Annotated in this window: 215 protein-coding genes, 5 tRNA genes, 1 pseudogene and 1 other annotated feature (1 of these 222 only partly in view); of the genes and pseudogenes, 61 read left to right on the top strand and 160 right to left on the bottom strand. The window is 35.8% G+C overall.

Translation table 11 applies throughout. From position 1 onward, the window contains the following. From rpoB to pth, 18 genes are all read right to left on the bottom strand, one after another. On the bottom strand, positions 1-1,489 hold the 5' portion of the coding sequence (rpoB, locus tag FFM65_RS01390) for a DNA-directed RNA polymerase subunit beta (RefSeq protein WP_119317308.1). Its footprint begins 2,120 nt before the window's first position; the window shows 1,489 of its 3,609 coding nt (coding positions 1-1,489); its start codon is at positions 1,487-1,489; the stop codon falls past the left edge of the window. A 245-nt stretch (positions 1,490-1,734) separates the two neighbouring features. Then, entirely contained in the window at positions 1,735-4,236 is a 2,502-nt protein-coding gene (locus FFM65_RS01385) for an ATP-dependent Clp protease ATP-binding subunit (protein WP_119317307.1), read from the bottom strand. Between the two features lie 264 nt (positions 4,237-4,500). Then, positions 4,501-4,572 (bottom strand) — tRNA-Gly (locus FFM65_RS01380). 10 nt (positions 4,573-4,582) lie between these two features. Continuing rightward, positions 4,583-4,655, bottom strand: a tRNA-Thr gene (locus tag FFM65_RS01375). Positions 4,656-4,717: 62 nt separating this feature from the next. Continuing rightward, positions 4,718-4,800: transfer RNA gene (locus FFM65_RS01370), tRNA-Leu, on the bottom strand. A 37-nt stretch (positions 4,801-4,837) separates the two neighbouring features. Then, a tRNA-Val gene (locus FFM65_RS01365) sits at positions 4,838-4,910 on the bottom strand. A gap of 135 nt (positions 4,911-5,045) precedes the next feature. Next, entirely contained in the window at positions 5,046-6,536 is a 1,491-nt protein-coding gene (gene lysS, locus FFM65_RS01360; protein WP_174795661.1) for a lysine--tRNA ligase, read from the bottom strand. Positions 6,537-6,592: 56 nt separating this feature from the next. After that, complete coding sequence (gene dusB, locus FFM65_RS01355; RefSeq protein ID WP_119317306.1) at positions 6,593-7,615, bottom strand: tRNA dihydrouridine synthase DusB; 1,023 nt, start codon at positions 7,613-7,615, stop codon at positions 6,593-6,595. Between the two features lie 69 nt (positions 7,616-7,684). Then, positions 7,685-8,566: an Hsp33 family molecular chaperone HslO gene (gene hslO / locus FFM65_RS01350; protein ID WP_119317305.1), complete on the bottom strand. Its 882-nt coding sequence runs from the start codon at positions 8,564-8,566 to the stop codon at positions 7,685-7,687. Positions 8,567-8,622: 56 nt separating this feature from the next. Next, the gene (gene ftsH, locus FFM65_RS01345; protein WP_119317304.1) at positions 8,623-10,803 is read right to left on the bottom strand and encodes an ATP-dependent zinc metalloprotease FtsH; all 2,181 of its coding nucleotides are present in this window, start codon (positions 10,801-10,803) and stop codon (positions 8,623-8,625) included. An 82-nt stretch (positions 10,804-10,885) separates the two neighbouring features. Beyond that, positions 10,886-11,431 (bottom strand): hypoxanthine phosphoribosyltransferase, encoded by a 546-nt coding sequence (gene hpt / locus FFM65_RS01340; RefSeq protein WP_119317303.1) that lies wholly within the window; start codon positions 11,429-11,431, stop codon positions 10,886-10,888. Then, positions 11,428-12,753, bottom strand: a complete 1,326-nt coding sequence (gene tilS / locus FFM65_RS01335; RefSeq protein ID WP_119317302.1) for a tRNA lysidine(34) synthetase TilS — start codon at positions 12,751-12,753, stop codon at positions 11,428-11,430. Before tilS ends, hpt begins: the two co-directional genes overlap by 4 nt. Before the next feature lie 56 nt (positions 12,754-12,809). Then, positions 12,810-13,223, bottom strand: coding sequence for a S1 domain-containing RNA-binding protein (locus FFM65_RS01330; RefSeq protein WP_010018495.1), 414 nt, complete (start codon positions 13,221-13,223; stop codon positions 12,810-12,812). Positions 13,224-13,246: 23 nt separating this feature from the next. Next, entirely contained in the window at positions 13,247-13,636 is a 390-nt protein-coding gene (locus FFM65_RS01325; RefSeq protein ID WP_119317301.1) for an FtsB family cell division protein, read from the bottom strand. 98 nt (positions 13,637-13,734) lie between these two features. Further along, the gene (locus FFM65_RS01320) at positions 13,735-13,974 is read right to left on the bottom strand and encodes an RNA-binding S4 domain-containing protein (protein WP_119317300.1); all 240 of its coding nucleotides are present in this window, start codon (positions 13,972-13,974) and stop codon (positions 13,735-13,737) included. A 2-nt stretch (positions 13,975-13,976) separates the two neighbouring features. Beyond that, complete coding sequence (locus FFM65_RS01315; RefSeq protein ID WP_119317299.1) at positions 13,977-15,536, bottom strand: putative polysaccharide biosynthesis protein; 1,560 nt, start codon at positions 15,534-15,536, stop codon at positions 13,977-13,979. A 1-nt stretch (position 15,537) separates the two neighbouring features. Then, complete coding sequence (gene mfd / locus FFM65_RS01310) at positions 15,538-19,062, bottom strand: transcription-repair coupling factor (RefSeq protein ID WP_119317298.1); 3,525 nt, start codon at positions 19,060-19,062, stop codon at positions 15,538-15,540. A 21-nt stretch (positions 19,063-19,083) separates the two neighbouring features. Then, positions 19,084-19,641, bottom strand: coding sequence for an aminoacyl-tRNA hydrolase (gene pth / locus FFM65_RS01305; RefSeq protein ID WP_119317297.1), 558 nt, complete (start codon positions 19,639-19,641; stop codon positions 19,084-19,086). A gap of 146 nt (positions 19,642-19,787) precedes the next feature. Here pth and FFM65_RS01300 point away from each other — a divergent pair, with 146 nt between their 5' ends. After that, positions 19,788-20,771 (top strand): L-lactate dehydrogenase, encoded by a 984-nt coding sequence (locus tag FFM65_RS01300; RefSeq protein WP_010018488.1) that lies wholly within the window; start codon positions 19,788-19,790, stop codon positions 20,769-20,771. 119 nt (positions 20,772-20,890) lie between these two features. Further along, complete coding sequence (gene cbpA, locus FFM65_RS01295) at positions 20,891-21,553, top strand: cyclic di-AMP binding protein CbpA (RefSeq protein WP_119317296.1); 663 nt, start codon at positions 20,891-20,893, stop codon at positions 21,551-21,553. Between the two features lie 194 nt (positions 21,554-21,747). On the opposite strand, the gene ald is transcribed toward cbpA, so the two are convergent. The 6 genes from ald to FFM65_RS01270 form a co-directional block, all read right to left on the bottom strand. Beyond that, positions 21,748-22,863 (bottom strand): alanine dehydrogenase, encoded by a 1,116-nt coding sequence (gene ald / locus FFM65_RS01290; protein ID WP_119317295.1) that lies wholly within the window; start codon positions 22,861-22,863, stop codon positions 21,748-21,750. Positions 22,864-23,160: 297 nt separating this feature from the next. Further along, entirely contained in the window at positions 23,161-23,334 is a 174-nt protein-coding gene (locus FFM65_RS12060) for a hypothetical protein (RefSeq protein ID WP_162897871.1), read from the bottom strand. Between the two features lie 387 nt (positions 23,335-23,721). Then, a complete protein-coding gene (gene alr / locus FFM65_RS01285; protein ID WP_119317293.1) occupies positions 23,722-24,834 on the bottom strand; it encodes an alanine racemase in 1,113 nt (370 codons plus the stop codon). Further along, on the bottom strand, positions 24,834-25,196 hold the full coding sequence (gene acpS / locus FFM65_RS01280; protein ID WP_010018483.1) for a holo-ACP synthase: 363 nt from the start codon (positions 25,194-25,196) through the stop codon (positions 24,834-24,836). Before acpS ends, alr begins: the two co-directional genes overlap by 1 nt. 242 nt (positions 25,197-25,438) lie before the next feature. Beyond that, positions 25,439-26,962, bottom strand: coding sequence for a degradosome RNA helicase CshA (gene cshA, locus FFM65_RS01275; protein WP_119317292.1), 1,524 nt, complete (start codon positions 26,960-26,962; stop codon positions 25,439-25,441). 83 nt (positions 26,963-27,045) lie between these two features. Next, on the bottom strand, positions 27,046-28,407 hold the full coding sequence (locus FFM65_RS01270; protein ID WP_119317291.1) for a UDP-N-acetylmuramoyl-tripeptide--D-alanyl-D-alanine ligase: 1,362 nt from the start codon (positions 28,405-28,407) through the stop codon (positions 27,046-27,048). A gap of 88 nt (positions 28,408-28,495) precedes the next feature. Here FFM65_RS01270 and FFM65_RS01265 point away from each other — a divergent pair, with 88 nt between their 5' ends. Further along, complete coding sequence (locus tag FFM65_RS01265) at positions 28,496-29,734, top strand: multidrug efflux MFS transporter (RefSeq protein ID WP_119317462.1); 1,239 nt, start codon at positions 28,496-28,498, stop codon at positions 29,732-29,734. A 25-nt stretch (positions 29,735-29,759) separates the two neighbouring features. Here FFM65_RS01265 and FFM65_RS01260 read toward each other — a convergent pair whose 3' ends face one another. The 6 genes from FFM65_RS01260 to FFM65_RS01235 all read right to left on the bottom strand — a co-directional run bounded on the left by FFM65_RS01260 (position 29,760) and on the right by FFM65_RS01235 (position 36,067). Next, positions 29,760-30,008, bottom strand: a complete 249-nt coding sequence (locus FFM65_RS01260) for a type B 50S ribosomal protein L31 (RefSeq protein ID WP_059073656.1) — start codon at positions 30,006-30,008, stop codon at positions 29,760-29,762. Between the two features lie 100 nt (positions 30,009-30,108). Then, entirely contained in the window at positions 30,109-31,605 is a 1,497-nt protein-coding gene (gene abc-f / locus FFM65_RS01255) for a ribosomal protection-like ABC-F family protein (RefSeq protein ID WP_119317290.1), read from the bottom strand. Between the two features lie 228 nt (positions 31,606-31,833). After that, a complete protein-coding gene (gene murA, locus FFM65_RS01250) occupies positions 31,834-33,114 on the bottom strand; it encodes a UDP-N-acetylglucosamine 1-carboxyvinyltransferase (protein ID WP_010018475.1) in 1,281 nt (426 codons plus the stop codon). A gap of 37 nt (positions 33,115-33,151) precedes the next feature. After that, positions 33,152-34,765, bottom strand: coding sequence for a CTP synthase (pyrG, locus tag FFM65_RS01245; RefSeq protein ID WP_119317289.1), 1,614 nt, complete (start codon positions 34,763-34,765; stop codon positions 33,152-33,154). A 176-nt stretch (positions 34,766-34,941) separates the two neighbouring features. After that, complete coding sequence (gene rpoE, locus FFM65_RS01240; RefSeq protein WP_119317288.1) at positions 34,942-35,580, bottom strand: DNA-directed RNA polymerase subunit delta; 639 nt, start codon at positions 35,578-35,580, stop codon at positions 34,942-34,944. 46 nt (positions 35,581-35,626) lie between these two features. Beyond that, complete coding sequence (locus FFM65_RS01235) at positions 35,627-36,067, bottom strand: YwiB family protein (protein WP_059073653.1); 441 nt, start codon at positions 36,065-36,067, stop codon at positions 35,627-35,629. A 55-nt stretch (positions 36,068-36,122) separates the two neighbouring features. Between FFM65_RS01235 and FFM65_RS01230 the strand changes: the two genes are divergently transcribed. The 5 genes from FFM65_RS01230 (at position 36,123) to FFM65_RS01210 (ending at position 41,207) form a co-directional block, all read left to right on the top strand. Then, the gene (locus FFM65_RS01230) at positions 36,123-36,935 is read left to right on the top strand and encodes a lipoate--protein ligase family protein (protein ID WP_119317287.1); all 813 of its coding nucleotides are present in this window, start codon (positions 36,123-36,125) and stop codon (positions 36,933-36,935) included. Beyond that, positions 36,935-38,278 carry an HD domain-containing protein gene (locus tag FFM65_RS01225; RefSeq protein ID WP_119317286.1) on the top strand — a complete coding sequence of 448 codons (1,344 nt, stop codon included), beginning with the start codon at positions 36,935-36,937 and terminating at the stop codon, positions 38,276-38,278. Before FFM65_RS01230 ends, FFM65_RS01225 begins: the two co-directional genes overlap by 1 nt. Before the next feature lie 76 nt (positions 38,279-38,354). Beyond that, positions 38,355-40,052, top strand: a complete 1,698-nt coding sequence (locus tag FFM65_RS01220; RefSeq protein WP_119317285.1) for a glycerol-3-phosphate dehydrogenase/oxidase — start codon at positions 38,355-38,357, stop codon at positions 40,050-40,052. 251 nt (positions 40,053-40,303) lie between these two features. Further along, a complete protein-coding gene (gene mscL / locus FFM65_RS01215; protein ID WP_119317284.1) occupies positions 40,304-40,717 on the top strand; it encodes a large conductance mechanosensitive channel protein MscL in 414 nt (137 codons plus the stop codon). A 322-nt stretch (positions 40,718-41,039) separates the two neighbouring features. After that, positions 41,040-41,207 carry an LPXTG cell wall anchor domain-containing protein gene (locus FFM65_RS01210; protein ID WP_119317283.1) on the top strand — a complete coding sequence of 56 codons (168 nt, stop codon included), beginning with the start codon at positions 41,040-41,042 and terminating at the stop codon, positions 41,205-41,207. Positions 41,208-41,304: 97 nt separating this feature from the next. Here the strand turns inward: FFM65_RS01210 and FFM65_RS01205 are convergent, their stop codons facing one another. The 10 genes from FFM65_RS01205 to FFM65_RS01160 form a co-directional block, all read right to left on the bottom strand. Continuing rightward, complete coding sequence (locus FFM65_RS01205) at positions 41,305-42,285, bottom strand: ribose-phosphate diphosphokinase (RefSeq protein WP_119317282.1); 981 nt, start codon at positions 42,283-42,285, stop codon at positions 41,305-41,307. Between the two features lie 14 nt (positions 42,286-42,299). Next, entirely contained in the window at positions 42,300-43,688 is a 1,389-nt protein-coding gene (gene glmU, locus FFM65_RS01200; RefSeq protein ID WP_119317281.1) for a bifunctional UDP-N-acetylglucosamine diphosphorylase/glucosamine-1-phosphate N-acetyltransferase GlmU, read from the bottom strand. A 74-nt stretch (positions 43,689-43,762) separates the two neighbouring features. After that, complete coding sequence (gene purR, locus FFM65_RS01195; protein ID WP_010018463.1) at positions 43,763-44,605, bottom strand: pur operon repressor; 843 nt, start codon at positions 44,603-44,605, stop codon at positions 43,763-43,765. A 175-nt stretch (positions 44,606-44,780) separates the two neighbouring features. Continuing rightward, on the bottom strand, positions 44,781-45,056 hold the full coding sequence (locus FFM65_RS01190; protein WP_119317280.1) for a Veg family protein: 276 nt from the start codon (positions 45,054-45,056) through the stop codon (positions 44,781-44,783). A gap of 75 nt (positions 45,057-45,131) precedes the next feature. Continuing rightward, the gene (gene rsmA / locus FFM65_RS01185) at positions 45,132-46,013 is read right to left on the bottom strand and encodes a 16S rRNA (adenine(1518)-N(6)/adenine(1519)-N(6))-dimethyltransferase RsmA (RefSeq protein WP_059073647.1); all 882 of its coding nucleotides are present in this window, start codon (positions 46,011-46,013) and stop codon (positions 45,132-45,134) included. After that, positions 46,000-46,575, bottom strand: a complete 576-nt coding sequence (gene rnmV / locus FFM65_RS01180) for a ribonuclease M5 (protein WP_119317279.1) — start codon at positions 46,573-46,575, stop codon at positions 46,000-46,002. Before rnmV ends, rsmA begins: the two co-directional genes overlap by 14 nt. Positions 46,576-46,577: 2 nt before the next feature. Further along, the gene (locus FFM65_RS01175) at positions 46,578-47,339 is read right to left on the bottom strand and encodes a TatD family hydrolase (RefSeq protein WP_119317278.1); all 762 of its coding nucleotides are present in this window, start codon (positions 47,337-47,339) and stop codon (positions 46,578-46,580) included. Further along, positions 47,339-49,360 carry a methionine--tRNA ligase gene (gene metG, locus FFM65_RS01170; protein WP_371851267.1) on the bottom strand — a complete coding sequence of 674 codons (2,022 nt, stop codon included), beginning with the start codon at positions 49,358-49,360 and terminating at the stop codon, positions 47,339-47,341. The genes FFM65_RS01175 and metG overlap by 1 nt, the downstream gene beginning before the upstream one ends. Positions 49,361-49,405: 45 nt before the next feature. Continuing rightward, the gene (locus FFM65_RS01165) at positions 49,406-50,107 is read right to left on the bottom strand and encodes an NAD-dependent protein deacylase (protein ID WP_162897891.1); all 702 of its coding nucleotides are present in this window, start codon (positions 50,105-50,107) and stop codon (positions 49,406-49,408) included. Between the two features lie 23 nt (positions 50,108-50,130). Further along, positions 50,131-51,087, bottom strand: coding sequence for a hypothetical protein (locus FFM65_RS01160; protein ID WP_119317275.1), 957 nt, complete (start codon positions 51,085-51,087; stop codon positions 50,131-50,133). 31 nt (positions 51,088-51,118) lie between these two features. Between FFM65_RS01160 and FFM65_RS01155 the strand changes: the two genes are divergently transcribed. Continuing rightward, entirely contained in the window at positions 51,119-51,622 is a 504-nt protein-coding gene (locus FFM65_RS01155) for a YbhB/YbcL family Raf kinase inhibitor-like protein (RefSeq protein ID WP_119317274.1), read from the top strand. On the opposite strand, the gene FFM65_RS01150 is transcribed toward FFM65_RS01155, so the two are convergent. Next, on the bottom strand, positions 51,623-52,543 hold the full coding sequence (locus FFM65_RS01150; RefSeq protein WP_119317273.1) for a Ppx/GppA phosphatase family protein: 921 nt from the start codon (positions 52,541-52,543) through the stop codon (positions 51,623-51,625). Between the two features lie 548 nt (positions 52,544-53,091). Between FFM65_RS01150 and FFM65_RS01145 the strand changes: the two genes are divergently transcribed. Then, positions 53,092-53,907: a 2-keto-4-pentenoate hydratase gene (locus FFM65_RS01145; RefSeq protein ID WP_119317272.1), complete on the top strand. Its 816-nt coding sequence runs from the start codon at positions 53,092-53,094 to the stop codon at positions 53,905-53,907. Between the two features lie 40 nt (positions 53,908-53,947). On the opposite strand, the gene FFM65_RS01140 is transcribed toward FFM65_RS01145, so the two are convergent. The 8 genes from FFM65_RS01140 to trpS all read right to left on the bottom strand — a co-directional run bounded on the left by FFM65_RS01140 (position 53,948) and on the right by trpS (position 62,285). Beyond that, entirely contained in the window at positions 53,948-54,721 is a 774-nt protein-coding gene (locus FFM65_RS01140; protein WP_119317271.1) for an ABC transporter permease, read from the bottom strand. Next, positions 54,714-55,358 carry an ABC transporter ATP-binding protein gene (locus tag FFM65_RS01135; RefSeq protein WP_119317270.1) on the bottom strand — a complete coding sequence of 215 codons (645 nt, stop codon included), beginning with the start codon at positions 55,356-55,358 and terminating at the stop codon, positions 54,714-54,716. The genes FFM65_RS01140 and FFM65_RS01135 overlap by 8 nt, the downstream gene beginning before the upstream one ends. A 184-nt stretch (positions 55,359-55,542) precedes the next feature. Further along, entirely contained in the window at positions 55,543-57,000 is a 1,458-nt protein-coding gene (locus FFM65_RS01130; RefSeq protein WP_119317269.1) for a peptidoglycan-binding protein, read from the bottom strand. A gap of 12 nt (positions 57,001-57,012) precedes the next feature. After that, complete coding sequence (locus FFM65_RS01125) at positions 57,013-58,242, bottom strand: C39 family peptidase (protein ID WP_119317268.1); 1,230 nt, start codon at positions 58,240-58,242, stop codon at positions 57,013-57,015. 214 nt (positions 58,243-58,456) lie between these two features. Next, positions 58,457-59,185, bottom strand: coding sequence for a DUF4811 domain-containing protein (locus FFM65_RS01120; RefSeq protein ID WP_119317267.1), 729 nt, complete (start codon positions 59,183-59,185; stop codon positions 58,457-58,459). Next, complete coding sequence (locus FFM65_RS01115) at positions 59,185-60,681, bottom strand: MDR family MFS transporter (protein ID WP_119317266.1); 1,497 nt, start codon at positions 60,679-60,681, stop codon at positions 59,185-59,187. Before FFM65_RS01115 ends, FFM65_RS01120 begins: the two co-directional genes overlap by 1 nt. A 29-nt stretch (positions 60,682-60,710) precedes the next feature. Next, on the bottom strand, positions 60,711-61,139 hold the full coding sequence (locus tag FFM65_RS01110; RefSeq protein ID WP_119317265.1) for a MarR family winged helix-turn-helix transcriptional regulator: 429 nt from the start codon (positions 61,137-61,139) through the stop codon (positions 60,711-60,713). Between the two features lie 129 nt (positions 61,140-61,268). Further along, positions 61,269-62,285, bottom strand: coding sequence for a tryptophan--tRNA ligase (gene trpS, locus FFM65_RS01105; protein ID WP_119317264.1), 1,017 nt, complete (start codon positions 62,283-62,285; stop codon positions 61,269-61,271). 325 nt (positions 62,286-62,610) lie between these two features. Here trpS and helD point away from each other — a divergent pair, with 325 nt between their 5' ends. Beyond that, entirely contained in the window at positions 62,611-64,884 is a 2,274-nt protein-coding gene (gene helD / locus FFM65_RS01100) for an RNA polymerase recycling motor HelD (protein WP_119317263.1), read from the top strand. 62 nt (positions 64,885-64,946) lie between these two features. Here helD and FFM65_RS01095 read toward each other — a convergent pair whose 3' ends face one another. The 6 genes from FFM65_RS01095 to FFM65_RS01070 all read right to left on the bottom strand — a co-directional run bounded on the left by FFM65_RS01095 (position 64,947) and on the right by FFM65_RS01070 (position 69,341). Further along, positions 64,947-65,474 carry a GNAT family N-acetyltransferase gene (locus FFM65_RS01095; RefSeq protein WP_119317262.1) on the bottom strand — a complete coding sequence of 176 codons (528 nt, stop codon included), beginning with the start codon at positions 65,472-65,474 and terminating at the stop codon, positions 64,947-64,949. 40 nt (positions 65,475-65,514) lie between these two features. Next, on the bottom strand, positions 65,515-66,279 hold the full coding sequence (locus tag FFM65_RS01090) for an ABC transporter permease (RefSeq protein ID WP_119317261.1): 765 nt from the start codon (positions 66,277-66,279) through the stop codon (positions 65,515-65,517). Next, the gene (locus FFM65_RS01085; protein WP_119317260.1) at positions 66,276-67,181 is read right to left on the bottom strand and encodes an ABC transporter ATP-binding protein; all 906 of its coding nucleotides are present in this window, start codon (positions 67,179-67,181) and stop codon (positions 66,276-66,278) included. The genes FFM65_RS01090 and FFM65_RS01085 overlap by 4 nt, the downstream gene beginning before the upstream one ends. Further along, the gene (locus tag FFM65_RS01080; RefSeq protein WP_162897870.1) at positions 67,181-67,393 is read right to left on the bottom strand and encodes a PLDc N-terminal domain-containing protein; all 213 of its coding nucleotides are present in this window, start codon (positions 67,391-67,393) and stop codon (positions 67,181-67,183) included. Before FFM65_RS01080 ends, FFM65_RS01085 begins: the two co-directional genes overlap by 1 nt. Next, positions 67,383-68,501 carry a helix-turn-helix domain-containing protein gene (locus FFM65_RS01075; RefSeq protein WP_162897869.1) on the bottom strand — a complete coding sequence of 373 codons (1,119 nt, stop codon included), beginning with the start codon at positions 68,499-68,501 and terminating at the stop codon, positions 67,383-67,385. Before FFM65_RS01075 ends, FFM65_RS01080 begins: the two co-directional genes overlap by 11 nt. Positions 68,502-68,675: 174 nt before the next feature. Continuing rightward, positions 68,676-69,341 carry a CPBP family glutamic-type intramembrane protease gene (locus FFM65_RS01070; protein ID WP_119317258.1) on the bottom strand — a complete coding sequence of 222 codons (666 nt, stop codon included), beginning with the start codon at positions 69,339-69,341 and terminating at the stop codon, positions 68,676-68,678. Positions 69,342-69,546: 205 nt separating this feature from the next. Here FFM65_RS01070 and FFM65_RS01065 point away from each other — a divergent pair, with 205 nt between their 5' ends. Further along, positions 69,547-70,620, top strand: a complete 1,074-nt coding sequence (locus tag FFM65_RS01065) for an acyltransferase (protein WP_119317257.1) — start codon at positions 69,547-69,549, stop codon at positions 70,618-70,620. A 42-nt stretch (positions 70,621-70,662) separates the two neighbouring features. Here FFM65_RS01065 and FFM65_RS01060 read toward each other — a convergent pair whose 3' ends face one another. The 4 genes from FFM65_RS01060 to FFM65_RS01045 all read right to left on the bottom strand — a co-directional run bounded on the left by FFM65_RS01060 (position 70,663) and on the right by FFM65_RS01045 (position 74,489). Further along, a complete protein-coding gene (locus FFM65_RS01060; protein WP_218022553.1) occupies positions 70,663-72,468 on the bottom strand; it encodes a collagen-binding domain-containing protein in 1,806 nt (601 codons plus the stop codon). Positions 72,469-72,789: 321 nt separating this feature from the next. Next, positions 72,790-73,659: a DegV family protein gene (locus FFM65_RS01055; RefSeq protein ID WP_119317255.1), complete on the bottom strand. Its 870-nt coding sequence runs from the start codon at positions 73,657-73,659 to the stop codon at positions 72,790-72,792. Positions 73,660-73,840: 181 nt separating this feature from the next. Next, positions 73,841-73,914 (bottom strand) — tRNA-Thr (locus tag FFM65_RS01050). A 53-nt stretch (positions 73,915-73,967) separates the two neighbouring features. Further along, positions 73,968-74,489: a DUF308 domain-containing protein gene (locus tag FFM65_RS01045; RefSeq protein WP_119317254.1), complete on the bottom strand. Its 522-nt coding sequence runs from the start codon at positions 74,487-74,489 to the stop codon at positions 73,968-73,970. 128 nt (positions 74,490-74,617) lie between these two features. Here FFM65_RS01045 and FFM65_RS01040 point away from each other — a divergent pair, with 128 nt between their 5' ends. After that, positions 74,618-75,268, top strand: a complete 651-nt coding sequence (locus FFM65_RS01040) for a metal-dependent transcriptional regulator (protein WP_119317253.1) — start codon at positions 74,618-74,620, stop codon at positions 75,266-75,268. 41 nt (positions 75,269-75,309) lie between these two features. Here FFM65_RS01040 and FFM65_RS01035 read toward each other — a convergent pair whose 3' ends face one another. From FFM65_RS01035 to FFM65_RS01020, 4 genes are read right to left on the bottom strand one after another with little or no spacing between them, the layout of a single operon-like run. After that, positions 75,310-76,095: a DUF975 family protein gene (locus FFM65_RS01035; RefSeq protein ID WP_119317252.1), complete on the bottom strand. Its 786-nt coding sequence runs from the start codon at positions 76,093-76,095 to the stop codon at positions 75,310-75,312. A gap of 59 nt (positions 76,096-76,154) precedes the next feature. Then, entirely contained in the window at positions 76,155-77,087 is a 933-nt protein-coding gene (locus tag FFM65_RS01030; protein ID WP_119317251.1) for a DUF4097 family beta strand repeat-containing protein, read from the bottom strand. Next, complete coding sequence (locus FFM65_RS01025; protein WP_119317250.1) at positions 77,080-77,742, bottom strand: DUF1700 domain-containing protein; 663 nt, start codon at positions 77,740-77,742, stop codon at positions 77,080-77,082. The genes FFM65_RS01030 and FFM65_RS01025 overlap by 8 nt, the downstream gene beginning before the upstream one ends. Continuing rightward, positions 77,732-78,049: a PadR family transcriptional regulator gene (locus FFM65_RS01020; protein ID WP_119317249.1), complete on the bottom strand. Its 318-nt coding sequence runs from the start codon at positions 78,047-78,049 to the stop codon at positions 77,732-77,734. Before FFM65_RS01020 ends, FFM65_RS01025 begins: the two co-directional genes overlap by 11 nt. 204 nt (positions 78,050-78,253) lie before the next feature. Continuing rightward, positions 78,254-78,474, top strand: a binding site (T-box leader). Positions 78,475-78,623: 149 nt separating this feature from the next. On the opposite strand from FFM65_RS01020, the gene FFM65_RS01015 reads away from it, so the two are divergent. From FFM65_RS01015 to FFM65_RS01005, 3 genes are read left to right on the top strand one after another with little or no spacing between them, the layout of a single operon-like run. Next, positions 78,624-79,277 carry an amino acid ABC transporter permease gene (locus FFM65_RS01015; RefSeq protein ID WP_119317248.1) on the top strand — a complete coding sequence of 218 codons (654 nt, stop codon included), beginning with the start codon at positions 78,624-78,626 and terminating at the stop codon, positions 79,275-79,277. A 12-nt stretch (positions 79,278-79,289) separates the two neighbouring features. Further along, positions 79,290-79,928 carry an amino acid ABC transporter ATP-binding protein gene (locus FFM65_RS01010; protein ID WP_119317247.1) on the top strand — a complete coding sequence of 213 codons (639 nt, stop codon included), beginning with the start codon at positions 79,290-79,292 and terminating at the stop codon, positions 79,926-79,928. An 18-nt stretch (positions 79,929-79,946) separates the two neighbouring features. Continuing rightward, positions 79,947-80,798, top strand: coding sequence for an amino acid ABC transporter substrate-binding protein (locus FFM65_RS01005; protein ID WP_119317246.1), 852 nt, complete (start codon positions 79,947-79,949; stop codon positions 80,796-80,798). Between the two features lie 37 nt (positions 80,799-80,835). Here FFM65_RS01005 and FFM65_RS01000 read toward each other — a convergent pair whose 3' ends face one another. Next, positions 80,836-81,777 (bottom strand): ADP-ribosylglycohydrolase family protein, encoded by a 942-nt coding sequence (locus FFM65_RS01000; protein ID WP_119317245.1) that lies wholly within the window; start codon positions 81,775-81,777, stop codon positions 80,836-80,838. A gap of 410 nt (positions 81,778-82,187) precedes the next feature. Between FFM65_RS01000 and FFM65_RS00995 the strand changes: the two genes are divergently transcribed. The 6 genes from FFM65_RS00995 to FFM65_RS00970 all read left to right on the top strand — a co-directional run bounded on the left by FFM65_RS00995 (position 82,188) and on the right by FFM65_RS00970 (position 87,190). After that, a complete protein-coding gene (locus FFM65_RS00995) occupies positions 82,188-82,661 on the top strand; it encodes a nucleoside 2-deoxyribosyltransferase (RefSeq protein WP_119317244.1) in 474 nt (157 codons plus the stop codon). Positions 82,662-82,672: 11 nt separating this feature from the next. Beyond that, positions 82,673-83,224: a TetR/AcrR family transcriptional regulator gene (locus FFM65_RS00990; RefSeq protein ID WP_057812555.1), complete on the top strand. Its 552-nt coding sequence runs from the start codon at positions 82,673-82,675 to the stop codon at positions 83,222-83,224. Between the two features lie 153 nt (positions 83,225-83,377). Further along, complete coding sequence (locus tag FFM65_RS00985) at positions 83,378-84,559, top strand: CynX/NimT family MFS transporter (RefSeq protein ID WP_119317243.1); 1,182 nt, start codon at positions 83,378-83,380, stop codon at positions 84,557-84,559. Positions 84,560-84,608: 49 nt separating this feature from the next. After that, complete coding sequence (locus FFM65_RS00980) at positions 84,609-85,262, top strand: HAD hydrolase-like protein (RefSeq protein WP_119317242.1); 654 nt, start codon at positions 84,609-84,611, stop codon at positions 85,260-85,262. Positions 85,263-85,371: 109 nt separating this feature from the next. Continuing rightward, positions 85,372-85,821: a PTS sugar transporter subunit IIA gene (locus FFM65_RS00975; RefSeq protein ID WP_119317241.1), complete on the top strand. Its 450-nt coding sequence runs from the start codon at positions 85,372-85,374 to the stop codon at positions 85,819-85,821. A gap of 157 nt (positions 85,822-85,978) precedes the next feature. Next, positions 85,979-87,190 (top strand): MFS transporter, encoded by a 1,212-nt coding sequence (locus tag FFM65_RS00970; RefSeq protein ID WP_119317240.1) that lies wholly within the window; start codon positions 85,979-85,981, stop codon positions 87,188-87,190. Positions 87,191-87,248: 58 nt separating this feature from the next. On the opposite strand, the gene FFM65_RS00965 is transcribed toward FFM65_RS00970, so the two are convergent. From FFM65_RS00965 to rpsN, 16 genes are all read right to left on the bottom strand, one after another. Then, positions 87,249-88,043: a hypothetical protein gene (locus tag FFM65_RS00965; protein WP_245954203.1), complete on the bottom strand. Its 795-nt coding sequence runs from the start codon at positions 88,041-88,043 to the stop codon at positions 87,249-87,251. Positions 88,044-88,055: 12 nt separating this feature from the next. Continuing rightward, positions 88,056-89,177 carry an AI-2E family transporter gene (locus FFM65_RS00960; protein ID WP_119317239.1) on the bottom strand — a complete coding sequence of 374 codons (1,122 nt, stop codon included), beginning with the start codon at positions 89,175-89,177 and terminating at the stop codon, positions 88,056-88,058. 85 nt (positions 89,178-89,262) lie between these two features. After that, complete coding sequence (locus tag FFM65_RS00955) at positions 89,263-90,126, bottom strand: helix-turn-helix domain-containing protein (protein WP_174795659.1); 864 nt, start codon at positions 90,124-90,126, stop codon at positions 89,263-89,265. A gap of 220 nt (positions 90,127-90,346) precedes the next feature. After that, complete coding sequence (locus FFM65_RS00950) at positions 90,347-91,246, bottom strand: glycine betaine ABC transporter substrate-binding protein (protein ID WP_119317237.1); 900 nt, start codon at positions 91,244-91,246, stop codon at positions 90,347-90,349. Between the two features lie 10 nt (positions 91,247-91,256). Next, positions 91,257-92,123, bottom strand: coding sequence for an ABC transporter permease (locus FFM65_RS00945; RefSeq protein WP_119317236.1), 867 nt, complete (start codon positions 92,121-92,123; stop codon positions 91,257-91,259). Then, positions 92,116-93,327 carry a quaternary amine ABC transporter ATP-binding protein gene (locus FFM65_RS00940; RefSeq protein ID WP_119317235.1) on the bottom strand — a complete coding sequence of 404 codons (1,212 nt, stop codon included), beginning with the start codon at positions 93,325-93,327 and terminating at the stop codon, positions 92,116-92,118. The genes FFM65_RS00945 and FFM65_RS00940 overlap by 8 nt, the downstream gene beginning before the upstream one ends. A gap of 209 nt (positions 93,328-93,536) precedes the next feature. Further along, positions 93,537-94,505 carry an electron transfer flavoprotein subunit alpha/FixB family protein gene (locus FFM65_RS00935; protein ID WP_119317234.1) on the bottom strand — a complete coding sequence of 323 codons (969 nt, stop codon included), beginning with the start codon at positions 94,503-94,505 and terminating at the stop codon, positions 93,537-93,539. Next, the gene (locus FFM65_RS00930) at positions 94,506-95,303 is read right to left on the bottom strand and encodes an electron transfer flavoprotein subunit beta/FixA family protein (protein WP_119317233.1); all 798 of its coding nucleotides are present in this window, start codon (positions 95,301-95,303) and stop codon (positions 94,506-94,508) included. Between the two features lie 9 nt (positions 95,304-95,312). After that, positions 95,313-96,437, bottom strand: coding sequence for an acyl-CoA dehydrogenase family protein (locus tag FFM65_RS00925; protein ID WP_119317232.1), 1,125 nt, complete (start codon positions 96,435-96,437; stop codon positions 95,313-95,315). Between the two features lie 137 nt (positions 96,438-96,574). Further along, the gene (locus FFM65_RS00920) at positions 96,575-96,994 is read right to left on the bottom strand and encodes a MerR family transcriptional regulator (protein WP_162897890.1); all 420 of its coding nucleotides are present in this window, start codon (positions 96,992-96,994) and stop codon (positions 96,575-96,577) included. A 122-nt stretch (positions 96,995-97,116) separates the two neighbouring features. After that, positions 97,117-98,373, bottom strand: a complete 1,257-nt coding sequence (gene dltD / locus FFM65_RS00915; RefSeq protein WP_119317230.1) for a D-alanyl-lipoteichoic acid biosynthesis protein DltD — start codon at positions 98,371-98,373, stop codon at positions 97,117-97,119. Between the two features lie 8 nt (positions 98,374-98,381). Beyond that, positions 98,382-98,621 (bottom strand): D-alanine--poly(phosphoribitol) ligase subunit DltC, encoded by a 240-nt coding sequence (gene dltC / locus FFM65_RS00910; RefSeq protein WP_010018389.1) that lies wholly within the window; start codon positions 98,619-98,621, stop codon positions 98,382-98,384. 15 nt (positions 98,622-98,636) lie between these two features. Further along, the gene (gene dltB / locus FFM65_RS00905) at positions 98,637-99,845 is read right to left on the bottom strand and encodes a D-alanyl-lipoteichoic acid biosynthesis protein DltB (protein WP_119317229.1); all 1,209 of its coding nucleotides are present in this window, start codon (positions 99,843-99,845) and stop codon (positions 98,637-98,639) included. Then, positions 99,838-101,358 (bottom strand): D-alanine--poly(phosphoribitol) ligase subunit DltA, encoded by a 1,521-nt coding sequence (gene dltA, locus FFM65_RS00900; protein WP_119317228.1) that lies wholly within the window; start codon positions 101,356-101,358, stop codon positions 99,838-99,840. The genes dltB and dltA overlap by 8 nt, the downstream gene beginning before the upstream one ends. A gap of 20 nt (positions 101,359-101,378) precedes the next feature. Then, positions 101,379-101,528, bottom strand: coding sequence for a teichoic acid D-Ala incorporation-associated protein DltX (locus tag FFM65_RS00895; protein ID WP_010018386.1), 150 nt, complete (start codon positions 101,526-101,528; stop codon positions 101,379-101,381). Between the two features lie 605 nt (positions 101,529-102,133). After that, a complete protein-coding gene (gene rpsN / locus FFM65_RS00890; RefSeq protein WP_010018385.1) occupies positions 102,134-102,403 on the bottom strand; it encodes a 30S ribosomal protein S14 in 270 nt (89 codons plus the stop codon). A gap of 307 nt (positions 102,404-102,710) precedes the next feature. Here rpsN and FFM65_RS00885 point away from each other — a divergent pair, with 307 nt between their 5' ends. The 3 genes from FFM65_RS00885 to FFM65_RS00875 all read left to right on the top strand — a co-directional run bounded on the left by FFM65_RS00885 (position 102,711) and on the right by FFM65_RS00875 (position 105,628). Next, on the top strand, positions 102,711-103,529 hold the full coding sequence (locus FFM65_RS00885) for a WxL domain-containing protein (protein WP_119317227.1): 819 nt from the start codon (positions 102,711-102,713) through the stop codon (positions 103,527-103,529). 152 nt (positions 103,530-103,681) lie between these two features. After that, positions 103,682-104,758, top strand: a complete 1,077-nt coding sequence (locus FFM65_RS00880) for a GDSL-type esterase/lipase family protein (RefSeq protein ID WP_119317226.1) — start codon at positions 103,682-103,684, stop codon at positions 104,756-104,758. Between the two features lie 147 nt (positions 104,759-104,905). After that, positions 104,906-105,628 carry a UTRA domain-containing protein gene (locus FFM65_RS00875; RefSeq protein ID WP_119317225.1) on the top strand — a complete coding sequence of 241 codons (723 nt, stop codon included), beginning with the start codon at positions 104,906-104,908 and terminating at the stop codon, positions 105,626-105,628. A 32-nt stretch (positions 105,629-105,660) separates the two neighbouring features. On the opposite strand, the gene FFM65_RS00870 is transcribed toward FFM65_RS00875, so the two are convergent. The 5 genes from FFM65_RS00870 to FFM65_RS00850 form a co-directional block, all read right to left on the bottom strand. Beyond that, positions 105,661-106,392, bottom strand: coding sequence for a GntR family transcriptional regulator (locus FFM65_RS00870; RefSeq protein WP_119317224.1), 732 nt, complete (start codon positions 106,390-106,392; stop codon positions 105,661-105,663). A gap of 178 nt (positions 106,393-106,570) precedes the next feature. Beyond that, positions 106,571-108,217: an alpha,alpha-phosphotrehalase gene (locus FFM65_RS00865; protein ID WP_119317223.1), complete on the bottom strand. Its 1,647-nt coding sequence runs from the start codon at positions 108,215-108,217 to the stop codon at positions 106,571-106,573. 164 nt (positions 108,218-108,381) lie between these two features. Continuing rightward, positions 108,382-110,112: an ABC transporter ATP-binding protein gene (locus FFM65_RS00860; protein WP_119317222.1), complete on the bottom strand. Its 1,731-nt coding sequence runs from the start codon at positions 110,110-110,112 to the stop codon at positions 108,382-108,384. Then, positions 110,109-111,875 (bottom strand): ABC transporter ATP-binding protein, encoded by a 1,767-nt coding sequence (locus tag FFM65_RS00855; RefSeq protein WP_119317221.1) that lies wholly within the window; start codon positions 111,873-111,875, stop codon positions 110,109-110,111. Before FFM65_RS00855 ends, FFM65_RS00860 begins: the two co-directional genes overlap by 4 nt. 46 nt (positions 111,876-111,921) lie before the next feature. Continuing rightward, complete coding sequence (locus tag FFM65_RS00850; RefSeq protein WP_162897867.1) at positions 111,922-112,389, bottom strand: MarR family winged helix-turn-helix transcriptional regulator; 468 nt, start codon at positions 112,387-112,389, stop codon at positions 111,922-111,924. 143 nt (positions 112,390-112,532) lie between these two features. Between FFM65_RS00850 and FFM65_RS00845 the strand changes: the two genes are divergently transcribed. After that, positions 112,533-113,075: a GNAT family N-acetyltransferase gene (locus FFM65_RS00845; protein ID WP_119317219.1), complete on the top strand. Its 543-nt coding sequence runs from the start codon at positions 112,533-112,535 to the stop codon at positions 113,073-113,075. A gap of 46 nt (positions 113,076-113,121) precedes the next feature. Here FFM65_RS00845 and FFM65_RS00840 read toward each other — a convergent pair whose 3' ends face one another. Next, positions 113,122-113,805, bottom strand: a complete 684-nt coding sequence (locus FFM65_RS00840) for a GTP pyrophosphokinase (RefSeq protein WP_119317218.1) — start codon at positions 113,803-113,805, stop codon at positions 113,122-113,124. A gap of 49 nt (positions 113,806-113,854) precedes the next feature. After that, positions 113,855-115,087 carry a cytosine deaminase gene (codA, locus tag FFM65_RS00835; protein WP_119317217.1) on the bottom strand — a complete coding sequence of 411 codons (1,233 nt, stop codon included), beginning with the start codon at positions 115,085-115,087 and terminating at the stop codon, positions 113,855-113,857. Positions 115,088-115,292: 205 nt separating this feature from the next. Here codA and FFM65_RS00830 point away from each other — a divergent pair, with 205 nt between their 5' ends. Beyond that, entirely contained in the window at positions 115,293-116,645 is a 1,353-nt protein-coding gene (locus FFM65_RS00830; RefSeq protein ID WP_119317216.1) for a cytosine permease, read from the top strand. Positions 116,646-116,827: 182 nt separating this feature from the next. Here FFM65_RS00830 and FFM65_RS00825 read toward each other — a convergent pair whose 3' ends face one another. Beyond that, on the bottom strand, positions 116,828-118,243 hold the full coding sequence (locus FFM65_RS00825) for an MFS transporter (protein WP_119317215.1): 1,416 nt from the start codon (positions 118,241-118,243) through the stop codon (positions 116,828-116,830). Between the two features lie 70 nt (positions 118,244-118,313). Between FFM65_RS00825 and FFM65_RS00820 the strand changes: the two genes are divergently transcribed. Further along, the gene (locus FFM65_RS00820; protein WP_119317214.1) at positions 118,314-118,886 is read left to right on the top strand and encodes a PadR family transcriptional regulator; all 573 of its coding nucleotides are present in this window, start codon (positions 118,314-118,316) and stop codon (positions 118,884-118,886) included. Here FFM65_RS00820 and FFM65_RS00815 read toward each other — a convergent pair. Next, positions 118,828-119,370: a TetR/AcrR family transcriptional regulator gene (locus FFM65_RS00815; protein ID WP_119317213.1), complete on the bottom strand. Its 543-nt coding sequence runs from the start codon at positions 119,368-119,370 to the stop codon at positions 118,828-118,830. The genes FFM65_RS00820 and FFM65_RS00815 overlap by 59 nt on opposite strands. Before the next feature lie 156 nt (positions 119,371-119,526). Between FFM65_RS00815 and FFM65_RS00810 the strand changes: the two genes are divergently transcribed. Next, complete coding sequence (locus FFM65_RS00810) at positions 119,527-121,842, top strand: ABC transporter ATP-binding protein/permease (RefSeq protein ID WP_119317212.1); 2,316 nt, start codon at positions 119,527-119,529, stop codon at positions 121,840-121,842. Between the two features lie 455 nt (positions 121,843-122,297). On the opposite strand, the gene FFM65_RS00805 is transcribed toward FFM65_RS00810, so the two are convergent. The 4 genes from FFM65_RS00805 to FFM65_RS00790 form a co-directional block, all read right to left on the bottom strand. Further along, the gene (locus FFM65_RS00805; RefSeq protein WP_119317211.1) at positions 122,298-123,725 is read right to left on the bottom strand and encodes a PH domain-containing protein; all 1,428 of its coding nucleotides are present in this window, start codon (positions 123,723-123,725) and stop codon (positions 122,298-122,300) included. Next, on the bottom strand, positions 123,715-124,200 hold the full coding sequence (locus FFM65_RS00800) for a PH domain-containing protein (protein WP_119317210.1): 486 nt from the start codon (positions 124,198-124,200) through the stop codon (positions 123,715-123,717). The genes FFM65_RS00805 and FFM65_RS00800 overlap by 11 nt, the downstream gene beginning before the upstream one ends. A 61-nt stretch (positions 124,201-124,261) precedes the next feature. Continuing rightward, positions 124,262-125,230: an SIR2 family NAD-dependent protein deacylase gene (locus FFM65_RS00795; protein ID WP_174795658.1), complete on the bottom strand. Its 969-nt coding sequence runs from the start codon at positions 125,228-125,230 to the stop codon at positions 124,262-124,264. 2 nt (positions 125,231-125,232) lie between these two features. Continuing rightward, positions 125,233-125,916, bottom strand: coding sequence for a hypothetical protein (locus tag FFM65_RS00790; protein ID WP_119317208.1), 684 nt, complete (start codon positions 125,914-125,916; stop codon positions 125,233-125,235). Positions 125,917-126,048: 132 nt separating this feature from the next. Between FFM65_RS00790 and FFM65_RS00785 the strand changes: the two genes are divergently transcribed. Further along, on the top strand, positions 126,049-126,648 hold the full coding sequence (locus FFM65_RS00785; RefSeq protein WP_119317207.1) for a TetR/AcrR family transcriptional regulator: 600 nt from the start codon (positions 126,049-126,051) through the stop codon (positions 126,646-126,648). Between the two features lie 85 nt (positions 126,649-126,733). On the opposite strand, the gene FFM65_RS00780 is transcribed toward FFM65_RS00785, so the two are convergent. From FFM65_RS00780 to FFM65_RS00745, 8 genes are all read right to left on the bottom strand, one after another. Continuing rightward, on the bottom strand, positions 126,734-127,378 hold the full coding sequence (locus FFM65_RS00780) for an ABC-2 transporter permease (protein ID WP_119317206.1): 645 nt from the start codon (positions 127,376-127,378) through the stop codon (positions 126,734-126,736). Beyond that, positions 127,378-128,226 carry an ATP-binding cassette domain-containing protein gene (locus tag FFM65_RS00775; RefSeq protein WP_119317205.1) on the bottom strand — a complete coding sequence of 283 codons (849 nt, stop codon included), beginning with the start codon at positions 128,224-128,226 and terminating at the stop codon, positions 127,378-127,380. Before FFM65_RS00775 ends, FFM65_RS00780 begins: the two co-directional genes overlap by 1 nt. A gap of 2 nt (positions 128,227-128,228) precedes the next feature. Further along, on the bottom strand, positions 128,229-128,600 hold the full coding sequence (locus FFM65_RS00770) for a GntR family transcriptional regulator (RefSeq protein WP_119317204.1): 372 nt from the start codon (positions 128,598-128,600) through the stop codon (positions 128,229-128,231). A gap of 136 nt (positions 128,601-128,736) precedes the next feature. After that, the gene (locus FFM65_RS00765) at positions 128,737-129,585 is read right to left on the bottom strand and encodes a DegV family protein (RefSeq protein WP_119317203.1); all 849 of its coding nucleotides are present in this window, start codon (positions 129,583-129,585) and stop codon (positions 128,737-128,739) included. Positions 129,586-129,590: 5 nt separating this feature from the next. Continuing rightward, on the bottom strand, positions 129,591-130,121 hold the full coding sequence (locus FFM65_RS00760; protein ID WP_119317202.1) for a DUF1836 domain-containing protein: 531 nt from the start codon (positions 130,119-130,121) through the stop codon (positions 129,591-129,593). 130 nt (positions 130,122-130,251) lie between these two features. Continuing rightward, positions 130,252-131,880 carry an APC family permease gene (locus FFM65_RS00755; RefSeq protein ID WP_162897866.1) on the bottom strand — a complete coding sequence of 543 codons (1,629 nt, stop codon included), beginning with the start codon at positions 131,878-131,880 and terminating at the stop codon, positions 130,252-130,254. Between the two features lie 431 nt (positions 131,881-132,311). Further along, positions 132,312-133,934: an APC family permease gene (locus FFM65_RS00750; protein WP_119317201.1), complete on the bottom strand. Its 1,623-nt coding sequence runs from the start codon at positions 133,932-133,934 to the stop codon at positions 132,312-132,314. Between the two features lie 98 nt (positions 133,935-134,032). Continuing rightward, on the bottom strand, positions 134,033-134,593 hold the full coding sequence (locus FFM65_RS00745; RefSeq protein ID WP_119317200.1) for a TetR/AcrR family transcriptional regulator: 561 nt from the start codon (positions 134,591-134,593) through the stop codon (positions 134,033-134,035). 117 nt (positions 134,594-134,710) lie between these two features. Here FFM65_RS00745 and FFM65_RS00740 point away from each other — a divergent pair, with 117 nt between their 5' ends. Beyond that, positions 134,711-135,775 (top strand): ABC transporter permease, encoded by a 1,065-nt coding sequence (locus FFM65_RS00740; protein ID WP_119317199.1) that lies wholly within the window; start codon positions 134,711-134,713, stop codon positions 135,773-135,775. Beyond that, on the top strand, positions 135,775-136,440 hold the full coding sequence (locus tag FFM65_RS00735) for an ABC transporter ATP-binding protein (protein ID WP_119317198.1): 666 nt from the start codon (positions 135,775-135,777) through the stop codon (positions 136,438-136,440). Before FFM65_RS00740 ends, FFM65_RS00735 begins: the two co-directional genes overlap by 1 nt. 79 nt (positions 136,441-136,519) lie before the next feature. On the opposite strand, the gene FFM65_RS00730 is transcribed toward FFM65_RS00735, so the two are convergent. The 7 genes from FFM65_RS00730 to FFM65_RS00700 all read right to left on the bottom strand — a co-directional run bounded on the left by FFM65_RS00730 (position 136,520) and on the right by FFM65_RS00700 (position 144,825). After that, positions 136,520-137,116, bottom strand: coding sequence for an NAD-dependent epimerase/dehydratase family protein (locus tag FFM65_RS00730; RefSeq protein ID WP_119317197.1), 597 nt, complete (start codon positions 137,114-137,116; stop codon positions 136,520-136,522). Between the two features lie 25 nt (positions 137,117-137,141). Next, a complete protein-coding gene (locus FFM65_RS00725; RefSeq protein ID WP_119317196.1) occupies positions 137,142-138,053 on the bottom strand; it encodes an aldo/keto reductase in 912 nt (303 codons plus the stop codon). A 113-nt stretch (positions 138,054-138,166) separates the two neighbouring features. Next, on the bottom strand, positions 138,167-139,276 hold the full coding sequence (locus FFM65_RS00720) for a DMT family transporter (protein WP_119317195.1): 1,110 nt from the start codon (positions 139,274-139,276) through the stop codon (positions 138,167-138,169). Between the two features lie 99 nt (positions 139,277-139,375). Further along, positions 139,376-141,256: an LTA synthase family protein gene (locus FFM65_RS00715; protein ID WP_119317194.1), complete on the bottom strand. Its 1,881-nt coding sequence runs from the start codon at positions 141,254-141,256 to the stop codon at positions 139,376-139,378. Between the two features lie 81 nt (positions 141,257-141,337). Next, positions 141,338-143,224, bottom strand: a complete 1,887-nt coding sequence (locus FFM65_RS00710) for an LTA synthase family protein (RefSeq protein ID WP_119317193.1) — start codon at positions 143,222-143,224, stop codon at positions 141,338-141,340. Between the two features lie 80 nt (positions 143,225-143,304). Beyond that, a complete protein-coding gene (locus FFM65_RS00705; RefSeq protein WP_119317192.1) occupies positions 143,305-143,886 on the bottom strand; it encodes an NAD(P)H-dependent oxidoreductase in 582 nt (193 codons plus the stop codon). Positions 143,887-143,973: 87 nt separating this feature from the next. Next, positions 143,974-144,825 (bottom strand): YitT family protein, encoded by an 852-nt coding sequence (locus FFM65_RS00700; protein ID WP_119317191.1) that lies wholly within the window; start codon positions 144,823-144,825, stop codon positions 143,974-143,976. Positions 144,826-145,122: 297 nt separating this feature from the next. On the opposite strand from FFM65_RS00700, the gene FFM65_RS00695 reads away from it, so the two are divergent. Next, the gene (locus FFM65_RS00695) at positions 145,123-145,983 is read left to right on the top strand and encodes an NAD(P)-dependent oxidoreductase (protein ID WP_119317190.1); all 861 of its coding nucleotides are present in this window, start codon (positions 145,123-145,125) and stop codon (positions 145,981-145,983) included. A 55-nt stretch (positions 145,984-146,038) separates the two neighbouring features. On the opposite strand, the gene FFM65_RS00690 is transcribed toward FFM65_RS00695, so the two are convergent. From FFM65_RS00690 to FFM65_RS00680, 3 genes are read right to left on the bottom strand one after another with little or no spacing between them, the layout of a single operon-like run. Beyond that, positions 146,039-146,959: a sce7725 family protein gene (locus FFM65_RS00690; RefSeq protein WP_119317189.1), complete on the bottom strand. Its 921-nt coding sequence runs from the start codon at positions 146,957-146,959 to the stop codon at positions 146,039-146,041. Continuing rightward, a complete protein-coding gene (locus FFM65_RS00685; protein WP_119317188.1) occupies positions 146,956-147,672 on the bottom strand; it encodes a hypothetical protein in 717 nt (238 codons plus the stop codon). Before FFM65_RS00685 ends, FFM65_RS00690 begins: the two co-directional genes overlap by 4 nt. After that, the gene (locus tag FFM65_RS00680) at positions 147,653-150,034 is read right to left on the bottom strand and encodes an ATP-dependent DNA helicase (RefSeq protein WP_119317187.1); all 2,382 of its coding nucleotides are present in this window, start codon (positions 150,032-150,034) and stop codon (positions 147,653-147,655) included. Before FFM65_RS00680 ends, FFM65_RS00685 begins: the two co-directional genes overlap by 20 nt. A 277-nt stretch (positions 150,035-150,311) precedes the next feature. On the opposite strand from FFM65_RS00680, the gene FFM65_RS00675 reads away from it, so the two are divergent. Continuing rightward, positions 150,312-150,863 (top strand): TetR/AcrR family transcriptional regulator, encoded by a 552-nt coding sequence (locus tag FFM65_RS00675; RefSeq protein WP_119317186.1) that lies wholly within the window; start codon positions 150,312-150,314, stop codon positions 150,861-150,863. An 11-nt stretch (positions 150,864-150,874) separates the two neighbouring features. Here the strand turns inward: FFM65_RS00675 and FFM65_RS00670 are convergent, their stop codons facing one another. From FFM65_RS00670 to FFM65_RS00640, 7 genes and pseudogenes are all read right to left on the bottom strand, one after another. After that, entirely contained in the window at positions 150,875-151,714 is an 840-nt protein-coding gene (locus FFM65_RS00670) for a methyltransferase domain-containing protein (protein ID WP_119317185.1), read from the bottom strand. Between the two features lie 9 nt (positions 151,715-151,723). Then, positions 151,724-152,290 carry an SOS response-associated peptidase gene (locus FFM65_RS00665; protein ID WP_119317184.1) on the bottom strand — a complete coding sequence of 189 codons (567 nt, stop codon included), beginning with the start codon at positions 152,288-152,290 and terminating at the stop codon, positions 151,724-151,726. 52 nt (positions 152,291-152,342) lie between these two features. After that, positions 152,343-152,765 (bottom strand): DUF805 domain-containing protein, encoded by a 423-nt coding sequence (locus FFM65_RS00660; protein WP_119317183.1) that lies wholly within the window; start codon positions 152,763-152,765, stop codon positions 152,343-152,345. A gap of 242 nt (positions 152,766-153,007) precedes the next feature. Further along, positions 153,008-153,535: pseudogene (locus tag FFM65_RS00650) on the bottom strand (RNA-guided endonuclease InsQ/TnpB family protein); the annotation flags it as partial. Positions 153,536-153,545: 10 nt separating this feature from the next. Next, positions 153,546-153,737, bottom strand: a complete 192-nt coding sequence (locus tag FFM65_RS12425; protein ID WP_371851262.1) for a helix-turn-helix domain-containing protein — start codon at positions 153,735-153,737, stop codon at positions 153,546-153,548. Positions 153,738-153,975: 238 nt separating this feature from the next. Next, positions 153,976-154,899, bottom strand: a complete 924-nt coding sequence (gnd, locus tag FFM65_RS00645; protein WP_119317182.1) for a phosphogluconate dehydrogenase (NAD(+)-dependent, decarboxylating) — start codon at positions 154,897-154,899, stop codon at positions 153,976-153,978. A gap of 121 nt (positions 154,900-155,020) precedes the next feature. Then, positions 155,021-155,581, bottom strand: a complete 561-nt coding sequence (locus FFM65_RS00640; protein WP_119317181.1) for a hypothetical protein — start codon at positions 155,579-155,581, stop codon at positions 155,021-155,023. Between the two features lie 228 nt (positions 155,582-155,809). On the opposite strand from FFM65_RS00640, the gene FFM65_RS00635 reads away from it, so the two are divergent. Continuing rightward, complete coding sequence (locus tag FFM65_RS00635; protein WP_119317180.1) at positions 155,810-157,201, top strand: hemolysin family protein; 1,392 nt, start codon at positions 155,810-155,812, stop codon at positions 157,199-157,201. A gap of 183 nt (positions 157,202-157,384) precedes the next feature. On the opposite strand, the gene FFM65_RS00630 is transcribed toward FFM65_RS00635, so the two are convergent. The 4 genes from FFM65_RS00630 to FFM65_RS00615 form a co-directional block, all read right to left on the bottom strand. Continuing rightward, entirely contained in the window at positions 157,385-159,088 is a 1,704-nt protein-coding gene (locus FFM65_RS00630) for a YfhO family protein (RefSeq protein WP_119317179.1), read from the bottom strand. A 47-nt stretch (positions 159,089-159,135) separates the two neighbouring features. Next, positions 159,136-160,752: a putative glycosyltransferase family protein gene (locus tag FFM65_RS00625; RefSeq protein WP_137610089.1), complete on the bottom strand. Its 1,617-nt coding sequence runs from the start codon at positions 160,750-160,752 to the stop codon at positions 159,136-159,138. A 104-nt stretch (positions 160,753-160,856) separates the two neighbouring features. Then, positions 160,857-161,672 carry a hypothetical protein gene (locus FFM65_RS00620; RefSeq protein ID WP_119317177.1) on the bottom strand — a complete coding sequence of 272 codons (816 nt, stop codon included), beginning with the start codon at positions 161,670-161,672 and terminating at the stop codon, positions 160,857-160,859. Between the two features lie 5 nt (positions 161,673-161,677). Further along, positions 161,678-162,340 (bottom strand): HAD hydrolase-like protein, encoded by a 663-nt coding sequence (locus FFM65_RS00615; RefSeq protein WP_119317176.1) that lies wholly within the window; start codon positions 162,338-162,340, stop codon positions 161,678-161,680. Between the two features lie 86 nt (positions 162,341-162,426). Between FFM65_RS00615 and FFM65_RS00610 the strand changes: the two genes are divergently transcribed. Continuing rightward, positions 162,427-164,760 carry an HAD-IC family P-type ATPase gene (locus FFM65_RS00610; RefSeq protein ID WP_119317175.1) on the top strand — a complete coding sequence of 778 codons (2,334 nt, stop codon included), beginning with the start codon at positions 162,427-162,429 and terminating at the stop codon, positions 164,758-164,760. A 137-nt stretch (positions 164,761-164,897) separates the two neighbouring features. On the opposite strand, the gene FFM65_RS12055 is transcribed toward FFM65_RS00610, so the two are convergent. The 7 genes from FFM65_RS12055 to FFM65_RS00585 form a co-directional block, all read right to left on the bottom strand. Further along, a complete protein-coding gene (locus tag FFM65_RS12055; RefSeq protein WP_162897863.1) occupies positions 164,898-165,050 on the bottom strand; it encodes a hypothetical protein in 153 nt (50 codons plus the stop codon). 17 nt (positions 165,051-165,067) lie between these two features. Further along, positions 165,068-165,220 (bottom strand): hypothetical protein, encoded by a 153-nt coding sequence (locus FFM65_RS12050; protein WP_162897862.1) that lies wholly within the window; start codon positions 165,218-165,220, stop codon positions 165,068-165,070. A gap of 93 nt (positions 165,221-165,313) precedes the next feature. After that, positions 165,314-167,464, bottom strand: coding sequence for an SLAP domain-containing protein (locus FFM65_RS00605; protein WP_119317174.1), 2,151 nt, complete (start codon positions 167,462-167,464; stop codon positions 165,314-165,316). A 150-nt stretch (positions 167,465-167,614) separates the two neighbouring features. Beyond that, complete coding sequence (locus tag FFM65_RS00600) at positions 167,615-168,634, bottom strand: acyltransferase (RefSeq protein ID WP_119317173.1); 1,020 nt, start codon at positions 168,632-168,634, stop codon at positions 167,615-167,617. A gap of 399 nt (positions 168,635-169,033) precedes the next feature. Further along, complete coding sequence (locus FFM65_RS00595) at positions 169,034-170,485, bottom strand: glycoside hydrolase family 1 protein (protein WP_119317171.1); 1,452 nt, start codon at positions 170,483-170,485, stop codon at positions 169,034-169,036. A 64-nt stretch (positions 170,486-170,549) separates the two neighbouring features. Next, positions 170,550-172,559, bottom strand: coding sequence for a beta-glucoside-specific PTS transporter subunit IIABC (locus tag FFM65_RS00590; RefSeq protein ID WP_119317170.1), 2,010 nt, complete (start codon positions 172,557-172,559; stop codon positions 170,550-170,552). A 111-nt stretch (positions 172,560-172,670) separates the two neighbouring features. Next, the gene (locus FFM65_RS00585; RefSeq protein ID WP_162897861.1) at positions 172,671-173,507 is read right to left on the bottom strand and encodes a PRD domain-containing protein; all 837 of its coding nucleotides are present in this window, start codon (positions 173,505-173,507) and stop codon (positions 172,671-172,673) included. A gap of 281 nt (positions 173,508-173,788) precedes the next feature. Between FFM65_RS00585 and FFM65_RS00580 the strand changes: the two genes are divergently transcribed. From FFM65_RS00580 to FFM65_RS00565, 4 genes are all read left to right on the top strand, one after another. Further along, positions 173,789-174,262, top strand: coding sequence for a DUF2975 domain-containing protein (locus tag FFM65_RS00580; RefSeq protein ID WP_119317168.1), 474 nt, complete (start codon positions 173,789-173,791; stop codon positions 174,260-174,262). 9 nt (positions 174,263-174,271) lie between these two features. Continuing rightward, positions 174,272-174,475, top strand: a complete 204-nt coding sequence (locus FFM65_RS00575; RefSeq protein ID WP_119317167.1) for a helix-turn-helix domain-containing protein — start codon at positions 174,272-174,274, stop codon at positions 174,473-174,475. Positions 174,476-174,612: 137 nt separating this feature from the next. Continuing rightward, positions 174,613-174,981, top strand: coding sequence for a hypothetical protein (locus FFM65_RS00570; RefSeq protein WP_119317166.1), 369 nt, complete (start codon positions 174,613-174,615; stop codon positions 174,979-174,981). Between the two features lie 220 nt (positions 174,982-175,201). Continuing rightward, a complete protein-coding gene (locus FFM65_RS00565) occupies positions 175,202-177,805 on the top strand; it encodes a hypothetical protein (RefSeq protein ID WP_137610088.1) in 2,604 nt (867 codons plus the stop codon). A gap of 39 nt (positions 177,806-177,844) precedes the next feature. Here the strand turns inward: FFM65_RS00565 and FFM65_RS00560 are convergent, their stop codons facing one another. From FFM65_RS00560 to FFM65_RS00550, 3 genes are all read right to left on the bottom strand, one after another. After that, positions 177,845-178,486 (bottom strand): SDR family oxidoreductase, encoded by a 642-nt coding sequence (locus FFM65_RS00560; RefSeq protein ID WP_119317164.1) that lies wholly within the window; start codon positions 178,484-178,486, stop codon positions 177,845-177,847. A 112-nt stretch (positions 178,487-178,598) separates the two neighbouring features. Beyond that, a complete protein-coding gene (locus FFM65_RS00555) occupies positions 178,599-179,579 on the bottom strand; it encodes a ribose-phosphate diphosphokinase (protein ID WP_119317163.1) in 981 nt (326 codons plus the stop codon). A gap of 15 nt (positions 179,580-179,594) precedes the next feature. Then, positions 179,595-179,975 (bottom strand): YueI family protein, encoded by a 381-nt coding sequence (locus tag FFM65_RS00550; RefSeq protein WP_059075136.1) that lies wholly within the window; start codon positions 179,973-179,975, stop codon positions 179,595-179,597. Between the two features lie 128 nt (positions 179,976-180,103). On the opposite strand from FFM65_RS00550, the gene FFM65_RS00545 reads away from it, so the two are divergent. Both FFM65_RS00545 and FFM65_RS00540 read left to right on the top strand, forming a co-directional pair. Next, positions 180,104-180,343, top strand: a complete 240-nt coding sequence (locus tag FFM65_RS00545; protein ID WP_059075137.1) for a hypothetical protein — start codon at positions 180,104-180,106, stop codon at positions 180,341-180,343. Between the two features lie 128 nt (positions 180,344-180,471). After that, positions 180,472-181,284, top strand: coding sequence for a hypothetical protein (locus tag FFM65_RS00540; RefSeq protein WP_119317162.1), 813 nt, complete (start codon positions 180,472-180,474; stop codon positions 181,282-181,284). A gap of 19 nt (positions 181,285-181,303) precedes the next feature. On the opposite strand, the gene FFM65_RS00535 is transcribed toward FFM65_RS00540, so the two are convergent. Both FFM65_RS00535 and FFM65_RS00530 read right to left on the bottom strand, forming a co-directional pair. Then, the gene (locus FFM65_RS00535; protein ID WP_119317161.1) at positions 181,304-181,906 is read right to left on the bottom strand and encodes an alpha/beta hydrolase; all 603 of its coding nucleotides are present in this window, start codon (positions 181,904-181,906) and stop codon (positions 181,304-181,306) included. 9 nt (positions 181,907-181,915) lie between these two features. Further along, entirely contained in the window at positions 181,916-182,581 is a 666-nt protein-coding gene (locus FFM65_RS00530) for a type 1 glutamine amidotransferase (RefSeq protein WP_119317160.1), read from the bottom strand. A 199-nt stretch (positions 182,582-182,780) separates the two neighbouring features. On the opposite strand from FFM65_RS00530, the gene FFM65_RS00525 reads away from it, so the two are divergent. Next, on the top strand, positions 182,781-183,371 hold the full coding sequence (locus FFM65_RS00525) for a hypothetical protein (protein ID WP_119317159.1): 591 nt from the start codon (positions 182,781-182,783) through the stop codon (positions 183,369-183,371). Between the two features lie 156 nt (positions 183,372-183,527). On the opposite strand, the gene FFM65_RS00520 is transcribed toward FFM65_RS00525, so the two are convergent. From FFM65_RS00520 to FFM65_RS00510, 3 genes are all read right to left on the bottom strand, one after another. After that, positions 183,528-184,544, bottom strand: coding sequence for a WYL domain-containing protein (locus tag FFM65_RS00520; protein WP_119317158.1), 1,017 nt, complete (start codon positions 184,542-184,544; stop codon positions 183,528-183,530). Positions 184,545-184,591: 47 nt separating this feature from the next. After that, positions 184,592-185,287, bottom strand: a complete 696-nt coding sequence (locus tag FFM65_RS00515) for a helix-turn-helix domain-containing protein (protein ID WP_119317157.1) — start codon at positions 185,285-185,287, stop codon at positions 184,592-184,594. 230 nt (positions 185,288-185,517) lie between these two features. Continuing rightward, complete coding sequence (locus tag FFM65_RS00510; protein WP_371851261.1) at positions 185,518-186,252, bottom strand: glycosyltransferase family 2 protein; 735 nt, start codon at positions 186,250-186,252, stop codon at positions 185,518-185,520. Positions 186,253-186,343: 91 nt separating this feature from the next. Here FFM65_RS00510 and FFM65_RS00505 point away from each other — a divergent pair, with 91 nt between their 5' ends. From FFM65_RS00505 to FFM65_RS00495, 3 genes are all read left to right on the top strand, one after another. Then, entirely contained in the window at positions 186,344-187,096 is a 753-nt protein-coding gene (locus FFM65_RS00505) for a tyrosine-protein phosphatase (RefSeq protein WP_119317156.1), read from the top strand. 368 nt (positions 187,097-187,464) lie between these two features. Then, entirely contained in the window at positions 187,465-188,796 is a 1,332-nt protein-coding gene (locus FFM65_RS00500) for a zinc ribbon domain-containing protein (RefSeq protein ID WP_119317155.1), read from the top strand. 158 nt (positions 188,797-188,954) lie between these two features. Beyond that, on the top strand, positions 188,955-190,889 hold the full coding sequence (locus tag FFM65_RS00495; protein ID WP_119317154.1) for a hypothetical protein: 1,935 nt from the start codon (positions 188,955-188,957) through the stop codon (positions 190,887-190,889). Positions 190,890-191,306: 417 nt separating this feature from the next. On the opposite strand, the gene FFM65_RS00490 is transcribed toward FFM65_RS00495, so the two are convergent. The 13 genes from FFM65_RS00490 to FFM65_RS00430 form a co-directional block, all read right to left on the bottom strand. Continuing rightward, positions 191,307-192,050 (bottom strand): glycerophosphodiester phosphodiesterase family protein, encoded by a 744-nt coding sequence (locus tag FFM65_RS00490; RefSeq protein ID WP_119317153.1) that lies wholly within the window; start codon positions 192,048-192,050, stop codon positions 191,307-191,309. 115 nt (positions 192,051-192,165) lie between these two features. Next, positions 192,166-193,326, bottom strand: a complete 1,161-nt coding sequence (gene nagA, locus FFM65_RS00485; RefSeq protein ID WP_119317152.1) for an N-acetylglucosamine-6-phosphate deacetylase — start codon at positions 193,324-193,326, stop codon at positions 192,166-192,168. Positions 193,327-193,463: 137 nt separating this feature from the next. Then, complete coding sequence (gene nagA, locus FFM65_RS00480; protein ID WP_119317151.1) at positions 193,464-194,624, bottom strand: N-acetylglucosamine-6-phosphate deacetylase; 1,161 nt, start codon at positions 194,622-194,624, stop codon at positions 193,464-193,466. Between the two features lie 113 nt (positions 194,625-194,737). Continuing rightward, positions 194,738-195,910, bottom strand: a complete 1,173-nt coding sequence (locus FFM65_RS00475) for an SIS domain-containing protein (protein ID WP_119317150.1) — start codon at positions 195,908-195,910, stop codon at positions 194,738-194,740. 27 nt (positions 195,911-195,937) lie between these two features. Further along, positions 195,938-197,953 (bottom strand): hypothetical protein, encoded by a 2,016-nt coding sequence (locus tag FFM65_RS00470; protein ID WP_119317149.1) that lies wholly within the window; start codon positions 197,951-197,953, stop codon positions 195,938-195,940. Beyond that, positions 197,946-198,368 (bottom strand): PTS sugar transporter subunit IIA, encoded by a 423-nt coding sequence (locus tag FFM65_RS00465; protein WP_119317148.1) that lies wholly within the window; start codon positions 198,366-198,368, stop codon positions 197,946-197,948. Before FFM65_RS00465 ends, FFM65_RS00470 begins: the two co-directional genes overlap by 8 nt. A 13-nt stretch (positions 198,369-198,381) precedes the next feature. Then, the gene (locus tag FFM65_RS00460) at positions 198,382-199,233 is read right to left on the bottom strand and encodes a PTS system mannose/fructose/sorbose family transporter subunit IID (RefSeq protein ID WP_119317147.1); all 852 of its coding nucleotides are present in this window, start codon (positions 199,231-199,233) and stop codon (positions 198,382-198,384) included. Continuing rightward, positions 199,220-200,149, bottom strand: a complete 930-nt coding sequence (locus FFM65_RS00455) for a PTS mannose/fructose/sorbose/N-acetylgalactosamine transporter subunit IIC (protein ID WP_119317146.1) — start codon at positions 200,147-200,149, stop codon at positions 199,220-199,222. The genes FFM65_RS00460 and FFM65_RS00455 overlap by 14 nt, the downstream gene beginning before the upstream one ends. 22 nt (positions 200,150-200,171) lie before the next feature. Beyond that, positions 200,172-200,660, bottom strand: a complete 489-nt coding sequence (locus FFM65_RS00450) for a PTS sugar transporter subunit IIB (RefSeq protein WP_059075041.1) — start codon at positions 200,658-200,660, stop codon at positions 200,172-200,174. Positions 200,661-200,693: 33 nt separating this feature from the next. Further along, complete coding sequence (locus tag FFM65_RS00445; protein WP_119317145.1) at positions 200,694-201,410, bottom strand: GntR family transcriptional regulator; 717 nt, start codon at positions 201,408-201,410, stop codon at positions 200,694-200,696. A 348-nt stretch (positions 201,411-201,758) separates the two neighbouring features. After that, on the bottom strand, positions 201,759-202,685 hold the full coding sequence (locus FFM65_RS00440) for an L-lactate dehydrogenase (RefSeq protein WP_119317144.1): 927 nt from the start codon (positions 202,683-202,685) through the stop codon (positions 201,759-201,761). A 147-nt stretch (positions 202,686-202,832) separates the two neighbouring features. Continuing rightward, a complete protein-coding gene (locus FFM65_RS00435) occupies positions 202,833-203,744 on the bottom strand; it encodes an L-lactate dehydrogenase (RefSeq protein WP_119317143.1) in 912 nt (303 codons plus the stop codon). A gap of 120 nt (positions 203,745-203,864) precedes the next feature. Then, the gene (locus FFM65_RS00430) at positions 203,865-204,920 is read right to left on the bottom strand and encodes a D-alanine--D-alanine ligase family protein (RefSeq protein WP_119317142.1); all 1,056 of its coding nucleotides are present in this window, start codon (positions 204,918-204,920) and stop codon (positions 203,865-203,867) included. A gap of 171 nt (positions 204,921-205,091) precedes the next feature. Here FFM65_RS00430 and FFM65_RS00425 point away from each other — a divergent pair, with 171 nt between their 5' ends. Then, complete coding sequence (locus tag FFM65_RS00425) at positions 205,092-206,036, top strand: DUF1002 domain-containing protein (protein ID WP_119317141.1); 945 nt, start codon at positions 205,092-205,094, stop codon at positions 206,034-206,036. Positions 206,037-206,174: 138 nt separating this feature from the next. Next, on the top strand, positions 206,175-208,904 hold the full coding sequence (locus tag FFM65_RS00420) for an HAD-IC family P-type ATPase (protein ID WP_119317140.1): 2,730 nt from the start codon (positions 206,175-206,177) through the stop codon (positions 208,902-208,904). 68 nt (positions 208,905-208,972) lie between these two features. On the opposite strand, the gene FFM65_RS00415 is transcribed toward FFM65_RS00420, so the two are convergent. After that, on the bottom strand, positions 208,973-209,662 hold the full coding sequence (locus FFM65_RS00415) for a ribonuclease H family protein (RefSeq protein WP_119317139.1): 690 nt from the start codon (positions 209,660-209,662) through the stop codon (positions 208,973-208,975). Positions 209,663-209,731: 69 nt separating this feature from the next. Between FFM65_RS00415 and FFM65_RS00410 the strand changes: the two genes are divergently transcribed. The 6 genes from FFM65_RS00410 (at position 209,732) to cls (ending at position 216,493) form a co-directional block, all read left to right on the top strand. Further along, the gene (locus tag FFM65_RS00410) at positions 209,732-210,487 is read left to right on the top strand and encodes an alpha/beta hydrolase (RefSeq protein ID WP_119317138.1); all 756 of its coding nucleotides are present in this window, start codon (positions 209,732-209,734) and stop codon (positions 210,485-210,487) included. Between the two features lie 40 nt (positions 210,488-210,527). After that, positions 210,528-213,287 (top strand): YhgE/Pip domain-containing protein, encoded by a 2,760-nt coding sequence (locus tag FFM65_RS00405; RefSeq protein ID WP_307722439.1) that lies wholly within the window; start codon positions 210,528-210,530, stop codon positions 213,285-213,287. 20 nt (positions 213,288-213,307) lie between these two features. Then, positions 213,308-213,754, top strand: a complete 447-nt coding sequence (locus FFM65_RS00400; protein ID WP_119317136.1) for a hypothetical protein — start codon at positions 213,308-213,310, stop codon at positions 213,752-213,754. A 5-nt stretch (positions 213,755-213,759) separates the two neighbouring features. Next, a complete protein-coding gene (locus FFM65_RS00395; protein ID WP_059074967.1) occupies positions 213,760-214,458 on the top strand; it encodes a zinc metallopeptidase in 699 nt (232 codons plus the stop codon). 237 nt (positions 214,459-214,695) lie between these two features. After that, entirely contained in the window at positions 214,696-214,896 is a 201-nt protein-coding gene (locus FFM65_RS00390) for a hypothetical protein (RefSeq protein WP_119317135.1), read from the top strand. A 130-nt stretch (positions 214,897-215,026) separates the two neighbouring features. After that, positions 215,027-216,493 carry a cardiolipin synthase gene (gene cls / locus FFM65_RS00385; protein WP_119317134.1) on the top strand — a complete coding sequence of 489 codons (1,467 nt, stop codon included), beginning with the start codon at positions 215,027-215,029 and terminating at the stop codon, positions 216,491-216,493. Between the two features lie 54 nt (positions 216,494-216,547). Here cls and FFM65_RS12250 read toward each other — a convergent pair whose 3' ends face one another. Beyond that, positions 216,548-216,673: a hypothetical protein gene (locus tag FFM65_RS12250; protein ID WP_255311461.1), complete on the bottom strand. Its 126-nt coding sequence runs from the start codon at positions 216,671-216,673 to the stop codon at positions 216,548-216,550. Positions 216,674-216,781: 108 nt separating this feature from the next. Here FFM65_RS12250 and FFM65_RS00375 point away from each other — a divergent pair, with 108 nt between their 5' ends. Then, a complete protein-coding gene (locus FFM65_RS00375) occupies positions 216,782-217,513 on the top strand; it encodes a sulfite exporter TauE/SafE family protein (RefSeq protein WP_119317132.1) in 732 nt (243 codons plus the stop codon). 68 nt (positions 217,514-217,581) lie between these two features. After that, on the top strand, positions 217,582-217,917 hold the full coding sequence (locus tag FFM65_RS00370; RefSeq protein ID WP_119317131.1) for a ribonuclease G: 336 nt from the start codon (positions 217,582-217,584) through the stop codon (positions 217,915-217,917). Between the two features lie 63 nt (positions 217,918-217,980). On the opposite strand, the gene FFM65_RS00365 is transcribed toward FFM65_RS00370, so the two are convergent. Next, positions 217,981-218,244, bottom strand: a complete 264-nt coding sequence (locus FFM65_RS00365) for a hypothetical protein (protein WP_119317130.1) — start codon at positions 218,242-218,244, stop codon at positions 217,981-217,983. 152 nt (positions 218,245-218,396) lie between these two features. On the opposite strand from FFM65_RS00365, the gene FFM65_RS00360 reads away from it, so the two are divergent. Then, positions 218,397-219,047: an endonuclease III domain-containing protein gene (locus tag FFM65_RS00360; RefSeq protein WP_119317129.1), complete on the top strand. Its 651-nt coding sequence runs from the start codon at positions 218,397-218,399 to the stop codon at positions 219,045-219,047. On the opposite strand, the gene FFM65_RS00355 is transcribed toward FFM65_RS00360, so the two are convergent. Beyond that, positions 219,018-219,611, bottom strand: a complete 594-nt coding sequence (locus FFM65_RS00355) for a TetR/AcrR family transcriptional regulator (RefSeq protein ID WP_119317128.1) — start codon at positions 219,609-219,611, stop codon at positions 219,018-219,020. The two genes, FFM65_RS00360 and FFM65_RS00355, sit on opposite strands and share 30 nt — an antisense overlap. A gap of 194 nt (positions 219,612-219,805) precedes the next feature. Between FFM65_RS00355 and FFM65_RS00350 the strand changes: the two genes are divergently transcribed. The 3 genes from FFM65_RS00350 (at position 219,806) to FFM65_RS00340 (ending at position 223,387) form a co-directional block, all read left to right on the top strand. Next, the gene (locus FFM65_RS00350) at positions 219,806-220,726 is read left to right on the top strand and encodes an ABC transporter ATP-binding protein (RefSeq protein WP_119317127.1); all 921 of its coding nucleotides are present in this window, start codon (positions 219,806-219,808) and stop codon (positions 220,724-220,726) included. Then, positions 220,716-222,332 carry an ABC transporter permease gene (locus FFM65_RS00345; protein ID WP_119317126.1) on the top strand — a complete coding sequence of 539 codons (1,617 nt, stop codon included), beginning with the start codon at positions 220,716-220,718 and terminating at the stop codon, positions 222,330-222,332. The genes FFM65_RS00350 and FFM65_RS00345 overlap by 11 nt, the downstream gene beginning before the upstream one ends. A gap of 65 nt (positions 222,333-222,397) precedes the next feature. Beyond that, positions 222,398-223,387, top strand: coding sequence for an aldo/keto reductase (locus FFM65_RS00340; protein WP_119317125.1), 990 nt, complete (start codon positions 222,398-222,400; stop codon positions 223,385-223,387). 484 nt (positions 223,388-223,871) lie between these two features. On the opposite strand, the gene FFM65_RS00335 is transcribed toward FFM65_RS00340, so the two are convergent. Both FFM65_RS00335 and FFM65_RS00330 read right to left on the bottom strand, forming a co-directional pair. Continuing rightward, a complete protein-coding gene (locus FFM65_RS00335; RefSeq protein WP_119317124.1) occupies positions 223,872-225,134 on the bottom strand; it encodes a methionine gamma-lyase family protein in 1,263 nt (420 codons plus the stop codon). An 18-nt stretch (positions 225,135-225,152) separates the two neighbouring features. After that, positions 225,153-227,240, bottom strand: a complete 2,088-nt coding sequence (locus FFM65_RS00330; RefSeq protein WP_119317123.1) for a putative ornithine decarboxylase — start codon at positions 227,238-227,240, stop codon at positions 225,153-225,155. A gap of 253 nt (positions 227,241-227,493) precedes the next feature. Here FFM65_RS00330 and FFM65_RS00325 point away from each other — a divergent pair, with 253 nt between their 5' ends. Beyond that, entirely contained in the window at positions 227,494-228,945 is a 1,452-nt protein-coding gene (locus FFM65_RS00325; protein WP_245954199.1) for an APC family permease, read from the top strand. Positions 228,946-228,998: 53 nt separating this feature from the next. Here FFM65_RS00325 and FFM65_RS00320 read toward each other — a convergent pair whose 3' ends face one another. The 4 genes from FFM65_RS00320 to FFM65_RS12045 form a co-directional block, all read right to left on the bottom strand. Further along, on the bottom strand, positions 228,999-229,268 hold the full coding sequence (locus FFM65_RS00320) for a bacteriocin immunity family protein (RefSeq protein WP_119317121.1): 270 nt from the start codon (positions 229,266-229,268) through the stop codon (positions 228,999-229,001). A 28-nt stretch (positions 229,269-229,296) separates the two neighbouring features. Continuing rightward, positions 229,297-229,557, bottom strand: coding sequence for a bacteriocin immunity protein (locus tag FFM65_RS00315; RefSeq protein ID WP_255311459.1), 261 nt, complete (start codon positions 229,555-229,557; stop codon positions 229,297-229,299). Between the two features lie 256 nt (positions 229,558-229,813). Then, positions 229,814-230,002, bottom strand: a complete 189-nt coding sequence (locus FFM65_RS00310) for a hypothetical protein (RefSeq protein ID WP_119317120.1) — start codon at positions 230,000-230,002, stop codon at positions 229,814-229,816. 28 nt (positions 230,003-230,030) lie between these two features. Next, the gene (locus FFM65_RS12045; protein WP_162897859.1) at positions 230,031-230,186 is read right to left on the bottom strand and encodes a hypothetical protein; all 156 of its coding nucleotides are present in this window, start codon (positions 230,184-230,186) and stop codon (positions 230,031-230,033) included. Between the last annotated feature and the right edge of the window lie 500 nt (positions 230,187-230,686).

The raw sequence follows: 230,686 nt of genomic DNA, 5'->3' as shown, positions 1-230,686 counted from the left end.
CAGGTCCAAGGGCTGATAGACGACGCTTGTGTTCTAGTTCTCCAAGTGGATTTGTTTGATCCATGAATTGTGACAATTGTGATGAACCAAAGAATTCCTTAATTGAAGCTACAACAGGTCTAATGTTGATCAATTGTTGAGGTGTAACAGTAGCTGAGTCTTGAATTGACATTCTTTCACGTACAACACGTTCCATACGTGATAGACCAATACGGAATTGGTTTTGTAGCAATTCACCGACAGAACGAATACGACGGTTACCCAAGTGATCAATATCATCTGTAGTACCGATGTCTTCTTTCAAGTTCAAGAAGTAGTTAATACCAGCCAAAATATCAGCAGGTGTAATTGTACGGTTTTCTTCAGGAATATGACCGTTACCAATAATATTAACAACTTTTTCATTGTCAGCTTCTGAGTAAACCTTGATTGTTTGAATAGTAATTGGGTCTGTTAGAACACCCTCGTCTGAAGGAGTCATAGTGATAGTCTTGAAATCATCTCTATCAAGATATGGACTCAATTTCTTCATTGCATCACGATCAAGTAATGTATCTTTAGCCAAAATAACTTCACCAGTATCTGGGTCAGCAAGTGTTTCAGCCAAAGTCTTGTTAAGAAGTCTTGTCTTAAGATTTAACTTCTTATTAATCTTGTAACGACCAACAGGAGCTAAGTCATATCTACGTGGGTCAAAGAATCTAGCATATAGCAATGAACGAGAACTATCTGCAGTCTTTGGTTCACCAGGACGAAGTCTTTCATAGATATCCTTCAAAGCTTCCTCAACACGTGAGTCAGTTGCTTCTTTATGAACATCTTTTTCAAGTGTTAGGTTCAAAGTATCGTTTTCACCAAAAATATCAAGAATTTCTGAATCTTCACCAAAGCCAAGAGCTCTAACTAATTCAGAAATAGGTAATTTTCTAGTTCTATCGATTCTTACATAACCGATACCTTTAGCATCTGTTTCATATTCCAACCAAGCACCACGGTTAGGGATAACAGTTGTACCATAGTTTATACGACCGTTTTTATCAGTATCTTGATTGTAATAAATACCAGGAGAACGTACTAATTGAGAAACAATAACACGTTCAGCACCGTTGATGATGAAAGTTCCTTCATCTGTCATGATTGGGAAATCACCAAAGAAGACATCTTGTGTCTTGATTTCACCAGTTTCATGATTTGTCAATTTCAAAGTTACGTGTAATGGTGCTGAGAAGTTTGCATCATGTGCTCTAGCTTCTTCAACAGTATATTTTGGTTCGAGCAACTTGTAATCGACGTATTCCAAAGAAAGGTTTCCCGCAAAGTCATCGATTGGCATAATATCGTCAAACATATCTTTTAGTCCTTCATCTAAGAACCACTTGTAAGAATTTGTTTGAATGTCAATCAAATTTGGCAAAGGAAGTACTTCCTTGATCTTCGCATAACTACGACGAACACGGTGTGCACCATAATTAACGTTATGATAAGTCAAATTTTTCACCTCAACATTTAATTTGTTCAAATCACATCTCAAATATTACAATTTGATTACAATTTACCTGAAAACGTTTTTTTACCCTGTTTTTAGGCAAAAAAAAACCAAAAATAGAATCAAAAATCTATTTTTGCGTTTTTTATTTAGCATAATCACGGACAATAGATCGTGATATGCGATTTGAACTTTGAATCTCAAAAGACATAATACTCTGATGGTCTCATCTTGTCAATAGTTGGAAATTATTTTTGATGAGTTAGAGTTTTTTTGTTTTCTGGTTTAGCAATATTGATTGTTAGCTTGCCTTTCTTAGAGCCAACCTTGATTGTATCACCTGCATCAACTTTACCCATTAGGAGTTGTTCACTGACAGGATCTTCAATTTCTCTTTGGATGGTTCTTCTCATTGGACGAGCACCATATTCTGGATTGTAGCCATCTTTAACTAAATCATTGTAGGCTGTTGGAGAAATTACTAACTTGATATCTCTTTCAGCTAAACGTTTTTCAAGATTGCTACTCATAATCTTAGCAATTGCTTTAAGCTGTTCTTTGTTCAAAGCCTTGAAGACGATTGTTTCATCAACACGGTTCAAGAATTCTGGGCGGAAGAACTTCTTCATTTCAGCGTCGATACGTTCTTGCATTTCTTTGAAGTCATCATGAACGTCTTTAGCACCAAAACCAACTTCTTTTTCTTCATTCAAGGCTCTAGCACCTAAGTTAGAAGTCATGATGATAATAGTATTTCTGAAATCGACTTTGCGTCCTTTAGCATCCGTTAAAATACCATCGTCAAGAACTTGCAATAAGATATTAAAGACATCTGGATGTGCCTTTTCAACTTCATCTAGTAGAACAACTGAATAAGGTTCATTTCTAACTTTCTCAGTCAATTGTCCACCTTCATCGAAACCAACATAGCCTGGAGCTGAACCAATCAATTTAGAAGTACTGTATTGTTCCATGTATTCAGACATATCAACCCGAATCATATTGTCTTCTGAACCAAACATAACTTCAGCGATTGACTTAGCCAATTCAGTTTTACCAACACCAGTAGGTCCTAAGAACATAAATGAACCAATTGGACGATTTGGATCCTTCATACCACTTCTAGCACGACGAATAGCACGAGATACGGCACTGATGGCTGTATCTTGGCCAATAACACGTTTGTGAAGTTCTTTTTCAAGGTTAAGCAATTTCTCACTTTCCTTACGAGTGATTTGTTTAACCGGAACTCCAGTCCATTCAGCAATTACCTCAGCAATGTCATCGGCTGTAACTACCGGTTTCTTGCTAGTAGATTTCTTGTTTTTGAGCTTAGCAAGTTGTGCTTGAACGTTTTGTTCCTCTTCACGAATCTTGGCAGCTTTCTCAAAATCTTGATCCAAGATGGCGTTGTTTTTATCGTTAATCAATTTCATGGATTGATCAGTCAATTCTTCCAACTTATTATTCTTGGATACATTGTGGATTCTAACCTTAGCAGATGCTTCATCCATCAAATCAATAGCCTTATCAGGTAAGAAACGATTTGTTAGATAACGAGTTGAGAGACGAACGGCTGCTTCAACTGCTTCATCAGAAATAGTTAGACCATGATGTTGTTCATATCTAGGACGCAAACCATCCAGAATCTTAACAGAATCTTCGGCACTAGGTTCTTCAACATAAACTTTAGCAAAACGACGTTCCAAAGCTGTATCTTTTTCAATGTATTTTTGGTATTCATTTGAAGTTGTTGCACCGATCAATTGCAATTCGCCACGAGCTAGGGCTGGCTTCAAAATATTAGAAGCATCAATAGCACCCTCAGCACCACCGGCACCGATTAAGGTATGCAATTCATCAATAAATAAAATTACGTGCTTATCTTCATAAATTTCTTGGATAACTTTTTTAAGTCGATCTTCAAACTCACCACGATACTTAGTACCAGCAACTAATGAACCCATATCAAGCATCATGATACGCTTGTTTTGCATATCAAAAGGAACTTCTTTTTTGACGATACTAATAGCTAATCCTTCAGCAATAGCAGTTTTACCAACACCAGGTTCACCTACTAAAACAGGGTTGTTCTTAGTACGACGACTAAGAATCTGGATAGTTCTTTCGACTTCTTTTTGACGACCGATAACAGGATCGATTTGATTGTCTTTAGCCATCTTCGTCAAGTCACGAGCTAATGAATCGAGTGTAGGCGTACCACCCTTTCCTTTAGCTTGTCCTTGAGTTTTTCTTTGTTTATCAGATAAATTGGCCGCAAATCCACGACGAGCTGCCTTGTTAGACATTCCCATCTTAGAAAGAAGCAATGATTTAGTCTTGGCTAGACTAAGTCCTAAGTTAACTAAAATTCTATTCGCTAAATTATCAGCGTCATCAAGAATTGCTAACAAAATGTGTTCAGTTCCGACACGATTTGACTTGTATACGTCGGAAACTTCTTGGGCTGCACTTAAAATTAATTGTCCCTTAGGAGAATATGGTAGATAAATTCCTTTAGCAGTATTAGATGAGACATCCCCATAACCTGTCAGATGTTCAATCTCCTCTTCAACATCTCGATCACTTACAGCTAGATCTCTCAAAGTAATACCGGCAATACCATCATTTTCCATTGTTAGACCAAGTAAAATATGCTCAGTTCCAACAGCATTGTGATGAAATGCTTTAGCACGTTCTTGAGCTAAAACAAGTGCATTCTTGGCGCTTTCGGTAAATACTTTGTCCATTAACGTTACCTCTACTTTTTAAGTGTCTGTTTAGAAAGTATAATTGTGTTTTCAAAAAAAGCAATTAATTTAACTTATTCACTTCAAATTAATAATAAAATTCAATTACCTTACTAATAATTGTTCTCAATTAGAATCCTAACACATTCCTGAAGTTAATATAGGAATTTTAGATTGCCTTTTTGAACAATTCTTAGAGAACGAAAAAAGGTAATCAATTCTTTATCAGAATTAATTACCCTTTTTTACTTTCAAATTCTCTGAAGCGGAAGACGGGATTCGAACCCGCGACCCCCACCATGGCAAGGTGATGTTCTACCACTGAACTACTTCCGCATTATGTAAATGCCGACTAGAGGATTCGAACCTCCGACCCCCTGTTTACAAGACAGATGCTCTGCCAACTGAGCTAAGTCGGCATTATGCCAAACAACATTTAACATAATACACATAAATCAATCTTTTTGCAAGACTAATTTAATACGGGTGAAAGGACTTGAACCTTCATGTCCAAAGGACACTAGAACCTAAATCTAGCGCGTCTGCCAATTCCGCCACACCCGCAAAAAAACTTAATAAATCCACTAAGCATTTTGCTTAATGGAGGATACAGGGATCGAACCTGTGACCTCCTGCTTGTAAGGCAGATGCTCTCCCAGCTGAGCTAATCCTCCATAGTGTTTCTCGTTTGAAACAACTATATTAGTATACCTTTTGCCTATAAAAGTTGTCAACGAAAATTTTTTATTTTTTTGATTAGATTATGAGAGTACAAAAAAAGCCAGACCAACGGCCTAGCTTTAGTTTAATTATTCTTCATTATTAGTATTATCTTCAGGTCTCATAGTTGGGAACAAGATGACATCACGAATTGATGGTGCATCAGTTAACAACATAACTAATCTATCAATACCAATACCTAGTCCACCAGTTGGTGGCATACCATATTCCATGGCTTCAACGTAATCGTTATCGATGTGTTCAGCTTCGTCATTACCATTTTCACGTTCCTTAGCTTGTGCTTCAAAACGTTGCTTTTGATCGATTGGATCATTCAATTCTGTAAAGGCATTTCCATATTCATGACCGAGAATGTAAACTTCAAAACGATCAGTGAAGTTAGGATTTTCTTTGTTCTTCTTAGCCAAAGGTGAAACTTCAAGTGGATATTCATAAATGAATGTTGGTTCCTTCAAAGTATCTTCAACAAATTCTTCAAAGAATTCAGCGATGATGTGACCAACACCCCAGAAGTTTTCGTAATGAACACCTTTTTCATCAGCTATTTTTCTAGCTTCTTCCAAAGTCATATCTTGACTAAAGTCGACTCCAGTTTGTTCTTTGATAGCATCAACCATCTTGAGACGTCTGAAAGGTTTGCTCAAATCAATTTCTTCGCCTTGGTAACTAACGATTTGTGTACCATTAGCTTTTTGAGCGGCATGTCTAAAGATTCCTTCGACTTCTTTCATAACATCAGTCATATCCCAGTATGCAGCATATGTTTCCAATGATGTAAATTCAGGGTTGTGTTGTGTATCCAAACCTTCATTACGGAAAGCTCTACCGATTTCATAAACACGTTCGAAACCACCAACGATCAATCTCTTCAATGGCAATTCCAAAGCGATGCGAAGATACATTTGCATATCCAAAGCATTGTGGTGTGTGATAAATGGACGGGCACTGGCACCACCAGCTTGAGTATTTAGAACAGGAGTTTCAACTGATAAGAAGCCTTCGTTATCCAAATATTCACGAACAGCTGAGATAATCTTGGTACGTTTCTTGAAACGATCGAAACTATCTTGATTGGCAATCAAGTCCAAATATCTTTGACGATAAATTTGTTCAACATTAGTCAAACCATGGAATTTATCAGGCAATGGACGTAATGACTTGGCTAACATTGTAACGTGTGTAGCCTTTACCGTTAATTCACCCATATCTGTCTTCATGATTTCACCGTGGATACCTAGATGATCACCGATATCAGCACGTTTGAAGATGTGATAGTTTTCTTCGCCGACAACATCTTTTCTAACGTAGATTTGAATCTTGCCACTTCTATCACGTAGATCAGCAAAGCCAACTTTACCTTTACCACGTTTTGACATCATACGACCAGCAATTACGCAAGGTAAGTCTTGTTCTTCAAGAACTTCCTTGTCTTCGTCACCGTATTTGTCATGAATTTCTTGTGCCAAAGCAGTTCTTTCAAATCTAGAACCGAATGGATCGACACCTTCATCATAAAGTTCTTGAAGCTTTTCACGTCTGACCCTTAGTTGGTCATTCATGACTCTCTTCTTCTTGATCTCTTCTTTTGTTGGTTGCTTCTTGTTATTTTCGTTACTCAAAATTTTTCCCCCTGTCTACTGATTTTTGTAGATTTCGCTTCTCTTGCTTCATAACTTTCAACAAATTGATCTAGCGTATCGAACACTGCTTGCATGGAGTCTTCTTCCATTACTTTAGCACGAGTTCTAACTGCACGGGGAATCCCCTTTAGATAATATGCTGCTTGTTGACGAAATTCTGGAACACCAACATGCTCACCTTTTAAGTCTACCAGACGTTGGAGTTGAAGTTTAGCTATATTAATTTTTTCTGCCACAGTTGGTTCTGGCAAAAGCTCACCAGTCTCCAAATAATGATTCATGGCATTCAATCTCCACAAATTACCTAAAACTGCTCGACCAACCATCACTGCATCAGCTCCGACTTGATCTAGCATATATTTAGCATCTTGTGGCGTTTTAACATCACCATTGCCCATAAAGGGAATCGAAATTTGTTGAGCCACTTCATGTAAAAGTTCCCAATCAGAATGTCCAGAATACATTTGAGCCTTTGTTCGACCATGCATGGCAATAGCACTAGCTCCAGCTTCTTGAGCTGCCAAGGCATTTTCAACAGCTAAGATATGGTCACTATCCCAACCAGTTCGCATTTTTACCGTTAACGGCTTATCAATCGCTGAACTGACTGCTTTGATTGCCTTATATAGCTTATCAGGGTCTTGCAACCATGTAGAACCAGCACCTGTTTTGGTGACTTTCTTGACTGGACATCCCATATTGATATCAATAATATCAGCACCAGTATTTTCGGCAACGAATCTAGCTGCATTGACTAATGTCTCTGTATTGCCACCAAAAACTTGGATACTTACAGGATGTTCTTTAGGATCAACGAACAGCATGCCTAAAGTTTTAGCATTATGATATTTGATACCTTCGCCACTGATCATTTCACAAACGACCAAACCGGCGCCAAATTCCTTTGCTGTTACTCGAAAAGCAGAATTAGTAACACCTGCCATTGGAGCAACGACGATTTGGTTCGGTATCGTCACATTGCCTATTTTCCATTCCATACATTTACCTCTGATCATTTCCTACAACGTCAAATAATAACAAATTATCTATTAACATGGCAAATATGATTAACCTTGTTGAGCAATAATCTCTTTTAGATCGGCTTCACTAAATTGATACTTGTTGCCACAGAATTTGCAGACTGCTTCGGCACCATGATTTTCTTTGATCATATTTTCCAACTCAGACTTTTGTAAAGTTGCTAATGACTTAGAAAATCTTTCTTTGGAACAATCGCACTTGAATCCAACTGGCATTTCTTCCAGATACTTCATTTCAATACCATTCATGACTTTTTCCATAATATCTTTATTACTCAAGCCCTCATTCAAAAGAGTTGATAAATTAGGAATAGTTTTCAAGTTAGCTTCGATTTTGGCAATATCTTTATCACTAGCACCAGGAAGCGTTTGAACTAAGAAACCACCCGCAGCACCAACAGTCTCATTAGGTGTCACAAAAACTGAAACACCAATAGCTGAAGGAATTTGCTCAGATTTAGCCATATAGTAAGCAAAGTCCATGCCGATTTCTCCTGAAACTAAAGGAACTGAACCTGTAAAAGGAGCTTTTAAATGTAAATCTTTAGTAATGCTTAAAGTACCATTTGTACCAACAGCTGCTTTGACGTTAATATGGCCATCTTCTCTTGCCTTCAAGCTGATATGTGGGTTAGTAATATAACCTTTAACATAGCCTTTAGCATTGGCATCAACCACAATTGCACCAACAGGACCATTGCCTTGAATACGGGTCGTTAATACTTCATCTTCCTTCAAAGTCGAAGTTGCAACGAGCATTGAACCAATCAAAGTTCTTCCAAGAGCAGCACTGGAATTTCTCCAAGTGTCGTGTCTTTTTTGAGCTTCTTGAACGGTTTGTGTAGCATTAACAACGTAAGCTCTAAACTTACCGTTAGTTGAAACAGCTTTTGTTAATGTATCTGTCATATTTATTTCCTCCGTTCAAAAAAGCGACTCCATAAGAGTCGCTTTTTCTTATATTATTAATTATCACTATTATTATCTTTATTGCTATCTGAATTACTATCAGAATTTTCTGTTGAATCATTTGTATCGGATGAATCAGTCTTTGATTGTTCATCTTTTTCTGAAGGGAATGTAGTATCATCAGCAGTTGTTTCTGATTTAGCATTTTCTTCTTTATTTGATTCTTCAGCTTTTTGTTTGGCGGCATCTTTTGCTTCAGCAGCTTTCTTAGCTTCTTCAAAAGTAGCAGCACTTTCACTTGGGAATTCTTGGTTAGCATCATTGGCAGGCATCTTACCTGTCTTGTACAAGCTCAAGATTTCCTTTTCATCAAGTGTTTCATACTTCAACAAGGCTTCGGCAATAATCTTATGTTGTTCACGGTGTGTTTCAAGAATTTCTCGAGCACGTTCGTGATCTTCATCGATAATGCGTTTAACTTCTTGGTCAATAGCTTTAGCAGTGTCTTCAGAATATGAAGGCAATTGACGATAGTTACCACCACTGAATGGTTGTCCATTCTTTTCAAGTTGAACGGTACCAAGTTTGTCTGTCATACCATATTCAGTAACCATAGTACGGGCAATTTGAGTAGCTTGCTCGAAGTCATTTGAAGCACCGGATGATGGTTGACCAACAATCAACTCTTCAGCTGTACGTCCACCAAGCAAACCAGTAATTTGTTCATTCAATTCTTTCTTAGTAGCAAGGTTTTGATCATCCTTAGGAAGCATGATAGCGTAACCGCCGGCACGTCCACGAGGAACGATTGTAACTTTTCTAACTACTCGAGAATCACTCAAGACTAAACCAATCAATGCGTGTCCAGCTTCGTGATAAGCAACCGTATGACGTTCTTTTTCAGGAACAACACGGTTTCTCTTAGCAGGACCAGCAATAACACGATCCTCAGCTTCATCAAGGTCAGTTGGATCAATCTTTTGCTTACCACGTCTTGCCGCAACTAAGGCAGCTTCGTTAAGTAAGTTTTCAAGGTCAGCACCAGCAAAACCTGGAGTTTGTTGAGCAATAGCTTTCAAATCAACATCATCTGTGAATGGTTTATTCTTAGCATGAACTTTAAGAATAGCTTCACGACCCTTGACGTCTGGACGACCAACAAGGATTTTTCTATCAAAACGACCTGGACGTAATAGCGCTGGATCAAGCACATCGGAACGGTTAGTAGCAGCCATAACGATAACACCTTCGTTACCAGTAAATCCATCCATTTCAATCAATAATTGGTTAAGCGTTTGTTCACGTTCATCATTACCACCACCGGTACCGGAACCACGTTGACGACCGACGGCATCAATTTCATCAATAAAGATGATTGATGGAGCGTCTTTTTTGGCGTTTTCGAACAAATCACGAACACGTGATGCACCAACACCAACGAACATTTCAACGAAGTCTGAACCAGAGATTGAATAGAACGGAACTTTAGCTTCACCAGCAACAGCCTTAGCTAGTAAAGTTTTACCAGTCCCGGGAGGACCCTCAAGAAGAACACCTGATGGGATTCTGGCACCCAAAGAAACGAATTTTCTTGGATCTTTTAGAAATTCAACAACTTCAACAAGTTCTTGTTTTTCTTCTTCTGCACCGGCAACATCAGAAAATCTAACTTTATTTTTCTTTGGATCTTGAGGTTTAACTTTGGATTTACCGAAGTTCATTACACGGTTAGCACCGCCACCTTGGCCTCCTCGACCCATCATTGCAAAGATTATAAAGAAGAATAATGCAAACGGAACAATCACCGTCAAAATCAAAGAAATCCATTGACCGGACTGTGATTTAGGAGCTGCAGTCGTCTTAACTCCCTTTGCAGTCGCAGCGTTATTGATTCTCTTTAACGTATCATTGTTAGGCAAAACAGTTGAACTAAATGAAGTTACTTCACTAGAACCAGTGTTTTGAGAACGGCTAAATAATGACACGGAACGTGTAGTATCAGCCTTTTGAGCTTTCTTGTATTCACCAGTAACTTGATAAGCCCCTCCGATAGGTTCCAATTTGAAACTCTTCACTTTGCCTTGCTTCAATTGTGTGATGAATTGGTCTTGACTTAATGTCTTTGATTGGTCTGAGGATTGACCACCAGCAAACCAACTTGCCGCAAGAACCAAAACAACAAAGAGCAAGATGTAAAACAGGCTATTGTTAATTAACCTATTTCGATTATTTTTCATACATTTCCTCCTAATTACTTAGACGTTACATATTGTAACATTGGTGAACATTAACACAATAATAATTGTAACTCTATCTAAATTATTTTGTACTATATACGTCTGGTTTTAAAACTCCAACATAAGGTAAATTACGATATTGCTCATTATAATCCATTCCATAACCAACAACGAATTCATCGGGAATTTGTACACCAATATAATCGACGTCGACATGTTTGATTCTTCGAGCAGGCTTATCCAAAAAGGAAACTATTTTAATTGAGTTGGCATGTCTAGCATTAAACAACTCAGTCAATCTATCCAATGTATAGCCAGTATCGATAATATCTTCAACAATAACTACATCACGTCCACGTAATGGCGTATCCAAGTCCTTAATAATTCTAACGTCACCAGTTGACATCGTATTTTCGCCACCGTAACTAGAAACATCCATGAAGTCATATTCCATTTTAATATCGATATTTTTAACCAAATCCATCATAAACATTGCCGCACCACGCAAGATACATACAAACAACGGATTCTTACCACGATATTCCTCAGTTAATTCTTTTCCCAAACGAGCATTAGCCTTTTGGATCTCTTCTTTCGAAACCAAAATCTTTTCGATATCTGAATTCATTCTTTTACCTCAACAAAGTTAATTTTGTAATGTTTATTACCTTTTTTTAAATAATCACTCATATTATAAATTTTTTCAACCCAAACTATCTGATTATCAAATAATAAAACTAAATAATTTTTACGTTTATATTCTGGTATTTTTTCGTTAATAAATCGTTTGCTCAATTTTTGATGTTTGCCATTTGATAAAAGCAACTTATCTCCATCACGGCGAGTTCTCAATGTGATTTTTTGAGGAATTTTATCAACGACCAAAGTGCCCGAATCGTCATCAGTAATTTTTAGTTTTTTCCCATTAAAGGTAACGACTTGATTTAGTTTAACATCAATTGCTTCAAGATTAGCTTGTGTAGCCTTTTTTATAACAAACTGATTGTAAGTACGAATAAAGCGCCAAGACTCTTCTAAATCAACTGACGCATTGCTTTGATTGCCAGTCAAGACTTCAATAATTTGGTCGATTTGACGATTGCTGATAGAAATATCTAATTGTCGCTTCGTAAAGAAGTTCCCCCAAAATAAAGTCTGTTGATCTTTATCTAATTGCAAAACGGGTTTTACTTGCCCAATAATTTGCTGGGAATTTTCCTTTAGATCCATTGCTCGTTCGATTGAAACAAATTGACGCTTCGCCAGATTGATCAAGGCAGTTAATTGTTGATCAAAAAAGCGAAAGTGACTCAACAATTGCCCGTTTTCCTTTTGCAATTCTGGAAAAATATTGTTTCTCAAACGATTACGCATAGTTATGTTATCAAAATTAGTTTCATCTTGAACATGATTTATATCATGGATATCTGCGTATTCAGCTAATTGCCGCTTTGAGAAATCTAACAATGGTCGAACAATTTGTCCCATTCCAAAAGGACGTTGTTCTTTTAAGCTAACGACTTCATACGCATTACCTGATCGAATCAGTTTCATCAGGATATTTTCTGCTAAATCATTATTGTGATGGGCTGTCAACAAGGTATCAAAATTGCCTTTTATCATGACCTTTTTAAAAAAATCATAGCGAAAACTTCTAGCTGCAGCTTCCATTCCAACATCTTTTGGTTTTTTGCGCCACTTAGTAGTAAAAAATCGATAGCCATTTTCAACACAGTAATCTTTGACAAATTTTACTTCGCTGGCACTTTCTGGTCTCAAATTATGATCAACATCAACTACGGCAAAATTATCCGGATTTAAAATTCTGCTAACAATATGCAACAAAACCATCGAGTCTACGCCACCAGAAACTGCTACTAAGATTTTGTTAGCTTGGTAACGTTGAAGTTTTTGACGCAAGGTTCCTAACAATTTATTGTCTAATTCCATACTTGCCTCCACTGAAATAAAAAAGGTTGAGACTAAGTCCCAACCATATAAAATTATTAGCTACGGCGTCCACCACGGCCACCACGTTTGCCTTCAGTGTTTTTCTTTAAAATACTTAGTCGTTCTTCACTTTCTTTCATGAAGCCTGACATCATATCATCAAAGCTTTCTTGCTTACGTTGTGGTTTTCTTTCATTACGCTCATGTGAACGATGTGAATGATACTTTGGCTTAGGTTTGTCTGACGCTTGTTTAATTGAAAGTGCAATTTTATGATTTCTTTCACCAAGAACTAAAACTTTCACTGTATCGCCAATGCTTAGCACATCATGAATATCTTTAACGTATCCATCGGCAATTTCACTGATGTGCACCATTCCGCTTTGTCCTTCTCCTAGGTCAACGAATGCCCCAAAATTTGTAATTCCAGTAACTTTGCCTTCTGTTTTAGCTCCTACTTCAACTGTCATCTAATTAAAAAAAATTCCTTTCCCTATTTTTGAATCGTAGTGGTTTTTACATCATCTGGCAAATTATAAATTTGTTCGCCCGGTTTGCTATACATGTACTTTTCACGAATGTATTTTTCCAAATAATTCGTGTTATGAAGTTGGCTTACTTCAAGCTTTAAATCCCGTTGCGTGGATTTTTGCTTATCAAGCTTTTGCTTGCTAACTTCAATTTGTTCCATTGTATTAGTGTAAGTTCGGTGCGCATTAAAAATTTGAACGCCAAAGACAGTCAAAATAATCACAAAAATAATTCCTATCATCAAGATACGTCGACGATGAACTTTCTTGACGTAATTCTTGCGATGATTAGGAGTTTGAGATTTCTTTGGCTGTAAGACTGAAACGTTGGAATTTAATTTACGTACTTCCATACCACTACTCCCCTAGAAATGATTACCTTGAGTATAACAAGTTTAAGCAATTATTTGAATAATAAAATCGTTAATTTTAATCTATTTCTAATTTTTGATTAGACTTCTTCGTACATATCAGCTGATTCATTTTTCTTAGTTGTATCTTTGGTGTTAAGAATTCTAATTTTCATAGTTCTTTCTCCAAAGTGCAATTCTAATACATCCCCGACACCAACATCAGTAGACGATTTGGCTACACGGTCATTGATAGTGGCACGGCCATTATCGGCAAACTCCTTAGCAACAGTTCTTCTTTTAATAATACGGCTTACTTTTAAAAACTTATCTAGTCTCATAATTAATCCTCAATTCTCATAAATTTGATGAGATATTTACCCATCGGCAAAATCTCCCATTCTTCTTTAGTTAACATTCGCCAATGTTTGGATAGTTTTAAATAAACTAACGCTCCAATGGGAATGGCAATAATATTTAAAATCACACTGTGAACTCGTGTCATTGTTGTACCAACAGCAAACAAGCTGACAATAATTTTGACGATGATGGCCATTACTAATCCTGCCTTGATCAAATTAAAAATAAATTGTTTGTCTAAAGATAAAAACTCACGGTTGAAACCATAAATAATCAAAATTCCAAACAAAATTACGCATTCACTCAAGACGGTTGCCATAGCCCCACCAGCAATTCCATATTTTGGAATTAAAATAACATTCAAAGCTGCCTTAGTTACTAATGACATGCCAAACAATACCAATTTATGAATATTTTTTTCATCATCACTACTAGTTATTGCAATCAACAAATTGATCAGCGACACAATCAAAATCGACAGCATATAAATGCCCAAAGTCTTTGAGCCATTCATATCAGTGAACAACATTGTATTGATTTGAGGCATCAGAGCAATTAATCCAGCTGTTTCTGCCACCGAAAGCCACAAACAAACGCGAACCATCTTTTGAATCGTCGCTTGATTTTGTTTTACTCTATTTGTTTCCTTTAATTGCGGCATGATTGTGGAAACAAACGACAATGAAATAACGATTCCCAATTGTAATAGTGGTTGTCCACGATCAAAAATTCCTTTTTGAATTTCTGCTTGGGTCAACGAAATCCCCGAGTGCATCAATAAACGTAACATTGAAAAGGAATCAATAAATTGATAAAAAATCGTAATTCCGGTAAAGACAATAATCAACAATATCTCCAAAGCCAATCCATGTTCTAGTTTGATCTTCCCATCGCTAGTAACTTCTTCGATTCGGTGATGCTTTTGAAAAGTTTTTATCAAAATAATTACTGCCAAAATTCCACCAATAAAAGCTCCGGCATTAGCAATTGATCCCATTTGATAAACATTTAAAATTCCATGTCCGAACAAAATTGCACTCGTAATAATGACCACGATCCGCAAAAATTGTTCACTGACTTGTGAAATTGCACTCGGCGTCATCAATAAGTCACTTTGAAAATAGCCACGTAAACTAGCTTCAAAAGGCACTAGTAAGAACGTCAAAGCGACCATTCTCACTTCTAAATAAAGTTGTGGATCTCCCATCAAAAAAGCTAAGTATCGAGATGACATCCACAATAATCCAGTCACAACGACACAACTGATTGATAAAAGTATAAAAGTTTTTTTCAATAAATTGTGCTTAGCAGCCAGTGAATCTTGTTGAGCGATGGTTTTTGAAATAACCACCGGCAACCCAGATAAAGCTAAAACCGAGAATATCCCGTAAATTGGATAAACTTGTTGATAAATAAAATAACCACGATCCCCAACAATGTTTTGCAATGGAATCCGATAAATGGCACTCAATAGCTCAGAGAACAATGAGGCAATAGTCAGAATCCAGGTCCCCTTAATAGCCCTAGACACTTCTTTTTGCATATTAATTTTTAATTTTTTCTTTCTTTAATTTATCAAAACCTTCAGCCATCTTTTGGGCAAAAGTTTCAAGTTGTTGGAACCACTCAGATTTATCAACACTCTTTGAATCCAAAGTCATCTTAAATTCATCATTCTTGTCACTGACTTTAGCCTTCATAGTCGTATTACTCAAAAACTTAAAGACTAAATCGCCAGTTAAATAATCATTGGCTTTTTTATCGAATTTAATCGTAATAGAACCATTTCTCATAATGACGCTCTTAACTAATGATTCATCGAATGAATTCTTTAGCAAACTGATGTCTAACAAATTAGCGACTTCTTGAGGATATTTACCAAAACGATCCAACAACTCGGACTTAACTTCTTGATAATTTTCCAAAGAATCAATCTGTCTGATTCGCTTGTATAATTCAACTTTTTGACGTTGATCACTGATGTAATCATTTGGTAAATAAGCCTCGACAGCCAAATTAACTTCAGAGTTGGTCTTTTCAGCTTTCGTATGACCACGCTTTTTAGCAACAGCATCATTTAACATCTGCGTGTATAAGTCAAATCCAACCGAATCGATGAAACCGTGTTGTTGTTTACCAAGCAAATTACCGGCACCACGAATCGACAAGTCACGCATGGCAATCTTGAATCCAGAACCTAATTCCGTAAAATTCTTAATCGCTTCAAGACGTTGTTCGCCGACCTCAGTTAAAACTTTGTTTGGACGATACATCAAGTAAGCATAGGCTACTCGACTGGAACGACCTACTCGACCTCTGATTTGATAAAGCTGTGACAAACCATAGCGGTCCGCATTTTCAACAATCAAAGTATTGGTATTTGGCATGTCGACACCAGTTTCAATAATAGTAGTCGTTACCAAAACATCATATTCACCGTTCAAATAGTCAGCAATTACGCCTTCCATCTGAGTTTCATTCATCCGCCCATGAGCAGTCGCAATTCTCGCATCAGGTACTAAAGCCTGTAATTGTTCAGCCACTTGATCCATGTCTTCAACTCGATTGTGCAAATAAAAGACTTGTCCACCACGAGCCATTTCTCGTTTGATAGCACCCGCAATGACTTCGTAATTTTGTTCCATCACATAAGTTTGGACTGGATAACGATTACTAGGAGCTGTTTCAATCAAAGAAAGATCACGTACACCTAGCATCGACATATTCAACGTTCTAGGAATTGGTGTGGCTGTTAAAGTCAAGACATCAACATTGGCTTTTAGCTGTTTAATTTTTTCCTTGTGCTTAACGCCAAAACGTTGTTCCTCATCAATGATCAAAAGTCCAATATCATTGAATTTAACGTCCTTTGACAACAAACGATGCGTTCCGACAATGATATCTAACTGACCATCAGCTAATTGTTCAATCGTTTCCTTACTTTGTTTTCTAGTTTGAAAACGTGACAAAATACCAATGTTAACAGGAAATCCTTCGAAGCGTTCCTTCATAGTTTCGTAATGTTGTTGAACTAATAAAGTCGTTGGTGCTAAGAAGACAACTTGTTTGCCAGCCTCAACAGCTTTAAAGGCAGCTCTTAAAGCTACTTCAGTCTTACCAAAACCAACATCCCCGACTAACAAACGATCCATTGGATGAGGTTTTTCCATATCACGTTTGATTTCGTCGATTGAACGCAATTGATCCGGTGTTTCTGGATAAGGAAAAGCATTGTCGAAATCATGTTGCATCGAGTCATCTTTTGGAAAAGCAAAACCTTTTTCAGCTTCACGCTTAGCATACAAATCAATCAAATCATCAGCAATATCTTCAATGTTAGATTGAACTTTACGTTTAGTCTTTTGCCATTCATTGCCACCTAATTTATTGATTCTAGGTGATTTACCTTCGGCAGAAACATACTTTTGTACCATGTCCAATTGCGTAACAGGAATGAACAAACGCCCGTCGTCACGATACTCGATTGTAATATAATCTTGATGTTTACCGTCGACTTCCATTGTCTGCATACCGACGAATTTACCAATACCATGATTGACGTGAACAACGTAGTCGCCTGGCTTTAATTCGTTATAACTCTTCAATCTTTCTGCATTAGCCAAAGTTTGATGACGACGCTTCTTAGGTTGACGGTTAAACAATTCTTTTTCTGTAATTACCGCTAATTTTTCTTCTGGCATTTCAAAACCGGAACTCAAACTAGCATTCATGATTTGCGTTTGATCAGCAATCACTTTATCTTCAGTCGTCAACGTAGCTTTGATGCCAAAGTCGGTCAAAGTATTATTGATAGCATCGATTCTTTTTTCGTTACTTATAGCTAAAATTACGGTATATTCTTGCTTTTGCCAACGTTCTACTTCAGATTTTAAAAGAGGCATTTGACTGAAGAACTGTTGCATTGAACGAACAGAGACATCTTGCAATTGATTCAGACGCATCCGCCCCATACCTTGTTGAAAAGCCGACAAATAGATTTGTCCATGGAGATATTTTTTAATATTTTCCACAAAGTTTTGACGAATTTTTTGTTCAGGCAAAGCTTTCCCAAATTCCAACTGACTGGCTAACCATGATTCGTTTTCAGACCGATTGTCGTTAGATTGTTCGATCAAACGATTGTACTCATCAAAAATCACCAAATCATCAGCTTGCAAATAATCTAATAGACTATTGGGAGTTTCAAAAACGTAATCAGCAATTCGACCAATATTTTCTGGACGCATTCCTTCAGACAACTCGGCAATTGTTTGTCCAAAAGAAATCTCCAAATTATCTTTGATATCTTTATCGTCGGTCGAAGTTAATTGCTTTTGATAGCTCTTCTGCAGCTTATCCAAAGCTTTAATGACTTGCTCATCTGTTACAATTCGGTCCTTAGCAGGAAGTACTTCAATCTTTTCTAACGTATCCATGCTACGTTGCGTTTCAGTATCGAAGAATTTAATTTTTTCTACTTGATTGCCAAAAAAATCGATTCGGACTGGATTATCTACTGTCAAAGGATAAATGTCGACAATATCCCCACGGATAGCAAAATCCCCGGGTTTAGCAACCAATTTTTCTTTAACGTAACCCATTTGGACAAATTCTTGATTTAAGTCTTCCAAATCGTATTCTTCGTCAACTTTAATTTTTAGTTGAGCTGATTTGAACAATTCTGGCGTCGATAATTCATACTCCAAGCCGGATACTGACGTCACTAAAATTCCCGGTTCATCGCTGATCAAAAAACTCAAAGAATCAATTCTCTGGCTTAATTCATCTGGTGAACTAGTAGCTAACTCAGTTGAAATTGATTCTTCAACTGGAAAAATATGGACAATATCACTGTCTAACAAATTCAAATCATCATAAATTTTATTGGCATGAAAATTCGTATTTTCCACGATCAATAATTTTTTACCCGTTTTCCTTAATGCTTCCAATGCAAAAAGGGAAATCGTTGATCCCGTCAAGCCGGTTAAGACATTTTTCGTCTCTGGCTTAACTTGATTAATAAATTCCCCAAGGTCGAGCTTATTCGTTATGAAATTTATTAAATTCAATTTTTGCCCCCTTTTATAATTCTAATTGTATTTATTCATTAACTGATCAGCAGTACTGCCACTGACCCAATCCTTAACCATATCAACAGCTTTATCGATTCCAGACAAAGCTACTGGCTCTTGATCCTTAGAAAATGGCGTCAAAACCCAGTTGACAACGGTTTGTTTATCAGGATGCTGTATACCAATTTTAATACGATTGAAGTCTTTGGTACCTACAGCTGAGATTATACTCTTAATACCATTGTGACCACCAGCAGAACCCTTCGTTCTTAATCGAACTTTACCAATTGGCATATCAAGATCGTCTTGAATAACCATCAATTCATCAGTTCTAATTTGGTAGTAGCCCATCAAAAATTTTACCGCTCTACCTGATTCATTCATAAACGTTAAAGGTTTAACAAGGAAAACTGTCTCGCCATCAACTTTAAATTTACAGTATTGTGCTTCAAAATCTTTTTTCATTTGTGTTTGACCGTATTCGTTCATCAATCTATCAATAGTCATAAAGCCCATATTATGCTTCGTACGATCATATTTCTTACCTGGATTACCTAAGCCAACAATTAGTTTCATATTATTAATACCTCATTTCGAACTTACATTATATCATTTAAAAAATACTAAATTTTCACTTTTTTCACAATCAGCTTGTTTATTTACCCAAATTATTTGTATAATGGGTCAGGAACATATTATTTTCGAAGGGATGATATTTTATAATGACAACTCCAACAAACGAAAAGAACCATCAAAAAGTACTTCTAGTTGGTGACGGTGCCGTAGGTTCAACATTTGCTTACGCCATGACACTTCAAGGTATTGCACAAGAACTTGTTATCTGTGATATCGCTAAAGATAAGATCAAGGGTGATGCAATGGATCTTGCTGATGCAATTCCATTCTCATATCCAAAGAACATTCACGCTGGTGAATATTCAGATGCTAAGGATGCTGATATCGTAGTTATCACAGCCGGCGCTCCACAAAAACCAGGTGAAACAAGACTTGACCTAGTTAACAAGAACTTGAACATCTTGAAGACAATCGTTGATCCTATCGTTGAATCAGGATTCAATGGTATCTTCGTAGTTGCTGCTAACCCAGTTGATATCTTGACATACGCTACTTGGAAACTTTCAGGCTTCCCTAAGGAACGTGTAATTGGTTCAGGTACATCACTAGATACTGCTAGACTACAAAAATTCGTTGGTGAAGAATTAAACGTTGACCCTCGTTCAGTTAATGGTTACATCATGGGTGAACACGGTGATTCAGAATTTGCTGCATGGTCACACTTAACTGTTGGTGGCGTTACAATGGCAGAATGGATGGAAAAACACCCAGAAATCACAAAAGATACTCTAGACAAGATCTACAAGAAGACTGTTAACGCAGCTTACGACATTATCAATACTAAGGGTGCTACATTCTATGGTATCGGTACTGCTCTTGCTAGAATCTGTAAAGCATTGCTTGCTGACGAAAGCACAGTATTACCATTATCAAACATGATGACTGGTCAATACGGCGTTTCAGACATTTACATTGGTTCACCTGCAATCATCAACCGTAAAGGTCTACAACAAATCATCGAAGTTCCATTAAACGATGAAGAATCAGCACAAATGAAGAAATCAGCTGCAGAACTTGAAAAGATCCTTAAGGATGGATTCGAAGCAACTGGTATCGAAGGTCGTCAATAATCTATTGATTACCGATCAAAAAAAGCTTGAGACAAATGAATAATTTGTTTCCAGCTTTTTTTTTATCCCGAATTACTGTATTATTAATTCAATTATAGTTAGATTGGATGTGAATATATATGTTAGTTAAATCACTTGTACTAAAAAAAGATAAGCTTACTACTGTCAAAGAAACAGTTACACTGGAAGAAGCTTTAAAGGTTCTAGAAGACTCTGGTTTCCGTTGTGTGCCAATTTTGGATGAGAGTGGACAAATATTCAGGGGTAATATTTACAAGATGCACATCTATCGTCACAAGTCACGTGGTGGCGACATGAACTTGCCTGTAACTACTTTGATGAAAAATGCTACTAAAACTATTAGTGTAGATTCACCATTTTTCAAAGTCTTCTTCAACATTAAGGATCTTCCTTACATCGCTGTTCTAGACGAAAATAATCTCTTCTATGGTATCTTAACTCACTCAAGACTTTTGAGTATGTTGTCAGATGCTTGGAATCTCGATCTTAGTAGTTATGTTTTGACCGTCAGTTCTTCTGGCGACCGTGGCGATCTTGAAAAAATGTCAAAGATTTTTGCTAAATACGTTTCCGTAGCTGCTTGTATGACTTTGGATGCCAAGTCAAACGAAGTAGTCCGCAGAACGCTCTTCACATTACCATCTGGAACTGATATCGAAACATTAAAAGAAATTATCAAACGCCTTGAAAAGAAGAGTTTTGTTGTTTCTGAAATCGATGATTTAAAATCAGGTAAAATTCTCGACAAAAATACATTATAATAATAGTGTTGCTTACCAAAGTTGATTTAATTTTTAATTGTTTACGCAGCAAACAGTTCATCAATCTAATCCACCACGGTAAGCCGTTTTGGGAAATACAAATATATACTGTTTCTAAAACAAAACCGTTTCCAAAACAAAACCAAAAATCCTTACTAACTGTCAACCACACAGCTAGTAAGGATTTTTTATTTCTAAACTTCAACTTTTACTAAATCATCTAATGAAACATATTTCATATCTAAACTGTCAGCGACAGCCTTTTCGGTTAAATTACCTTGGTAAGTATTAACACCAGTCTTAATAGTTTTATTTTCAATTGCTGCAATACCTTGATTAGCAATCTCAACTGCGTATGGCATTGTAACGCCAGATAAGGCTTGTGTAGCTGTTTTTGGCACAGCCCCAGGAATATTTGCGACTGTATAGTGAACAACGCCGTGGGACAAGTAAACTGGATCCTCGTGAGTTGTAGCTTTCACACTAGTTTCAAATAATCCACCTTGATCGATAGGAATATCAACGACTACTGAACCAGGCTCCATCGATGCAATCATTTCTTCAGTCACCAATTTTGGCGTAGCAGCACCTGGAATCAAAACTGCCCCAACTACCAAATCAGAGTCCTTAACGCATTTAGCAATATTTTGAGCATTCGACATCAATGTTTGAATCTTGCCATCGAAGATATCTTCAATTTCTACTAAACGTTGTGGATTAATATCTAGTAGCGTTACTTCAGCACCCATACCGATGGCTATTTTGGCTGCATTGACACCAACTGTTCCCCCACCGATAATCGTAACTTTACCTTTTTTAACTCCTGGTACACCACTCAATAACAACCCTTTACCTTGATGTGGTTCTTCCAAGAAATGAGCTCCGACTTGAACTGCCATACGTCCTGCAATCTCACTCATTGGGAAAAGCAATGGCAAGCCACCATTTGGTCCAACCATCGTTTCATAAGCAATTCCAGTTGTTTTACTTGCTAGCAATGCATCTGTTAATTTCTTATTGGCAGCTAAATGCAAGTAAGTATAAATTATTTGACCTTCCTTGAAATACTTGTACTCTGTTTCAATTGGTTCTTTAACCTTAATAATCATGTCAGAGTCCCAAACCTCTGCTACATCAGCAATTGTAGCTCCGGCATCAATATATTGTTGGTCAGTATATCCGGAACCGATACCCGCATTTTTCTCCACTAAAACAGTATGTCCAGCTTTGACCAGTCCTACTACTCCATCGGGAGTAGAACCAACACGTTCCTCTTGGTTTTTGAGTTCTTTTGGTATACCAACTTTCATAAAATATGAATCCTCCTTATTGTGAATTTATTAGCAATATAATATATCATATCATAGACTGAAAACGTTCTCAAATTTGACAATAGGTAAGAAACTTCCGTCGTCCGTGAAAATCCTGTGGCTGGCTGGAACATGGCTGACACGATTTTGAGCTTTTGCATGGCCCCAAAGACGCAAAAGCTCAAAACTCGGTTTTTCACTAGGCAATAAATTGGTTCTTATCATGGTTTGGTTATATAAAAATGCAGAGAAGTTCCATCTTCAATGTGTTAGTTGTATGTAAGTTTATTTTTTGAATTAAATAAAATAAATAATAGAACCAGGATTTAGTCTGGAGCACAAGCCCTGTGATGGCTCAGCCGCCAAATTATTCTTAGCAACTTGTTGCTTAGAATAAGACCAATCTTGAAGACTTTGCCCGATTTTGGGCTTAGCAAAGGCTCCAAGTTGCGTCGGCAGCGTTCCAGCCAATCACAGGGTTTGTGTGGAAGACGGCAATTAACACTAACCAACTTTTAGTAAGAACCAATAAATTGCCAAGAGAAATTTATCCATTGAGCCGCCACAAGATTTTCACTCCCGACTAGATTTCAATTTCTATTTGAATAGAATTAGACACATACTTTATGAATAACTACTCTATTTCTTTGTAGCATAATAAAAAAGAAGATACTACTGGAATCACAGCAATGTACTGCAATTCCAATAATATCTTCTTTTAATTTCTTGAAGTAATTTATATAAAGATAGATATCACTATCTAGTCGGGAGTGAGGTCCTGGAAAATGCTCAGTTGTGAAATTTCAGCAATTTTCCAGGGCCGAACGGACGACGGCAGCAATGCACTAACTAAAAAGATTATTTCTTATAAACTCGAGGTAATCTTTCACTCAAGCTGCAGAGTATTTCGTAATTAATCGTACCAGCATATTTAGCAGCATCGGTTGCGGTGATTTCTTGGTCGCCATCTTTGCCCAAAATAGTAACTTTAGTTCCAACTGGTAATTCTTTTGGCAATCTGACCATGAATTGATCCATACAAATTCGACCGACATTTTGACAACGTTGACCATTGATCAAAACGTCACTGCCTTGCATTCTTCTCAACCAACCGTCAGCGTAACCGATTGGAACTGTTCCGATCCATTCGTCTTCTTTGGCAGTATAAGTTGCGCCATAACCGACACTTTGACCGGCTTTGATTTTCTTAACGAAAACTAATTCTGAATACAAGCTGAGAGCTGGTTCTAGTTTGTATGGTAATGATGTGATATCAGTTTGTGATGGATTCAAGCCATACAAAGCAATTCCATATCTAACCATATTGATGGCTAAATCCTTGTGCCACAATGCCGTAGCTGAATTAGCACAGTGAACATAGGTGAATTTTGTTGGTAAGTCCGTTGACATTTCTTTGAAACGTTGAACTTGTTTTTCAAAGTAGTTTTCATCAGGACTATCAGCTGTAGCAAAATGTGTAAATAATCCTTCGGGAATAAAGGCTTCTTGATGCTCATTCAAGAAATTGCAGGCAGCAACTAAATCAGCTTTTGTTTGAAAACCAATTCGACCCATACCACTGTCAATTCCTAAATGAACACGCAAATTGGACGTTCTTAACTGTACGGCAACCTTCAACCAGTCTAAATCACCCACAGTTACCGAAATATTAGCTTGTGCGGCGACTTTAGCGTACTCGACAGGAATTATACCTAAAACTAAAATAGGAGCTTCTACGCCACTGTTACGGATTTCTAGGGCTTCGTCCAAAGTAGCAACACACAATCCGCTTGCACCAAATTCGATTTCGCTTTTGGCAACTTTAACTAATCCGTGTCCATAGGCATTAGCTTTCACGACCGCAAATACTTTGGTACCCTTTGGTACTGAGTTTAATTCATTTTGGAGATTCTTTTTTAACTTCCCTAAATCAACTTCCACGTAAGCAGGACGATGAATTGATGGCAACATTATTTTTCTTCCTCCTCTAGAATAACTTCTGTTATTACTAGTTCATCTGTATCTGAAATTGAGACATGAATATTACCTTTGAAGAGCTCTGTTTTAATAAATGGTTGACCAGATGGATGATTCAAAACACTCAAATCATGAAAACCGATACCGACTAAACCGGTTCCCATTGCTTTAGTGAAAGCTTCCTTTACAGAAAAACGACCTGTTAAATAAGTCATCTTAGCTTTTTCGGTATTGAGAGAGTTGAAAACTTCAATTTCATCGGCGTTCAAAATCTTTTCCAAAAATCTAGGATGGCGACCATAAATTTGCTTAACTCGACTAATCTCAGCAATATCGATACCTAATCCTTTGATCATACGTAACCTTCCTTCCATTTTTTCAAGAACGACATAATTATTTCATGAAAATAATTTTTTTGCAGTTCAAATTAACAAAAAAGTGCGACAAATTACTGACTCGTGTAACCTTAAGCCTAAATCATAGCATTATTAACTTACTTTACAAGTCCAACAATTATCTACAAATCCCTTAGACTCATTTTACTGTACAAAAAAAGACAAAGTAAAATAATTTACCTTGTCTTTTTTTATTTAATTAATTATTTTTCTAGATTAGTTCTGATCTTGAATGACTTCTTGCTGCGACCATGACGTCTGTTGTCATTTTCACGACGTTTGCCACCCTTTTTATCATCACGACGGTCATTGTTGCGACGACGACGATGATCATTGTTACCACCACGGTGACCGTTATATCTACCACGACGACCATGGCCAGAACGACTGTGACTAACTTTTCTTGATGGAAGTGGTCTTTCAGGAGCAATCTTAACAGGAACTGTCTCGGCATCCTTAATTGATTCACTCAAGAAAATACGAGTGATGTCTTCTGGTGAATATTCAGCAAGTAATTCTTGAACGGCTGAATCAAAACGATCAAGGTGCTTGTCATGTTCCAAAGTATCCTTGATATCTTGCTTAACTGATTCAAGTTGTCCTTTAAGAACTTCTTTATCAGTAGGTGGAGCAAGTGGTTCCATACGTTTCTTAGTCAAGTTTTCGATTGTACGTAAGTAACCCATTTCGTTAGGTGTAACAAATGTTACTGACACACCAGAATGTCCGGCACGTCCTGTACGTCCAATACGGTGAACATAACTATCAGGATCTTGAGGAATATCATAGTTGTAAACGTGTGATACACCTGAAATATCCAAACCTCTAGCAGCCACATCAGTAGCAACTAAGAAGTCTAGTTTACCAGCCTTGAACTTACGTAATACGCTAGTACGTTTGTCTTGTGACAAGTCACCATGAATACCTTCAGCGTTGTAGCCACGAGCTTGTAAACCACGAGTTAATTCATCAACACGTCTCTTAGTACGACCAAAGATCAAAGCTAATTCTGGAGCTTGAACATCGAATAAACGAGTCATCAAGTCGAACTTTTCATAATCTTTAGCCTTAACAAAGTATTGTTCAATCTTATCAGCAGTTAATTCTTTTGACTTGATCTTAACTACTTCTGGTTCGTTCATAAACTTATCAGCAATCTTCATGATAGGTTTTGGCATTGTAGCTGAGAATAACAATGTTTGATGCTTGTTAGGAACGTTAGAAAGGATACTTTCGATATCTTCAACGAATCCCATATCTAGCATTTCATCAGCTTCATCAAGAACAACTGTCTTAACGTTGTGCAACTTCAAAGTGTGACGGTTGATGTGATCGAGCATTCTACCCGGTGTACCGACAACAATTTGAGGGTGATTCTTCAACGCACGGATTTGACGTCTGATATCAGAACCACCGTAAACACTTTGAACCTTAACTTTCTTTTCCTTACCCAAACGATACAATTCTTCTTGTGTTTGGATAGCTAATTCTCTAGTTGGTGAGATAATCAATGCTTGAATATCGCTAGATTGAGTATCAACGGCATTTAGCAATGGTAAGCCAAAGGCTGCCGTCTTACCTGTACCAGTTTGAGCTTGACCGATAACGTCAGCGCCAGTCATAACTAGTGGAATAGTTTGAGCTTGAATAGGTGTAGTTTCTTCAAAACCGGCTTCGTCTACGGCACTCAATAATCTGGGATCTAAATCTAATTCTTTAAATTTCACAAATGTCCTCCATTTTTTAAAACACGATAAATAACAATTTGACTACTTTACCACGTTTTTTACACAAACTCAAATGACAACTACTACATTAAATCATGTAAAACGTTTTCTAAATGAATTCCATGACTAGCCTTTAATAAGACAGTGTCATCTGGTGTCATTTCCTTTTGTAAATCTTTCGTCAAATCGGCCAACTGATCTTGGCTATACCAAAGCAAATTATCGGCTGAATATTTTGTACTTAATTTATCACGTAAATATTTCATTTCTGGACCGACTAAATAAACTTTTTCAAAATCCTTTGGATCGATATGATCTGCTATAGATTCATGTAATCTCTGAGCTGCATCGCCAAGTTCCAACATGTCACCTAACACAATCAATTTACGACCTGTAGGAATCTCCTTTAAACTGTGCAAAACTTCAATTGCGGCAGTTGGATTAGAGTTATACACATCGCTCAAAATATCAGCACCGTTTTTAGCTTTGAGCCATTCGGTACGATTTTCAGTCACAAATAAATCCTGCAATGCCTTTTGCATAGCGTTAGGTCTAATGTGTGATGCGCGTCCAACTAATAAGGCTGCCAAAGCATTATTGACATTGTATTCACCCATCATAGGAATTTCGAATTCTAAATCAGGCCACTTGTTTGTGTAAAACTTTGTAGTAGTTTTGCCCGGAATAATCTTTGTAGCATACAAATCATTAGAATCCTGACTTCCAAAGGTCAATTGATCTTGTTCGACTTGTTTTGCTCGTTCTAATAATAAGGGTTCATCCCCGTTGTAGACAAAAGTTCCGTCTTCTTGTAGATGATTTGTAATTTCCATCTTGGCATCAGCAATTTTGTCACGTGTTCCAAAGAATTCTATATGAGCTTCACCAATCATTGTGATAACAGAAATATCTGGATTAGCAATATTACTCAAATGATCAATTTGACCAGGACGATCCATTCCCATTTCTACCACTAATACTTCAGTGTTGATTGGCATGTTCAAAATCGTAAAAGGAACTCCAATTTCATTGTTAAAGTTTTGTGGCGTCTTGGCAACATTGTTACTAGTACTCAAAACTTTGGCAATCATATCTTTGGTAGTTGTTTTACCATTGCTACCAGTGACGGCGATAACCTTAGGATTTACTTTGTTCAAATAATACTTAGCTAGTGTCTCAAAAGCTTCTGAAACATTTTCAACTACCACATAGGCGATATCGTCATTTGGAATCTCGTGGTCGCTTTGCCAAATAGTTGCACTAACTCCATTTTCAATGGCACTATTAATAAACTCATGTCCATCGCGTTGACCTTGCAATGGAAAGAATAAATCACCTTTTTTAGCTTTACGGCTGTCGAAGCAAACTCCTGTGATTTCAACATCTTTGATGTCGTCAGCTTCTATTTTTAATGCGGAGTAAACTTCTTTTAACTTCATCTTCATGAATAGACTTCCCCAATTTTAAAAAAATAATTTTATATGATTCTACTAAAAAGAGTATACTAGGATACTTAGAAAGGATTTGATGTATATGTCATCTAATACGAATGATTCTGAGCAGCCGAACAACTATTGGAAGAAAAATCTAATTGTTCTCTGGTTCAGTACCTTTGTATCAGGTATTGGCTTTAGTATGATAACACCCTTTATGCCATTATACATTAACCAGTTAGGTAATTTCACAAAAAGTCAGCTCGTTATTTGGAATGGTATCGCCTTTTCATCGACATTTCTTGTCATGGCGATCATCTCCCCTGTTTGGGGTAAAATAGCTGATCGAAAAGGTCGCAAGTTGATGTTGATTCGGGCATCACTTGGTATGGCCATTGTTATTTTCCTACAGGCCTTCGTAACTGCCCCTTGGCAATTAGTTGTCTTAAGACTCCTACAAGGTGTCTTTTCCGGATTCGTTAGTAACTCCAACACCTTAATTGCCTCCACAGCTCCTAGATCTGAAAGTGGAAAAGCCTTAGGGACTTTGAATACCGGAGTTATCTCTGGTACTTTGTTAGGTCCATTGGTCGGTGGTGTTATTGCTCAATACCTCGGTTATCGAATTCCCTTTATGATAACCGGTTCATTGCTATTCATAGCGTTTATTTTAGTCACGATCTTTATTAAGGAAGATTTCAAACCAATTTCTAAAGAAGATGAAGAATCGACTAAAGAAATTTTCCACAAGTTGAAAAATCCTAATTTGATTTTGGCAATGTTCGTCACGACGATGATTATCCAAACTTCAAATAATTCGATCAATCCTATCATCAGTTTGTACGTCAAACAATTGATGCACGGCTCTAGTCAAGTTACTTTAGTAGCCGGAGTTGTAGCGGCAATGCCGGGGATTGCTAATATTATCGCCGCTCCAAGATTTGGGGCTTTAGGTGACAAGATCGGTACTGGTAAAATCTTGATCGGTGGTTTGATTTTTGCCGTCTTAGTCTACATCCCACAAGCGTTTGTAACTAACGTCTGGCAACTAGCCATCTTAAGATTCTTAGTCGGTATCTCCGATGCCTGTCTAGTTCCACAAGTTCAAACGATTTTAGCCAAATATACTGACGCCAAATATACCGGAAGAGTCTTCGGTTACAACCAGTCCTTCCAATCAGTTGGTAACGTCTGTGGACCACTACTTGGTTCATCGATTTCTAGTGTTCTTAGTTATTCAGCTGTGTTCTTGAGTACTAGTTTTTTGGCCTTGATCAACTTTGGTTGGGTCTTTACCCATTTGAAATCACGAAAAAAGAATATAAGTGCAAAAAAATAAGCCATCCGTTTTGGATGACTTTTTTTTACTTGTTTTGCAAGCCATATTTCTTGTTGAAACGATCGATACGTCCATCTGCTTGAGCAAACTTTTGTTTACCAGTATAGAAAGGATGTGAATCTGATGAGATTTCAACACGAATCAATGGGTATTCTGTACCTTCATAATCAGTTGTTTCTTGTGAGTTCATTGTTGAACCAGCTAAGAATTTCTTACCTGTTGATGAATCCATAAATACAACTTGGCGGTACTCTGGATGAATTCCTTGTTTCATTCTATGTCGCTCCTTTGCCATAAATCTTTTACAGAAATATAGATTAAATTACTAACAGTGTCTAATAATATCATGAGTTAGCTAATTATTCAACACAATTCTAATGATGTAAATTGACTTTTACACTGGAAACTGCATCTATCAAATCTTGGTCGTGATCAATCAAAAGCATAGTCGGATGCTGTTTTTGGATGGCTTCAATAATTTGTTGACGAGTAATGACATCCAAATAATTCAGTGGCTCATCCCAGAAATACAAGTTAGCAACTTCAGACAAACTCAGAGCTAAAGCAACTTTACGTCGTTGCCCTTGACTCATTTTTTCCACAGGTTGATCAAAAAGATAACGTTCAAAGCCTAATTTTCGCAAATTAGAGAAAACTAATTCAACCTCAATCTTTTTTTGTTCAGCTAATTGGGTAATAGTTCCTTTTAATTCGTTATCTTGTCGCAAATAAGAGATTTTTAAATTGTTGGCTACTCGAATATTGCCTGCTTGTGTAAAAGGCTGTGGTAGGCCAAGAATCTGTCTAAAAATAGTCGTCTTGCCAATACCATTCGGTCCAATAATTGCCACGACTTGATTGCGTTTGACCTTAAAACTCGTTTTTGGCGTCATTATATTGTCATGTTTTAAGGTTAAGTTTTCTACTTGGACAAAAAAGTCAGGATGATTTCTTTTTTCGTAGTTTAATTCTATCGGTGCTTCGATTTCGATGTTTTTCAACAAAGTTTTCTTCTCATCGATTGCCGAATTAACTCGATTTTCAGCTGCTTTAGCCTTCTTCATCATCTTAGCGGCCTTAGTTCCAATAAAGCCCTTATCAAGATGAACTTTTTCATGATATTGTTTACGGTTCTTATGTGCCTCGGTTTGACGCGACCAATTTTCACGTTTAACGGCAGTCTCATGCAGACGATTGATATCTTTTTGTAATTGTTCCTTTTCATCTGCTTCAGTTTGATTTTGTAATTCCCATTGCGTTTGCCATGTATCAAAATTCCCCTTGTATACCGAAACATCACTGCGATTGATAGAAATAACGTGATCAATCACTGAATTTAAGAAACTCTTATCGTGGGAAATTACGATAAAACCCTTTTTACTCTTTAAATAATCTGCAACAATTTGACGACCTTCAATATCTAAGTGATTAGTCGGTTCATCAATCAATTGAAACCCTGATTCATCGACGAATAAAATTGCCAATAAAACTTTGGTTCTTTCTCCAGGACTTAAAGTGGCGAATCGCTGCTGAAGAACCTTTTGGTCGACTTTTAATTTATCAAGCTCGACTTCAATTTTCCAAAGTTCATAGTCCTCTAATTGAGTAATTTCCTTTACTACATAAATAGTCAATAATTCTTTATTCACAACTGTCTGTGGATAATAATAAAAATTCAAATTGGAAACTATTCGACCACTGTATTTCAACTGCCCCAACAGCATCTTTAATAACGTCGTCTTACCACGACCATTGCGACCGATTAATCCGAGTTTCCAACTTTCATCGATTTTTAAATTCAGGGAATCGAACAAATTGTCCATCATTTGATCATATTTAAAACTAACATTTTCTATTTGAATTGTTCCCATAAAACAACACCTCACAAGGTGTCGATCAGTCGACTTAAGCGCACAAAAAAAAGAACGCTAAACAGCGTCCTCCCTTTTTACAGGAAGCACTGTTGAGAATTTAAGCCGAGCTAAACTACACCATATATTTCTATATTTGTATAATTTAAAACTCTAGCTTAGTTTCTCAACGGCGCACTTCCCCTCTGTATTTGATATAAATAAATTTATCAGGTTAATTCTTTAATGTCAAGATTCTACTAAATCGTCTTCACCAATCAATTTGACGTCAGCACCTAAACAATGTAATTTCCAAACTACTTGATCATAACCACGCAAGATATTTTCCGCATGATCGATCACTGTTTGACCTTGAGCTAACAGCCCGGCAATCATCAAACAAGCACCAGCTCTAATTTCATCAGCAGACACGTTAGCACCTTTTAACTTGGCACCACCGTGAACGAAGATCAAATCATTTTCACTAGTGATATTGGCACCCATTTTTGTTAATTGGGCAATATGTTTGACTCGCTTAGGATAAATTGTGTCGATAATCATTGCATCGCCATTAGCTTGCATTAACAAAGGTGTGATTGGTTGTTGCAAATCAGTCGCAAAACCTGGATATGGCATCGTCTTGATATTCACAGCTTTTAATTCAGGTGATGGTTTGACATAAATACTGTCTTCGCCGACTTCCAAATTAACACCCATTTCATCAAGTTTTGCCAAAAAGGCATCCAAATGTTCACTAATGATATTCTTAACCAAAATACCACCACCACAAGCAGCGGCTAAACTCAAATAAGTTCCAGCTTCAATTCGATCAGGAATAATCGTATGAGCATTGTTAGAACGTAATGTATCCACTCCTTCGATACGGATAGTTTCCGTTCCGACACCACGGATGACAGCACCCATGTTATTTAAGAAAGTTGCTAAATCAATAATTTCCGGTTCCTTTGCGGCATTTTCAATCACAGTTGTTCCTTTAGCTTTGACAGCTGCCAGAATAACGTTGATCGTTGCCCCTACTGAAACCATATCTAAAAAGATTTTAGCTCCCTTAAGACCTTCTTCAGGAGTTGTGATAATGATCTGCCCATGTTTGTTCTCAACGTGTGCACCTAATGCTTCAAATCCCTTGATATGTTGATCAATAGGACGTGGTCCAATATCGTCACCACCGGGAAATCCGACTACAGCTTTACCGAATCGTCCCAGCATTGCACCCATAAAATAATATGAGGCTCGCAAACTGCTAACTTTACCACTTGGTAATTCAGCAAATTGGATCTTTGTCGGATCAATTCGCAATACATCATTATTCATTTCTGAAGTAACGTTCATATCTTTCAAAATAGAACGTAAATTTTTTACATCTCTAATTTGTGGAACAGAATCTAATACTACAGGTGTATCGGATAAAATGGCCGCTGGTATCAAAGCTACAGTGCTATTTTTGGCACCACCAATTGTCACTTCACCCGACAATTTCTTTCCACCGTTGATTACAAGTTTTTGCATAAGCTTTTTCCTAACTATATTTGACTACTAAGGAAGACTAAATTTCGTCTTCTTCAAGGCCAGAAGCTGCACCGATGAAGGCTTTGAATAGTCCTTCTGGTTTAGTTGGTCTTGACAAGAATTCTGGATGGTATTGAGCAGCAATGAAGAACTTGTTTTCAGGAATTTCAATTACTTCAACCAAGTGGTTGTCTGGTGAAACACCTGAGAATACTAAGCCAAGATCTTCAAATTGTTTACGATATTCGTTGTTGAATTCGTATCTGTGACGATGTCTCTCTTGGATAACTGATTGATTATCGTAAGCAGCAGCTGTTTTAGTACCTGGTTTTAGTTTACATGGATAAGCACCCAAACGTAAAGTACCACCACGATCTTCGACATCTTTTTTATCTGCCATAATATCAATAATCTTATGAGCAGCATTTTCATCAATTTCACCAGTTGTTGCATCCTTAATACCAGCAACGTCTCTAGCGAATTCAATACTTGCCATTTGCATACCTAGACATAGTCCAAGATATGGTACGTCGTTTTCACGAGCATACTTAATAGCAGCAATCATACCTTCTAGTCCACGGCTACCAAAACCACCAGGTACTAGGATACCATCTGAATCCTTCAAATAGTCAGCAACATTATCATCATTGATCAAATCAGCTGAGATTTTTTCAATCTCTATTTCTGAATTATAAGCGTATCCAGCTGAACGGAGTGCTTCTGTAACTGAAATGTAAGCATCTTGTAATTTTGTATACTTACCAACCATTGTGATCTTTGTCTTATGCTTCAAGTTGTGGACACGGTTAACCAATTTGTTCCATTGTTCCATGTCAGCAGGTTTTGTATCTAAGTGCAAGTAACGACATACGATATCATCGAAGTTTTGAGCTTGTAGGTTCAAAGGAACATCGTAAAGTGAACTTGCATCAAGTGATTCGATTACAGCTTCTGAGTCAACATCACAGAATGAAGCAATCTTGTCTTTCATGCTTTGTGGCATTGGCATTTCTGTTCTAACTACTAAGATGTTAGGTTGAATACCAATTCCACGTAATTCTTTAACACTGTGTTGTGTTGGCTTTGTCTTCATTTCGCCAGCAGCCTTCAAGTAAGGAACTAGTGATGTATGAATGTAAACAACATTTTCTGAGCCAACTTCAGCTTTCATTTGACGCAATGCTTCTAGGTATGGTTGTGATTCGATATCACCAACAGTACCACCAACTTCAGTAATGATTACATCTGAATCAGTAGTTGTAGCAGCACGCATAATCTTTTGTTTAATCATATCTGTAATATGTGGAATAACTTGCACAGTTGCACCGTTGTAATCACCACGACGTTCGCGACGAATTACTTCGGAATAAATCTTACCAGTAGTAACGTTTGAATATTTGTTCAAATCGTTATCGATAAATCTTTCGTAATGTCCAAGGTCAAGATCAGTTTCTGTACCATCGTTAGTAACGAAAACTTCACCGTGTTGGTATGGACTCATAGTACCAGGGTCCACATTAATATAAGGATCGAACTTTTGCATTGTTACCTTAAGGCCGCGATTTTTTAATAGTCTACCAAGGGATGCGGCAACAATTCCCTTACCTAATGATGAAACAACTCCACCTGTAATAAAAATGTATTTAGTCATAACTTCCTCCACATACTAATTCTAGGGATTTCTTACTCGCAAAAATAAAAAAGTCCCCTATTCAACATGAACAGGGAACTTGAATTTGTCTATCTAATAGAGCCCGAACTATATAATACCGTGATATGTTCGAGTCGTCAAACTTTTAATTCGAAAATTTAACTATTATTTTTTAACTATTCTTCATCATCATCGTCATCGTCGTCATCATCTTGGTCAGACAAGTCGATATCTTCGTCGTCATCGTCAGCATCAAATTCTGATAATTGTCCCTCAATACCGTCTTCCAATGAATCATCATGTTCATCGTCGTCGTCATCATCAACTGATGTTAAATCTGAATTAGTGAACTTAGACAAGTCCGGTCCATTATTTGATGAGCCATCACTGTCATCGTCATCATCCATGTCAGATACATTTAGGTCACTGTCATCATCATAATCGACAACATCATCGTCGTCATCATCTTCACTCAAGAAGGCATTAACCTTTTGAGCAGCTTTATGAGCATTTTCAGTACCATTATCTTCTGGGTGATTTACCTCTTCGTCGACTGAATCATATGGATACCACTTACGTAGACCCCAAACATTTTCGCCGAGTGAAAGAAAACTTCCATCATTATTCAAATCTGTATAGAATTGTGGAAGTGCTCTCTTGATATCTTCGTCAGACTTACCTAAGTAGTCTTGCATTTCGTTAACGATATCTGAGAAATTCATTACTTCTTTATTATTGTTGTTGAGAATCTCATAGGCAACCTCAATCAATGAGAGCTCGTCTTTATTTTGATCCTTGAATTTATCAAACTTCAAACGTGTACACGTCCTTTCGCAGCGTCTTACTTATAATGATATAGACCTAAGCACTAAAAATCAATCTAAACTTATAATTACCTATCACATTATCATCGTAAATCAAGTCATAATCAATGTTTATTTTACCAGAAAGTGGATTATTAACAATTTCAACTTGAGAATCCTTGGTATAAGTTGCTAATGGCAAGACTCCATATTCTGTTTCCAAATGACCCGTATTGTGCTTTTGATGCGTAAAATACAACAATGATGCTAAATTCGTCGACTTAGCAACACGTTTAACATGAATTTCGCCACTCTCAGTCACTTTAACTAAGATTGACGCTTTGTCATTATTATCTAGACTTTCATTGAACCGTAAATAAATCGAATCACCAATTTGAATAAATTTACCTGGTTCAGAAATCTTTGTATGGGTCAGTTCCCCTGATTGCAAAGTTTCTATATTTAATTCGACATTTATGTCAAAACTATTATTTTCCAATAACTCCCGCCTCTACATGATAAAATTATATTAATTAATTAAAAGAAGTGATTAAGTGAACAATACTATTATATTATATGACCAACAAATTAGCTCAACCAAAGATTTACTTGTACCTTTTTCTGATACCGGTGCTATTTTAAAATTTGTTTCTGAAACTAGTCAACCAGTCATTCACTTTTGGACTACGCCACCAACTGTGATCTTAGGGATGCAAGATAAGCGACTCACTAATTTTCAAAGTGGACTCGATTTTTTATCATCTAAAGATTATTTATTTTATTTACGCAATTCCGGTGGTTTAGGCGTAGTTTCTGATGACGGTATTTTGAATTGTACCCTCTTTTTGCCGGATAAAGACAATCTCTTAATCGATGATGCTTATAACAAAATGTATATTTTACTAAAAAAAGCTTTCAGTAACAAGATTCAAACTGGCGAAATCACTCGCTCCTATTGTCCAGGAACATTTGACCTCAGCATCGATACTCAAAAATTTGCTGGAATTTCTCAACGCCGAGTAGGTAACGCTGTAGCTGTGATGGCCTATATAAGTATCAATGGCAACCAAAAGAAACGTAGTCAATTGATGAAAGACTTTTATGAAGTTGGTGATTTTCCTAAGAATCAACAATTCGACTATCCTGACATTGATATTCACGCGATGGAAAATCTTGATAGTTTACTACATATTGACTTATCCGTGGCTGAAGCCAAAAAAAGAATCCTCAGTGCTTTAACACCCGATTATAAAATTTCACAAAAAGAATTTTTTATTGTTCAAAACTCACAACCATATCAGAACGCTTTTAACCAAACTCTAAATAGCTTGATCAAGCGAAATAAAATTATTTTGGAGGAGAAATAATGACAGATAATATCAAAATGTTACCCCGAGAAAAAGTTTTCCGAGATCCTATTCACAATTATATCCACGTTCAACATCAAGTCATCTTAGATTTAATCAATACCAAGGAATTTCAACGTTTACGTCGGATCAAGCAATTAGGTACTTCTTCATTTACTTTCCAAGGCGCTGAACATTCTCGTTTTACGCATTGTATGGGTGTTTACGAGATCACTCGCCAAATTTGCGATAATTTCCAAAGAAACTACCCATCCAAAACTCCTGGCGATGGATTGTGGAATGATGACGAACGCCTAGTTGCTTTATGTGCTGCTTTGCTACACGATGTCGGTCATGGTGCTTATTCGCATACTTTTGAACACATCTTCAACACTGACCACGAAATGTGGACGCAAAAAATCATTACCTCTAAAGAAACCGAAATCAATCAAGTCCTTCGACAAGTCAGCGAAGACTTCCCCGAAAAAGTAGCCAGTGTCATTGCTCACACTTACCCTAATCCTCAAGTCGTTCAGATGATTTCTAGTCAAATCGATGCTGATCGTATGGATTACTTATTACGTGATGCTTACTTCACTGGTACTAAATATGGAATGTTTGATTTAACAAGAATTTTACGCGTTATGCGTCCTTATAAAGGTGGGATTGCCTTTGATAATGACGGGATGCACGCCGTTGAAGACTATGTACTTTGCCGTTTCCAAATGTATCAACAAATTTACTTCCACCCAGTTTCTCGTGGTATGGAGGTCGTTTTAACGAAATTATTGCAACGAGCTAAGGATTTATACGAACACAACCATATGCGCGACTTTGAGATGCCAAGTCTATTAGTACCATTTTTTGAAGATAAAGTGACAATCGATGATTATCTATTACTAGATGACGGTATTCTCAATACTTACTTCACGCTTTGGCAAAGTTATCCAGATGAAATCCTCAAAGATTTAGCCTATCGTTTCTTATCTCGTAAGCCATTCAAATCATCAGAATATGACAACAAAACTAAGCATTTCCTACCTGAATTAGCTCAAATCGTTGAAAACGCTGGGTTTGATAAAAAGTACTACACCGCCACTAATTCTAGTTTTGATTTGCCTTACGATGTTTACAATCCCAATTCCAACAAGAGTCGAACTCAAATTGAAATCATGCAAGACGATGGCTCTTTGATTGAACTTTCAACTGTCAGTCGATTAGTCAATGCCTTAACAGGTAAAATCCTAGGCGATCAACGTTTCTACTTCCCTAAATCAATGTTATTAAAACAAACGGATGATTTGTTCAATAATTATTATCTTGAATTCCAAAAGCACATTCACAATGACAAAATCATCATGTAAATCGCTTTCAACTTGTTCTGAATTTTATTAGAATGTACTTAACTAAGTAGGCTTTCTTAAAATGAGGAGGAATATCATGTCAGAATTTTCAAATAAAACTAGATCATCTAATTTACAAAATATGCAAGATCAAGTCTTGGACTTACTGATTATCGGTGGGGGTATTACTGGTAGTGGAATCGCACTTGATGCACAATCCCGTAATTTAAAAACAGGTTTACTAGAAATGCGTGACTTTGCTTCTGGAACTTCTAGTCGTTCAACTAAATTAGTCCATGGAGGATTACGATATTTAAAACAAGCAGCTGTCAAAGAAGTTCACGAAGTCGGTAGTGAACGTGCTATCGTCTATAACAATGCTCCACACGTCACGACACCTTTAAAAATGATGTTGCCTTTCTACGAAGATGGAACTTTTGGTCCTTTCACAACTGCTATTGGTTTGGACGTTTATGATCGTCTAGCTGAAGTAAAATACTCAGAGCGCAAATACATGTTGAACTCACATGACACTTTGGAACGTGAACCATACATCAAAGGTGAAGGTTTAAAGGGTTCTGGTGTTTATGTTGAATATCGAACTGATGATGCTCGGCTGACCTTAGAAGTTCTCAAAAAAGCCAATGAACTAGGTGCTTTAATCGCCAATTATGTCAAAGTTACTGGTCTTTTGTATGATTCCAATGACAAAATCTGTGGTGTTATTTTCAAAGATCTCATCACCGAAAAAACTGGTGAGATTCACGCCAAGAAAATCATTAACGCCACAGGACCTTGGGTTGATGGAATTAGAGAAATGGATCACTCCAACACTGGTAAACATTTGCACTTAACTAAAGGTGTACATTTAGTTATCGATCATGATAAGTTTCCAATTTCTAATTCAATCTACTTTGATACGCCTTTCCACGATGGAAGAATGATGTTTGCCATCCCTCGTGAAGGTAAAACTTATATTGGAACGACTGACACTACTTGGACAAAAGATCCTAAGGAACCTAATATCACTGCAACTGATGTTACTTATATCTTGGCAGCCGCCAATCAAATGTTTGACCTTCCAGAATATTTAACACCTGAAGATGTCGAAAGCGGTTGGTCTGGAGTTAGACCTTTGATTCAAGAGGAAGGTAAATCCCCTTCAGAAATTTCACGTAAAGATGAAATATTCCAATCAAAATCAGGATTACTTTCCATTGCCGGTGGTAAATTAACTGGCTATCGCAAAATGGCAGAAAAAATCGTCGATCGTGTAGCCAAACAATTAGATCTCGAGAGCGAATATGAATTTCTACCTACTCAGACAAAGGATTTAGCTTTATCAGGCGGTGACGTCGGTGGTGGTAAATACTGGATGGAATTCTTCGATAAAGAAGTACACGAAGGTATCGTAAATTATGATCTGGATCGTGACGATGCGGAAAAATTAGTCCAACGTTTCGGTTCAAATGTACGTGCTATTTATGAACTATTACCCGAAACTAAAACCAAAGCTCGCTTACCAAGAATCGATTGGGCAATGTTAAATTACGGTTTGCAATACGAAATGGTTGAACACCCTATCGATTATTTACTCCGTCGCAGCAGTCAGATGCTATTCAATATCTCTCACATGAAGAGTATTAAAACCCCTGTAATTGATTACATGAGTAAGTTTTATGACTGGGATGAAGAAACTAAACAACAAATGACTGACGAAGTGAACCAAAAACTAGATTTAAGTGATTTGAAACAAGTCAAAAAACAATACTTGGATTACAAGAAAGAACACTAAATTTAATTACTTTCATAATAAAAAAATAGAATCTCCATCTAGTCCGGAATAGCAAAGAAAATTGGCTCAAATGCGTCGGCAGCGTTCTAGCCAATCACAGGGCTTGTGTGGAAGACGGCAATTAACACTAACAAAAACAAATTTCATTCTGATTAAATATTCAATAAATATTTTGCTAAACCTTTCATTTTTATCAAAATATAGTAAAGTGAAACTTGTACAAAAAATGCAATGAAGGAGATTTAGCGAGAATGCTTAAGGAATTTCAAGAATTTATTTCCCGTGGTACTGTTGTTGACTTAGCTGTCGGTGTTATCGTTGGTGCGGCTTTTAATAGCTTAGTATCAGCGATCACTACCTACCTTTTGAATCCGCTAATTGGACTCATCATTGGGCAAATTGATTTATCAGACATGAAGTTTCAAGTATTAGGTGCAACCTTTTTAATTGGTGACTTAATCAATGCCATAATCAATTTCCTAATCATCATGTTCGTTGTGTTCTTAATCGTTAAAATGATGAACCGTATGCGTCGTGATGGATCTCGTAGTAAGTTTGACCAAAATGGTGATGAAATACCAGATCCACAAACTGAATACTTACAACAAATTCGAGACCTACTAAGATATCAACAAAGAAATAATCATGACAACAGAAGGTACTAAAAGTAAGTAATTAAATGAATAAGCCCTGATAGAACGTAGATTAGATTAAAATCTATCTGCATTTTATCAGGGCTATTTCTATTCCTAAAAACAATAATTCGATACGCTTTTAGTTTTTAATACTTCTTTATGGATACTACGATAAAGGTGAAGCCAAGAAATAAAATATAAGGATTTAGCAACCCCATTAACTAATAATACTAATCCAATTCAAGCTACAACTGGTAATTCTACTAATACTACTGCAACAACTAATACTGGAAATTCTAACTCGAGTTCCACTATCAATCACACTACTAACACTTTAGTATCTAACTTATCGATGAAACATATTGCTAAGAATACAAATTCTACTACTGATCATGGTACAAATAACTATTCAAACCATCCACAAACTGGTAACAAGTTATCTGCATTACTAAGCGCCCTAGGTTTAACTATTTTAGGAATCTTGGGATTCTGTCTAAAGAAATTCAAAAAAATTATTTAAAATCAAATAAATAATCTCCTTGTAGTAACCATTTAGTTACTGCAAGGAGATTTTTTAATCAAAAAAGCATCCTCAATTGAGAATGCTTAATTTATTATTATTTATTCTTTCTTTCGAAACGAGTGTTGAACAATGGACTAACTGGGTCATTGTCATGAACACGTTTGATAGCTTCCCCGATAAGTGGTCCAACTGAAACTTGTACCATCTTGTCGATGATTTTTTCTTTAGGAAGATTGATTGAATCAGTAACAACTAAAGTCTTAATTGGTGAAGCTTCAATTCTTTCAATAGCTGGGCCTGAAAGGATTGGGTGTGTACAACATGCGTAAACTTCTGTAGCACCGGCATCGATTAGAGCTTGGGATGCTAGAGAAATTGTACCAGCAGTATCGATCATATCATCAATGATGATGGCACGTTTTCCTTTAACATTACCGATAATGTTCATAACTTCGGCAACATTAGCACGAGGTCTACGTTTATCGATGATAGCAATTGGTGTCTTCAAAAATTCAGCTAATTTTCTAGCACGAGTAACACCACCGTGGTCAGGTGAAACAACTACGGCATCTTCTTCAAGGTGATTTGATAGGAAGTAGTCAGCCAACAATGGAGCACCCATCAAATGGTCAACTGGGATATCAAAGAATCCTTGAATTTGTGCAGCATGCAAATCAAGTGCAAGCACACGATCAACACCGGCACGTTCTAGCATGTTAGCAACTAATTTAGCTGTGATAGGTTCACGTGAACGTGATTTACGATCTTGTCTAGCATAACCGTAATATGGAATAACAACATTGATCACACTAGCAGAAGCACGTCTTAGTGCATCAACCATGATCAATAATTCCATCAAATTATCGTTAACTGGAGCTGAAGTTGATTGAATCAAGAACACTTCAGAACCACGAATACTTTCGTCAATATTGATTTGGATTTCGCCATCACTGAAACGTGTAACTGATGACTTTCCTAGTGGTACGCCGACCTCTTTAGCAATTTTTTCAGCCAAAGGTTTGTTGGAGTTCAATGCAAAAATCTTCATTGGTACTTCGTTATTTTGACATGACATTTAATTATTCACCCTTATTTCCATTCTTCACTTTTTGATAGTGGTAATCTGTTCCAAAAATCTTCTTTATTTGTTTGTCTCTCACGTGCAATAGCCATTGCATGCTTAGGAATATCCTTTGTTATCGTTGAACCGGCAGCGATGAATGAGTGATCAGCCATCTCAACTGGAGCAACAATATTAGAATTACTTCCGATAAATGAGTGGTCGCCGATAGTACTGTGGAATTTCTTAACGCCATCATAATTGACGAAAACCACACCACAACCAACATTGATATCAGTACCTAAAGTAGCATCACCAACATAAGTTAAATGACCAACTTTAGTTCTGTCACCAATCTTAGCATTCTTAATTTCACAAAAGTTTCCTACGTGAACGTCGCGACCAATTTCAGCCTTAGGACGTAAGTGTGAGTTAGGTCCAATGTTGCTACCCTTGTGCATAATAGCTTTTTCAATTGTAGAACTGATAACTTCAACGTTATCTTGAATCTCAGAATCTGAAATTCTTGAACCAGAACCGATAACACATTCTGAACCGATAGTCGTTTTACCGAAAATCTTAACGTTTGGTTCAATGACAGTATCATTGCCAATTTCAACGTCAACATCAATGTAAGTATTATCAGGATCAACGATTGTTACACCGTCACGCATATGTGCTTCATTGATTCTTCTTTGCATGATCTTTTCAGCTTTTGATAAAGCTACACGGTCATTAACACCTAATGATTCACTAAGATCAGCCATTTGATAAGCTGAAACTTTCTTACCTTGTTGTTTCAATAGTGAAATAACATCTGGTAAGTAGTATTCACCTTGAGCGTTGTCATTATTGACTTTGTGCAAATTCTCAAATAACAATTTATTATCAAAGCACAAAACGCCAGTATTGATTTCTTGAATCTCTTGTTCACTACGAGAAGCATCTTTTTGTTCAACAATTTTTTCAACATTGCCATTGCTATCACGAACGATTCGGCCATAACCAAATGGATCGTCAGCGTGAGCTGTTAAAATAGTTGCACTAGCTTGTTCCTTTTCGTGAAAGTCCAAAAGATTCTCAAAAGTTTGCGCAGTGAACAAAGGAGTATCACCGGTAACTACCAAAGTAATACCATCCTTGTCACCTAAATCTTTTTCAGTTTGCAATACAGCATGACCTGTACCTAGTTGTTCAGATTGCAAAGCATATTTAGTTCTGTCACCAAGTAATGCTTCAACCTTATCAGCACCATTACCAATTACAGTTTCGATTTGGTCGGGCTTGATTTTTTCAACTTGTGTTAAAACATGGTCAACCATGGCTCTACCAGCAACAGGATGCAATACTTTGTACAATCTTGACTTCATTCTTGTACCTTTTCCGGCAGCAAGAATTATTACATAACGATTCGACATCAGAAACTCCCTTCAGTCATTCAAATATCCTTATATATAATAGCATTATTATATATGACTGCTCAATCTAGAATTTATTCAAAATAACTGAAATCGGTATTAGTTAAATAATTTCCTGGTTCTACATTGAGAATTCGGTTTTTAGTATCGATTTTAGTTACTTTAAAGATTGACGTAATATCGTCATCACTAAATTGACTGTGGATATTGATATTTTCAGCAAAAACGGTCGCACCAACAAAGATAGCATTAAATTCAGAAATCAAACTTTGCAAACCATTGATAGTACCGCCGCCTTTCATAAAGTCATCAACGACTAAGACTCTAGAACCTTCGTCCAAACTACGCTTTGATAATTCCATCTTTTCCACACGATCAGATGAACCAGATGCATAGTTAACACTAATGGTTGAACCTTCTGTAATTTTAGAGTCACGACGAACAATGACAAATGGAATGTTCAAGAAATTAGCTACACTTTGGGCAATTGGTATACCTTTAGTTGCCACTGTCATGACAACATCAATAGAACTTTGTGAATATTGTGTAGCAATCATGCGACCCACTGTTCTCAACAATTCTGGATCTGCCAATAAATCAGTCAAATACAAATATCCACCAGGCAAAATTCGATTAGGTTCAACCAAACGCTTGGAAGTATCCTCAATAAATTCTGTAGCTTCTTTCTTAGAGATTCCCGGTGTAAAGATAACTCCGCCACCAGCTCCAGGCAAAGTTTCCAAAACACCAATTCCTCTAATCATAAAAGTTCTTCGTAAAATTCCTAAATCCTCAGAAATTGATGACTTAGCTGATTCGTAACGATCAGCAAAAAATGCTAATGAAATTAATGTATGTGGTCGTTCCAGCAAATAGCGAGTCATATCAATTAAACGTTCGCTTCTTCGTGTTTTCATCTTTTTTTCTCCTAAAACATATCTTCCTACAAGATTATAAAGCAAAACAATGAACAATTCATGTTTTTTTCAAAGTAAAACATGTCTTTCCCCAAACTTTGCCTTCAGCCTTCACACAAAAAAAGAGGTCTGAACGATTTTGTCCAAACCTCTATTCTAATGAACGCTTATTATTTTATTCAACTTCAGCTTCTGGTTCTGAATCGTCTGATTCTTCACCATCAAACTTAATATCAATTGATTTTGTCAATAAATCAGCATAACTATATGAAACTCTTTCAAATGAGTTTTCATTTTGATCCAAATCTACAACAAAAACTGAATGGAATGTTTCTGATAGGGTACCGCGACGGCGGACAACCTTCTTACGACCTGCTTGTGCAACAATTGTCAAATTCTCACCTAAGTGTGAATCTAATCGACTCTTAATTGTCTTCAATGATGTTGGCATTATAATAATCACTCCTTAGGAGTGAAATTTTACCACGTTTCTTTGAAAACTGCAAGAAAATAATAAACTTGTAATCTAAATTTTACTAAATTCTAACGCCATTTTTTTGAATTGTTCAATGGAAACTTGCTCTGCACGGGCATTTTCGGCGATATCACAATTTTCAAAAACTTTTTTTATTTTCGCACGGTTTTCATCAGTTCTACCTAACCAATTGAGTAAATTATTCATCAAACTCTTACGTTTTTGCATGAAAGCAGAGCGAACTACTTGATTGAAGAATTTTGGATCTTCGATATCAATTTGATCTTTAGGTAGTCGATCCAAAACTGCTACTGCAGAATCAACTTTTGGTCTAGGAATGAAAGAACTGCTGCCAACAATTCGGTCGATTCGTGCATTCATCTGTGTTTGAACAGCAATTGTCAGAGAACCGTATTCACGATGACCGGGTTTAGCAGTGATACGTTGAGCAACTTCTTTTTGCATCATCAAAACTAAAGATTGGAATGGATAATCACTGTTGATCAAATTCAACATAATTGGTGTCGTAATGTAGTAAGGCAAGTTAGCAACGACTTTGATAGTCTTACCTTCCAAACCATGCTCTTTAACGAATTTGTCTAGGTCAACTTTTAAAATATCTTGGTTGATAACTTCGATATTATCGTAATACTGCAACGTATCTGCCAAAACTGGGATCAAATTATCGTCAATTTCAAAAGCAAAAACTTTTTCTGCCACTTGAGCTAACTTTTCAGTCAAAGCACCGATACCAGGTCCAATTTCAATGGCAATTTCATCAGGAGTTAAACCACTAGCATCAACGATATCGTCCAAAACTTTTTCATTGGTTAAGAAATTTTGTCCTAAACTTTTCTTTGCACGTAATTTGTATTTACGCATGATGTCATTCGTGCGAATAGGATCAGCAATACTTAATCTATTTTGTGTCATGAGTACTTCCTTCATCAAAATTTTTAACCGCAGCTACCAAAACATCAGGTGCCACTTGAAACATATTTAGTCGATTCAAAAATTGTTTAGCATTCGTATAGCCAATTTTTAATTCTGAACCAACGAACAATCTTCTTTGGTGAGAATCCGGCTTGCCAACTAAACCTAAATTGACCATATCAGCGTGATCATAAGCTTGAAAATCAGTTTCAGCATGAGTATAAACAGCAGCTAAGGCCGCTTTGATATCTTCATCTTTAGCATGCTCGATTCCTAAACTACCATCGCTCTTCTTAGGAACTGCTTTAGCTCGAGGTAAAAAAGCCTGCTTAGCATCTGGGACTGCTTTTTGAATAATTGTTCGCAAGCGATTGCCATTAAAATCTGGATCCGTGAAAATAATAACGCCACGTTTTTTTTGAGCAATCTTAATTTGTTTAATGGTTTCTTCACTCAAAGCCGATCCAGTCGTTTCAATCGTGTCCACATCACCTAAACAATCTTTCAAGCGATTCGTATCCGATTTTCCTTCAACTACAATAATTTCTTTTATTTTTTTCATAATTATAGATTATACACTTGGTGGGCATTGTTAAAAGTATGTTCAGCCACTTCATCAGGTGTAATACCTTTGTATTTTGCAATCGCATCAACCACATAGCGCGTATAAGCTGGTTGATTAGTGTGCCCTCGATAAGGTTCCGGTGTTAAATAAGGTGCATCCGTTTCAACTAGTAATCTATCTAATGGCGTTTCCTTAGCTGATTCGTGAACTTCAGGAGCATTTTTGAATGAAACGACACCACTATATGAAATCCAAAGTCCCAAATCCAAGAACTTGTTGAGCCATTCAACATCCCCATTGAAACTATGCATGATAATACCTGATTTTGACATGTCATGATTCTTTAAAATCTGGTACATATCATCAAAGGCATCACGACAATGAATTGAAACTGGCATGTTATATTGCTGAGCCACATCCAATTGTTGAATCAAAACTTTTTGTTGAATCTTAGGTTCTGGATCTTCTTCCCAGTGGTAGTCCAAACCAATTTCACCAATTCCGACTACTTCAGGAAGTTTGATTTGATTAACTAGTTGTTCCTCATTGTATTCTTTAGCAAACTCAGGATGCCAACCAATAACCGCATGCAATGGTTGATAATTTTGAGCTAAGCGAATGGCTTCAATATTGAATTCCTCGTTAGAACCAATAATAGCCATCTCATCAACATCAAGTTCCTTAGCGTTATCAATAAATTGCTGAGTATTGCCACTAAAGGCTGGATCATTTAAATGTGTGTGCGTATCAAATATTTTCATTAACCTAAAATAGCTCCATTTTTGTGTGAATTATCCACGATAGCTAATTTAACTTCGTCGCCCTTTTCAGTTGACAATAACATTCCGTTACTCCATTCACCAACCATCTTACGAGGTTTAAGGTTAACAACTGCTAGAACTTTCTTGCCAATCAATTCTTTATAGTTAGGATAGAATTTGTGCATACCTGAAAGGATTTGACGATCAACGCCAGAACCATCGTCTAGTTTGAATTGTAATAATTTGCTTGAATTTTCAACTGGTTTAACATCGAGAATTTCGGTTACAACCATCTTAACTTTGGCAAAGTCGTCGAATTCAATTTCTTTAGGGAAACCATCGTCAGCTTCCTTTTGTGCCTTAGCCTTAGCTTGAGCAGATTTACTCAACTTACCAGCACCGTGCTTAGCTTGTTCTTCAGCCATCTTTCCTTTGATGTATTCAACTTCTTCTTTAGCATCAAGTCTTGGGAAGATTGGTTCTGGTTTAGCGGTAACTGTCTTACCAACAACAGTTTCACCAAATTCAAGTGACTTATCGTTGTCGTAATCTAATCCTAATTGAGCAAACATCTTTACAGGAGCTTGTGTCATAACTGGACTGATTAGAAGAGCAATCAAGCGTAATGATTCGGCTAAGTGACCAAGAACTGATTGTAGTTCAGCCTTCTTAGCATCGTCTTTAGCAAGGACCCAAGGTTGTGTTTCATCGATGTACTTATTAGCGCGACTGATGAAAGCCCAAACGCTAGCTAGAGCTTCTGGGAATTCAAACTTATTCATGTGCTCACGGTATTGTGCCAAAGTATCAGCGTAAGTCTTTTCTAAATCTTTATCCAAATCAGTCACAGCTGTAGTTGTAACGATTTTACCGTCGTCATACTTGTTGATCATAGAAATAGTTCTATTCAACAAGTTACCAAGGTCATTAGCCAAGTCATAGTTGATCTTGTCAATGTAATCTTCCGGAGTGAAGACACCATCATTGCCAAATGGCATAGCGCGCATCAAGTAATAACGTAGTGAATCTAGTCCATATCTTGAAACTAACATTTCTGGATAGACAACGTTACCTTTAGATTTAGACATTTTACCGTCTTTCATCAATAGCCAACCGTGACCAAAGACTTGCTTAGGAAGTGGCAAATCTAGTGCCATCAAAATAATTGGCCAATAAATTGTATGGAAACGAACGATTTCCTTACCAACGAATTGGACATTGGCAGGCCAGTATCTCTTAAACAATGAGTCATCGTCACTGCCGTAACCTAGAGCTGTGATATAGTTCAACAAAGCGTCGACCCATACGTAAACAACGTGTTCAGGATTACTTGGAATCTTAACACCCCAGTTGAAACTAGTACGTGAAATAGCCAAGTCTTCAAGACCTGGTTTGATAAAGTTGTTGATCATTTCATTTTTTCTAATTTCTGGTTGGATGAAGGTTGGATTGTCTTTGTAGTATTGCAACAAGCGGTCAGCATACTTGTTCATTCTGAAGAAATAACAAGGTTCTTTGACTAATTGAACTTCATGTCCAGAAGGAGCTTTACCACCTGTGACTTTACCATCTTTATCGCGGTAAACTTCAGCAAGTTGTGATTCAGTGAAGTATTCTTCATCATCAACTGAATACCAGCCAGCATATTCACCTAGGTAAATATCGCCTTGTTTGATTAGACGTTCGATAATCTTTTGAACCGCTTTAACGTGATATTCATCAGTTGTACGGATAAATTTGTCATTGGAAATATCTAGTTTCTTCCAAAGTTCTTTGATACCCTTAGCCATCATGTCCACGTATTCTTGTGGTTGCATGTGCTTTTCTTCGGCCTTTTGTTCAATTTTTAGACCATGTTCGTCAGTTCCTGTTAAGAAGAACACGTCATAGCCTTCATTACGCTTGTAACGAGCTAATGTGTCCGCTGCAATCGTTGTATATGAATTCCCAATTGTTAATTTTCCAGATGGATAATAAATGGGTGTTGTAATGTAAAAAGTTTTTCTTTCTTCAGTCAATATATTAACCTCCACCGCTTCTAAATTGATATTAAGTATAGCATTATTTTATATTTGTGAAAAAACGTTCGTGGCATCGTCAGCGATTGCCAGAATTGATGAATCGATATCTAAATCTTCTTTATTAATGACGACCAATTTAGCTTTGGGTGAACTGTATTCTAATAATCCAGCAAAGGGATAAACCTTAAAACTAGTGCCAACAACTACTAACAAGTCAGCTTTTTGAACCATCAAAGCCGCATTTTGAAAGTTGTTAGGATTGATGTTCTCGCCATATAAAACTGTCGTTCCGGGACGAATAATACCATTATCTTCATGGTGTCTAAAATCTTTTAAGTAATCATGATAATCAAATTGTTTTCCACATGTTAAGCAATGAATATTATCGTATAAATTACCATGAAATTCCACGACATTTTTTGCACCAGCTTTAGTGTGCAATTTGTCAACATTTTGGGTAACGATTGCACCCTTTTGGTTACTGATCTCAGCCATTTTTTGATGAATGATATTTGGTTTAGCGTCTGGGAAATACATATTGTGGACAACGAAATCATGAAAAACATCTGGATGCTTGATCAAATTATCGTGACTCAACATGTATTCTGGTGGGAAATTGTATTTCTCCCGTTTGTAGAGTCCATTTTTTGAACGATAATCAGGAATTCCTGATGGTACGGAAACTCCAGCACCAGTAAGAAAAGTTACGAATTTTGCTTGGTCCAATAACGTTTTAAACTCTTCGATTTTATCGATCATAAATTTTACCCCTATCTAATTAAATATTTGATACCCTCTTTTTCAAATACTTCTTGAACTGTGTATTGGTAAAATGCTTTGTAAAATTCAGGTGTTACTTTATTTGGATCTAGATTTAGAGTTGCCACTCCTTGACCATCATTGATAGCAATCAAGACAAAACCGTCTCGACCAGTAGCGCGATTTTTGTATTCAGAATGTTTGATTTGATAAACTTGATTAAGTGACAAGCGCAACTGACGTTTGGAAATGATTGGTGTGACATTCAAGAAGGTGTGGAAATGAAGTCCTTGATAGCCGTTAGAGATAATAATTTCATTGTAGGCGTCTAAACAGTTGACCAATGCACGACGGAATTGGAAAGGAACTGATAAATCATTTTGCTCAGCTATCTCAGCTAATTGACTAGCATACTTAAATGACTTGGGGAAGTTATCCTTCCAATCAGCATCTTTTTGATGTTCACCAAAGATAATTCCATCAAACATAACTAAAGTACGATAGAAACGCATATTAGCCATATCCATCGATACTTTGGGGCGAAGAGCTATATCAATTCCTTTGAGATACTCTTGTTTGATTTCAGCAGTATAAGTACCATCTTCTTTTTGACGTTGCAAAACAGTAACGTGCTCCAAAGTTTCAAATACTGAATTAGCGACCATCAAAACTTGTCCATCACGATCTTTTTGTCCACTAGTAACGGCACAATCAATTTCTGGTTCATCAGATAGTTCTAGTTCAATATGATGCAATTCGTGCGCTAAGACGAAATCAGCGTACTTCTCGTTAGTAATAATTACTTTGATCGTGTCATCTTTCATCGTATGACTAGCTTGATCCAAAGTTAAATAATCTTGTTGCGTATAATCGGAAAAAAATTCGATTTTTTTATTATAATCTTGTTCTATTTTTTCAACCTGATTTACAATATTCTCAGGTAGTTCATTAATATCTATTTGTTTCATTATTAATACCTCATATAAAGGAGATTTTTGCATGGAAATAAAAGTTGATTTACCAAATAACTTATTACCAGACAAATACGGTAAATATGCGAACCCTCAAGCAATAAAAAATGGGAAACCGGTTATCAGTTTCCCAATTAAGTTATCAGACATACCAGCAGATGCCAAAACTATTGCTCTAACTTTTACTGATCCTGATTCAATTCCTGTTTGTGGTTTTGAATGGATTCATTGGACAGCTGCTAACATTCCTGTTGATCAAGAAATCACTGAAGATTTCAGTCAAACAGCTACAGCTCCAGTTGTTCAAGGAAAGAATAGTTCTGCCAGTCCCTTACTCGATGGTCCTAAAGATGTGGCCACGGGTTACAACGGACCTTATCCACCAGACCAAACCCATGATTATGTACTCAAGGTGTTTGCTCTAGACGACAATCTTGATTTGGAAAATGGTTTCTGGATGAATGAATTGCTACACAAAATGGATGGTCATATTTTGGCTAGTGCTAAACAAACCATTCCTAGTCGTGCATAATTAATTTTCTTGAAGATTCATCTTGTGAAAGTAATTAAAAACATAGCCTTCTCTAACGCCGAAATTCGAAAAACGGATTTCCTTAGAGGGGGTTTTCTTTATAATTTCTGAGATTATCAAAATCCCACCTAAAATGACTTCATATCTTCCATCACTGAGTTCTTTGATCTGACTACGTTCTTCCAATGAAGTGTGAATCAATTTATCAAAGAGTTCATCAATCTGCTCGCATGAAATCACAGAATTATGTAAGTTTTTTTTGTTTTTGCCTTCACGGTTCAAAATACTAGTGACAGCTCGCAAAGTTCCACCGAGACCAACAAAAGTGGCTGGAGTTTTCATCCAATGCAAGTCTTCTAAACGCCGACTAATATCTTGTCTTGCTTTTGTTAATTGTTCTGCTTTTATTGGGTCACTTGCCAAATACAAGTCCGAAATTGAAATAGCGCCAATCGGAATACTTAGTCCATATTTTAGACGTCCTTTTTTGGCTAAACTGATTTCACTACTACCGCCACCAACGTCAACAATCAAAGCATCTTTAATGCGCATCGTACTTCTAACAGCCACATAATCATAATAAGCTTCTTCTTTTTCATTGATGATATCTAGTTGCAATCCGGTTTCTTTTAGAACAGCAAAGATCAATTGCTCTTGATTCTTAGCCATTCTTACTGCGGCAGTGGCAATCAAGCTTATTCTATCTACTTGATAGCGTTCAATTCGGTCTTGAAATTTCTTTAAAACATCAATTGTTTCTTCAATCTGATCATTAGTCAAAAGTCGACTCTGTGTGATCGATTTTCCAAGTCTAACAGGCTCACGCCAACGATCCAAAGTTTTAAAACGATTCTTTTTTGAAGATCTATACACTGATGTTCTAATGGAGTTAGACCCAATTTCAATAACTGCTAACTTCAAATCTACATCACATCCCATTGTACCAATTATATAAAAAAACTGGTCCATATAGTAGGCTTAATTACAGAAAGCTGTAAAATTAAATTATTTTAATCTTTTTTTAATCTAACTGTTGACATTATTTTAAATTGGGTTTAAATTACTCGCAACAATTAATTTAATAAAAAACGTTCAGCAGGAAACGAGTCGATCGACTTGATTCAGAAAGTTATCGGTTGATGCGAGATAATATCAAAAAATTGATTCAATCACCTGTCAGTTGCGATTCAAAAGGTTTATCCGAGTAGAAAACGCTGGTTGCACCCATTAACGTGCCGACAAATTATTTATTAGTTTGTGCAAGGTAATATTAGTAATAATATTACGAATAAAAGGTGGTAACACGCGGTAAACGTCCTTTGATGATTCTAGTCATCAGAGGGCGTTTTTTGTTAAATTAAAATTCAAAAAAGTGAGGTGGTTCCAAATGGAAAGCGATATTAGTGGCATTAACAACGATTCTCAGATTCAGATTAAATTAAAAAATAAAATCCATGGAGGAACCACTTATGACACAAAATACAACTACAACTCAAACTACTACTTTAACTTATGACCAAAAGGAATTTGCAAACGAATTAGCAGAAGCGCTGCAATCTAAAAAGCCTTTATTAGAAGATGACTGGACTAATTTGGTCACCGACGAGAACTCAGCCTATCAAGTTCAAGACGCCTTTACCGACTTGAAAGATGATTCCGTCGGTGGATACAAGGTCTCATTGACTAGCAAACAAACTCAAGACATGTTTGATGCAAATGAACCCTTGTATGGCGCTGAAATGACCAATAATTTTTTGAAATCTACCGCCGTGGTCTCACTGAAGAACCTAATGGAGCCTCTAGTAGAAGTTGAATTGTGCTTCCGAGCCAAAGAGGACCTCTTGCCGACAGATTCTCTAGAAGACTTACTGGAAAAAACTACCGTAGCACCAGCCCTAGAAGTTCCCGACTCTCGCTTCAGCAACTGGTTTCCTAGCTTGTCCAAATACATGGTCATGTCAGATGGAGCTGTCAGCGGGCTAGTCGTTTATGGAGATGAAAAAGACACTAAAACTCTAGGGTCAGTCGAAGCTCTAGCAAACGTCTCCGCCACCCTCTTTCACGATCAAGAAAAATTGAAATCCGGTAAATCTTCAGAAGTTCTCGACAATCCTTTGAAGTCCTTACAATGGTTGGTAAAGAAATTAGACTCTCAAGGAAAACAATTATTAAAAGGTCAACGAGTATCTTCTGGAACTTTTGTCCTACCACCATCATTGACTAAAGGGAACTGGCGAGCTGATTTTGACAATGACTTGGGTAGCGTTAACTTACAAGTAAATTAAGTATCAAAAAAACGTATATCGAAAATGATATACGCTTTTTTTACGAAATTAACTCGTTTCGCAATTGTTTTCTTTCATTGAAGAACTGTTTATAAGCCAAATAACAAGAAATAATTGAGCCTAAACCAGTTGAGGCTAAAAGCATGAAAGTTACCATGATTTGATACTTGATAGCTTTGACTGGATCAACTCCCGCAAAAATCAAACCAGACATCATCCCTGGTAAACTAACTAATCCTAGAGTCTTGATAGAATCAATTGTTGGCTGCATCCCGCTTCTGATACTGTCTCGTAAAATATCCAAAGAAGCCATTTTAATATCCGCACCCAGAGCTAGTTTTTCTAAAACTTGTTGATGTCGATCGGTAAAAGTCTGCATCATATTGCGATAACAAAGACCGATGGCAACCATGATATTACTAGCAATCATTCCGGTCACTGGCACGATTTGCTCGGGTACGAATTTGATTGAACCCGTCCACACTAAGGTTCCCAAAGTAATAACCGTCCCGACTGAAATTGCCAATAATGAAGATTGAAAGGCTTTCGGTATTCCATTACCACGTTTACCCGCATTCCATGAAGCATTGATAACGATAATAACAAAGCAGGCACCGGTTAACCAAATATCATCAGCCTTGATAACGAATTTCAGAATGTATCCAACAATCGATAATTGAATAATTGCCCGCACGACACCAATTAAAATATCTTTATTAATATGGAGCTTTTCAACATAACCAATAACTAACGCTACCAAAACTAGGACAAAACCTAGCGCTAATGTCGAATTAGAAACTGTTAAATTAGTCATTTACTAACTCTCCTTTTCTGATGGTAATTTTATCGGTTGCTGCATCAATTTCAGTCTCATCGTGAGTCACTCGTAAAATCGTTAATCCCCGTTGATTGAATTGATTTAGCATTTTATGCACTATTTCCTTATTTTCAGCGTCCAAACCAGCCGTGACCTCATCAGTTATCAACACTTCTGGTGGAAACAACAAATTACGCAACAAGGCAATCCGCTGTTTTTCTCCACCGGAAACATCGTTAACGCTTTTATCGATATAAGATTCATCTAAGTTGACCATCTTCAAATAATCAATAACCTTTGCTTCATCAACTTCTTTTTTACGCACTTCAAATGGAAACTCTAAATTTTCTCTGACTGTCTTACCAAATAAAGTTGGTTGTTGAAAGGCATATGAAACTTTTTGACGATATAAAATTGGATCATAAGTTTCAATTGATTTGCCATCGAAGATTACTTCTCCAGAAGTTGAACTAATCATTGATGCTAAGATACGCATTAAAGTACTTTTCCCACTACCAGATGGTCCAACGATCGTAATGTATTTTCCTCTTTGAATTTCTAAATTTATATCTTTTAAAATTGTTGTTTCATCAACTTTATAAAAAAGATGTTTAATTTGAAATATATTTTCCACAATCCCACCTCTGTTCTTATAACATTATCCCTAAGAAACTTCCTAGTTACTAACAATTAGCTTACAAAAGAATTAATACATAAGAAACATATTTTATCAATTTTTCGGCGAAAAAAACATCCATTCAGATATAGTCGATTAACTATTATCTAAACAGATGCATTTATTTGATCATATAAAAATATTAAGCAAAGACACGTTTTACTCCGGCGATGTTTCCACGACCTGAATAGATTGAGTGAACTTGAACGGCGTATGGCCATGATTCAATCATTGTTGAAGCATCCAACAAGATACCAACGTGCCATAACATACCACTTGATGGGTCTGTAAAGAAGATTAAATCTCCTCTTTGACGTTCATTAAAGTTTACGTGAGGAATTCTAACATCGTCCCAGTACATTTGACAATTCCATTCATTACCTGGTTGAGCGTGTTGAATTGATGAAACTGGAGCTGAATCAATTCCTGAGGCATAAAGTGCTTGGGTAACTAATCCAGAACAATCAACACCATAATCAGGAGAACTTGAAGCTCCTGAGATCCAAGGTTGTCCCAAGTATCTGTATGCTTCGTTGATCATAGCTTCAATATGGTCTGATCTAGTACTTGTAATATTAGTTCTTAATGGAGCAACGTATGAGTCAATTCCATACCAACTAGTTTCTGTGAAGCCCATAGCCTTCCAAGTGTTTAAATCAACGATACCTGTGACAGGAAGACCTTTTCTTGATTGAAGACTTCTAACACTATTGGCAACATTGCCATCATAAATTGTGTGGGCATTTGAGTAGCCAAAATACTTTCTTACTAGCCAAGTCTTAATTCCTTCAACACCGTTATACAAAGGATAACCTACATTACCAACGGGTTTGATTTGTTCATCATGAATTTGAAGCCATCCATTTGGATTTTGGTAAGCTGGTGCTGTTGTAGCATCATCACTGTTGATCCAAACATTGCTGGCGATTTGATAGAAAGTCTTGCCATTGGCGTTATCAGTACGATTGTATTTCCAAACTGAATTTCCATCAAAGTTGGGTTGACCACTTCTAGCAAAGCCTGTGTCATTACGTGTGTAATTTACGGCACCATATGGTTGAACACGAACGATTCCATCCGCAGCGCTTCCGTATGACAAGGTAACGTTTTGACCATCAGCAAATTCATTAGTAGCAACACGATAATATGTTCCACCGTTATAAGCCATTCTTTGATCTGTGTACCAAGGAGTATTAGGTCCTAGAGCACGGTTAGTTAACTTTTGACCATCTTGTGTATAAAGGTAAGTGATCTGATTTCCAGTAGTTACGACACCTTTGATTTGAGTAATGTTAGATGTTGTACTGTCTGCTTGTGTTTTAGTTTCTGCAGCTGGTTGAGCATCTGTTGTCGTGGCATCATTGACAACTGGTGTTTGTGTTTGGTCAGTGGCTTGTGTTTCAGTTTGATTTTGATCAGCAGTTTGTGTGGCTGTCTCTTCTGGTGTTGAAACTTCTTGTGTAGCCTGAGCAACTGGTTGTTGAACATTTTCAACTGAAGTTTCAGTTGTTGTATCAGCTTTTACATTTTGTTGTGTAGTTACAGCCAACATTGCTAGTGCAAAACTACAAACAAAAAACATTTTTGATTTTTTATTCATTTTTCTATCCCCCTAATAACTTATTGCACGTCTATTTTGTGTATTCCAATTATTGATAAATTGCGTAATCCCCATTTGCAAAGTCTGATCAGTCCAACAATCGTTGTAATAAACGTAATTGCTATCATAACCGGTAACCACTAATGCATGATATGGAAATCCATAAAGTGTATTCCAAGTAACAACTGGGTGTCCGATATTAATTTGATATTTAATTGCATCAAAATTTTGACCAGTCAAATTCTTAGCAGTACCAGCGTACTTTTCAACCAAATTCATCAAAGCAGGTGGGAAGATCGTAATTCCCGTTCCATCCCAAGGTTGACCGATATAACCATAGTTTGGATCGCTGCTACGTGGCATTTCTCTGGCCATTTGCATCTTATCAACATTGGCACCAGCGTATTGCAACATCATCGTTACGGCAGTGATTTCACAACCATTAGGAAGTTCTGGTCTTTGAGCAATCAAAGGAACACCTGAAATCCAATCTGCTTCTTTATAATTTCCATTATTGATAACTACATAATCTTGTGGAACCCAAGTATCAGAACCAATCTGATACCACTCTTTACCACCAATATTAGCGTGGTTATTTACTTTCCAACTCGTACCAGTACTTAAATCATTGCCTTCATAAACAGCGCGATTACCATAACCTTTGAAAGAATGAATACTAGAGCCTGATTGATAAACCACTGTAGCATCGCCAGAATATGGTTGAACATATGATTTATAAGTACCATCTTTAGCACTGGCATATTCATTAGTAGCAACACGATAATAACTATTGCCACTATCTAAAGTATGATAAGTGTCTGTATACCAAGCACTGTTAGCAGCTAAAGCACGATTAGTCTCAACTGATCCATCGGCATAATATAAAGGAATAAATCCATTACTATTTACCGTATAGACACCATCAATTTGTTTGTCAGAAGCAATTTGACTATTCGCTTGAGTAGTCTGGACGTTGCTTTGATTATTGATTTGACTCTGACTCTGCTTCTGATTTTGAATCGTCGTTGATTCTTTTGGAGTCGTTTTGTCTGGTGTTTCAGTCTGGTCTAAAGCGTTATTAACTGACTTATCGCTTACCGAACTATTAAGTTGGTTCGTAACGTTTTGACTAACATTTTGCTCTTTATTTGCATCGACTTGGTCAGCTTTAACAACCGTAGTTGAAAGTAAACAACTGGAGGCCAAAATCGTGGCATAGAGCACTTTTCTCTTTAATCCCATAACATTCCCCTTTCAAGGAATAATTATGGAATAGTTGCAATTATTAATCAATATGAAAATATAAAATATATTTATGAAAGTGGTTAATTGTTTTCCTATATTTTGATTTTTATCATTATTTAAAATGATTGTTTAAAAAATTACATCAAAAAAAGCACAAACTCTACAACAGAATTTGTGCTTTTTAATTAATTTCATGAGTGATAAAAAATCACTATTTATTTTTAATTTCTTGGATCAATTTAGCTTGAGCTTGTGCTTGGAAAGCTTGTTGAGCCTGCTTAGTAACTTGCTTTTGTTGAGCAGTTGTCATAGCAGGGTTTTGAGTCATAGCCTTAGTAACTTCTGCTTTAACAAAAGCTGCACCTTCTTGCTTCATTTGAGCTTTGAAAGATTTACTATTCATCTTCTTTTGTAACTGTTTAGCTTGTGCTGTTGTTAATACTAACCAATCATTGCCAACTTTAAAGGTATTTGTTTGTTTAACAAATTCCTTATTGTTGTCAGAGATTCCGAATAAGAATGAATAGAAACCGTTCTTGTATTCCCAACGAGTAGTCTTCTTCGTTAATGTGGCATTCTTATAATTGCCTGTTTTAACGACATTTTTGACATGAGAATCAACTTTTGTTGTTTGAGGCTTTTTGGCATTAGCAGTTTCTGGAGTCCGATAAATATAGACGTTTTCTTTACCACTAGTACCCAATTCTTTTTCTAATAAAAGATTACTGCCCTTTTGAGCAGATTGAATTTGATAAGTGCTCTCAGACGTTACTTGTTTCATTCCAAAATGACTGTATTCATTTGAAATCAATAAAACTAAAGCGATTAAAAACAAACCGATAAAAGTGAAGGATAAACTATATCCAACTTTCTTGTTGGGTAGAAAGACGGCGAAGATATATGCCAAAACGGCACAAAGTAAGATTGAAATTAAAATCATTATTCTTCACCTGCCAATTCTGTATTCTTCATATCAATGTCTCTTGATTTAGCCTTATTCTTAACCATGAAAGTAATGAAGAAACCAATCAAACAGAAGACAATAGCTACGGCAAAGGCGGCATGATAACCACTCAAGGTAGAATTAATGTAGCTATCTTGATATTTAAGTGGACTTGCTGATAAGAGTGACTTACCAGGTTTCAAATTATTAGTTACGTTAGTCAAGACACTGACCAAAATAGCTGTACCCATTGAACTGAAGACTTGTCTAACAGTGTTATTAACGGCTGTACCGTGACTCATCAAGTTCAATGGCAATGAGTTCATACCATCTGTTGTAACAGGCATCAAGACCATTGAGATACCAAACATACGGATCATGTACAAGATAACGATATCTAGTACTGGAGTTGATTTTGTCAAGAACAAGAAAGGAATTGTTCCAGCTGTTAGCAAGAACATACCCATACGGGCAAGATCCTTAGGTCCATACTTATCAAAAGCATTACCAGTAATAGGACTCATGATACCAATCATCAAAGCACCAGGAAGCAATGTCAATCCAGAATGGAAAGCTGACATTCCCTTAACGATTTGAAGATATAATGGTAGAACCATTTCAACACCGACCATTGCCATATTAGTAACAGATGACAAAGCGGCAGCGATAGCAAATTTCTTTTCCTTGAAAACACGTAATTCCAAGAAAGGCTTGTCCATGTGTAATTGACGAAGTCCAAATAGGACAATGAAAATTATACCAACAATGATTGAACCGATAACGGTCATGGAACCCCAGCCCTCATCACCAACTGATGAGAAACCATACAATACGGCCCCGAATCCAACCGTGGATTCTACTAATGACAAGACATCCAATTTAGTACGATGTGTTTGAAGAACTGGACGCATAAAGATAAGTGCCAAAATCAAAACAACTACAACGATAGGAATAATCATTCCGAAAAGATATCTCCATGATGAGTTATCAATAATGAAACCTGAAAGTGTAGGTCCAATAGCAGGAGCAAGTCCGACAACCAAACCATTTAGTCCCATGGCAGCACCACGTTTTTCAGGTGGGAATATCGACAACATTACAACTTGCATCAAAGGCATAGTAACACCAACACCAACCGCTTGAATCAAACGACCGGCTAAGATAGTACCAAATGTTGGTGCCACAAAACACATAATCGTTCCGACTAAGAACGTTGACATTGCGATGATATATAAAATTTTTGTACTAAAATTATTACTCAACCAAGCAGTGACCGGAATCATAATTCCGTTAACCATTAAGAAACCAGTAGTTAACCATTGTACATCTGATGTGCTAACACTGAATTCCTTCATCAAAGTTGGAAAAGCTGTAGTTAAAATTGTACCGTTTAAAACCGTACAAAAAGTACCCACAAGAAGCACTAAGACCAAAAGATTACGGTTGAAAGGCTTCCCATGTGCATCCACAATTGCTTTATTATTATTCGCCATAATAACAAATTCCTCTTCTCTTTTTATTTCTATATTTTAATAGCGTCTAAATTCTTATAAACTTTCATTAAAATATTTTCTAATTCTTTTTGTTCCTCAGAAGTTATGCCTTTAAAGATGGCATCATTACCCTTATGAAAAGCTTTACGGACTTCATCGTAAAGCTCCTGTCCTGCGTCAGTAATGGTAACCAACTTCTTACGACGATTATTAGGATCAGCTTGCCGGGATACAAATCCGCGATCCTCAAGTTTTTTCAAAGCTCTGGCGATGCTAGCACCGTCAAATAATGTGATCTCACCGATTTTATCTTGGCTGCATTCTTGCTTTTTATAAACGATGCCCAAGAGGATACTTTCAAAAGTATTCAGATCCTCTTCTTTCAAATACTTAGCAGCAATTCGCTTCTTGATCATCGAATATCGCATCACGAATCCAACCAAATTATAATCGTCCATTAAGTCACCTCATTTTTCAAAAAAAAACTTTTAATATTTTAGAACAAAAAATATGCTACACCCGACTCTTGATAAAATCAAGAGTTAAGCATAGCATTTTTCTGTAAAAGCGTTTTTAATTTTCAGAAATTAGTCGAAATAGTTAACACCAATGGCTTTTCTAACTTCAGATAAAGTTTGGTTAGCAATGATATTAGCATTGTCACTACCCTTTTTAAGGATATCGTAAACACCAGGAATATCTTTTTCATATTCAGCACGACGATTACGAATTGGCTCAAGGATTTCTTGCAAGACATCATTTAGATAACGTTTAACTTTAACATCACCTAAACCACCGGCTTGATATTGCTCCTTTAATTGAGCAATCTTTTCTTTATCAGTACCAAATGCGTCAAGGTAAGTAAAGACAGTATTGCCTTCAATTTTACCAGGATCTTCAACGTGAATGTGGTCGGGATCAGTATACATAGACATAACTTTCTTAGTAACTTCATCCGCTGAATCGGATAGATAAATACAGTTGCCTAATGATTTACTCATCTTAGCATTGCCATCGATACCAGGTAGACGACCTTGTCCCTTAGGTGGGAAGTAACCCTCTGGTTCTACTAAAGTATCAACGTTGTAAGTGTTATTGAAGGTACGAACGATTTCACGAGCTTGTTCCATCATTGGTTCTTGGTCGTCACCAACAGGAACTGTATCGGCCTTGAAGGCTGTAATATCAGCAGTTTGACTAACTGGGTAAGTTAAGAATCCTGCGGGGATACTTTGACCAAAACTCTTTTGTTTGATTTCTGATTTAACAGTTGGATTTCTTTCCAAACGAGAAACCGTTACTAGATCTAGATAATACATCGTTAATTCATTCAAAGCAGGAATTTGTGATTGTACCAAAATATTAGTTTTAGCAGGATCGATTCCAACTGAAAGATAATCCAAAGCAACTTGAATCAAACTGTTACGAACTTTTTGAGGGTCGCGGGCGTTATCAGTCAAAGCTTGCATATCAGCAATCATGATAAACATCTTATACTTGCCCTCATTTTGGAGCTTAACGCGGTTTTTCAATGAACCTAAATAATGTCCGATATGTAATTTTCCTGTGGGACGATCCCCAGTTAAAATAGTATTTGTTTTCATGTTTTCCTCCTGAATTAATTAATGCACAAAGATTTTTCTGGTGGTATAATGGCTCTCCACAATAAAAAAAGCGCCCTATTATCTTAAATAATAGGACGCAAAAGCGTGGTGCCACCTGTCTTGTAGATTACTCTACCGCTCAAAGTTATAAGGTGACTAACCATACCCACTTCCTAACTCAAGGTCGATAACTTTTGCAGCCGTGAAGTTATTCTCTGAACCAACTTACTTGAATTAGTACTAAAAAATGCTTATGCTTTAATGTACTCTAATTGCTATTAGCATAATTAAAAATCGACAAATTGTCAACGTGAGAGGGATTTTAATGACGATTAATCAATCAAAAGATGAAGAACAACAAAGAGTCAATTCAGTTGCTGAAAAAATCGACAACAAGATCAAACGAGTTGACCAAAGTATTGCCCAAGCTCATCAAGAAACACATCGTATTTATCGTAACTATGGTGAAAATACCAAAGTTAATATTTTTGAAGTCGATGACCAAATGGAAACTAACGCTTCTGTTCAACAACAAAAGCAATTAGTTGCCTTGGCAGTCGAAAACGAAAATATTTTAAACGCCAACCGTCTTAAACTAGAAAATCTCCAAGGCTCACCTTATTTTGGACGAATTGATATCGTTGAAGATGGTGAAGAAGATACTCTTTATATCGGTACTTCTACTTTGCAAGATGATGACGGAAACTTCCTAATTTATGATTGGCGTGCTCCCATTTCGGGAATTTACTACAACGGGATGCTTGGTAAAGTACACTACCAAACTCCCAATGGTAAAGCCGAAGTCGAACTAAAGAAGAAACGTCAATTTCAAATTGTTAAAAATAATATTCGTAATATGTTTGATACCAATGAAACCGTTGGGGATGAAATTCTCCAATCTGTCTTAAGCGAATACAGTGATGAATATCTAAAGAATATCGTAGCTACTATTCAACATGAACAAAACGTTATTATCCGTGACACTCGTTCTGACGTTTTATTAGTTCAAGGTGTCGCTGGATCTGGTAAAACTTCTGCCATTTTACAACGTGTTGCTTACTTGCTTTATCACAGTCGCTCAACGATGAATGCCGATAATATTGTCTTGTTCTCCCCTAATAAATTATTCAGTAATTACATTTCTGAAGTCTTACCTAGTTTAGGTGAACGAAACATGCGTCAGGTTACTTTAAATGAATTCATTTCCTTAAGACTAACTGGTGTTCAAGTTGAAACTCTATTTGAACGCTATGAAAAAGACGAACGCAATTTGCCAGAATCAACTGTTAAAATGCGTCTTTATAAAGAAAGTGGCGATTTCTTAGACAAGTTAGCCGAACTTGAAGAAAATCATCCTGAACATATTTTGCATTTTGAAGACATTATCTTTGAGGGTAAACCTTTCTTCACTAAAGAAGAAATGGCTGAAATTTATGATTCAGTCAATCATGCTTACCACATTACCGATCGTTTCTTAAAGACGAAAAATGCTTTGATCAAACGTCTCCAAAGAAGAATCCATGAAGATCGTAATGAAGATTGGGTTCAAGCTGAAATCGACAATTTATCTGATGAAGACTTCCAACAAATTATTACCGACCACAACATTGAAGAGTCAACTAACCAACGTGAAATTATTGCCGAAGAATTTTTGAAGGAACGTTACGCACCAATTTATAACGCCCTCATCAACGACTATTTCTTTAACCCTTATAAGGAATATCTCTTCTTGCTCAACGAGATGGACCAAGATTTGGTTTCTGATAGTGTTTGGCAAACAATGATTGAAGCTATCGACAACAATATTGAAGCTCACAAACTAAATCTCAGTGATTCAATCGCCATTCTTTATTTACGTGATATCGTTACTGACGGTGGTGTCAATCATTCGATTCAACACATCTTCATCGATGAGGTGCAAGATTATACGATGGCTCAACTCAAATACATCGCCCATGCTTTTCCAAATGCCAAAATGACTCTGTTGGGTGATCGTGCTCAAGATGTATTAACTAGTTCCTACCGTCAAAAAGATCTTGTTACCGAAGTTAACGAATTATTCAGTAAAAAACGTATCAACACTATTACGTTAAATCAAAGTTATCGTTCAACTGCTGAAATAACTAACTTTGCCACTAAACTTTTGCCAAATGGTGAAGAAATCAAAGCTTTCTCTCGTCAAGGTGAAGATCCCGTTATCAAGGTCTTTGACAATGATAATTACTATCAAGGTTTAAAGGAAACGGCTAAAGAACTCAACAAGAAATACGAAACAGTCGCTATCTTGACGCGTAATCAAGCTCAAGCTGAACAAATTTATACCCACTTCAGCGATGAATCTATTATTACTTTAGTTGATGCTGATTTTCGTTCAATTCCTAAGGGCATTCTAGTCCTACCAATTTATTTGGCAAAAGGTTTGGAATTTGATGCGGTTATCGGACACGACATCTCGAACATAAACTATCCTGACAGTCGTAGTACTGATGTTCTTTATACTATCTGTACTCGAGCCATGCACAGTTTGACTCTGTGTGTCGATGGTACAGTTTCCCCATTATTAAGTAACGAGTCCTCAGATTTGATTTCTGAACAATAAATTAAAAACTCCAATGAAATATCCTATGTGGGTATCCCATTGGAGTTTTTGCTATTTTCTGACTACTTTACTAATCCATATAATGATGCATCGTGATATTTTCCAGCTGAAAAGATTTCATCCTTCAATGTACCTTCAAATTGAAAGCCGACTTTTTTAGCAACCGCATTACTAGCAAGATTGACTTCTTCCGCCATTAGTTTAATTTTGTGTAAACCTAGTTCATCAAAGCCAATTTCTAGCAGCTTTTTCAGGCAATCGGTCATAACGCCGTTACCCTGGAACTCTCCTCCAAGCCAATAGCCAACTTCAGCATGTTTGTTATCAAGATCAATATTGTGCAAATCGATCATGCCAACTGGATGTCCATTGATCCAAATACTAGCATTCCACAGTTTCTTTGCGGCCATACGTTCTTGACAATATTCTAGGAAAGCCCGTTCGCCAGCAACTGATTTAGTCGACTCACCCCAGGGCATAAACTTAGCTAATTGAGGTCTGGTTTTCTCAATTTGTTCATAAAGACTCTCGGCATCTTTAGGATCAGAAATCTTCAACTTTACATTCTTTCTAACTAACCACTCTTGCATGATGTCACCTTCATTTATTCTTATTCAGTCAGTGATAATATTAACCAATTTTTTTCTTGTTTAAAATCAAAATTGAGATTGACAAAACTATCATCGCTGCCACAACACTTATCCCAATAGCTGGATAAATATGAGATATCTTTTCTGTGCCTTTGACTAAATCCAAATTATCATTGACTAACGATATTGGATTATACTTCTGCAATTTTTCAAACATATTCACTAACATCAAACTGATGAACAAAATTACTGACATCAAAAAGCCAACATAATTACTCTTGCTCAACGTTGAACCCAAAATAACCACTGCAACGAACAATAGACCAAAGACTAATAAAGGCCACATCCCCATCCAAATATTAGGACTTTTATCATCTGGAAAATAGTACGTCGTATAGCCCCAGTTGATCAAGAAGGCTATGATTACTGCCAAACACCACTGCAACATAGCGACGACATATTTGGCAATAACTACCGCATAACGTGGCAGCCCTTTCGCTACTAAATTGACTAAAGTTCCTTTAGATATTTCATTACTAATGGTTCCACTAAAAATAACCGCTAAAATAAAAATTCCGATTTGAGTTATGTTCTTATAATACTGTTGCCACGCCTCAACACTGGTAGGATCAGGCATCTTGATAGTCATCTGACTAGTTGAAGCTAGTTTTAATAAATCTGGTGTTAACTTGGCCATTAGTGGTCCCTCAATTCCAAAAACTACAAAGATAGCCACAATAATCAATAAATGATAATTACGCCACGATTCCAATAATTCTTTACGCATAAAAATCCAAATTCTCATCGGGTTACCTCCATAAAGATATCTTCCAAACTAGTGACTTGCTTATTCATAGAAATTGGTACTAAGCCAGCTTTCAAGAGCCTTTCTAAAATAACTTTAGCACTCTCTTGATAAGAGCCTCGATAATCAATAGTCAATTGCGCATTATTTTGAAGCGCTTGTTGATTCAATGAAATATTTGCTTTTTGAGCCATTTTTTCAGAATCAAATTTCAATACTATTCGTGGTTTGGCGTAGTCATTTTTTAAATTATCAAGCGTATCGTTTACTTTTAAAACTCCATCATCGAGTATACCTACGCGATCACTGATTCTTTCAACGTCACTCAAAATATGAGTTGAAAAAATAATCGTCATTTCGCCACGTAAGCTTGCCAACAAATCTAAAAAGTCACTTCTTCCAATCGGATCAAGCGCTGAAGTTGGTTCATCGCAAATCAGTAATTTAGGCTGATTCAATAATGCTTGAGCGATTCCTAAACGTTGCTTCATTCCTCGAGAAAAACCACCAATTCTCTTTTTATTGATTGGTAAATCAACCGTTTTTAAAAGTTGTTTGATACGTTGCGACAATTCCTTTCTAGGAATATTAGTTAATTGTCCGCAAAGAGTTAAGTATTCACTGGGATTCATATAATCATAGTATTCAGGAACATCTGGCAAATAACCTATAACTCGGTTAGTGAGGGAATTGCCGTAATGGACTTTTTTCTCATTTACTTCAATATCACCTGAATCAATTGTTTCTAAGCCCAGAATCATTCTCATCGTAGTAGTTTTTCCAGCACCATTTTCACCAACAAAGCCAAAAATTGAACCCTTTGGAACAGAAAAGTCTAATCCTTTAATGATTTCTTTATCACCAAAGCTTTTTTTGACATTGTGTAACTCCAAAACTGACATTATTCATTCTCCTTGCCGACTAACAAATAAACAACGGCACCAATTGGTTGGAATAATAATACTAGAATTATCCACAAAATTCTGTTGCCAAAACGATACTTCTGATGCTTGAAGATATGTACTAAAGCTACGATATCCAGAACTAGTTCTAAAATTATTAATGGAATAAATAGCGGTAGATTATCGAAAAAAATATCTGGATTATTCATCATCCAAATTCTCCTTTATTTTGTTTAAATGGGTAAAAATCTCTTTAAACTCCTCATCGTTTTGATATGCCATAAAAATTGGGGTCTGCGTGATTATCGTTACAAAGTCAGTTTTTAATTGTTGGTCGCTTCTAGGCAAAGTGTCACCCAAATCAGTTTGCTCTAGCCAATCATCTATTTGGTCAAAATACTTATCTCCGTGCTGCTTAAGTGGAAATTTAATATTTTCTAGTAGTGCAACATACTCGGACAAACATTGCTTGACCATCTCATCATTTTTGATTTGAGCAAATCCAAACGCTGCCGAGGTCAAAAAGTTAATTACGATAGTTGGATTTAATTTTTTGACAGAAAAAGCCACGATTATTTGTTGTCCACGTTGATAAGTAGCCAAAAACTTTTGTGGTTGATTGACGATTAATTGCAAATAATTAGTTAACTGACTCATCATAACGGCAATGTACTGAAATAAAGCACTTTGAGTTGTTGCCACGGCCTTGTCATTTTCACCTTTTAATTGATAAGCCCAGGCTATCAAGCTTTCTACTGGATAATATTCGGGTACGTACTGGCCTAATTTGTGCAAAACTTCATCTGGTTTTTGTAAAACTAGTGAACAATAAGCTGAGAAATTTTTAGCTTTTGCCAAAAGTTCCGGATCGTTTGATATTTCAGAAACGTGTTGAAAAAGGTTTTGTGCCTGAATTAAATATTTTTCAGTTTTATCTTTTTGATTGTCACCAGGAAACAAGTCCCCGTGATTAACTAAAAACTGTCCCATTTCTAAAATTAATGGTGCACAAGAATAATAGCGATGAATAATTTCCTCAAATGATTTATAAACTTGTTCAGGTGGATTATCTTTAAAAGAATTAGCTAAGGATTGATAAATTTTTCTAATTTGACTTGCAGATAAATTGTTACTATAACTTAGCAATTGATCCACGGTGATATCAAAATAGCTTGCTAATAAAGGCAGCAATGTTACATCAGGATACGTTTGATTATTTTCCCATTTGGAAACTGAAGCCTTAGATACACCGACAAAATCAGCTAATTGTTGTTGTGTAACTTGCTTTTCTTTGCGTTTTTGTAAAATAATCTTACTCATGTCCAACTTCATCCTAATCACCTCTTGTATTAATTATATTGGGTTGATTATGTTTAGTATAGCGATACTTAGTTAACTCTAAATGGTATTTATCAACTTATACGATACTTATTAAACTAAAAAAAAGCCCAATGCCATAGTTTTGAACTACGACACTAGACTTATAATAAATATCTAAATAATTATTGTTCCAACTGCTGCACTAACCATAGCTACAAAGATAGCCATCTTTTCATCCTTAGTGTACAAATAAGTTAAAGCATAGCACCAGCCTAAAGCCATCATCATAAAGAATTGCAATATAGAACCAGGCAAACTGATCAATCCAGCAATGACCCCGCTCAATAAAATTCCCATAATGGCACTGTAAGCCGAACTCTTTCTAAAGAAATAATTAAAGAAAAATCCAGTTTGCACTAATTGCTGCTGAATCGTTATAACAAAAACATTTGCAACCATGTTAAAGACAAAAACACTCTGCTCAGCACTTGAAACGTCATCGTTAGCAAACTTGGGTAATTTACCAGTAATTTGCAAATAACTGACCATGATTCGCATCAAGCAAACCAAAATTATCATTAAGCTGACCAATCCAGCATTAGATAATAACGAATATACGAAACCATCAGCTGTATCGGAAAATGATTTTTCTTCTCGAATATACTTTCTAATCATCAAAAATAGCGTAATTAATCCAACGACAAAGAAGACTATCACGATTGGCATATCCAATCCTTTGCTATTTGCCGCATTATTTTTCAACATCAATGTTACGATGGAAAATGCTATCCATATTAAATATCTGACAAAATCTGTTCCTGGAGATTCTCCTACGCGCATAATAACTTCTTCCAATCAATAATTTTACTTTGTCATTATATCATACGCCAATACTTCATTTTCTTCTTGTTTTCAACTATTATTAATAGAGTATTTAGGTTTGACATTAAATTGCCGTCGTCCGTTCGGCCTTGGAAAACGCTGGAACGCTGTGGGCACGACGACGACATCTTAGCCAAACCTGCATTTGGAGGGATTTTTTTTTATGAATAAGAATCATCGGATTTTTTATTTAGACTTTATCCGTGTTATTGCCATTCTCTTAGTGGTCTTTATCCACGTTTCTGCTATTGATACTACTTTGAATGTTGGCAGTGGACAATGGCAGATCACCAAAATTTTAAATTACTTTGCTCACATCAGTGTCCCCGTCTTCTTTATGATTTCTGGATCACTATTGCTCAATAGTAAAAAAACAACTTCTTTAAGTTATACTTGGAAAAAAAGAATCCCGCATGTGGCTATTCCCTTTATCTTGTGGTCAATAATTTCACCTATTGTTGTTGGGATTTATGCACATTCATTATCATTTAAAAACGTAATGAGTGTTGTCAAAACTATCCTTTATCAACCAACTTCTCCAACGCTTTGGTTCATGTATCCACTCGTTGGAATTTATATTCTTTCTCCAGTTATCAGAACTTTTGTTGAACATGCTTCTAATGAAATGTTGATTTATGTCACAGGAATTTGGTTAGTTACTTGTTCACTATTACCATCCCTTGCCGTAATGTTGCCAAAGGACTACACAAAGATTCTTACTCTATCGCCAGTAGCTAACTTCTTCTTAGTTGGAGGTTTCACAGGCTATTTTATTCTTGGTTATTTATTAACAAAACTAAAAGTTGAAAAAGCTAACAATCTTATCTTACTTGTTATTTTTCTAATTGCCGGTATGGGTGGTAATTTCATTTCTGAAGCCGTTCCTAGAATTTTCGACAGCAATAACGGCTATTATGTCACTTCTATTTATATTCCTATCATGTCAGTTGCTGCTTTTATTCTTTTACAAAAATGGGGGAGCAAAATCAAATCCAACATCACAATTAAAACTTTTGAGTTCTTATCGCCTTTAGTATTCGGAGTTTACTTGATTCACAATTTATTAATTCTTTTCATCGAACCTTGGTTCATGAATCACGTTGCTATTCACGGATTAGCTGCTACTTTCTTGAGATACATCGTTGTCTTAGCTTTGTCGATTGTTATTATTTGGATATTAAATTGGATTCCCGGTATCAATTACTTGTTAACTGGTAATTCTAAAAAGAGAAAATAAAAAACCTTCACGAAATCGTGGAGGCTTTATTTTTATCTAAAATTAATCTTCTTTTTTGATTCTAGTAAATTTCAAAATTGCACCAAAAGCTGCCAAAATTACACCTAGGATTGTGGCAAGAATTCCAGTTGTCTCACTAGTTTGTGGCAATGTTCCAGAATCTGAACTTGAGCCTTGTGATTCGGCAATATTACTACCAGCAACACCTGGTAATAATCCTTCAGAATTTCCTTCTGAACCACCATTTGTAATGGCATTGCCATCACTATCTAATAGTCCGTCAGTTCCTTCTTCTTCTCCAGCTTCTTCGGATTCATTAGACTCATCAGAACCATTATTTTCTTCCTCTGAGCCTTCATTATCTTCGTCTTTATCTTCTTCACCATTATCATCAGTATCTGGCTTTTGACCTTCTGAACCGCCATCAACTTCGATTAAATCACCAGTGTCAGGGTCAATATCTTCTTCCTCTTCTTCTTCATCAGGGTTTTCGATATTGCCACCGTCGTTTTCGTCGCCGTCTCCTTCATCTGGTAATCCATCAGGAAGTTCTCCTGGAATTGTTACAGGTCTTTCAAACTCTGTTTCAGTAGCGTTATCGTCTTGAAGATCCCATCTGTGAGTTTCGGCGTTGACGATCACTTTGTCAGCTACAATATTACCATCAAGGTTAGCATCAGCTATAACAGTTGCCTTTGGAGCCAAAACACTACCTTGGAATGGACGTTTGACGTCAATTGTTCCTGTGTACAAATTATCGCTAGCTGTGCTGTCATAGAAGTTCCATAGTAAGTGGTTGTCATCAAAGTATTCTGTTTCTTGGTTAGGACGATCCTTTTGATTGGCGTTAGCACCTTCACCATCATTAAAGGTCAATTTAACTTGTGAATTAACATCATATGGATCTTGGCCTTTGGTATCGACGTTAATAATGACACTCGTTCCACCCTTGTCAGCGGATAAACCGGTAATATAAATTGGGGTATCAGTATTTAAGACATCAGCATCCAAATTGATAATGATTTGGTTGTTTGCATTAGGATTATAATTCTCCAAGTTGATAACACGTTGATTACGATCTGGAAAATCACTAGCTTGAACTGAAACTGTCGGTTCCATATTGGAAAGTGTATTTGATTTGCTCTCTAATTGTGAGAACTGTGAACCAAAATCAATATATGTATTACCATTCTTATCTTGATACGTTTCATCTTTAGTCAAGTGATCAATGTTAGTTCCATCAACTTTAGTCCGAGTCGTGTCAGTAACATCAATATCATTACCTTCACCGAAAACAACTTTATTAGTACGATCAGCATTTCCTTGGACAAACGAACTTGAAGCGATAGCATTGTGATTTTGAACATAAGAAATATCTTTATTCAAATAGCCTTCACGGATATTTGTACCGAAATTAACGTTTCCATTCAAAGTACCAACAGCTAAATTACCATTAGTATGAGCATTCAAAGTTGCTTCATTGGCAAAAATATGGAAGTTTGATGCATAACCCAATTGATTACTATTTTCATTACTAAAGTCATCACTAACACTTCCACCATCTTGAACCTCATCATTTACGGATTGAGTAACGGCTGTTTGAGATTGTGTTGTACTTTGCGTTGTTGCTGTATTACTTGTTGATTGTGCTGAACCTTGAGTTGTCGCAACATCATTCGTAGTATTTGCTGTTTGCGATGCAGTTGAGCTCTCGCTTACAGAAGTACTATTATTGAAACCATTATTGACAGTAGTTGCGGCATTAGTTTGGGTTGTTGTTGACATCCCCATCAAAACTGCTGCGCTGACAGCTACACAAGATAAAGCCCATTCTTTTCCCTTTTTCATTAACATAATTAACTAAATCTCCCTCTTCAATTTAGAATAATTATTATCTAGTGGTAATAAATCAGGTAATAATATTATTTATGAAAATTATTACGCTACTCCAAAATATTGTCAAATTAATATTAGATTATAATCACATAACTTTTTTATTGCATAAATGTTAAAAGAAAGATTGATTTAACAGCATTATTAAGCATTTATGCAAAAATAAAAAAAGTTTACTTTTATGTGATTTTTATTCTTTTTTTTGACAAACAAAAAGTCCAATTCATAAGAATTGAACTTTTTTAATTATTTCATAAATAGTCGTGGGGAGAAAAATTATTGTCGATCGGCAGATCCCATAGCAAAGACTGCTACACAACCAAAACCTGTGTGACTTGAAATAGTCATACCAATTGGATAAATTTGAATATCAGCTTCAGGAATCGACTCTTGAATTTTATTTTTAACAACTTGAGCAGCTTCATAATCACCACTCGTTGTAATAATAATTGGTTGGTTAACATCATTTTTAATTGCCGGAGTTATCTTGCTGGCTAAATCTAAAAGTGATTTTTTACGTGTGCGAGTTTTTTCGACCATACGTAGCTTACCATTAGGATCAACATCCAAAATGGGCTTCACTTTTAAGAGTGTACCCAAAGCAGCTGATGTATGAGAAATTCGGCCACCATGATACAAATAATTTAAATTATCAACGGTAAACCATTGTTGAAGACGTAATTTATTATTACTAAACCATTCCACTAATTCTTGCAAACTTTTGCCAGCTTTTTGAAGTCTGATTGCTTGCAAAACTAACAGACCCTCACCACCACTAGCAGCAGCTGTATCAACAATTTCTATTATTGCTTCTGGAAATGATTCTAATAAGATGTCCTTAGCCTGTTTGGCACTAGAAAGAGAGCCACTCAATCCACCAGAAAAGCCAATATAGACGATTGGCGTTTTCTTTTCCACATAGGGCTTAAAAAATTCCACATATTCACCAATATTAACTTGTGTAGTAGTTGGCATGATTCCTTTTTGAATCTTTTGGTAAAATTCCTCAATATCATAACTTTGACCAAAATCATTGTAGATATCTTCAGCACCAATTTTTGTATGGAAGCAGATTGCATCAACATTGCTATCCTTCAGAGTTGCCAAAGGTAGGTCGCATTCTGAATCCGTTAAAATTTGATACATAGTCTACCCCCTCAAATTAAATAATGACTTACTTTATTTAAGTCACCGATTAATAATACCATTAATTTTAATTCTGTAAACTATGTAATCTAGTTTTTAAAACCATATGTTTAATAATTAACCATTATTAATTTTTTAAATAAAAAAAGCAGCTGTACAAAAACGTACAACTGCTACATACAGCCGTCTATCGGATTTGAACCGACGACCCCCACCTTACCATGGTGATGCTCTACCTATCTGAGCTAAGACGGCATTAACACTCCCTACATTTTAGCAAATTTAGATACTGTAGAGAATGCTTTTAATTAAAATGCTTCAATAATTTCGGCTACTCCGGTGGCAAAGAAGAAAAAGGCTAATAGGAAAACAATGAAGCCTCCTGCTAAAACTGGATTGAATAATAGAATAATCGCAAACAAGAGATTCAAGCCTGCCAAAATAACGATCAACCAATAGTACTTTTTACCAAAGAAATGATAGAAACGAGCGGTAAAAATTTGGAAAGCCGCATCCAGCAAAAACCAAATTGAAAACATGTAAATAATTGCGATGACTCCTACATTCAGGTGGGCAATGAAAATAATACCGATAATAATATTCACAATAGCTGAAAAAATTGTCCAACCACTTCTAACACCCAAAAAGCGTGTCATTTGAGATCCAAACCACAATTGATAAATTCCTCGTAAAATTATAAAAAAGCCAAAAATTCCAGCAATGGTCGATAAACTTTTTAGCGGATACCACAATACCAAATAACCCGCATATAAAGAAATTAAACCAATGATGAAACCAAACCAATCAAAATGGCGCTTTGGTTCACTCATATAAATCTTCCCCTTCTCAAATTCTCAATCACATTTTTATTTTAACATTAAGCAATATCAAAGTTGAACGATATGCGCTATAATAAAAGGGCTAAGAATATTATTAGGCTAAACGAAAGGTTGTAAAATTGTCCCCTAACAAAGAAAATTATTTAAAAACCATTTATGAATTGAATTATGACTTCACAAAGATTACTAACAAACGTATTTCAGAAATCATGAATGTGTCTGCTCCATCTGTTACCGAAATGTTGAATGCTTTAGCAAGTGAAGGCTATTTAACACATTCCCCATATAACAAAATCGTTTTAACACCTAAGGGAAATAAAGTTTCTGAAAAACTAGTTCGTACACATAGACTTTGGGAAGTATTTCTTAATCAATGTCTCAAATACCCTGTCGATAACGTTCACCATAACGCTGATGCACTAGAACATGCTTCTGACGACGATTTGATTGATCACTTGAACGACTTTCTTGGTCATCCTCAACGTTGTCCACATGGTGGAATTATCCCCGGAAACGGTCAAGGTGAAACTGATGCTGATGATAAATTGCTCAGCATGATTCCTGATGGAACTAAGGTTCAAATTGTCCGTGTGTCTGATAACTATGATTTTCTTCAATACTTTGGCAGTTTAAATCTTGAAATTGATGACACAATCGAAGTTATCAAACATGAAAAATTCGACAATTCATTAGTCGTTAAAAAAGCAGATGGTTCAAACTTAACAATTGGTGCTAAGGCCATCGATTATATTTTCGTGGAAACACGTTAAAAAAAGAATCTTCAATGTGATTGCTCACACTGAAGATTCTTTTATTTTTTGCGATTATTTTCTAAAACTTTTTGATAAAAAATAGCCATTGTCAATTGTTCATATGGTTGTAACCAAATTGATAGTAATTCATGTGTTAAAGCATTTAAAATTTCCCAAAAGAAAAATTCAAGACAAAATGAGAAATAAGCCCACTTATATCCACGCATTAAAACTGAACTACGACTAAAACTAGAAAAAGCCATACGTAAAGTCCATTTATTTTGATCAGCCACATCATCCTTAAAAATAAAGAAAGTCTGTGAAAAGATCATCAAAAACCAAATACCAGGAATAATATACAACATTAATCCCGCTTCCAAGAATAGTCCAAATAACGCCGTTATGAACAATAGTGGAAAGAAATAACGGCCCGAAAAGGCTCGTAAGCTATCCTTTAAAGCGTTGATTTGATAATCAGGATTACGTAATTTATCAATCAAAGCATACGAAACGCCGACACAAATCATAATAAAGAAAAACATAAAAGCATAGACAGCAACACTCGTTTCAGGAGTTAGTGTCAACATAAACTGGTTAGCCGAACTAGGGTCATTAGCCATGCTGGCAGATATTTCTGATAGTCGTTGACTTGCCTGAGATGGATCAGCTAAATTAACATTCAAATTAGCCATCCAAGTCGTGTAAATTTTGGTTCCAAAGTACACTGCCAAAAATCTCAAAAGTATTGGAACAACATTAAGAGAAATATTTCCCTTAATATCTTTACGAAAAGCTCTGTGAGCCTCACGTCTGATCTCCAAGGCAGATATTCGATTATTATTCATCTATATCCCTCACAATTACAATAACGCCATTATAACAAAGATAATTACTAGCTACTAATTTACTTCATTGTAATTGAGCCTTTGGTTGCTTTGACAGTCAATAAATTACTTGCATCAACTTTATTTTGATACTCATGACCATAATTCTTATCCATAAATCTAACAATGCCATCTTCGGTTGTTAAATCTAAGCCATCAGCTGTAACGTCACTACCCGTAAAATGCCCATTACTAAAGATACGGAAATCATTTTTATTCATAAAAACTACTTTATCCATCGTAATACGGCCATGACTTGATAAAGAATTCATTGTATCTAGATTAGATTGTTTCACCTTTAAAGCAGATTCATTTAGATTGATACTAGTTTTAACTAACGTTGAATTCTTTATGACAACGTCAGAATATTGATTAGCAACTAAAGTCATATTATTTATTTTTGAATTATCCACTTCAAAATTAGCATCATACAAATTGATCTTGTCTAAATTGTTTATCGTTGCATTTTTGATATAAAGTTGTGCATCATAATCCATATCTTTAGCGGTTTTAACGAGATGTTCTATCGTTACATCATTAACATATATAGCACTATTGGCTAATCGCAAACTGACATTATCAAGTGTTTTATCCATTGGAATCGTGATAGTTACTTTAGCACGCCCCAATACATCAACACCGACATGTTTGTTTTTCTTTTTGCCAGTAATAGTCAAAGTATCATTTCTTACTTTGTAACTTGGCATCTGTGACTTGTCGCCATCGACATGAATCTTATAACGGTCACCTAATTTAAAATTGATATTTGTATCTCGACCTTCAACGTAGACATTTTTAAAATCAGATAATGGATAAGTTTCATTTACGCTTTGTGCTACTTTGAAGCCATGATCCCAAACGACGGAACGATTGGCTCCCATCAAAACGCCACCGAGTAGAAGAATTCCACCAATTATCAATAAATAAAAACCCGTTACGAAATACTTACGCATTAGTCTTATCCCCCTTCATTGGTGTTTTACGTCCATAAAGTAATTTTTTACCTAACCAACGGAAGAAGATAACTACTACACTAAAGCACCATTTAACTAGCGCTATAACGATAGGAATTAAGAAAAAATCTACTCCCAAGATCAATAAACCAATTCCGACATAGAAAATAGTCGTCCAAAATGATTGAAAAATGACTGATAAACCGATAAAAATGGCACCAATTCCCCCTACGACTGACATTGCTACCAAGAATAAGAATAGTAGAATCATGAAAACAATCATTCCAAAGAAAGTCAAAATCAGCGGTATCAAAATAATAGCAATCATGATAGCTACTGGAGAAGCCATCAAAGCTAAAATAACCAGCCCAATCATCTTTAAATTACGTGAAGCACGTTCGTTACTAGAAATTTGGCCATTATTAACGTTCTGATAATTTTCTTCAGACATTTTAATTGAATAATCTGCTAAAACTTTGCGTGCCAAATTTTTGGGTGTACCCAATTCATTGATTATATTATTTGAAGTCTGTAAATTGGCATCAATCATATATTCACGATAAAATTCAATAACATCATCTTGTTCTTTTTCATCTAATTGATGCAAATAAATTCTAAATTCATCAATGTACGAATCTATTGCGTTATTCTTCATTTTTCCCCTCCAAGATAGCATCTGTGGCCGCCTTTAATTCTTTCCAATTAACTTTAATTTGTTCCAAGTGTTCTCTGCCTAAATCTGTTATTTGATAATAACGACGATTTCTACCTTCGTAAGCTTCATCATATGTACTCAACCACTCTTCTTTTTTTAACCGACGAAGAATTGGATACATTGTTGATTCTGAAATGGGAAAACTCTTCTTTATCTCACGAGTAATCGCATAACCATAGTAATCTTGCGTAGTTAACAGAGCTAAAACTGAACCTTCAAGGATCTCAGTCGAAGCTTGAATTGCCATATTATCTCCTCATTTCCTAATACTATACGTCGTATAATATCATTTCAGTAACAATATATTATAAATAACATTATATGTCAATTTTTATAGACTAAAAATGGCGGATCAGCAGCGATGTATTAACATCAAAAATATTTTTTGATAAATAAACCTTGACATTATTTATTCTAGGCCGTACGATAGTTGCAACATTTCAAACAAATATAAAAAGCGACGACAGAAGAGTAACTGAGTTAACTAGTCCAGAGAATCAACGTTGGTGTGAGTTGATCTAGTCCTTGGTGAAACACATCTGTAAGTTGAATGATTGAATCAAGTAGGTCATTTCGGTAGCACCGTTAAAGCTGAAGTTATTGTAACTTCGTGAGCCTAATATCGTGAGGTATTGGGAACCAGAGGTGGAACCGCGAATATTCGCCCTCTTAGTCTTTTGACTAGGAGGGTATTTTTTTACAATAACTTCTTGAGGTTAGTGTTGTGAGATACTAACGAACTCGAGGTGGAACCACGTCAAGACGTCCTCTAGCTATATGCTAGTGGGCGTTTTTTTATATTTGTAAAGGGGAGAGATATTATGATGAACTATATTTTTGAAATTTTACCGTCACTTCTAAGTGGTACGGTAATGACTTTGAAAGTTTTCTTTTGGACACTTATTTGTTCATTGCCATTAGGAGTTTTGGTATCACTAGGACGCAGTTCCAAATTTAAGCCACTAAGTTGGATCATTTCTTTTTACATCTGGGTCATGCGAGGAACTCCTTTACTACTACAACTAATTTTCGTTTTCTATGGCTTACCTAACATGCCATTTGCACATATCGTCTTTGAAAGATATGACGCCGCATTGTTCGCTTTCATTCTTAATTACACTGCTTACTTTGCTGAAATCTTCCGTGGTGGTTTTTCAACTGTTAGCAAAGGACAATTTGAAGGTGCTAAGGTTTTAGGACTCAGTTATTGGCAAACAATTCGAAAAATCATCATTCCTCAAGTTGTCAAAATCGTCTTACCTTCAATTGGTAATGAAGTAATCAATTTGGTTAAGGATTCATCTTTAGTTTACGTAATTGGTTTAGGCGACTTGCTTCGTGCCGGAAATATCGCCAGTTCACGTGACGTTACCTTACTTCCATTGGTCTTAGTTGGTATCATCTACTTACTATTAACGTTGATTTGTACTTGGGTACTAAAAGTTCTAGAAAAACGTTTCAGTTATTATCGTTAGGAGAGAGAAAATATGTTGAAATTAAATAATATTACTAAAAGCTTTGATGGCAAAACCATCTTAAATAATCTAAATCTCGAAGTTAAAGATAATTCAATTTTAAGTATCGTTGGACCTAGTGGTGCTGGTAAAACTACTCTCTTACGTTGTATCGCTGGACTAGAAAAAATTGATTCTGGTAGCTTTATTCTCAACGATAAGCCTTTTGATCCTTTCGATGAATCAGTTAAAGAACGCGTTGTTGGCGTTGTTTTCCAAGATTTCAATCTCTTCCCTCATTTATCCGTTATGGAAAACGTTGCTTTAGCTCCACAAATGGTCCTAAAACAAGACAAACAAACTGTTCAAAAAAACGTTGATGAACTTTTAGCACAATTAGGCTTAACTAGTCTCAAAAATCAATATCCTTTCGAATTATCTGGTGGTCAAAAACAACGTGTTGCTATCGCCCGTGCTTTAGCCATGAAACCACAAATTCTCTGTTATGATGAACCAACTTCAGCGCTAGACCCAAGTCTTCGTGACACCGTTGCTCAAGTTATTTTGGATTTGAAAAAAACAGGTATCACTCAAATTGTCATCACCCACGACCCTGACTTTGCCAAAAAAATTGCTGATCAATTACTAGAAGTAAAACCACTGAACAACTAATTATAGGGGGATTAAATTATGAAGAAAAAAATATTATTATTCATGACCTTCTTAGCCTTCTTTGGTTTATTAGCTGGTTGTAGCAGCAATAAAAAATCTGTAGCTCAAGAAGCCAATACGACTGATACTTGGTCATCTATCAAAAAAAGAGGTCGTGTCATTATCGGGCTGGACGATACATTCGTTCCCATGGGTTTTCGTCAAAAAGATGGTAACTTAGTTGGCTACGATATTGATTTAGCCAAAGCCGTTTTCAAACAATACGGTATCAAAGCTGACTTTCAACCTATCGATTGGAATATGAAGGAAACTGAACTAAGAAATCGAACTATTGATTTGATTTGGAATGGTTACACAATTACGCCAGCTCGTAAGAAACAATTGATGTTCTCACGTCCTTACATGGCTAACCGCCAAGTTCTTGTTACCAAGACCAACCAAAATATCACTTCATTTAAGGGTATGAAAGGTAAAACTCTTGGAGCTCAAACGAGTTCTTCTGGTGCCAGTCTATTGGACGAACACCCTGCAATGCTAAAAAATTACATCAAAAATAAAACGCCAGTCCTCTATGATTCTTTCAACAATGCTCTAATGGACTTAGATGCCAACCGAATTCAAGGTCTTTTAATCGATAGCGTCTATGCTGGTTACTACATTAGCAAAGAAAAGAATCCTGACTCATATCGCATTACTAGTGGTGGTTTCACAGGTGAAGATTTCGCCGCTGGTATGAGAAAAGGTGATAAAACTTTGAAGAAGAAAATTGATCAAGGTTTACAAAACTTAGCCAACACCGGTGAATTACAACAAATCAATAAGAAATGGTTTGGTAATTCTGATAACTCGTTAATTCAGCCTGAAAAATAAAAAACTCGTTAGACCTCTCAGACAGGTTTAACGAGTTTTACTTTTTTGTTGCTTCTTTTTTAGCAAATGGCTTAATAAATTTATCTAATAGTGGCTTATTCTGTAACTGACTCTTCCACTTATCGCTGATATGATCACTTAAATTCTCACAACTTGCCAATGTAGCAGTAATACTGGCAATCGTATCAGTATCCTCACCCAAGTTGACTGCTAAAATTACCGCTCCGTCAATACTGGTAGAGTTTAAAATACTCCATGTACTAGCTAACAATGTATCTACAACGTAACCAGTAGATTTAATATCTTTGCGCAAAGTTGTAGCAAATTCTGGTTGGAACATTGCTTCAAAATAAGGTAATTCTTTTAGCTCACTTGGACGTTTCTCTAAAGCTTTCGTAAGTTGATTAGGTAAAACATCTAAGGTAGCTCGTAATGAACGACCATTTAATAAATTATGAATAATTTCTAAATAAATATAACTAGCAACGATACTTCGTGGATGACGATGTGTCAAACTAGTGTACTCACGTTCTAATTGGAGACGTCGATCCAAATTAATTTCATTAACTAAGTCAATTGCCAATGGTGCTAGCCGCATTAATGCTCCATTGCCATTTGCTTCCACGCTTTTATCCCCGGACTCCAAAGCTGGATAATGATTAACTGACCAATTACGTAAAGCTTTTGCACAAGTGTTACCAATTCCAAACGCTACCCCGTTAGGTGTGTATTCATTGTGGAACATGTAATTAACGAACTTTTGCATCAAGTCGTCATAATTTTGATTTGCCATTAAATTCTCAATTAGAGGCAAAGTGAAAGACGTATCATCTGACCAGCTTCCCGCAGGCTGTTCCCAAGTGCCTGTAGTCATTGAGTCGATATAATATGAATCTCTCTTATCAAATTCAACTGGAACCCCTAATGCATCCCCAACTACACCAGCATAAAGGATATTCTCAATTTGGTACGCTTGCATTTTAATTCATCTCCCATCAAAAAACTGAGACTATATTCTAGCCTCAGTTTAACTTTTCTACATATTAAGAATACTACATTTCTTCCCATCTATAAGCACGTTTAATCCTAAAAAATTAAAAGAAGTACCGCTAAAAGAATCCCGAATGCGGCTAACCAACTGACTTTTTTCTTGTCATTGTTGGCCTTTGGTAATTTTTTATTCATAAGCATTGCCTCCATGCCCTAGAAAAGTTATATCATCTTATGAATCAGATGAAAAGGCTTTTTTGACATTTTTAACAATTATTATTTACAGATTTTACTAATTATTAAGGAATTAATATCACCCTTTAAAAACGATTTCACGAGCATTCTCCGAACATTTCAGTATAATTAAAGTATAAACATAAAGGAGTTATTACTAAAACCATGGAAAAAAAGAATCGTGTTTACTTAGCAGGCCCATTTTTCAGTGATCAACAAGTCAAACGTCTAGATGACGTTCAAGCACTCTTAGAACAAAATCCTACTATTGGTGACGTCTTCCGTCCTGGCAAGCATGCTTACGATGCAGCTGAGTTTGGTTCATTTGAATGGCAAACAGCTGTCTTCAAACATGATATTAACAATATTAATGTTTCAGATGTAGTCGTTGCAATGTTAGACTATAAAATAGAAGAAAACGAGTTTGAACCAGACTCTGGAACTGTTTGGGAATGTGGCTATGCAGCAGCTCACAATATTCCTGTTATTGGCGTTAGAAACATTGACGATCAACCACTTAACTTAATGCTAGCTGCCAGTTTAACTGCTTTCTTTAATGGTTCTAAAAACATTCAAGACATCAAAGATTATGATTTCAATTCATTGATGACTCGTTATGAAAATGTAAAAGTGTTCTAGGAGGAACAAAAATGTCACAAGTAACACAACGAACAGAAAAATCGATTATCACCGCGATGATTTCCTTACTTCAAAAGAAACCATTCGAAAAAATCACTGTTGGTGATATTTGTGACGAGGCTCTAATTAACCATAGTACCTTCTACCGCTACTTTAGTGATAAATATGAATTGCTACATTCAGTCTTTTCTTACCTATTGGATGATTTAATCAACAACACTTCCAATGCGAAAACAATTGTTTACCAAATCGCTGATTTCATGGAAAAGAATAGCAATTTTATCCACCATATTTCTCCACAATATCAAACGAAAGCTAACCTCTATCCTGAGTTTAGAAGCATTCTCCAAGATATTGTCAAAACTAAAAGTAAAGATCCTAATAGTCAAAAAGATCCTCTAATCAAAATGATTACCGAATCAGACGCACCTGAGTTAATGATCAGTTTTATTGTTGGTGGTTTGATTGGATTAGTTGAATATTTAGAAGATAACGATTTTAAAGTTTCTCGAACTAAATTTATCGAATTTACTGAGAATTTCTTCGCCAAATGGTCTAAATAAGCTTATTTTTAAGTTTCATCAAGATGATTAATTCATTTTGATGAGGCTTTTTTAGTTAGTGTTTATCTTGCCGTCCTCCATATTAAAGCAAATTTGGCACAATCTTTTATTAGGTTTAAAATTAAATTAATAACAAACACTTGGGGAGAAATTATGAAAGCATCCACAAAAATCAATAAATCGTGGTTCTTATTTAGCATGATGTTAATTGCTGCTAACTTAAGATTACCAATCACCATGATTCCACCACTACTCAGCACGATTGAAAAAGATCTTGGCATTCCTAAATCTTTGGCCGGACTCATCACATCAATTCCACTAGTTACCTTTGCCTTACTTTCACCAATTATCGTCAAAGTTGCCAAAAAATTTGGTAATGAATTGACGGTTTTCTTATTTTTTATACTGTTAATTATCGGTAGTTATTTACGCGTTATCCCTACTATTGGAGCTCTGATGTTCGGAACTTTTCTAGTCGGAGTCGGTATCGATAGTGGGAACGTTTTGGTCCCAGCCATGATCAAGGACCACCTCCCTAATCAAATTCCCTTAGGAACCAGTTTATATACAATGTCGATGTTATTGATTGGCGCAATTGGAACAGCTTTAGCCGGTGTGTTAATTACCAAAATCAGTCTGCAACTTACCTTGATGATTTTATCGGTTGCGGCTATTATTGCTCTAATTTTTTGGATTCCAAATTTGCGCTATAATCAACGTGATACTGCTAGTACTAAGCACGTCAGTTACCGTAGCGTTTGGAATCAATCACTCGGTTGGTTGATCACTGCCTTTTTTGGCTTTCAATCATTAGTTTATTATTCATTCGTTACGTGGTTACCTTCAATGTTAGAAAGCCATGGAGTTAGTGCCATTTTAGCTAGTAATTTATTAACTATTTTGCAGTTGAGTGGTTTGCCTTGTTCATTTATTGTGCCCTATTTCTCAACTAAAAAGCACGGTTTCAAGCATTTATTGATCATGCTAACAATTGGTTATGCCATTGCCCCACTTGGATATTTGTTCCCTACTGGCAATTTGATTTTTCTGAGCATCGTAACAGTCGTGACCGGCTTTGGTTCTGGAATTGCTTTCAATATGGCGGTTATCTTCTTCACTGAAAAGACAACCAATCATTATCAAACTGCCGAAGTATCCGGTATGGCTCAATCTGCCGGCTATCTACTAGGTGCCATTGGTCCAGTTTTATTCGGATACTTAGAAAATGCTCTGAATTCCTGGAATCTAGTTTTAGCAATTCTAGTATTAGTATCTGTTCTACTCGTTTTATCGGGAATTTTAATTGCCCACCATCAACCTATTGCAGAACATTGATTATTCTGTACTATAATTAAATAATATAAATCATTGAGGAGAAAAATTTATGAAGAATTTGTTTTTTGATTTTGATGGTACGATTGCTAATACCCAAGAGGGTATCGTTAATGCCCTAGAATATATGGTCAATGACTTGAAAATGGAACATCTTGGTGTCGATACTTACAAGAAATTCATTGGACCTTCTCTAGTCGATAGTCTTGAGAGATTTTATCCTGATTTCCCTAAAGCTCGCTATCAAGAAGCGGTCAAATCTTTCCAAAGTTACTACAACACGAAGGGTGTTTATCAACTAGAATTATATTCCGGCATGAAAGACATGCTACAACAATTAAAAGATGCTGGTTATAACCTTTATATTTCATCAGTCAAAACTGAATCAATGTTAAAAATCCTTATTCCCCATTTAGGTTTGGACAATTATTTTGAAGGTTTTTACGGTCAATCTGAAGATGGATTCACTCGTAACACTAAACCAGCTATTCTCAAATATGGTCTCGATAACAGTGAATCCGCTGCTGAAGATTCTATTATGATTGGCGACCGCATGACCGATATGCAAGGTGGAGTTCAAAATAACGTCCACACTTTGGGAATCACTTATGGTTTCGGTGATCATCAAGAATTAAAAGACTCCGGTGCCGAATTAATTGTCGACCATGTTGATGATATTCCTGACGCAGTAAAAAAATTTAAATAATTTAGTTTTTACCCTTGCTATGAAACGGGTTCGATAAGATAACATAATGGTTGTAAAGAGTTAGACATGTCGATACTTGTAAAATAATTATGCAAGGGAGATAACAATTATGTTCAAAATTTTCAGAAAGAACCACACAACCGCAAACATCGAATTAAAAGATAACAATGAAATGAGTGCTTTAAAATTAGCTGCTTCAAAGACTGCTGAAGAGTTCAACGTTGATGAACAAAATATTCAAAGTAGTATTTTTGCTAGTGCTGCTCAAGATGACAATTTCATCGAAGATCGTGCTGTCTTCATGTTCGTTACTAGCGATAAGAAGAGTCGAGCTCACACTATGACTTTGACTTTCAAAGACCCTGTGGCTTGGGGAAATGACAGAACTCCTATCGATTACTTAATTGTTGGAATATTCCCAAGCAATACTTCTCAAAGTGATGTCGATCTTTTAACTGATAAAATTACCAACACTTTACATGAAAAAGCTGACCAATTGGATGATATTAAATTCAATGGCAGCGAATTGAATAAATTGAATCAATCATTTACAGACTAAAAATTAGCTAGTTGATAAAACTTATCAGCTAGCTTTTTTACTGTCTAAATGTCTACCTATTTCATTGATGTTGGGTTGTTTAAAAAAATGCCTTGTGCTATTATACATTCAAGCAAAATAAATGATGTCAGTGAGCATCAATTTTGGAGGGAAAAAAATGAAAATAGTATCAAAACAGAACCAGCTCGATAACTACCAAGCTAAAGTAGTTGCTTCGACAGCTTCAGGATTTGGATTGGAAAACATGGACGTAATGTTCTTGTCCTTTGCCCTTTCATCCATCATCGCTGAATTGCATCTTAGCGGCACGCAAGCAGGATTGATTTCAACAATCACTAACATTGGTATGTTATTAGGTGGTATTTTTTTTGGAATTTTAGCCGATAAAATCGGTCGTATCAAAACTTTCAGTCATACAATCTTTATCTTTGCCTTTGCGACGGCAGCAATGTTCTTCGCTCATAATCTTACAGCAATTTATATTTGTCGTTTCATCGCTGGTATCGGTGCCGGTGGTGAATATGGAATCGGTATGACTGTTCTAGCCGAAAGCTTTTCAAAGGAAAAATTAGGTCGCGTTTCATCGTGGGTCGGTATGGCTGGTCAAGTCGGAGCTATCTTTGCTTCACTACTAGCGGCCTTGATTCTACCTACATTGGGTTGGCACGCACTCTTCTTATTCGGTGTCATCCCCGTCGTTATTACCTTCTTCATCAGAAGACATTTGAAAGAAAGTACTGCTTTCACTAATTCCTCCAAAGAAAAACATGGTAACATCAAGCAACTCTTTGCTACACCTAAGATTGCTTATCAAACTATTGCTTTAATGATCATGGCTATCGTCCAAATCGCTGGCTACTTTGGTTTGATGAATTGGCTACCAACTATCATGCAAAAACAAATGAACTTGACTGTTGGCGCTTCAACTTGGATGATTGCAACAATTCTAGGTATGTGTGCCGGAATGTTAACTTTCGGTTGGATCTTGGACAACTTAGGACCACGTCTAGCCTTCGGAATTTTCTTAGCTGCTTCAGCTATTGGCGTTTATGTTTTAACTCTACCAAGTAACGTCTGGTCATTGATTCTCGTCGGTGCAGTCGTTGGTTACTTCTCTAACGGAATGTTCGCCGGTTATGGTGCCATCGTTAGCCGTCTTTATCCAACTGAAGTCAGAGCTACAGCCAACAACGTCATCATGAATGTTGGTCGTTGTATCGGTGGTTTCTCAAGTTTGGCCATTGGATTCATTCTAGACAACTACAATATCATGACCGTAATGGTCTTCATTTCAACGCTTTACATCATCAGTTTGCTAGTAATGTTAACCATCACTAATCTCAAAGCTGAAAATTATAAACAAATTTAAAAAATATCCTTTTAGATATGATTGATCAACAACCGTCTAAAAGGATATTTTTTTACTTTTAATGAAACATTCCCAGTATTTTAATTACTAACATAGCTATCACAATACTAATAATCGCATGGATCATAAACAAAATTGAAAACGAAATGAAGTAAACTGAACCACTAATAATAGCTGTTCTGATATTAAACCAATAAAAAATCGATCCAAACACTATCAAGACGACTACCCAGGGCAAGATTCCCTTGTTTACTGTCATAAAATCATTTCTACTCAAGTCGTAACCTGTGCTAGCAATCATGATCGTCAACAAAATATACAAGGCCACCATCGACCAAGAAGCATTAGCAAAACTAGATTTTAAATTGTCCAAAACAGACTCAAAGATCAAACGAAACGACAACGTAGTATTAGTATCCAAACCTTGAGCTAACGAAGTCACACTGAATTGAGCTTTCAACAAAAACTTTTGTAAAAAATACAACGCCATTGAACACGTATAATATGGTGCCAGGCCAATGAAGAAATTACCTAACAATTGATATACGTTACGGTCGTTATAACGATGATCAACCGAACCTAAAGATCCTGATTGTCGATAATTCAGATTCAACAATTGCACCTTAGTTACTTGATGTCCAAATAAATAAGCAAAGATGGCATGCCCTAATTCATGTATTATCACGCCCAAGCCGCCAACGACTAATTGACTATTATTGCCTAAATTATTAACTAAGGTAATTTTTGAAAGATGTCCTAGCCATGATGTTAATAAAGATGTCAAATAAGGAACTAACGTAAAAACAGCTACGAAAGTGATTACGAAACCAAAATAACTATCCCACACAATCATTGCACCTCATTTTTATAAATTCGTTTTACTCAAACGACGATTAGCTTCATTTTTAACTAATTGATAAATCGTTGCTGCTACCGGAACGCCCAACAACATTCCAACGATTCCACCTAGACCGCCACCAACAGTGATGGCACCTAATACCCAAATTCCTGGTAAACCAATCGAAGTACCCACGACTTTGGGATAAATCAAATTACTTTCCAATTGTTGCAATACCAAGATAAAGATAATGAACAATACGGCATCAAGTGGCGATTTCACAGCAATCAATAAGAAACCAACTGCGCCACCCATCCAAGCACCTAAAATTGGAATCAATGATGTTACGCCAACAAAAGCTCCAACCGGCAGTGCATAAGGAAATCTGAACAAAACCATTCCTAATGAACACAAAGTTCCCAAAATAATAGCTTCTGTAACTTGTCCAACGATAAAGCTACTGAACATTTTATTAGTTACTGATAAAACGTAATCCGTCTTTTTTAAGTGTTCTGGTTTGATAAAAGCACGGCCTGCTTTTTTGAATTGTGCACCCAATTTTTCTTTGGAAGCCAAAATATAAATAGCAAAGGTGAAAGCCAAAATAAAATTGAAGAGTCCTTTAGCAAAACCAGTAACTATTTTGATTGAAGAGCCAAAGACTCCACCAACGCCACTAGTTAAGAACTTCATAACTTTATTTTGAACACTAGTCCAATCAACATTGACCGATTCCAATTGATCGGATATTACTGAATTCTTATTGAGTTTTTCGGCAAAGTTTGCTAAATCACTAAAAATCGAGGGAATCGACTTGAAGAAGTTAGTCAGAGCACTGATAAATTGCGGTAAAACTAGTCTAAATACTCCAGCCATGACTAAAATAACAATCAAGAGCGATAGCAAAATCACCCACATGCGCCGAGTCTTCTGAATCCATTTTATTTTAGTGTTAGGAAAGAAATGTTTTTCCAAACGGACACACAAAATATTGAGTGCATAAGCCAAAACAGCCCCTAAAACTAACGGTAAAATTACACTAAAAAGATTCAGAGCAATTTTATAAATCTGTACTGGATAGATAATTAAAAATAGTACTAAAACAATTACTATTCCGTATTTGATAATTTGCTTGCGGTTAACATTCATAATTTCTCTCCTAACTATACTTATTGTCTATGATAACAAAAAAGAAGACCCCACAAGATTATTGTGAAGTCTTCTTTAATAAGAATTATAATTTATTACTTGCGACCCAACGTTTAATCAAAGCTATTTCTTTTTCATTCTGATTAAATTCTGAAAAGACTAACGCTTTATTCATAAAGTTACGTACTTTCTTATTGTTACCATTAACACGACTTTCATTCATTGCTAGCTGAGCATAAATTCGAGCAATATAATAAGTCACATGATTTTGTGCACAGATCTTTACACCATATTTTAAAAGTGCATTAGCTGTTTCCAAATCATTTCTTTCTGAGTAATAAATAGCACAATAAAAAATAATATTAATATAGCGCCAGATCTTATTAACATCATCAATCGACATTGTATAAATATTACTAAATACTTTACTGAAATAATACTCGCTCTTTTGATCATCGCCTTGTTTGGCGTAAACCATTCCCATGCCAACAAAGGACAAGAAAGTAAAAATAGTTTCGCCGCGACTATCTAATTCAGACAAAATTCGATTAAAGTCAAAGACCGCATCAAACAAGTCTCCATCATCCAAGACATTTAAGTAACCTTTAAGATAATAATATTGCATCATAGCATCACGATCATCAGCCAAATCTTTTGGATCAATCGATTTAATGATTTTCCAAGAATCTTCATATTCTTGAATTATCAAATTAAATTCAGCCTTGTTCATTTGCTTGATAACTTGTTGACTCTTATTATCACTGACACCAATGATACTATCTAAAGACAAATCTAAACGATTGCATAATTGAATCAAAATCTTCAAGGAAGGAATTTTACCATTGTTTTCAAATTTGCTAAGCGTTGCTTGAGTACAGATGCCATTACTTAATTCTTTTTGGGAGAGACCTAATTTTTTTCTTTTATCAATAAACGTTTGTATATCCACGCCATCGCCCCTATATAAAAATTTCATATTATAATTAATTTAATTATATACCCTCCCTTATACCATGTCATTGAATTCCATACTAAGTAGATAATTTGTCTTGTTTTTTAATATTATTTCATATGATTTAAGGAATAACAAATCAATTAAATATTCCATTAGTATATAAAAGAGATTTTTAGCGCAAAAAAAAATGGAATTTCTTCCATTTTTTAACTTCTTATTTTAAATCTTCAATAGAATTGATATTCTTCATATAAGTTGGTACAGCCAATCCAACTTTGGCACCATTCAAGTTGGCACCTAAATCAACAAATCTGCCCTTATAATCAGAATAGAATTTAGCAGCAGTCTTAGGCAACCAAGCACTGACAGTAGCATCAGCAGCGTTGGTAGCAATTGAAGCCCAAACTGGTTGCATTTCCATTGATTGAATAGTTACTTTGTAACCTTGTTTCTTCAAGACTTGAGCAATTACGTTAGTTGAGGCAATTTCTGAATCCCAAGCAACATAAGTAAGCTTGATTGATTTGCCATGAACTTTCTTAACACCTTTAGTCCATTGATCAACAATTTTAGGATTCTTCTTGATCCATTTGTTAGCAGCCTTCTTAGGTGACATACCAGCATTAACATCCAACATAACATCAGACATTTGTGATGGTGTCCAGTGGAATCTGTCCAAAATCGTATATGCTTCTGGAGAATCCTTCTTTAAACCTTTACGAACGATGGTACTAATATGCTCAGCTTTACCATAAACATTTTTAGGATCTTTTAAGAATTTTAATTTATACTTCTTAAACATCCAGTGTGGTTGCCAACCAGTAATTACGATTGGCTGTTTGTTTTTATAAGCTTTATCCAAAGTACTAGTCATAGCTGAAGTAGAACTTGGTTGTAGTTGCCAATTGTGATCTTCCAGCTTGTATTTCTTCAAAGCAGTTTGTGTTGTACTCATTTCACCAGCACCAGCATCAATACCAGTAATAGTGTAATTAATTTGGGGACCCAACTTTTCCTTACTGTTGTATGGAGCTGTTTGGGAACTACATGCGGAAATAATTGGGATAATTAGTAAAGCTAATAAGAAAAGTTTAATAAACTTTTGTTTTTTCAAAAAATCCCTCCTAGTTTTTTCTGCGTGTTCTTGTTAGTGATTGAGTCAATCTATCCAAAATAATTGCCAAGATAACGATTGCCAAACCAGCGGCGAAACCATTACCAGCATCGTTTCTACCAACGGCGAAGTAAACTTGTGTACCAAGTCCCATAGCACCGATCATAGAAGCAATAACAACCATTGATAGTGAAAGCATCATACTTTGGTTGACACCAGCCATCAAACTAGTTTTGGCGATTGGTAATTCAACCTTGAACAATTTTTGCCATTCAGTTGAACCAAATGAATCTGCGGCTTCGATCAATTCATTAGGAACTTCACGAATACCCATATTAGTCATTCTAACTGTTGGTGGCATAGCGAAAATAACTGAAGCTACGATACCTGGAACCATACCGATACCGAACAAGGCAACAGCAGGAATCAAGTAAACGAAGGCTGGCATTGTCTGCATGAAATCAAGAATTGGTTTCAAGATAACTTCAGCCGTGTGACTCTTAGCCATCAAAATTCCTAGTGGAATACCAATTATGATGGCAATCAAACTAGATGTTAGAACCAATGATAATGTTTGGGTCATATCACGCCAGTAATCTAAGTTCCAAACTAACAATAATCCTAGGAACTCAAAAATTAACAGACCCCAGTTTTGCTTATCTCGATTAACAAAATAAGTTAGAGCTAATACTAAAATAATAAATAACCAAATTGGAATCAGATCAAAAACCCATTGAAAGGCACTATTGATTGAACCAATAAAATTAGTAATAGCATTGAAGAAGCCAGTGAATTGAACTAGCCAATCAACAAAACTATCGATCCAATTAGCTAATGGAAGTTTTGGAATACTACCTAATAGTAAAAGACTATTCAAAATCGCTCACCTCATTTCCTGCAAGGGCACCTAGTACGGCACCACGAACAATGATTCCTTTCAGTTGCTTCTTGTCGTTTACAACAGCAAATGGAATACCTGTTTGTGAGATATCATCCATCAAGTCTGAAATTGGAGTATCTTCATCTGTTGTAGGAACTTTGGTTTGAATAATAGGTGTAATATCCCCTTTCTTCTCGCGAACTAATTTAATCACATCGTTGGCATCAACGACACCTAGTAACTTACGTTCATTGTTGATAATGTAAGCTGTTGAAACTTCGTTAGCTTTCATCATCTTCAATGTCAAACGTGGACCAGCTTTTTCAATATTAATCGTCATTGGACGAATCATAACATTACCAGCAGTAAGAACCTTACTTCTATCCACATTTTCAATAAAGTTTTCGACATATTCATTAGCAGGATGTGTCAAGATATCTTCTGGTGTACCAGTTTGAATAACCTTAGCATCCTTCATAATCATAATTCGATCACCAATCTTTAATGCTTCATTCAAATCGTGACTGATAAAAATGATTGTTTTATGCAAGCGATCTTGAATATCCAATAGCTGATCTTGCATGTCGGTTCTGTTCAATGGATCAAGAGCTGAGAAAGCCTCATCCATTAAAAGTATTTCGGGGTCGTTGGCTAATGCACGAGCTAAACCAACACGTTGTTGCATACCACCTGACAATTGATCAGGGTATTCATTGTTATAACCTGTAATTCCGACTGTTTCTAGTGCTTCATTGGCTTTCTTTTCACGAGTATCTTTATCTACTCCTTGAATTTCCAAGCCATATTCAGTATTTTCTAAAACTGTTCGATTAGGTAATAATCCAAAGTTTTGGAAAACCATACTCATTTTCTTTCGACGAACATCACGAAGTTTTTTCTTATCCATCTTCATGACGTTTTCGCCATCAATCAAAACTTCACCCTCTGTTGGGTCGATAAGACGATTGATCATTCTTACCAATGTTGACTTACCACTACCGGATAGACCCATGATAACGAAAATTTCACCATCGTAAATCTTGAAATTTGCTCGGTCTACACCAACTGTGGCACCTGTTTCTTTGAGAATTTCTGATTTATCTTTTCCTTGTCTGCTTAACTCTTTGGCTTTGGCGATTCTCTTACCAAAGATTTTCGTTAGGTTTTTGACTTCTACTTTTGTACTTTTATTAGTACTCATTAAATCCCCCATTCTTGGAATTGATTAAACTTACTTTTATGCTCAATAATTAGAAATAAAAAAGCTGTTATTTAACAATAAAGAAATAACAACGACCCTTATAACCCTAACAAATATATTTTGCTTATGCAAATTATTACTATTCTTTTAAACTGTTTATTCCAAAAAAAATCCCCTATTCGTAAATTAGAATAGGAGACGTATTGTAGTTATAGTATAGCTTCGAGCGACTTAGCGAATTCTTGAGCATTCCCAACAAAAAAATAATCCGAATGCTTAAAAATTTGTGCGTTTTTATCCGTATTAATCGAAACAACGACCTTGGCATTTGATATTCCAGAAGTATATTGAACGGCTCCAGAAATTCCTAAATTAATCAATAAATCAGGGGCAATTGTTTGACCGCTTTGACCAATTTGATCAGCAATTGTAAACTCTTCCAAATCAGTCAATGGACGCGTCACTCCGAGACTGGCGTTTAACTTCTGAGATAAACTCTTGGCAACTTCAATATCTTTAACCGTTTTACTACCTCGACCGATAGCTACAACGTGTTTAGATTGCTTGATATCTTTAGCTTTTTGGGTAGGTAAAACACGACTTTTTATTTGTAATTGATTGTCTTTCTTCCATTGTATGTTGGAAATGGTTTCCATTTGCAAATTAGAGTTAGTTTTCTTTTCAGCGGTGAAAACATTAGGACGGGCTGTGACCATCTGTGGTCGGCGATCTGGAATCGTAATTTCACACATAATATTGTCGCCGTATGAAGGTTTAGTTTGTACTAACAAATCATCTTCAAAATGCAAATCTAAACAGTCAGCTGTCAATCCAGTTTGTAAACGTGCTTGCAATCTTGGAGCAATTGAACGACCGGCAACTGTAGCTGGAAAAATCAAAGTATTAGGAGTGCCTTTTTGTTTAATTAAATTAGCTAAAGCATCCGTGATTTCTAAATCATCACCATCAGCTAAAGCGTCATCTTTAATAGTGATAATTTTGTCTGGGCCATAAGCACTCAAAGTAGTTTCTAAATTGGCAGTGGTCTTTTCAATCAAAATAGCTACCACTGGATCATGACTAATTTGATTCATTTTAGTAATCAATTGAAAAGTGACGGGATTAATTTCGTTTAAATCATTTTCTGCGAAAATCCAATTTTCTTTTATAACTGTCATTTATTTGTCCTCCGTCAAAATATTTTTCTGCTTCAAAATATCAACTAATTCACGAGCAGCCGTTACTGGGTTATCAGACAAACGATGATTTTTCTTAGCAACTTTTTTAGGTTCTGAAATTGAACGGACAATTGTTGGAGAACCTGCTTGTCCAACTCGTTGTTCGTCTAAATTCAAATCATTAGCATGCCAAGTAATGATGGGTTTATCAAAACTCTTAGCAATCTCAACGACATTAGTATATTTAGGACTATTAGCCTTGTCAGTAGCCGTTAGAAGAAGCGGTAATTTAGCGGTAATTGTTTGTTCTACATTTTCCAATTTACGATCAATTACCAAATGATCTTCAAAAGCTTCAATCTTATCAGCATAAGTAACTTGAGGAACGTTCAACATTTCAGCAATGATTGGCCCTACTTGACCGGTGTCAGCATCAACCGACTGTTGTCCTACCAATACTAAATCGACCCCATCAATTTTTTTGATAGCTTCACCTAGTACGTATGCGGTTGCTAGAGTATCCGCACCAGCAAATGCACGATCAGACAAAAGAACTGCTTTATCAGCGCCAAGGGCCAAAGTTTCTTGCAAGGAAACAGCAAAATCATCTGGACCCATAGATAGAGTGATAACTTCTCCGCCAACTTGATCTCTAATTGCTAAAGCCGCTTGCAAAGCGTGCAAATCATAAGAATTGATAACACCACCTAGGCCACGTCGATCAATATTTTTAGTTTTTTCATTAATCTTGACGTTTGTCGTTTCAGGAACTTGTTTAATACCAACAACTATTTTCATAACTTCCTCCTAGGCTCTATTCTTTGCTTCAATCAAAGCAATCTCTGTCCGCATTTTTTCAACTGTACCTTCAGCTAATTCCATTGCTCTGGCATCTCTGATCAAATGCTCAACTGGATAATCTAGACTATAACCGTATCCACCTAAAATTTGTAAAGCATCGTCACCGGATTTAACAGCGCTCCGACTTCCATATGCTTTAGCCATGGCAGCCTCTTCTTCGTAATCTTGGCGATTGTCTTTTAACCAAGCAGCTTTTTGATAAAGCAGTTTAGTTGTTTCCTTAGCAATGGCGATATCAGCGACTTTTCTTTGAATACCTTGCATTTGAATGATTGGCGTATCGATAGCTTTTCTGTGAGTTGCGTAATCTGTCACGATATCTAACTCGTGTTCCATGATGCCAGTCAAAACGGCACCCATCAAAACTCGTGCATCATTGTGAGCACTGTCGCCGATTTCCTTACCCATACCAACTTTACCTAACAAGTGATTCTCATCAACTTCAATATTATTCATGACAATTTCGCCAACTGGAACACCTGTCAAACCTAAGAAGTTCTCTTGCTTACCAAATTCAAAGCCTTCCATATCTTTATCGACAATAAAGAAAGACAATTCTTCAGGGGCAGTTTTGACAAGAACACAATAAATTTCTGCTAGTCCACCATTTGTGATCATGATCTTATCGCCATTAATAATCCATTTGTTACCAACGTGTTCTGCATGTGAGTTAATTCCTAAAGGATTGGATCCACCACTCGGTTCAGTCATTGAAAAAGCAATAATTCGTGATTTTGCTTGAGGTAAATACTCATCTTTTAAAGCCTGATTACCGAACTTAACGATTTGATCAATCGACTTGAAATGACCTTCCAAGGTAACCGCCAAACTAGCATTGCCACGGGCGATCTCTTTGATCATCTCAGCAGTCGTTGAACCATCAAAACCTGCTCCACCGTACTCTTTAGGCAACATTGTACTCAGCAAATCTGTTTCTTTTATTTTATTCAACAAGTCATTTACATACGATCTTGTGTGATCAATTTCCATATCAAATGGTGCTACTTCATTTTCTGTGAATGATTTAACCATTCGTAAGAGGATTTCTTTGCTTGTCTTATTTTGATCCATAACGCTCTCCTTGCATGTTAATTTTTTCACATATGAGGATAAAAAAATACCAAACTAATCTATCTAGCCACATGATATATTAGTTTGGGTATAAAGTAAATATAACAATATTATATACAGATAATTATTTATGTATATCAAAGCTTAGGCTTATCTAAATGCATTTCTTCTTTAACGTACTTTTCCGTACCATCATTAGTTGCCTTACCATAATATTCACATTTAAAATTGATGACATCGAGTGTTTCTTGTAGTTGGCGCATTTGTTCTTGAACCGATAGACGTAATTGTAAGAACATATCAAAGCGTTCTTGTAACGACTCGTCGCCTTCAGTCGTCCACTTGATGAATTGCTTGATTTCTTTGATTGGCATCCCTGCGTTCTTTACACACTCAACTATTTGTAATGTACTTAAATTTTCTTCAGTAAAACGGCGTACCCCAGCAGCGTTTTTATTTAAATTAGGGATCAAACCTTCTTTATCATAGTAACGTAATGTGGGCACTGACAAGCCGAATTTCTCAGCTACTTCACCGATTGAATAAGTAGTTTCTATTTCTTGCATCATAATCTCCTTAATTTCTCATTGACCTAAAGTTAACTTAATATATAGTGTTGATAATAACATTTATCCATAAAAAAAGCCCCCCTGACCATCCAGGGAGGTTTTTTTGATTCTTAAAATTGATTATCGCTAGCCCATTCTTTTGTTAAGAAGTAACTATTCATGTGATATTGCGTATTCTTAGGATCAGCTTTCTTAGTTTGATAATAACCTTTAAGGCTCTTATCTAGCATTAACCAGCCACGCCAACCCATGTGAATCGTATCTTCAGCAATGTAGTTAGGATTCTTAACGTTTGATAAATCTACAATATTATTGAAACCTTGAGACTTCAATTGATATTTGATCTTTTTATCAAAATTAGTAATGGAACTCATTGGCATTCCTGTATATTTGACCCAATAAGGATTAATTGGTTGAATGACGAACATTACTTCAGTCTTATTTTGAGCAAACATATATAACAAAGCTTGAAAGTCGTTGTATTCAGGGGAACGTGTATAAGTAACGTGTCTATGCGCATTCTTATACTTGATGATTCTCTTTTTCAATTCCTTCTTGTAAAAAGAATTACCAATTTGCAAATCATTATCAGTTGAATGTTTCTTTGCTAATTTAACAGCTAATTGATTCAAATGCTTGTAATCATAAGTATCAGGTAACTGACTAGCTGCTTTATCAATCATCTTTTGATGATCATTCATTGAAAGTGCTCCAAAGAGATTATCTTGACTTTGTAAACTTGAACGTGAAATTCTTTGAATGTACATCCGTTGGAAGTTAGTAATCTGTTGACCTTTGGAAATACGCTTCAAAGCACCGTCTTCAATTGGACCTTTGCTAACACCCAGATCAAGCACTCTTTTAGCGATGTATTTATTCATTGCTTTATCACCGTGATCAGAATTTAAAATAAATCCCGTCAATTGTAATGGTGATAAGAAGTACTTGAACGCGTCAGAAGGAACACCGGTTTTCGTAAACCACTGTGGTGAAATGATAAAGACAGCTTTATTCCCTTTCAGATTAGACATTCCGCCGACGTTAATAGCTTGAGTCAGTGAGGCAGTACCAGGATTACCTTGCAAGAATGGTTTATTCTTCCAATGATATTTTTGTGCCATGGAAGATGGGTGGAACGGATCCATTCTAGAAAGTTCCGATGAACCAATAATAGGAATGTAGTTTTCTTTTTCAGCAGCATTCTTAACACTCTCACCTTTTAAAACTCGCACATCCAATGAAGTGGCCGCTTGGTCAATTTTTTTAGGAGTGACAGTTTTAAAATTGATTGGTGCAAATAGAAGAATCAACAATGCAACAATAGCAACTATAACAGGTCCAAAAATCATCCATAACTTTTTTTTCATAATCTACTCTATTCCAATTCTTGTACACGTTGAGCAATTTTATTTACGGTTGACCATTGTGAACGGTCAAATTCTGAAACTGGTACTTGGATACCAAAAGTATCTTGTAATGTAACTAGAACTTCTACTGTTGCCATTGAATCTAGAACACCATCTTTAAATAAATCTTGATCGGCGTCTGAACCTGCATCATCCAAACCTGTAACATCTTTTAAAATATCCACAATTTTGTTTTTAATTTCATCCATAATAAGCTCTCCTAACTAAAACCATAATTTATCTAAAATACCTGAAAAAATCATAAAACTGAAACATACGACGTTGAAAGTCAAGAAGACGGCGAACGCATGCGTAAATTTATTACTTGGAATACTCTTACGATGTCTCTTCTTAAATCTCAACCAAGCATCGTTAGTGATCATTGCTCCGGCGTGGAACAAACCATAAACGATGTAGTACCAAGTCTCACCATGCCAGAATCCCATGATCAAGAACAAGGTCAAGTAACCGAAGTTAGCGATATTGACACGATTCTTGATCCACTTGTGTTTGATCATCGTAAACATCAAACGCATGTAGATGAAATCACGGAACCAGAATGACAAGGTAATATGCCATCTATTCCAGAAATCCTTGATGTTTTTGGACTTAAATGGTGCCTTGAAGTTCATTGGCGTCTTGATACCCATGAAATTACTGATTGAAACGGCAAATAGTGAATATCCAGCGAAATCAAAGAACAAATACATACTATATACGTACATATAAGCCACCAAAGCCCAGGAAATTCCTAATGGTGTTTCACCACGATAAGACAAAGTTAAAATTTGAATCTTTGGTAATAATAAGGTTCCAAAGAAGTAACCGATAATGAATTTATAAGCCAAACCTTGCATTAATTTATTAACACCACTATGCAATAGTTCAACGTATTCATCACGGCTAGGAACCTTTAAAACATCTTTTTGGAAACGTCTGAAACGATCAATTGGTCCTGAAGAAATGGTTGGGAAGAATAGCAAGAACCTGACGAACTCATAAGGTTTAATATTCTTAATTGCCCCATCACGAATCTCCATGATAATTTCAACCGCTTTGAAGGTTAAATAACTGATTCCCATGAAACCAAATAAGGAAATCGTGGCGTTTTTCAACAGCGGATCCAATTTGACGAAGACCAGTGGCACAATCGCCAATACAACAAACATTGTAAAGATCCAGAAATTATTGTGTTTTTTACGATACGACAAGTAAATAAATACTAGTAACATCTCGTAGAGAATGTAAAAGATCAATGAAATCCCCTGCGACATGTTTCCACCAAAGAACGTGATCCAAAGAATCACTACAGTTGCGAAGAAATCATAAATGTGAATCCGTTTGCCAAACCACAGTCCAATCATGATTGGCAATAAAAGTAATAGTAAATAGATAAAGTAATGTGGACTGCTATAAGGAGTAATGTTATTCATTAATCTCGCCTATCAAAGTCTTTCTATCAATTTTTCCATTTTTACTAATTGGCAACTGTTTGACGAACTTGAGAACATTTGGAATCATGTATTCCATCGTCGTTTCTTTAAGTGAATTTTTAATCGTATCTGTTAATTCATTCGTATCAAGATTGCTATATTCGTCTTCTAAAACGATACAAGCAATCATTTTATTAACTTGTTTCTTTTTGTTATAAAGCGGTACAGTACAAGATTGTTTAACTTGTTTAAGATTACCCAAAAGCGAATCTACTTCTTCTAGTTCAATTCGATAACCGTGCATCTTAATCTGAAAGTCTGTTCGGCCATGGTAATATAGCAAGCCATCTTCAGCTTCGCTGACCATATCACCAGTATGATAGAAAATCTTTCCATCGATATTTTCAAAAGCCTTTTGAGTTTGAATCGGATTATTTAAGTATCCTTTAGAAACATCTGGACCACTGACTAACAATTCACCTGTCATCATACCGGTCTTTGAATCAACGCTGCCCAAAATTTTGTGTTCCATATTAGATTTGAGATAACCGATTGGTAAACGATCATATTTATCTAATGCTGCTTGATCAATCAATACGGACGTAATAGCTACAGTATTTTCAGTTGGGCCATAGGTGTTATAAACTTTGGCACTTGGGAATTTCTTCAATAGCTTTTGAGCAGTAGCGTGAGTCAACTCTTCGCCACAGAACATGAATTTGTTTAATTGAGGTAGGTGTTCTTCATCAAAACTTCTAAACAACAAACACATTTCAAAAAATGATGGTGTTGAAACCCAAGTATTAAAGTTGGATTTTAAAATAGCTTGTTGCAATTTACCAAAATTCTTAGTCGTATCTTTATCCACAACATTTAAAGTGACGCCACTCATCAATCCTGGATAAATATCAAAGACTGACAAATCAAATGAAAAAGGTGCTTGTAACAACATATTCATTTGGTCGGTATAATCAAACTTCTCTTGAGCCCAATGTGCAAAATCCAAAATGTTATTCGTACTTATCTGTACACCTTTAGGAGTTCCCGTTGTACCAGATGTAAAGATGATATAGAAGTCATCGTCTAATCCAACACTTTTGTTGCTGTCGTAAATATTATTGTCAGATGATAAAACTTGTTGCAATTCAGTCTTAGTGGCTTGAGGAGTTTCCACACCAAAATCCTTAATATTACTCCAATTTAAAATTAAGCTTGGTTTTGCCACCCCGTTAATTTGAATAACTCGTGATGGATCGGAAGCATCATCAACTGGAATATAAGGATGTCCAGCTTTGATTGAACCCAAGAACAAAACTAGCATTTCAAATTGTTGTCCTCCAAAAATGATCAAAGGACTCTTCGCAGGTAAGAATTTATCCTGCAAAAAATTAGCAACTTGATCTGACTTTTGTAGTAGTTCTTGATAGGTATGTGTTTCTTCACCATTTTGGTAGCAAATCTTTTCGGGGTTTTGTAATGCGGTAGTTGTGATTTTCTCAATAATCTTATTCATACAATTTTCCCTTCTTCTCACTAAAACTCGTTATAAATAAATTTGGCACTTCCGACGCCGTTGTATCCATAAATGTATAAAAGCACAATGAAAATTGCGAAAAATACAATTGTTTTTATAACGAACATTGTGATTGGCTTCTTTAAAAAATCTAGAAAGTTATTTTTCATAAATAACACCTCGATAAAAGACTTCGCTCATGCGGAAACTATATAACCATTCAAAATAAATGGTGTCAAACCAAAAAACGAATCAAAATAATTGAATATTGTTATTTCTATATCACCTGTATAAACATTATAATAAAAAAATAATTGTTCATAGTTGGCTCGTTTCGTAAAAATTATTTGTCTTTTTTGATTATTTCCTATTTCGTTGCGGGTTTTCGTCGCTTCTGTTTAAACAAATTAATTATAATTTATTAATAATTGCATTTCAAAATATACGCTCTGTAGTTTTGCATTTTGACTATTTCATTTAGCAAAACCTCGTGTGGCGAACTTCCCAACAACCGTTTTTCATTATTATCCGCGAGTTTTCAAAAGTAAATAAATGCTTGATACAATGACCAAAGTGTTAGTCTCATGTGACATTTTTGTAAGATAAAACGTTTTCTTAATGACGATATTGTTAGGCAGTTATTTCCTATCAATATCTTTAATAATTAAATTAATAGATGATTATGTTTGAGAGCATTAAAAAAGACCTCACCAGAATTTGTCATTCTAATAAGGTCCTTCTTCTATTTTTAAATCAATTTAGACAAAGCTTACTATTACCAGCTAGCTTTTCTCACACCGGGAATTTTACCTTCATGAGCTAACTTACGAAAAGTTAATCTAGACATACCAAATTTTCTCAAGTATGCATGTGGACGACCATCATATTGATCACGAGAATGCATTCTAACAGGTGATGCATCCCTTGGTAATTCGCTTAATCCTTGATAGTCATGAGCTGCCTTCAATTGTTTACGCAAACTAGCATAATGAGCAACTGTCTCCTGTAATCTTTTTTCACGTTCAATTTTAGCTTTACGAGCCATATCTTACCTAACCTCTTTTTTTTGTTTGTTAGGAAGTCATTACTAGTGATTTCTTTCTTCATCTCAAACTTATCAGTAAAGACAAAGACTATCAAATAATTTGTTCGAAAGCAATTTATAAGTCTCAGTAAAAATATTTTTCAAATACTGGCAAACTAAAATAATAGTTCGTAAAAATTAATCTTGTTTCAGTTTAGATAAAAAACATTTATGAATTACGATACAAACCGTATGATTTATTTTGCTAAACTTTAGACATGGTATAGGTGCGTTTTGAAACCTAAATAAAAAGTTAGGGGGACAAATGATGAAATGGTTTAAAAATGTCGTTCGTTTATTGCTACTAGTCAGCCTTAGTCTATCTCTGTCTCCTTTAACCACAGCTCAAGCAGCAACGAAGGCACTTCAAGTTCAAAACGATACCAATTCAATTACAACAACTTACAATGCTTTGCCCGAATCAGAGTCAACTGCAGTAGCAGAATCAGACACTACAACTTCTGATAGTACGACTGGTGATGGCAATACTACTGCTCAATCAAATGTTAGTGTCACTGTACTTTCTGGAATTTTAACTTTGGAAGCGGTACCTAACTTCAATTTTGGTTCATTGATGGCTAACTCAACTGGTAAATTAAAGAGCAACACTACTGACACAACTGGTTTTACTGATGGATCCACGGCTGGTATCGACGGTAACGACGACGGACTTTTGGAAGTTATTGATTCACGTAATATGACTAGCGACATGCCTGGCTTTACTTTGACAGCTTCTATGGGTCCGCTCAAAACAATTGATACCGATACTTCAGCTGACTTAGATGCCATTCTTTATTTAAGTGCTATTCCACTATTGAACGGCAACCAACAAAATATTTCCAATAGTTCAAAAGATTTATCTACTCAAGCTGCAACAATTGACAGTACTAAACAAGATGCTCCTGCAACTGTTATGAATCTTGAAAAAGGCAGTTATAATGCTGGTATCGTCAGTGCCAAATTCAATACACCTGATTCAGCAAAATTACATGTTGGTGGTACTAATGATGGAACTGAACAATCAGCTAAGAAGAGAAACGCCGTAATCACTTGGACTTTAAGTGCTAAGCCTAGCGTAACTCAATAATTATTCTCTTATTTACCATAGGATCTTTAATTAGATTCTATGGATTTTTTTGCAAAAATTTTATTATTTTTTGTATTTTTCTTAAGTTTAAACTGTTTAAACATGCTATCATATTAGTAGAGAATAATTTATCACTTAAAGAAGGCATAAAAATGATTATTACGACGACGTGGAAACATAATTTTACTAATTATGACAATTTAACTGAGGTTAACCGAACTCAATTTCAACATCTACAAATTTTTCAACCTTTAGCAACTAAAAAAATTCGTTTTCAATTAAATAATCTTTACGATGAAACGCCACTTGTAATCACACACATGAAAATTTATGATTCAGAGTCTCACAAAATTCCCGTAACACTGAATAATAAGACTAGCTTTCAAATTGAACCTCGCTTAATTCAATGGTCAGATTGGATTGATATTGACTTACCTTCTAACACATTCTTGTCAGTCGATATCACTTCACCTAAAATTACGATCCATTCAGTTGGCCTAACTATTTCTAACGATTTAGTCAAAACCAAGATCAATCATCCTCAAATGCCTAAATACTTTTTTGGAATATCAGCTATCCAAATCCAGACTGATCGGACTTATGAGAAAATAGCATTCTTTGGTGATTCTCTAACTAATCAAGGTAATTTCTCTGCACCCCTAGCAAAAGATTTAGAACAGAATTTTCATATTATGACAGGTAATTTTGGGATATCAGGCAACCGGCTTTTACATCAAGGGAACAGTACTTCTGAGTGGTCCACTAGTTTTGGCGAAGCTGGCTTCACTCGCTTTGATCATATGTTGGCTAATTTTCAACCCAATATTGTTGTCTTTATGGAAGGTATCAATGATCTACTACACCCCGGTACTGGTACTCCCATTAGCGAATTACCTACTTCTCGTGCAGTTGTTACAGCAATTCATCTTTTAAAGGCTAAATGTAAGAAACACGATGCAACTTTTGTACCAATGACGATAACACCCGCTTACGGCAATATGAATGACAATTTACCTGGATGGAATGATAAAAAAGAACAATTGCGTTTGACAATCAATCGTGAACTACTGAAGATGCCACACATCATTGACCTATCAACTCTCGTCAGCGAGAACCATCACCTTAAACCAGAATTCGATTGTGGAGATCATGTTCATTTTTCTAGCGATGGTGGCAAAATCGTTGCCAACTATATTAAAGAACAGCTGATTAGAAAAAAAATGATTTAATTATTCCCGAAATTTCTATTAATATTAAATTTTGGAATATAGCAATATACATAAATGTACTATTTCTTGCAATATCGTATTTAAATCATTTTCAATATAATATATTATTAATAGTATATATTGATCAATTGTATTGGAGCGTTATAAATGGCTGAGACTACTAACAAAGATATTTACCAAGAACTTAAACAACGTGTAATCAATGGAAAATATAATATAAAAATGCGTTTACCCACTGAGGAATCATTAATTGCGGAATTTAATGCTAGTCGTTATGCTATCCGCAAGGCAATCAAACAACTTTCTGATGAAGGACTAGTATACAGCGTCAAGGGAAAGGGTGTTGTTGTCCTGGAGCAAACACCCAAAACTCAAGAAATCAACTTGAGCCTTCGTGATATTAATAGTTTACAAAACTTGAACAAAGCAGAAGATATTAAACGAGCAACGATCATCGCCGATTTTCAACAAATAATCGTGGATGAAAAACTCAGTCATAAAACTTCTTTTGCCGTAGGTATTCCGGTGTATGCAATCAAACGTGTACGTCGAATCAACAATAAAAATGCTGTTTTGGATTTGAACTATTTCAATGCGCAAATCGTTCCTGGCATCACTGCAGAAATTGCTAAAGATTCCATTTATTCTTATATTAAAGATGATATGAAGATGAAAATTGCTGTCGTCAAACGTCAATTAAGAATCGAACATGCTGAACAAGTCGATTATGAGAATTTGAACCTTGGTATCAACAATTGTGTCGGTAACATGGTTAGTTTTGCTTTTAATGACGATGGTAAGCAATTCGAATATACAGAATCACATTTTATTCCTGACAACTTTATTTTTAATCAAATCATTAAATTCTAAAAAAAAAGCCGACCATTTTTGGTCGACTTTTTTTAATATGATTCAAATCCCACTAATGAGAAATGATCTGGCACGTATTTAGTTTCAGTACATTCGAATAAATTACCCAAATCGGTGTAAACATATTTCTTTAAAGCACCTACGCAGTTGGCTTTTTTAAGATTTAAAACGTCAGCTTCTTTTTGAGTTACTGTTTCAACTGTAGCGACTGAACGTGCTGCCGCAATTTTAAATAATTTTTCATCACGAATATATTGATAAATCGAATTTTGAGCATTCTCAATCGTTAAATTAGGCATGTTTTCTTGTCTGAAATAACTTGTATCCATAGCCATAGCTTTACCATTAACTAAACGTAAACGTTCAACATAGTAAGCCATATCTCCAATTGTAAAAGAAGTATGCTTTGACAATTCATCATCGATTTCAACTTCTTCAAATTTCAAAACCTTGGTACTCAATTTTTTAATGAACTTATTCTGAGGAAAACTCATCAAATCTTGGAATCCATAGTGGTTAGCTGCTGAGAAAATCACTCGGTTATCCACAATCGGTTCCAAAACAACTACTCCGCGACCTTTTACTGTATAAACTAGACCATCAGATTGAAGCTTTTTCAGTGCTCTTCTAATTGTATTTCTAGTTACGCTAAAACGTTGTGATAAATCTTCTTCACCTGGCAAAATTGTCTTAGGTGGATAAACATTACTATCAATTTCGCCTTTTAATATATGATAAATATCTGAATATAAGTTCTTTGGCATTTTTTTCTCCTCAATTTCGGTAGTGCAAAATTTGAAATACCCTCTCTAATCGAGCTTTTTTTAATTAGGTTAATATCATATGCCGTCGTTCGTTCGGCTTTGTGGATGCTGGAACGTACTGAGCATCCACAAAGCTGTCACTACTGACTAGATAAGGTTTAAAAAGAATCCTAATTAATTATTTTTCCAACATGACTGATTCATATGGTCGTAAAGTTACTGTTCCTTTGTTTAACTTGATTCCCTCATAATTACCAAGCAACAAATCAAAACCATTCGCAATTTTTCTTTCTTGCATTTGATCAGTGAAATTAGCCATTACTAAAATTTTACCCTTATTATTAATTCTTTCATAGCTATAAACACTATTATCTTGCGAATTTAATAATTTATATTGTCCATTTATGAGAATCTGTTTGTGTTTACGTAGGAAAATCAATGCACGATAAAAATCAAAAACGTTATTTTTCATTTTTAAGACTTTTTCGACTGAATAGTCATCTTGGTGTAGTGGTTTTAACCACGGTTGGCCAGTTGTAAACCCATAATTTAATTTAGAATTCCATTGCATTGGCAAACGCGCATTTTCACGTGATTTTTGTTGCAAGATTTTAATGGCTTTTTCCTTAGCAACACCATTTTTTATCAATTCATTGTAAGCATTGATTGATTCATGATCATTATATTGTTTAATGTCAGTGAAATAAGCATTCTTCATCGCAATTTCGTCACCTTGATAAATATAAGGCGTTCCTTGCAACCCAAATTCAACCATTGCTAACAATTTGGCCGATTGATCACGATATTTTGTATCATTGGTAAATCTTGAAATAGCACGTGGTTGATCATGGTTATTCCAGAACAATGCATTCCAACCACCATGAGCACTCATTTTCACTTGCCAGTCACTCAAGATCCTCGTTAAATCAGACAATTTGTATTGCCCAAGTGTCCATTTATTCCCATTAGTATAATCGACTTTGACATGATGGAAAGTAAAGGCCATTGAGAGTTCTTGACGATCTGGATTAGTGTACTTGATTGCCTCAGAAATAGGCGTTGAAGACAATTCTCCAACCGTCACAAAATTATTAGGTCCAAAGACCTTTTCATACATTTCGTGGATGTATTCGTGCACATGTGGACCATTGGTATAGAAGTTACGTCCGTCGTCTAGAGGTGTAGCAAAAGTGTCATTAGGCATCTCTTTATCTTTAGAAATATTGTTGATAACATCCAGACGGAAACCATCGATTCCTTTGGCAGCCCAGTATTTCAACATTTTAAAAATCTTATTACGCAATTTTTCATTACGCCAATTTAAATCAGGCATCGTCACGTCATACAAGTGTAAATAATATTGGTCTAACTCTGGCACATACTTCCATGCACTACCACTAAATTTGGAAACCCAGTTATTAGGTTCATGTCCGTCGACTGGATCTTTCCAAATATAAAAATCATGATATGGATTATCTTTTGATTTCAAAGCTTCCTGGAACCAATGATTTTCATTTGAAGTGTGATTCAAGACCATATCCATAATAATTTTGATATTACGCTTATGAGCTTCATTCAATAAATTCTCAAAATCTTCCATTGTTCCAAAAACTGGATCAATTTGATAGTAATCTGCAATATCGTAGCCATTATCGTTACCTGGTGAACGATACATTGGAGTTAGCCAAATCAAACCGATTCCAAGCTTTTGTAAATAATCTAATCGAGAAATAATACCGTTGATATCACCGATACCATCCCCATTAGAATCTTGAAAACTGCGTGGATAAATCTGATACACAGTTTCTTTTTGCCATTCCCTCATTAATTAAAACTCCTCAGTATTTGAAATTTAAAAATGCACCTACTTAACGCCGTAATTTTATAATATGTTTATACACCTGTCAATGATTTAAATTATTTTCAAACATTTTTACATGCTAAAAAGGAGGCTCAAATTTTGATGGCCTCCTTTTTAGCATCTTTTTCTTATTTTGTGAATTGACTATTATACATATTGTTATAAAAACCATTTTTAGCCATCAATTCATCATGTGTTCCACGTTCAATTATTTCTCCGTTTTTAACTACCAAAATTAAGTCGGAGTTTTTGATTGTAGAAAGCCGATGAGCAATAACGAACGATGTACGTCCCTTCATCAATAGATCCATAGCTTTTTGAATTTGCTCTTCGGTTCTAGTATCAACTGAACTTGTTGCCTCATCTAAAATTAACATTGGTGCGTCTCTAATTAAAGCACGTGCAATAGTTAAGAGCTGCTTTTGTCCTACTGATAAACTAACTGAATCATCCAAAACTGTATCATAGCCATTTGGCAAAGTTTCGATAAAATGATCCAATCCTACAGCTTTAGTTGCAGCTTTTATTTGCTCGTCCGTCACATTCTTTTGATTGTAAATCAAATTATTTTTGACCGTATCATCGAATAACCAAGCTTCTTGTAAAACCATATCAAATTGATTACGAACTTCCGAACGCTTCATGTCGGTTATATCAATACCATCAATTTTTATTTTACCCTGATTCATATCATAAAAACGCATTAATAAATTGACCGTTGTTGTTTTCCCTGATCCTGTGGGACCAACGATTGCAACCTTTTGACCAGCCTGAGCTTTTAACGAGAAATTCTTTAAAATCTTTTGTCCAGGTAAATATCCAAATTCAACATCATCGAATTCAACGTTGCCTTTGGTTCCGGAAATAGTTTGATAATTCCTTCTATCTTCAACAACTTCATCTTCTGATAAAAAGTCAAAAACTCGTTTCATTGCGGCTTGAGCTAACTGCAAACTAGAGAATGCTTGCGTAATTTGGGATAGTGGTTGTGTAAACAAACGTACATAAATCATAAAAGCTACGATTACACCAATAGTAGTATGTCCATTTAAAACCAAAATAGCACCAACGACACTGACCATGACATATCCAAAATTACCAATGAAATTCATCAAAGGTTGCATAATTCCGGATAAGAATTGAGATTTCCAAACGTTATCTTGTAATTCATTGTTCATCTGATCGAAATTATATTTGGCTTCATCCGTGTAGTTATATGTATTTACAACATCATGACCACTATAGATTTCTTCGATATAACCAGAAACATCAGCTAATTTATTTTGTTGATTATAAAAGTATTTTTGTGATTTAGATATCAAAATAATCGTTAAAATAAAACCAATTAATACTGATAAAACAGCTGTAAAGCCCAAAGTAACATTTGTGGCGAACATCATAACGATACTACCAATCAACAAAGTAACGGCCGAAACTAAAATACCCAAACTTTGATTAAGCGACTGTCCTACAGTATCCAAATCGTTAGTAACTCGACTTAAAGTATCACCTTCATTGTGTGTATCAAAGTATTGCAACGGCAATTTATTAATTTTTTCTGTGATTTTAGAACGTAATTTTTGGGTAAATTTTTGGGTGATTGTTGCCATAATGAAGCCTTGACCATAAGACAAAATTGCTGCAACAACATAAATCACGCCTAAAATCACTACAATATGCATTACTTGAGTCAAATCAATTTTGCCAAATAACCCCTTACTGATTAAATCGGTAATACTACTTAGTTTGCTTGGCCCGATGATGGTGAAGATACTTCCAGCCATCGCAAAAACAAAAGCTATTATTAATGGAACTAAATATTCTGATCCATATTTTTTGATACCATTAACTATTTTCATTCAGCAAGCTCCTCCTTTGATAATTGTGAATAGGCAATCTCTTGATATACCTTGTTATCCTTCAATAATTCTTTATGCGTTCCTTGACCAGCAACTCGTCCATTATCAAGAACAATTATTAAATCAGCATCCATAATGGTACTAATTCGTTGTGCAACAATGATTTTGGTCGTTTGAGCGGCGTTTTCTTTTAATTGATTACGTAATTTTTTGTCAGTTTCATAATCCAGAGCGGAAAAGGAATCATCGAATAACAAAATTTCTGGTTTTCTAGCTATAGCTCTTGCAATCGCCAAACGTTGTTTTTGACCACCAGAGAAATTATCCCCATGTTGAGCCACTTTAGCATCCAATTGACCTTCTTTTTGTTCAACAAAATCTTTTGATTGAGCAATATCTAAGGCATCAAAAAGATCACTATCGGATTTTTCATTAGTATTATCCGTTGAACCAAAGGCAAGATTAGAACGAATCGTACCACTAAACAGAACTGCTTTTTGTGGAATATATCCAACTTTATTGTTCAGATCTTTTTCAGAATAGTCTTTAACATCAACTCCATCGATTGCAACCGAGCCTTCTGTCGTATCATACAATCTGGGAATTAAATTCATAGCTGTAGATTTACCACTACCTGTTGAACCGATAAAAGCAACCGTCTGACCAGTCTTAGCTTTAAAACTCAAATCGTGAATCGCATCCACTTCAGCTCCTGGATAGCGGAAACTAACGTTATTAAATTCTAGAATTCCTTTACCAGTAGTAGATTTTGTAGTAGTTTCTTGATGTTTAATTGATGGTTCAACGTCTAAAACTTCATTGATTCTTCCTACGGATACAGTTACACGAGGTAATAAAATAAAAATAATCGACAACAATAAAAATCCTAAAATCACTTGCATAGCATACGATGAGAAAACAATCATATTACTAAATAGTGTCAATCGAGTACTTCCAACCGTAGCTTGATTAATGATAATTGCTCCAATAGCATAAACCGCCAAAGTCAAGGTGCTAGAAATAAAACTCATTCCAGGATTCATTAACGCTAAAACGCGATTAGCAAATAAATTTGTATCAGTTAAATCCTTATTTGCCTTGTTAAATTTTTGATTTTGATAGTCTTCGGCATTGTAAGCATGAACAACTCTAATTCCTGAAAGATTTTCACGAGTAACTAAATTTAATCGATCAGTTAAACTTTGAATCTTTTTAAATCTTGGCTGTACCATTAAGAGAATAAAGGTCAACATTGCAATCAAAACAACCACGGCGATTGCTGTAGCACTAGTCCACTGCCAACCTTTGTTTGCAATCTTGGTAATTGCCCAAATAGCAGTAATTGGGGCCTTGATAATGACTTGCAGACCCATTGCAATAAACTGTTGTAATTGCGTTAAATCGTTTGTTGAGCGCGTTAGTAAACTTGAAACAGAAAATTTCTTAATGTCATGAGTTGAATAATCCATAACTTGATCAAAAATATTTTTCCGTAGTCGTGCTGTAAATCCTGCTGCTACATGTGCAGCAAAATACCCAACAATAATTGAGGCAATTACACTTAGGACTGATAATAAAATCATCATCATACCCGGCTGTAAAATTTGATTAACGGTTGTTCCTCGTTGTTCCAATCGTTGTGTAATCGTTGACATATAACTTGGTATTTCCAATTCCAACCATACTTGTAAAATAATAAAGATTAAGCTAATGCCAATCATGCTATATTCTTTTTTATTCAATTTTTTAAATAATTTAAGCATTTAGTCCTCCTCTAGTTCGCATACGAACTATTATCTCAAAAAAAAGCTATTTAGTATTCTCTTTAATTTGTTTCAACACTTTAAAGAAAACATCTAAATCTTTTTCATCGATTCCTTGTCGTAATTTTTTTTCTGTTCGTGCAGCATTTTTGTCAATTTCGTACATAATATCCAAAGCATGACTTGTTAGATGTAAACACTTGACCCGTGCATCATTTGCTGATGGAGTCGAATAAATCAGTCCATTCTTCACCATTCGTTTAACTAAGCCACTAGCCGTTGACCTACTAATAAACATGCCCTTTTCAATATCCTTTTGGATAACTTGTTGGTCTTTATTTTTGTACAAAAAACCAACTGCCATTCCTTGCAAACGGGATACCCGATCGGTGGCATCTTTATCTTCAAACGGTCTGCCACCACGTCTCTGTTGATCAGACTGAATATATCGAGAAATATGTAATGATAAATCTCTAACATTAAAAACAATCATTGTTTTTGGATCAAGCATCATAATCATCCTCCGTTTGTTCGTATGCGAACTATAATAATATTTTATTTTTATAAAGTCAACAATTTTTTCGAAATAAAATAGTTTACAGACGCTAAATAATAGTTTATTATTCTAATTCTAATTGAGGATTTGGAGAAAAAAAGATGCGTCAAATTACAACAGAGAGATTACTTATTCGTCCGTTTCAAATTGAGGACTTTAACGACTTACAAGCTATCTTGTACGATCCTTTGGTAGTTAGATACACTAGGTATCGCAATGTTCAAGCCGAGAATAATTTTGCTGAACTTTTTAACTCTCATTTTCTAGGATCAATCTATTCTTTTGGTATCGAAACTAAAGATACCCACCAACTAATTGGCTTTTACGAATTCCATCCCGAAGGCTACAGTGCCTTACTAACTTATGCTCTAGCTCAAAGTGCTTGGGGCAAAGGATTCGTTGCGGAAGTTGGCAAAATTATGATGGCTTATGGATTCGAAGATTTAAACTTCGAACGAATTGAAGCTCACTATGCCAGTCTCAATCCAAGATCTGGCCGAGTAATGGAAAAAATGGGCATGACTGATTTAGGTTCCATTGGCACCTCCCCTTCACCGCACACTGGAGAAGTCAGAACTGTCATGGCTTACGAACTGACCAAAGAAAATTGGCTACTAAATAATGCACCCGAGCAGGCTGTGTAAAAAGGACCTTAATTCGCTACTATCAGTGAACTAAGGCCCTTTTTTTTTAGATTAAATTCTGATGTATATCTTGCATACCACGCTCAATTTTTTCTAATTCATCCGCATATCCTTGTAATCGGTCACCGTATTGATCAACTAATTTTTTATCGACATTGGTCTTATAGCGCAACTTATGTTCCAAACTAGCCCACATGTCCATGCCAACGGTTCTAATTTGAATCTCGACCGGAACATCAATTGGTCCTTCGGCTTGGAAAACTGGTACTTTAACAACAATGTGCAAACTACGATAACCACTAGCTTTCGGATGCTTAACATAATCTTTTCGGCGTAATAAAGTCACATCCGACTGTTTCGTTAACATTTTTTCAATTTTGTAAATATCATCGACATAATTTGTAATCACCCGGATACCGGCAATATCAAAAATATTTTTCTCAATACTCCCAACTGTTAATTCATAACCCTTACGCTCAGCTTTTTGTAAAAGACTTTGCATATCTTTCATCCTAGATTCCATGTGGTGAATTGGATTGTAATCGTAATTTACTTGAAATTCTGAATCAAGATTTTCTAATTTGGTACTGATTTCTTTTTGGCCGGCTTGATAAAGTTGAAACATTTTAATCATCTTTGATAATTCATCAATATCAGGACGATTTTTTAAACCACCCAATTGTGATTGTAACTTACGTAGATTAATAACATTTGGTCTTTCTAATATCATAATTCCATCCTTACAAAAAAAGACAGCTCACTGGCTGCCCCTATAATTGTTAAATATATAATTCTGTTTCAGCAGGCTTCGTTTTACCGATAACTTTTCCATTGTGAACCGACAATAAGACTGCAGCTCGTTTATTGATAGCATCATAGAAGTTGTGAGCATCCAATAAGACAAAGTTAGCTGGTTTGCCAACTTCAATTCCGTATTGATCCTCAACTTGTAAAGCCCGAGCACTGTTTAAAGTAATAAACTTATATGAGTCCATAATTTGTTGATGTCCCATCATTTGCGTAGCGTGCAATCCTTCAGCTAAAACATCAAACATATTGCCGTTACCCATTGGATACCAAGGATCCTTGATGTCGTCTTCACCAAAAGCAACATTGATGCCTTCTTCAGTTAATTCTTTTACACGAGTCAAACCACGGCGCTTAGGATAAGTATCGAAACGTCCACCTAAGTACATGTTTACCAAAGGATTAGAGATAAAGTTCATGTTTGACATCTTCAACAAGCGCATCAATTTGTACATGTAAGCATCATTATATGAACCCATAGCGGTCGTATGTGAAGCTGTTACACGTTGACCCATACCACTTTCATACGCTAAAGTTGCTAGAGTCTCTAGACTTCTAGAACTAGGATCATCAATTTCATCAGTATGTGCATCGAACAACAAGTCATTTTTTTGTGCCAAATCAAAGGCAAAACGTAACGATTCAACTGAATATTCACGATTAAACTCATAATGTGGAATAGCTCCGACTACATCAACACCCAAATCAACTGCTTTTTGCATTAATTCCTTACCATTTGGATAAGAAAGAATTCCTTCTTGTGGAAAAGCAACTAATTGCAAAGTCATCCAGTCTTTAACACTTTCACGCACATCAATCAAAGCCTTAAGAGCTTTTAGACTAGGATCAGTTACATCAACGTGAGAACGAACAAACTGGATTCCGTGACTAGCTTGCATCTTCAAAGCTAAAATGGCACGTTTTTTAACATCTTGATAAGTTAATGATTTCTTACGTTCAGTCCAAATACGAATTCCATCAAATAAAGTTCCATTTTCATTCCATTCTGGTTGACCGGCTGTCAGTGTTGAATCAAGGTGAACATGGGGATCAATAAATGGAGGTAAAACTAATTTTTCGTGACCAACGATTACTTCTTCACCATCTTTTGGCGTCAAGTGGTCGGCAATCTCAGTAAACTTACCATCTTCAATTCTAATATCTTGAGCGGATTGATTTTGGATTCTGACTTGTTGTAATAACATCGAGATACACTCCTTTGAATTTTTGATATAGTATACAATTTATTAGTTGACATTGCCAAGTTCATAAACTAAACTGACAACAATATAAAAATCTTTTTAAAACAGTCCAGTGAGGCTGATAAGGGAGCGGTAAATAGTTAATTATTGAGGGAACTGCTCGGGTGCAGTCCCCTTTTTTACTGCTCTGATTATGGGGGTAACTAATATGAAAGAACATATTCAAGCAACAACACCAGATCAACGAGCTATGTCCAAATGGGATCTTTTTGCCACTTGGATCGGAGCTAACGCCAACAATGGAACTTGGTATATCGGTGGCGTTATCGCAGCTGTTGGACTCATCAAAGCATCAACTTTATTAGTAATCGTCGGTTCTTTATCCTATATTTTATTAGCTTTAGCTTCTTATATGGGATACAAAACCGGATTACCAGCTATGACTTTGACTAGACCATCATTTGGCGTCAAAGGCTCAATCTTGCCATCTTTAGTCAATGTCATTCAATTTATCGGATGGGCAGCCATCAATACTTTTATTGCCGCTACTTCGATTAGTTTTATCTTGAAAGACATCTTAGGCTGGAACAATTCAGCTTTCCACAATCAATTCAGCATTATCATTGGAATTGTCGTTATGTCCATTCTACATCTAATCAGTATTTCAGTCGGGGAAAAATCAGTAAAATGGATTGAACGTTTCGGAATTATTTTAGTAATTATCTTAGTAACTTGGGAATCCATCGTTGTTCTAAAAACCGTTCCTTTCCACGAAATCGTCAAATGGCAACCAGCTGCTAAATTCCAACTACCCAGCGGAAAAATCGTCGATATCTTGGCAGCTTTCAACTTAGCTTGGGTCACAGCTGCCGCCGATTTCAGCCGTTTTACCAAAGACAAACACGCCGCTACAACCGTTTCCTTCTTCGGCGCCAATATTGGTTTGTTCTGGTTTGCCTTTATCGGTTTGATTGCTACTATCGCTACAGCTATCACTATCAACAAATTCGACCCCAACAACGCTGATCCAAGTACAATTGCTGCCAAATTAGGCCTAGGAATCTTAGCCATGTTAGTCATTGTTATCACCAGTACCACTGCCAATGCGGTTAATTTAATGGCAGCCGGTTCAGCGATGACTAATATTTTCCACAAGCTCAAATTAACACCAGCTTTATGGATCGTTACCCTAGTCGCCACTGTCATGACCTTTATTCCCGTTTATGTGGCCAGTTTCTTAACTACCTTTGAAACTTTTCTAGACGGCATTGGAATGTTTCTAGGACCAGAAATTGCTATCTTCTTGGTTGACTTCTTCTTCATTAAGAAAAAAGACTATCAAGTCAAAGAACTTTCCAGACCTCAAGGTAAATATTGGTATACAAAAGGCGTCAACTTAATGGCAATCACCACTTGGGCAATTGGAGTCTTGAGTTATCTAGGATTGAATAAATTAGACTTCATCGTTCAAACAGTCGGTGCCACCTTCCCCGCTATGATTATCACCGCTATTCTTTATTACTTAGTTAGTGCTAGAACTAAAAAAATTAATACAATTTAAATTACGTAAAAAAGCATCCATTTGGAAAGTGTGCGCACACAACTCCGAATAGATGCTTTTGATTTGTTGATATTAAATAAAAATAGAATCACTATCTAGTCCGGAATAGCGAAGAAAATTGGCTCAGATGTGAAATTTTCTTCGCTATGGAGGACGGCATTATTTATGCAAAAATCAAAAAATTATTTACTACTACGGCGATGCCAAGCAAAAATTCCTATCAACAAAATAACACTGATTGCACAAGACAAACCAAAAGTAATATGCATCCCATCGATAAATAATTGTGGCTTACTTGGTATGTATGACTTAACTCGACTGCCATCTAAAATCGACATTGAACCGAATAATAACGTCGTTGACATAGCTGATCCAACTACCATTCCGACTGTTCTTGCCAAACTATAAACACTACCAGCAGAACCATAGTCTTTTTGCGAAACGTTACTCATAACCAACACATTGTTAGGTGAATGGAACAAACCATTACCCAATCCAGCTAAAGCAGCTCCGACAGCAAAAATTAACACTGTATTATTTAGTCCACTAATAACATAGAAGATTTGACCAAAACTAATGATTGCTAAACCAATCAAAGTAATCTTGAAGGGATCGTGTTTATCGGCCAAATTTCCCGAAATTGGTGCTACGAATAATTGTACAACTGGGAAAATCAGCAAGAAGAAACCACTAAACAACGGACTGAAATCACGAGCGTTTTGCAAGTAAAATGGTGCAATCACATCGAAAAAGAAGTCGATAATAAAGACCATAAAACAAGCTAATAACTGCATCGTAAACCACTTATTTTTGAACAAGTTGACTGGTAAAATTGGTTCATTTTGCTTAGTTTCATAACGATAGAGAATAATTAACAAAATCAATCCAACAATCGTCATAGTCAGAATGCGCCAGTCAGCCCACCCTAATTGTTGGCTCAATAAAATTCCAACAAACATACTAGTAAAACCAACTACCAATAAAACTGAGCCGGTTAAATCAAAACCTTGACTAGTATATTTTTGATCCAAATTACTAGGTAAATACTTAAATAATAGAATTATTGCAATAATACCGATTGGTACGTTTAACCAAAAGATAATGTGCCAAGGGAAGAAATTCAATAAAATTCCTCCGATACTAGGTCCGATGATTCCACCTAAAGAAACGAATGACCCCATCCAACCTAAGGCTTGTCCACGACGGCTATCTGGAAAGACTTCGACAATAATTCCGTTTGAGGTAGCCATTGTCATTGCTGCACCGATAGCTTGTAAACTTCTTGAAATTATCAAAGTTAACCAACTGACTGATAGAGCACATAATGCTGAACTGACGACAAATAATAAAGTTCCCCATTTGAAAAATTTGATTTTGCCATACTTATCACCAAGTTTTCCAAAGATCATTAAAGTACTACTCATTACGATCAGATACATCGTCACGACCCAATTGATCAGACTCATGTTAGTACTTAAAGCTTTGCTCAACACTGGTAGCGCCACGGTAACGATGCTACTATCTAAGGTAGACATAAAAATAACGATCCCAATTCCTATTAGGATCATCGTTAAGTTTTTATTCTTAATTTGTTCCATAATTACCCTCAATACTATATATTAATATATATAGTTTAATACATAGTATAAAAAAGTAAAGGACAACAATATGGCTCGCACAAACACTTTACAATATATGATTTTAGGATTACTAACTCGCAAAAAAATGACTGGTTACGATATCAAACAAACTTTTGATAAAGAAAAAGCTGAGTTCTGGAGTGCCCCCTTTAGTCAAATTTATCCAGAATTGAGTCGACTATTAAAAAAAGAATTGATTGAATTAGTTCCTAATAAAGCTGAAAATTCCAGAAAAAAAACCTATCGAATTTCTTCTCAAGGTTTAAAAGTATTCCGCAACTGGCTGCAATTACCATTAGCACCGGAAGTTACCAAACTGAATAATGATGATTTCGTTTTAAGACTACACTTTTTGGGCAAAGAGCATCAAAATATTTTAAAACCTCTGATGACTTTACGTAAGCAAACTATCAAAGTTGAATTAGCTCAATTAGAATTGGAATTAGTTGAAGTAGTACAACATCCAGAACAATACGGACGTGAACTGATCATCAAAAAAGAACTTGCTAATAAAAAAGCTGACCTTAAACTTTTGAAATCTGCTATCCCAGAAATTTCAAACGCCAATCCTGAAGATCATCCGCAAAAACCACTCGAATAATAATCTTAGTTAACTCTTCAGGTGTTTCTGGCATTCCATTTTTGACCCAACGCTTCATAATCCCTTGCATCCCTAACATAATGTAAGTCTCTTGATAATTTTCCACTGCTGGACTGTCATGTTTACCATCTTGATCCATGGCACGATGCATCTTATCGAGTAATTTCGTCTTACCTTCAATAAACACCAGATTACTAATTTGGGGATGTTCGTAAAAACCTTCAAGTAATTTTTGTAAGGCTTTAGCTGGTGAAAGTTCCTTAGGTATATTTAAACCATCTAAAAATTCACTTTCAATTTTATCGATACACATATAAATATCATCAAAATAACGATAAAAGGTTGTTCGATTGACGTGAGCCTTTTGACAAACCTCAGTGACCGTAATGGAACTAAGGCTTTTTTTCTGTAGTAACTGTAATACATTCTCTTGTAAAACTTTTTTCGTATGTTGTGCTTGCTTATTATTTTTGATTCCGACCATGGTTCCTCCATTTGTACAACAGTTTGTCTCAGATTGATGATTGAATTTATTAAATATATTTTCTATTATATGAAACATGGTGTTGCAACAATAATGACATATTACCAAATTAATTGTTATAATACATTAAAATCTTAAAGTTAGAGAGAATAATTAATGCTGGAATTAAAACATATTAAAAAGTATTACCATGTTGGTGATTCCGTCACAAAAGCCTTAGATGACGTTTCTGTTGCCTTTCGTAAGCAAGAATTCGTAGCAATCTTAGGACCTAGTGGCTCAGGTAAAACTACCATGCTTAACGGTATCGGTGGCTTGGATATCTATGATTCAGGGGATCTAGTTATCAACGGTAAATCAACTAAAGATTTCACCGAAGCTGACTGGGATGCTTATCGTAACAATTCCGTTGGGTTTATTTTCCAAAGCTACAATATCATCGGACATTTGAGCATCCTTGATAACGTAGAAATGGGAATGACGCTTAGTGGTGTCCCCAATGAGGAAAAAAAGAAAAAAGCTCGCGAAGCTTTGGAACGAGTTGGCTTAGGACCACATATCAATAAGAAGCCTAACCAACTATCTGGTGGTCAATTACAACGTGTTGCGATTGCTCGTGCGATTGCTAATGATCCAGAGATTTTACTTTGTGATGAGCCTACTGGTGCTTTGGATACTGAGACTAGTGAAGAGATCATGCAGTTGATCAAGGAATTATCAGCTGAACGACTAGTTATCATGGTTACTCACAACCCTACTTTGGCTAAAGAATATGCTGATCGTATTATCAACTTTGCTGATGGTAAAATTCTTGATGATTCTAATCCTTTCGTTGAAGATACTTCTAAAGATAATTTTGAGCTCAAGAAGACTAAGATGACTTTCTGGACTGCTTTGAAATTATCATTCACCAACTTGAAAACTAAAAAAGCCAGAACTGCTCTGACTGCTTTTGCTTCAAGTATTGGTATCATCAGTATTGCTATCGTCTTGGCTTTGTCATCTGGTTTCCAAAAACAAATCGACAAAACCCAAGGCAATACTTTAGCTCAATTCCCAGTTACTATTTCACAAACTGCTTCTAAACAGACAGCTTCTGTAGATAAGGTCAAAAACTCCAATTCTAAAAAAGTTACTGCTAAATTGAGTCAACAAGAGAAATCTACTCACACTAATAAATTAAACAAAAACTACCTAAATTATATTAAGAACTTAGACCCAGAATTGAGTAAGGACGTTACTTACACTTATTCAACCGGTATGAATCTTTTAACTAAGAATGATGGCAAGGTCAAAACAGCTCAATTCTCTAATACAAGCAGTTCTAACTCATTGAGTGGAATGTCTGCTGCTATGGCTTCATCGACTGGTATCGGAACTTCCGTTTACCCATCTTCTAACGGCAATAATTTCTTAAAGAAACACTACAAAGTTATCGCTGGATCACTTCCAAAGAATGAAAACGAAGTTATTTTGTTAGTTGACCGTGATAATTCTACAAATATTAATGCTTTAAAAAATTTGGGCATGAATGTTAAGAATAATCAAAAATTAAACTTCAATCAATTAGTCGGTAAAGAATTCAAAGTAGTTGCTAATAACGACTACTACAACAAAATTAGCGACAATCTCTATACTCCAAACTCTAATCTAAACGACGTTTACAACAACGCTAACAACAAAACTATTAAAATTGCTGGTATCTTGAAAGTTAAATCAAAATCATCTGAAAACATTCTTTCATCAGGAATTGCATACAGTGACAAGTTAACTCAAGATATCATCCAAACTAACAAGAATTCTGACATCGTCAAAGCTCAAAAGGCTAGTGACAGCAACGTCCTAACTGGTAGTAACGTTGACGATACAACTAAGACTTCCTTAGTTAGTTATCTAGGTGGTTCCACAACTCCTGCAAGTATCCTAATTTACCCTAATACTTTCAAGGATAAAGATAAGGTCCTCAGTTATTTGGATAAATACAATAAGGGCAAGAAGGAATCAAATAAAGTTATCTATACTGATTTAGCTGGTCAAGTTTCTAACTTAACTGGTGGTTTGATGGATGCTATTACATATGTATTAGTAGCCTTCGCTGGAATTTCTCTAGTAACAAGTATGATTATGATTGCTATCATCACTTACACATCTGTACTTGAAAGAACTAAAGAAATCGGTATTCTAAAAGCTTTGGGTGCTAGAAAGAAAGATATCACCCGTGTATTCGATGCTGAAACGACTATTCTAGGTGTTTCCTCCGGATTACTCGGTGTTATCATCGCTTGGTTGGCAACTTTCCCAATCAATATCATCTTGCAAAACATGACTGATCTGAAGAATGTCTCACAACTAAATCCAGTTCACGCAATCGTCTTAGTTATTATCAGTACGATTCTAACTGTTTTAGGTGGTCACATCCCTGCTAAGATGGCAGCTAAGAAAGATGCTGCTACAGCACTTAGATCTGAATAACGCATAATAAAAACTCCTCAAAATTTCAATTAATTTTGAGGAGTTTTTTTGCATTATTTTGTTGCTAGAAATTTAATTTATCTCTATTCTTAAGTCATGGTCAAGCTCTAATGGGTCGCTCCCATTTTGGCCTAGTGAGCGTAAAAGCTGAATGGTGCAGCACCCCTCAATTACTTTTACAAGTGGAGGTGCATGACTATGAAGAAATCGAATAGTAGGAGTTGGATTGAGCATTATGGTCGCTTTTTTCATTTTGACCATATCGATGGCAAGTATTAACTTCGCCATTGCATATGCGATAATCAAAAAAGCTAACCGTAAAGGTTAGCTCACCAACAAATCTATTCAGACTCATGATTGAGACTAAGAGGGGTACATCCTCTTGGTCTCTTTTCAATTACAAAGATATTATAACTGCTGTTTTAATTTTTAGCAATCATCTAAATTAATTACAATTATTCTTTATACCATTTCATAACAGAATCAATATCGGCTTGTTTTTGATAATCTATATTAAAACTACGTTTGGTAATTCCCGAGCGTACATTGACCGTTAAACCAGCAATTTGCTTTTTCTCTAGCCATAAACTATTACGTCTCTTTAAAAATTGAATCGTCATTTTAGGAATGAACATCGTTTGTCTAGTCAATAAAGAGCTATTCTGCAAGAAAATATAATCTCGATTTAAAACTGTTACTTTAGAGCGTTTGGACTCAAGATAAGCTGGAATATTCCACAGGATCAAAATCACCGCAGTTAAAATTGCTCCAATTAAAATGTGGTTGTGCAATATCGCAATCAAAATAGCCAATATTGGCAAAGACCACAAACTGTAATTTCTAAAATTGTAAAAATACGTAAACCTTTGTGATTGAACTTCTGGAATAGAGAACGGAACGTTTTTAAAAAATTGCGCCATAAATTGCGGTATTTTATCTGTCTTAATTACTGGCATTACGATGATATCTTTTTCCGTATCGCCTTGATTAGAATTTGACACTATCACTAATTGAATCGTCGCAATTTTAAAAAAACTTCGCATTAACGGTTGCTTAATAACAATAGCTTGAATCCGCTCAGTTGCAATCGTCGTCTTCTTAGTTTGGAACAAGCCTCTCTCGATGATGAATTGTCCCTTATTCTCCGTTAGTTGAAAGTGAAAATATTTAGCAATCAAAATTAACGCTGAACCAATATAAAAAATCACTAATACTAAAACAGCTAAAAAGACTACTACTGGAAAACCTAAACCGGCTGTTTTAGTTACCATATCTGCATAAAATTGATCACCGATCAAATCGGAAATTTTACCATACGCAGCCAAAGCAACTAACAATCCGCTAAGAAAAGCTGGTGATGTTAAAGAAAATGACAATAAGTCGGACCAAGAAATTTGATAAGTATTTTGAGCGACTGGTTTAACATCTTCAACAACTTGGACACCATTTCTCAGCTGATTGATTTCGTCTTTGAGGCTACTAGGTACAGCCTTTAAAGACACTTCTGAAGTCTCTGAATGACCAGCTGTTTCAATCTCTAACTCTACTAATTTGAACGGTTTTAAAAAGAACCACTGATTAGTTGTGATATTTTGAATTCTCTTATAAGGCACGTGATTAACCTTTTTGACAAATAAACCACTTCTAATAATGATTTCACTCTCAAGCAATTGATAAGTGTACATAAAATAATCGACAAAAATGTCAGCGATAGCCCAGATAATAAGTACAGCCACGATTGCGATAACGATTTTTTGAAGTTGAGCATTACTATTATTTATCCCAATTGCCAAAATTATTAACGGAACAATCACGCTCCGAATTGAAGTGTACATCAAAAAAATTATTGCTGCGGGATGCATCCGTCTCGGTTTAGATGTCATTTCTGGCCTCCTGCGCTAATTTCATGATCAATTCTTTTAGCTCATCAGCTGTCTTATCATCTAATCCAGCGATTTCCTCCGCTCCAGCCGCTGTTTCAACGACAACTTTTTGTAATTTTTTGAGACGTAAAATTGGTCCCTGCTTCAAGGTAACATTTTGCACCCGAGCAATTGGAATAACAATTTGTTTGCGAAAGAAGAAACCGTGATGCAACTCAACTTGTCGTCCATCGATAAAATAAGTCCAATAATTCCAATGGTAATTAACTAAGCCCATATCAAAAGCAAAGTTCACTACACCTATGACCAACGCTGCCAAACTAACCCAAAACAGAAATTGTTCAAAAAATCCGCTGGCCCAATTATTTCCTACAAATAGTACCACGGCAATTATTAGCCAAATCCCCAGAGTTATTAAAGCCTTAATCCTCCAAATCGTTTTAATCGACGACGGTAGTTTCTCCACTCTTTTCATTGTTACTCCCCCTAAAACTAATTTGCTTTAATCATATCAAAAAAGTTTTAGCGTTCCAAAATCACATTGCAGCTTTGACATCATCCAATACTTGAGAAATATCACCCTTGATAGCTTGAGCTTTATCCTCAATTTCTTCAGGTAAAAATTGATAATCACGATTGATCATAACGTCGTAGGCACCATCGAGACTTCCAGTTAATCCCCAAAATGGTTCTTGAATAAACATTGGTGTCATGCGACCTACACCTAATTCAATAAACAAAAGATGGTCGTCATGCAAATGATTCAAAACATCATCAGATATCTTTTGGTATTCTTGGTGATATCTAGTTCCCTCAAGGAAATTACCGTAACCACGTACCCAAGGGAAGGCTTCAGCGCCACAATTTGGACAACGAGGAATCAATTCAGTTGGAACTTTAGTGTCATCTCCCATGGCTTGAATCATTTCTTCAACCGGCTTGACTGCATCCCAAACTTCATCACTACATTGTTGTGAACATTGGAAATAACGGTGGTCTCCTTGAATTTGGGCAACTTTTTCTTCAGGAAAGGCTTTGATAGCTTGAGTATCTTGGTTAGTAGTTAAAATGAAGTAATCTTTCCCCTTCAAAATTTCTTGAAGATCACGAAATGGCTTTCTAACTTCAGCATGTTGAGTTGTGTGCAAAAATGTAGCTAAATAGCCCCAATATTCTTCACGACTAGGCCAAGGATATTGCATTCCTGAAAAAGCTCCTTTGATACCGTATTTCTCAGCAAATTTACCAAAATATTTTCTAAATGAAGCATTGTCTTCGTAGTAAAAGTCACCACCACCAGCAGCTGACAGACCTGAAGCTCCGCCGACGATAATGTGGTCAGCCTCTTTGATTTTATCCGCTAGGATCTGTACTTGATCTTCATATGGCAACATTGGCTTTTCAGTCAATTTAACTGGTGTTTTGCCACTAGCGTAAACGTTAAAAAATTGTTGATAATTCATCTGTGTCTTCATTACTAGTTGTTCATAAAATGATTGAGCCATTATTAATTCTCCTTCAATAAATCCTTAAAAGTAGTTTTGATATTTCCTGGTAAAGCGATAGATCTTGATTTTATTTCTGGTGCGATCATGATCTCGTTTTCCATATTGAGCGTCACAAAATTCCACGAAGGTAGTTGACTAACAGCCTTCATCAAAGGTTGCTTAATCAATTTATTTTGCGAGCCAATTCCTAACTCAAGTTGAACGACTTTTTTGTCTGCGTATTCGTTAATAAATTGGTCAAAACGTTGTTTTTGTTTTTGCCACTGCGGTGATTGCATTTCTAATTGGTCAAAGTTTCCTTCTATTTCAAAGATTTTTTCGGGGTCAAATCCATTCAATTGAAAATGCGTATCAGCGTTAGAAGTGACGACAAAATAATCTTTTTTGTTAATAATTTCTTTCAACATTGCAAAAATTTCAGTCTTTTGATAATCATCAATTAAATACTGATGCACTTTACGCATGAATTCTTGATGGTCCGGTGTGGGAATTTGTGCAAAGACACCTTGAATCAAACTGTTAATTCCATAAAGAATGTTGAAATGACCAAAATATTTTTCGAAATTATCATCATCAGCAAAAATGTTATATCCTTCAGCAATTGACAGGCCGTTACTAGCACTAATTAGAAGCGCATCGCTTTGGTCAATTAACTTCTTAGCTTCACTTATTTGTGTGTTCATTTATTCTCCTTTATATCCTTCATGTAGTACAATTATGTACACAGTGTACGAAATACTTTTTTTGAAATTAAGAACACTTTTGAATATTTGCTTAGTTTCAAAACAGATTTCAAAAAGTGTAAAGGAGTTTATATGACTAAGAAGAATAAATTAGACCGACGAACAATTTATACAATCAATACCATCAAGGATTCTTTTTTAGAATTGATCAATCAAGAACCCTATTCACAAATCAACGTTGCTAAATTGTGCCGCCACGCTGACATGACTCGTTCAACCTTTTATTCACATTTTGACAATTTAACAGCTGTTTTGAATGCTGTTTTAGATGATGCATTGCTATTCACTGACAATAATCAAGCCAACACGACTATCGATCCAACCGCTAGTTTAGATTTATTAAAGGAAAACGAATCACTTTTACCGGCCTGCCAACGAATTGCCGATTCATCAAAATATCGCAAATTATTGATGGACCCCAGTTTAAATGACTACATTATTGGTCGAATTGCCAATCATGAAAAAGATAAGCTCGTCCCTGCCATTCAAAAGCGAACTGGACTTAGTGAATCAGAATCCGAATTGCTTTTTAATTACTCAATTCACGGATCCTTTGCTATCAACAAACGTCATCATTTCGTTAAAGACGACGCTTGGTATCGTGAATTACAATTACTCAATCAATTTACCAGCGCCGGTTATGAAGCTATCAAACAAAATAATTCCAACTAAAAAGGCGTCCACTTAGATAATAGTTATCGCACACTATATCTAAGAGATGCCTTTTTTGATTTTAAAATATTAATATTAAAGTAATTTAGAATTCCTTTTTTTGCATAATTAAGATGCTGCCAAACATTGAAATTATCAAGGCAACTAATGATATCAATAAAAAGAACCAAAACAAGGTTACATCATTCATCTCTGACAATTTCTGTAAAATTCCAGTTAAATTTAATGCTTGGAGATTATCTTTAATCAATTTTCCTAATAAAAATACAACTCCAATTATACTAATAAGTATGATTCTTCCTTTTTCACCACCGAATTTTAATTGAGCTGGCAACATTAAAGCTAAAGCAATAATTATCATTGACAATAGTGGCAAGGCTTGTCTAAAAATTTCAGTCACTTCAGTATTATTGATTACTGAGGCCAGTAAACTAATTGCTGTTCCCAAAACTAAGAAACAAATTCCAATCGTTAAACCAAACAAATACTTTTCATAAACATAGCCTTTCCTAGTAATCGGTAGCGTAAATAAAAATGCACTACCATTATCAAATTCGTCATAACTGATCGAACTCAACGTAAATAGCGAGCCAATCATACCCAGAAATCCAATGGCAAAATAGTTTTCTTTTGACATGATTGTCATAACTAAGGCTATTGCGATTATCAATAAATAAATGTTTTTTTGTTCCTTCATCAGCTCAAAATCCTTAACAAAAAGTCCCTTCACTACTTGTCACCTCGACTCATCATTGTAATTACTTCATCGATACTACCATTTTCTACTATTAAGTTAGGAAAATTCTCTAAATAAAATTGCTTTTGGTTGGTCAAACAGCTATAACCAAAATTTTCCTTTTTTATCTTAAGCAAATAATCTTTATCTAATTCAACAAATTGCTCTTCATTTACTTTTAACATTCCGTAATCACTCAACAAAACATCTGTGTCTTCATGTAAAATGATTTTCCCTTGATCAATCATATATAAATCATCACACAACGATTCCAAATCGCTAGAAATATGCGAACTGATTAAAATGGAATTATTCTCATCATTCTCTAAAAACATTCTCAAAATATCTAGCAATTCATCTCTAGCAACCACGTCTAACCCAGCTGTTGGTTCATCTAGAATCAATAATTTTGCCTTATGGGACATTGCAACGAGAATCTTGATTTTTACTTTCATCCCCGTCGATAATTCTTTAATTTTCTTATTCCAAGGTAACCCAAAATTATCGACCTGTTTAATAAAAAAATCTCTATCAAATTTTTTATACAAATTACTTAAAATTGGCATGATATCTTTGAGAGTTAAATATCCACTGAAACCAGAATCAGCTAAAACTACGCCAATATCTTCCTTATCTGCAACGCCAATTTTTGAGATTGGCTTATCAAACAATGAAATTGAACCACTATCAATCTTAATTAATCCCAAAATTGCTTTAAAAGTTGTACTTTTACCAGAACCATTCTGACCAATCAAACCGGTAACCTGTCCCTCTTTTACTTTTAAAGAACAATCAAGTGAAAATTTGGGATATTCTTTTTTAATATTATTTACTTCTAACATGATTAATCCTCCAAAATTAATTCAAACATCTTTTTTAAATCATTATCACTAATTCCAAAACTTCTACCTTTTTGAATGGCCTTTTCAAAATCCATTTCCAATTCTTTTTTTTGATCTTCAAATAACAAATCAGTGTTAGTTGCCGTAACATACGTTCCCTTACCATGAATTGTAATAGTAAATCCTAATTCATCTAATTGATCGTATGCCTTTTTGACAGTTAAAGCGCTAATCTTAGATTCTCTCGCTAAAGACCGAACCGAAGGAAGATTATCATTTTCCTTTAACTCACCTTTTCGAATTAAAGTCTTGATTTGTTCAATTATTTGTTCATAGATTGGAATCATAGATGAGTGATTAATAATAATTTTCATTCATTTTCTCCTTTGCGTACAAACAGTATATAACAGTTACTAACAGTTGCCAAGTGTTATATACTGTTTATTCATTAAAAATAAAAAATAGCTATTCAAACCGGTAAAATTACGCGGAATGAATAACTACTTTTTCTTATATTTTAACTACTGCGACCCCAATCAAACCAGGTCCAGTATGAACTCCTAATGCGGGTCCAACTTGTTCAGTAAATTCTTGTTGACCTTGAATTCCATTGTCATGCAAAATATCCAACATGTGTTGACCACCAGCTTCATCAGCTCCATGACCAATTCCGATTAAATACTTATCGCCATCATTGATGAAATCTTGAGCATAACCCAACATCATCTTTTGACCTTTTTTCATACCACGAGCTTTGGCAGCAATCGTATAAGTACCTTCGGGTGTACAAGTAACGATCGGTGCTAATTTCAACATTCCACCAACGGCAGAAGCGACGGCACTGATTCGACCACCAGCACGTAAATAAGTCAAAGTTGGAATACAGAAGTAAACCATAGCATTTTGACACATTTTTTCAACTGCTGTTGCAGCTTCGTTTAAAGTTTTACCTTCATCGATTAAGTTTTTAGCTTGAATAGCAATCAAACCTGAAGCAATCGCAACTTGCTTTGTATCAAAATACTTCGAAACAAAGCGATCATCATCATCCAAGAAGACTTTTAAGAAATTAAAAGTACCACTCAAACCTGATGAAACAGAAATTGACAATATTTGAGTATATCCATCTGCAGCGATTTGATTCAAAGTCTTTTGAATTGATTCACCTGATGGCAATGAAGTCTTAGGAATTTCAACGGGCAAATTTTTATAAACTTCTTCAGCCGAAATATCAACTCGGTCCAAGTAAGTTTTGTCATGGTAAGCAATTTGCATTGGTAACTCATAGATACCAGCCTTTTTGAGATATTCTTTAGGCAAATCACAACAAGAATCTACCAATACAGCAATCTTTTCCATTCTAATTAACTCTTTTCATCTGAATTGTTTTCAATCATTAATATTTTCTTCGTAATTAGTTTCGTGGCAAAAGCCATTGTCACCATCTCGACCATCAAATAAGCTGAAGATTGATCCTTTTCAGATAAAGCTTGCTTTTCTTCACGATGATTCAACATTCGTAAAGCTATTTCTTGTTTTTCACAAAAGAAATTATATGCTTGGGCAATACCACCGTTTAAACGTGTCATTACCTTTAAGCCTTCTTCAATGTCGTTGATTGAAACTACTTGTTTCAAAAAAGTTATGGCAATCAAATATGCTAAATGTTCACGAGTATATCGTTTCTTTTCTGGATGAGGCAATAAACCGTTCTTCACGTAATTATTGACCATTGATGTGGTGACAACGGGGCCATCCTCCAACCAAACGGGTCCAATATATTTATCAACTAGTGTCAGTAATTGATCACGATACAGATCCAATTCAGGTAAGTCCTCAAACCTTGGCATGTGATAGGCCTCTACCTTGTCTAACCAGTCTTGTAATTCATCCATAAGAAAGCGCTCCTTTTGTAATTACTTTTATAATTTATCATAGTTTTGTTAACTATTCAATCTAGTTTTAAAAACTAGATATGATTTTATTCCAATTCTTATCTAATTGTATCAAAAAAAGCCTTGAATACTATTCAAGACTTTCCTTCAAATCATGCTCACGCCAACCCATGGCAACTATTAGAGTTAACCCGGCAGCGGTTAGTAAAATGATATAACCAATATTACGACTGAAATTAACATCCCCCAAATACAAGTCGCCTACCAAAGTACCTAGAACGGCTATCCAGATACCGATACGTTGAATTCTTGTAAAGGCAGTTCCAGTCTGACTGCGCCTTTCTCTCTTCGTAATGTATGGTAGTACAAAACCGAGACCAATTAAAACAATAATGGCTACGAAATTGATAACTAACTCATACCACCACATTGTTGATCCAAATGGCACGTCTTGTGGACCGACAGCAGCGATAGTTGCTATTCCGGTCAAAATCAGACACCACCAACCAACAGCTAGCGAAAGCTTTTTATTTTTAATGTAAACATATCCCGACTTATACTTATCGTCATTCATTCTAATCTTAATGAAAGACCAGAAAATCCAACAAGTTACGCCCGGTGAAATAATTCCGTTTAGATTCAATAACCAATTAAAGATGTCTTTCATGTTAGGCAACAAAATACCTAAGAACATAATAAAGGCACTCAAACCAACTGTTAAAATATAGCCATTAATTGGCAATCCTGCAGAATTAGTCTTTCGCAAGAATTTAGGCATGTAGCGATTACCCGTATCAGAAATCAACATTCTCGTCATTGCATTCAACAAGACGGCCAACAAAGCAGCCAAATAGAAAATTTCAGTAAAAGCAAACACGTACATCAAAGTATTTCCCATGTGGAATCTTTGACCTAAGGCTTGGAAAGCATAATATGATCCGTTGATTTTCAAATCGTCTGGCAAATGATAAGCATTGAAAAATACTCCCAATGAAAATGAGCCAAAGATAGTTAAAAATCCGGTCATAATTGACAACATAATCATCGCTTTAGGAAAATCACGATTAGGATTACGCATCTTCGTAACGAATGGTGCAATTCTTTCTGCCCCATTGATAGCAAAGATCAAGAATCCTAGAGTCGTCAAATAATGTAAGTTAAAAGTCGGTACGATCGTATGAACGGTTAAAGGTTTAGTCGCAATATGACCACCCATACCCAAAGCAGTGACGGTCATTACTACGAATAGAACTGTCATCCCGAACATGGCAATTCCACCAATCGTACTCAGTACTTCCAACGAATGTTCAAAACGGGATTGAATGATTATAAAGAATACAAAGATCAACAAAGTGAACAAGGCAAAACTGCTATTAGACATTTGCGTCTGCAATTTGGCATTTCCATTGACGACCCAACCTAACGCGACAGCAATCGTATTAGCGGTATCGACAACATATGGAATTGATGCAGCCCAATAAGTCCAGGCGGCAAAATATCCCAAAAACTCCCCACTAGTTTCTCTTACCCATGAAGTTAATCCTCCACCGTCATCATCAAAGGTGGACCCTAATTGTCCAACCATCAACGAATACGGAATAACATACATGAGAATCATAATGATCCAAGACGTAATAACGCCCATCCCTTGATTCTGGAAATTGTAAGTCAGGTCGTCGAATCCAACTACGGTTACAAAATCCATAAGGGCCAACACTGGCCAACTGATGTATCTCTTCTTTGTATCTAATTCTGTCATGGCGTTTTCCTCAAGTGAAAATAAATCATCTTTCTAATTTACTCACCTAACGGTTAATTAAAATATACAATACTTTCGGTTGAATAGTAGGAAAATGATCTAAAAATATCAAATAATTTTAAGCGCTTACTTACCCGACATGACCGCAATCTAAAAAGATTGACCTTTTGGTGTACATTATGGAAAATAAGCAACTCGAAATATTTTACCATAAAAGATATGGGAGTGATATATAAATATTTTCTCTCTTGATTTGCCTACACTTATTCAAAAAATAGCATTAAAAGTTTAGTTGGTGGTAATATTCCAGACTAGATAGTAGCTTTACTTTTTAATAATACTAAAAAACGCATCTACTCAGATCTGTCTCAAAGAATCTGAATAAATACGTTTTTTCATCTGCCGAAATAAATAATGGCTAGCGACGAAGACTAGTCAACTTTCAAATTATGTTCTTTCCAACCAAATAAGATGACTAACAAAATTCCCACAACACTAAGTGCGACGATTCCGTGAATATTGTACGCGTGATTTGAACCACCTAGATACAAGTCACCGACAATCGTCAAGAAAATAACTGCCAGAATTCCAGTCCATTGCAAACGAGTAAAAGCTGAACCATTGGTACTGCGTTCTTCACGGCGAGTTACATATGGCAAGATCAAACCTAGTCCAATCAAGACAATAATTGAAACGAAGTTAATAATCAATTCATACCACCATGTTGATGAGGCGAAGACAACATCTTGAGGTCCGATACCGAAAATTGTCGCAACAGCAGTAACTATCAAGCACCACCAACCAACTGTCAAAGCAGTTTTGTCATTCTTGATGAAGACGTAATCTGATGGATACTTTTCACTATTTTGACGAATCTTAATAAAGGCAAAGAATACCCAACAAGTTACACCTGGAGAAATGATTCCATTCAAGTTCAAAAGCCAATTGAAAATATCGTTCATACTTGGTAAGAAAATACCTAGTGACATAATGAAGGCACTCAAACCACAAGTAAGCAAATATCCGTTAACTGGCAAACCAGCTGAATTAGTTTTCTTCAAAACTTGTGGCATGTAACGATTACCAGTGTCAGAAATCAACATTCTTGTCATTGCGTCCAACAAGACAGCTAATAAAGCCGCCAAATAAAATACTTCTGCCAGAGCGTAAATGTACAACAGAGTATTACCTAGATGATATTGGTTACCCAAAGCTTGGAAAGCATAATAGGCACCATTCATCTTCAAATCCTTTGGTAAATGATAGGCATTGAAGAAAACACCCAATGAGAATGATCCAAAAATGGTCAAGAAAGCTGTCATTGCAGCCAACATGATCATTGCTTTAGGAAATTCTTTATTTGGATGACGCATCTTAGTAACGAATGGTGCAATCAATTCGGCTCCGTTCATTGCATAGATCAAAAGTCCCAAAGTCGTCAAATAATGTAAGTTAAACTTAGGAATAATTGTATGAATTGTGAATGGTTGGGTAGCGATATGACCACCCATAGCCAATCCAGCAAAAGTCATAAAGACGAACAAAACTGTCAAGCCAAAAATGGCCACTCCACCAATCGTACTCAAAACTTCCAACGAGTGTTTAAAACGTGATTGCGTGAAAATAAAAACTACAAATATAACTAAAGTCCAAAAAGCGAACCAGCCATTAGACATGTGGTTTTGTAGACTAGCATTCCCATTGAAAGTCCAACCTAAACCAACGACTAATGAATTAGCAGTATCGACAACGTATGGAATCGAGGCTGCCCAATAAGTCCAAGCGGTGAAATATCCCAAAAATTCACCATTTGTACCTCTAATCCAAGAAGTCAAACCGCCACCTTCCTTATTGAAGGTAGACCCCAACTGTCCCACCATCAATGAATAAGGAATGACGTACAAGAATAGCATAATAACCCAGGAAGTAATAACTCCCATCCCTTGGCTTTGAAAATTGTACGCTAAATCATCAAAACCAATTACAGTAACGAAGTCCATCAAAGCCAAAACTGGCCAGGAGATGTACTTCTTATTTGGTTCTAGTTCTTCCATAATAAACCCCTATGTATGTAAATTTGTCCTGAAAACAAGTTTTAATTTTACAACTTATTAGTTTACATACATAGACAAAAGCGTTTTCCTAATTAATTTTATGCAATTCCATCAACTTTTAAGGTACTAGTCAATAAATTATCTGCTAAATCAGATAATTTTGCAGTATCGAACTTTCCTTGATGCAAAGCCGTATGCAAAACGCCGACCATTCCCCAACAGCAGTAATTAAGAATATAATCACTATTTTCCGGATGGGCGAACGGAATAACTTTCTTTCCATTAGTAATCGTCAACTCAATCAATTTTTGCATTAATTTTGAATCAGGATTTTGACACAAAACACCGATCATTCGTTGATTTTCACCAATATAAGCCATAACCGTTCGGAAAAATTCTGGACCAATAACTTCATTATTCGTCGGTGCTTCAAAGTCTATCAACATTTGGGCAAAGTGGTTCATGACGTAGTCTTCAGTTTTACTCAATAAATCATAAATATCTGTGAAATGTAGATAAAAAGTCCGCCGATTTATGTCCGCCCTGTCAGTAATTTCTTGAATCGTAATTTCATTGATTGGCTTTTGTTCCATCAAATCGATAAAGTTATCTCGAATTAATTTTTGAGTTCGCCTAGTTCGACGATCATTTTCATTCATACAAATCTCCTTCACAAAACCATGATTTCTGTGCATTAAAACACATAAGTACTGACATTGTTTATTGTTCCTAAAGCAATTCCTCCATAAGATAGAGTTACTCAGGAGGTAAACAATATGTTTCTCACATTAAAAGAATTATTACACGATAAATTAAAATTTTCAGCTTTAGGACTCATTATTTTTCTAATTGTTTTCTTAGTTTTGTTCATTACTGGTCTAGCTAGTGGTCTTGCAAATGACTCTGGTTCAGCTATCAAAGAAACCGATGCTCAAACTTTCGTTCTGCAAAAAGGTTCTGAATCTAGATTGAACCGCTCTGAACTAACCGAACAAGATTGGCAAAAATTCCAAGATAAATATCACGATAAGGCTGCCAAATTAAGCATTTCGCAAATGTCGATTCAACAAGCTAACAATGCCAGCAAAAAAACCGACATCGCCTATTTCATAATTGACGCTAACAGCTTTTTGAACCCCACGACTATCTCTGGTCAGAAATTAAAAAACACTGATAATAACCAAGTCGTAGTCAGCGATAAATTAAAGTCTTCCGGCTACAAACTTGGTGACAAATTCAAAGATCCTGCTACCAAAACAACTTTTGAAATTGCTGGTTTTACCGACAACAAAGCTTATTCACATACACCAGTAATTTATCTCAATCAAAAGCAAGCTCAAAAGCTTTCACCAAATATTAATTTCAATACGGTTGCTTTAAAGAGTAAAGTTTCTAAAAAATCCGGCTATCAAGTTATCAGTCAACAAGCCTTAATCGATGCTATCCCCGGATATTCAGCTGAACAAGGTTCACTCTACTTAATGATTGGCTTTCTTTATATCATTTCCTTATTCGTACTAGCTGTTTTCTTCTATATTATCAATTTACAAAAATTAAGCGACTTCGGGACTCTAAAGGCTCTTGGAACCAAAACTTCATATTTAGTTAAGCACGTCCTATCAGAAATGGGAATTCTTTCTCTCGTCTCTATAGTAATTGCTTCAGGAGTTACTTATGGCATTTCGCTTTATATGCCCGCATCAATGCCATTTAGCCTGAGTTCAACGACATTAATTGGTACCGGAATACTCTTTTTAGCCATCACTTTGGTCAGTGCTCTACTATCATTAATCAAAGTTGTCAAAGTCGACCCAATTTCTGCAATCGGAGGTAATAACTAATGCCAGTTTTAGAATTAAAAGATATCATCAAAAACTATCCTGATGGACAAAGTATCAATGAAGTTTTAAAAGACGTCTCCTTTCAAGTCAACCAAGGGGAATTTGCGGCTATCGTTGGTCCTAGTGGTGCCGGTAAAAGTACCTTACTAACAATCATGGGGGCTCTATTGACGCCAACTTCTGGACAAATCCTCTTAAATGGTCAGGATATCAGTCAATTATCTAAGAAAAAGCAAACTGAAATTCGTCTCAATCAAATTGGTTTTATTTTCCAAAATTCTGATCTGATTCCTTACTTAAAAATCAAAGACCAATTACAATTCATTCAAAAAATTTCTTCTAAGACACCAGTCAATGCCATAGAAATTCTTGATAAGTTAGGCCTAAAGTCACGTCTCAATAGCTATCCAAATGTTTTGTCTGGTGGTGAAAAACAAAGAGTCGCAATCGCTAGAGCATTCATCAATCAACCTGACTTGATTTTAGCCGACGAACCAACTGCCAGCCTTGACTCCAAAAGAGGTCACGAAGTCGTTTCTATCATTCAACAAACCGTTCACCAAGAAAACAAAGCTGCCGTCATGGTAACTCACGATGAGCGAGTACTTGATTTGGTCGATACAATTTGGGAAATTGAAGACGGTAAGTTGAAAAAAGTTCAATAATAATTACTAATAAAAGACACCATAACAACTCATTTGAGAGTATTATGGTGTCTTTTACATTTCTATCAATGACGAATAATTACAATTTATCAATATCGTCAACGTTCAAAGTAACGTTTTCCTTATCATTGTCTACAGCATCTAAGGCTGCTAAGGCAACCATACTGACAGGTAAACTACGATATTTAGAATCAGAATCAACTTTATCATCGTCAGTCACCATTGTAGATGGTCTCATGATAACTGTTCTAAAACTACGCTTATTCAAATTATTTTCAGCATCACGTTTAGTACTGATATAACGCTTATTAGCACCAGGAATATCGTCAGCAGAAATATAAACGAAGACTGGTACTTTATTCTTTTCAGCTGCATCGGCAATATTTAAAGCACTTTGATAATTGACCTTCTCAAAAGTTAAATTCTCATTTTGATTTTCTTGATATTCACCGATTGTATCGACAACTACGTCAGCGTCTTTCAAATAATTTTCCCAAAAGCCAGTACCCAAGGCATTACCAATCTTCCAGTCTACTTTGCTATACCAAGATTCATTGCCTAAAGGTTCACCGGTTCTGGATACACTTGTAACTGAGTCTCCATTTTCAATAAATTGTTTAGCGAATTCGCCACCTACGAATCCATTTGCACCAAAAATTACTACTTTTCTTGCCATAATTAAAATCCTTTCAATTTAAAACTTATTCAAATGCTTCATCAATCACATGGTAATCAGAATTACCTAACTCAACGCTCAAAGATTTCACATTTTGATCTACTTGGGCTGGTTTTCTTGCTCCAGGTATTACGATAGAAATATCTGAATTTTTCATATACCATGCCAAAACCACTTGAGCAACGGTCGCATCATATTTATCAGCGATTTTTTGAACAACACCGATTGACTTCAAAATATTATCGAACTCATCTTTAGTAAATTGTTTAAATTTCTTATAATCAGAAGCATTGTATTTACCTGTCAACAAACCTGAAGCCAATGGAAAATATGGTACAAATGAGATATTGTTCTTTCTCAAATATGGGAACAAACTTTGTTCGGCATCCCGATGTACCAAACTGTAGTTATCTTCCACAATATCAACTAAACCATCTTTATTAGCTTCTTTGATTTGATCTAGTGAAAAGTTAGAAACTCCAATCGCTCTAATCTTTCCGGCTTGCTTGAGTTCATTTAAAGCTGCTACCGCTTCATTTTTAGGCGTCTTTTCATCTGGAAAATGAATATAGAAAATATCAATATAGTCAGTCTTCAAACGTTTCAACGCTAAATCAACCGACTTCTTCAAAAATTCAGGACTATTATTATATTTCAAGTCATTATCAGGATCTTGAGCAGCCTTAGTGGCGATGACTAATTTACTACGATCATAGTTTTGAATTACATCGCCGATAATTTCTTCTGAACGACCTAGTCCATACATGAAGGCTGTATCCAAAGTTGTGATGCCACTGTCGATGGCTTCCTTAACTACTGCATAGCCATCTTCATCTTTTAAATTATCAAATAAATTGTGGCCACCAACTTTGTTAGTCCCAAGACCAATTTTTTTGCTAGTTACATTCGTATTACCAATTTTAATTAAGTTATCCATTCGCAAAATCTCCTTAATATTGGGCTTTTTGAAACCGCTACCTTCATAATAGCTCAATTTTTTCCAAAAAAATAAGATTATGCATAATTTGCATAATCTTATTAATTAATATTTTAGTCTTCAGAAGGTAATTCTTGACTTTCTTTTTTAGCTTCAAGAGTACCACGAACAGCTTCTTCAGTGGCTTTACGACGTTTAGCAAGCTCACTGTTTTCAATCTTATCTTTAACAACTTCCAATTCGTCCACTTCTTGGTGAGCTTCAGGGTTGTTACGTCTGAAGATTGCCATAACACGGTAAGCAATTTTTTCTCCCATAAGTGTAACTAATGAACCAAGCAAGATAACTACGATACCAAAAATCGTATTAGCTGTCATTGCTTCGCCTAAGATTAGAAGTGATAGAACTGGTGCTAATGCAGGCTTAACTAGAAAAATCAATGAGGCCTGCAAGATTCCAACTTTTTCCATTGATAGGAAGTACAATCCAAAAGCCACACCTGTGACTAAGATTGAAATGTACAAAATCAATGGCAAGGTTTGTAAGGAGATACCTTGGAAGTATGGAATATTACTGAATTGTGAAAAGTTACTAGGAATAGCGTTGGCAACGGCCGGAATGTGACTGATTGCCATCAAAATACCCAATTCAGCTGAACCGAATAGAAAAGCTAAACAAGTCATTGAAAGACCATTCAAACCGATCTTTCCACCGTAAACACGTGACATAACACCATAAACACCGAAAATAATTGACGATAATAAACCTAACATGATTCCCATTGCACCTGATAAGTGAAATGGATTAATAATAATCAATAAACCGACTAAGGTAAGAATCAATGCTAAAACATTAGTTCTCGATAATTTTTCTCTGAGGAACACAAATCCGATGATCAAACCAAAAATTGGATTAGCACTCAACATGATAGCAATAACCGAAGCTTTAGCCATTCCAATTGAGATTTGATACAAGGTCATACTTACTACAACAATGACAAATCCTGTCAAAGCAATACGACCCCAGCCAGATTTAGAAATTTTTACATTGTTCTTCTTAAGGTAAAGAATAGTAAATGGTAAGAGGGCTAGCCCACCAATCAAGAATCTAATAAAATTCAATTCGATTGGATTGAACTGTCCACCAGCAATCTTTAATGCAATTTCCATTGAACTGAAAAGAAATGTTGGTATCAATATGTATAGAAAACCCTTTAAATTCAAAACTTAATTTCATCCCCATTTTTGTTAGTGAATATGTTAAGTGTACTCCTAGGAAAAGGGTTCCAAAAAATGAAAGTGTTTTCAACTCTGAAAAAGATATTATTTATTAATTTTGGACTTAATATAACCCTTACCTGCAGTTAAATCGTACTGAACTAAGCGGTAATCTTTTTGAATTTTGCGTTGAGACTTAGTCAATTGGTTGGATGAGATCTGTTTACCGTTTTGATCAACCATCAAATCTTCGCTTTTACCAACACTATTTTTGGCTGTGGCTGGCAATTGTTCTTGAACTTTGGTTAACAATGCATAGTAAGGTGTAACTTTTTGTTTCATTTGTTTCAAAGCTATGGGAATAAAACTGTTTGGATCGGTTATAGCTGTATTTTGTTTAATTTTTTTAGTTCCATAATTATGATCCAAAGCATATTTATTACTATAGATGAAATAATCTGTTTCATGTTGAACAACATTGTATTTTTCCATAGAATTTTTATCATACAATCCGGGTAAGTGGTCACCATACCAAACAACCGTGATTGGTTTTTGAATAGCATCCAATTTTTCTAGAAATTCCTTAGTCGAATTATCAGTATAATTGATTCCTTTAGCATAATTGGCAACTTGCTGTGGAATCCCCGCTGCAGAGCCATTATAAGTGAATTGATTATTATCATACGTTACATTGAATGGCATATGATTTTGCATCGTCACTAAACTGATGAACTGCCCCTTTTTTCTAGCATTAACTTGTTTCAAGGTTTCTTTATAGGAAGACTTATCATCAACAAAAGTGCTATAGCTGAGTTTAGATTTGTATTCTAGTGCGTTCTTCCCTTTAGTTTGAAAATTCTTGAACTTATTAAAGCCTAGTTTTGGATAGACAATATCACGATCATAAAAATTACCATAATATGGATGAATAGCTGCCGCATAATCAAAACTATTAATAATATTGATAGGATGATTTTGATTAACTACCAATTGTGTGTATGGCGACTGCAACGATTTGGCAAATTGATTGTAAGCTAGGCCGGTAAAAGCCATATACTCCATATTGGCCGTTCCTCCACCATAGCCAGAACTTAACATTAAGCCCGAAGTATTTGCTTGTTTTATTTGATTGATATTAGGAATTGGATCTTGATTGATCGTAACATTGGGAACTCGTACTGGATCAGCAAAGCTTTCACTCAAAACAAAAATCAGCGTTTGCTTATTTAAATTTTGATTAGGACGATTTTGGTTGATTTGTTGAGCCTTTTTTTGATACTTATGCAAGATATTTTGCATCGTTTCTTTGTTGTAATCTTGTGGTTTATCCATAATGTCAGTATGAATATTACCCAAAAATGGCAACAATGGCCCTGTAGTGTTGGCTATTAAGCTAATATTGGGTGCAAAGTTGATATAACCGGCCTTAGCAGTGACTTTATTCATAAAAGAGCCTTCTTTATCAACGTTATAAAACGACCCGATAGTGGCAACTCCTAAGACAACCAAAATAATTCTCGTAATTAAATTAAAATGTAAAGTACACTTTGAGAAATGTTTTCCCAAAAAGATACAAAATCCTATCACAATTACAAAACTTAAGATGGCCAAAATAACTATTTTCCAACTGATCATCGAAAATAGCTGTTTCCAACTTCTTAAAAGTGCTAAATCACTCGGCATAATTGGTTCATTTCGATAAGCTACTTTTAAGCGATTGGCCACAATGTAAATACCGAAGAAAATATAATAAATGGCCGTTGCATAGAAAAAGTGATTTATTAAACCATAAATTGCCAAATATAATAAGAACAAAATAGTTATTGTTAACAAATAAGCCGCTACATTAGTATGAAAAACAGCTTGGTTAGTAGTTTTAAAATCAACTGTTTGCGAAAGGTGAAGCAAATAACCGACTAATGCAACGGAAAATAACATAAACAAAAATTGTAAGAAGTAAATAAAAACAGATTTTTTAATATGCATATCCCCATACCCTCTATTTGATGTATATGAATATATTAATTTAAATCAACAAAAAAAACGAATCGATTTCTCAATTCGTCCCTATTTATTGATAGTTTTTTGCGTATAACCTTTACCAGCAGTGAGATCATACTGAACTAAACGATAATCTTGAAGTAATTCTTTTTGTTCATGCGTTAAATCCGATTCCTTCACTTGTTTACTGTCTTCATTAACGTATAAATTGCTACTAGATTCATCAATATTTCTGGCCATTGCAGGCAACTTCTTTTGCACTTCAGTTAATAGAGCATAGTAAGGCGTTACTTTTTGATTCATTTGTTCCAAGGCTAAAGGAATAAAACCATTGGGATCCGTAACTTTAGTAGCATTATCTATTTTGGTCGTGCCTTGATTGTGATCACGAGCATATTTATTACTGTAGATAAAGTAATCTGTTTGATGTTGAGCCACATTATTTTTGTACATATCGTTCCCATCGTAAATTCCTGGTAAATGATCGCCATACCATACGATTGTGATTGGTTTATCAATTTTATCTATTCTATCCAAGAATTCTTTCGTAGCGCTGTCTGTGTAGCTCAACCCTTTAGCATAATTATTTACCTGATCACGATTTTTATCAGAAATGGCCGACCCCGTATTAGTAAATTGATTGTCAGTATAATTATTCGTATAAGGCATGTGATTTTGCATCGTTACTAAGTTAATAAACTGGCCACCATTAATATGATTGACTTGCCATAGAGCATTATCATAAGCAGACTCATCACTGATATATTCCATTCCTGGTAAAGTTGTCGTATATTTCAAGGCTGAATCACCTGTTGTATCAATATTACGGAAACTTTGGAAACCAAAACTCTTATACACAGTATTACGATTATAAAAATTACCGTGATAAGGATGAATAGCACTGGCAGTTTCAAAACTGTTGGCGATATTGATAGGATTTTCTTGTTTATTAACTACTTGCGTATATGGAGATTGCAATGAATTAGAGAATTGATTCAAAGCTAACCCAGTTAAAGTCATGTACTCCATATTGGCAGTTCCCCCACCATAGCCAGAACTCATCATCAATCCTGAAGTCGTTGAATTTTCGATATTACGTATATTAGGCATTGGATCTTGGTTCATTTTGAGATTAGGGACCCTAGTTGGATCTGAAAAACTCTCACTAAGAACAAAAATTAAGGTTTGATCAGAAAGATCATCATTATCACGATTTTTATTTATTTCATCGGCCTGTTTTTGATACTTCTTAACTATTTTTGCCATTGTCTGCTGACTGTAGTCTTGTGGTTTTTCCATGATATTGACGTACATATTACCAAGAAATGTCAGCATGGGACCGTTAGTATTGGCCGATTTATTAATATTAGAATCCAAATTAGTATATCCAGAGGCTGCTAGCAAACGATACGTTAATGAACTATTGTCATTGGCAGTATAAAAAATACCGATACTAAAGACTGCTAATCCAACAAAAATCAATCTTGTAATTGGTCTGAAACGTAACATTTTTTTACCGACACGCAATTCTAGGAAAACAAAGACCGTTATAACGATAATCAATGCCACTACTACGACTCCAATAAGCTTAGGAGTTAGCATTGATAATAATGACTTTGTATTCTTTAACAACAACAAATCACTCGGTAAAATTGGCTCAGAACGGTAAATTACTTTCATCCTGTCAGCAACCGCATAAATTAAAAAGAAAACAAAAAATACCGCAGAAGAATAAAAGAAACGATTAAATAAACCGTATAAACCTAAATAAATAATGAAAATTATTGCTGTGGTAAGCAAATAAGTATTCCAATTTGTGCCAAAAACTATTTGTTTAGTAAAAATCAAATCGCCGGTTTGTGCCCAATTTAAGCAAAAACCAATCACAAAGGCTGCTAATATCATGAAAACTAACTGTAGCCAGCCTAAATTATTCCTTCTCTTTCTATGCATTAAAACGCCCTCATAATTACAATATTATTAAAAGATATTATAACGCCGATTAAACTAAAAAAGTCTAATCGGCGTTATTTTTACTTATTAGCATATAAATCAGGCAAATCATCTAAGAATTTTTCCCGATTTTGATCAGTAGTGGTATTAACTTGACCAAAGTGAATCCAATTGACAGTTTTTGGATCAATTCCTAAATCATTCAATGTTCGTGCAATAAAAACATCTTGAATTGGATTGCCACAATTATTTTCTAAGTACTCTTTAGTTACCGTTGACGTCGTTATAACGGTAGTTTTTTTAATATTAGTCAACAAGCCTTTCCAGCCGTTGTCTTCGTTATATGCAAAGCCATTCAACATTGTCTTATCTAAAAAGCCCTTTAACATGGCTGGTAAGTTATGCCACCAGATTGGAAAGATAAATACTAATTCATCCGACGCCGCTATTTTGCGCTGGTATCTTTTGACTAATTCATCACTAGTCTTACCTTGGCTATAAACCTTTAAATCTTCTTCCGAGAGTACTGGATCAAAATGATCACCGTAAGGATCAATTATTTCAAATTCTTCATCATTTTTTGAAAATGAATTAGTCAATCGATTCAAGATTTCATGATTAAAACTCCCTGCGTATGGATGAGTATAAATAACAGTTTTCATATTAAAATCTCCTTCATACTTCACACTAATCTATATTGTAAACGATTTCCAGACCCAATTAATAAATATTTTTATAGAGTTTTTTAATTAATTATCGTTAAATTTACCCGCAATGGACATTGTTGGTTGGATATTGATAAATGCTTGTGGATCTTCCTTTAAAATGATTTTTTTAGCAAAGAACAATTGGTACTTAGTCAAAACCATCGTAATTGAACCAATTTCTTCACCAGAATATGCACCACGCAAATGGTAATCAAGTGTTAAACCACGATTAAGCGATTTGAGTAATTCTTTTGAGATATCATCAACTCGATGGCTATACACTGTAACAGTAATTTTCTGTTGTTGAATATACATTTTATCTATCACCATATTAGTAATGTAGATAGAAATAATCGTATACAAAGCTAGTTCCCAACCGAAAGCAAAGCCTGCAATCGTTATAATAACAGCATTAATGGCAAAGCTGACCTGACCAACTGAACTTCCGGTACTTCTCTGCACAATCAAAGCGATGATATCTGTACCACCAGTTGAAAAGCCATAACGGAAACAGAGACCAATTCCGGCTCCTGATAGGATTCCCCCAAAGACGGCTGAAAGTAGCGGATCTTTAGTAATTGGGTATAACGGTATGAATAAAATAAATATCGAAGCTGAAGCAACTGAAATAATCGAAAGTATCGTAAATTTCTTTCCTAACTTCAACCAAGCCAAAACAATCAATGGTAAGTTCAACAAGACATACCATAGATAAACGGGCGTACTCATATGTGCAAACTCATTCAACAAGTTCACAATTAACTGTGATGCACCAGTAACACCACTGGTATAAAGCTTTGCCGGCTGCAAGAGTAATTGAATACCCAGAGCCGAGGTTATTCCATAAAACAAAGCTGCCAAAATACTTTTATAGTAGTCCTTAATAAATTTCACGAAATACCCCTCCTATCTATTCTTTAGTTAGTTCTAAAATTCAGTCAGTGTAGCATGCCGTCCTCCATAGCGATTTTATTTTTTAATTTATTAATTATTTGGAATAAATAATAGAAGACGTTATCTAGTCAGGAGTAACGATAATTTAACACTAACCTAATTAACGAAAAAAACACTTTTTGATGAGATATCAACTGAATTATAGCAAACAAACATGGTTAATAAATAGGGCAATCATATCATTAACTAGAAGATTTTTCGTATAATATAATTAACTTGATGATTGGAGGAAATAATATGCAAAAAATTGGTTTCATTGGTACTGGCGTTATGGGTAGTGGCATTATCAATAATCTCTTGAAAGCTAACTATGATGTCGATATTTATACTAGAACAAAATCAAAGGCTGAACCTCTGATTAATGAAGGTGCTAAATGGTTCTCTGACCCTAAGACCGTTGCACAAAATGCCGACATTATTTTTACTATGGTCGGTTTCCCACAAGATGTTGAAGATGTTTATTTTAAAGATAATGGTATTTTTGCCGGATTAAGCGCTGGCAAGATTATTGTTGATATGACAACTAGTACACCTACTTTAGCAAAAAAAATTGGTCAAAAAGCTGAAGAAATCGGTGTTGAATCAATCGATGCCCCCGTTTCAGGTGGTGACGTTGGTGCTCGTGATGGCAAACTAACTATCATGGTCGGTGGCAATAAAAAAGCTTTCGAAACTCTCAAGCCAATTTTTGAGATCATCGGTAAAACTTCCCACTATTTCGGCTCATACGGAGCTGGTCAACACGCCAAGATGGCTAATCAAATCATGATTGCCGGAACAATGACTGGCTTAACAGAAATGTTTGTTTACGCCAAGGCTGCCGGATTAGATCTACAAGCAGTTCTTGAAACTGTCGAAGGTGGCGGCGGAGACAACTGGAGTCTAGAAAATTACGGTCCTAGAATTCTCAAAGGAGATTTCAAACCAGGCTTTTATTCTAAGCATTTCCTAAAAGATCTTCGGATTGCGCTTGATGAAAGTGAAAAAATGAATTTGGACTTGCCTGCTACTAAACAAGCCAAGAAACTTTACGAAACCTTAGTCGATGAAAAAGGTCTCGGTAATGATGGAACACAAGCTTTAATTAAATTGTGGTAGAAAAATAGGGCATCATCAGAATACATGCCATTGCATGCGATTCTAATGATGTCCTTTATTTTTTTTTCAATTCTAATAATCTACTCATCAATTCAAAATGGTGCATCAACGACAATTTTTTGACTACTCCTAAACCAGGAAACTTGTCTTGCTGTGCATAATTCAATAGCTCTTCCAACGCTGGAGTCTGATTTAGACCTGAGATATTCTTTTGACACCAAGCTATCATCTTGGTCAACGCTTCAAAAAATTTTTCTTTTTGACCACTCATTTTCTCATTACTATCAGAGACAAAATGGTGAATTCGCAGTTCACCTGTCTTAGTCACATAGATTACGTGTAAAGCAATTGCTCGTGATGGCATTCCTTTATCAAAATAAACGTGTCCAACCATAGAATAGTCGCCAAATCCCGTAAAATCGTCCACTTGATAATACCAATCTGCCGGTTCAAAAAATTCATCTTCCAGTAATTGATAATCTTCGACATGTTTAACGAAAGTTAACGGATCGATCAGTTTGACTGACTTATTAGAAACGAGTTGTTGCATACGAGCAACATCAGGAATCAAAACTTTATCCACAGCTTGTAAAACACGTGTCTTCTGATAAGCCTTTAATAATTCATAATCTTTAGCAATCAGCAGAGACTTTTGTGAGCCCTTAGTCTGAACAAATTCACTACTAAAGTCAGCCGCTAAAATGGCACTTGGATAAAAGAAGTCCAGCTTTGATAAATCTGGTAAGGGAAATAATTTTGTATCATTCAAGCCATAAACACTAACTTGGGGATTCGCTATAACGCTAAATGGCTGTTGAAATTTTATCAGCGTTTGAACGGTCCGCAGCAGCTCTTTGGAATCTCTAACTGGTTCGATTATTGGAACGATATTTTTGCTCAAAAGTTTTTTCTCAACTAATTCCTTCAATGCCAGTAAATCGTACATTCTACCTCGTAAATAAGGATAATAAATCATAATTTATCCTCCAAATTTGGCTGATGCAATTGTTGTAACTCCAATTTCAAGGCTTGGTATTGCTCATTACGGGCATCCAATTCCTCTTGAAGCGAATCAATGGCTTCATCTTTCAAATCATCAACAAAACGGTCATAGAGGTTGTGATCTGGAGTGTAGACATCATAACCAGCTTTGGAACGTTTTTTTAATTCTTTGAATAATTTATCATCAGAATACAATTGCAGACCCTTTTCGACTTTTTTTGCCTTATCCACTTCTCTAAATAAAGAAGCAACAAAGTGACCAGTTAATTTAGTCTCATCCACTTGCAAATCTTGATATTGAGCCTTTTTAGCTACCGTTAAAAATCCTGGTGCTCGTAAAGTTTGTGGTGAATTCTCAATCGCTTTCTTGTCAAAAGCCCGATAAATCAAAACACCAATATGCGTTGGAATCTCATCTTGGACTTCTTCAAATAATTTTTGTGGAAGAACAAAATAATTATAGTTGCCGATAAAAGACAATTTAGCCTTGGAATGAAAATCTGCTTTCGTAACTTTCAATTCATAACAACGCCATTCAATTTGGCCATCAGTCAATTGTTGATAACTCAAAGTATCGACAATTCCTTTTTTGTCTGGCATCGATACTTCTTCAACCACGTAAGAACCTTGTTCTAAGCAATATTGATATAACGTACTTTCCAAATTCTTAGTTAACTTGGTCTTCATTCGAAACTCCCTTCCAAAACTTATCCACAGCTTGCCGTAATTGTTCTAGTGAATTTAAATTTTGTCGATTTTGCCAATGATTAGGAAAAAGCTGTGTATAACGAAAACTTGCAAAGCGTTGATCCAACAACAAAATAATCCCCTTATCGTGACTACTGCGAATTAATCTTCCTGCAGCTTGCAAGACGTTGTTCATTCCTGGCATCTGATAGGCATATTCAAAGCCACGTCCATTTTCTTGATCATAATAATCACGTATTAAGTTATTCTCTGCACTGAGTCCAGGTAACCCAACACTGACAACAGCCACGCCTATTAATTTATTACCTCGTAAATCAATTCCTTCTGAAAAAATTCCTCCAAGAACACAAAATCCCAATAAAGTATGATCAGGATTATCATGGAATTTATTCAAGAATTCATCACGAGCCAGATTATTCATTGCACTCGTTTGCGTAACTGTTAAAATCTCTGGGTATTTTTCCTCAAAAAGCTCTTTAATCTGCTTTAAATAGCCATACGAAGGAAAAAAGCATAAGTAATTACCTTTTTTACCGCTAATCAAAGCATGCAAACTTTCGACAATATCATCTTGGCTAAAAGGACGTTGACGATAAGTCGTTTGGATATAACGTGTGACCATAATAGCTTGATTTTGTGCAGGAAACGGAGACGGCAATTGATATGCCAAGCTATTTTCTTTGCCACCTAAAACACTCTGATAATAATCCATTGGTGACAATGTGGCTGAGAAAAACACCGCTCCTAAGCCTAAATCCAAAGACTTATCTAAGAAGTGACTAGGGTCAAGGCACAATTGTTTGACAATCAAATTTTTATCTTCAATCACAATTCTCGTCTTGTAAGTATCGTCATATAACGCTCCAATTTTGACAAACGTTAAACTATCGAAAAAGTAATCTTTGGCATTATCGAGAAAATCTGACGGTTGTTGGTCTGCCATCCAATCAGTCATAAAGTCATTAAATTTACTCAAAGTATTCAACAGTTTATCAGGGACATCAGACGTGATTTTTTCAGTTAAATCATCGTCTTTTAAAATCTTCTTCATTTGATTGAATACTCGCCGAACCTTTTTTATTTGTTTTTGAAAATCAGCACTTGGTTGTGTATTGATTTTTCTAGCCGCTTTTAGCAAACCAGTAATTTTTTGATCACTGATTTGAGCTGAATACATTGACCGAGAACGACTGACTAAGTTATGTGCTTCATCAATCAAGAAGAAATTATCAGTATCCTTCTCAATAAAGAAACGTTGCAAATAAACTAATGGATCGAATAAATAATTATAATCACAAATAATTACATCACAAAATAAGGAAGCATCCAGTGAAAATTCAAAAGGATCGACCTGATGTTTCTTAGCATATTTTTCAATTACTTCACGAGTAATACTGTTTTCATTAGTCAACAAGTCTGACAAAGCAGGCTTTAAGCGGTCATAGTAGCCAATCATATAAGGATCTTTTTCTGGTGGAACATCTTGTTCAGGAAAACGAATCTTATCTTTTGCCGTCAACGTAATACTTTTTAGTTTCAAGCCTTTACTAGCCATCAAATCGATAGCCTCTTCAGCAACTCTTCTAGTACTTTGTTTAGCCGTTAAATAAAATAATCGTTGAATTTTCTCCTCGCCCATCGCCTTAATAGCTGGAAATAATGTTGAAATCGTCTTTCCAGTACCCGTCGGTGCTTCAACGAATAATCTTGTCTCATACACAATTGTCTTATAAACTGCTGCCGCTAATTCATGTTGACCCGTCCGAAACTGTGGAAAAGGAAACTGTAATTTTTTAATTGAAGTATTGCGTTCTTTTCGTAAATTGGCACGCAACACTAACCAATATTCATATTCATCAATTAAATCTTCAAAAAATTTATTTAAATCATCACGACTATAAACTTGCTCATCAGTCGTAATCTTCTCAGTACTAACCTGAAAATACGTTAATCTTAAAGTCACATGATCAAATTCTGGATGGTCCTTTAAAATCAAGTAACCATAGACTTTGACCTGTCCCCAATACAATTCCAAGGTATTATCGCTTAATTCTTCAAACGGTTGATCTGAAGTTTTAATTTCCTCAATCAGCGCATTTTTATCAGTTATTTTTAAACCGTCAGCACGACCTGATATCAAGTATTCATTATCATTCATCGTCACTTCGGTCTTTAAATAAACTTCGCTTTGATAATCTGGATCCTTGATACGTTTTTTTTGCAAACGACGATGAATTCGTGCACCATTCAGGGCTGTATTTTGACTATTTTTAGTCTCATTTAAATCACCACTGCGCAAGACGAATTCTACTAATTGTCGAATTCCAATTTTAGTCGCCATACTTTTCCACCTCGTAATTGTTAACTAACATTGTAAAACATACGTTCTGTTTTGTCTTTATTATCCTAATTTAAGTACTCATAAAATTTTGATTAGATTTAAGACTGTTCCCGGTTCTGGAATTGGCTTAAAGTTGTTCCCAGTACGTTCCAGTGTCCACAAAGCCGAATGGATGACGGAATACTACACTAACCTAAACAAAAGGCTCAAATTTTCTGTGTACTTTTATTTAAAAAATTATATAATTGAATTCACTTGAGAATATTTGGGGGATACAATGCCTACAACTGAAGAAACTCTAGCTTTGTCATTACGTGATATCTTAAGAAGAAAACCGGTTGATAAAATTACTGTTAAGGATATCGTGACTGAATGCAACTTAACTCGACAAACCTTTTATAACCATTTTTCTGATATTTACGAGCTAGTGGAATATGCTGCTTGTACTAATGCTCGAAAAATTCTGGATAAAACTGCCAGCTATGATAAATGGCAATGTGGCTTTTATGCCGTTATGACGATAATGCAAAACAACAAAACTATCGTCAAAAATGCCTATCAATCAAATTATCGTGACTTGATGGAAAAATATATCTTTAAAGTTATTTACAGTTACGTGATTGATATCGTCGAAAAAGTGGCTGAGGATATGATTGTTGAACAAAAGCATAAAGATTTCATCGCTCATTTTTACACATTAGCCTTATTAGCTTTAATTCACGAATGGGTTCAAAATGACCTTAAAGAGGATCCTAAAAAAATTGTTCAACAAGTTGCTACATTGGTTCAAGGTGATTTCAAAAACGACTTGCAAAAATATGCTAAATAAAAAATCGTCGACTAATTTCGACGATTTTTTTGTTGTCCGACTAAAATAGTTGAACCAACTGTAATATTTTTAACTTGCGACCAATCGATTTTTGATTTATCGACATTGAATAACAGAGGCGTCATGTTAATAAAGGCTGTTCTAACCTCTTCTGTCACTGAATAAGTTTCAGTAGCGTCTATTTGGTCAATCAAATCATAATGTTCTTCAAAATAGTCTAGAACTTTTTTATTCGAATATTCTGCTTGTTGCAATTGGTCTTTGGCCACTTGTCGTAGCTCTTGAACGTGAAATTGATTGGGGATAACTTTTAAAACATAACCATCATCTAGTATGCGATTGAATTCTGCATAATTAGCTGGTGAAAAAACATCAATGATACCCCTGATCGTATTATTTTGAATTGGTAAATGGGCCAAATCACCAACAAACCACTTTACTGGCGTATTAACACCCTTAGCTGCTAATTGAATCGAATCTTTAGAAATATCGAAGGCTAAAACGTCCTTAATTCCCGCTTGAGCGATTTTCTTAGCATAATAGCCTTCGCCACAACCAACGTCTAAAATGCTTTCTAAATGTAATTTTTTAATCAATTCAACTAATTTATTAGCAATATGATCATACATGCCATGTTCTAAAATCAAATGACGATTTTCAAAAGAATCACGGTCATAATTTTTAGATACTTTATTATTTAAAACAAAGTCAACAAAGCCCTTCTTAGAAATGTCGAAACAATGATCATTGCTACAAAATAGACTATTGCCAATTAATTTCAGTTCTTCTCCACAAATGGGACATTGGAAGAAATTTTGACTATTGTTAAATTTTTGAATCTTGTCATTCATTATAAATACCTATTTTTCTGCTTGTGAGTACAATTGTGGCATTGCTGTATCCAAAAAGTTTTTAGCAAAGTCATCGTTATAAATCCAAGCATTGATTTGATTTTTTTGTAGAATCAATGGCATTCGATCATGGACGTGTATCATTGATTCATTGGGAGCCGTTGTAAACAAGATACTCTGAGCTATATTGTCAAAATAGTTGTAACAACCGGCGATAAAAAGTGTCTGAGGATCATTAGAGAAATTAAATTTATATTTTTGTTTAGCTTTATTCCATTCAAAAAAGCCCGTTGTTGGATAAACACAACGCCGTTTTAAAAACGAATCTGCAAACATCGGCTTTTGTCGTACCGTTTCACTGCGAGCATTTATCAGTGATTGGCCAGTCTTAAAACCAGGAAAGCCCCACTTCATGCCGACAACTTGAACTTGACGATTTCCAGCAATGATCAAAGCCGTCTCATCAGTCGGGAAAACTTCACCTGTTTTAGGATTATAACCAGCATTCTTTGCTAATTGATAGATTCGCTTTATTTCAGGATTTTGATCAGGTTCAAACAAAAAGCGTCCACACATAATTCTCCTCCAACAAAAAACTAGAACATTTCTGCTCTAGTTTAACAAAATTTTAGATTGATTTGGGGAAACGATTGCCTAAATTCCGTTGTGGTAAGCACAATAATACTATTAAAATAACAGCTCCAACGACTGGAACTAGTCCTAACAACACCCACCAGCCGCGCATTTTTCGATCATGTAAACGTCTGATAATAGCGGTAAAGACAGCAATCCAATAGTAGCCCATCGTTATAGCCAGCGCTACGCCAACGATTGAACTCCAATAATAATCCATCACCGGCATTTTAGTAAGAATAAATGCTAATAATGCCACAATGACATAAGCTACAATACTAAAGCCTAAATAGCCCCACCAGAAATCCTTGCGACTCATTCTCTTAGCACCAACAAAGAGATCTTGAAAATATAATTTAGTTGAAGAAATGATTCCTGGTCGAAAGCTTTCATTCCAAATTGGTTCTTTTATTTGCATAAAAAATCTCCTATACGTGAGTTTCAGTTGTTTCTATACCTTGGTATTCTGTTCTCCATAGCAAAACTACACAAAAAACAGCTCCTAATAATAATAAAGCACCGTTATGGATTTGTGCAGTGGAGATACTTAATAATAACGCAAATCACTACCAGTGAACTACATCGGCACTAAAGTACCGAGCTTCTAGGAACATTCCATACTTGCCAACTAGTATTTCAACCAGTCGGTAGAGGCTAGAACTATCTTACTAAGGCTTGTTCCAAGCCATTGTTTAATATGTTTTTACTTGCATTAATGTCACGATCATGATGAATACCACAACTAGGACAATCCCATTCTCTAATATCTAACTCGTGTTTACCGTCATCGTAACCACAATTAGAACAGATTTGACTAGTTTTGAATGGATTAACAACCAGAAATTTCTTACCATACCATTCACATTTGTATTCAAGCATTAATCTTAATGCTCTCCTTGATTGATTAGCGATAGCACGTGATAATTTATGGTTACCAAGAAGATTTTTGGTTTTCAAATCTTCAATAACAATCAAATCATTATTCTCAACTAATTCACGAGTTATTTTATGGAGATAGTCTTTTCTTTGATTAGCAATTTTCTCACTATACTTAGCTACCATTAGTTTAGCTTTCATATAGTTCGAATATTGTTCTAAAGGTTTTGGATCAATCAATCCAAATTTCTTTTTATACTGGATATCCTTTAGAGCTTGCGTACGTCTTCTAGCTAATCGTTTCTCCCAATAATGTTTCTTTTTAGAAAGTTGTTAAAATGTAATTCAAATCAAATGCTTTCAAAGATTTCAAATCAGGATTATTTTCATGACGTTTGATCATCATGTCTAACATATTGTTCCAAACAAAACGATTAGCGCCAAAGTTATATTCAATCAGTTCCTTCTGGTAACTATCGGGATAGATGCATAATTTAATACCCTTTAAGACCATATGAACCCCTTCCCATGATTTTGTATTGTAATTATATCACATAGGGGGAACGTATGTTTGTAAAAACATCTAAAATCGCATAAATCATTGATTCATCACGGCAATAAATTACCGTGTTTTCTCAATTAGCGATTTTTATAAATGCTTCTAATATTAGAGAAAAATATTTTTTCGCACTCTTTCAACAAAAAGTTCCTTATAAAAAGAAAAAACTTGCCAATGACAAGTTTTTCATTAATTATTTTTTATCTTTATTACCTTCGTTGTTTATTTCGACCACGTGTCCACCAAATTCGTTACGCAAAGCCGCTACGACTTTACCTGTGAATGTATCATCCTCTAAAGAACGATAACGCATCATCAATGAAGCCCCAATTACAGGTGTTGGAACTTGTAATCTCAATGCTTCTTCAACCGTCCACTTACCTTCACCAGAAGAATGCATAACACCCTTGATTTCGTCTAAGTCAGGATCTTTTGAAAAAGCTGATTGTGTCAATTCCATCAACCAACCACGAACAACTGAACCGTGTTGCCAAACATTAGCTACCGCTTCATTATCATAATCAAATTCACTGTGTTTCAAAACATCGAAACCTTCAGCGATAGCTTGCATCATACCGTATTCAATACCGTTATGAACCATCTTTAAGTAATGACCACTGCCGGCTTTTCCAGTATATAAATAACCATCAGTTTGTGCAATTCCTTTGAAAATAGGTTCAATATATTCAAAAGTTTTTTCATCATCCCCACCGATCATGAAATTACCGTCACGGTTTGCACCGCTCATACCGCCTGATGTACCAACATCGAAGAACTTAATGTTTTTATCAGTTAGGATTTTATTGTGTCGCAATGAATCTTTGTAAAATGAATTTCCACCGTCAATTACGATGTCGTTTTCATCCAAAATTTCGCTCAAGGTATCAATTGTTGTATTAGTTGGGTTCCCCGCTGGTAGCATTACCCAAACAATACGTGGTGCGTCCAAAGCCAAAACTGCGTCCTTAAGGCTTTTTTCAACACGTGCACCCAAAGTTGAAGCATCGTTTCTAGCACCGTCATTTAAATCAAAAGCAACTACTTCATTACCGTTACGAATCAAATTCTCGGTTAAATTGATTCCCATCTTACCGAGTCCAATCATTGCTAATTTCAAAATTAATCCTCCTAAGTTGTTATCACAAGTTCTAATTATACATAAAAAAGACGCACCAAAATCAACATTTTGGTACGACCCGATTGCTTAAGAGGTTGATATCATAAGGTTTATTGGTTGATTAGCTCATGAACTTGTTCCACCAATGGCCTTTCTTATCATCATTAACCTTTTCATTTACACGTTCTTTGATATTTTCATCTTTTTGCGTGTCATTATTTTCAACTTTTTCTTTAGCTTGTTGCTTCAAAGTATCCAACTCAACTTGGAGTTGTTCTTTTGATTTTTGAGCATCATTTAACTCTTGTTGTAATTCTTTAATAGTTAATTCACGCTTTTTATTTTCTGATTCTAATTTAGCAACAGTTTTTTGCAATTCCACGATTTCATCATTTTGTTTCGTGTCTGTTGATTCTTTGGCATCAGCAGCAGGATAAATTTGTGCAGCTGAAGTTTCTAAAGTCATTTTGGGTCCATGACTTAGCTTGACCATTTCTTTAAAATCTTCAATATTTTTCTGAGTGTAGAGACGATTATTTTGGCTATTACGCTCAAAGTATTTGCTATTGGCGGTAGTCTTTTCGACTATCAAAGAATATTTCCGTAGCGTTGCAACGCTGATCCCTAAGTCTTTTGCGGCTTGTGCAGGAGTTAATAGGTTGTTAGTTTTTACTTTACTCAAAAGGATTCCCCCAAGGTTGTTTCATTCTCTTCATTATAAAAATAATGATTGTTAAGTTCAACTACAAAATTCATAACGAACTCAAAATAAAATTGTCCTAGCTATATTTTAACCACTAAATTGGATATACTAAAGATGAAAAGATAAAATATTTACTCTTTGCCGACACTGTCGGTTTTTCTTTGGTGTATAATTCGTTTTACAGGAAATAGAAGGGGAAATAATATATTGTCAAGTTCTGCAATTACAACAAATTTTATTATCATACTTGTTACCTTTATCTTTGCCTTCTTCTTCGTGGCTGCTGAGTTTGCCTTAGTTCAAACCAGATCCAGTCAACTAGAGGATGCTATTCAAAAGGGTGAAGGAAACAAAAAGAAATTACAACGTGCTTTAAAGATGGTCAATAACCTAAACGAATACTTATCAACTACTCAAGTTGGTACTAGTATCGCTGGTATTATCTTAGGTTGGATCGGTGAAAGTACCATCGAATACTTACTAATAGAAGTACTAGGCGTTGCTCATATCTCTGCTGGCGGTAGTAGTGGTTTACATGCTATAAGCTCAATCGTTGGTGTTTTACTACTAACTTATTTGGAAGTGGTTCTAACAGAAATCGTTCCAAAGAATATCTCAATCGATATGCCAATGAAAATGTTAATGTTAGTCGTTACACCATTACGTTTCTTCCATGTTGCCGTTTATCCGTTCGTTTGGTTGCTCAACGTGTCCGCATCTGGAATCGTCAGATTAATGGGTATGAAACCAGCTGATAGCGAAAATGAAGTCTTCTCACAATCTGAGATCCTAAGATTATCTAAGTCTTCAATCAAAGGCGGCGATATGGAACCAGATGACGTTATCTTTATGCAACGTGCTTTCGAATTGAATGATAAAGTTGCTAAAGATATTATGGTCGACCGGACGAGTCTTTATGTTGTCGATATAACGGACAAAGTCAAAGATGTTATCAAAGATTATTTACAACAAGGCTTCTCAAGATTTCCTGTTGTGGCAGATAATGATAAAGATAAAGTTTTAGGTTACGTTTACGCCTATGATATCGTTCGTCAAAATCAAGTTGATGGTGACGTTGGCATCAGTCGTATCTTGCGTTCTGTTAATACTGTTCCTGAAACTATGCCAATTCAAGATATCTTGTCTAAAATGATCAAGAAACAAACACCTATCGTTATTGTCGTTGATGAATATGGTGGTACTAGTGGTATTGTCACTGATAAGGATATCTACGAGGAATTATTCGGAACAGTTAAGGATGAAATTGATGATGTTTCTGATGAATACATCGTTAAAAATGAAGATGGTTCATACAATGTTTCTGGTAAAACTACCTTATATGATTTCGAACGTTACTTCAAAACTGACGTTAGCGAATTTCAAAAATCCGATATCATCACCATTGGTGGTTACCTAATTGAAAAATTCCCTAATTTACAAAAAGGTTCCACCTTTGATATGGATAACTTTCATTTTGAAGTTGCGGAATTCGATCACGGTTTCGTTAACTGGTTCAAAGTTACGGTTGATAAAAAAGCCGTTACAAAACAAGATAATTTAGCATCATTGACTGACGTTGATGATTTGAAGAATAAATAAATACATAAAAAAGCTGAATTCGATGGGATTCTTAGGTTAGTTTAGGATTCCGTCCTCCACGGCAAAGCAAATAAGCATCTACTCAGATAATAGTTAATCGACTATATCTGAGTAGATGCTTATTTTGATTTTGTATCAATTTGAATAAATAGCACAAGCCCTGTGATGGATCAGCCGTTTTGTTTATTCCTTAGAACGTAGACCTTCGATTTTTCCAAAGTCTACTAGATTCAATTTATTAATAAAGATTATCGCTATCATGATTAGCAACGATAAGAATGAAATACGACGTGCAACCTTTTGAGTCATCGTTTCAAAATAGTCAATGACGACTTTCCCACTGCCGTTGACCGTTACTTGAGCCAAATTATTGTTAGTCTTATCTACTTGCAAGCTAGATACTTTACCTTCCGATTGAGTAGATTGAAAACCATAATAAGCAATGATAGGAATATCTACTTTAGCATTCTTAGCATTCCTAAAATTAAAACTCAAGCGTGTACCGTATTGCTTGAACTGACTAATCTTCGCCTTACCTGCCGTTATTTGCGGCTTATGAGGCATTCTTTGTAAATCACTTAAGCTTGTACCTTGAGGTAAATATTCTTGTCCTGCGCCAATACTAAAGGGTTCTAGTTGATTATATTCACTCTGATCAACAAATTGTAGTGACGAACCTTGTACCAAACGATAACTAGCTGAAATAGCAAACAACAATGTGAAGAAAATCAAACCACTTTTGGCCAATTTACTATTAAAGAGTTTTAGTGGATCGCTCGCTACCACAATAGCTAATAACAAAGTAATCAACATATCAAAACGCCAAGGATATTGAATTACTTTGAATGGCGTATGATTTAAAATTACCCAAGGAAATACTTTAGTACTGCAGAGCAATAAAATAACACCTATTAGTGCAAAGTCTTTGACAGCTTTATTTTTGATTTTAGTAAATGACAACACTATTACGACGGCTGCAATGAATAAGACTATTCCAATATTAGGTTCACCTAGACCGTTATTCAAACTCCATTTACTCATATCAAAGAAACTTGTAGCACCCTTTGGTAAAATTCCATTCGACTGCGTTAAGACAAATTTCGTATGTCGCAATTGTTCAATCATGGGTAAGAAATACGCCGCTGATAGTAACAAAGAACACAACGCTGCCCAACCTAATGACAACAAACGTTTAGGATGTTTTTGAATCTCTTTGTACTGACATAAGCCAATGATAACTATCAAAATAGCAACAAGGATTGGCGAAATTGCATGCGAATATATGATTGCTGTCATTCCGAAAGTCAAATACCACCATTTCTTACGATTTCCATAAAAGATTTCGTAAATACCTAACATCGCGATGGGTAAGAAAATGAAAGCTCCGACCTCACCTAAGTCATGACGGAACAATAAATTGTGCAAACGATAAGTCGATAAAGTATAGACAAAACTAAATACTAAACTATTGAGATACTTTTGACTGACTTTGTAAAAACACAAAAAGGAAACTCCAAAGGTCAAAAAATTGACGAACAAATAATATCCCATCAAAGTTTGGGCACTTGAAAATCCTATCAAGCGTAAAAACGCAGCAGGATACAACAAGAAATCAGAGTAAAAGATATTGACAATATATCCAAAACCATCCATGAATGACATGTTCACAAATGGAAAGAACTGATGTCGTTGTAATGAATGATACAAGCCCTCTATCCGCATCATGTGAAAACGATCATCACTAGTACCTAAATAAGACCAAATTTTTCCATGATAAAACTGCGTTTGATAAAGTGCTAAAAAACTAACCAATAAGAAAAGTAAAATTGTAAATACAATTATTGTGATTTTCTTAGTAGACTTTTTCTTCAAAAAACTCAATTGCATAAAATAAATGCCTTCCTTTGTACATGCAATATCACATATTATACTCACTATTCAAGTTTTGAAGAAACTCTATTTTGACGAAAAAGATAAATAATCATTATTAAAAAGCTGATTAAAGATATCAATTTACTGATTTTTTGAACAAGAGTTTTTTGATAATTAACTCTTAAAATCCCGCTACCACGGACTTTCACTTGAGCCAATCCATTGTTAGTTTGATCCATTTTCACTGACGAAACATTTCCAGTAGACGATTTGGATGTATATCCGTAATATCCAATAATCGGTAGATCGATTTTGCCACTTTTAGTAGCGTTAAAATCTAACTTTAGTGAAGAACCTTTTTGTTGAAAATCTTTAATCTTTATCGAACCACTTTTAACTTCGGGTACGTGTTTTGTTCTACGCAATTGCCCCAAATTAGCATTTTTAGGCAAATACTCTTGTCCTGCACCAATACTGTAAACATCTAGGTTATTAAAGGCAGCATAGCTATCATCTTGAGTTGGATGGTTAGTAACCAAACTAAATTCAGCCACGAAAATCATTGCGATCGTTACACTAATAAGTGCTCCCTTTTTCCAAAAACGATTCAACCAATTACAAGGATCACTGGCTAAAACGACCGCAAATAAAATTGTCACTAACATATTAAAGCGCCATGGAAATTGAATTATATTCAAAGGTGTATGAATAAATAAGTTCCATGGAAAAATATCGGTCGTCATCAATAACAAAATTTCACCGATAATTGCAAAGTCGCGAATCGCTGGTACCGTTTTCCAAATTATTACTGGAATTATTAACGCCATCAATAACATCAAAATCCCAATATTTTGTTTAAAAAGATCATTCTCCAAACTCAATTTAACTAAATTAGGAATTTGCATACTACCTTGGGAAACGTAAATCAATGGAGAATGCGTTAATTTAAATTGAGTATGTTTCAATTGTTCATACATCGGCAAAAAATAACCTAAACTCAATAATAACGACGATAATCCTGAATAAATCAACGTTAAAATTCTTTTCGGCTCTTTAATTAAAGTTTTGATACGAAAAATAACGACTAACAAAATAAAGATGGCAATTAATATCGGTGACAAAGCATGCGAATAAATAACCGCCGTCATTCCAATCGTCAGATACCACCACTTACTGTTATCTGCATAAAAGATTTCATAGACCCCTAAAATAACGATTGGTAAAAACGTCAAAGTTAATACTTCACCGATATCGAAACGACGCACCATATCAAAGATGCGATAGGTAGATAAAGTATAAACAAAACTAAAGATTAGACTTTTATCAAATCTTCGACTAACCACATAATAAGATTCAAACGAAATCACAAATGTTACGAAATTTAGCAAAACATAAAAACTGATAAACGCTTGAACTGTCGTCATCCCTAATAGTCGTAAAAAGGCTACTGGATAAAGCCATAAGTTAGAGTAAAAAATATTTGAGATATATCCAAAGCCACCCAAAAATGACATATTAACGATGGGAAAGAAATTGCCATGTTTGATAGCTTCATACAAACCTTGCATTCTCATAACATGGAAACGACCGTCATTACCCATTTCCAAAAAAGACCAGATATGCCCATCCAGTCCCGTTAAATAAATTGAAAGAATACTAACTATTAAAAATAAAACCAATGTCAGTGGAATTTTGTATTTTAAGAGTATTTTTTTCATAATTATGACCTAATAAAAAAAGGAACTCGAAGACTAAGTCCTCAAGTTCCCTCAAATTTTGTTTTTTAATATTTATACTTAACAGTACTGCCCCAATCCAGAATACTGACGATAAACACCATAAAAATAATCGAAATATAACTAATAAATATTCCGTTTAGAACATTGTATAATACATCTCTGACATTGTAATCTATATTGTTTACGATGTAATCCTGTAATGGAAAATAAGTACCTCCTAGGAGCATCGCTAATAAAATCGATGTACATATTCCAACTGTTCCCAAATGATGGAAAAACAATTTGCTAGATCCAACTTTAGCGCGCAAACGTAACGCTAAAATAACGAATAAAATAGCCGCAACTACCATAATCATCTTGATCAAACGTTTAATAGTCTGGACTCGTTCAATAACGGTCTCAATCGGTCCTAAATCATTATTGACGATTTGATTCATTATACCTTCGTTACTTTTAATAACCGTATCGATCTCACTATCGATATTTAAACCGTATTTATTAGCTTGGTCCTTTAATTTAGTACTAATGGTAGACAAAATATTACTACCGATAGTTAATTGTGAGTCATCATCATACACTTCGTCTACTGAAACATTAATAATTCTTCTGACATCTTTGTTAGTTAGATTCACCGCTGACAAATCAGTTGAAACAGAATAACTATTGACCAGTCTACCTAGACGTTGATTCGTATAGTTTCTGATCAAAGTAACATTAGTATCACTACTAACGACTTTTTTGACATAGTTACTGTTTAAAACTGTGGACAGAGTTATCCCTAAGAAAACGATGACCATTAAACAAATTGACAATAATATCAAAGTAAAACCGTGTCTGTTATATGACAATGACTTGCTCATAATTTTTAATTCTCCATAGCTAGTTTAGCAATTTCTTGTGGTTTATTTACGATCCATTCTGAATCGGCAGATTTCAATTCAGCATAATCCCCAAAGCCATAAGTTACCCCAATAGCTTTTAAATTATTTTTATGTGCCCCCACAATATCACTGCTACGATCCCCAACCATAACAAGATTTTTTGTGTCTAACTCAACTGAAGTTTTCTCAATTCCATAAGAGATAACATCCTCTTTTAAAGAACGAATCGATTCATCTTCAGCTGCCCCGAAAACATGTCGTATATATTGTTTCATATCTAGTTGATCAATAATCTTTTTCGCAAAAACTTCCGGTTTAGAAGTCGCAATGAAGATTTCTTTATCAGCTTTCTTCAAGGACTCCATCATATCATAAATACCGTCGAAAACAGTATACTGTTCCCAACCTTCTTCTTGATAGTATTCACGGAAAGCATTTATACTTTGGTTAATAAATGGATCGTCTGGCGCTACATGGTCGTATTTTTGCAAAGATGCACCGATCGTTGGTCCGATGAAAGTATGCAACGTAGCGTCATCATGTGGAACGTATCCTAAAGTATGCTCATACATATACTTCAAGCTCTTCATAATTCCAATTTCAGAATTAATTATCGTTCCATCCAAATCAAAAAACAAATTGTTCAAATTTACTTCATCCTTTTATGTTAAATTTAGTTATGTAAAGAGTATATAGCATTCAATAGAAAATAACTAACAGTCGTAGGTAGAGTATGGTAAAAATCAAACAACCTCAAAAATATACCAGTCTCGACGAAGGATTAACTAATCAAGAGGTTGACTCCCGAGTACAACGGGGACTGACAAATGTTCAAATCAAAAAATTATCGCGTCCGATTCCTAAAATTTTGGCCGATAACTTATTCACTCTGTTCAATTTTTTAAATTTAGTTATCGCTATTTTAATTTTTTGGACTGGTTCCTATCGAAATCTTTTTTTCCTAGGTCCCGTGATTGCCAACATCATTATTGGAAGTTATCAAGAAATCCGTGCCAAAATTACCGTTGATAAAATCAGTCTGGTCAATTCAGCCAGTTTTAATGTTACTAGAAATGCGCAATTAGAAAAAGTCGATATTGCTGATTTAGTTGAGGACGATATCGTAACAGTCAAGCGTGGCGATACTATCCCCGCTGATGGCATTATCCGTTCTTCTAATGGTTTGCAAACTAATGAGTCAAGTATTACAGGTGAAGCCGATACTATCAGTAAAACGACCAATGATGAGGTTTTCTCAGGAAGCTTCGTTGTTGCCGGCCAAGCTCAAATACAATTGACGCAAGTTGGTAAAGAAAGCTTTGTTTCTAAAATTTCTTCAGCTGTCGGAAAAGAAAAGCGCTCTGTTAGTGTTTTGATGAAAATTATAAATAATATTATTAAAATTCTAACATATACTATCATCCCAATTGGTTTATTACTATTTTTCAGGACTTACTCTCAAAACAACAATGTCGCCAAATCAATCCTGGGAACTTCAGCTTCAGTTATCGGTATGATTCCTGAAGGTCTAGTCTTATTAACATCCGTGGCTTTGGCTACTGGTGCCTACAACTTATCTAAACGACGTATTTTAGTCCGTTCTTTGAGTGCTATTGAAACTCTAGCTCGAGTTGACGTCTTGTGTCTTGATAAAACCGGCACAATTACAACGGGCAAATTGACTGTCAAAAAAACTATCAGTTATCACACTAGCGAACAAAATGTACAAGCAATCGCTCAAAAAATTGTCGATGTTACTCAAGAATCAAACGCAACCGCTTTAGCTGTTCAGGCTTTAAAAGTAACGGCCTTTGCAAGTGATGTGAAAGAAGTAATTCCATTTTCATCAGAAACTAAATATTCTGGCTTCGTTGCTAAGGATGATACACGCTACATCATGGGTGCTCCAGAATTTATCATTAAAAATCCTAGTTCAGAAATAACCCATACGATTCAACAAGCTGCTCAAAAAGGATTCAGAGTTATTGCGATACTCAAAGAAACCTCTCAACAAGAGATTCTAGGCTTATTATTAATTTCTGATGAAGTTAGAGAACAAGCTCCTGATACTTTCAATTACTTGCATAACCAAGGTATCAATCTCAAAATCATCTCTGGTGATAATCCTGTTACTGTTGCTAATGTCGCTGCTCAAGCCGGTATTGCTTCTGGAAATGACTACATCGACATGAGCCAAGTTGATGAAACAAAAGATTATCATGAATTGGTTAAATATTATAAGATCTTTGGTCGGGTTCGTCCTAGTCAAAAATCAGAATTGATCAAAGCCATGCAAGATAATGGGTTAACCGTTGGTATGACTGGCGATGGTGTCAATGATGTTTTGGCTATGCGTCAGTCTGATTGTAGTGTTGCCATTGCCGGTGAAAGTGATGCGGCCGAGGCAGCAGCAGATTTTGTTTTACTAAATCGTAATTTTGATTCTATGATTTTCATGCTCAATGAAGGTCGGCGAGTAATCAATAACGTTGAACGTGTTGCTTCATTATTCTTAATCAAAACCATTTATTCGGTAGTTTTATCAATTCTCTTCATTATTTTGGGAACTGGCTATCCATTTGAACCTTCTCAATTAACACCAATCAATGCATTGACCGTCGGTATTCCAACTTTCCTATTAGCCTTGGAACCAAACTATACTCCACCAGCTGGTCGTTTCATGCATAACGTAATGGAGATTGCTTTACCAGCGGCTATTTGCAACATTGCCTTTATCGTGGCAATTTCGATTTTGGGAAATCACTTTAACTTCTCTTACGAAATCACTTCAACCTTATCTGTCTTTACAATTGGTGTAATTGGTTTCTGCGCTTTGATTTCAATTGCCAATCCTCTGTATGTTCGAAAACAAATTATGATTGGTATTGCCTTTGCACTTTTCATCATCACTTTCATTTTCAGTGAAAAAGCTTTTGGTTTACAAAGCATCTTAAATTGGCACTACACTTACTTGTACATTGCCATTTTCTTGACTGCTTGGCCTTTATTCATGTTCATGCGCGAAGTTTTAGGTCGGCGAGTATTTTCAAAAATTAATTGGAAATAATTATAGTAGTAATATTCCGTTGAACCAATTTTCTTTGCTATTCCGAACTAGACAGTAATTTTTATACAAAAAATGGCATCTATTCAGATTTTTGATGAATAGATGCCATTTTGATTCACTAGATAAATAAATATCTTCTATTTAATTCTTCGCATAATTACTGCACTCAACAATATGGCTACAACCAATACCGCTCCAATGACTGTTTGACTGACCTTCAACATGCTTAATCCAAAAACAACAATGAAGGCGATGAACCCCATGATCATGCCCTGCATACTTCTATCCATAATTTACTCCCTATTTATCAACTTTTTTTGGCAATTGCATAAATGACTAAACCAATAACTATGGCATAGATCAAACTCTGTATTAACATGTTTAATTTCAATGTTGAAACAATCCCGACTACTAAAGCCGCTACCATAACTATCAGCAACATTCTAATCATTCTACGCATTTTATTGCCTCCTTTTGGTTATAGTGTAACCCAGAATGTAAGCGAGAACAAAACAAAAAAAATACACCAACAAAAGTCAGTGTATTTTAGAATTTACTTTAATGTTGAATCGCTTGCTTTGATCCATTCATCTGTGGCAACGCGATACATTTTCTTACCTCTGATCGTAGCACTTCTGTCAGTATACCAAGGCGTATTAACATCTAGGGCACGATCGATAATCAATTGTCCTTTGGAATTATAAACTGGTGTGACGTTTGTTCCATTAGTTACCGCTACCGTTTGTAGAGGTGTGTACTTGTAAACGTCACTAGCTTTGACATATTCGTTTGTTGCTACACGATAGTATTCAGCACCATTGATAGTTACAGTCTTATCGATGATCCAACTTGAACCTTCAGAAAGAACTACATCATCATTTAATTTACCGTTACCGTCATAAATCTTGATATTACCATTGTGTGGATAACCAGAAACAATATTATCTACTGTTTGGTCTGATTTTTGAACATAAACTGTTGAAGTTGGTGTGTCCTTATCGATTGTGTAATTAATATCGTCAGCATTAACGAAAGCATAGCCAGTTGGAGCCTTCAAAACAATCTTCGATTCGTTAGCACCTTTACCTGATTGTGTACCGACTTCTTCGCCAGTATCTTGATCAACGTAAGAGATGTTATAAGGTGTGTCAGCGGCTACAACATACTTCGTTACCTTTTGGTCATTCTTTAATAGAATAAAGCCGTGGTCGATAACAGATGCTAAAGCATAGCCATCAGGAGCCGTAACACCAACGTAACTACCAAAATCACCAGTACCTTTAGACTCAGTTCCAACTACTTTACCAGTTGTCTTATCTCTGAAAGTTACTGTGTAGTTTAAGGAATTGGAATCTGTTTTTGGTGTTACATAAATGTTCTTAGTTGGAATAGATGCATTTAGTTTTTGCAACATATCCTCTTTATTTACTAACTCATATCCTTTAGGAATATCTGTCAATAATACCGTATCGCCATCGTTCCCATTTAAAGTAGTAGTTGAATTAGTAGGATTGTCTCCCACAACACTTACAAAGTTAATATTTGTATTAGCACTTCTAGTTACATAATAAGTCTTAGTATAATCGGAAGTAGTTGGTGTAAAGTTCTCTACTGTACCACTTACAGTACTGTTTTTAGGCATTGCTTCCTGAATATTAGCAGCAGTAATCGTTTCAGTTCCTGTGCCAGGCATATAAGTTCCCAATACTTTTTTAGTTGTCTTATCTTTAAAAGTAATTATTGGATTAACTGCATTTTCATCAATTGCAACATTCTGTACATCTGGATCGGTAAATGTTATTTCGTCACCACTTGCATCCGAAATAACGGTGTTACCTGCGCCATCAATAGCTGTTGCAACATAAGTAACACCTTCTATTGAAGTATTTGTCTCATCAGAATCAGTATAGCCAGTGGCTTTAACCAAATATGAATTACCATTAGCATCTTTAATAACGATAGGATTATTTATATCAGAAAAGTTTGTAATAGTTCTATCATTTAATTTAGACCAATCTGGTTCTTTATAAGTATTAACTGTTCTTGTGGCTGTAATATCACTAGTAACATAATTGTCTTTAGATGTGAAGTTTACCGATTTTCCATCATCAGACATTTTTCCAGATACTGTAGCAGTATTTGCTTTATCATTAGCGTCTGCACCATTGGAACTAATAGCCTTAACATCAGAATTTTCAGCAGTATCTTCGATACCAGTGTCTCCATCTTTGAAATTCATAACTTGGCTATTATTAGTGAATGAAACAATTGGTTTAGCATAATTGTAACTTACTGTAATAGTCTTAGTAACACTATCAAGTGTGTACTTAACTGTCTCAGGAAATCCATGTGAATCCTTATTGGATGTAGTCATAGGAACTAATTGTTCGTTATTGTCGACTACGTTTAGTTCTCCTTGCAATACTTTATCAAATTGTGTGTCAGTCTTTTGACCAAAGATTGGCGCAACACTCATCGTTTGACCATCTTCTAGATCAGTAAACTTCGTTTGGGAATTAACGTTGCTAGCAGTAGAACTTGAATTCAGTAACTCGTTGATAACTTGAATCACGTTGTTAGCGATTTCAGTTTTGTCAACGCTCAATGCTTTATTGGAACTAGCTTGTGCAACTGTCGTATTTGCCCCTAAAATAGTGCTCGATAACAAAATACCAGTCAAAGCTATCATTTTTATTTTTTTCATAGCATATATCTCCCTGATAAATTATATATATATCTAAACACCTTTATCATATCAAGAAATACAAAAAAAAGAAGGACAAAATACCTTCTTTTCTTGAAAAAGTTTAAACAATTCATAAGATTTATAAAGCGATTACATTATTTTGGATAATTATGCCAAAAGATTTTTAATTACTGGAATCTTTTTAATAATGTAAATCATAATTATTGAAAAAATTAATGTGGCCACAAAGACAACTGGATAATTATTAGGACTAATAAATTTACCGATAAAATTAATAATCAATCCATGTGATAAATAAATTCCATAAGTTAATGGCGCAATGAACTCCACCGACTTCGTAAGCCAACTTGAGTACTTGCCTTCAAATGACTTGAAGCACATGAACAGCATGACAGCAATCACTGGCGTACTCAATGAAGAGGCGATATTCAAGAAAGCCCATGGACTTTGTGCTGGAATAAATCTTACTGCCACTTTAATTACGAATAAAAGAGCAATAATCCCTACATATTTAAACAAATTGAATTTCAACTTAGTGTCGTGGGTCAATAAATAACCCATAACAAAATATCCTAAATAAGATGATAAGATAATTTTGGCCATACTGTACAAGCTAAACACGTTACCAATTGCTGGTGGCGTAAATTGACCGATTGCTGGTAAAGTAATATCCACAATCATCCATAACCACAAAAGATAACGTAATAAATTTTCATCCATATGGTCAACCAATAGCTTGATGAATGGCGAAATCAGATACAATCCAAATAATGAATAAATAAACCAATAAGCCATCAAAACTGGTTGGTGAAAAATTAAAGAAACTGTTACTAAGAATTGGTGAATATTAAAAATACCATCAATCTTACTTACCGGATAAGCACTAATGATCGACCAAATGATGAATGGCACGATAACTCTCTTTAGACGATGCTTGAATAAATATCCTACATTCGTCGTTTTTTTACTATTTAGAATAGTAGCCCCACTTATCATGAAAAACATTGGCACAGCTACTTCAGTAATCCCCACTAAAACATTTGTCACTGACCATGAAAAAGAATGATCTGGCGTAGCAATCCTGACTGAACAAGAATGTGCCAAAACAACCAAAATCATAGCCACAACACGAATAACATCAATATATATAACTCGCTTTGATTTCATATTTTCCCCCTTGAATCAACATGAAATATATTATCATATTTCTTCCTACATTAAAGAAAAAATTACGTACAAAAAAAGACAGAACTGCTTTTAAATGCAATTCTGTCGATATTTATTATTCATTTTTTTACAACCAACGTTTATGATGTCGCATGAATATTTCGTGATTCTTCTCCATACCACCTAAATAAACTATCGATAACACCACGACCGCAAACAATGCTAAGAACGCATTTGGTTGGTTAAAGAAATACAAAATTATTGCTAGTACGATTAATATTAGGATCGATACTCTAAGCGAAAACCTCGGTACTTTGTCTTTCATAAAATTATTACCTCTTTGCTTTGAGATTTCACCTATATTATGAAAGATTTTTTAGCAACGTGCAATCCAGATGCTTAGTTATTTTCTAGATCTTCCCCATCAGAAGCAATAACTTTCTTATACCAGTAGTAACTCTTCTTTGGAGTTCTGCTGAAGTCTCCTTCTTCGTTATCGTCACGATTTACATAAACGAAACCATAACGTTTTGCCATTTGACCAGTTCCGGCAGAAACTAAATCAATACAGCCCCAAGGAGTATAGCCAATCAAATCGACACCATCTTTGATAGCTTCTTTCATTTGTTCGATATGACCCTTGAGATATTCAATACGATAATCATCATCAATTGAACCATCGGCTTTGACTTCATCACGAGCGCCTAGTCCATTTTCAACGACCATGATAGGAATACCATAACGTCCGTAAACATCATTCAAGTACCAACGTAGACCTTTAGGATCCATAGCCCAGCCCCATTCACTGTACTTCAAGTAAGGATTCTTCACACCAGTACTAAAGTTACCAGCAGCGTCAGCTTTACTTTCATCAGTTGTCAAAGCGTTTGATGAGTAGTAACTGAAACTATAGAAGTCAACTGTACCTTCTTTAAGAACTTCACTATCTTCAGCTGTAATGTTTAATTTAACGTCATGTTCATCCCAGAAGCGTTTGGCAAAGTGTGGATAAGCACCACGAACTTGAACATCACCACAATAGTAGTTGTTGATTTCGTTAGCTAGTTGAGCTTTCAAAATATCATCAGGGTTAGATGTTAGTGGATAGTTAACATTACCAGCAATCATACAACCAATCATGTTGTCGGAATTGATCTTGTGACCAATCTTAACTGCCAAAGCACTGGCAACGAATTGGTGATGCAAGCCTTGTAGGTTAGCTTGGATATCATCGTTACTCATCTTAGGATTGAATGGTGCAGCACCGTCTTCAACTGGAAGTCCCAGTGACATGTAGCCACCAAACATCATACCGATATTGATTTCATTAAATGTTAACCAATATTTAACAAGATCTTTGTATTCTGTAAACAAAGTCTTAGCGTATTTAACATAAAAGTCGATTACCTTACGGTTACCCCAGCCACCATAGGCTTCAGTCAAGTGATAAGGCATTTCGTAGTGAGAAATTGTTACTAATGGTTCAATACCATATTTATGACATTCCTCGAAGACATTACGATAAAAGTCCAAACCTTTTTGATTAGGTTGTTCATCGTCACCGTTAGGGAAAATTCTTGTCCAAGCAACTGACAAACGGTAAGTCTTGTAGCCCATACCTGCTAGTAACTTAATATCTTCCTTGTAGTGGTGGTAAAAGTCGCTACCTTGGTGAGATGGATAATATTCGCCTTGTTTAACGGTCTTAGTGAAGACACGTGGCTTTTCATATGTACCACCTAATAAGAGGTCGGCTGTACTAACACCTTTGCCATCAACGTCCCAGGCACCTTCGTATTGGTTAGCAGCAGTAGCGCCACCCCATAAAAAGTTCTTTGGAAATACTGTCATAATTAAATTCTCCTTCTTTACAATCTATTAATATGGTAACGTTTTCTTCAACTTGAAAACAAGTCTATTTCAAATTAATCAAATTATCGCCGTCGTTAACTTGACCATCAGCAACAACTTCGACATCGTTATAGTCCTTGCTGTTTGTTACGATAATTGGAGTTGTTACGTCATAACCTTGGTCCGTGATACCGTCGACGTCAAATTCCATCAACAATTGACCTTTTTTAATTTCTTGATCTTGTTCAACATGGCTAGTAAAGCCTTTACCTTCTAGTTGAACAGTATCCATACCAATGTGGATCAATAATTCGGCACCATCTTTAGAGTTGATACCAATAGCGTGCTTAGTTGGAAAGACTACTGAAACTTTACCATCGACTGGGGCATAAACTCTACCTTCGTCTGGCATGATAGCAATTCCCTTACCTAAAGCACCAGAAGAGAACACTTCATCTTTAACGTCTGCTAATTGAACAACAGAACCTTTGATTGGACTAACGATTGTTTCGGGTGTAACTGGATCTTTCTCAACAGTTTCAGGAGCAGCTGTGGCTGTAGCTGAATCTGAATTTAATGTTGCTGTAGCTAATTGTGGTTCTGCGTTTGTATTTTCAACATGTTCTGGTTTAGAGTTTTCAGCTTTCAAATCTTCTTTGTTGAAACCAAAGAATAAAGCCAAAAGCCAACCTGATAAGAATGAAACAACAAATGAAATCAAGGCACCATAGAATCCCATATCGATACCCTTAGGGCCAATCAAACTAGGCAATGTGAAGACACCTAGACCACCAGTCATGTAATATCTAGTACCAAATAGACCTAGAACAGCACCACCAATAGCGGCACCGACACAACTCATAGCGAAAACTTTTTTACGTGGCAAAGTAATACCATAAATGGCTGGTTCAGTAATACCAAAAATACCTGATAAGAAAGCAGACCAACCTAAACCTTTAACTTTCTTACTTTTAACTTTCATAATAACGGCTAAAACAGCACCGATTTGAGCAAATGAAGCACCAATTGTTAGAACTAGAATTGGATCACTGTGAAGTGTTTGTAAATTAAGCATTTGTAGTGGAACAAGTCCCCAGTGTAATCCGAAGATAACGAGTACTTGCCACAAACCACCAAGAACAGCACCGGTGATAATTGGACTCAAGTTATATAGAGCTGAAGCACCTGCAGCTAATGCATCACTAATCCATGAAGTGATAGGTCCAATGATTAATAATGTCAAAGGAACAACAATCAATAAAGTAAAGAACGGAACTAAGAATGTTTTAACAACAGTTGGAACAATCTTCTTAAAGTATCCTTCAACTTTAGAAGCTAACCACACTGCTACGATAATTGGAATAACTGATGAAGTATAGTTCATCATGATTACGGGAATCTTTAAGAAAGTAATGTGAATTGGTGAAGATAGCATCGTTCCTGAGAACAATGTGAAAAGTGGTTTACCAGCTACAGCAGTAGGATTTAAGGCCACGATAGTTGGATAAACCAAAACCGCACCGATCGTCATACCGATAAACTGATCAACACCGAATTTCTTAGCAGCTGAAAGTCCTAAGATAACTGGTAAGAAGTAGAAGAATGAATCACCAATGGCATAAAGGATTACGTATGTACCAGAGGTTTTAGTAATTAATCCGGAAGTCAAAAGGATTGTTGCCAAACCTTTGATCATCCCGGTAGCAGCCAAAATACCTAAGGCTGGAGCGAAAATACCAGAAATCAAATCAATAAATTTATCAAGAAGACTCATATTTTCGTCTTCTTCGCCATAATCATCGGGAACAGCTCCACCATCTGGGAAACCACCCACTTTGATAACATGGTCGTAAACATCGGCAACTTCATTACCAATAACAACTTGGTATTGACCACCACTTTGAACAACTGTAACGACACCGTCTGTATCTTTTAATTCTTCAGTGCCGGCTTTTTTCTCATCTTTTAATTTAAAACGTAATCTAGTAGCACAGTGAACAACGCTTTTGACATTGTCTTTGCCACCAACTAACTTAACTATTTTTTTAGCTAAGCCGTCATAATCTTTAATCATAATATCCTCCTTCTCCAACAAAAAAAGCTCAAGACAACATCCCCACACCAAAAGTGTTGAGTAATGTAAATCTTGAGCTTATGCCTGCCGAACAGTAACACGCTATTTTATTTAATTGTTACGATGTGTCACTCGCCAAACGTGTAAAATCAAGTAAACTTGATCATTTTGGGAAAGTGCCCATCCTTTAGTATTGCGTAAAAATGTTGAGATCTTTTGGACTGTCGCATTTTCATCGGGATACTTCATAATCATCAACTTCAATAAACTCGGATCCAATTGTTCAGTTGAAGTCTTGTTTGATTTTAATTTTCTAATTAGAAAATATCGCAAATGTGAAACCAAACGGCTGTAATTGAATGATTCATCATCCAAAGTCGTGTGATAACTAATTTGAATAATATTAATAATATCCGCAATCATCTTTGATACTTGAATCGTATCTTGCAAAGTTTCCTTTTCGTTTTCGAGATTAACGAAATGATAAGTTAGAAAAACCAATTCACCCTTTGGAAATATGACGCCCAAATCTTCTCGAATAATTTCAATAGCTCGAGCAGAAGCTTGATATTCTTTAGGAAATAATTTTTTAACTTCCCAACTAACTGCTCGATCTGTAAACTCAATGTGCTCTTTAGCACGTTTATACGCGAAATTGATATGATCAGCCAAAATCAAATATTGATAGTCATTGAATTTAACCTTCAAGAAAGCTTCGACGTCTTGAACAATGTCAGTCGTTACATTAATAATGTCTTCGTCATACTCTTTTAAAGTATCGATTTCATCATTATTAACTGATTTGAATTTTTGAGTAATCTTTGATGCGTCCACCAAATCACCCGGCTTCTTGCCAAATCCAATTCCTTTTCCAACAATCATCCATTCAACGTTTTCATCATCGATGACAAGAGCGGCATTATTATTATAATTTTTGACAAATTTCAAAAATATACCCTCCTCAAAAAAAATACCCACTAATTTTACACTTATAGTGTAACAAGTTAGTAGGTTTATGCCTGATCGAATCAGTAACACGCTTTTTGTTTACGAGCATTATGATAGCGTTTTCTTCAATGCTCGTCAAGTCATTTTTTATAAAAAATTTATTTCAAAAATAAACAGCTTAATATTAAAATGTATATTCTTTATTGTTTTTCGATAAAAATATATTGTTTATCGATATAAAATGAGCTAAAATATCCTTAATCACAAAGGAGATTTCGATTATGAAAATCAAAACTACTTTATTAAAAATTGTTACTTTGGTTATAGATGCTTTTGTTTTATTCTTCGTAGTCATGTTATCAATGAGCATGCTCAACGCTATCCAAGATCATCCCTTTGACTTATTAACAACAGTTGCTGGCGTGACCTTTTTAACTGTGGGTCTATTAGTCCTTGTCATCAGTTATTACTTATTTAGGATTTTCAAATTGATCGACAACCACAATTTCTTTACCCAACAGGCATTACATTTCGTTAGAATGGTCCGTTATCTGTTCATCGCCTGTTCAGTTGTTCTCCTAGCAATTTTACCAATAGCTTATCAGGCCGCCGATATAGACGATGCTCCTGGATTGATTATTGTTGCTTTAGGATTTATTTTCTTCCCTAGTGCAATTGCTGCTTTTATTTCAGTCATGGAAAAAATTTTGATCAATTCGATTCAATTTAAACAAGAAAATGAATTAACGATATAGGAGGTCAAAATGATAAAAATAAATTTGGATCTTCTATTAGTCAAAAAAAATATGACCGTTACCGAATTGGCTGAAAAGGTTGGTATAACGCAAGCTAACATCTCAATTTTAAAGAATGGACGTGCTAAGGCAATTCGTTTTTCAACCTTAGAAAAAATCTGTCAAACACTAGACTGTCAGCCCGGTGATATCTTAGAATATATACAGGAATGACGGAATGTATATATAGCTCTTCCCTTACTCCTTTAAGCTTCAGCTCGTATCTTCACAAAATCATCAAGCAATCTTTAAATAATATAATTTTTCTTATGCTAATATGCAGTTGAAGTTATAGAAAGGAGTCTTAGATTATGTCAGAGACAAAGAAAGTTATTGCCGTAGCTTTAGATATCAATAAGATTCCCTACAATAGTGATGTTGATGTCATTTTTACCCCAGGAACTCAAAAGATTTGGTATACGAGAAATACTAAGTCGATTGAAATACCTAAGCGGATTTTACTTTTTGATTCACTTTTGAATTCATTTTTTAAGAAATTTTCCAAAAAATCCAATAAGCATGATGTTTTGAAATTTAATTATTTTACTAATAAGGTTGCCCGTTACTTGAAGAATCATCCTTACGATGCAGTTATCTTTGAGAATCAACAACTTAAGAATAAAATTCTTCCTAATTTCAAAAATAAAAATGAATACGTCGTTGAAGATACGATGGCTTAACTTTTGCCGATCCTTTTTAAGGATCGGTTTTTTTGTGTTTCATTTAGGAAGAATAAAACTTTTAATAAACGGAATGAAAGCGTATTCATATCTTGATATACTATTGTATACAATGAATATACATTTCGGGGAGTGAATTTTGATGAAAGGACATCATAAGCATCTGATTGGATATATTTTTATATCCTTTTTTGTGTTATTTGCAAATTTTTTTATATCTTTGACTACTGTTAAAGCTGAACCTGTGGGGTTGCCACTGAATGACTATATGGTTATTAGTACACCAACAGTCATTAATCCACCAAACGGTTCAAATCCCTTTACAACAAACAGTACTACTATTTTAAACAACGAAACTATCAAACTCACTAGTGGCCCTGGTAGTGATCAAAAGAAATCAATGGGTTTAGTCTATGATATGCACACAAAAAATATTGGTACTTACGGAACAATTTGGTCTAGAGATAACAAAATGTGGGATTTATCACAAAAGCAAAGTATATCAGCATGGCTATCATTCGGGGAATACAATAATTCGAAATTATCTAATGGTGAAGGTATGGCTTTTGTATTGCAAAACGATCCTCGTAAAACAACAGCCATGGGTGCAGGTTTACAAGGTTTAGGTGTTTATGGATTAGATTATACATCTATAATCAATCTTGGTATCTCTGTGACTCCAGCTACATCTGATATTATTTCTAATACTGCAATTAAAAATAGCATTGCATTAGAATTCGATTCGCGTGTAAATAAAGCAAGTGATACTGGAGATGATTCAACCCCTATAATTCTCCAATACAAAACTGACAAGATTGGTATTGCTTCAATTGATAAATATGTTACTTCTCATTCTTTTGATGGAAATTTAAAAAATGCCGGTAAATCTCCTACCGATGTTGGATTTCCTGACAATATTCTATTACCAGAATCTTTCTTAGGAATAAAGGCAAACGGGAATACTATGGATAGTGATTCTACAGGACATATTGCATTTGCTTTACCTAACTCTCCATATTCATATTCAAACATCTTTCCAACCACTTCATTACCTACTGAATTTGAAAATGATAAAGTCTCTTCAACTATGGGATTATTTCATTCTAATATACAAAAAGCTGAGTTAATCGATGATGAAGATTACTTTGGACATGGTGTAAAATGGCATCATGTAACAATAAGTTGGGAACCAGATGAAAATCTTCTTGCCGGAACTTTAAGCTATTCTTTTAATGACAAAGATGAAAATGGTATCACAAATACAAATAAGACTAGTAACAGATACTTCAAGCGTGTAGATTCTTCTATAAAAATTCCAATGAGTACATTTGATGTTCACAATGGTAACTATAACGTTTATTGGGGCTTTACTGGAGCCAACAGTACTCTGGGACAAAATAATGATTCTAATCAAGGCACCGTTTTTGACAAATACGTCAAACTAGAAACTCTCCCAGACTCCCCTAACCCAATTGCTAAAAGTTCAATAACTGATAATACGTTAAACAAAACTATCACTGACCAATCAACTGACATTGACGTCAACAGTGGTGACTCGATTGATTTAAACTACGAAATTCGTCACGCCAAAGACGACGACACTAAATCTGATTCCAAGATTCTTCCTGATTCACAAAAGCCTTCTTGGAAAGACATCGTTGCGGCTATCCAAATTCCCGACATGGAAACTTACTTAGATTTTCGCCAAGAAGATAGTCCCAATACTCCCGGACGAAAACGAATCGGCTACATTGAATATCAAGATGGCACTCAAGACGATTTATTAGTTTCAGATGTTTCTTTGACTAGTGGTCAAGCTGAAAGTACTAGTACCAAAGTCGCCATTAACAGCCGCTTAATTAACAAAAAACTTTCCAAAGATCTCGACAACGCTGATAACAAAATTACCAATGTTAAGATTTTCGGAACAGCTATTAATAAGGACTTGAAAGACCATCTAGTTCAAAAAGCCCCAGCCTATTTCAACGGTAGCAATGCCATTATTTCAACTAGTTCTCCTGAATTCAACATCCGCTATGAGAAGAACTGGAGCTTAATGGCTAAAGGGCTTGAAGAGAACTATACATTACGTTTCCAACAAGATAATCCTAATATCACTTTGCCTATCGAATTATCTTACAATCCTGAACAAAAATTTGTCCCCGGAGATGAATTGATTGTTGATATAAATATCGATAATGAACGAAAAATTGAAAGTAAACTAAACGTCACTGGCAACGATACAACTGAAAAAATCAAAATTCCCATCAACGAAACTATTTTTGATTCGACAAGTGACTTCTGGGATACTTTCGCGTTAGAAAAAAATAATCCTCACCGAATTGAAATTACAATAACCGATAAGGATTCTAAAGTCTCTAACAACGTTCAATTCTTCGTCGAAGTAGTTCCAGATAAAATTCTTGAAGTCGATGCTTCTAAGAGTATTTCTTTCAACGACATCAATTACTCTAGCAAAGCTGACTACATTCACCGTAAAGATGATGGCTACGTCAAAGTAACTAGTCGTAACAACCCTTGGCAGCTAAGAACTCGTGTGGTCACACCCCTAACTAAAACTGACGACAATGAACAATTCGCCGGTAGTTTGCTTTATATTGATGACGATCAAAGATCAGCTCTAGATGATTCCCCAACTTTGATTGAACAAGATAATCACAGTTATTCTGAAGAAACCATAAAAACAATTTCTGATTCTTGGAAAGATGACACAGGCGTTATCTTAAAACAGACTGGTTTGAACGAAGCTGGTAAATATACTGGAGTTTTGGAATGGAGTTTAGCTGATGCTGACTTTAATTAATATATACAAAAAGGAGCCTAATTTTTGGGCTCCTTTTTTTTATCTAATAACGTCTTGAATAGCTTGATCTCCAGCAGAGAAGTTGTATTCATTTTTGATTGATGATGGAGTTTGGATAGCTTGAGCAATGACTTTAGCAACATCAGCCCTAGCTACAGAACCACCTTCATAATTACTTTGGATATTAACCTTTCCAGTTGCAGGATCATCAGTCAAAGTTCCCGGATGAACAATTGTGTAATCTAAGTTTGTGCTACGAAGATACTTGTCAGCATAATGCTTAGCTACGTAATAAGGTCTGATTCCTGAAGCTTCCCACTTAGTACGATCATCACTGTAAACAGCACTGACCATAACATAACGTTTGATGCCAAGAATTTGAGCGGCATCCATTGTCTTGATAGCTCCGTCCAAATCAATCTCAATTGTCTTGTCATATCCAGCACCACCGGCACCAGCAGAGAAGACGATCGTATCAGCACCAGATTCAGCGATAGAATTTTGAATATCCTTTGGAGATGCTGTTAAATCAATGTATTGAGTAGGAATGCCATCTGCCTGATAAGCCTTGATTTGTTCTTCTTTACGCAAACCAGCTGCAAAATCAATCTTTCTAGCTTTCAACTCGTCAACTAACAAACGACCCACTTTACCATGGGCACCAATAATAAGTACTTTCATTAATAAAACCTCCTCAAGTACCATTACCTTAACAACAATTTTTTTATTTTTCCATTATTAAGTATTTTGATAATAAAAAAATCCCAATCACTAAGGATTGAGATTAATTAACTTATTTAATAATTGTGAAGCTATCACGAACATCAAATAATGAGTCGATTGATTCATTATCTTGAGTCATGCGAATAGCATCACCAACTAAGTCAGTTACGGATAAAATCTTTAATTTGTCAAAATGACATTCTTCTGGAACGACAATTGAATCTGAAACTAGCACTTCCATCAAGTCTGATGCTTCTAAGCGTTTTGCAGCGTTCTTTGAGAAAATTGGATGTGTAGCAACGGCAGAAATTGTCTTGGCACCAGCCTTTTTGACTGCTTCAGCACTATTGATCATTCTAGTACCTGTATCAATCAAATCATCAACGATAACACATTGCTTACCGTCAACATCACCAATAATATCAGGAATAACATCATCATCTTCTGTTGATCTTTGGTCAACGATAGCAATTTGTGAACCAAATACTTCAGCTAAAGCACGAGCACGTTTAGTTGAATTGTGATCAGGAGCTACAAAGACGAAATCGTCAGGGTTCTTGATTTTTTGTTCAAAGTAACTAGCGAAAATTGGCATAGCACGTAAGTGATCAACTGGAATATCAAAGAATCCTTGAATTTGATCAGCATGCATGTCGATAGCGATAACACGATCGACTTGTCCCATTTCTAGCATATTGGCAAACAACTTAGCTGAGATAGGTTCTCTAGAACGAGATTTTCTATCTGAACGTGTGTAAGCAAAGTATGGCAATACACAAGTAATGCTGTTAGCACTAGCACGTCTCAAAGCATCTACGGCAATCATCAATTCCATGAAGTTGTCATTAACAGGATCAGAAACTGAATGAATAATGTAAACGTCTTTTCCACGAATACTTTCGTTCATTTGAATGTTGATTTCACCATCACTAAAATGTGAAACGGTAGCATCCAACAATGGAATTCCCATGTAGTCAGAAATTCTTTTTGCTAATGGTTTATTACCATTTAAAGAAAGTAAAGCAATTTTATCTAATGAGCTATTAGACATTTTTGTCCTCCAAAATTATATAAGCACTGGTCTATCAACAGGTTTACCCTCGTTAGCAATAACTAGTCCCATGTCATTATCAGTCAAGGCACGGTCTTTATTACGGACTCCCGATTGTGAAACTATTGTAAACTTATACTTTAATTTTACACTCAATTGTAGGTATTTATCCAGTATATATGAATCAATTTTTCCATTTAAATACAGATGATACTGCGGATATTTTTTCATAACGCTTTCAACCGTCTTGATATTATCCTCATTTTTTAATTGGGCAATCGTTAAAGCAATCGCTACTCTTTCAGCAAAGTTTCCCAAGAATTTGTTCTTCTCATCAGGCTTTAACTGTGGCTTGCCAAAAACATTTTGTTTAATATAATCTTCAACATTAGTCATCTACATACCCTCCATATGTCATAGTATAGCGGAGAAAAACCTTTAATAAAAGTTAATGATACTGTTATTCTTTCCATTCTTTTGACCATTAATTGTATAATGAAAAAAAGAGAAAGGATGTGTTACTTATGGATGAAATGGTATTTTTTAACCCCGGCGATGCGATTGCTAATTCAAAAGATTACGGCGAAGCAGTTCGTGGTGCGCAAATTTATAAAGCAAAGGATCCCTACGAATCATCCCTAGTAGTTGCACAAGATGTTTCCGATAATAAAAGCTTTGCGGTTTACTTTGCTAAAGATGAAAAAAAAGACATTAAAGATTCTGATACTGGAATTGTTAAGTATCATTTGAAAAAGAAAATTTAAAGACAAAATAACCTCAATAAAAACAATATTTTTATTGAGGTTATTTTGTACTTAGTTCTTTTAAATTGCCATAGTATGCCACTCAGCCTCATATAATGGAATTACAAAACAAATGGAGGCTTGCGTATATGACAACATTTTATATCAAAAACACAAATAAAAGGGAATTGGATTTGGTAACTGCTCTTAATCTTGCTAAACCTTTCGACACTATCAAATTAGCCGATGGTGATTATTTCTCTGATGATGAACCTTATTATCTCAATTTGAAAAAAAGTATCAATATCATTGGTGATAATTCCAATAATCGTGCAATAAAACTCCATGCCTATTTTTTAATTGGTGATGACGTTCAAATCATCCTTAAAAATATGACAATTTCGTCTGGTCAAAGTCCTCTTAATACTGTTGCGATATACGATGATGCGCACTTTTATGCCGAAAATGTCCGTTTCCTACATCCTCTTGACAACAAATGGAACACGATTTTTTGCAAAAACGCTTCTTTTGCACTTTATGATTCCGTCGTTTCAACCGCTAATATTGAAACTGCTGGCCTGTATCTTGAAAATTGTCCTAATTTGCTTGTCAATGATACGATCAACACTCTTTATTTAAAAAATTCCAATTGTAAACAAAAAGACTGCTTGATCAATCATTCGATTGGTGTTGACTTCCAATCATCATTAACTTTTATTCGTATGACTGTAAATGCCAATGACGAATGTCCCGATAGCGATTTTTATGCCCTTAACAATTCAATTGTTGAAGGTCGCTACCTTGCTTTTACAACTGACTTACCAATTGTCGATGTCTTCTCAAGTTCATTTGCTAGTCGTAATTTTTATTCTGACGTCAATAAAATCCAATGGAACATCGATGACGAATCCACTGTCCGTATCGATGGATATCCTCCATACAACAATCGTTCATTTGATTAATAACAAAAACAGCCGAATTTTACGATTCGACTGTTTTTTGCATCCAATTATCCAAAAAAGTTAGCTGCTCTTTCGTGTGAAACCAATGCTCTCCATTTTTCATTATCGTTACATGAGCGTTATGGTTCTCAATAAAAGCATCTAAAACTGCATTTGAAGTATGATTATCTTTTTGTCCATAAAGAATTTCTGTTTTTATTTGCCAATTGATTGGATGTTCCCTAACAAACTGCAAATACTTCCATGATAAAGTCTTACGGCCCAAAATAATCTCTTGTTGATTTTCTAATTCTGTTTCAGTTAAATTATTTTCTTCGAGTGTATCTGTGATTGATTTTTCCATATCCAAGATTGGCGAGATAAACAAAGCTTTTTTAATTGGTAAGTCTTGTAAAGCTAACATTGAAAAATAAGCTCCAATACTATTAGCTAGTAAAAATATTTGATCATATTTTGAAGTTAATTTCTCATAAGTATCACGGACTTGTTTTTCAACAATCCAAGGCAAATATTCTCGATAATCGACACCGACCATTTCAAAGCCTGGGCAATTTTTCTTAAAACGTTCTACTTCTAAAGCACTACCACCTTTACCATGGACGTAAATAATTGCTTTTTTCAAAATGCCACCTCAGTTTGTAATGTAATCTAACATACGGTCTAAAATCAATTTATTCTCTGCAGGCACTGGTGTATCCAAGATATCCTCACTCGATTGATTCAAGACGGATCCTTCAATATATGGGAAATCATTCACTACTATCTCACGCACGTTGTCAGCCCCAGGTTCAATATGAAATTGTAAGCCGATGACGCGATGATTCATGACAAAGCCTTGATTTTTGACCTTATCACTTGAGAATAGCAACTTAGCTTTTTCTGGAATTTCAAACATTTCTTCATGCCAATGTAATACTGTCATCTTTTCCGGAATACCAAAAACCGCTTCATTTTGTCGATACACTGGTGCCCAACCTACTTCTTTAGCTGGGGATTTTTTAATTTTCTTACCTAGCGTCTTCGCAATTTGTTGAGCTCCAAAACAAGCACCAAATAGTGGTTTATTTTGAGCCAACAATTCTTTGATCAATTGACGTTCCTGTTTGATCCAAGGTAAATCATCATTAGGACTCATTGGTCCACCAAGAATAACTAGCATATCTGTCTGTTCGGCTGATGGTAAATGCCCAAACTGATAAGGGTGATAGATATACATTTGATGCCCATGTTCTTGTGACCAATCTTGGATCATTCCGGGACCTTCATTTGGAGTATGTTGCAACACATTTATTCTCATAAGAATTCCTTTCAGACAACGGCAATGTTTGGTCTGGGTATCGCCTGCAACTGCCCAATATACAATTATTATAGCATGTCAAAAAAAATAATATTTATTTTGAGTTTCTCTAAATAGAACTCCTAGAGTGACATATTATGACACCCCTCGGTGTTATTCTATGAATGTAAATCGATAAATTAATTGGGGGAACATTTATATGACAAATGCAAAATTTACTTCAATCGATAGCTGGGCAATTTGGGACGTTCCCAATACTGATCTAGCTAACATGACACCAGATGAACGTGAAAAAGCCTTTGGTGCTAATTATCAACCAAATCATTTTCCTATGAATAAATTAAATGATGATATTGATGAACGTTTGAAGAATACGAAATACGTTATCGTTGGTATGAATCAAGGCAACGCCGCTGTAAATCAAAATAAGGATAAACTATTCTTGAACTTCCATGGAAACAAAAATAGTATGGATTATCGCCTAGCAGCTGCTTTATATAACACTGAACTTTGGGGTTCTTTCATGACTGATGTATCGCACGCCATTGAAAGTTCAAGTAAGGATGTCGATATCACACAAGATGATGTTATCAACCTTGAAAATCATCTAGATAATCTTGGTATTTCAAAGAACGCTACCCTAGTCGCCTTAGGTGGAAAGGTAAATAAAGCTTTGACTAGTTATGCTAAACGTCCTGTAAAAACTATGTACCATTATTCAAAAAGCAATAACGGTCACTGGAAAGCTGACAAAGTTCATGAACAAGTAATGAATATCTTAGAAAAATAAACTTCAAAACTCACTTAGAAAATTAATGTTAAGTCAAAATTAGCACTTGTATCACGAATAGAAAGCTATTCCGATACAGGTGCTATTTGTTTTTTAATATGTAAAATGAAACTGCTATGGAGGACGGAATCCTACACCAATTCAAACAACGATTTTTTATTTTTCGTACAATTTTAAAGTATCAACCAAACGCTGTTTAACAGCTCTTACCAACGAATCAGGTCCCAAAACTTTCAACTGGTTGCCCTGACTAAAAATCCACAACAACGCACCCTCAGTAAAAATACTACCTTCAATGATGACACTGTTTTCTTTTTTCTCCACAATTCTTGATCCTGGTAATTTATCCAAAGCAGTCTGAGGATAGCTGAAATATTCAAAACTATAATTAACATCATTCCCCATCTTCAACAAGTGAGTTTTGTTCAACATCGTTCCTTCATCAACTTTCTTCGAATAAGGGATATTAATTGCTCTCTTACTTGAATCAATTGGAAACTCAAATCTATCTATACGAAAGATTCGTGGATTATCTTTTGGATCAGCATCTTTTAAAAGATAAATCATCACGTAATAATAAGACGTATCAAAATACATATTGATAGGAACACCAATAATATCTTTGGTAGCATCACTGCCTTGACGACTACTGTGGTATTTAAAAGTAACTGACCTTTTCTTTAAAATACATTCTGACAAACGTCTGATTCGTTCACGCAAATCATCGCTAACTTTAACCGGCTTATATTCAGCCATCGTAGCAGATAATAGAACTTTAATATTGCGATAATCGCCATCATCGACCAAATCTAAAATATCGCTAGTGAAGTCCTTTAATTCAGCCTTTGAAAAAGCTCTAGTTCCAATCAACATCTTCAAAATAGCGATTGCATCAGCACCGTCAATTACACCTTCTCGAGTGATATGATATTCAGAATTACTTTTGTCCAAAACCAGTTGTCGATTTGGCATTTGTTGTGCCAGGATTCTTCTGATGAGTTTAAAGTCTTTTTGGATAGCTGTCTTATTAGCCTTGTAATGCTCAGTCGCCCAATCCATTGTCATCGTTTCGTGATTTAAAAATCTTGTAAAGATATTCAAGATTCGATAGCGACTACCACTATTTTTGATATCTTGATATTCAGGATCTAATTTCTCTTTATCATCTTCCATTTTAAATCCCCCTGTTACCTTGATTATATATTACCAAGCTCTTTAAATTAGCAAAAATCACCATGACTTTCCAAATTAGTTCGCGAGACTTTTATTTCTTGCTTGCTTTCACTTAAATTGGTCAACTTGTCAATTGGATAAACAACATTACGATTAATATTTCCCGCTACGTATATCAAAACAAAACAATCTCGATTTCTAACAAAAATACTTAAAGGTACGCCATCTAAACTACAATTCTTTGATATATCAGTGAAATGAATCGTCTTACGATCAATAATCCAAATCAAAAATTTTTTTATTAGTGGCAAAATGTCCTTTTTATTAGACAAAGCCATATAATTTTCCTTCGCATTTAATAAAGCTGGTCCTAATTGTCTTCGTTTAGAAGTAGACACTAAATCAGTTATTCCCTTTAGTACTTTATTGAGTGAATCTGAATTAATATCTGGAATATTCCCTGCCAAAGTCATTAAAACTAACAAGGCCTCTTCCAGGGTCAAAATTCCATTATCAAAAATATTATAGTTATTGTGGCTTTCGTTATATTTCAGTTCAAAACGATAATTAGCCAAATCTTTGTCTGCCAAAACATGTCTGATTGAACTAATATCTCGCAAGATAGTTCTTTTAGAAACACCATAAGTTTCGGCGGTTTCATTCACGTTGATTTTTTCGCCAAAGAACATCCTGAATGCAATAATAAGAGCACGTTCTTTACTGTTAACATCCTTATTAGTCAATGTTTGACATCCCCTCTCTGATCATTTCAAATTCTATCATTGAGGTCTGTCATATTATGACATTTGAATGTTGCTTGACTAATAGCCACATTATTTTTTTGATTTCTCAATCTTTAGATAACAAAAGAGTTTTTTGTAAGCATTTTCAACTAACAAAATGTTATTCTTAAAGGGATTGATGGAACAAAAAAAGCCAAGCACTCGGCTCGACTTACCCATTAATATATATATTAAATCTGTTTTTTCTCATTTCGAGTGCTTTCTCGAATGGTTTTATAAACTTTCATTCTAGCAACACCAATGTCTCTGACATTTTCCATCGCAAAACGATTAGTAATGCTCTCTTTGCGAGAAATATAATGATACAGTGGCAAATTATCGAGATAAAATTTTCTAGCATGGGCGGCATATTCAACATTGAAGACCTGATCTTCCATCAAATCTAAATCCGTCTGAAACATCAACTTATTTTCTTCAATAATAGAACGAACGTAAGCTTTGTTCCATGTGTAACCCATAACTGTACCTGTCATCTTGATAATGAGCTTAGTAGCTTCTTCACGACCAACAATGCTAGTTTGACGCTTAGTAAATTTATTTTTTACTTTGCCACTTTCAGTTTCATTAAAGAAACCACAAGTTACCATATCAACATCTTGATCCGAAAAAATATCTAAAAAATGCTCGACATAATCGGGTTCAACCCAATCATCGCCATCGATAAAAGTTAAAAATTCACCATCAGCATTTTTCAGACCTGTATTTCTAGCGGTTGAAACGCCAAAATTTCGAGCGTGACAAATAACCGAAATCCAATCATATTTTTGAGCATAAGAACGGATTATCTTTTGAGTTTGATCTGTAGAGCAATCGTCCACAATAATTAAATCAAAGTTTCGATTAGTTTGAGCAATCACTGAATCGATCGAGCTGGAAATATAATCAGCTACATTATAAGCTGTCATAATAATTGAAAGTTTATTTCTCACCATAAATCACCTTATTATTATAATACTTCTAATGACCTAAAATACGCAACGACCAGGGGAGGACAAAATGAAACGTATATTAAATCTCGAAGGTGCAATAAATTTACGTGAACTAGGTGGATATCCCACTAAAGATGGAACGACAATTAAATACAATAAACTCTTACGTTCAGGGGATATAAGTAATCTAACAGGAAAATCTTTAAGTTACCTTAAAAATTACGGATTACGGTATGTAGTCGACTTCCGTTCCAACAGCGAACAACGAACTTGGGCTGATACTACTTCTGATTTTTATAAAATTTATTCTGATCCGGTTTATCCACTCAAAGGTAATGGCGATAAATTAGCCATGATGATCAATCACGAGAATTATTCTTATTTGGGCATGATTTATCAAAGCGTCGTCCTCGATAAACATGGTCAACAAGCTTATAAAATTTTATTCGATCTAATGTTACACAATGATCAACCAAAACAATCACTACTCTTTCACTGTGCGGCTGGAAAAGATCGGACTGGAATTGGTGCCTTGTTAGTCTTAAAGGCTCTAGATGTAGACGAAGAGACTATCACAAAGGATTATTTATTAACCAATTTAATGTATGATGACATCGATACGATTGAAAGTACTTTAAATGATGAAAATGGCAATCAAGATATTAACAAGATGAACATGACTAAGGCTGATTTGGCCAGTATTACATCTGTTTTTAGAGCTATCGAACATTACTATGGCACCTTCGATAACTATTTGGACAAAGCCTTAGGCATCGATGCTGATAAATTAAAGCAATTAAAGTCAATTTATACTGAATAATCAACAAGTTAATATCTACTTATATCAAACTAGATTGGCACTGAGGAATTAGGTTTCGTTATAATACAACTACGGGAGAGACGAACCTCACCTCTTACTCAAAAATCCAGCCTGTTCTCTCCCGCTACCGATTTGCAACATTTCCATACCTTGAAGTTTGACTAATACAAAACCTACAATCGTTTTCCTCACTCATTTCCCGATGTGTGAGGTTTTTTTATTTATTTAAGCAAAGTCTAAGAATATTTTGTATAATTAAGTTTCGGATATACAACATGTGACGTTTCTGTGAACTTTCCGGGGAATGTCTTCCTATGATAGAGGTTGTCTTGTATACTTATTTTGTCAACATAATGGAGGAATGAATAATGTTTTGTCCAAATTGTGGTCATAAAGTCGACCCAGATCAAAAATTTTGTGATAATTGCGGCTACGCCCTAAAGAAAAAAAAGACTGAAACTACTAATCAAGTAAAAGATGATGACACTATCCGCTCATTGTCGGATATTGAAAATGAATTAAATCAAGAAGATAAATCAGAAAAAGAACCTGAAGCTCCACTACAACAAGCTCCAGCTCAACAAAAAGAGTATGGTTCTTTCGATCACCCTAAAGTTCAGCGGCCAGATCCTGAACCTGAAATGAAGACTTATAACAAGACTAATGATAGTACTTCACGTCCATCTTCATTTGCCAAGTCTAGTGCCGACGAACCTTTAGATGATAAAACTCAAGTTTATAGTAAGAATGACTTCAATCCAATTTCTCAAAAGCCTTACAAAAAGACTCAAGAACATGAAACTGATTACCATTCTTTTGAGGACCCAATTAAAGATCCAATCAAAGATCCTTTTGCACCAACGGAAAACGAAAGACGTGCTGCTGAAGCCAAGAGAAAAGCTGAACAAACTGATCCTAATGATGGCTTTATCCATAACATGGTTAAGTTTGCGAAAAACAATGCTTATATCAGTATTTTTGCAGTCATCATTACGGCTATTCTGCTAGTCGTTAAAAGAAACTACGGCTATATTGCCCTAGCTATCGTTATTATTTTGTGGTTCCTACTTTCACAACTCCGTCATGGTAATGAAGTTGGAGCAAATAAGGCTCTCAAACATGAGACTTCTTTTAACAAAGATTCTAATAACGAACATCCTGATACAACTGCTCAAACAACACACCAGGCTCATCAACAAAAGCCTAAATATGAAACAGCTGCTGATCGTCTCAAACCAAATCATAAGACAACAGCTCAAAAGACAATCATTGTGGCTTCATTAATTGGTTTCATCGCTTCAATCGGTGGACCTTTCCTAGATGGCTTCTCGCTTTCAGCAACAATTACTAGTGCTGCTAGCCGGACTAGTGCTTATGTTGCCCAACCTGTTTGGATTACCAATGGTGTGTCTGCTATTCGTTTGATTTGCTTCTTGTCACCAGTTATTGCCTTGATTGCAGCCTGCTTCAGATCACGGGGAACAATTCGTTTGGTTAGATTATTTACCTTCTTACCTTCAATCCTCTACGCTGCTCTATACGTAGTGATTAACTTCGGTTATGTCAATTCATCAATGATTACCGGTCAAGTAGTTGCATCTACTGGTAAATCATTGGGAACTAGCTTTTACGTTCTCTTGATTACTTCAGTTATTTCATTGATTATGGCTTACACTTTACGTCCAAAAGTAAAAATGTAATTAAAAATTATTTCAAAAAAGAGCTTACGATGCCTATTCGTAAGCTCTTTTTTCATTTATATTTAGTTATTAAAATTTAAATTGCCATCTGGACTATCTTATAATCATGATATTTTATATAATACTAAATTGGTATAGACAACTAAGGAGAAAATATCATGACGACCGCCTTTTTGAAATTTCTGTTCTTTTTAACGATCATCATCACCCCAATTGCTTATCATTCGACAGTACAAAGTGCTTCGGCGGATACAACTGATTTACAAACGTATGGGCAGGATAGTCCACCTTTTACTCCTTCACCACCAGGAAAATCCGGAACATTTATTTCTCGAAAAGCTGGCTTTATCAGTCCACAACAAGAGTTTTATTCCGGGAAAATTGGTACGCCACTAACTATTCATCTTAATCCAATTAGACCAGCCGGATTTCCAACATGGGGAGTCAAAGATACCTACACTTGGCGGAAACTTTCAGATAAGAACATATGGTCTTCAGTAAAAGGTGCGAAAGGTTCTAATTTTACCATCGATAATTCTCAAATAGGCACTAATTATTATCAATTGGAAGTCCATTATCACAAGAATTATATTACCGTTTGGGGTTCCCGAGATATAACAATTTATTCTAAAATTATCAAAGTTGTAACCAACAAAAATCCCATAGATACTGAAAAATTGAATATCGATACTAATTCAAATTACTTATTAAACACAAATAGTACACTCATCGATAATGCTGTTTTTGCTTCTGCCACTAGAGAACCCATAGATTCCACTGACAATATTACATGGACAACAAGTGATAATTCATTAGCCAATATTGATTCTAACGGAAAAATAACTGCTGCCACTCCCAAAAAATTTGGAGATGTTACAATCATTGCTTCAGTTACTAATTCAATCAATAAACAAAAAATCAGAGCAGAAAAATCTATTTACGTCGGTGGTGGTTTAGAAGATATGTCCGCTAAGTTGGGAGAAGACGTAACTTTTAAGGTTCAAGGGCTCTCAGATGATAAAAGAGATTCTGAAGACAACTTATCAATCGAATGGTATCAAAAATCTTCACCAACCTCTGGATATATAAAACTACCAAATAATAATCAAACGGAACTTACCTTAAAAAATGTAACTTCTAAATTAGATGGTTCTTCATATTATGCAAAATTTAAATATGACAAAGAATTTTTTAAAACAAATGATGCCCAATTGACGATTTCCGATTCTATTATTGGCATCGACAATCAAATTCAAAACACTAGTCATAAAGATGATCCGTTAGATACAAAAACCAATCTAGCTAACGTCGCTAGGGACGATGATCTAACTTACCGACTTCATTTATCCAATGTCAATAAAACTAATCTAAAAGATCAAACTTTAGTTATTCCATTACCACTACAAGTGAACATTACTAAACTAAAGATTAACGATGAACAAAACATTGAATACAAACTTCAAACTGAAAATTTCAAAAAGAAAAATTTGATTATTGATCTGACTAAATTTAAAGATAAAGAAAATTTAAATGTCGAATTGAATTTAAAAGTTGGACAAATTTCAAACAACTTTGAATTTGAATCAAAGCCTGTTATTTACGGTACATATCTTGAAGATAAAAATGACAGCAGTTACCACAATTACGGGTCTACAATATCTTTTCATTTCATAACAAATATGTTTTTTCCATCAATTCATGATATTACCTTTAATCCTATTCAAACGTACGCTCCAAATTCTTTAATCTATCGTTTAAACGATACTAATGCACCGAATAACATTATTGACTTTGACGATCAGCGCCGGAACTTTAATCCTGTCAAAATAATGGTAGCTCAAAGCCACGCTCTTTATGACCAAAAAAGTAAAGCTTATTTGCCAGCAGTTTTACAAATACATAATCTTACAAACAATACCGTTACGAATGTTTCAGACCATCCTGCTTTCGTGGCTATCTCAACACGTGACCAAAAACTCCACTATCTAAATTGGAACAAAAACGAAGGACTTCTCCTTAAACTCAAACCAGGATCAATCAGTCCTGGTAATTATGAAACCACGCTCAATTGGACCTTCATAGAATCAACCTAATTATACAAACAGTATGATACCGCCATTTTTCATTGGATAAGTCTCCAGAATGTTTATACTTGAAAGTAAGGGGAATGGAAATGAACTAAGTAGTTTCCAATCTTCGAAGTCTCGCAAGAGCATACATCTACCAAGACGTCACCGGTTTAAAAGAATCGTAATTAAGGTAGTTGTAGAATGGGATAGTATCAAAAATTTGGGTTGAATCGAGATGAGGCAAAATCGAAAATAAATTCGGATTTTGCAGTATCAATCAATGTTAATTCATAAAAATCGTATTTGGAGTAAGCTTCTGCCCCTTTTAATAAACAGTAAGCTATTAATTTTCATAATGAATCCTCCGAAAACACAAATTAGTCTAGACAAAAAGGCCTCAGGATAGTCAGTGTCGTACTGAATCCCGAGGTCATTTTTTGTCTATTTTTCTAAGAAAAGCATTCTATCAGCAATATTAGTAATCACGCCATCAACGCCCCAACTCAACAACTCTTGAGCCCGATTGATATCGTCAACCGTCCAAACATTGATTTCGTAACCATAATCTTTCATTTTCTTAACTTTTGCTTCAGTCAAACCATTACTGTCTGGGTGAACGATTTTAGCATGACAAGCTTGCATAACTAAATTCCAATCATCTCCCAAAGTAGCCTTACTGAACAAAACGGCATACTTCAAGTTCGGCTTTAGTTGATACATTTTTTCCAACATGATGGGATTAAAACTAGAAATAATCAATTCTACTTGGTCATCCAAACGATCCAAAGCTTCAGCAAATTTTTCGACTAATTTATCAGCTAAATAATTGGCATTGTCCCCCACAACACCCTTTAGTTCAATATTAGCGTTGATCTTGTGAATATTAAGGAAGTCGATTAGTTGGTCCAAGGTAGGTACCTTTTCACCACGAAATCTTTCGGCAAACCAATAACCGGCATCAGCATTTTTTACTTCGGAACTATCAACTGTCTCAATTGAACCGGAAATGTTAGTTGTCCGGTCTAATTTATCGTCATGAATAACAAAAACTTGTTCATCTTTAGTGATACTAAGATCAGTTTCTATCCACTTCACATCGCAATCGGCAACAGTATTGAATGATGCCATGGTATTCTCAGGTGCTAAGGTAGGTATTCCTCTATGCGCAACAATTTTTTTTGACATAATAATCCTCCAATAGATAGAGTATACAACAATATGCAAGTAACAAAAAAACCGAGAGTACATTTATATTCTCGGTTTAACAGTCTTTTTAAAAATAATTATCGGTATCTATTAATTAAGCTTGATAACGTGAAACACCGTCAAGGTATGTCTCTGATAGGCTCATATCATCGTTCAAAACGATAAAGTCAGCGTCACGTCCGTCAGCAATGATACCACATTTATCAAGAACTTTTGAACTCTTAGCAGCTGTATAACTAGCCATTTCAACAGCTTCTTCATCTGTAGCAATGTTCCAGTCAACAACATTCTTAATAGCTTCATTTAACATAAGGATTGATCCAGCTAAACTGTGTGGTTCTGCCTTTAATCTAGCAGTTCCATTAGCAACAACAACAGGTAGTTCACCTAGTACGTAATCACCATCTGGCATCAAACCAGCACGCATACAATCAGTAATCAAAGCAACGTGTTCGGCACCCTTCTTTTCGATTACGATTCTTGCAGCATAAGGATTTACGTGGTGTCCGTCACAGATCAATTCATCATCTACCAAGTGCATTGAAAGAGCTGCACCTACCATACCAGGAACTCTATGATTCAAACCACTCATACCATTGTATGTGTGTGTAAATCCAGTAGCACCGGCTTCAACACAAGCCTTAGCTTGTTCAAATGTAGCATCACTGTGTCCTAAGTAAACAGCAACGTTATCAGAAGCTACTTCCTTAACGAATTCAGCTGAACCTTTTCTTTCAGGAGCGATTGAAATTTTCTTAATCATGCCATGAGCAGCATCTTGCCAGTCATTAAATTCATCAACGTCTGGATCTCTGAAGTATTTAGGATTTTGAGCACCCTTGTGTTTTTCTGTATAGAAAGGTCCTTCAAAGTGGATTCCTTGAACTTTAGCACCAGTAATCTTCTTGTAATTATCACCAATTGTGTGGCAAATACTCAAAAGTTGGTCGTGTGAAGCTGTCAAAGTTGTTGGCAACCATGAAGTTACACCAGCTTTTAGTAGACCTTCTGACATTTCGTTCAACTTGTCAAAATCATCATCCATAACATCATGACCTACAAGACCATGAATGTGAGTATCTACAAGTCCAGGAGCGATAAATTTGTCTGAATAATCAACAATTTTACCTTCTGGTTTGTTACCGTCGGCTGGAATAAATTTACCAAATTTACCATCGTCAGTAACTTCTAGATAACCCCCATTTTCAGTTGTGTTCTTTAAAAAGAATTTCTTAGCATGAATATAATATGACATCGTTTTTCCTCCTTAATTTACTCCATAATTATAACACTCTATTTGGTCTATACCTTGTATTCGACCTTAAAAAAAATCCCTTTTTGAAAGTTATATGAAAGGCTTTCACATATCAATCAATAAGGGATTTACTGTATCTATCTTTGGTAACGGCTTACTCCGTCCAAATATGTTTCGCTCAATTCCATGTCTTCATCTAATACGATAAAGTCTGCGTCACGGCCTTGTGCGATAATACCACATTTGTCATCAATATAAGTACTCTTAGCTGGTACGTAACTACCCATCTTGACTGCTTGAGCTGGTGTTGCAATATCCCAGTCAACAACGTTTTTAACGCCTTGTTTCAATTGCAAAATACTTCCGGCTAGGTTGTGTGATTCGTCTTTAAGTCTAGCTGTACCGTTTTCTACGATAACTGGCAATTCACCTAAAACATAATCACCTTCTGGCATCAAACCGGCTCTCATACAATCTGTAATCAAAGCAACGTGGTCAGGTGTTTGAGCGTTGATCAACATCTTAACAGAGAATGGATGAACGTGGTGACCATCACAGATCAACTCATCATAAATTCCATCCAAGCCCATAGCTGCACCGGCAACTCCTGGTTCACGATGTGTGAAACCTCTCATACCATTAAAGGCATGTGTGAAGACGCTAGCTCCAGCTTCAACAGCTTTTTTAACTTGAGCAAAAGTTGCATTCGTGTGACCAATAGCAACTGCTACATCATTAGCTGTAACTTCTTTAATAAAATCAAGTGCACCATCACGTTCAGCAGCAATTGAGATTTTCTTGATGATTCCATGAGCAGCATCTTGCCAATCATTGAATTCTTCAACACTTGGATCTCTAAAGTACTTAGGATTTTGAGCACCTTTGTGTTCTTCTGTATAAAATGGACCTTCAAGATGAATACCTTGAATTTTAGCACCAGTAGCCTTTTGGTAATTGTCACCAATTGTTTTACATACGTTCAAGAACTCTTCATGTGAAGCTGTCAAAGTTGTTGGTAACCATGAAGTAACACCTGTCTTAAGTAAACCTTCTGACATTTCGTTGATACCTTCAAAGTCATTATCCATAACATCATGACCGCAAGTTCCATGAATATGTGTGTCGACTAGACCTGGGGCGATGAATTTATCTGAGTAATCGACAACTTTGCCTGCTGGCTTTCCATCTTCTTCAGTGAAGTATTTACCAAACTTACCGTCATCAGTGATTTCTAAGTAACCACCGTGTTCAGTAGTATTGTGTAAAAAGAATTTCTTAGCATGAATATAGTACGTCATTTCCACATCTCCTCCAAATATATAAAGTATTATAGCACCAGAAATCGGTCTATACCATACCTTTTGCAATAAAAGGTTGAAACAAATTAATGTCTCAACCTTTTTAAAAGTTTTTATTCGTAATCGTGAATCGTTACACCTTTAACAACACGGTTAACAGTACCACTAGCTGATGGTGTATCAGGAGTGTTATTAACTTTGATTGAGTTCATCAATGCAAATGTTTGAGCAAATACTACGTCAGGCAATGCTTGGTAAAGTTCTGGAAGATCTTTGTCTCCAGCTTTAATAAAGAAGTTGTCGCCTGAGAAGTCGTTGTCAGCAGAAGTTCCGACACCAACAACTTTTTCGCAGATTTCATCCCCTTTGATTTCTTCCAAAATATCAACATCATATTGGCGAGTGTATTTATCGTTGCTTAAGAAATCAAAGACAATTGTTTTACCGTTAACATATGATTTTGGACCATGACGGAATCCCATTGATGAATCAAAGATTGTTGTCAAAGCACCAGCAGTTAGTTCAAGAACTTTCAATTGGGCTTCACGAGTAAGTCCTGAAAGTGAACCACTACCAAGGTAAGTAATACGATCATAGTCTAAGTCAGCATAGGCTTGAATTTCATCTTCACGGCTAATGACTTCTTGACCCATCTTGATCATTGTATCAACCCAAGAAGCTTTCTTGTCTTCAGCATTTGTATCAAAAATCAATGCGGCCGTTAAAGTCATACAAGAGAAGCTTCCGGTCATGGCGAATCCCTTATCATTTGAAAGCGCTGGTTGAAGAAGTAAAAGATTAGCATCTTCAGTTTCAGCTTTCTTTGCTAAATGTCCTTCAGGGGCACAAGTGATAGTGATTTGATACAAATTCTTAATGAGTTTTTCAGCTAATTCAACTGTAGCAACACTCTCTGGTGAATTACCACTTCTAGCAAATGATACTAAGATAGTTGGATCTTCACTTCTTAGATTGTCTAAAGGAGCAGATACAATATCAGTTGTGGGAATGCTTTCAAAGACAAAACGCGATGTATCGCCAACACGATTTAAATATGGTCTCAAGGTATCGCCTACATAAGCTGAAGTACCAGCACCAGTGAAGATAACTCTAATCTTTTGATCCGCAAATTTGTCTGTAATTTGTTTTAAAAAGCTATCTATTTCTGATTTCTTATCAGTGTAGTTTTGGAAAGCCTCTTTCCATAAATCTGGTTGTTGTTGAATTTCACGGGTTGTAATTTTAGCACCCATTTTTTCTAGTTCTTGATCTGTTTTAGTAAACATGATATTGAAAATCCCTTCTCTATTTATTTAGTCTAAGAATTGAATGTGAACAACTGCTAATTCTTTAACAGTGAAGTCGACGTGATAGATTCCCTTTTTATCCAAAGTGACATCTAAAACTTCATTTTGCATTTGATTGTTTTCATCACGATATGTAATAGAAACTTGCTTGACACTGCGGTCTTTCAAGAAGAAATTAATTCCATCAACATTATCGATTGACCAATTGCTGACAATCATTTGAGTCTGTGCCTCATCGATAACCATCTTGCAATTGTACATGTTGACTAAGTGTGGAACGCTTAACTGTTCTTCAAAGAAATGCTTTATATCGCCCTCACGAATATCGGTATATTGCGCTTGCCAACCGTATTTTGGAGAGTCGGTCATTGGGAGGATATAAAATTTGTCATCGCTGACAGTTACTGGACCTAAATTGTTCTCAAAGCGATCGTAAGCATGTGAATGTACTTTAACTTGAGATTGGTATTGGATTCTTACGTAATCGCCAGTGTGAGTCAACATAGTAATTCTTGGATCACTGATTCCTGAAATTGTCGTACCATCAAATTGTTCAAAAGACTGTTGTCCCGAACGATTCTTAAGCACTTCGATACTAGTTGCATTGATCAAGTTCAATAAATGACGATTGTTTAATATAACGACTGCATCCCCATCCAAAAGGACAAAGTTACGTGTTAACAATTGAGTAATTTGTTCATCACTCAAGGTATTCAAGAAGTTACCTGTAACAGCAACACATTTATTTTTGATTTCCTGATCAATATAATTTAATGGTTTCGTTGCAATTCCCATTGTGGAAAGTAGCTCTAACCATTGTGTTTGTGATGCTACTAAACCTTCAAGAGTACCCTCTTCGTCAATTTTTGTTTGTGCAACGTCTTGGTTCATCGGTACGATAACGCCGCCACGTTGTTCAATATCGACGCCATGATTGTATAAGAAATCTAAAAATTCTTTGTCATCATCTAGTAAAGCGTCATAACGGTAAGTCGGATTGATCCCGTCCCCCATCATACTGAACATATTTAGCAAAACGCCGTCAGCATGAACTAAACTCGTTGTATCTAATTGAAATTGAGTAAATTTATTTGACTTAGCATAAGGTGAATATAAGAAACTTTCCATTTCTGGATAAATCTTATGTTTGTCGCCAACTTCCGTTCTCGTTGCAACTGTATATTTTTCAAAATCTCTAGCATATTGCTGCGGACTTACCTCGTTGTAAGCAGGCAAATGTGGTCTGGAAACAGCTGGAGTATCTTCGCCACTCATTAAGTCCAAAAGTTTTTGCCAGTCACGTCCCTCAAGAGCGTGCACTTCTGGCCAAGAACTCATTAGTCCTAACGTCGTGGTTGGTGAAACGGCATGAACTTTTTGTTCAATCATATGAGCTACATGGAAAATTTCTTTTCGAGCAACTTGTAAGTAAGCATTACGATAAATATTCTCGCCACCAGTGAACATTTTGTGGACGAATTCCTCACGAGACAGGTCGGTTTGTAAGATGTCGTTGTACTGCTTCATATGATCATCGCAGAAACAACCTAATTTGAAGGGTGCGTTCTTATAATGTCTGAAGTCATCTTCCAGCCATAGTTCATGTGGGTGAATACTTGCCCAGATGGCATAGATATCACTGATATAATCAGCCCAACCACTGTATCCAGGACAAGCCATAGATAAACTAGTAACGCCTTGATAATTGACCATTGGCTTAATATCAAGCTCATGCTTAATTGCAATTCCTCGATCAGAATGATTCATCGTAGTCCATGGATTCAAACTGATTGTTACGCCTAATTCTTTGAGCGGTTGACTTATTTCATCAACATCTTTAATTAATTCTTTGGCTTTATCTAAAGTAATATGAGTATCTGACAATTCTTCTTGATTTAGGAAAAAGGCAACATCTGAAATATGAGCTTTTTTGACAAAATCAATTAATCTCTGTTTCTTTTCAGCAGTATAAACATTTTTGTCAACGGCGAGTCTTAATGTATAACGGTAAGGATTATTCATCCTCATCATCCTCGTCAGATTCTGCATTGATAAAGGCGTTAACATCAACGATTCCGTCTTTGCCTTCCTTCATAATGTCGCTAACTTTAATGTCTTGTCCGATAAACTTTTGATTAGCATAGTTAATAACCATTGGTAGGTTCAAGCCAGAAATAACGTGCATTTCAGGGTAATCTTGTGTCAAATTGACAGCGACGTTACCAGGAGTTCCACCCAATAAATCAACGATCAAGAAGACTGGTTCCTTGCCATAATACTTTTTGATTTCAGTTTCTACCTTAGCCTTTAGAGTTTCAGGACCGTCAGATTTTTGAAGTCCCAAAGCAACTGTTTCAGGTAGTTCACCGATAATTAATTCTGCTGATTTTAAAGTTTCAATTGCCATGTTTCCATGACTCATCAAGATTAATGCCATAATTTAAATCCTCCTAGATTTTACCAAGTACGCCGATTGCTGAAAGTGCAACTGCGAAGATAATAACGATAAAGATAACCTTTGTAGAAGTCATACCCTTCTTACCTAGTAACCAGTAAACAAGACCTACGACTGCAGCTGGAACAAGACGTGGAAGAATCATATCGATGTTGCTTTGAACACTCAATGAAACTTTACCCAAGTGGGCAACTAGTGGAACTTGAATGTTGATCATACTTGCAATCAAAGCACCAACAATGAAGACACCTAGCAATGTAGCAGCATCTGTTAAAGCATTTAGTTGACCTTGCATTTCAGAAACAAGTTTTGTACCTGTCTTGTAAGCAAAGTGAAGTTGTTTCCAACGGAAGACCATGATAGCAATATTTACTGCTAACCATAGGAATAAACCGATTGGGTTACCTTGAGCAGCCATTGTAGCAGCAATAGCACCCATGATAGTTGGAACTAAAGCGGCGAAAAGTGAATCACCGATAGCAGCGAATGGTCCCATAAGACCTGTCTTAATACCGGCAACAGTGTCTAGTGAATCAACACCTTCTTTACCTTCAACGGCCAAGTCGATACCAGTAATAATTGTGTTAAAGAAGTTACTTGTATTAAAGAAGTTACTTGTATTAAAGAAGTTACTTGTATTAAAGAATTGGTTGTGAGTCTTCATAGCTTCTTTTAGCTCTGGAGTACCATCACCATAAATTTTTCTTAGTTGTGGCAAGATTGTGTATAAATAACCTGAACCTTGCATTATTTCGTAGTTCCATCCCATTTGGAAACCGAACAAACTACGCTTATTGATTTGTTTAAAATCTGCTTTAGTTAATTCATATCCGTTATTCTTCTTCATCACCGGAAACCTCCCCATTAGCGTCTTCGATTTCGTCTTCTTCGTCCTCATCGTCAGAACTATTGTTTGAACTTGTGGCTGGAGCAGAATTTAATTTAGCCATTGATTTCTTGTATTCGAGAATGGCAAAAGCACCACCGATTAAAGCAATAGCTAACATTGGTAGAGAATTGAATGTTGTTGTAAAGGCTTTACTTGCAGCACCAAGACCTGTACCAAGTGTTTGGATACTTGTAAATACTGTTGATAGTAGGGCAGTAATTGTAAAACCAAGAATCAAGTATGCAATGTGTTTCTTAACTGGTAAGTAGTGAAGCAAAATAGCAAAACCAACGGCTGGAAGTGTAGCACCGGCTGTTTGTAGACCTGTGTTCAACCATTGTAGATCTCCGTTTAGATATGTAACCATTGTCTTAACAACACCTTGACCTAGAGCCAAAGCTAGGAATACAGGAATACCACGTGATAATGTCCATGGAAGTACACCCATGATTGAATGTCTTTCAATACCCTTGTAGTTGAAGTTTTCAATATCTTTATCAACTTTGTGTTGGAAATAAGTATTAGCAAATCTTGCTAGGATATCAAATGATGTTAACAATGCGGCAACTGGAACACCAATAGCAGCGATAGCTGTAGCAGCTTTCATACCAGTACCGATTGAAAAGGCTGTAGCTAAAACAGTACCTGAGTTAGCATCGATCTTTGAAGCACCACCGAAAGTACCAACACCAAGAACTGTCAATTGAAGAGCGGCACCAATAACTAGTCCGGTCTTCATATCACCCATGATCAAACCAGAAATCATTCCGGCCCAAACGGGTTGACTCAATGATGAGTTCATTTGCAATTCATCATAAATGTTGTACATAGAATATGCCGTTAGAAGCAATATTTGAACAATTGAAAATTCCATTGTTTTTTCCCCCAATTAATGACTATTTTTTGTAATCTTTTAAGATACCTGCGAAGTCTTTGGCATCGTCATTTGGAACCATTTGTGCAGTAATCTTAACCCCTGCATCTAAAATCTTGTGGAATGCATCGTAATCTTCGTCTGTTACATTGATTGATTGTGTTAAGTGTTGTGTATTGTCTTTTTGAGACATGTTACCAACATTGATAGTGTCGAACTTAACCCCTTCTTCAATCATTTGTACTAATGTTTCTGGTTTCTTAACAACAAGGAACACTCTTTGTGATTCATACTTGCCGGCTAAGATATTTGCTGAAGATTTCTTTGTTCCTAAAATACTGAGGTTAACCCCGGCTGGTTTAGCTAATTTAAGGGCAGTCTTTTGAATGTCATTCTTTATAATATCGTTATCAACTACCATGATTCTTGAAGCTTGTAATTTAGTTGTCCATAAATTAGCAACTTGTCCGTGAATTAATCTTTCATCGATTCTTACTGCAATAATACCCATATCTTTATACCTCCAAATATTAACTACTCTTCCTTAGGATTTGTTACTGATATCGTGTCTGATGTGATATGCAAATTGATCACTTCGTGCAACACTCAAAGTAAACTCAATAATTTGATTGTGCGGATTATACGTTTGTCGTCTGAGATTCAAGCACGGCGTACCTTCTTTGATTTTCAAATATTTACTATCATTTGCACTAGTAATGCCGGCTAGAAAATATTCATCAGCGTAGTACACCTGTTCATTAAATTCTTCTGCGAAAACTGAATACAATGAGCGATTGGATAACATCGATTCAGTCAATAAACTGAAGTGTTCAGCCGGTAAGTAAGTTCTTTCCAACATCACCGGAATCCCGTCGGCAAATCGAAGTCGCTTTAACTTAATGATTTGACTGCCCACTTCAGTTTCCAAATTCTTAGCGAAGTATGCATTAGCCTCCTTCCTCTCAAAACTAAGAATTTTGGTTTGTGGTTTTTTCCCCAGTGAAATCATCTGCTTATTGAAACTATAACTACTATTCAAATCACTATTCAGATCAACTCTATTAACAAAAGTGCCTTTACCATGAACCCGACGAATCATCCCAGTAACTTCCAACTCCATCAGAGCGGCTCTGACTGTTGTCCTAGATAATTCATATTTTTCAGCTAATTCCCTTTCGGAGGGCAATTTAGCATTGGCTGGTAAAGTCTGAATGTAATTAGTCAGCAAGTTGATTAACTGTTCTTGAAGAGTAATTTTCATACGAATCCAATCCTTTCTGGTATCAACCACAAGACCATTGTATACGGTTACAATTTATAAAACAATAACTGGGATAGACCAATCAAAAGGTGGTTTATCTTGGAAAATCAGCGGTATCAATGGTTTTTGTGGTGAAAAAATAAAGTGGTACTTTTTTTGGTACCACTTTCATAAGATACCACTGGTAAAACTGGTCTGACCAATTTTTCATATGTATATGCATTCTTTCATAATGTAATCAATAACGACTGAACTAACTGTAATGATAGGAATACAAAAAAATAACGTAGCGTTATGGCTGCGTTATTCGATTCAAAATATTCTATTATATTAACTATTTTTTCACAATTATTCAGAAACTCGTTCAGCTAATTTGCTTTTAATGAAATCAGCTGAATATTGCAATTTATCCAATTCTTCCTGTGGCAAGTCCAACTGAACTTGTTTGATAACACCTTTTCTTCCAATAATAGCTGGATATGACAAGTAAGTTCCATATTCTTCACGATAATTGGAAACTGGCAATTCGATATGAGCATCATTCAAAACAGCCAAGGTCAATTCCACAGCTGCAGTCGAAATACCATAATTAGTATATTTCTTCCCACTAAAGACTGTGAAACCGCCCATTCTGATATCTTCATTCAACTTATCAAGATCAAGACCATCTTCTTGAGCCCAATCTTTAATAGAACGATCCATTACTTTAACGGTGGACCAAGCTGTAAATTGTGAATTACCGTGTTCACCTAAGTTGTAGCCTTCAACCGATCTAGGATCAACGTCTAAAGCTGCTCCAACTGCACGTTTCATTCGAGCTGAGTCCAACAAAGTGCCAGTTCCCATAACTTGATTCTTAGGTAAACCAGTAATCTTTTGATAAATTGAAACCATAACATCATTAGGATTACTAATAACAACAATGCAGCCATGGAACTTTGTTTGATGGATTTTTTTAGCCACGTCGGTTACAGCATTACTAGTGAATTCCAATTCAGCAAAACGATCTGGCTCCACTCGGTCTTGCAATTTAATATTGCCTACAGCCGAGATGATTACATCTGTATCATCTAATTGAGAGTAGTCATTCACGAAAATATTAGTATGGAACGGCAAATTAGCCATCGCATCTTCAAAATCCAACGCATCGGATTTTACTTTCTTTTCATTTTTATCAATCAAAACTAAATCATCGACGAAACCACTAGCAACGATATAATGCGCACAGGCGGCTCCTACATTACCTGTTCCGATGATTGCTACTTTTCTAGTCATAAAATCAGCCTCTCAATCTATTAAAGAATTTCTGTTTGTGACTGCCATTATACTCTAATTTCATTAAAATAAAGTTAATAATATAAAATAATTAAATTTTGGCATAAAAAAAGCCACTCTCTTTCGAGAATGACTAAATTAAGAAACTTATTTAAGATTTTTCTTGATGTAATCAGCTGAATATTGCAACTTATCTAATTCTTCTTGTGGTAAATCTAATTGTAATTGTTTCAAAATACCTTCACGTCCTACAATTGCTGGATATGATAAGTAAACTCCGTATTCTTCACGGAAGTTAGATACTGGCAATTCAATTCGAGCATCATTCAAGATGGCCAAAGACAATCTGACAGCAGCCGTTGAAATACCGTAATTAGTGTAGCCTTTACCATCAAAGACCGTAAAGCCACCCATACGAACATCTTCATTGATCTTATCTAAGTCAAGACCATCTTCTTTAGCAAGCTTCAAAATTGGTTGATCCATTACTTTAACAGTTGACCAAGCGGTAAATTGAGAATTACCGTGTTCGCCTAAGTTATAGCCAGAAACCGATCTTGGGTCGACTTTGAAAGCTTTACCGACGGCACGCTTCATACGAGCTGAATCTAGCAAAGTACCAGTTCCGATAACGCGTTCCTTAGGGAAGCCCAGCACTTGTTGATACAACGAGGTCATAACATCGTTAGGGTTACTAATTACGACCATAATGCCGTGAAATTTAGTTTGTTTGATTTTAGCAGCGACTTCTTTGACATCGTCACCAGTTGGTTTCAATTCACCGAAACGGTTAGGATGATCGCCACCAATCAACTTAATGTGACCTACAGCTGAAATAATTACATCTGCATCGTCTAATTGTGAATAGTCATTTACAAAAATATTAGTGTGGTAAGGAAGATTTGCCATCGCATCTTCAAAATCCAAGGCGTCAGCTTTGACCTTCTTTTCGTTTTTGTCGATCAAAACTAAATCATCCACAAAACCACTAGCAACGATATAGTGAGCACAGGCTGCTCCGACGTTACCCATTCCAATGATTCCAATTTTTCTTGTCATAAAAAACATTCCTCACAGTCAATATTTTAATAATGTTTACACTTTCATTATAACCATTCTTAAAAACCGTTTTGATTAGAAAAAAGGCCACTTTCTTAGAAGAAAATGGCCTTTGAAAAACTATTTTTTATTTTCGTAATAGTGCATCTTGCTCTTAATGATTCTTTCGCAAAGATCAGCGTATGAAATTCCCGCTGCTTCTGCTTCTCTTGGCATCAATGACAATGGTGTCATACCTGGCAAAGTGTTAGCTTCCATGACATACAATTGACCATCACGTAATAAGAAGTCAACACGGCCATAGTTGCTCATCCCTAGAGCTTCGAAAGTCTTCTTAGTCAAAGCTTGCATCTTACTGTGTGTTTCATCATCCAAGTTATTTGGTGGTGTGATGAAGTGTGTCACATTGTTTTCTTGGAATTTGTGTTGGAAATCATACCAACCTGTATCAACTGTGATTTCAACAGCTGGTAGAACTAAACCATCAACGATAGCAACTGAGAATTCACGACCTTGAATGTATTCTTCAATCAAGACTTCGGTATCGAATCTCAAAGCATCAGCAACTGATTCTCTTAATTCAGTCGCATTTTTAACGATGTGTGTACCGACACTTGAACCACCATTGGAAGGTTTAACGACCATTGGATAGTTAAATGGAATATCTTCTGACAAAATCTTAGCAGTCTTAGTAGTTACATACTTGGCTGTGGGAATATTATCTTGAACAAAAATTTCTTTAGAATATTTCTTATCCATAGCTAGACCAGAAGCTAAAGTACCACTTCCAGTGTATCTAATATCAAAAACATCGAAAACAGCTTGCATTTTACCATTTTCTCCATCTTCACCGTGAAGTCCCATGTAGACAATATCGGCGTGTTGACAAATCTTCAAGACATTTCTACCTAGAAGACCGCGAGTTCCATCGGTACGAAGTGCATTGATCTTTTCATCAGTTAAGACTTCATCATCAATGATCAATTTACTTTCACTTTCTGGTTCAGTCGTGAAAAGATCATCAATCTTATCTTCTTCAATATCCTTACCTAAAAATGAATCAACGTATGCGACTTCATAACCTTTGCTACGTAGTGCGTTGGTGATTTTAACTCCGGAAGATAAAGAAACATTTCTTTCTGTACTTCTTCCGCCTGAAAGAACGACAATTTTCATTGTGTTTCACCTAATCCTTATACATTTATTTAAGCGTAATCCTAGAACCTACAGAATAGCACAATTTATTTTAAAAAACCATTTCAAAATACAAGTTTTTAAAAAATTTAGTCATCTTCTCGAATTTTTCACATATATCTGGTTTAATTGGGATTAAGGAGGACTTTTACTGTGAAAAAGTTAAACATTATTTTATTGAGTTTAGTATCTGTAATTACTTTGGGAATCTTCACTGCCCAGAGTGTTAAGGCTGATAGTTTGAGTGATCAACCGGTAATGACTTTGGGAACATCTTTAACGAGCGACCAACGTCAAGGTACTATCAACGCTTTATCTTCACAGATCAGCGACAGTAATTACAAAACAATCACTGTCAATGGCGATACTTTAGTTAAATACTTAAATCCAAGTGGTAGTACTTTTACTAGTAGTTCAGGCGTTTGGTCTTCAGCCTTGATTCAAAAAACTTCATCTGGCTCTGGTATCAACGTCAAAATTGTCGACTACAATGGTAAAAACAACATTACTACTATTACCGCCGACCAATATCGTAACGCCGCAGTTACTGCCGGTATCAGTGATGCCAACATCTACGTAACTTCAGCTACTCCAATCGATGGTTCTGGTGCCCTAGCTGGTATTTATGCCGCTTATGCCAACAGTGGTGATAACTTAAATCAAAGCCAAGTTAATGCCGCTCAAAAAGAAATGAACGTTCTAAGTGGTATTACTGATGCTAACAAAGGAACCGACGGATATTCCGATAAACAATTAAACAATGCTGTTGCTGGAATCAAATCCGATATGGCTCAAAAAGGCGACAACATCACGGTCAACCAAATTACTACGATCGTAAATAACAACTTGCAAAAGAATAATCTTCAAAACATCATCAATGACAATCAAAAACAACAAATCATCAACTTGATGGTTCAAATTAGAAACTCTGGTGCTTTGAAAAATTCTAACTTTAAAGAGCAAGCTTCTAAATTAAGTAGCGACATCATGAGCAAAGCAAAAAATATTTTCAACAATCTCAATACTGAAGAAAATCGTAATTTCCTACAAAGAATCTGGGATAGCATCGTTTCCTTCTTTAGTGGTTTGTTCAATTAGTCTAAAACGACACAACACTCTCACAATAATTAGTGAAGGTGTTGTTTTTTTTAGCCTCTACCATATATAATCAAGTTAATATCATCTTATTAAAATGAGAGATAGATCAATATCTAAATAACTAGGAGGAATGACTACATGAAAGACGAAACTGTCTTTGATTCTACTTCATCCGAAAATTCCGATTCGGATCATGTCCCGATACAAAGCTCTACAAAAACTTGGCAATTAACCAGTGAACAACTGGCTTCAAAATACCAAACGGATTTGGAGAAAGGTTTAACTAGTGCCGAAGTCAAGCGGCGCCTAGATCGTGATGGTAAAAACGAGCTAGAAACCAAGAAAACTTCCAAATTCATCCAATTCATTAAGCAGTTCAACAACAGTATCATCTATATTTTAGCTGCAGCTGCTATTATGACTTTCTTAATGCATCGTTATTCTGATTCAATCGTTATTGGATTAGTAATTATCGCTAATGCCATTATTGGATATGTCCAGGAAAGACAGGCTGGTAACGCTCTAGAAAAGATTCGTGAACTATTAGTTTCTAAAAACTTCATCTTCCGTGATGATGAAAAACTAGAAATCGATGCTCGTGACTTAGTTGTTGGTGACTTAGTTAACCTAGAAGCCGGAGATGCTGTCCCTGCTGATATGCGTTTGATTTCTGCTGATAACTTGAGCGTTCAAGAATCTGTTTTGACTGGTGAAACTAATCCCGTCGAGAAAATCGAAGAAGCCATCCCTGATGACAAACTTCCTTTAGCCGAAAGAAAGAACATGGTTTACGCTTCAACTGCTGTTACTAAGGGTTCTGGACTCGGAATCGTTGTTGCTACAGCCGGCGATACTGAAATTGGTCAAATCCAAGATTCAGTGGAAAATGTTAAAGAAAAACCAACTCCATTGATGCAAAACTTGAACTCATTAGGTTTTGGCTTATCCGTTGCTATCGTGATTGCGGCGGTAATCCTATTTATTATTGGTTACTTTATCGATACTTATACCCTACCTACTTTGTTAATCTCTGTAATTACCATGGTCGTAGGTTCAATGCCTGAAGGATTACCTGCTAGTACCTCAGTTGTTTTAGCTATGGGTACTCGTAAAATGACTAAACGTAACGTTATCGTTAAATCCTTACCTGCAGTTGAAACTTTGGGTGCCGTTGATATCGTTAATACTGATAAAACAGGTACTTTGACTAAAAACGAAATGACTGTTCAAAAAGTTGTTACACCAAATCACGTCTTCGATGTTACTGGTGTCGGTTATGACGCTGACGGTGGTGTCGATTTCGCTGGTGACTTAAAACTCGGTGGTCAAACTTACGATTGGCAAAAAGATGAACACATGAGAAAACTAGTTCACATTGCCGGTCAAACAACCGATGCTCAATTGCATTTTGAAAATAATCGCTGGGAATTAAACGGTGAACCAACTGATGGTGCCTTAACGACGCTTTATCGTAAAATGACTGGTGAAGATCCTGAAGTTGACGAAATCGACTCCCTACCATTTGACTCAGCCTTTAGATTCTCCGCTCGTTTGGCAGACTTTGAAGGAAATAGAGTTTTGATGGTCAAAGGTTCTCCTTCAACTATCATGAACCTTTCTAAATCAGATACCGATAAGGATTATTGGAACGACCAAATGAAGAATTTAGCTTCTGATGGTTTGCGAGTAGTCGCTTTGGCTTATCAAATCGTTGATGATAACTTAGAAGAAATCGACAAAGATAAAATTGGAGATTTAAACTTAGTTGGTTTAGTAGGTATCATCGACCCACCTCGTGAGGAAGCTCGAAAATCAATTCATGAACTACGTATGGCTGGTATCAAGGTCAAAATGATTACTGGTGACCACCCTGATACAGCGATGGCAATTGCTAACAAATTAGACTTGGACTCAGTTGTCCGGGCTATTACAGGTCCTGAAATCGATGCTATGTCTGATGATGAATTGACTGCTAAAATCGATAATTACAACGTTTTTGCTAGAACTACACCAGCTAACAAATTAAGAATCGTCCGCGCTCAACAAGCTAATGGACACGTCGTTTCAATGACCGGTGATGGTGTCAACGATGCACCAGCTTTGAAACAAGCTGACATCGGTGTGGCTATGGGTATCAAAGGTACCGAAGTTGCTAAAGAATCTGCCAATATGGTTCTAGCCGATGATGATTTTGCTGATATCGTAGTGGCTGTTCGTGAAGGTCGACACGTCTTCGATAATATTCGTAAGACAATTCGTTTCCTATTACCTACTAGTTTTGCTGAAGGTTTAATCGTGGTAATCAGCATCTTGCTCGGTCAAGACTTGCCACTTTATCCTGCTCAATTGCTTTGGATCAACATGGTTTCTGCCTTGACGATCCAATTTGCCTTTATTTTCGAACCACCAGAATCTGGAATCATGGCTCGTGGTCCTAGAAATGTTAAAGCTGGTCTGCTGACGAAATTAGATACCTTTGAAATCGTTTACGTTTCGGCGTTGATCTCTGGACTAGGAATTTGGGCTTTTGATATGCTAACTCGCCAAGGATTACCTGAAGTTGTCGGTAGTACGATGGCACTTAACATCATTATCTTCGGTAAAATTTTCTATCTCTTTAATCTAAGAAATAATTATCCAGTTATTTCCAAATACTTCTTCCAAAACAAGATGGCCTTTTACATCATTGGAATATTGATCTTGTTACAAATGGGAATTATTTATCTACCATTCATGCAAGACATCTTCCACACAACTAATATCAACTTCTGGTATGGTTGGGGAATTCCAATTATCGCTGGATTTATCGTTCTGATTGTTACTGAAATCGGTAAGTTTATCCGTGTACGTATTTTAAGAAAAGCTTAGTTCTATTTCAATTAACCAAAATAAATAGCCTTGTTAGATTGTAAAACTACATTCTAACAAGGCTATTTTTACATTTTATCCATAGTTTCGTTCAGCAACTCATCAACTCGGTTGTTTCCAACGTTAGTCGCATGTCCCTTAGTCCACTCAAAAGTTTTTTTCGGAACAGTTGGCAATAATTTATCTAGTTGTTTCCACAATTCAACATTTGCTAATGCACTGCCATCAGCCTTTTTGAAGCCTCTTTTTTTCCAACCATTTAACCAATTTTTAGTAATAGCATTTAGAACATATTGAGAATCTAAGACAAATATCGCATTTTGTTGGTTGATTTTAAGCTCATTTAATCGAATAATACTCTGAATTAGGGCCATTATCTCCATGCGGTTATTAGTTGCGCCTAACTCACCTGCGGTTCCTTCATATGTCTGGCCGTTATTACTGATATGATAAGCCCAAGCAGCTTTATCATCAGTTTTTACGTGACCACCTTTAACATTACCGTGATTTCGTGATCCGCCATCGGTGTAGATCACCACGTCAAAATCATCAATGTTCGATGCTTTAGTTACTTTTTTAGGAGAACTCTTCTTACTATTGTAGGAATCTGTTCCTGTTAAAAATTTTTCTGCTTCTGCTCGACTCGTGAAACTTTTGTATCTAGCGTTGGCAAATCCATCGACTTGTTTCTTGCATTCAGGCCACGTTAAATAGATACCTGGCTTTTTTCCTTTTCTTACTGCATAATATTTTTGCAATTGTCATACCTCATTTGGTTAAAATTTCTCAATAATAATTATATAATAATGTCTTGTTGGGGTGAATTTATGAAAAAGGGACAATGGCCGATACTCTACATTCACGGATTTCGTGGTGGAGACTATACGACACAAAAAATGATTGAATCAGCTTTGAAATGTAACGGTAAAAAATCAGACCAGTTTCTCAAAGCTATTATTAACTGGCGTGGCAAAGTTACATATGAGGGAACTTGGACTGACGATGAACATCCAATTGTGCAAGTCGTCTTCCAAAACAAATGGGTTGGCAGTAACCAAATGGAATATTGGTTAGTGAAACTCTTATTTGACTTACGTTTAAAACACGAATTTACTACATATGACGCCATCGGACACTCACTTGGAGCGGTCGCCTTAGTTCTAGTCAATCTAAGGGAAAAGATGCGTCCTTATATGCCACGACTCAAAAAATTAGTGCTCATCGCAGGACCTTTCAACGGAATTCTTGGACTAGGTGATCTTCCCAACGTCAACCGAGTTCGTCCTAATGGTCGTCCTGCTTTTATGAGCCCTACATATTTTAGAATATTTATGAATAAAAACAATATTTCAGATGACCTACGAGTTTTAAATATTTTTGGAAACGTTGGTGACCATTCAAATAGTGATAAATATATTTCGGTTACCTCAGCTAAATCCATCTCATATATTCTCAAACCTCGAGTAAAAGAATATAACGAATATTTAATTAAAGGTACTAATGCAGAACATTCAATGCTTCACGATGATTCTGAAATTTTAAATACGGTCAACGGTTTCATTTACTATAATCCGTTATCGTAACGTTATATAATGACATTGCGCCGTTTAGTTTTTAGGAGATTTGGAGGGGATTTCTATCAAAGCTTGGGAGCTATTTAGACTAGATATAAAGAGGACTTTGCACTCAAAACCCGCCACTTTACTAATGTTGGCTATGATTATTTTGCCATGTTTGTATTGCTGGTTTAATGTTTGGGCGTTATGGGACCCATATTCCAACACCAGTGGACTAAAAGTTGCTGTTTATTCCGATGATCAAGCCGTCAAAGTTGAGGGGCAAAAGATTGAAATCGGTGATCAATTGATCGACAACTTGAAAAAGAACCACAAATTAGGTTGGACTTTCGTTGACTCTAAGAAAGAACTCGACCAAGGTGTTAAAGATGGTTCTTATTACGCTGGTATTTATGTACCTAAAAAGTTCTCACGTGACATCATCAGTTTCTTGTCAGGACACATTAAGAAGCCTACTTTAGTCTTCTCGGTCAACCAGAAAATCAATGCGATTGCCCCGAAATTGACAGAAACCGGGGCGACGACTTTACAAACGACTATTTCCAGTGAATTCATGGGGACGATTAGTAAAACTATTACGAAAGTTCTGAATAAATCTGGAGTCGACATTCAACACAATTTACCAATGTTGCGGCGTCTGTCTTCCTTATTAGTCACAACCGACGATAACTTGCCGGAACTGCAAAATATCATGGACAAAGTTCAATACGCCAATACCATGGTGCCAAATTTAAATAATAAGCTACAACAAGTCAACGACATGTATGGCTATTTGCCACTGCTCAATCAGGATGCGCAAAAACTAACCAATATCAACAACATTTTGCCTTTAGCTGATGCTGGTGGTACGGCTGCCAAAGACTTGCAAACTAAAATCCCTGAAATCCAAAGTGCCGGTTCTCAAATCAATGAGATTGATGGTGACTTTGGTCAAATTTCTAAATTAATGGATACTAGTATCACTCAAGTCGAAAATGGTATTCAAGTTGTTAACAAAGTTCAAAACGTCATCCCTGATATTCAACAACTCGGAGAAGATGCTCAAAATGCTACTAACAAAGTTAACAATGAATTAATTCCAAAGATTCAAAAAGCTTTACCTGTTATCAAATCAACTGTCGATACTGGTTTATCCATGGTTTACAACATTGCTAAACAAATCAGCAATTCCTTGGAAAACGCCAATACTTTGATTGACAAGATCAAAAACGATCCAACTAACGAACAATTAAAAGAACAACTCAAGACCGTCTTGGAAAACGTTGCTAGTGATGCTACACAATTAGCTCAAGTTAGTCGTCAAATAGCTTCATCATTGAGTGACTTACAAGACTTATTCAACCGCTTAGCTCAAGACTTAGGCCACGATCAAATTACTATTTTTGACAAACCTATCAAACACCTAAATGACTTGGCTGCCTTAAACGAAACCCTAGCTGACAAAGCTAATGATATCGTCAACAACTATCAAGATCTCGATACAACTCAACTACAAAACAAGCTTTCTGAATTACAATCACAATCCGACAAGATTGCTAGTGGTGTCGCTGAAATCAAAGATCTCAATATTACCGATAGTGTTTCTGATACCATTACCAATATCAGTACTTTCCTAAAGGATGCCGGTTCGACGCTTAGTGATGTCAACAACAATATCATCCCCGCTATCCCTGGACTTTTGAACAATACTCAAGGCGTTTTGAAAACAGCTTTGGCTTATCTTCAAAAATACCAAAAACAATTGCCAGCTGTTGGTAATGAAATTCATGATGCCAACCAATTGTTAAACGGTAACATGGGAAATATTGTAACTGGTATTAATTTAGCCAATGATTTTTATAATAATGACTATCCAACTTTGAAGAAGAAACTTGCTACGGCTACCTTCTTCGTGCAATATCAATTGCCACAAATTGAAAATGAATTAACAACTACTTTGAATCTGGTCAACTCCAAGACTCCCGAATTAGAAAAAGCCTTATCTACTGCTAGTGACTTTGCTCAAAACGATTGGCCACAGTTGAAGAAAGACGTTCATCATTCAGCTACCCTACTCAAGAAGGGCGAAAAAGACGTCGATTTGGGTGCCATTATCAAGTTAATGAAGTCTGACGCCGAAAAGGAATCTGACTTCTTCGCTAACCCAGTTAAGTTGAAACAAGATAACCTTTACGATGTACCTAACTACGGTTCTGCCAGTGCGCCATTCTACTTAGCCTTGTGTATTTGGGTTGGTGCCTTGTTGCTATCCAGTGTCTTCACAGTTCACTTCAAATTGAATGATCGTCAGAAGTACCGTTATAGTTTCAAACAAAGATTCAATGGTCGTTATTTGACCTTCGGATTTTTAAATCAACTACAAGCCATCTCAGCTGCTCTTGGTAATATTTTCATCTTGCATGCTTACACGAAACAAAAGATCTGGCTAATATTATTCTGTATGTTAGTAAGTTTCGTCTTCATTTCAATTCTTTACTCGCTGGTCCAAATGTTTGGAACAGTTGGTAAAGGATTAGGTATTATCATTCTGGTGCTATCAATCTCTGGTGCCGGTGGTAACTTCCCCGTTGTCCTTTCCGATGGATTCTTCAGAGTTATCAACCCATACTTACCATTTACCTATGCGGTCAACCTGATTCGTGAAGCCGTCGGTGGAATTTATTGGCCTAACGCCACAAAAGATATTATTATATTGTTGGCATTCGGAATTGGTTTCTACTTGTTAGGTCTTCTAACGACAGAGAAATTAAAACCATTCATGCACAAACTTCACAAGAGTGCCAAGAAGAGTATGATCATCGAATAATTTTGATTAGAGGGAAATAAATGTCAGATATAAAAATGAAATCCTATCGACCTTTCATTACGAAAAGTTTCTTCTGGGATTTTCCAACACATTTCAATCTTAAAGAAGTCAGTCACTTTCTCGGCTTAGAAATCGATCCAACGACTAAGTATATTTCCGATAGCGCCAAAACTATCATGCGTAATGATGGAATCTACTGGTTGTTACAAAGAAAGCATACTGAAAAAATCAGTGCTTTGATTTCTCTAAGCGATTTAGATTTGGACAATCAAAAAGCTGCCTTAATGGTTACTTTTAAAGATGTCACAGACGCTGAAAAGTCAGAAATTGCTCAAAGACTGTTAGTATTTTTGAAAGAACAAATTTCTCTTAAAACTATTGAAATCAATCAATTAGATCGTATTGTTCAAGAAAACTTCACAAATAATGGATATAATGTAACAAATAATACATTAAAGAGGAGTTAACATATATGTACGGATATGGTTACGGTTTTGGTCCCAGCTATTTGTTGATAATTATTGGTTTAGTTATCAGCTTGTGGGCATCATGGTACGTCAATCATAATTTCAAAAAATATGATCAGTTCACCAGTCATCACGGAATCAGTGGTGCTGATGCCGCAAGGTTCATTTTGGATAATGCTGGGTTACAAAATATTCAAATCAACAAAGTCAGTGGTAATTTGACCGATAATTACAATCCTGGCAATAAAACTTTAAACCTTTCTGAATCAACTTATGATTCTACTTCGGTTGCCGCGATTGGGGTTGCTGCGCACGAATGTGGACATGCGATTCAAGATCAAACTAGCTACGTGCCTATGCGTGTGAGAGCTGCCTTAGTTCCCGCCGTTAATCTTGGTTCTAATGCTTCAATTCCTTTGATCATCGTTGGTGCCTTGTTAGGTATGAATCACACTTTGATCACAATCGGTATTTGGTTATTCGCCTTAGTTGTTTTATTCCAAGTAGTTACCTTGCCAGTTGAATTCAATGCTTCTGGTCGTGCTATTAAAATTTTGAGTTCAGGTGAAATGCTCGACAGTGACGAAGTTCCTATGGTTAAAAAAGTTCTTTTCTCAGCTGCTTTAACTTATGTCGCCGCTGCTATTTCAACTGCTCTACAACTACTACGTTTAATTATTATCTTCGGTGATAACCGTAATTAAAATAAATTAACATTTATGAGGAATCATGATTCGAGAGAATTGTGGTTCCTCATTTTGTTTTCACTTGATAGAATCAAAATGAAAGCGGTGTTATACTAACCTTAGGATTTAATGCATGCTCGAATTATTCCTAGCCTCCTTTTTATGAGATATAACGCATGGCTAACTAAAAATTCTACATACACAACGTCCTAGTTGAGCTTATTCAATGTATGTCAAATAATGAAGGAGTGACTTCTGATGATCTATTCGTATTTGAAATTAGGCCCCAGAGATGGAGTAATGTTGATTTCGGTTATCATTATGTTAGTTTTAACACTGATTTTTAAATGGTCGGTATGGGAATTCACATTCTCTGTTGTTGCAGTCATAATTGCCTTTTTAGCAGGAAGAATGAAACCAGATGATAAGAAAGTACTTGCTTTCTTGAAAAAATAGCTTGAATTCTTATTATCAAAAAAGCCTATTACTGGGCTTTTTTTATTTTGCTTAAGAACTCTAAAAATTAGATTTTATGAGCATTTTGAAGTAAACTTTCTATTAAGAATAATAGAGGGGAATTTATTTTATGATTGATATTTGGATCATTTGGCTAATTCTCATTATCTTAATAGTCAATACAATTTCAGCGCTGATTACTGTCTTCCACAGGCCTCGTAATATCGTTACTACCTGGGCTTGGATTTTAGTTCTCGTGTTATTACCAATTGTCGGATTCCTTATATACGCTTTCTTGGGTCGTGGGATTGCTCAAGAAAAGATCTTTAATATTAGCCGACAAGAACATTACAGTTTAAGCCAACTAAAGAAAATGGCCATAGCTGCTCAAAAACGTCCTCAAAACGCCTCTCGTTACGATGAGACGCGTTATGCCGACCATATAATAAGATTCTTCAATGAGACCGAAGAAGCGCCACTGACGCGTCACAATGAGATTGAACTCTTCTTCGATGGACAAGAAAAATTCAAAAGCATGTTTGAAGATATCAAAAAAGCCAAAGAAACTGTTCACGTGGAATACTACGCTTTTATCAAGAGTAATATCGGTGACCAGTTCTTAGACTTATTAACCCAAAAAGCTAAAGAAGGTCTCGAAGTCAGAATTCTCTATGATCCATGGGGTTCTGGTGGAACTAAACCTAAATACTTCAAGAAATTTCAAGCTGCTGGTGGTGAGGTTTTACCTTTTATCACTTCTAAAAACGTGATTGCTAAAACCCGTTTGAATTATCACTTGCACAGAAAAATCGTTGTTATCGATGGTACAACCGGTTGGATCGGTGGATTCAATGTTGGTGACCAATACGTCAACACTACTGAGAAATTCGGTTATTGGCGTGACACCCATTCAAGAATCTTCGGTGCCGCTACGTTGTTGTTACAAGAAAGATTCTTTCGTGACTGGAATGCTTCTCTAGACCGCAACGCCGAACCGTTGGAATTTTTGGAAAAATACTTCCCATCTGACAAATTCAATACCGATGCTAACCTACCTATCCAAATAATTTCTGACGGACCAGATAACCGTGAGGAAATCCTAAAAGATGGTTTCATCGATATGATTGTCAGTGCTAAAAAGAGTGTCTGGATTCAATCGCCTTATTTAGTCCCTGACGATGCCATGTTCACTGCTCTAACGATTGCCGCAAGATCTGGAGTCGACGTCAGGATCATGATTCCTTGTATGCCAGACCACCCATTTATCTATCGAGCAACACAATATTATGCTAATTTACTAACGACTTACGGAATTAAAATTTATAGTTATCAAAAAGGTTTCTTACATGCCAAAACATCTGTCTTTGATGATAAAATATGTTCTGTAGGTTCAATGAACCACGACTTCAGAAGTTACTCATTGAACTTCGAAGCTAACGCCTTTATTTACGACGCCAAAGTCGCACACCAAATTACTCGTTCCATCAAAAAAGATATGGATGACTCAATTCTTTTGACGCCAGAAATCATCAAGGAACAAGGTATGTGGCTTCACTTTAAACAAAGATTTTCACGACTCTTATCACCAATTCTGTAGAGAATATCACAAAAGAGGACCAAGTCTAACTTGGCCCTCTTATTTTTGAGAATTCTATTTTTTATCAGATCTAAATTCTTCTTTAACTTTGATAGTTGGAGATATAGATTGGGTTTGCTTTTCAGCATCTGTTAATGGTGCTTTCAAATGTGCAGTTCTTTCTTTATCAGTATTATCCATCTTGTTATCTCCCTTCTGCTATTTTTACTTATCTTGGAGCCATTATATCAAAGAGAATTTTTCTATAACAATATTATAGACATCATCTATTAAGAAAGGATAAATTTAATGACTTACTTTATCGTAGTTTTAATTGCCTTATTTGGAGCTTTGATGCGGACTGTTTTTGGATTCGGTGAAGCTCTAGTTACCATGCCGTTACTAGCTTTGATAGCCTTTGACTTACAAACTTCAACTGCCTTGATTGGAGCTTTAGGTTTGATCGTAGCAGTTCCGGTAGCTTTGAAATATCGCCAACACATCGATTTAGCAACCCTTAAGCGACTAGTTATTGGTTCAATTTTGGGGATTCCTGTTGGTATTTTGATTATCAAGCTCGGTTCTCCACAAATCATCATGAAAGTATTAGGAAGTTTTATCGTAATTTATGGCGTATACAATCTCTATGCCTTAAAACATCAAAAAACTTCTAATTTGAAAATTAGTGACAAATACGACTATCTAGCTGGAATCGTTTCGGGAATTTTGGGTGCCTCATTTAACAGTCACGGTGTTCCCATCGTCGTCTACGGTACAGCCAAAAAATGGGACGCCGACAAGTTACGCGGTATCCTACAAGGGCATTTCGTCTGTGTCGGTAGTTTGGTCGTTTTGAGTCAAGTGGCCTCTGGTATGTGGAATATTGAAGTTATCAAGTTACTTGCAATGATCATCCCTTTATTGTTAATCGTGATACCTCTAGGAAATTGGATCAATTCAAAAATCGACAGCCAGCATTTTACTAAGTACGTTTACATGGTCTTGATTATCTTTGGATTAATTTTATTGCTAAAACGTTGATTTTTTGTAGTTAGAAATTTCTCTTTACGATATACTTACTGCACAATTTATTGTAAAAGGGGAAAATTATGAACGAAACTGGAAGAACTGTACCAAATGAAATCAAGGGTTGGAACTGGGGAGCCTTTATGTTTAATTTTATCTGGGGAATTGGCAACAAAACCTATTTACCACTACTCTGCTTGATTCCAATTTTTAATATTTTTTGGATCTTCGTCGTTGGATTCAAGGGCAACACTTGGGCTTGGCAAAAAGGTAACTACAGCGATGTGGAAACTTTTAAAGCTGTTCAGGCAACATGGAATCGTGCCGGAATATTCCAATTTGCCCTTGTCATATTAGTAGTACTTCTTTACTTCTTCATCTTTGCGGCAATGATCGGTTCATTTTTATCTGATTATTAACAAAAAGGACTTTACCAGAATTTGTCTTACACTCTAGTAAAGTCCTTTTTAATAGAATAAATCCTATTCATATATTCGATTAACGACTCTTTGATGGTATAAATCGTTTCCTTGTCCCCAAAAAATAAAACTTAGTGAAACGTATACGACTGCCAAAATAACATTTAAAACATCAAATTTCATATAGTCAGTTAACATTAAACTAATTATAAAAATAATTGAAATTACTGGTTCGACAGCTCCCAACCAAACGTGTGAATTATTTGCTAAAACATATTTCTCAAGGATCAGAGACGTAATCGAACCTATAACAAAAATAATACCCATAATAATTACACCCCCATAATTAATCAGCGTATATTATCGTATCACAATTATTTTTCTGAAATAATCGCAAAAGCTTATGAAAACGTATCCAAGAGAAAATATACCCTTTTTCTGTCAACATATTAGATAATTGATTTCTGGGGGAAATTACTTTGTACACACAAATCGATATTTACGAACTACTAAAATTACTTACTAAAAAACTCGGACCACAAAATTGGTGGCCAGCTGAAAAGACCGAGGAAATGCTTTCGGGAATGATTTTGATCCAAAATACTAACTCAAAAAACGTCGCTAAATCTTTAAATAATCTCAAAAAAGCAACCGACTTTGAAGCTGATAAAATTTTGCAGTTATCTGCTGCTGACTTAGAACAACTGATCCAACCTAGTGGTTTCTTCCACAACAAAGCTATCTACTTACGTTCACTCTTAACAGCCTACGTGAATGATTTCGATGAATGGGAAAAACTCCCAACAAATCTTCTACGCAAAAGATTATTAGCTCTCAAAGGCATCGGCAACGAAACGGCTGACGTGTTACTGCTCTACTACTTCCATCGTCCTGTCTTTGTAGCCGACAACTATGCCATGAAACTCTTCACTCAACTGCATACTTTTACAAAACGGCCCACTTACATGCAACTCAAAAATGCCGTTCAAAAAGATTTCCAAATGGATTCCAAACAAGCTGAAGAATTGCACGCTTTAATCGATGAATTTGGCAAACTCAAGAGTGACTATTTCCGTGATTACCAACTATTATTACCAGGATTAACGTCCCATAATTCCATAAAAGAATAAGTGAATGATGTCCTTCTCGTGATTTTTTAAGGCAACGACACCATTTTCTTTAGCGTTCATTGAATAATTAATAAATAAATCTAAGAAAATCATTGCGCCTTCATTGGTTACTTCATCACTTATAACCCCTTCTTGACGACCTTGATCTAGCAACTTAAACCAAAAATTACGTTTGTACTGATTGTAGACTTTCACTACACTAGTATCACCATTTTGACCACTGAATTCTTTTTGTAAAAATACTACGAAATCATCATTAATACCATCAGCCAAGCTCGAACTATTACTCATCATTACTTTCATTTTTTCGACAAATGATTGTGCGTCATTATCTAGTAATTTGTCGTATTCAGAATAACCATCAATAATTAATTTAATAATAACGGCTCGTCCTAAAGCCACTTTACTAGGAAAATACTTATACAAAGTCACTTGAGAAGCCTTTGCCTCTTTAGCAATATTTGCTATGGAGGTTTTTTTATAGCCTTTTTCCAAAAACACTTTAGTTGCTGCATCTAAAATTGTCTGTCTTTTATCTTTTTTACGTTTTAAATTATTGGTCATAATAAATTCCTCGAAAAATTTTTTATTAAATATTTCAGTTTTTGGCTTAATCTATCAATCTTTCTAAAATCGACTCACAAAATAGTTCAAAAGCCCATTATTTCGCGATTGACAAGCATAATACCCAGCTTTAATATACTCGGTAAATAGTGAACTATTCAAGAATTATATTTCATTTTTAGAGGTAAATTATTATGTTTAATCAACCAAAACCAACTTTACATGTCGATCATCTTCAAAAGAGATTCGGTAAATTCCAAGCTTTAAAAAATATCACTTTTGATATTTACCCCGGGGAAGTCTTTGGATTTATCGGACCTAATGGTGCTGGGAAATCGACCACGATTCGGACTCTTCTCGGAATCTTACGAGCATCTGGCGGTAAAGCAACCATCTTTGGACGTGATGTTTTCAAGGACGCCGTCAAAATTCATCAACATCTAGCCTATGTCCCCGGTGATGTTTACTTGTGGCCTAATCTGACCGGTGGTGAAATCATCGACTTGTTTTTAAAACTCAGTCATAATCGCCACACTCAAAAAACTGATGAGTTAATCAAAAGATTTCAACTCGACCCTACTAAGAAAGCTCGTACTTATTCCAAAGGTAACCGTCAAAAAGTCGCCTTGATTGCGGCCTTGTCGACAGAAGCTCAGTTGTATATTTTCGATGAACCTACTTCTGGATTAGATCCTTTGAATGAAGAAGTTTTCCAACAAGAAGTGCTCAAGCTCAAACAAGCTGGCAAAGCCGTTTTATTGTCAAGTCACATCTTATCCGAAGTAGAAAAAATGTGCGACCGAATCGGCATTATCCGTAACGGTGAAATCGTCGAGACTGGTACTTTGGAACAAATGAGACATCTGACTAGAACTGTTATCAAAGTTCAAACCGCCGAACCTACCCCCGAATTACCAACTTTGATTGGTGTCCATAACGTCGTTACGGAAAATAACGGCAGCCAAACTCTAGCCGTCGATTCGGACCATTTGGATGCCGTGATGGATTACTTATCTAAGAAGCAAATCCTCTCTATCCAAGCTACACCACCAACCCTAGAAGATTTATTCCTTCGTTATTATGATTCCAACGAGGTGGATCAACATGCAAACTAAAAGATTCCAAAAAACTCTTTTCTTAACCAAATTTAATTTCAAACGTGACTGGCTCAAACTATCACTCTGGGCTTTAGTCTTGATTGCTCTATTTGTTGGCGTTGCTGGTAAATTCACTAGTCTCTACGGTACAAAAGCTGGCATCGACCAAATCGTTAAAACTCTCAAAACTCCAGCAATGGTCTCACTCTTTGGAAAAATACCCCAAGGTCCTTACACTAGTGCTGACGTCTTTGCGGCTGAAATGACCGTCTTCATGGCTATCTTTGCGGTAATTATGAACTACTATTTCGTAATCAAAAATACCCGTGGCGAAGAAGAATCCGGCGTTTTAGAATTGATTCAATCACACGCAGTCGGTCGGATGTCGCATTTAGCAGCGGTCCTGATTGAAAGCTTCGTTTTAAATTTTGGCATTGGTTTGATTTACGCTATCGGACTACAATTCGCTGGTTTATCTGGAACTGATACTAACGGTAATTTCTTGCTAGGTATCGGATTGGGTGCAGCTGGCTTCATGTTCGCTACTGTGGCCGCTGTGATAGCTCAGTTGAGTGACAATTCACGTTCTGCAACGATACTCGCTTATTTAATTTTTGCGGTAATGTACATCGCTAGAATGATCACTGACGTCACGCATCCCAAATACACTTGGTTTGTTCCTTTAGGTTGGGTCGAAAAGTTCTCAACTTATCAAGATAACAACTGGTTGCCAGTCCTCTTCATGCTCTTAGTTTCCGTACTTTTGATAATCCTAGCCTTTTATCTCAATGGACATCGTGACATCGGTTGTGGCTTGATTGCTACTAGACCGGGACGAAAAAATGCCAGTGTCTTCTTACATGGACCAATTTCATTATTGTGGCGCCTCAATCGAATCAGCATTTTAGTTTGGTTCTTCGGAATTATGATTTTAGGTATGACTTATGGTTCAATTTTTAACACTATCGGCGATATTCTCAAAACTAATCCGATGTTTAGTCAATTATTAGATACCAAAGCCATTGATACTGCTAATTTGCTTTTAATCAAACAGTTTATTAGTGTTTTGATTGTCGTCTTTGCTGTTTTAGCCTTGATTCCTGGTATTTCTCTCATCAATTATTTAAAAACTGGTGAAAATAAAGGCTATTTGGAGATCATCCACTCAAAACCTACTAGTCGTCTCAGACTATTTTCTTCTGTAACTTTGGTCGCATTTATTACTAGTGTCGCGGTTCTATTCGCCGGTATTTTGGGATTATACCTTGGTGGTAACGCCGTTATGGACCAACCTTTGAAATTTGAACTCTTCTGGAATTGTTTCATCGGCTACTCGTCTCCAACTTTAATCATGCTTGGTATTTCAACTTGTTTACTAGGCTGGATACCTAAATTAGTCAGTTTAAATTATGGATATTTAATCGTCGGATTCTTTGTAAAATACTTCGGCAAGCTATTAAAACTACCTGATTGGACTGAAAAGATCACACCTTTTGGTTTCATCGATAAAGTTCCCGTTCACAATTTTGACGTGTCGACTTTTTGGTGGCAGCTACTCATCGCCGTTATTTTAATCGTTGTTGGTTATCTTGGTTATCGTAGACGTGACTTAATTACTGGCTAGTTAATTGCGTAACCGTTTGCAGTGATTTATCATTTAGTTAACTTAGTAGTTGAAAGGATGATTAGATGTATACAGCTTCAGATAATCGTTATCAAGGACCAGTGCGGCATGCTGGAAACTCTGGTCTAGTTTTACCACCAATTTCTCTAGGATTGTGGCGCCATTATGGCAGTGCCGATCCAATAGCCGACCGCAAGAAAGTTTTACTACACGCTTTTGACCGTGGCGTCTTCCACTTCGATGTAGCTAACCACTACGGTGACGGTGACTTCGGTAGTTCAGAAAGATTGCTCGGACAAGTCTTGAATACTGATTTAAAACCATATCGTGACGAATTAGTTATTTCTACCAAAATTGGTTATGAAATTCACGATGGACCTTTTGGTACCGGTACTTCTAGAAAAGCTCTCCTTCAAGGAATCGACTCTTCTCTAGAACGTCTTAACCTAGATTACGTCGATATACTTTACGCTCACCGTTATGACGACCAAACACCAATCTACGAAACCGTTCGTGCTCTTGATGATATCGTCAAATCTGGTAAAGCATTGTACGTTGGAGTTTCAAATTTTGAAGTTCCCCAAATGAAAGAAGCACTCAAACTATTCAAGGAACTCGGCACACCAGTTGTTTTGAACCAAATGAGTATGAATTTATTGAATAACCACGTTGATGCCAGTGGTTTAAGAGATGTTCTAAAAGACGGTGGCGTTGGTGCTATTGCCTACGGACCACTATGTGAAGGACTACTATCTGACCGCTACTTAGATGGATTGACTGATGATTTCAAGATTCATCCAACCAATAAAGCCCTATTAGCCAATGGTAAAGATGCCTTAGTTGCTAAACTAAATGAATTAAATGACATTGCCCAAAACCGTAATCAAACCTTGAGTCAAATGTCACTAGCATGGCTTCTAAGAGATCCTGTCGTATCGAGTGTAATTATCGGAACTACTAGCGTAAAACACTTAGACGATAATTTAGATACCATCAACAAGCTAGATTTCACTGATGATGAAGTTACAACTATCGAAAAAATTATTAAGAAATAACTGCCGTCGTCCGTTCGGCTCTGGAAAACGCTGGAACGCTGCCGGCACAACTCGAAGCCAATTCCAAGACCGGGAACTGTCTCCAAGATTGGTCTTATCCTAAGCGATAAATCGCTAAGGATAATCTGGCGGCTGAGCATTTTCCAGAGCTCTCACTACCGACTAGATAGTGTTTTATAGAATTACTACAATTAACTCTAATCAAAACGACAAAACCCCGATGGAACTCAATTACTGAATTCTATCGGGGCTTTATTTTTTAAGATATTTATGAATAAGAACTGATATCTAGTCGGGAACAAAATTCCTGTGATGGCTCAATAGCCAAATTATTCTTAGCAACTTGTTGCTTAGAATAAGACCAAGCTTGAAGACTTTGCCCGAATTTGGGCTTAGCAAAGGCTCCAAGTTGCGTCGGCTATGTTCCAGCCAATCACAGGGATTTTGTGGACGACGGCATATTTAACCAATACATTTATTTTATCTACTTATAAAATGTTTCTCTAACTGCTTGTGTAATTGCGATTTGAACGTGTGCATATGACAAACCGCCTTGAATATAAAGTGAATATGGTGGTCTGATTGGTCCATCAGATGATAACTCGATAGTTGAACCTTCAACGAAACTACCTGAAGCCATAACGACATCATCTTCGTAGCCATCTTGGTGACTAGGAATTGGATCAACGAAAGAATTCATTGGTGAGTAGTGTTGAATGGCAGCACAGAACTTGACCATTGGATCTGGATCACCGAAGGAAACTGTTTGAACGATATCTGTTCTTGGCGCATCCCACTTAGGTGAAACGTTCATGCCCATTTCTTCGCACAAAGCTGAAGTGAAGATCATACCTTTCAAAGCTTCACCAGTCGTATGAGCGGCCATGAAGAATCCTTGATAGAAGTCACGCAAGTAACCCCAAGTAGCACCTTCACCTTTACCCGCACCAGGAACTGTCAAACGTGAACCGGCACCGTCAACTAAGTCTTCACGACCAACGATGTAAGCACCACTCTTAACTAAACCAGCTCCGGCATTCTTGTAAAGTGAACCAGCCATGATATCAGCACCGTAAAAAGTTGGTTCTTCTTTTTCTGAAAATTCACCGTAACAATTATCGATGAAGACGTTGACGTCAGGACGAATTGATTTAACGAATTTGATCATTTTGGCGATTTTTTCAACTGTGAAACTATCTCGAACGGCATAACCACGAGAACGTTGGATGGCAACTACTTTGATAGATTCATTTTGTAAGTCTTTTTTGGCTTGATCATAGTCAACTGAACCATCATCTAGCAATTCAGTAGCTTTGAAATCAATCCCGTATTCCTTCATATTGCCACGCTTGTTTCCAGCTAAACCGATAACTTCTTGGATCGTATCGTAAGGAGTTCCTGTTAAATAATAAAGCGTATTGCCAGGACGCAACATACTGAACAAAGCTGTTGAAATGGCATGTGTTCCTGAAGCAAATTGAGGACGAACTAAGGCATCGTCAACTTTGAAATAGTCAGCGTAAATTGCTTCAATCTTGTCACGGCCGATATCATCGTAACCGTAACCAGTTGATGGTACTAAATCCTCCTCCCCAACACGGTGCTTTCTAAATAAATTCAAAACTCGTTGTTGATTGTATAAAACTTGTTGGTCGATTTCCTCTAAACGTGGTTGAATCAACTTTTCTACTTTAGCAACTTTGTTCTTTAAATCTTCTGGTAAATCATCTGTCCATGATAATGACATAATAAACTCCCTCAATAATTATTTTTTCAAAACTTCCGCTTGCACAGAAATTGTTCCGTCCGCATTCTTATCCCAATATACACCTTGAATTTCTGGCACAAAACCAGGAAAACGTTCAATAGCTCCAACGAGATCTTCAAAATACTTCAAATCGACATCTTGCCATTTTTCACCGGGCGCCACAATGAAGACCCCAGGAGGATATGGCAATGCTCCTTCAACCGCAATTCGACCTTTGATATCCTGCAAATCAACTAATTCACTCTGATTTTTCATGAACAATCTGTCTGCCTGAGCCGGTGTCATCTCGTAATTTTGCATGTCCTTTTTGGCAAACAATTCTTTTTGAAGAGTAAAAGTCTTGTTCTGACGATAGTAGTCATGCATCTCTTGGCACAATTGCTTCAAAGTATAACCTTGATAACGTTTTGGATATTGTTGCGCTAATCTTGGCAAAACTTCTGTTAGTGGAGCATCGGCCAAATACAAACGTTCAAATTCCAAAAAGGCCTCTAATAGTATATCTAATTCTTCCCTTGAATCGCCAGGAGTTAATAGGAATAATAATGAATTTAAGTCATCTTTGGCACGAATAATTCGTTTCTCCATCAAAAATTCCGCTACTACTGGACCAGGAATCCCTGAATCTTGATATTGAGCATTTTTGATATCGACGCCCGGCGTTATAACGGTAATTTTCAGTGGGTCGATCATTGCTTGTCCGTCAGCGATTTCTTTAAAACCATGCCAATTATCGCTACTTTTCAAATTCCAATACTCACTGTGAGTAGCTAAATCATCGGTACTGATCTGCAAGAAGTTGTCAGGAACTAAAGGTTTGAATAATTTAGATTTTTGTAACAACTGCTTGCGCCATTCAATACCCAAACGTAAAGTTTCATCCCACCAGTTCTTATTACCTTGACCGGCCGTCAGATAGGCGTTGACTGTCAAAGAAGCGTAAATTGGATAGGAATAACTAGATGTGACGAATTTCAAATAAGCGTTGTTGAAATGTTTATGGTCGACATAACGAGCTTGACCTTTCAGATGAGCATCTTTTTTCAAAATCTGTGAAGTTTGCGCAAGTCCTGCCTGTTGTTTGTGTAACGATTGAGTTACTAAGATTCCCGGATCATCTGGTCCGTATTCCAACGATAATGGTGAGAGATGTTTCATGATAGGTACGAATTGTTCAAATCCACCCCACGCACAGTCGAACAAAATGTAATCGCAGAGATGGCCGATTTTATCAATTATCCATTGTGCATCGTAGAAAACACCATCGTAAGTTTCTAATTGTAAGATTGCTAATCTAAAAGGACGTTTAGCTCGAGCTTTTTTAGGATCAACTTTACTGATTTCTTTACGTAATTTATCTTCGTCTAAGGCTTCAGGATTCATTTCTCCAATCAAACCCAAAGGATTACGATCAGTTGGCACATAGACTGGTTTGGCCCCACTCATCACCAAAGCACTGTTGTAAAGAGACTTGTGATTGTTGCGGTCAAATAAAACTAAATCATCTTCAGACAACAAAGCACTAGCACAAATCGAATTAGAACTAGTCGTTCCGTTAGTACAAAAGTAAACTTTATCGGCGTTATACGTTTGCGCAGCCTTTTGTTCAGCCGTCAATGGAGTTCCTTCGTGAGTCATCGTATCGCCTAATTCAGCGACAGTATCAGACGTATCGGCGAACATTAAATTCTTACCGAAGAAACGGTTGAAGACCACGCCAGCCGGATGTTTTTCATAGTATTGACCGTTATGGTGTCCCGGAGTTGTAAAACTGATTGGTTTGTCTTCCGCAAAGTTGATCAGGTCACTCAAAAAGCCCGGTACCATCTTAGTTTGATAGTCATTTGCTAGTTGTAGCGCCTTGACTGTAACGTCAGTCTTCCCATCAGTTGTAATAATAGGAATGCCTAGACCTGATGTTTCTTGTAGATTTTTGGCGACTGACAAATTCTTTTGATCGTGTTCATTCAAAACGATTGCTACTAATTCTGAAGCAGTGACGTTTTCTGTAAATGAAATTATCTCAAAATCAGTCGAATCACTGATTATCACATCATTTCCGATGGCAATTTTCAGAAAATTCATAATTTCCTCCTATTATTTTAATGTTTTTTCAAAAAAAGTATTGCAAATGATATATAAATACTTATAATTTTCTGGGTATGTTTTTTTCATTTTAGCAATATTATTTATGAATAATTTATTACGGCATTGATTATATCTACACATTGGGGTTTTTAACAAGTGAAATTCAACAGTTCTTTACTTACATTAAAGCCCCCAAATCGTTGGAATCTACTAACACAAGACTTTTACACGAATTCGGGGGAAAATAAAATTGGAATCTTTAGAACCAAATAAAAAGCACTATTTAAGTTGGCCGGTCATTGCCTTGATCGACTTCGTTACTATCATCAGTTTTGAAAATATCTTTTATCCATTTCAAAACCAAGGACTATCTGTGGTCATCTCATGGATTTTCCTACTCTTCGCCTACGTTATTCCTTACGCTTTGATTTCTAGTCAAATGAGTTTAACGTTCGACAATCAAGCCGGAGGTTTAGCTTCATGGGTTCGTCATTCCAGTAATGACACTCTAGGTTATTGGACTTCTTGGATGTATTGGGTTCAAAGTGTGCCCTACATCGTCGATGTTTCTAACTCGGTTATCGTTTCATTCAGTTGGATGTTCTTAGGTAACAATACTTTAGATAAAAGAATGTCGACTTTCTGGTTTGGAATCTTAACTTTTATTATCATTTTGATCTTTATCTTATTAGAAAATATCATCAAAAACTCACTAGAAATCCTTTCACTAATTGGTGGAGGTGCCATGTTCATCATGTCAGCTTTGTTCGTTCTATTAGCTGGCTACGCTGTTTTACACGGTCATCATATCGCTACACAACCTTTCAACTGGGGAGCTTTCAAGCCTAACTTTAGTCTGAAATACTTCTCGACAACCGGATTACTGATTTTTGCCATGTCTGGGGCTGAACTAGCTGCACCATACGTCGTTCAAATGCGTGATCCTAAACACGAATTTCCTAAAGCTATGTGGCTACTTGCTATCATGACTGGATTCTTGACTATCTTTGGTACTTTGGCCTTAGCAATGTTCTTCAACGCCAACCACATTCCACATGACTTCAAGATGAACGGTCCTTACTACGCCTTCCACTTATTGGGTAATAGTTTGGGAGTTGGTAAATTATTGATGTACATCTTTGCGGTCGTTCAAGCAATCTTCATGATGGCTCAATTAGCTGTCTTGCTCGATGCTTCTAGTCGTGTCTTTGCCGGTGATGTTGCTGACAAGTTCATGCCTAAGTGGTTAACTAAGAAAAATAAGAATGGTCGTCCTGTTCACAGTTACACGATGACAACTGGTTTGAGTTTGTTCCTATTGTTGCTAACAGGTACTTTGCCAAATATCAACACTATTTATAACTGGTTGTTAAATATCAACGGAATCATTTCACCATATAAGACTTGTTGGGTTTTCTTCGCCTTCGTTGCTATGAGAATGCATCAAGACAGGTTCCATTCAGATTATACTTTCATCAAAAATAAAACTGGCGCTTTGATCGTCGGTGGTTGGTGTCTAGCCTTTACCTTCATCTGTGCTACTTTAGGATTCATCCCTCAAGAAGCTAAGTTCGGTACTGGTGCTTTCAATCATCAACTTCTACTAAACTTCATTACTGTTATCGTCTTATTCGGACTAGGCTTCGTTATGCCATGGTTACGAAAACGCGAGCAACGTCGTGAAGGTATGGAATTAAATTAAAATCAAAAAGCAGGGCTGCTAACAAATTATGTTAGTGGCTCTGCTTTTTTGTACTAAGAGATGATTGAAATGTTATCACGTCTTCCATATCCTAAGTACACTCTGGATAATTCAGTAAAGAACGGTACAACATCAGGTGATAACTGCTTTTTTAATGACAATAGCGACAATTGTGTTTTAAGTTTTCCAGCCACAGCTTCACTATCTTGACCCTTAGTAATCTTTTGTTTAGCTTCCACAAATATCTTTCTTTCCGAATCTGATACGTTATCGGACATGATCAATTCGTCCATTCTTGACCAAATTAATTCTTTTTTATCCATAATTAGTCCTTCTTTTTAAAGATATTATTTAGCGTCGAGGCATCTTTTCAAACAATCCATAAAACTGAGATTTATCGTCAAAGCTAGCTCGATTCCGACCATTAAGTCCCGATTTTTTAGACAAGTCACCTAATCGAATCAGCAACTTATCTTCTTCTCTGGAAAATGGAACTCTACTAAAAGCTTCCATGTAAATATAATTCACTAATCTACTAAGCCATGCTTCAGGATTCTTCACCGTATCTAGTTTCATATAAACTTGACTCAAAACATCCGTTATATTTAACAAATAAGGTGATTGATCAGGATGCGAATGTCACTGTTTTCTTTATTAATAATAGTTGGACGACTAAATCGAATATCACTATATTAGTTTCATCGATCAGAAATAGCATATATAAGTTGAACAATACTTATTAAAAATAAAATTCCGAAAATCAAGTAATTATTTTTATAAAAGGCATGAATGCTAAAAATTAGAAACATAATAAAAATATAAAAACTAAAATTTTTATAGAATAGTTTATTGAATTTTAATCTCATATCTAGTTGCAGATGCCAACTGATTGACAAACTCCATAACCAAATCCCATGGTAAAGCTTACTCCATTATAGATTGACTTATCTCTACCAGCCAAGCATGATTTTGTATAACAATGTCCACCTCCAACTATGTTTAATTGTTCTTCTTCAGTTAACATATTAAATTTATTGTTTTTGTAAATTTTTTTCATTATCGTAATATCCTTTATTTAAAATTAATTATTTTAAGTATCTCAATACTTTTCCCCATGGGGTAAATCCTGCAGCAAAAACGGCAACGCGACCAACTCTTTTTCCGGCATCAAAAGCTGATTTATTCCAGCCACCTCGAACATTTGCTAAATTATTGTTAGTTAATTTATAATACTTCTTCAACGGTATGAATCCCTTTCATTTTAATTTTGAATGATTGAAAATTATCGAATTCCAAATTCAATGATAGTTACAATAATTTCTTATTTGATAGTTCTTTTTTATCATAATCATTACACCTTCCTTGTGCATGTTATTCGGATATCCATGCATCTAGTTTAACGAGATATATACTATTCTTGTAAAAAAGAGCATAAATAACGTTTAAGAAAGTCTTAGATTTAGTAGATAAAAGAAAAGAACTGTTGAAGATTTAACTATGTACCATTTAGGATAGGTATTTTTTATAATTTCAGATATTTGTTCCTTATTATGACACGCTAGCTTTTAGTAACCAGCTTTAACGCCGAGGCATTTTTTCAAACAAACCGTAAAACTGAGATTTATCGTCAAAGCTAGCTCGATTCCGACCATTAAGTCCCGATTTTTTAGACAAGTCACCTAATCGAATCAGCAACTTATCTTCTTCTCTGGAAAATGGAACTCTACTAAAAGCTTCCATA

The sequence above is a fragment of the Companilactobacillus formosensis genome (genome assembly GCF_005405305.1).
In the GTDB taxonomy this organism is placed as follows: Bacteria; Bacillota; Bacilli; order Lactobacillales; family Lactobacillaceae; genus Companilactobacillus; species Companilactobacillus formosensis.
The sequence above is the reverse complement of the archived record's forward strand: the minus strand, read 5'-3'. Positions and strand labels throughout refer to the sequence as shown.

What these genes read in the sequence shown, in the direction of transcription:
- FFM65_RS01385 (WP_119317307.1), bottom strand. Translation starts at nt 4,236, where the DNA reads ATGGACAAAGTATTTACCGAAAGCGCCAAGAATGCACTTGTTTTAGCT.
- lysS (WP_174795661.1), bottom strand. Translation starts at nt 6,536, where the DNA reads ATGAATGACCAACTAAGGGTCAGACGTGAAAAGCTTCAAGAACTTTAT.
- dusB (WP_119317306.1), bottom strand. Translation starts at nt 7,615, where the DNA reads ATGGAATGGAAAATAGGCAATGTGACGATACCGAACCAAATCGTCGTT.
- hslO (WP_119317305.1), bottom strand. Translation starts at nt 8,566, where the DNA reads ATGACAGATACATTAACAAAAGCTGTTTCAACTAACGGTAAGTTTAGA.
- ftsH (WP_119317304.1), bottom strand. Translation starts at nt 10,803, where the DNA reads ATGAAAAATAATCGAAATAGGTTAATTAACAATAGCCTGTTTTACATC.
- hpt (WP_119317303.1), bottom strand. Translation starts at nt 11,431, where the DNA reads ATGAATTCAGATATCGAAAAGATTTTGGTTTCGAAAGAAGAGATCCAA.
- tilS (WP_119317302.1), bottom strand. Translation starts at nt 12,753, where the DNA reads ATGGAATTAGACAATAAATTGTTAGGAACCTTGCGTCAAAAACTTCAA.
- FFM65_RS01330 (WP_010018495.1), bottom strand. Translation starts at nt 13,223, where the DNA reads ATGACAGTTGAAGTAGGAGCTAAAACAGAAGGCAAAGTTACTGGAATT.
- FFM65_RS01325 (WP_119317301.1), bottom strand. Translation starts at nt 13,636, where the DNA reads ATGGAAGTACGTAAATTAAATTCCAACGTTTCAGTCTTACAGCCAAAG.
- FFM65_RS01320 (WP_119317300.1), bottom strand. Translation starts at nt 13,974, where the DNA reads ATGAGACTAGATAAGTTTTTAAAAGTAAGCCGTATTATTAAAAGAAGA.
- FFM65_RS01315 (WP_119317299.1), bottom strand. Translation starts at nt 15,536, where the DNA reads ATGCAAAAAGAAGTGTCTAGGGCTATTAAGGGGACCTGGATTCTGACT.
- pth (WP_119317297.1), bottom strand. Translation starts at nt 19,641, where the DNA reads ATGAAACTAATTGTTGGCTTAGGTAATCCAGGTAAGAAATATGATCGT.
- FFM65_RS01300 (WP_010018488.1), top strand. Translation starts at nt 19,788, where the DNA reads ATGACAACTCCAACAAACGAAAAGAACCATCAAAAAGTACTTCTAGTT.
- cbpA (WP_119317296.1), top strand. Translation starts at nt 20,891, where the DNA reads ATGTTAGTTAAATCACTTGTACTAAAAAAAGATAAGCTTACTACTGTC.
- ald (WP_119317295.1), bottom strand. Translation starts at nt 22,863, where the DNA reads ATGAAAGTTGGTATACCAAAAGAACTCAAAAACCAAGAGGAACGTGTT.
- alr (WP_119317293.1), bottom strand. Translation starts at nt 24,834, where the DNA reads ATGTTGCCATCAATTCATCGTCCTGCTTACGTGGAAGTTGATTTAGGG.
- acpS (WP_010018483.1), bottom strand. Translation starts at nt 25,196, where the DNA reads ATGATCAAAGGATTAGGTATCGATATTGCTGAGATTAGTCGAGTTAAG.
- FFM65_RS01270 (WP_119317291.1), bottom strand. Translation starts at nt 28,407, where the DNA reads ATGAAGATGAAGTTAAAAGAAGTTTACTCCGCATTAAAAATAGAAGCT.
- FFM65_RS01265 (WP_119317462.1), top strand. Translation starts at nt 28,496, where the DNA reads ATGTCATCTAATACGAATGATTCTGAGCAGCCGAACAACTATTGGAAG.
- FFM65_RS01260 (WP_059073656.1), bottom strand. Translation starts at nt 30,008, where the DNA reads ATGAAACAAGGAATTCATCCAGAGTACCGCCAAGTTGTATTTATGGAT.
- abc-f (WP_119317290.1), bottom strand. Translation starts at nt 31,605, where the DNA reads ATGGGAACAATTCAAATAGAAAATGTTAGTTTTAAATATGATCAAATG.
- murA (WP_010018475.1), bottom strand. Translation starts at nt 33,114, where the DNA reads ATGCAAAAACTTGTAATCAACGGTGGAAAGAAATTGTCGGGTGAAGTG.
- pyrG (WP_119317289.1), bottom strand. Translation starts at nt 34,765, where the DNA reads ATGACTAAATACATTTTTATTACAGGTGGAGTTGTTTCATCATTAGGT.
- FFM65_RS01225 (WP_119317286.1), top strand. Translation starts at nt 36,935, where the DNA reads ATGACAGATAATATCAAAATGTTACCCCGAGAAAAAGTTTTCCGAGAT.
- FFM65_RS01220 (WP_119317285.1), top strand. Translation starts at nt 38,355, where the DNA reads ATGTCAGAATTTTCAAATAAAACTAGATCATCTAATTTACAAAATATG.
- mscL (WP_119317284.1), top strand. Translation starts at nt 40,304, where the DNA reads ATGCTTAAGGAATTTCAAGAATTTATTTCCCGTGGTACTGTTGTTGAC.
- FFM65_RS01210 (WP_119317283.1), top strand. Translation starts at nt 41,040, where the DNA reads ATGAAACATATTGCTAAGAATACAAATTCTACTACTGATCATGGTACA.
- FFM65_RS01205 (WP_119317282.1), bottom strand. Translation starts at nt 42,285, where the DNA reads ATGTCATGTCAAAATAACGAAGTACCAATGAAGATTTTTGCATTGAAC.
- glmU (WP_119317281.1), bottom strand. Translation starts at nt 43,688, where the DNA reads ATGTCGAATCGTTATGTAATAATTCTTGCTGCCGGAAAAGGTACAAGA.
- purR (WP_010018463.1), bottom strand. Translation starts at nt 44,605, where the DNA reads ATGAAAACACGAAGAAGCGAACGTTTAATTGATATGACTCGCTATTTG.
- FFM65_RS01190 (WP_119317280.1), bottom strand. Translation starts at nt 45,056, where the DNA reads ATGCCAACATCATTGAAGACAATTAAGAGTCGATTAGATTCACACTTA.
- rsmA (WP_059073647.1), bottom strand. Translation starts at nt 46,013, where the DNA reads ATGACACAAAATAGATTAAGTATTGCTGATCCTATTCGCACGAATGAC.
- rnmV (WP_119317279.1), bottom strand. Translation starts at nt 46,575, where the DNA reads ATGAAAAAAATAAAAGAAATTATTGTAGTTGAAGGAAAATCGGATACG.
- FFM65_RS01175 (WP_119317278.1), bottom strand. Translation starts at nt 47,339, where the DNA reads ATGAAAATATTTGATACGCACACACATTTAAATGATCCAGCCTTTAGT.
- FFM65_RS01160 (WP_119317275.1), bottom strand. Translation starts at nt 51,087, where the DNA reads ATGAAACAAATAGATATTAATGAACTACCTGAGAATATTGTAAATCAG.
- FFM65_RS01155 (WP_119317274.1), top strand. Translation starts at nt 51,119, where the DNA reads ATGGAAATAAAAGTTGATTTACCAAATAACTTATTACCAGACAAATAC.
- FFM65_RS01145 (WP_119317272.1), top strand. Translation starts at nt 53,092, where the DNA reads ATGACACAAAATACAACTACAACTCAAACTACTACTTTAACTTATGAC.
- FFM65_RS01140 (WP_119317271.1), bottom strand. Translation starts at nt 54,721, where the DNA reads ATGACTAATTTAACAGTTTCTAATTCGACATTAGCGCTAGGTTTTGTC.
- FFM65_RS01130 (WP_119317269.1), bottom strand. Translation starts at nt 57,000, where the DNA reads ATGAATAAAAAATCAAAAATGTTTTTTGTTTGTAGTTTTGCACTAGCA.
- FFM65_RS01125 (WP_119317268.1), bottom strand. Translation starts at nt 58,242, where the DNA reads ATGGGATTAAAGAGAAAAGTGCTCTATGCCACGATTTTGGCCTCCAGT.
- FFM65_RS01120 (WP_119317267.1), bottom strand. Translation starts at nt 59,185, where the DNA reads ATGATTTTAATTTCAATCTTACTTTGTGCCGTTTTGGCATATATCTTC.
- FFM65_RS01115 (WP_119317266.1), bottom strand. Translation starts at nt 60,681, where the DNA reads ATGGCGAATAATAATAAAGCAATTGTGGATGCACATGGGAAGCCTTTC.
- FFM65_RS01110 (WP_119317265.1), bottom strand. Translation starts at nt 61,139, where the DNA reads ATGGACGATTATAATTTGGTTGGATTCGTGATGCGATATTCGATGATC.
- trpS (WP_119317264.1), bottom strand. Translation starts at nt 62,285, where the DNA reads ATGAAAACAAATACTATTTTAACTGGGGATCGTCCCACAGGAAAATTA.
- helD (WP_119317263.1), top strand. Translation starts at nt 62,611, where the DNA reads ATGACGATTAATCAATCAAAAGATGAAGAACAACAAAGAGTCAATTCA.
- FFM65_RS01095 (WP_119317262.1), bottom strand. Translation starts at nt 65,474, where the DNA reads ATGCAAGAGTGGTTAGTTAGAAAGAATGTAAAGTTGAAGATTTCTGAT.
- FFM65_RS01090 (WP_119317261.1), bottom strand. Translation starts at nt 66,279, where the DNA reads ATGAGAATTTGGATTTTTATGCGTAAAGAATTATTGGAATCGTGGCGT.
- FFM65_RS01085 (WP_119317260.1), bottom strand. Translation starts at nt 67,181, where the DNA reads ATGTCAGTTTTGGAGTTACACAATGTCAAAAAAAGCTTTGGTGATAAA.
- FFM65_RS01080 (WP_162897870.1), bottom strand. Translation starts at nt 67,393, where the DNA reads ATGATGAATAATCCAGATATTTTTTTCGATAATCTACCGCTATTTATT.
- FFM65_RS01075 (WP_162897869.1), bottom strand. Translation starts at nt 68,501, where the DNA reads ATGAGTAAGATTATTTTACAAAAACGCAAAGAAAAGCAAGTTACACAA.
- FFM65_RS01070 (WP_119317258.1), bottom strand. Translation starts at nt 69,341, where the DNA reads ATGCGCGTAGGAGAATCTCCAGGAACAGATTTTGTCAGATATTTAATA.
- FFM65_RS01065 (WP_119317257.1), top strand. Translation starts at nt 69,547, where the DNA reads ATGAATAAGAATCATCGGATTTTTTATTTAGACTTTATCCGTGTTATT.
- FFM65_RS01060 (WP_218022553.1), bottom strand. Translation starts at nt 72,468, where the DNA reads ATGAAAAAGGGAAAAGAATGGGCTTTATCTTGTGTAGCTGTCAGCGCA.
- FFM65_RS01055 (WP_119317255.1), bottom strand. Translation starts at nt 73,659, where the DNA reads ATGTATCAAATTTTAACGGATTCAGAATGCGACCTACCTTTGGCAACT.
- FFM65_RS01045 (WP_119317254.1), bottom strand. Translation starts at nt 74,489, where the DNA reads ATGAGTGAACCAAAGCGCCATTTTGATTGGTTTGGTTTCATCATTGGT.
- FFM65_RS01035 (WP_119317252.1), bottom strand. Translation starts at nt 76,095, where the DNA reads ATGAATAATAATCGAATATCTGCCTTGGAGATCAGACGTGAGGCTCAC.
- FFM65_RS01030 (WP_119317251.1), bottom strand. Translation starts at nt 77,087, where the DNA reads ATGCGTAAGTATTTCGTAACGGGTTTTTATTTATTGATAATTGGTGGA.
- FFM65_RS01025 (WP_119317250.1), bottom strand. Translation starts at nt 77,742, where the DNA reads ATGAAGAATAACGCAATAGATTCGTACATTGATGAATTTAGAATTTAT.
- FFM65_RS01020 (WP_119317249.1), bottom strand. Translation starts at nt 78,049, where the DNA reads ATGGCAATTCAAGCTTCGACTGAGATCCTTGAAGGTTCAGTTTTAGCT.
- FFM65_RS01015 (WP_119317248.1), top strand. Translation starts at nt 78,624, where the DNA reads ATGATGAACTATATTTTTGAAATTTTACCGTCACTTCTAAGTGGTACG.
- FFM65_RS01010 (WP_119317247.1), top strand. Translation starts at nt 79,290, where the DNA reads ATGTTGAAATTAAATAATATTACTAAAAGCTTTGATGGCAAAACCATC.
- FFM65_RS01005 (WP_119317246.1), top strand. Translation starts at nt 79,947, where the DNA reads ATGAAGAAAAAAATATTATTATTCATGACCTTCTTAGCCTTCTTTGGT.
- FFM65_RS01000 (WP_119317245.1), bottom strand. Translation starts at nt 81,777, where the DNA reads ATGCAAGCGTACCAAATTGAGAATATCCTTTATGCTGGTGTAGTTGGG.
- FFM65_RS00995 (WP_119317244.1), top strand. Translation starts at nt 82,188, where the DNA reads ATGGAAAAAAAGAATCGTGTTTACTTAGCAGGCCCATTTTTCAGTGAT.
- FFM65_RS00990 (WP_057812555.1), top strand. Translation starts at nt 82,673, where the DNA reads ATGTCACAAGTAACACAACGAACAGAAAAATCGATTATCACCGCGATG.
- FFM65_RS00985 (WP_119317243.1), top strand. Translation starts at nt 83,378, where the DNA reads ATGAAAGCATCCACAAAAATCAATAAATCGTGGTTCTTATTTAGCATG.
- FFM65_RS00980 (WP_119317242.1), top strand. Translation starts at nt 84,609, where the DNA reads ATGAAGAATTTGTTTTTTGATTTTGATGGTACGATTGCTAATACCCAA.
- FFM65_RS00975 (WP_119317241.1), top strand. Translation starts at nt 85,372, where the DNA reads ATGTTCAAAATTTTCAGAAAGAACCACACAACCGCAAACATCGAATTA.
- FFM65_RS00970 (WP_119317240.1), top strand. Translation starts at nt 85,979, where the DNA reads ATGAAAATAGTATCAAAACAGAACCAGCTCGATAACTACCAAGCTAAA.
- FFM65_RS00965 (WP_245954203.1), bottom strand. Translation starts at nt 88,043, where the DNA reads ATGATTGTGTGGGATAGTTATTTTGGTTTCGTAATCACTTTCGTAGCT.
- FFM65_RS00960 (WP_119317239.1), bottom strand. Translation starts at nt 89,177, where the DNA reads ATGAATGTTAACCGCAAGCAAATTATCAAATACGGAATAGTAATTGTT.
- FFM65_RS00940 (WP_119317235.1), bottom strand. Translation starts at nt 93,327, where the DNA reads ATGAGTACTAATAAAAGTACAAAAGTAGAAGTCAAAAACCTAACGAAA.
- FFM65_RS00935 (WP_119317234.1), bottom strand. Translation starts at nt 94,505, where the DNA reads ATGACAGTTATAAAAGAAAATTGGATTTTCGCAGAAAATGATTTAAAC.
- FFM65_RS00930 (WP_119317233.1), bottom strand. Translation starts at nt 95,303, where the DNA reads ATGAAAATAGTTGTTGGTATTAAACAAGTTCCTGAAACGACAAACGTC.
- FFM65_RS00925 (WP_119317232.1), bottom strand. Translation starts at nt 96,437, where the DNA reads ATGGATCAAAATAAGACAAGCAAAGAAATCCTCTTACGAATGGTTAAA.
- dltD (WP_119317230.1), bottom strand. Translation starts at nt 98,373, where the DNA reads ATGAAAAAAAAGTTATGGATGATTTTTGGACCTGTTATAGTTGCTATT.
- dltC (WP_010018389.1), bottom strand. Translation starts at nt 98,621, where the DNA reads ATGGATGAAATTAAAAACAAAATTGTGGATATTTTAAAAGATGTTACA.
- dltB (WP_119317229.1), bottom strand. Translation starts at nt 99,845, where the DNA reads ATGAATAACATTACTCCTTATAGCAGTCCACATTACTTTATCTATTTA.
- dltA (WP_119317228.1), bottom strand. Translation starts at nt 101,358, where the DNA reads ATGAATAAGATTATTGAGAAAATCACAACTACCGCATTACAAAACCCC.
- FFM65_RS00895 (WP_010018386.1), bottom strand. Translation starts at nt 101,528, where the DNA reads ATGAAAAATAACTTTCTAGATTTTTTAAAGAAGCCAATCACAATGTTC.
- rpsN (WP_010018385.1), bottom strand. Translation starts at nt 102,403, where the DNA reads ATGGCTCGTAAAGCTAAAATTGAACGTGAAAAAAGATTACAGGAGACA.
- FFM65_RS00885 (WP_119317227.1), top strand. Translation starts at nt 102,711, where the DNA reads ATGAAATGGTTTAAAAATGTCGTTCGTTTATTGCTACTAGTCAGCCTT.
- FFM65_RS00880 (WP_119317226.1), top strand. Translation starts at nt 103,682, where the DNA reads ATGATTATTACGACGACGTGGAAACATAATTTTACTAATTATGACAAT.
- FFM65_RS00875 (WP_119317225.1), top strand. Translation starts at nt 104,906, where the DNA reads ATGGCTGAGACTACTAACAAAGATATTTACCAAGAACTTAAACAACGT.
- FFM65_RS00870 (WP_119317224.1), bottom strand. Translation starts at nt 106,392, where the DNA reads ATGCCAAAGAACTTATATTCAGATATTTATCATATATTAAAAGGCGAA.
- FFM65_RS00865 (WP_119317223.1), bottom strand. Translation starts at nt 108,217, where the DNA reads ATGAGGGAATGGCAAAAAGAAACTGTGTATCAGATTTATCCACGCAGT.
- FFM65_RS00860 (WP_119317222.1), bottom strand. Translation starts at nt 110,112, where the DNA reads ATGAAAATAGTTAATGGTATCAAAAAATATGGATCAGAATATTTAGTT.
- FFM65_RS00855 (WP_119317221.1), bottom strand. Translation starts at nt 111,875, where the DNA reads ATGCTTAAATTATTTAAAAAATTGAATAAAAAAGAATATAGCATGATT.
- FFM65_RS00850 (WP_162897867.1), bottom strand. Translation starts at nt 112,389, where the DNA reads ATGATGCTTGATCCAAAAACAATGATTGTTTTTAATGTTAGAGATTTA.
- FFM65_RS00845 (WP_119317219.1), top strand. Translation starts at nt 112,533, where the DNA reads ATGCGTCAAATTACAACAGAGAGATTACTTATTCGTCCGTTTCAAATT.
- FFM65_RS00840 (WP_119317218.1), bottom strand. Translation starts at nt 113,805, where the DNA reads ATGATATTAGAAAGACCAAATGTTATTAATCTACGTAAGTTACAATCA.
- codA (WP_119317217.1), bottom strand. Translation starts at nt 115,087, where the DNA reads ATGTTATTACAACAAGTCAGAATCCAAAATCAATCCGCTCAAGATATT.
- FFM65_RS00830 (WP_119317216.1), top strand. Translation starts at nt 115,293, where the DNA reads ATGAAAGAACATATTCAAGCAACAACACCAGATCAACGAGCTATGTCC.
- FFM65_RS00825 (WP_119317215.1), bottom strand. Translation starts at nt 118,243, where the DNA reads ATGGAACAAATTAAGAATAAAAACTTAACGATGATCCTAATAGGAATT.
- FFM65_RS00820 (WP_119317214.1), top strand. Translation starts at nt 118,314, where the DNA reads ATGGCTCGCACAAACACTTTACAATATATGATTTTAGGATTACTAACT.
- FFM65_RS00815 (WP_119317213.1), bottom strand. Translation starts at nt 119,370, where the DNA reads ATGGTCGGAATCAAAAATAATAAGCAAGCACAACATACGAAAAAAGTT.
- FFM65_RS00810 (WP_119317212.1), top strand. Translation starts at nt 119,527, where the DNA reads ATGCTGGAATTAAAACATATTAAAAAGTATTACCATGTTGGTGATTCC.
- FFM65_RS00805 (WP_119317211.1), bottom strand. Translation starts at nt 123,725, where the DNA reads ATGACATCTAAACCGAGACGGATGCATCCCGCAGCAATAATTTTTTTG.
- FFM65_RS00800 (WP_119317210.1), bottom strand. Translation starts at nt 124,200, where the DNA reads ATGAAAAGAGTGGAGAAACTACCGTCGTCGATTAAAACGATTTGGAGG.
- FFM65_RS00795 (WP_174795658.1), bottom strand. Translation starts at nt 125,230, where the DNA reads ATGGCTCAATCATTTTATGAACAACTAGTAATGAAGACACAGATGAAT.
- FFM65_RS00790 (WP_119317208.1), bottom strand. Translation starts at nt 125,916, where the DNA reads ATGAACACACAAATAAGTGAAGCTAAGAAGTTAATTGACCAAAGCGAT.
- FFM65_RS00785 (WP_119317207.1), top strand. Translation starts at nt 126,049, where the DNA reads ATGACTAAGAAGAATAAATTAGACCGACGAACAATTTATACAATCAAT.
- FFM65_RS00775 (WP_119317205.1), bottom strand. Translation starts at nt 128,226, where the DNA reads ATGTTAGAAGTAAATAATATTAAAAAAGAATATCCCAAATTTTCACTT.
- FFM65_RS00770 (WP_119317204.1), bottom strand. Translation starts at nt 128,600, where the DNA reads ATGAAAATTATTATTAATCACTCATCTATGATTCCAATCTATGAACAA.
- FFM65_RS00765 (WP_119317203.1), bottom strand. Translation starts at nt 129,585, where the DNA reads ATGGAAAAGATTGCTGTATTGGTAGATTCTTGTTGTGATTTGCCTAAA.
- FFM65_RS00760 (WP_119317202.1), bottom strand. Translation starts at nt 130,121, where the DNA reads ATGGATGAATTACAAGACTGGTTAGACAAGGTAGAGGCCTATCACATG.
- FFM65_RS00755 (WP_162897866.1), bottom strand. Translation starts at nt 131,880, where the DNA reads ATGACAGAATTAGATACAAAGAAGAGATACATCAGTTGGCCAGTGTTG.
- FFM65_RS00750 (WP_119317201.1), bottom strand. Translation starts at nt 133,934, where the DNA reads ATGGAAGAACTAGAACCAAATAAGAAGTACATCTCCTGGCCAGTTTTG.
- FFM65_RS00745 (WP_119317200.1), bottom strand. Translation starts at nt 134,593, where the DNA reads ATGAATGAAAATGATCGTCGAACTAGGCGAACTCAAAAATTAATTCGA.
- FFM65_RS00740 (WP_119317199.1), top strand. Translation starts at nt 134,711, where the DNA reads ATGTTTCTCACATTAAAAGAATTATTACACGATAAATTAAAATTTTCA.
- FFM65_RS00735 (WP_119317198.1), top strand. Translation starts at nt 135,775, where the DNA reads ATGCCAGTTTTAGAATTAAAAGATATCATCAAAAACTATCCTGATGGA.
- FFM65_RS00730 (WP_119317197.1), bottom strand. Translation starts at nt 137,116, where the DNA reads ATGGCAAGAAAAGTAGTAATTTTTGGTGCAAATGGATTCGTAGGTGGC.
- FFM65_RS00725 (WP_119317196.1), bottom strand. Translation starts at nt 138,053, where the DNA reads ATGGATAACTTAATTAAAATTGGTAATACGAATGTAACTAGCAAAAAA.
- FFM65_RS00715 (WP_119317194.1), bottom strand. Translation starts at nt 141,256, where the DNA reads ATGCATATTAAAAAATCTGTTTTTATTTACTTCTTACAATTTTTGTTT.
- FFM65_RS00710 (WP_119317193.1), bottom strand. Translation starts at nt 143,224, where the DNA reads ATGCATAGAAAGAGAAGGAATAATTTAGGCTGGCTACAGTTAGTTTTC.
- FFM65_RS00705 (WP_119317192.1), bottom strand. Translation starts at nt 143,886, where the DNA reads ATGAAAACTGTTATTTATACTCATCCATACGCAGGGAGTTTTAATCAT.
- FFM65_RS00695 (WP_119317190.1), top strand. Translation starts at nt 145,123, where the DNA reads ATGCAAAAAATTGGTTTCATTGGTACTGGCGTTATGGGTAGTGGCATT.
- FFM65_RS00690 (WP_119317189.1), bottom strand. Translation starts at nt 146,959, where the DNA reads ATGATTTATTATCCTTATTTACGAGGTAGAATGTACGATTTACTGGCA.
- FFM65_RS00685 (WP_119317188.1), bottom strand. Translation starts at nt 147,672, where the DNA reads ATGAAGACCAAGTTAACTAAGAATTTGGAAAGTACGTTATATCAATAT.
- FFM65_RS00680 (WP_119317187.1), bottom strand. Translation starts at nt 150,034, where the DNA reads ATGGCGACTAAAATTGGAATTCGACAATTAGTAGAATTCGTCTTGCGC.
- FFM65_RS00675 (WP_119317186.1), top strand. Translation starts at nt 150,312, where the DNA reads ATGCCTACAACTGAAGAAACTCTAGCTTTGTCATTACGTGATATCTTA.
- FFM65_RS00670 (WP_119317185.1), bottom strand. Translation starts at nt 151,714, where the DNA reads ATGAATGACAAGATTCAAAAATTTAACAATAGTCAAAATTTCTTCCAA.
- FFM65_RS00665 (WP_119317184.1), bottom strand. Translation starts at nt 152,290, where the DNA reads ATGTGTGGACGCTTTTTGTTTGAACCTGATCAAAATCCTGAAATAAAG.
- FFM65_RS00660 (WP_119317183.1), bottom strand. Translation starts at nt 152,765, where the DNA reads ATGCAAATAAAAGAACCAATTTGGAATGAAAGCTTTCGACCAGGAATC.
- FFM65_RS12425 (WP_371851262.1), bottom strand. Translation starts at nt 153,737, where the DNA reads ATGGTCTTAAAGGGTATTAAATTATGCATCTATCCCGATAGTTACCAG.
- FFM65_RS00630 (WP_119317179.1), bottom strand. Translation starts at nt 159,088, where the DNA reads ATGCAATTGAGTTTTTTGAAGAAAAAGTCTACTAAGAAAATCACAATA.
- FFM65_RS00620 (WP_119317177.1), bottom strand. Translation starts at nt 161,672, where the DNA reads ATGAGCAAGTCATTGTCATATAACAGACACGGTTTTACTTTGATATTA.
- FFM65_RS00610 (WP_119317175.1), top strand. Translation starts at nt 162,427, where the DNA reads ATGGTAAAAATCAAACAACCTCAAAAATATACCAGTCTCGACGAAGGA.
- FFM65_RS12055 (WP_162897863.1), bottom strand. Translation starts at nt 165,050, where the DNA reads ATGGATAGAAGTATGCAGGGCATGATCATGGGGTTCATCGCCTTCATT.
- FFM65_RS12050 (WP_162897862.1), bottom strand. Translation starts at nt 165,220, where the DNA reads ATGCGTAGAATGATTAGAATGTTGCTGATAGTTATGGTAGCGGCTTTA.
- FFM65_RS00605 (WP_119317174.1), bottom strand. Translation starts at nt 167,464, where the DNA reads ATGAAAAAAATAAAAATGATAGCTTTGACTGGTATTTTGTTATCGAGC.
- FFM65_RS00600 (WP_119317173.1), bottom strand. Translation starts at nt 168,634, where the DNA reads ATGAAATCAAAGCGAGTTATATATATTGATGTTATTCGTGTTGTGGCT.
- FFM65_RS00595 (WP_119317171.1), bottom strand. Translation starts at nt 170,485, where the DNA reads ATGACAGTATTTCCAAAGAACTTTTTATGGGGTGGCGCTACTGCTGCT.
- FFM65_RS00590 (WP_119317170.1), bottom strand. Translation starts at nt 172,559, where the DNA reads ATGATTAAAGATTATGACGGCTTAGCTAAAAAAATAGTTAAGTTAGTT.
- FFM65_RS00580 (WP_119317168.1), top strand. Translation starts at nt 173,789, where the DNA reads ATGAAAATCAAAACTACTTTATTAAAAATTGTTACTTTGGTTATAGAT.
- FFM65_RS00575 (WP_119317167.1), top strand. Translation starts at nt 174,272, where the DNA reads ATGATAAAAATAAATTTGGATCTTCTATTAGTCAAAAAAAATATGACC.
- FFM65_RS00570 (WP_119317166.1), top strand. Translation starts at nt 174,613, where the DNA reads ATGTCAGAGACAAAGAAAGTTATTGCCGTAGCTTTAGATATCAATAAG.
- FFM65_RS00560 (WP_119317164.1), bottom strand. Translation starts at nt 178,486, where the DNA reads ATGAAAGTACTTATTATTGGTGCCCATGGTAAAGTGGGTCGTTTGTTA.
- FFM65_RS00555 (WP_119317163.1), bottom strand. Translation starts at nt 179,579, where the DNA reads ATGTCTAATAGCTCATTAGATAAAATTGCTTTACTTTCTTTAAATGGT.
- FFM65_RS00550 (WP_059075136.1), bottom strand. Translation starts at nt 179,975, where the DNA reads ATGACTAATGTTGAAGATTATATTAAACAAAATGTTTTTGGCAAGCCA.
- FFM65_RS00545 (WP_059075137.1), top strand. Translation starts at nt 180,104, where the DNA reads ATGGATGAAATGGTATTTTTTAACCCCGGCGATGCGATTGCTAATTCA.
- FFM65_RS00540 (WP_119317162.1), top strand. Translation starts at nt 180,472, where the DNA reads ATGACAACATTTTATATCAAAAACACAAATAAAAGGGAATTGGATTTG.
- FFM65_RS00530 (WP_119317160.1), bottom strand. Translation starts at nt 182,581, where the DNA reads ATGAGAATAAATGTGTTGCAACATACTCCAAATGAAGGTCCCGGAATG.
- FFM65_RS00525 (WP_119317159.1), top strand. Translation starts at nt 182,781, where the DNA reads ATGACAAATGCAAAATTTACTTCAATCGATAGCTGGGCAATTTGGGAC.
- FFM65_RS00520 (WP_119317158.1), bottom strand. Translation starts at nt 184,544, where the DNA reads ATGGAAGATGATAAAGAGAAATTAGATCCTGAATATCAAGATATCAAA.
- FFM65_RS00510 (WP_371851261.1), bottom strand. Translation starts at nt 186,252, where the DNA reads ATGACAGCTTATAATGTAGCTGATTATATTTCCAGCTCGATCGATTCA.
- FFM65_RS00505 (WP_119317156.1), top strand. Translation starts at nt 186,344, where the DNA reads ATGAAACGTATATTAAATCTCGAAGGTGCAATAAATTTACGTGAACTA.
- FFM65_RS00500 (WP_119317155.1), top strand. Translation starts at nt 187,465, where the DNA reads ATGTTTTGTCCAAATTGTGGTCATAAAGTCGACCCAGATCAAAAATTT.
- FFM65_RS00495 (WP_119317154.1), top strand. Translation starts at nt 188,955, where the DNA reads ATGACGACCGCCTTTTTGAAATTTCTGTTCTTTTTAACGATCATCATC.
- FFM65_RS00490 (WP_119317153.1), bottom strand. Translation starts at nt 192,050, where the DNA reads ATGTCAAAAAAAATTGTTGCGCATAGAGGAATACCTACCTTAGCACCT.
- nagA (WP_119317152.1), bottom strand. Translation starts at nt 193,326, where the DNA reads ATGTCATATTATATTCATGCTAAGAAATTCTTTTTAAAGAACACAACT.
- nagA (WP_119317151.1), bottom strand. Translation starts at nt 194,624, where the DNA reads ATGACGTACTATATTCATGCTAAGAAATTCTTTTTACACAATACTACT.
- FFM65_RS00475 (WP_119317150.1), bottom strand. Translation starts at nt 195,910, where the DNA reads ATGTTTACTAAAACAGATCAAGAACTAGAAAAAATGGGTGCTAAAATT.
- FFM65_RS00470 (WP_119317149.1), bottom strand. Translation starts at nt 197,953, where the DNA reads ATGAATAATCCTTACCGTTATACATTAAGACTCGCCGTTGACAAAAAT.
- FFM65_RS00465 (WP_119317148.1), bottom strand. Translation starts at nt 198,368, where the DNA reads ATGGCATTAATCTTGATGAGTCATGGAAACATGGCAATTGAAACTTTA.
- FFM65_RS00460 (WP_119317147.1), bottom strand. Translation starts at nt 199,233, where the DNA reads ATGAAGAAGAATAACGGATATGAATTAACTAAAGCAGATTTTAAACAA.
- FFM65_RS00455 (WP_119317146.1), bottom strand. Translation starts at nt 200,149, where the DNA reads ATGGAATTTTCAATTGTTCAAATATTGCTTCTAACGGCATATTCTATG.
- FFM65_RS00450 (WP_059075041.1), bottom strand. Translation starts at nt 200,660, where the DNA reads ATGGGTATTATTGCAGTAAGAATCGATGAAAGATTAATTCACGGACAA.
- FFM65_RS00445 (WP_119317145.1), bottom strand. Translation starts at nt 201,410, where the DNA reads ATGAAAATTACTCTTCAAGAACAGTTAATCAACTTGCTGACTAATTAC.
- FFM65_RS00440 (WP_119317144.1), bottom strand. Translation starts at nt 202,685, where the DNA reads ATGACTAGAAAAGTAGCAATCATCGGAACAGGTAATGTAGGAGCCGCC.
- FFM65_RS00435 (WP_119317143.1), bottom strand. Translation starts at nt 203,744, where the DNA reads ATGACAAGAAAAATTGGAATCATTGGAATGGGTAACGTCGGAGCAGCC.
- FFM65_RS00430 (WP_119317142.1), bottom strand. Translation starts at nt 204,920, where the DNA reads ATGAAAATTGTCGTTCTTTCAGGCGGAAGAAGTACAGAAAGAAATGTT.
- FFM65_RS00420 (WP_119317140.1), top strand. Translation starts at nt 206,175, where the DNA reads ATGAAAGACGAAACTGTCTTTGATTCTACTTCATCCGAAAATTCCGAT.
- FFM65_RS00410 (WP_119317138.1), top strand. Translation starts at nt 209,732, where the DNA reads ATGAAAAAGGGACAATGGCCGATACTCTACATTCACGGATTTCGTGGT.
- FFM65_RS00400 (WP_119317136.1), top strand. Translation starts at nt 213,308, where the DNA reads ATGTCAGATATAAAAATGAAATCCTATCGACCTTTCATTACGAAAAGT.
- FFM65_RS00395 (WP_059074967.1), top strand. Translation starts at nt 213,760, where the DNA reads ATGTACGGATATGGTTACGGTTTTGGTCCCAGCTATTTGTTGATAATT.
- cls (WP_119317134.1), top strand. Translation starts at nt 215,027, where the DNA reads ATGATTGATATTTGGATCATTTGGCTAATTCTCATTATCTTAATAGTC.
- FFM65_RS12250 (WP_255311461.1), bottom strand. Translation starts at nt 216,673, where the DNA reads ATGGATAATACTGATAAAGAAAGAACTGCACATTTGAAAGCACCATTA.
- FFM65_RS00375 (WP_119317132.1), top strand. Translation starts at nt 216,782, where the DNA reads ATGACTTACTTTATCGTAGTTTTAATTGCCTTATTTGGAGCTTTGATG.
- FFM65_RS00370 (WP_119317131.1), top strand. Translation starts at nt 217,582, where the DNA reads ATGAACGAAACTGGAAGAACTGTACCAAATGAAATCAAGGGTTGGAAC.
- FFM65_RS00365 (WP_119317130.1), bottom strand. Translation starts at nt 218,244, where the DNA reads ATGGGTATTATTTTTGTTATAGGTTCGATTACGTCTCTGATCCTTGAG.
- FFM65_RS00355 (WP_119317128.1), bottom strand. Translation starts at nt 219,611, where the DNA reads ATGACCAATAATTTAAAACGTAAAAAAGATAAAAGACAGACAATTTTA.
- FFM65_RS00350 (WP_119317127.1), top strand. Translation starts at nt 219,806, where the DNA reads ATGTTTAATCAACCAAAACCAACTTTACATGTCGATCATCTTCAAAAG.
- FFM65_RS00345 (WP_119317126.1), top strand. Translation starts at nt 220,716, where the DNA reads ATGCAAACTAAAAGATTCCAAAAAACTCTTTTCTTAACCAAATTTAAT.
- FFM65_RS00340 (WP_119317125.1), top strand. Translation starts at nt 222,398, where the DNA reads ATGTATACAGCTTCAGATAATCGTTATCAAGGACCAGTGCGGCATGCT.
- FFM65_RS00335 (WP_119317124.1), bottom strand. Translation starts at nt 225,134, where the DNA reads ATGTCATTATCATGGACAGATGATTTACCAGAAGATTTAAAGAACAAA.
- FFM65_RS00330 (WP_119317123.1), bottom strand. Translation starts at nt 227,240, where the DNA reads ATGAATTTTCTGAAAATTGCCATCGGAAATGATGTGATAATCAGTGAT.
- FFM65_RS00320 (WP_119317121.1), bottom strand. Translation starts at nt 229,268, where the DNA reads ATGGATAAAAAAGAATTAATTTGGTCAAGAATGGACGAATTGATCATG.
- FFM65_RS00310 (WP_119317120.1), bottom strand. Translation starts at nt 230,002, where the DNA reads ATGAAAAAAATTTACAAAAACAATAAATTTAATATGTTAACTGAAGAA.